Origin of the sequence: Amycolatopsis sp. NPDC051045, from assembly GCF_040682955.1 — a bacterium.
Taxonomy (GTDB): domain Bacteria; phylum Actinomycetota; class Actinomycetes; order Mycobacteriales; family Pseudonocardiaceae; genus Amycolatopsis.
On sequence record NZ_JBFBCC010000013.1, the window covers coordinates 1 to 228802 of the forward strand.

196 protein-coding genes, 2 tRNA genes and 4 pseudogenes (1 of these 202 cut by a window edge) are annotated in these 228802 nt (G+C 71.9%); 89 read left to right on the top strand and 113 right to left on the bottom strand.

What is annotated here, in order from left to right; all coding sequences use genetic code 11:
- The coding region (locus tag AB0M80_RS27425; protein ID WP_364570636.1) for a manganese catalase family protein at positions 1-197 on the bottom strand (197 nt) is incomplete at its 3' end.
- A 121-nt stretch (positions 198-318) separates the two neighbouring features.
- Here AB0M80_RS27425 and AB0M80_RS27430 point away from each other — a divergent pair.
- Complete coding sequence (locus tag AB0M80_RS27430; RefSeq protein WP_364570639.1) at positions 319-1056, top strand: ATP-binding protein; 738 nt, start codon at positions 319-321, stop codon at positions 1054-1056.
- A gap of 113 nt (positions 1057-1169) precedes the next feature.
- On the opposite strand, the gene AB0M80_RS27435 is transcribed toward AB0M80_RS27430, so the two are convergent.
- The 9 genes from AB0M80_RS27435 to AB0M80_RS27475 all read right to left on the bottom strand — a co-directional run bounded on the left by AB0M80_RS27435 (position 1170) and on the right by AB0M80_RS27475 (position 11102).
- Entirely contained in the window at positions 1170-1901 is a 732-nt protein-coding gene (locus AB0M80_RS27435; RefSeq protein WP_364570642.1) for a hypothetical protein, read from the bottom strand.
- A 46-nt stretch (positions 1902-1947) separates the two neighbouring features.
- On the bottom strand, positions 1948-2232 hold the full coding sequence (locus tag AB0M80_RS27440) for a DUF2188 domain-containing protein (RefSeq protein ID WP_364570645.1): 285 nt from the start codon (positions 2230-2232) through the stop codon (positions 1948-1950).
- Between the two features lie 74 nt (positions 2233-2306).
- Positions 2307-3173, bottom strand: a complete 867-nt coding sequence (gene couO, locus AB0M80_RS27445; protein ID WP_364570648.1) for a 4-hydroxyphenyl-beta-ketoacyl-CoA hydrolase — start codon at positions 3171-3173, stop codon at positions 2307-2309.
- Between the two features lie 13 nt (positions 3174-3186).
- Positions 3187-4173, bottom strand: a complete 987-nt coding sequence (locus AB0M80_RS27450; protein WP_364570650.1) for a 3-hydroxyacyl-CoA dehydrogenase NAD-binding domain-containing protein — start codon at positions 4171-4173, stop codon at positions 3187-3189.
- Positions 4170-6104, bottom strand: coding sequence for an acetoacetate--CoA ligase (locus tag AB0M80_RS27455; RefSeq protein ID WP_364570653.1), 1935 nt, complete (start codon positions 6102-6104; stop codon positions 4170-4172). The genes AB0M80_RS27450 and AB0M80_RS27455 overlap by 4 nt, the downstream gene beginning before the upstream one ends.
- Positions 6101-6877, bottom strand: a complete 777-nt coding sequence (locus AB0M80_RS27460; RefSeq protein ID WP_364570656.1) for a crotonase/enoyl-CoA hydratase family protein — start codon at positions 6875-6877, stop codon at positions 6101-6103. Before AB0M80_RS27460 ends, AB0M80_RS27455 begins: the two co-directional genes overlap by 4 nt.
- Complete coding sequence (locus AB0M80_RS27465; protein ID WP_364570658.1) at positions 6874-8415, bottom strand: long-chain fatty acid--CoA ligase; 1542 nt, start codon at positions 8413-8415, stop codon at positions 6874-6876. The genes AB0M80_RS27460 and AB0M80_RS27465 overlap by 4 nt, the downstream gene beginning before the upstream one ends.
- A gap of 10 nt (positions 8416-8425) precedes the next feature.
- Positions 8426-9598, bottom strand: a complete 1173-nt coding sequence (locus AB0M80_RS27470) for an NAD(P)-dependent alcohol dehydrogenase (protein WP_364570661.1) — start codon at positions 9596-9598, stop codon at positions 8426-8428.
- A gap of 16 nt (positions 9599-9614) precedes the next feature.
- A complete protein-coding gene (locus AB0M80_RS27475; RefSeq protein WP_364570663.1) occupies positions 9615-11102 on the bottom strand; it encodes an aldehyde dehydrogenase family protein in 1488 nt (495 codons plus the stop codon).
- Positions 11103-11605: 503 nt separating this feature from the next.
- On the opposite strand from AB0M80_RS27475, the gene AB0M80_RS27480 reads away from it, so the two are divergent.
- Entirely contained in the window at positions 11606-12031 is a 426-nt protein-coding gene (locus AB0M80_RS27480) for an STAS domain-containing protein (protein ID WP_364570666.1), read from the top strand.
- Positions 12032-12496: 465 nt separating this feature from the next.
- Entirely contained in the window at positions 12497-12691 is a 195-nt protein-coding gene (locus AB0M80_RS27485) for a hypothetical protein (RefSeq protein WP_364570669.1), read from the top strand.
- A gap of 41 nt (positions 12692-12732) precedes the next feature.
- Here AB0M80_RS27485 and AB0M80_RS27490 read toward each other — a convergent pair whose 3' ends face one another.
- The 4 genes from AB0M80_RS27490 to AB0M80_RS27505 are packed head-to-tail and all read right to left on the bottom strand — an operon-like array spanning position 12733 to position 15083.
- Positions 12733-13059, bottom strand: coding sequence for a hypothetical protein (locus AB0M80_RS27490; protein WP_364570672.1), 327 nt, complete (start codon positions 13057-13059; stop codon positions 12733-12735).
- A complete protein-coding gene (locus tag AB0M80_RS27495; protein ID WP_364570675.1) occupies positions 13046-13435 on the bottom strand; it encodes a hypothetical protein in 390 nt (129 codons plus the stop codon). Before AB0M80_RS27495 ends, AB0M80_RS27490 begins: the two co-directional genes overlap by 14 nt.
- Positions 13432-14664: a divalent metal cation transporter gene (locus AB0M80_RS27500; RefSeq protein ID WP_364570678.1), complete on the bottom strand. Its 1233-nt coding sequence runs from the start codon at positions 14662-14664 to the stop codon at positions 13432-13434. Before AB0M80_RS27500 ends, AB0M80_RS27495 begins: the two co-directional genes overlap by 4 nt.
- Positions 14661-15083 (bottom strand): hypothetical protein, encoded by a 423-nt coding sequence (locus AB0M80_RS27505; protein ID WP_364570680.1) that lies wholly within the window; start codon positions 15081-15083, stop codon positions 14661-14663. The genes AB0M80_RS27500 and AB0M80_RS27505 overlap by 4 nt, the downstream gene beginning before the upstream one ends.
- A gap of 204 nt (positions 15084-15287) precedes the next feature.
- Here AB0M80_RS27505 and AB0M80_RS27510 point away from each other — a divergent pair, with 204 nt between their 5' ends.
- Entirely contained in the window at positions 15288-15728 is a 441-nt protein-coding gene (locus AB0M80_RS27510; RefSeq protein ID WP_364570681.1) for a phosphatase PAP2 family protein, read from the top strand.
- Here AB0M80_RS27510 and AB0M80_RS27515 read toward each other — a convergent pair.
- Together AB0M80_RS27515 and AB0M80_RS27520 are read right to left on the bottom strand one after the other, a co-directional pair.
- Positions 15700-16632 carry a sensor histidine kinase gene (locus AB0M80_RS27515; RefSeq protein WP_364570684.1) on the bottom strand — a complete coding sequence of 311 codons (933 nt, stop codon included), beginning with the start codon at positions 16630-16632 and terminating at the stop codon, positions 15700-15702. The two genes, AB0M80_RS27510 and AB0M80_RS27515, sit on opposite strands and share 29 nt — an antisense overlap.
- 257 nt (positions 16633-16889) lie before the next feature.
- The gene (locus AB0M80_RS27520) at positions 16890-19541 is read right to left on the bottom strand and encodes a LuxR C-terminal-related transcriptional regulator (RefSeq protein ID WP_364570687.1); all 2652 of its coding nucleotides are present in this window, start codon (positions 19539-19541) and stop codon (positions 16890-16892) included.
- A gap of 145 nt (positions 19542-19686) precedes the next feature.
- Between AB0M80_RS27520 and AB0M80_RS27525 the strand changes: the two genes are divergently transcribed.
- Positions 19687-20043, top strand: coding sequence for a cupin domain-containing protein (locus tag AB0M80_RS27525; protein ID WP_364570689.1), 357 nt, complete (start codon positions 19687-19689; stop codon positions 20041-20043).
- 25 nt (positions 20044-20068) lie between these two features.
- On the top strand, positions 20069-20674 hold the full coding sequence (locus AB0M80_RS27530; protein ID WP_364570692.1) for a DUF998 domain-containing protein: 606 nt from the start codon (positions 20069-20071) through the stop codon (positions 20672-20674).
- 235 nt (positions 20675-20909) lie between these two features.
- Here AB0M80_RS27530 and AB0M80_RS27535 read toward each other — a convergent pair whose 3' ends face one another.
- The 13 genes from AB0M80_RS27535 to AB0M80_RS27595 all read right to left on the bottom strand — a co-directional run bounded on the left by AB0M80_RS27535 (position 20910) and on the right by AB0M80_RS27595 (position 40292).
- Positions 20910-22895 carry a family 43 glycosylhydrolase gene (locus tag AB0M80_RS27535; protein ID WP_364570695.1) on the bottom strand — a complete coding sequence of 662 codons (1986 nt, stop codon included), beginning with the start codon at positions 22893-22895 and terminating at the stop codon, positions 20910-20912.
- A 16-nt stretch (positions 22896-22911) separates the two neighbouring features.
- Complete coding sequence (locus AB0M80_RS27540) at positions 22912-24243, bottom strand: glycoside hydrolase family 43 protein (RefSeq protein WP_364571176.1); 1332 nt, start codon at positions 24241-24243, stop codon at positions 22912-22914.
- A 59-nt stretch (positions 24244-24302) separates the two neighbouring features.
- Positions 24303-25691: an endo-1,4-beta-xylanase gene (locus tag AB0M80_RS27545; protein ID WP_364570698.1), complete on the bottom strand. Its 1389-nt coding sequence runs from the start codon at positions 25689-25691 to the stop codon at positions 24303-24305.
- Positions 25692-25727: 36 nt separating this feature from the next.
- Complete coding sequence (locus tag AB0M80_RS27550) at positions 25728-26738, bottom strand: cellulose binding domain-containing protein (protein ID WP_364570701.1); 1011 nt, start codon at positions 26736-26738, stop codon at positions 25728-25730.
- 206 nt (positions 26739-26944) lie between these two features.
- Positions 26945-28579 (bottom strand): ricin-type beta-trefoil lectin domain protein, encoded by a 1635-nt coding sequence (locus AB0M80_RS27555; RefSeq protein ID WP_364570704.1) that lies wholly within the window; start codon positions 28577-28579, stop codon positions 26945-26947.
- 141 nt (positions 28580-28720) lie between these two features.
- Positions 28721-29470, bottom strand: a complete 750-nt coding sequence (locus AB0M80_RS27560) for a glycoside hydrolase (RefSeq protein ID WP_364570706.1) — start codon at positions 29468-29470, stop codon at positions 28721-28723.
- Between the two features lie 223 nt (positions 29471-29693).
- Positions 29694-30797 (bottom strand): RICIN domain-containing protein, encoded by a 1104-nt coding sequence (locus tag AB0M80_RS27565; protein WP_364570708.1) that lies wholly within the window; start codon positions 30795-30797, stop codon positions 29694-29696.
- A 23-nt stretch (positions 30798-30820) separates the two neighbouring features.
- Entirely contained in the window at positions 30821-32794 is a 1974-nt protein-coding gene (locus AB0M80_RS27570; protein WP_364570711.1) for an alpha-L-fucosidase, read from the bottom strand.
- A gap of 25 nt (positions 32795-32819) precedes the next feature.
- Positions 32820-35195 (bottom strand): RICIN domain-containing protein, encoded by a 2376-nt coding sequence (locus AB0M80_RS27575; protein ID WP_364570713.1) that lies wholly within the window; start codon positions 35193-35195, stop codon positions 32820-32822.
- Between the two features lie 24 nt (positions 35196-35219).
- Complete coding sequence (locus AB0M80_RS27580; protein ID WP_364570716.1) at positions 35220-37133, bottom strand: hypothetical protein; 1914 nt, start codon at positions 37131-37133, stop codon at positions 35220-35222.
- 30 nt (positions 37134-37163) lie between these two features.
- Entirely contained in the window at positions 37164-38096 is a 933-nt protein-coding gene (locus AB0M80_RS27585; protein WP_364570718.1) for a carbohydrate ABC transporter permease, read from the bottom strand.
- Positions 38086-38970: a sugar ABC transporter permease gene (locus tag AB0M80_RS27590; RefSeq protein ID WP_364570721.1), complete on the bottom strand. Its 885-nt coding sequence runs from the start codon at positions 38968-38970 to the stop codon at positions 38086-38088. The genes AB0M80_RS27585 and AB0M80_RS27590 overlap by 11 nt, the downstream gene beginning before the upstream one ends.
- A complete protein-coding gene (locus AB0M80_RS27595) occupies positions 38967-40292 on the bottom strand; it encodes an ABC transporter substrate-binding protein (RefSeq protein ID WP_364570724.1) in 1326 nt (441 codons plus the stop codon). Before AB0M80_RS27595 ends, AB0M80_RS27590 begins: the two co-directional genes overlap by 4 nt.
- A 320-nt stretch (positions 40293-40612) precedes the next feature.
- On the opposite strand from AB0M80_RS27595, the gene AB0M80_RS27600 reads away from it, so the two are divergent.
- From AB0M80_RS27600 to AB0M80_RS27620, 5 genes are all read left to right on the top strand, one after another.
- Positions 40613-41356, top strand: a complete 744-nt coding sequence (locus AB0M80_RS27600; RefSeq protein ID WP_364570727.1) for a FadR/GntR family transcriptional regulator — start codon at positions 40613-40615, stop codon at positions 41354-41356.
- A gap of 109 nt (positions 41357-41465) precedes the next feature.
- A complete protein-coding gene (locus AB0M80_RS27605; RefSeq protein ID WP_364570730.1) occupies positions 41466-42836 on the top strand; it encodes an RICIN domain-containing protein in 1371 nt (456 codons plus the stop codon).
- A gap of 4 nt (positions 42837-42840) precedes the next feature.
- Positions 42841-43869: a LacI family DNA-binding transcriptional regulator gene (locus AB0M80_RS27610; protein ID WP_364570733.1), complete on the top strand. Its 1029-nt coding sequence runs from the start codon at positions 42841-42843 to the stop codon at positions 43867-43869.
- 102 nt (positions 43870-43971) lie between these two features.
- The gene (locus AB0M80_RS27615) at positions 43972-45411 is read left to right on the top strand and encodes an arabinofuranosidase catalytic domain-containing protein (protein ID WP_364571178.1); all 1440 of its coding nucleotides are present in this window, start codon (positions 43972-43974) and stop codon (positions 45409-45411) included.
- A gap of 214 nt (positions 45412-45625) precedes the next feature.
- The gene (locus AB0M80_RS27620) at positions 45626-47470 is read left to right on the top strand and encodes an RICIN domain-containing protein (RefSeq protein ID WP_364570736.1); all 1845 of its coding nucleotides are present in this window, start codon (positions 45626-45628) and stop codon (positions 47468-47470) included.
- A 19-nt stretch (positions 47471-47489) separates the two neighbouring features.
- Here AB0M80_RS27620 and AB0M80_RS27625 read toward each other — a convergent pair whose 3' ends face one another.
- Positions 47490-48668: an oxygenase MpaB family protein gene (locus AB0M80_RS27625; protein ID WP_364570739.1), complete on the bottom strand. Its 1179-nt coding sequence runs from the start codon at positions 48666-48668 to the stop codon at positions 47490-47492.
- Positions 48669-48822: 154 nt separating this feature from the next.
- Between AB0M80_RS27625 and AB0M80_RS27630 the strand changes: the two genes are divergently transcribed.
- The gene (locus tag AB0M80_RS27630) at positions 48823-49986 is read left to right on the top strand and encodes a helix-turn-helix domain-containing protein (protein WP_364571180.1); all 1164 of its coding nucleotides are present in this window, start codon (positions 48823-48825) and stop codon (positions 49984-49986) included.
- 201 nt (positions 49987-50187) lie between these two features.
- Here the strand turns inward: AB0M80_RS27630 and AB0M80_RS27635 are convergent, their stop codons facing one another.
- The 3 genes from AB0M80_RS27635 to AB0M80_RS27645 are packed head-to-tail and all read right to left on the bottom strand — an operon-like array spanning position 50188 to position 53296.
- Entirely contained in the window at positions 50188-51198 is a 1011-nt protein-coding gene (locus tag AB0M80_RS27635; RefSeq protein WP_364570742.1) for an SDR family oxidoreductase, read from the bottom strand.
- The gene (locus AB0M80_RS27640) at positions 51195-51506 is read right to left on the bottom strand and encodes a hypothetical protein (RefSeq protein ID WP_364570745.1); all 312 of its coding nucleotides are present in this window, start codon (positions 51504-51506) and stop codon (positions 51195-51197) included. The genes AB0M80_RS27635 and AB0M80_RS27640 overlap by 4 nt, the downstream gene beginning before the upstream one ends.
- Positions 51503-53296, bottom strand: a complete 1794-nt coding sequence (locus AB0M80_RS27645; protein WP_364570748.1) for a thiamine pyrophosphate-requiring protein — start codon at positions 53294-53296, stop codon at positions 51503-51505. Before AB0M80_RS27645 ends, AB0M80_RS27640 begins: the two co-directional genes overlap by 4 nt.
- Positions 53297-53441: 145 nt before the next feature.
- Here AB0M80_RS27645 and AB0M80_RS27650 point away from each other — a divergent pair, with 145 nt between their 5' ends.
- From AB0M80_RS27650 to AB0M80_RS27685, 8 genes are all read left to right on the top strand, one after another.
- Positions 53442-53918: a MarR family transcriptional regulator gene (locus AB0M80_RS27650; RefSeq protein ID WP_364570751.1), complete on the top strand. Its 477-nt coding sequence runs from the start codon at positions 53442-53444 to the stop codon at positions 53916-53918.
- Between the two features lie 76 nt (positions 53919-53994).
- Positions 53995-56382, top strand: coding sequence for a molybdopterin-dependent oxidoreductase (locus AB0M80_RS27655; RefSeq protein ID WP_364570754.1), 2388 nt, complete (start codon positions 53995-53997; stop codon positions 56380-56382).
- Positions 56379-56858, top strand: a complete 480-nt coding sequence (locus tag AB0M80_RS27660; RefSeq protein WP_364570757.1) for a hypothetical protein — start codon at positions 56379-56381, stop codon at positions 56856-56858. The genes AB0M80_RS27655 and AB0M80_RS27660 overlap by 4 nt, the downstream gene beginning before the upstream one ends.
- Before the next feature lie 33 nt (positions 56859-56891).
- Positions 56892-57341, top strand: coding sequence for a DUF6098 family protein (locus tag AB0M80_RS27665; protein ID WP_364571182.1), 450 nt, complete (start codon positions 56892-56894; stop codon positions 57339-57341).
- A gap of 522 nt (positions 57342-57863) precedes the next feature.
- The gene (locus AB0M80_RS27670; RefSeq protein WP_364570760.1) at positions 57864-60587 is read left to right on the top strand and encodes an ATP-binding protein; all 2724 of its coding nucleotides are present in this window, start codon (positions 57864-57866) and stop codon (positions 60585-60587) included.
- A complete protein-coding gene (locus AB0M80_RS27675) occupies positions 60584-61081 on the top strand; it encodes a roadblock/LC7 domain-containing protein (protein WP_364570763.1) in 498 nt (165 codons plus the stop codon). Before AB0M80_RS27670 ends, AB0M80_RS27675 begins: the two co-directional genes overlap by 4 nt.
- Entirely contained in the window at positions 61078-61470 is a 393-nt protein-coding gene (locus AB0M80_RS27680; RefSeq protein WP_364570766.1) for a DUF742 domain-containing protein, read from the top strand. Before AB0M80_RS27675 ends, AB0M80_RS27680 begins: the two co-directional genes overlap by 4 nt.
- Before the next feature lie 12 nt (positions 61471-61482).
- Entirely contained in the window at positions 61483-62247 is a 765-nt protein-coding gene (locus AB0M80_RS27685; protein WP_364570769.1) for an MHYT domain-containing protein, read from the top strand.
- Between the two features lie 45 nt (positions 62248-62292).
- Here AB0M80_RS27685 and AB0M80_RS27690 read toward each other — a convergent pair whose 3' ends face one another.
- The 11 genes from AB0M80_RS27690 to AB0M80_RS27740 form a co-directional block, all read right to left on the bottom strand.
- Entirely contained in the window at positions 62293-64689 is a 2397-nt protein-coding gene (locus AB0M80_RS27690; RefSeq protein ID WP_364570772.1) for a hypothetical protein, read from the bottom strand.
- A 286-nt stretch (positions 64690-64975) separates the two neighbouring features.
- Positions 64976-65698, bottom strand: coding sequence for a GntR family transcriptional regulator (locus tag AB0M80_RS27695; RefSeq protein ID WP_364570775.1), 723 nt, complete (start codon positions 65696-65698; stop codon positions 64976-64978).
- 71 nt (positions 65699-65769) lie between these two features.
- On the bottom strand, positions 65770-67263 hold the full coding sequence (locus AB0M80_RS27700; RefSeq protein WP_364570778.1) for a beta-N-acetylhexosaminidase: 1494 nt from the start codon (positions 67261-67263) through the stop codon (positions 65770-65772).
- Positions 67260-68078 carry a carbohydrate ABC transporter permease gene (locus tag AB0M80_RS27705; protein ID WP_364570781.1) on the bottom strand — a complete coding sequence of 273 codons (819 nt, stop codon included), beginning with the start codon at positions 68076-68078 and terminating at the stop codon, positions 67260-67262. The genes AB0M80_RS27700 and AB0M80_RS27705 overlap by 4 nt, the downstream gene beginning before the upstream one ends.
- Positions 68075-69007, bottom strand: coding sequence for a sugar ABC transporter permease (locus AB0M80_RS27710; protein ID WP_364570784.1), 933 nt, complete (start codon positions 69005-69007; stop codon positions 68075-68077). The genes AB0M80_RS27705 and AB0M80_RS27710 overlap by 4 nt, the downstream gene beginning before the upstream one ends.
- A 62-nt stretch (positions 69008-69069) precedes the next feature.
- On the bottom strand, positions 69070-70344 hold the full coding sequence (locus AB0M80_RS27715; RefSeq protein WP_364570787.1) for an extracellular solute-binding protein: 1275 nt from the start codon (positions 70342-70344) through the stop codon (positions 69070-69072).
- 31 nt (positions 70345-70375) lie between these two features.
- A complete protein-coding gene (locus AB0M80_RS27720) occupies positions 70376-71545 on the bottom strand; it encodes a carbohydrate-binding protein (protein WP_364570789.1) in 1170 nt (389 codons plus the stop codon).
- A 186-nt stretch (positions 71546-71731) separates the two neighbouring features.
- Positions 71732-72106, bottom strand: coding sequence for a VOC family protein (locus AB0M80_RS27725; protein ID WP_364570792.1), 375 nt, complete (start codon positions 72104-72106; stop codon positions 71732-71734).
- Positions 72103-72843, bottom strand: coding sequence for an ArsR family transcriptional regulator (locus tag AB0M80_RS27730; RefSeq protein ID WP_364570795.1), 741 nt, complete (start codon positions 72841-72843; stop codon positions 72103-72105). The genes AB0M80_RS27725 and AB0M80_RS27730 overlap by 4 nt, the downstream gene beginning before the upstream one ends.
- Positions 72844-73035: 192 nt before the next feature.
- Positions 73036-73206: a hypothetical protein gene (locus tag AB0M80_RS27735; RefSeq protein WP_364570798.1), complete on the bottom strand. Its 171-nt coding sequence runs from the start codon at positions 73204-73206 to the stop codon at positions 73036-73038.
- A gap of 85 nt (positions 73207-73291) precedes the next feature.
- A complete protein-coding gene (locus AB0M80_RS27740) occupies positions 73292-75589 on the bottom strand; it encodes a LuxR C-terminal-related transcriptional regulator (protein ID WP_364570801.1) in 2298 nt (765 codons plus the stop codon).
- 140 nt (positions 75590-75729) lie between these two features.
- On the opposite strand from AB0M80_RS27740, the gene AB0M80_RS27745 reads away from it, so the two are divergent.
- The 3 genes from AB0M80_RS27745 to AB0M80_RS27755 are packed head-to-tail and all read left to right on the top strand — an operon-like array spanning position 75730 to position 79030.
- Positions 75730-76755: an amidohydrolase family protein gene (locus AB0M80_RS27745; protein ID WP_364570804.1), complete on the top strand. Its 1026-nt coding sequence runs from the start codon at positions 75730-75732 to the stop codon at positions 76753-76755.
- Complete coding sequence (locus AB0M80_RS27750) at positions 76752-77666, top strand: amidohydrolase family protein (protein ID WP_364570807.1); 915 nt, start codon at positions 76752-76754, stop codon at positions 77664-77666. Before AB0M80_RS27745 ends, AB0M80_RS27750 begins: the two co-directional genes overlap by 4 nt.
- A gap of 17 nt (positions 77667-77683) precedes the next feature.
- Entirely contained in the window at positions 77684-79030 is a 1347-nt protein-coding gene (locus AB0M80_RS27755) for an MFS transporter (protein ID WP_364570810.1), read from the top strand.
- A 1-nt stretch (position 79031) separates the two neighbouring features.
- Here the strand turns inward: AB0M80_RS27755 and AB0M80_RS27760 are convergent, their stop codons facing one another.
- Both AB0M80_RS27760 and AB0M80_RS27765 read right to left on the bottom strand, forming a co-directional pair.
- Positions 79032-80111, bottom strand: coding sequence for a spore photoproduct lyase family protein (locus tag AB0M80_RS27760; protein WP_364570812.1), 1080 nt, complete (start codon positions 80109-80111; stop codon positions 79032-79034).
- Between the two features lie 53 nt (positions 80112-80164).
- Positions 80165-81079 carry a DUF1932 domain-containing protein gene (locus AB0M80_RS27765; RefSeq protein WP_364570815.1) on the bottom strand — a complete coding sequence of 305 codons (915 nt, stop codon included), beginning with the start codon at positions 81077-81079 and terminating at the stop codon, positions 80165-80167.
- A gap of 76 nt (positions 81080-81155) precedes the next feature.
- Between AB0M80_RS27765 and AB0M80_RS27770 the strand changes: the two genes are divergently transcribed.
- The 4 genes from AB0M80_RS27770 to AB0M80_RS27785 all read left to right on the top strand — a co-directional run bounded on the left by AB0M80_RS27770 (position 81156) and on the right by AB0M80_RS27785 (position 84650).
- Entirely contained in the window at positions 81156-81830 is a 675-nt protein-coding gene (locus tag AB0M80_RS27770) for a GntR family transcriptional regulator (protein ID WP_364570818.1), read from the top strand.
- Between the two features lie 87 nt (positions 81831-81917).
- Entirely contained in the window at positions 81918-82622 is a 705-nt protein-coding gene (locus AB0M80_RS27775; protein ID WP_364570821.1) for a 4-carboxy-4-hydroxy-2-oxoadipate aldolase/oxaloacetate decarboxylase, read from the top strand.
- A complete protein-coding gene (locus AB0M80_RS27780; RefSeq protein WP_364570824.1) occupies positions 82619-83683 on the top strand; it encodes a 4-oxalomesaconate tautomerase in 1065 nt (354 codons plus the stop codon). Before AB0M80_RS27775 ends, AB0M80_RS27780 begins: the two co-directional genes overlap by 4 nt.
- 10 nt (positions 83684-83693) lie before the next feature.
- Positions 83694-84650, top strand: coding sequence for a catechol 2,3-dioxygenase (locus AB0M80_RS27785; RefSeq protein WP_364570827.1), 957 nt, complete (start codon positions 83694-83696; stop codon positions 84648-84650).
- An 88-nt stretch (positions 84651-84738) separates the two neighbouring features.
- Here AB0M80_RS27785 and AB0M80_RS27790 read toward each other — a convergent pair whose 3' ends face one another.
- The gene (locus tag AB0M80_RS27790; protein WP_364570830.1) at positions 84739-85293 is read right to left on the bottom strand and encodes a DUF2231 domain-containing protein; all 555 of its coding nucleotides are present in this window, start codon (positions 85291-85293) and stop codon (positions 84739-84741) included.
- 86 nt (positions 85294-85379) lie between these two features.
- Here AB0M80_RS27790 and AB0M80_RS27795 point away from each other — a divergent pair, with 86 nt between their 5' ends.
- The gene (locus AB0M80_RS27795) at positions 85380-86645 is read left to right on the top strand and encodes an MFS transporter (protein WP_364570833.1); all 1266 of its coding nucleotides are present in this window, start codon (positions 85380-85382) and stop codon (positions 86643-86645) included.
- A 248-nt stretch (positions 86646-86893) separates the two neighbouring features.
- Complete coding sequence (locus AB0M80_RS27800; RefSeq protein ID WP_364570836.1) at positions 86894-88156, top strand: GGDEF domain-containing protein; 1263 nt, start codon at positions 86894-86896, stop codon at positions 88154-88156.
- Between the two features lie 5 nt (positions 88157-88161).
- Here the strand turns inward: AB0M80_RS27800 and AB0M80_RS27805 are convergent, their stop codons facing one another.
- Positions 88162-88614 (bottom strand): OsmC family protein, encoded by a 453-nt coding sequence (locus AB0M80_RS27805; RefSeq protein ID WP_364570839.1) that lies wholly within the window; start codon positions 88612-88614, stop codon positions 88162-88164.
- 58 nt (positions 88615-88672) lie between these two features.
- Positions 88673-89668 carry a LacI family DNA-binding transcriptional regulator gene (locus AB0M80_RS27810; RefSeq protein ID WP_364570842.1) on the bottom strand — a complete coding sequence of 332 codons (996 nt, stop codon included), beginning with the start codon at positions 89666-89668 and terminating at the stop codon, positions 88673-88675.
- An 81-nt stretch (positions 89669-89749) separates the two neighbouring features.
- On the opposite strand from AB0M80_RS27810, the gene AB0M80_RS27815 reads away from it, so the two are divergent.
- A complete protein-coding gene (locus AB0M80_RS27815) occupies positions 89750-90595 on the top strand; it encodes a phytanoyl-CoA dioxygenase family protein (RefSeq protein WP_364570845.1) in 846 nt (281 codons plus the stop codon).
- A gap of 42 nt (positions 90596-90637) precedes the next feature.
- Entirely contained in the window at positions 90638-90778 is a 141-nt protein-coding gene (locus AB0M80_RS27820; RefSeq protein WP_364570848.1) for a hypothetical protein, read from the top strand.
- Between the two features lie 52 nt (positions 90779-90830).
- On the opposite strand, the gene AB0M80_RS27825 is transcribed toward AB0M80_RS27820, so the two are convergent.
- Positions 90831-90962, bottom strand: coding sequence for a hypothetical protein (locus AB0M80_RS27825; RefSeq protein WP_364570851.1), 132 nt, complete (start codon positions 90960-90962; stop codon positions 90831-90833).
- A 186-nt stretch (positions 90963-91148) separates the two neighbouring features.
- On the opposite strand from AB0M80_RS27825, the gene AB0M80_RS27830 reads away from it, so the two are divergent.
- Positions 91149-91901, top strand: a complete 753-nt coding sequence (locus tag AB0M80_RS27830; protein WP_364570854.1) for a ZIP family zinc transporter — start codon at positions 91149-91151, stop codon at positions 91899-91901.
- On the opposite strand, the gene AB0M80_RS27835 is transcribed toward AB0M80_RS27830, so the two are convergent.
- Both AB0M80_RS27835 and AB0M80_RS27840 read right to left on the bottom strand, forming a co-directional pair.
- Entirely contained in the window at positions 91882-92202 is a 321-nt protein-coding gene (locus AB0M80_RS27835; protein WP_364570857.1) for a hypothetical protein, read from the bottom strand. The genes AB0M80_RS27830 and AB0M80_RS27835 overlap by 20 nt on opposite strands.
- Positions 92202-92444, bottom strand: a pseudogene (locus AB0M80_RS27840) (SRPBCC family protein); the annotation flags it as partial. The pseudogene AB0M80_RS27840 and the gene AB0M80_RS27835, both read right to left, overlap by 1 nt.
- A gap of 95 nt (positions 92445-92539) precedes the next feature.
- Here AB0M80_RS27840 and AB0M80_RS27845 point away from each other — a divergent pair.
- Entirely contained in the window at positions 92540-93175 is a 636-nt protein-coding gene (locus AB0M80_RS27845; RefSeq protein WP_364570860.1) for a TetR/AcrR family transcriptional regulator, read from the top strand.
- Positions 93176-93187: 12 nt separating this feature from the next.
- Here the strand turns inward: AB0M80_RS27845 and AB0M80_RS27850 are convergent, their stop codons facing one another.
- The 9 genes from AB0M80_RS27850 to AB0M80_RS27890 all read right to left on the bottom strand — a co-directional run bounded on the left by AB0M80_RS27850 (position 93188) and on the right by AB0M80_RS27890 (position 102409).
- Positions 93188-94063 (bottom strand): trypsin-like serine protease, encoded by an 876-nt coding sequence (locus AB0M80_RS27850; RefSeq protein WP_364570863.1) that lies wholly within the window; start codon positions 94061-94063, stop codon positions 93188-93190.
- A 67-nt stretch (positions 94064-94130) separates the two neighbouring features.
- Complete coding sequence (locus AB0M80_RS27855; protein WP_364570866.1) at positions 94131-94772, bottom strand: TetR/AcrR family transcriptional regulator; 642 nt, start codon at positions 94770-94772, stop codon at positions 94131-94133.
- Positions 94773-94859: 87 nt separating this feature from the next.
- Complete coding sequence (locus tag AB0M80_RS27860; RefSeq protein WP_364570869.1) at positions 94860-95738, bottom strand: CU044_5270 family protein; 879 nt, start codon at positions 95736-95738, stop codon at positions 94860-94862.
- On the bottom strand, positions 95731-96321 hold the full coding sequence (locus tag AB0M80_RS27865; RefSeq protein WP_364570872.1) for an RNA polymerase sigma factor: 591 nt from the start codon (positions 96319-96321) through the stop codon (positions 95731-95733). The genes AB0M80_RS27860 and AB0M80_RS27865 overlap by 8 nt, the downstream gene beginning before the upstream one ends.
- 113 nt (positions 96322-96434) lie before the next feature.
- Complete coding sequence (locus AB0M80_RS27870) at positions 96435-96917, bottom strand: MarR family transcriptional regulator (protein ID WP_364570875.1); 483 nt, start codon at positions 96915-96917, stop codon at positions 96435-96437.
- A gap of 179 nt (positions 96918-97096) precedes the next feature.
- A complete protein-coding gene (locus AB0M80_RS27875) occupies positions 97097-97441 on the bottom strand; it encodes a hypothetical protein (protein ID WP_364570878.1) in 345 nt (114 codons plus the stop codon).
- Between the two features lie 155 nt (positions 97442-97596).
- A complete protein-coding gene (locus AB0M80_RS27880) occupies positions 97597-100737 on the bottom strand; it encodes a family 43 glycosylhydrolase (RefSeq protein ID WP_364570880.1) in 3141 nt (1046 codons plus the stop codon).
- Positions 100738-100832: 95 nt separating this feature from the next.
- Entirely contained in the window at positions 100833-101831 is a 999-nt protein-coding gene (locus AB0M80_RS27885; RefSeq protein ID WP_364570883.1) for a hypothetical protein, read from the bottom strand.
- Positions 101828-102409, bottom strand: a complete 582-nt coding sequence (locus AB0M80_RS27890) for a TetR/AcrR family transcriptional regulator (RefSeq protein WP_364570884.1) — start codon at positions 102407-102409, stop codon at positions 101828-101830. Before AB0M80_RS27890 ends, AB0M80_RS27885 begins: the two co-directional genes overlap by 4 nt.
- A gap of 75 nt (positions 102410-102484) precedes the next feature.
- Between AB0M80_RS27890 and AB0M80_RS27895 the strand changes: the two genes are divergently transcribed.
- The 6 genes and pseudogenes from AB0M80_RS27895 (at position 102485) to AB0M80_RS27920 (ending at position 108203) form a co-directional block, all read left to right on the top strand.
- Positions 102485-103489, top strand: coding sequence for a hypothetical protein (locus tag AB0M80_RS27895; RefSeq protein WP_364570885.1), 1005 nt, complete (start codon positions 102485-102487; stop codon positions 103487-103489).
- Positions 103490-103637: 148 nt separating this feature from the next.
- Positions 103638-103775 carry a hypothetical protein gene (locus AB0M80_RS27900; protein ID WP_364570886.1) on the top strand — a complete coding sequence of 46 codons (138 nt, stop codon included), beginning with the start codon at positions 103638-103640 and terminating at the stop codon, positions 103773-103775.
- 45 nt (positions 103776-103820) lie between these two features.
- Positions 103821-105125 (top strand): alpha/beta hydrolase, encoded by a 1305-nt coding sequence (locus tag AB0M80_RS27905; RefSeq protein ID WP_364570887.1) that lies wholly within the window; start codon positions 103821-103823, stop codon positions 105123-105125.
- Positions 105126-105202: 77 nt separating this feature from the next.
- Positions 105203-106078 carry an LLM class F420-dependent oxidoreductase gene (locus AB0M80_RS27910; RefSeq protein WP_364570888.1) on the top strand — a complete coding sequence of 292 codons (876 nt, stop codon included), beginning with the start codon at positions 105203-105205 and terminating at the stop codon, positions 106076-106078.
- A 106-nt stretch (positions 106079-106184) separates the two neighbouring features.
- Positions 106185-106487: pseudogene (locus AB0M80_RS27915) on the top strand (hypothetical protein); the annotation flags it as partial.
- Between the two features lie 1062 nt (positions 106488-107549).
- Positions 107550-108203 (top strand): GTP pyrophosphokinase family protein, encoded by a 654-nt coding sequence (locus tag AB0M80_RS27920; RefSeq protein WP_364570890.1) that lies wholly within the window; start codon positions 107550-107552, stop codon positions 108201-108203.
- Here the strand turns inward: AB0M80_RS27920 and AB0M80_RS27925 are convergent.
- Together AB0M80_RS27925 and AB0M80_RS27930 are read right to left on the bottom strand one after the other, a co-directional pair.
- The gene (locus AB0M80_RS27925) at positions 108200-108862 is read right to left on the bottom strand and encodes a TetR/AcrR family transcriptional regulator C-terminal domain-containing protein (protein WP_364570891.1); all 663 of its coding nucleotides are present in this window, start codon (positions 108860-108862) and stop codon (positions 108200-108202) included. The genes AB0M80_RS27920 and AB0M80_RS27925 overlap by 4 nt on opposite strands.
- On the bottom strand, positions 108859-110163 hold the full coding sequence (locus tag AB0M80_RS27930) for a cytochrome P450 (RefSeq protein ID WP_364570893.1): 1305 nt from the start codon (positions 110161-110163) through the stop codon (positions 108859-108861). Before AB0M80_RS27930 ends, AB0M80_RS27925 begins: the two co-directional genes overlap by 4 nt.
- Positions 110164-110220: 57 nt before the next feature.
- Between AB0M80_RS27930 and AB0M80_RS27935 the strand changes: the two genes are divergently transcribed.
- Complete coding sequence (locus tag AB0M80_RS27935; RefSeq protein WP_364570895.1) at positions 110221-110784, top strand: ester cyclase; 564 nt, start codon at positions 110221-110223, stop codon at positions 110782-110784.
- Here AB0M80_RS27935 and AB0M80_RS27940 read toward each other — a convergent pair whose 3' ends face one another.
- Positions 110785-111468, bottom strand: a complete 684-nt coding sequence (locus AB0M80_RS27940; RefSeq protein WP_364570897.1) for a DUF998 domain-containing protein — start codon at positions 111466-111468, stop codon at positions 110785-110787.
- Positions 111469-111654: 186 nt separating this feature from the next.
- Here AB0M80_RS27940 and AB0M80_RS27945 point away from each other — a divergent pair, with 186 nt between their 5' ends.
- Positions 111655-114126, top strand: coding sequence for a M14 family zinc carboxypeptidase (locus AB0M80_RS27945; RefSeq protein ID WP_364571184.1), 2472 nt, complete (start codon positions 111655-111657; stop codon positions 114124-114126).
- A 46-nt stretch (positions 114127-114172) separates the two neighbouring features.
- Here the strand turns inward: AB0M80_RS27945 and AB0M80_RS27950 are convergent, their stop codons facing one another.
- The 3 genes from AB0M80_RS27950 to AB0M80_RS27960 all read right to left on the bottom strand — a co-directional run bounded on the left by AB0M80_RS27950 (position 114173) and on the right by AB0M80_RS27960 (position 117949).
- Entirely contained in the window at positions 114173-114805 is a 633-nt protein-coding gene (locus AB0M80_RS27950; RefSeq protein ID WP_364570899.1) for a LysE family transporter, read from the bottom strand.
- A 34-nt stretch (positions 114806-114839) separates the two neighbouring features.
- Positions 114840-115931: a DnaJ domain-containing protein gene (locus tag AB0M80_RS27955; protein WP_364570901.1), complete on the bottom strand. Its 1092-nt coding sequence runs from the start codon at positions 115929-115931 to the stop codon at positions 114840-114842.
- A gap of 434 nt (positions 115932-116365) precedes the next feature.
- Positions 116366-117949: an AMP-binding protein gene (locus tag AB0M80_RS27960; protein WP_364570902.1), complete on the bottom strand. Its 1584-nt coding sequence runs from the start codon at positions 117947-117949 to the stop codon at positions 116366-116368.
- A 239-nt stretch (positions 117950-118188) separates the two neighbouring features.
- On the opposite strand from AB0M80_RS27960, the gene AB0M80_RS27965 reads away from it, so the two are divergent.
- Both AB0M80_RS27965 and AB0M80_RS27970 read left to right on the top strand, forming a co-directional pair.
- A complete protein-coding gene (locus AB0M80_RS27965) occupies positions 118189-119142 on the top strand; it encodes a TIGR03557 family F420-dependent LLM class oxidoreductase (RefSeq protein ID WP_364570904.1) in 954 nt (317 codons plus the stop codon).
- Positions 119143-119219: 77 nt separating this feature from the next.
- Positions 119220-119729: a DinB family protein gene (locus AB0M80_RS27970; RefSeq protein WP_364570906.1), complete on the top strand. Its 510-nt coding sequence runs from the start codon at positions 119220-119222 to the stop codon at positions 119727-119729.
- 5 nt (positions 119730-119734) lie between these two features.
- Here AB0M80_RS27970 and AB0M80_RS27975 read toward each other — a convergent pair whose 3' ends face one another.
- The 3 genes from AB0M80_RS27975 to AB0M80_RS27985 form a co-directional block, all read right to left on the bottom strand.
- The gene (locus tag AB0M80_RS27975) at positions 119735-120463 is read right to left on the bottom strand and encodes a transporter substrate-binding domain-containing protein (protein ID WP_364570908.1); all 729 of its coding nucleotides are present in this window, start codon (positions 120461-120463) and stop codon (positions 119735-119737) included.
- Positions 120464-120512: 49 nt separating this feature from the next.
- Positions 120513-121610, bottom strand: a complete 1098-nt coding sequence (locus AB0M80_RS27980; protein ID WP_364570910.1) for an aldose epimerase family protein — start codon at positions 121608-121610, stop codon at positions 120513-120515.
- Between the two features lie 180 nt (positions 121611-121790).
- Entirely contained in the window at positions 121791-123041 is a 1251-nt protein-coding gene (locus AB0M80_RS27985; protein WP_364570912.1) for a helix-turn-helix domain-containing protein, read from the bottom strand.
- Between the two features lie 283 nt (positions 123042-123324).
- On the opposite strand from AB0M80_RS27985, the gene AB0M80_RS27990 reads away from it, so the two are divergent.
- The 7 genes from AB0M80_RS27990 (at position 123325) to AB0M80_RS28020 (ending at position 138940) form a co-directional block, all read left to right on the top strand.
- Entirely contained in the window at positions 123325-125334 is a 2010-nt protein-coding gene (locus tag AB0M80_RS27990; RefSeq protein ID WP_364570914.1) for an MMPL family transporter, read from the top strand.
- Entirely contained in the window at positions 125331-126722 is a 1392-nt protein-coding gene (locus tag AB0M80_RS27995) for an MFS transporter (RefSeq protein WP_364570916.1), read from the top strand. The genes AB0M80_RS27990 and AB0M80_RS27995 overlap by 4 nt, the downstream gene beginning before the upstream one ends.
- Positions 126723-126814: 92 nt before the next feature.
- Complete coding sequence (locus tag AB0M80_RS28000; protein ID WP_364570918.1) at positions 126815-128566, top strand: fatty acyl-AMP ligase; 1752 nt, start codon at positions 126815-126817, stop codon at positions 128564-128566.
- The gene (locus tag AB0M80_RS28005) at positions 128563-135138 is read left to right on the top strand and encodes a beta-ketoacyl synthase N-terminal-like domain-containing protein (protein WP_364570919.1); all 6576 of its coding nucleotides are present in this window, start codon (positions 128563-128565) and stop codon (positions 135136-135138) included. The genes AB0M80_RS28000 and AB0M80_RS28005 overlap by 4 nt, the downstream gene beginning before the upstream one ends.
- Positions 135138-136715, top strand: coding sequence for an acyl-CoA carboxylase subunit beta (locus AB0M80_RS28010; RefSeq protein ID WP_364570921.1), 1578 nt, complete (start codon positions 135138-135140; stop codon positions 136713-136715). The genes AB0M80_RS28005 and AB0M80_RS28010 overlap by 1 nt, the downstream gene beginning before the upstream one ends.
- 9 nt (positions 136716-136724) lie before the next feature.
- Entirely contained in the window at positions 136725-137702 is a 978-nt protein-coding gene (locus tag AB0M80_RS28015; protein ID WP_364570923.1) for an alpha/beta hydrolase family protein, read from the top strand.
- Between the two features lie 29 nt (positions 137703-137731).
- Positions 137732-138940 (top strand): lipase family protein, encoded by a 1209-nt coding sequence (locus AB0M80_RS28020; RefSeq protein WP_364570925.1) that lies wholly within the window; start codon positions 137732-137734, stop codon positions 138938-138940.
- A 70-nt stretch (positions 138941-139010) separates the two neighbouring features.
- Here the strand turns inward: AB0M80_RS28020 and AB0M80_RS28025 are convergent, their stop codons facing one another.
- Together AB0M80_RS28025 and AB0M80_RS28030 are read right to left on the bottom strand one after the other, a co-directional pair.
- Positions 139011-139670: a cutinase family protein gene (locus AB0M80_RS28025; protein ID WP_364570927.1), complete on the bottom strand. Its 660-nt coding sequence runs from the start codon at positions 139668-139670 to the stop codon at positions 139011-139013.
- Between the two features lie 178 nt (positions 139671-139848).
- Positions 139849-140526 carry a TetR/AcrR family transcriptional regulator gene (locus AB0M80_RS28030; protein WP_364570929.1) on the bottom strand — a complete coding sequence of 226 codons (678 nt, stop codon included), beginning with the start codon at positions 140524-140526 and terminating at the stop codon, positions 139849-139851.
- A gap of 79 nt (positions 140527-140605) precedes the next feature.
- Between AB0M80_RS28030 and AB0M80_RS28035 the strand changes: the two genes are divergently transcribed.
- The 8 genes from AB0M80_RS28035 to fgd all read left to right on the top strand — a co-directional run bounded on the left by AB0M80_RS28035 (position 140606) and on the right by fgd (position 147997).
- On the top strand, positions 140606-141820 hold the full coding sequence (locus AB0M80_RS28035; RefSeq protein WP_364570931.1) for a helix-turn-helix domain-containing protein: 1215 nt from the start codon (positions 140606-140608) through the stop codon (positions 141818-141820).
- 77 nt (positions 141821-141897) lie between these two features.
- Positions 141898-142665 (top strand): SDR family oxidoreductase, encoded by a 768-nt coding sequence (locus AB0M80_RS28040; RefSeq protein WP_364570933.1) that lies wholly within the window; start codon positions 141898-141900, stop codon positions 142663-142665.
- Entirely contained in the window at positions 142662-143540 is an 879-nt protein-coding gene (locus AB0M80_RS28045) for an SDR family oxidoreductase (RefSeq protein WP_364570935.1), read from the top strand. The genes AB0M80_RS28040 and AB0M80_RS28045 overlap by 4 nt, the downstream gene beginning before the upstream one ends.
- Entirely contained in the window at positions 143540-144280 is a 741-nt protein-coding gene (locus AB0M80_RS28050; protein WP_364570937.1) for an enoyl-CoA hydratase family protein, read from the top strand. The genes AB0M80_RS28045 and AB0M80_RS28050 overlap by 1 nt, the downstream gene beginning before the upstream one ends.
- Entirely contained in the window at positions 144270-145133 is an 864-nt protein-coding gene (locus AB0M80_RS28055) for a CoA-transferase (RefSeq protein WP_364570939.1), read from the top strand. The genes AB0M80_RS28050 and AB0M80_RS28055 overlap by 11 nt, the downstream gene beginning before the upstream one ends.
- Before the next feature lie 73 nt (positions 145134-145206).
- A complete protein-coding gene (locus AB0M80_RS28060; protein ID WP_364570941.1) occupies positions 145207-145938 on the top strand; it encodes a CoA-transferase in 732 nt (243 codons plus the stop codon).
- The gene (locus tag AB0M80_RS28065) at positions 145935-146990 is read left to right on the top strand and encodes a nitronate monooxygenase (protein ID WP_364570943.1); all 1056 of its coding nucleotides are present in this window, start codon (positions 145935-145937) and stop codon (positions 146988-146990) included. The genes AB0M80_RS28060 and AB0M80_RS28065 overlap by 4 nt, the downstream gene beginning before the upstream one ends.
- Before the next feature lie 2 nt (positions 146991-146992).
- Positions 146993-147997 (top strand): glucose-6-phosphate dehydrogenase (coenzyme-F420), encoded by a 1005-nt coding sequence (gene fgd, locus AB0M80_RS28070; protein WP_364570945.1) that lies wholly within the window; start codon positions 146993-146995, stop codon positions 147995-147997.
- Here fgd and AB0M80_RS28075 read toward each other — a convergent pair whose 3' ends face one another.
- Genes AB0M80_RS28075 through AB0M80_RS28085 form a run of 3 tightly spaced genes read right to left on the bottom strand, consistent with a single transcriptional unit; the run spans position 147998 to position 151085 of the window.
- Positions 147998-149149 (bottom strand): acetyl-CoA C-acetyltransferase, encoded by a 1152-nt coding sequence (locus AB0M80_RS28075; protein WP_364570946.1) that lies wholly within the window; start codon positions 149147-149149, stop codon positions 147998-148000.
- 8 nt (positions 149150-149157) lie between these two features.
- On the bottom strand, positions 149158-149928 hold the full coding sequence (locus AB0M80_RS28080; RefSeq protein ID WP_364571186.1) for an SDR family oxidoreductase: 771 nt from the start codon (positions 149926-149928) through the stop codon (positions 149158-149160).
- Positions 149929-149939: 11 nt separating this feature from the next.
- Entirely contained in the window at positions 149940-151085 is a 1146-nt protein-coding gene (locus AB0M80_RS28085; RefSeq protein WP_364570948.1) for an acyl-CoA dehydrogenase family protein, read from the bottom strand.
- Between the two features lie 82 nt (positions 151086-151167).
- On the opposite strand from AB0M80_RS28085, the gene AB0M80_RS28090 reads away from it, so the two are divergent.
- From AB0M80_RS28090 to AB0M80_RS28110, 5 genes are read left to right on the top strand one after another with little or no spacing between them, the layout of a single operon-like run.
- On the top strand, positions 151168-152700 hold the full coding sequence (locus AB0M80_RS28090; protein ID WP_364570950.1) for a FadD3 family acyl-CoA ligase: 1533 nt from the start codon (positions 151168-151170) through the stop codon (positions 152698-152700).
- Positions 152697-153542 (top strand): enoyl-CoA hydratase, encoded by an 846-nt coding sequence (locus tag AB0M80_RS28095; RefSeq protein ID WP_364570951.1) that lies wholly within the window; start codon positions 152697-152699, stop codon positions 153540-153542. The genes AB0M80_RS28090 and AB0M80_RS28095 overlap by 4 nt, the downstream gene beginning before the upstream one ends.
- Positions 153542-154669: an acyl-CoA dehydrogenase family protein gene (locus AB0M80_RS28100; protein WP_364570953.1), complete on the top strand. Its 1128-nt coding sequence runs from the start codon at positions 153542-153544 to the stop codon at positions 154667-154669. Before AB0M80_RS28095 ends, AB0M80_RS28100 begins: the two co-directional genes overlap by 1 nt.
- The gene (locus AB0M80_RS28105) at positions 154666-155589 is read left to right on the top strand and encodes an acyl-CoA dehydrogenase family protein (RefSeq protein ID WP_364570955.1); all 924 of its coding nucleotides are present in this window, start codon (positions 154666-154668) and stop codon (positions 155587-155589) included. Before AB0M80_RS28100 ends, AB0M80_RS28105 begins: the two co-directional genes overlap by 4 nt.
- Positions 155586-156650: an acyl-CoA dehydrogenase family protein gene (locus AB0M80_RS28110; protein ID WP_364570956.1), complete on the top strand. Its 1065-nt coding sequence runs from the start codon at positions 155586-155588 to the stop codon at positions 156648-156650. The genes AB0M80_RS28105 and AB0M80_RS28110 overlap by 4 nt, the downstream gene beginning before the upstream one ends.
- On the opposite strand, the gene AB0M80_RS28115 is transcribed toward AB0M80_RS28110, so the two are convergent.
- Positions 156640-157389, bottom strand: coding sequence for a sigma-70 family RNA polymerase sigma factor (locus AB0M80_RS28115; RefSeq protein ID WP_364570958.1), 750 nt, complete (start codon positions 157387-157389; stop codon positions 156640-156642). The genes AB0M80_RS28110 and AB0M80_RS28115 overlap by 11 nt on opposite strands.
- A 160-nt stretch (positions 157390-157549) precedes the next feature.
- On the bottom strand, positions 157550-157981 hold the full coding sequence (locus tag AB0M80_RS28120; RefSeq protein ID WP_364570960.1) for a VOC family protein: 432 nt from the start codon (positions 157979-157981) through the stop codon (positions 157550-157552).
- Between the two features lie 46 nt (positions 157982-158027).
- On the opposite strand from AB0M80_RS28120, the gene AB0M80_RS28125 reads away from it, so the two are divergent.
- On the top strand, positions 158028-158690 hold the full coding sequence (locus tag AB0M80_RS28125; RefSeq protein WP_364570962.1) for a GntR family transcriptional regulator: 663 nt from the start codon (positions 158028-158030) through the stop codon (positions 158688-158690).
- Positions 158691-158700: 10 nt separating this feature from the next.
- Here the strand turns inward: AB0M80_RS28125 and AB0M80_RS28130 are convergent, their stop codons facing one another.
- From AB0M80_RS28130 to AB0M80_RS28140, 3 genes are all read right to left on the bottom strand, one after another.
- On the bottom strand, positions 158701-160623 hold the full coding sequence (locus AB0M80_RS28130) for a DNA/RNA non-specific endonuclease (RefSeq protein ID WP_364570964.1): 1923 nt from the start codon (positions 160621-160623) through the stop codon (positions 158701-158703).
- Between the two features lie 128 nt (positions 160624-160751).
- On the bottom strand, positions 160752-162383 hold the full coding sequence (locus AB0M80_RS28135) for a CocE/NonD family hydrolase (RefSeq protein ID WP_364570966.1): 1632 nt from the start codon (positions 162381-162383) through the stop codon (positions 160752-160754).
- Positions 162380-162985 carry a helix-turn-helix domain-containing protein gene (locus tag AB0M80_RS28140; protein ID WP_364570968.1) on the bottom strand — a complete coding sequence of 202 codons (606 nt, stop codon included), beginning with the start codon at positions 162983-162985 and terminating at the stop codon, positions 162380-162382. Before AB0M80_RS28140 ends, AB0M80_RS28135 begins: the two co-directional genes overlap by 4 nt.
- An 80-nt stretch (positions 162986-163065) precedes the next feature.
- On the opposite strand from AB0M80_RS28140, the gene AB0M80_RS28145 reads away from it, so the two are divergent.
- A complete protein-coding gene (locus AB0M80_RS28145) occupies positions 163066-164079 on the top strand; it encodes an alcohol dehydrogenase catalytic domain-containing protein (protein WP_364570970.1) in 1014 nt (337 codons plus the stop codon).
- A 39-nt stretch (positions 164080-164118) separates the two neighbouring features.
- Here the strand turns inward: AB0M80_RS28145 and AB0M80_RS28150 are convergent, their stop codons facing one another.
- Entirely contained in the window at positions 164119-165684 is a 1566-nt protein-coding gene (locus tag AB0M80_RS28150) for an adenylate/guanylate cyclase domain-containing protein (protein ID WP_364570972.1), read from the bottom strand.
- Positions 165685-165788: 104 nt separating this feature from the next.
- On the opposite strand from AB0M80_RS28150, the gene AB0M80_RS28155 reads away from it, so the two are divergent.
- Positions 165789-166691, top strand: coding sequence for a diiron oxygenase (locus tag AB0M80_RS28155; protein WP_364570973.1), 903 nt, complete (start codon positions 165789-165791; stop codon positions 166689-166691).
- A 1-nt stretch (position 166692) separates the two neighbouring features.
- The gene (locus AB0M80_RS28160) at positions 166693-168171 is read left to right on the top strand and encodes an FAD-dependent oxidoreductase (protein ID WP_364570974.1); all 1479 of its coding nucleotides are present in this window, start codon (positions 166693-166695) and stop codon (positions 168169-168171) included.
- A 110-nt stretch (positions 168172-168281) separates the two neighbouring features.
- Here the strand turns inward: AB0M80_RS28160 and AB0M80_RS28165 are convergent, their stop codons facing one another.
- From AB0M80_RS28165 to AB0M80_RS28185, 5 genes are all read right to left on the bottom strand, one after another.
- Positions 168282-170534: a hypothetical protein gene (locus tag AB0M80_RS28165; protein WP_364570976.1), complete on the bottom strand. Its 2253-nt coding sequence runs from the start codon at positions 170532-170534 to the stop codon at positions 168282-168284.
- Positions 170535-170560: 26 nt separating this feature from the next.
- Positions 170561-170632: transfer RNA gene (locus AB0M80_RS28170), tRNA-Asn, on the bottom strand.
- A gap of 9 nt (positions 170633-170641) precedes the next feature.
- Positions 170642-170713 (bottom strand) — tRNA-Arg (locus tag AB0M80_RS28175).
- 55 nt (positions 170714-170768) lie between these two features.
- Entirely contained in the window at positions 170769-171710 is a 942-nt protein-coding gene (locus AB0M80_RS28180; RefSeq protein WP_364570978.1) for a sugar kinase, read from the bottom strand.
- Complete coding sequence (locus AB0M80_RS28185) at positions 171707-172357, bottom strand: class II aldolase/adducin family protein (RefSeq protein WP_364570980.1); 651 nt, start codon at positions 172355-172357, stop codon at positions 171707-171709. The genes AB0M80_RS28180 and AB0M80_RS28185 overlap by 4 nt, the downstream gene beginning before the upstream one ends.
- Before the next feature lie 54 nt (positions 172358-172411).
- Here AB0M80_RS28185 and AB0M80_RS28190 point away from each other — a divergent pair, with 54 nt between their 5' ends.
- Entirely contained in the window at positions 172412-173020 is a 609-nt protein-coding gene (locus AB0M80_RS28190; protein ID WP_364570982.1) for a TetR/AcrR family transcriptional regulator, read from the top strand.
- On the opposite strand, the gene AB0M80_RS28195 is transcribed toward AB0M80_RS28190, so the two are convergent.
- Genes AB0M80_RS28195 through AB0M80_RS28205 form a run of 3 tightly spaced genes read right to left on the bottom strand, consistent with a single transcriptional unit; the run spans position 172974 to position 174370 of the window.
- A complete protein-coding gene (locus AB0M80_RS28195; RefSeq protein WP_364570984.1) occupies positions 172974-173861 on the bottom strand; it encodes a class I SAM-dependent methyltransferase in 888 nt (295 codons plus the stop codon). The two genes, AB0M80_RS28190 and AB0M80_RS28195, sit on opposite strands and share 47 nt — an antisense overlap.
- Position 173862: 1 nt before the next feature.
- Positions 173863-174207 (bottom strand): VOC family protein, encoded by a 345-nt coding sequence (locus AB0M80_RS28200; RefSeq protein WP_364570986.1) that lies wholly within the window; start codon positions 174205-174207, stop codon positions 173863-173865.
- A gap of 1 nt (position 174208) precedes the next feature.
- Positions 174209-174370 (bottom strand): CopG family transcriptional regulator, encoded by a 162-nt coding sequence (locus tag AB0M80_RS28205; protein WP_364570987.1) that lies wholly within the window; start codon positions 174368-174370, stop codon positions 174209-174211.
- 144 nt (positions 174371-174514) lie between these two features.
- Between AB0M80_RS28205 and AB0M80_RS28210 the strand changes: the two genes are divergently transcribed.
- A complete protein-coding gene (locus tag AB0M80_RS28210; protein WP_364570989.1) occupies positions 174515-176428 on the top strand; it encodes an RICIN domain-containing protein in 1914 nt (637 codons plus the stop codon).
- A gap of 1 nt (position 176429) precedes the next feature.
- Here AB0M80_RS28210 and AB0M80_RS28215 read toward each other — a convergent pair whose 3' ends face one another.
- Complete coding sequence (locus tag AB0M80_RS28215; protein WP_364570991.1) at positions 176430-177461, bottom strand: LacI family DNA-binding transcriptional regulator; 1032 nt, start codon at positions 177459-177461, stop codon at positions 176430-176432.
- A 173-nt stretch (positions 177462-177634) separates the two neighbouring features.
- Between AB0M80_RS28215 and AB0M80_RS28220 the strand changes: the two genes are divergently transcribed.
- From AB0M80_RS28220 to AB0M80_RS28250, 7 genes are all read left to right on the top strand, one after another.
- On the top strand, positions 177635-178942 hold the full coding sequence (locus AB0M80_RS28220; protein ID WP_364570993.1) for a sugar ABC transporter substrate-binding protein: 1308 nt from the start codon (positions 177635-177637) through the stop codon (positions 178940-178942).
- 41 nt (positions 178943-178983) lie between these two features.
- Complete coding sequence (locus tag AB0M80_RS28225) at positions 178984-179874, top strand: sugar ABC transporter permease (RefSeq protein WP_364570995.1); 891 nt, start codon at positions 178984-178986, stop codon at positions 179872-179874.
- Positions 179871-180674 (top strand): carbohydrate ABC transporter permease, encoded by an 804-nt coding sequence (locus AB0M80_RS28230; protein ID WP_364570997.1) that lies wholly within the window; start codon positions 179871-179873, stop codon positions 180672-180674. Before AB0M80_RS28225 ends, AB0M80_RS28230 begins: the two co-directional genes overlap by 4 nt.
- Positions 180675-180689: 15 nt before the next feature.
- Positions 180690-182576, top strand: a complete 1887-nt coding sequence (locus tag AB0M80_RS28235; protein ID WP_364570999.1) for a beta-L-arabinofuranosidase domain-containing protein — start codon at positions 180690-180692, stop codon at positions 182574-182576.
- Between the two features lie 180 nt (positions 182577-182756).
- The gene (locus AB0M80_RS28240) at positions 182757-183800 is read left to right on the top strand and encodes an RICIN domain-containing protein (protein WP_364571001.1); all 1044 of its coding nucleotides are present in this window, start codon (positions 182757-182759) and stop codon (positions 183798-183800) included.
- Positions 183801-183814: 14 nt separating this feature from the next.
- A complete protein-coding gene (locus tag AB0M80_RS28245) occupies positions 183815-186493 on the top strand; it encodes an RICIN domain-containing protein (protein WP_364571003.1) in 2679 nt (892 codons plus the stop codon).
- Between the two features lie 58 nt (positions 186494-186551).
- On the top strand, positions 186552-188771 hold the full coding sequence (locus AB0M80_RS28250; RefSeq protein ID WP_364571005.1) for a beta-L-arabinofuranosidase domain-containing protein: 2220 nt from the start codon (positions 186552-186554) through the stop codon (positions 188769-188771).
- A gap of 57 nt (positions 188772-188828) precedes the next feature.
- On the opposite strand, the gene AB0M80_RS28255 is transcribed toward AB0M80_RS28250, so the two are convergent.
- The 5 genes from AB0M80_RS28255 to AB0M80_RS28275 form a co-directional block, all read right to left on the bottom strand.
- A complete protein-coding gene (locus tag AB0M80_RS28255; RefSeq protein ID WP_364571007.1) occupies positions 188829-190280 on the bottom strand; it encodes a family 43 glycosylhydrolase in 1452 nt (483 codons plus the stop codon).
- A 132-nt stretch (positions 190281-190412) separates the two neighbouring features.
- Positions 190413-191531, bottom strand: a complete 1119-nt coding sequence (locus tag AB0M80_RS28260; protein WP_364571009.1) for an alpha/beta hydrolase — start codon at positions 191529-191531, stop codon at positions 190413-190415.
- A 106-nt stretch (positions 191532-191637) separates the two neighbouring features.
- A complete protein-coding gene (locus AB0M80_RS28265) occupies positions 191638-192195 on the bottom strand; it encodes a snapalysin family zinc-dependent metalloprotease (RefSeq protein WP_364571010.1) in 558 nt (185 codons plus the stop codon).
- 153 nt (positions 192196-192348) lie between these two features.
- On the bottom strand, positions 192349-192906 hold the full coding sequence (locus AB0M80_RS28270; protein ID WP_364571012.1) for a TetR family transcriptional regulator: 558 nt from the start codon (positions 192904-192906) through the stop codon (positions 192349-192351).
- Between the two features lies 1 nt (position 192907).
- Complete coding sequence (locus AB0M80_RS28275) at positions 192908-194398, bottom strand: MFS transporter (RefSeq protein ID WP_364571014.1); 1491 nt, start codon at positions 194396-194398, stop codon at positions 192908-192910.
- 84 nt (positions 194399-194482) lie between these two features.
- Here AB0M80_RS28275 and AB0M80_RS28280 point away from each other — a divergent pair, with 84 nt between their 5' ends.
- From AB0M80_RS28280 to AB0M80_RS28300, 5 genes are all read left to right on the top strand, one after another.
- Complete coding sequence (locus tag AB0M80_RS28280; RefSeq protein WP_364571016.1) at positions 194483-194713, top strand: hypothetical protein; 231 nt, start codon at positions 194483-194485, stop codon at positions 194711-194713.
- A 69-nt stretch (positions 194714-194782) separates the two neighbouring features.
- Positions 194783-197743, top strand: a complete 2961-nt coding sequence (locus AB0M80_RS28285) for an NACHT domain-containing protein (protein ID WP_364571018.1) — start codon at positions 194783-194785, stop codon at positions 197741-197743.
- Between the two features lie 432 nt (positions 197744-198175).
- Positions 198176-199603 (top strand): APC family permease, encoded by a 1428-nt coding sequence (locus AB0M80_RS28290; protein WP_364571020.1) that lies wholly within the window; start codon positions 198176-198178, stop codon positions 199601-199603.
- The gene (locus tag AB0M80_RS28295; RefSeq protein WP_364571022.1) at positions 199600-202419 is read left to right on the top strand and encodes a beta-mannosidase; all 2820 of its coding nucleotides are present in this window, start codon (positions 199600-199602) and stop codon (positions 202417-202419) included. The genes AB0M80_RS28290 and AB0M80_RS28295 overlap by 4 nt, the downstream gene beginning before the upstream one ends.
- A complete protein-coding gene (locus AB0M80_RS28300) occupies positions 202416-203306 on the top strand; it encodes an ROK family protein (RefSeq protein ID WP_364571024.1) in 891 nt (296 codons plus the stop codon). The genes AB0M80_RS28295 and AB0M80_RS28300 overlap by 4 nt, the downstream gene beginning before the upstream one ends.
- 47 nt (positions 203307-203353) lie before the next feature.
- On the opposite strand, the gene AB0M80_RS28305 is transcribed toward AB0M80_RS28300, so the two are convergent.
- From AB0M80_RS28305 to AB0M80_RS28330, 6 genes are all read right to left on the bottom strand, one after another.
- On the bottom strand, positions 203354-204562 hold the full coding sequence (locus tag AB0M80_RS28305; RefSeq protein WP_364571026.1) for an MFS transporter: 1209 nt from the start codon (positions 204560-204562) through the stop codon (positions 203354-203356).
- Positions 204563-204693: 131 nt separating this feature from the next.
- A complete protein-coding gene (locus AB0M80_RS28310; protein ID WP_364571028.1) occupies positions 204694-205689 on the bottom strand; it encodes a LacI family DNA-binding transcriptional regulator in 996 nt (331 codons plus the stop codon).
- A 62-nt stretch (positions 205690-205751) separates the two neighbouring features.
- Positions 205752-206780: a hypothetical protein gene (locus AB0M80_RS28315; protein WP_364571030.1), complete on the bottom strand. Its 1029-nt coding sequence runs from the start codon at positions 206778-206780 to the stop codon at positions 205752-205754.
- Positions 206777-209047, bottom strand: coding sequence for a hypothetical protein (locus tag AB0M80_RS28320; protein ID WP_364571031.1), 2271 nt, complete (start codon positions 209045-209047; stop codon positions 206777-206779). Before AB0M80_RS28320 ends, AB0M80_RS28315 begins: the two co-directional genes overlap by 4 nt.
- Positions 209044-210297 (bottom strand): hypothetical protein, encoded by a 1254-nt coding sequence (locus AB0M80_RS28325; protein WP_364571033.1) that lies wholly within the window; start codon positions 210295-210297, stop codon positions 209044-209046. The genes AB0M80_RS28320 and AB0M80_RS28325 overlap by 4 nt, the downstream gene beginning before the upstream one ends.
- Before the next feature lie 31 nt (positions 210298-210328).
- Positions 210329-211042: a Crp/Fnr family transcriptional regulator gene (locus AB0M80_RS28330; RefSeq protein ID WP_364571035.1), complete on the bottom strand. Its 714-nt coding sequence runs from the start codon at positions 211040-211042 to the stop codon at positions 210329-210331.
- Between the two features lie 178 nt (positions 211043-211220).
- Here AB0M80_RS28330 and AB0M80_RS28335 point away from each other — a divergent pair, with 178 nt between their 5' ends.
- Positions 211221-211745 (top strand): hypothetical protein, encoded by a 525-nt coding sequence (locus AB0M80_RS28335; protein WP_364571036.1) that lies wholly within the window; start codon positions 211221-211223, stop codon positions 211743-211745.
- A gap of 3 nt (positions 211746-211748) precedes the next feature.
- Here the strand turns inward: AB0M80_RS28335 and AB0M80_RS28340 are convergent, their stop codons facing one another.
- Positions 211749-212435 (bottom strand): Crp/Fnr family transcriptional regulator, encoded by a 687-nt coding sequence (locus AB0M80_RS28340; protein WP_364571038.1) that lies wholly within the window; start codon positions 212433-212435, stop codon positions 211749-211751.
- A gap of 147 nt (positions 212436-212582) precedes the next feature.
- Between AB0M80_RS28340 and AB0M80_RS28345 the strand changes: the two genes are divergently transcribed.
- Both AB0M80_RS28345 and AB0M80_RS28350 read left to right on the top strand, forming a co-directional pair.
- Complete coding sequence (locus AB0M80_RS28345; protein WP_364571188.1) at positions 212583-214232, top strand: peptide-N4-asparagine amidase; 1650 nt, start codon at positions 212583-212585, stop codon at positions 214230-214232.
- A gap of 53 nt (positions 214233-214285) precedes the next feature.
- Complete coding sequence (locus AB0M80_RS28350) at positions 214286-215563, top strand: cytochrome P450 (RefSeq protein ID WP_364571040.1); 1278 nt, start codon at positions 214286-214288, stop codon at positions 215561-215563.
- Positions 215564-215565: 2 nt separating this feature from the next.
- On the opposite strand, the gene AB0M80_RS28355 is transcribed toward AB0M80_RS28350, so the two are convergent.
- On the bottom strand, positions 215566-216192 hold the full coding sequence (locus AB0M80_RS28355; protein WP_364571042.1) for an alpha-ketoglutarate-dependent dioxygenase AlkB: 627 nt from the start codon (positions 216190-216192) through the stop codon (positions 215566-215568).
- Between the two features lie 75 nt (positions 216193-216267).
- Positions 216268-216843 carry a dihydrofolate reductase family protein gene (locus AB0M80_RS28360; protein WP_364571044.1) on the bottom strand — a complete coding sequence of 192 codons (576 nt, stop codon included), beginning with the start codon at positions 216841-216843 and terminating at the stop codon, positions 216268-216270.
- Between the two features lie 244 nt (positions 216844-217087).
- Here AB0M80_RS28360 and AB0M80_RS28365 point away from each other — a divergent pair, with 244 nt between their 5' ends.
- Positions 217088-217666: a hypothetical protein gene (locus AB0M80_RS28365; RefSeq protein ID WP_364571190.1), complete on the top strand. Its 579-nt coding sequence runs from the start codon at positions 217088-217090 to the stop codon at positions 217664-217666.
- Positions 217667-217720: 54 nt separating this feature from the next.
- On the opposite strand, the gene AB0M80_RS28370 is transcribed toward AB0M80_RS28365, so the two are convergent.
- Both AB0M80_RS28370 and AB0M80_RS28375 read right to left on the bottom strand, forming a co-directional pair.
- A complete protein-coding gene (locus AB0M80_RS28370; RefSeq protein ID WP_364571046.1) occupies positions 217721-217942 on the bottom strand; it encodes a hypothetical protein in 222 nt (73 codons plus the stop codon).
- Between the two features lie 22 nt (positions 217943-217964).
- The gene (locus AB0M80_RS28375) at positions 217965-218645 is read right to left on the bottom strand and encodes a hypothetical protein (RefSeq protein WP_364571048.1); all 681 of its coding nucleotides are present in this window, start codon (positions 218643-218645) and stop codon (positions 217965-217967) included.
- Here AB0M80_RS28375 and AB0M80_RS28380 point away from each other — a divergent pair.
- Together AB0M80_RS28380 and AB0M80_RS28385 are read left to right on the top strand one after the other, a co-directional pair.
- A protein-coding gene (locus tag AB0M80_RS28380) for an IS5 family transposase (RefSeq protein WP_364571050.1) occupies positions 218635-219472 on the top strand; the annotation gives its coding sequence in 2 pieces (ribosomal slippage) (positions 218635-219014 and positions 219013-219472; 840 coding nt in all). The two genes, AB0M80_RS28375 and AB0M80_RS28380, sit on opposite strands and share 11 nt — an antisense overlap.
- Before the next feature lie 340 nt (positions 219473-219812).
- Complete coding sequence (locus tag AB0M80_RS28385) at positions 219813-220307, top strand: hypothetical protein (RefSeq protein ID WP_364571052.1); 495 nt, start codon at positions 219813-219815, stop codon at positions 220305-220307.
- A gap of 48 nt (positions 220308-220355) precedes the next feature.
- Here the strand turns inward: AB0M80_RS28385 and AB0M80_RS28390 are convergent, their stop codons facing one another.
- The 7 genes and pseudogenes from AB0M80_RS28390 to AB0M80_RS28420 all read right to left on the bottom strand — a co-directional run bounded on the left by AB0M80_RS28390 (position 220356) and on the right by AB0M80_RS28420 (position 226478).
- Entirely contained in the window at positions 220356-221660 is a 1305-nt protein-coding gene (locus tag AB0M80_RS28390; protein ID WP_364571054.1) for a hypothetical protein, read from the bottom strand.
- Positions 221661-221701: 41 nt separating this feature from the next.
- Positions 221702-224215, bottom strand: a complete 2514-nt coding sequence (locus AB0M80_RS28395; RefSeq protein ID WP_364571056.1) for a hypothetical protein — start codon at positions 224213-224215, stop codon at positions 221702-221704.
- Positions 224216-224251: 36 nt separating this feature from the next.
- On the bottom strand, positions 224252-224911 hold the full coding sequence (locus tag AB0M80_RS28400) for a hypothetical protein (RefSeq protein ID WP_364571058.1): 660 nt from the start codon (positions 224909-224911) through the stop codon (positions 224252-224254).
- Between the two features lie 12 nt (positions 224912-224923).
- On the bottom strand, positions 224924-225322 hold the full coding sequence (locus tag AB0M80_RS28405) for a hypothetical protein (protein WP_364571060.1): 399 nt from the start codon (positions 225320-225322) through the stop codon (positions 224924-224926).
- A 201-nt stretch (positions 225323-225523) separates the two neighbouring features.
- Positions 225524-225805, bottom strand: coding sequence for a DUF6218 family protein (locus AB0M80_RS28410; RefSeq protein WP_364571062.1), 282 nt, complete (start codon positions 225803-225805; stop codon positions 225524-225526).
- Positions 225806-225893: 88 nt separating this feature from the next.
- A pseudogene (locus AB0M80_RS28415) lies at positions 225894-226079 on the bottom strand (DUF6218 family protein); the annotation flags it as partial.
- 96 nt (positions 226080-226175) lie between these two features.
- Positions 226176-226478: a hypothetical protein gene (locus tag AB0M80_RS28420; RefSeq protein ID WP_364571063.1), complete on the bottom strand. Its 303-nt coding sequence runs from the start codon at positions 226476-226478 to the stop codon at positions 226176-226178.
- Positions 226479-226740: 262 nt separating this feature from the next.
- Between AB0M80_RS28420 and AB0M80_RS28425 the strand changes: the two genes are divergently transcribed.
- A complete protein-coding gene (locus tag AB0M80_RS28425; protein ID WP_364571065.1) occupies positions 226741-227313 on the top strand; it encodes a hypothetical protein in 573 nt (190 codons plus the stop codon).
- Between the two features lie 505 nt (positions 227314-227818).
- Positions 227819-228802 (top strand): annotated as a pseudogene (locus AB0M80_RS28430) (IS66 family transposase); it runs 359 nt beyond the window's last position.

Here is a 228802-nt window from a genome sequence, read left to right on the forward strand (position 1 = left end):
TCTTCGGTCGCGGTGTCCATGATGAGGTCTTTGTACTTGCCTTCGATGCGGCAGTTCCAGCCTTGGAACAGGTACTGCATGGTGACGGTCATTTCACCGAAGGCGCCGCCGATGAGTTCTTGGAGTTTGTGGGCGTAGACGGGGTCGGGCTTTTCGGGCTTGGCTTCGAATTGCAGCAGCTTCGTGTGACGGAACACGTGGTCTCCCTTCCGAGCCCGAGGAGTTCCCCCTTCCGGCGGTGCCAATCGGAAAATCGGCGTGTTTGACGGGTTCGGGACGGGATATCCGATCGAGTGCTCGCGAAGGAGGTGGTCACCGGTGCTCGCCCGGCACAATTCGGTGTGGCTGGTGCCCCGGCAGGGTTCGCTGGCGAAGGCGTCGGTCGTCGGTGTGCTCGACCGGACGACGTACCCGTCGCTGCGCGACCGGCTGCTCGAGTTCGCGGCGGACTCCGAGGACGGCGTGCTGATCGACATCGAGCGCCTCGAACTGCGTGACCCGGCGCTGACCAGGGTGTTCACCCTCGTCGCCCTGCGGGTCGGCGACTGGCCGGCGATCCCGTTCGCCCTCGTGACGGGCCGGCCGGAACAGCGGGCGGTGCTCGCCGCGAGAGGGGTGGACCGCTGCGTGCCGGTGTACCCGGACGCCGGCACGGCGGAGGCCGTGCTGACCCGGCCGGCCCGACGGCGGGCGGGACGGCTGCTCGACCGGTCGCCGCGCACGTCGGCGTGCGCCCGCAGTTTCGTCCGCGGGATGTGCGCGGAGTGGATGGTGCCGGAACTGGCCGAGGACGCCGAGCTGATCGCGACCGAGTTCGTCGAAAACACGCTCCGCCACACGGATTCGGCGCCCCGGCTGTGGCTCGAGCTGCGCCGCGGGACGCTGGCCGTCGAGGTGGCGGACGAAAGCTCGCGGAGTGCCGTGCTGCGGGAGGAGCTCGACCCGGCCGCCGCGGGCCTCGGCCTGCGGATGGTCACGAAGGTCGCGAAGAAGTGGGGGAGCAGCCGGTCCGGCGCCGGCGGCAAGACCGTGTGGGCCCAGCTGGCCCGCCCCTGAGCCGGCCGGTGTCGCCCTTCTGAGGTTCGTTGACAGCAGCTCGGTCATGCTCCCCAAGGCGGCCTTGGGTGCGTCTCACGCACCCAAGGCCATCTCGGGGCAGGAGCGGGCGGTCAGGAACCCGGGCCGGAGTAGATTTCCGCGGCCGGGGGCTCGGTGACGGTGGTCGGCTTGTTCCAGTCGCCGAACTCCATGGCGCCGCTCTTCGGGTCCTGCATGCGCAGCAGGTAGTGCGGCTCGGCCGCCGCCACGGTGGCGGTGCCGTCCGGGCTCGTGAAGTTCAGCGCCGGCGTGCCCGCGAGCGTGGTGGGCTCGCCGGCGGTGAACTTCGCCTTCTCCAGCTCGCCGAGCGTGCCCTGGGTGAACGACTTGTAGTCGAGGAACACCTTGAAGGCCGCCGCGATGCCCTCGCCGATCTTGGCCGTGGACGACACCCACTTGCCGGTCAGCTGCTTGCCGGCCGATGCCGGAATCCCAGCCTGCTTCACCAGCGAATCGGTGAACTTGAAGTAGTACTTGTCGCCGACGCGCAGGACGGGGATCTCGAGGCCGTCCTTCACCACGGTGCCGCTCGCGCTGTCCGGGTTGAGCTGCAGGTCGAGGTTGATGTTGCTGCCGTCCTGGGTCATGGTGCCCTTGACGTGCACGGCCGAAGCCTGCTTGGCGGCGGCGGTGATGGCGGCCCCCGCTTCGGCGGCGTCGAGGGCCGGCGGCGCCGGAGTCGTGGACGCCGCGGACGTGGTGGTGCCGGCGGCGGCCGGTGCCGGCGTGCCGGAGGTGCCGGCACAGCCGGCGAGGACGAGGGATCCGGCCGTGAGGAGCGCGGCCAAGCGGAGGCGGGGCATGAATAGTCCGTTCGTGAAGGCCGGGGCGTCCCCGGACACGAACGGGCTATCGTCCGAACGGGTGATCCGTTACATCCGCCGCTCCGCCGTGACGGACGTCATCCGCGGCGGCCCCGCGCGTGGCGCGCCGGGGCCGGTAGTCGCGTTCGGTTTCGATTTCGCCTTCCGGGGTGTGGACGAAGTGCCCGACGTGGCGCTTCCGCGCGATCTGCCGTCCGGCCAAGACGGCGTCGACGCGACGGGGAGAAGTGTTGGACGCCCGGCGGCCGCCTTCGACGCGGTTCTTCCAAAGTCCGTCTTCGTAGTAGGTGTGCACGTCACCCTCCGCCACGACGCCGCCTCCGATCGTGAGACCTGGAAGGGTCGGGTTGCCCCGGGACGTAGCGGACAAACGTTGCTCGCCGTTCAAGTGAGCCTGAGTACTTCGATGGCGTTGTCCTTGAGGATCAACGGCCGCACCTCGTCTTTGATGTCGAGCGCGGCGAAGTCGGCGAGCCAGCGGTCCGGGGTGATCACCGGGAAGTCGGAGCCGAACAGGACTTTCCGCTTCAGCAGCGTGTTGGCCGCGCGCACCAGCTGCGGCGGGAAGTACTTCGGCGACCAGCCCGACAGGTCGATGTACACGTTCGCCTTGTGCGTCGCGACCGAAATCGCCTCGTCCTGCCACGGCACCGACGGGTGCGCCAGGATGATCGTCAGGTCCGGGAAGTCGGCGGCGACGTCGTCGAGCAGCATCGGGTTCGAGTACCGCAGCTTGATGCCGTGCCCGCCCGGCAGGCCGGCGCCGATGCCGGTCTGCCCGGTGTGGAACAGCGCCGGCACGCCCAGCTCGGCGATCGCCTCGTAGAGCGGGTAGTACCGGACGTCGTCGGGCTCGAACGCCTGCAGGCTCGGGTGGAACTTGAACCCGCGCACCCCGTGCTCGCCGACCAGCCGCCGCGCGCGGTGCACGGCGGCCTTGCCGGCGTGCGGGTCGACCGAGCCGAACGGGATGAGCACGTCCGCGTGCTCGGCGGCCGCGTCGGCGATCTCCTCGCTCGAGAGCGCCGGGTGCCCGGTCGCGGCCGGCGCCTCGACCGTGAAGACGACGGCGGCCATGTTCCGGGCGCGGTAGTGCTCGGCGATCGCGGTCACCGTCGGCGTCCGGTCCTGGCCGGCGCGGAAGTACTTCGCGGACGCGTCCAGGAGTTCCTGGTCGAGGGCGAAACAGCCGTGGCCGTCTTGTTCGACGTGGGTGTGGACGTCGATGGCGGTCAGGGAGGAAAGGTCCACGGGAGCTCCAGGGTCATGGCAGGTCGGGTTCCGCGGCCTTGGCGGCCAGCAGGCGGTCGAGGACGGCGTCGCGGGCCGCGACGAGCCGGTCTTGGCCGGTGCCGGCCAGTTCGGCGTCGACGCCGGCGACGAGCGTTTCGGCGAGCTCCGGGGTCAGGTCGACCCGGCCGAGGTCGCGCCACAGCTCTTCGGTGGGCGGGCCGAGGTGGCGCAGGACGTGCGCCAGCCCGCCCGCGCCGCCGGAGAGGTGCTGGTTGAGGAACGGGCCGAGCACGGCCCAGCGCAGGCCCGGCCCGTGGGCGATCGCGGCGTCGATGTCGGCGACCGTGGCGATGCCGCGTTCGACGAGGGAGTACGCCTCCTGCCACAGCGCGGCCTGCAGCCGGTTCGCGATGTGGCCGGGCACCTCCCGGGTCAGCCGGATCGGCCGCTTGCCCACCGCCGTGTAGAACGCGACCGCGCGGTCGACGACTTCGGGCGCGGTTCCGGCGCCGGGGACGACCTCGACGAGCGGGATCACGTGAGCCGGGTTGAACGGGTGGCCGACCACCACGCGCTCGGGGTGCTTCGGGCAGCCGCGCGCGATGACGCTCGGCAGCAGCCCGGACGAGCTGCTCGCCAGGATCACGTCCGGCCGCGCGGCTTCGTCGAGCACGCCGAACAGGCGGTGCTTGACGTCTTCGCGCTCGGGCCCGTTCTCCTGCACGAAATCCGCGTCCGACACAGCCGAGCCGGCGTCGGTGGCGAAGCGCAGCCGATCTTGCGAAGCGCCTTCGGCGAGGCCGAACCGGACGAGCGTCGGCCAGTGCGCGGCGACGTCGGCGCGGAGGCGGTCCTCGGCACCCGGCGCCGGGTCGGTGGCGACGACGTCGAAGCCGTGGGCGAGGAAGTGCGCGGCCCAGCCGGCCCCGATCACGCCGGTCCCGACGACCGCGACGGTGGTGATCGGGCCGGGCTTCCCCGGGCGGCCGGCGGGCGGCGTGGTGATCCGGACGATCATGCCGGCCGTCCGGCGAGGGCGACGAACGCGTCCAGCGATGCGGGATCGGCCAGGACGTCGCGCGCGGCGACGTCGTCGGGCCGCGCACCGCGCAAGAGCTTCTTCACTGGCAGCTCCAGTTTCTTCCCGGTGCGGTTGCGGGGGATCGACGGCACGGCGGTGATCGTGTCCGGCACGTGCCGCGGCGAAAGCGCGTTCCGCAACGCCGAAGCGATCTTCCCGCGCAGGGAGTCGTCGAGTGCGGAACCCTCGCCCAGCACCACGAACAGCCGGAGGTCGCCGTGGCCGCCCGCGGGGTCTTCGAGGTGCACGACCAGGGAGTCCTCGATCTCCGGGAGCTCCTCGACGACGGCGTAGAACTCGGCGGTGCCCAGCCGGACGCCGCCGCGGTTGAGCGTGGCGTCCGAGCGGCCGGCGATGACACAGCTTCCCTCGGGCGTGAACCGGATCCAGTCGCCGTGCCGCCAGACCCCGGGATAGGTCGAGAAATACGTCTCGCGGTAGCGCGAGCCCGTGTCGTCGCCCCAGAACCCGACCGGCATGGACGGCATCGGCGCGGTGATCACGAGCTCGCCCAGTTCGCCCACGACCTCGGCACCGCGCTCGTCGAACGCCTTGGCGTCGACGCCGAGGCAGGGACCGGAGATCTCGCCGGCCCGGACCGGCTGCAGCGGCCCGCCCTGGACGATGCCGCTGCACACGTCGGTGCCGCCGCTGCCGACGTTGAGCAGGACGTCCGGCCCGAAGGTGTCCCGCACCCAGTGGAAGCCTTCGGCGGGCAGCGGGCTGCCGGCCGCGCCGAGCTGCCGCAGCGCGGAGAGGTCGTATTCGGCGGCCGGGTCGAGCCCCGCTTTCCGGCACGCCATCAGGAATCCCGGGCTCGCGCCCATCAGCGTCGCGCGCGTCTCATGGGCCAGGCGCCACTGCCAGGCCAGGTCCGGGTGCAGCGGGTTGCCGTCGACCAGCACGATCGACGCGCCGGTGAGCAGCCCCGACACGAGGGCGTTCCACATCATCCAGGCGGTGGTGGAGAACCACAGCACCCGGTCGCCGGGACGCAGGTCCCAGCTGAGGCCGTGGTTCTTGAGGTGCTCGAGCAGCAGCCCGCCGTGGCCGTGCACGATGGCCTTCGGCTTTCCGGTGGTGCCGGAGGAGAACAGCACGCACAGCGGGTGCGCGAAGCCGACCGGTTCGAAACCGGGCGCACTTGCGGTGAGCAGGTCGTCCCAGGCGAGCGTGCCGGGCAGTTCGTGGTCGCCGTAGGGGATGTGGACGACGTGCTCGGCGGTGGGCAGCCCCGCCCGGATCTCGGCGGCTTCGGCACGGCGGTCGACGTCCTTGGCGCCGTAGCGGTAGCCGGACACCGTGAGCAGCACCCGCGGCTCGATCTGGCCGAACCGGTCGACCACCGCCCGGGCGCCGAACTCGGGGGCGCAGGAGGCCCAGACCGCGCCCAGGCTCGCGACCGCGAGGTAGGCGACCACGGTTTCGGGGATGTTCGGCAGGTACGCCACGACGCGGTCGCCGCGGCCGACCCCGAGCCGGGCCAGCCCCGCGCGGGCGCGCGCGACCTGATCGCGCAGCTGCGCCCAGGTCAGCTCGATGCGCTCCCGCGTCTGCGAGTAGGCGATGATCGCGACCTCGTCGCCGGGCCCGTGGCCGAGGGCGTGCTCGGCGTAGTTGAGGGTCGCACCGGGGAACCACTCGGTCCCGGGCATCCGGCGGTCGGGCACGACCGCGGTGGCCGGGGTGTGGAAGCGGACGCCGAAGAACTCCTTGATCGAGGACCAGAATTCGTCGAGCTCGGTCACCGACCACCGGTGCAGGGCGGCGTAGTCGTCGAACGAGCGGCCGCGGGCCGCCAGCCACCGCAGGTACCGGCCGATCTCGGTGGTTTCGCGGACGTCGGGCGCGACCGGGCGCAGGATCATCGGCCGACCTTCCCGGCGCGCTTGTCGAGGAACGCCTGCATCCGTTCCTTCGCTTCGGCGCTGCCACTGGCGACCGCGGCCATCAGCGCCTCCATCAGGTAGCCCTCGGCGGGGTTGGCCTCGGCGATGCGGGGGAGGGCCTGCAGGACGGCGAAGTTGGTGATGGGGGAGTTCGCCGCGATCTTGCGGGCCAGGCCGAGCGCGTGCTCCAAGCCGTTTTCGACGCGGTAGTGGGACAGCCCCACGGCGTGGCCTTCGTCGGCGTCGAGCACGCGGCCGGTGAGCATCATGTCGGCCATCCGGTGCGCGCCGATCAGCCGCGGCACCCGCACCGACGCGCCGCCGCCGACGAACAGCCCGCGCTGGCCTTCGGGCAGCGCGTAGAACGCCGAAGGTTCGGCGACGCGGATGTGCGCGGCGGACGCCAGTTCCAGGCCGCCGCCGACGACCGCGCCCTTGAGCACCGCGACCACCGGGACCCGCCCGCGTTCGAGCCGCTCGAAGGCGCGGTGCCACATCATCGAGTGCTCCAGGCCCTCGAACGCGTCGCGCTCGGTGAGCTCGGAAAGGTCGAGCCCGGCCGAGAAGTGGTCGCCGACGGCGTCGAGCACGACGGCCTTGACCCCCGGAGGCGGAGCGCCGAAGAACGACTCGAGGCCGAGCACGGTCGCGTCGTCGAGGGCGTTGCGCTTCTCGGGACGCGCCAGCCGCAGCACGGCGATGTCGTCCCGCAGCTCCAGGCGCAGCGAAGGGGGCAGGAGTGGGCTGGTCATGCGGGTCCGTTCGTGAAGGTTTCGGCGGCGAGGGTGCGCAGTTCGACGCGGCGGATCTTGCCGGTGGCGTTGCGGGGCAAGGCGTCGGTGAACCGCACGTGTTTCGGCACCTTGTAGCGCGCGAGGTGCTGCTCGAGGTGGGCGCGGAACCGAGCTTCGGTCAGCTCGGCGCCGGGCCGGACGACGACGAAGGCGGCGCCGACCTCACCCCAGCGGTCGTCGGGCACGCCGACCACGGCACAGCCGTCGACCGCGTCGAGCTGCACCGCGACCGCTTCCACTTCGGCAGGATAGACGTTTTCGCCGCCGGAGATGATCATGTCCTTGACCCGGTCGACGACGTGGGCCCAGCCGTCGTCGTCGACGCGGACGACGTCGCCGGTGCGGAACCAGCCGTCGTCGACGAAGCTCGCCGCCGATTCGCCGGGCCGGTTCCAGTAGCCGCCGAAGACGTGCGGGCCGCGCACCAGCAGCTCGGCGGGCGTCCCGCTCAGCGGGTGCGGCGCGAGATCGGGGCCGAGGGCCGCCACGTCGGTGAAGAAGTGCGGCACCCCGGCGGCGACCGGGTGGCCGAGCGTGCCTTCGTGGGTGGCCATCGACACGCCCGGGGAGGCCTCGGTCATGCCGTAGCCCTGCAGGAGTTTCACGCCGCGGTCGAGCCACGCGCGGGCGACGCGCTCGGCCACCGGCGACCCGCCGTAGAGCACGCAGGTCAGCGAGCTCAGGTCGGTGCGGTCCCAGTCCTCGTGGCGGCACAGCATCTCCAGCATCGTGGGGACCGCGGAGAAGCTCGTGATCCCGGCGTCGCCGATCCGGGCGAGGATGGTGCCCGGATCGAACTTCGCCACCGGCTCGACGCTGCCGCCCTTGAACAGCGTCGGCAGCGTGATCTGGCCGAGCCCGACGCAGTGGAACAGCGGCGCGATGCACAGCGCCTTGTCGGTGCCCAGGACGTCCAGGTGCGCCAGCTGGTTGACGGTGTTCCAGGTGAGGTTGCCGTGGGTGAGGACCGCCGCCTTCGGCCGTCCGGTGGTGCCGGAGGTGTAGAGCAGCAGGCACGGATCTTCCAGCCGCACCGCGGTCTCCGGCGGCGGGCCGGCCTCGGCGATCTCCGCTTCGAAGTCCAGGTCGCCGCCGGCCGGGCCGGTCGCGATGACGACGCCGTCCAGGAGCGAACCGGCCGCCGCCACGAGGTCGCCGGTGTCCGGGCTGTGCACGAGCACGGAGGCGCCGCTGTCGTCGAGCATGTACCGGATCTCGGCAGGGGAGAGCCGGTAGTTGAGCGGCACGAAGATCGCGCCGCACCGCGCGGTGGCGAACAGCGTCTCGAACACGGTGATGGCGTTGACGCCGAGGTAGGCCACGCGGTCGCCCGGGCGCACGCCGAGCCGGGTGAGCGCCGCGGCGAGCCGGTCGACCCGGTCGGCGAGCCCGGCGTAGGTGAGCGACCGGTCCTGCTGCACCAGCGCGGTGCGGTCCGGCGAGATCCGCGCCCGCCGCGCGGGCCAACTGCCCAGACCGAAGTCGGGGAAATTCACTGCGCCTCCTTCACAGCGTCTTCTGGGGTCGAGCCCCAGACCCCAGCCGGGGGGCAAGCCCCCCTGGACCCCCCGAGCGTAGGAGGAGCACCGGTTTGATCGTCGTACCGGCGAGCATGTCGTCCACCGCCTGTTGAATCTGCCCGAACTCGTAGTGGGTGACCAGCTTTTCCAGCGGGAACCGCCCGGTGGCGACGAGCTCGGCCAGTACCGGCACGAGGCTCTGGGTGTCCGCGTCGCCCATGGTGAGGCCGACGACGTGCCGGCCGGGGAGCAGGAAGTTGACGTCCACGGGCACCTCGGTGCCGAACGCGGGCGCACCGACCACGACCGCGGTTCCGCGCGCGGCCAGGGTGCCGATCGCGGTTCGCAGGACCCCGGCGTTGCCGGTGGTCTCGACGACGCCGTCGACGCCGCGGCCGCCGGTCAGCTCGCCGACCGTCTCGGCCAGGTCCTGCCCGCTGGTGTCGACGGTGTCCGTGGCGCCGAGCTCACGGGCGAGTTCGAGCCGCCGGGGCACCCGGTCCACGGCGATGATCCGGGTCGCCGGGGTGAGGTGCGCGGCCATGACCGCCGACAGGCCGACCGCGCCGGCGCCGGTGACCAGCAGCGTGGCGCCCGGCCGGGGGGACAGGACGTGCCACACGGCACCGGCGCCGGTCATGATCCCGCAGCCGAGCGGGGCCAGGAGGTCCAGCGGCGCGTCCGCGGCCACCTTGACGACGCTGCGTTCGTCGGCGACCGCGTGCCCGGCGAAGCTGGACTGGCCGAAGAAGTGCCCGCCGAGCGGGGTGCCGTCGCGGGAGATCGGGGACGTGCCGTCCGGGCGCTGCCCGCCGAGCAGGTTGGCGGGCAGCCAGGTCTCGCAGTAGGCGGGGTGGCCGTCGCGGCAGTTCGCGCAGCGGCCGCAGGAGGTGTAGCTGAGCAGGACCCGGTCGCCGGGTGCGACCCGCGTGACCGCGGAGCCGGCCTCCTCGACGATCCCGGCGCCTTCGTGACCGAGCACCCCGGGCAGCGGGAACGGCAGGGCGCCGGCGGCGACGCCGAGGTCGGTGTGGCACACGCCGGTGGCGACGATCCGGACGCGGACCTCGTCCGGGCGGAGCTCGTCGAGGGCCACCTCGCGGAGGGCGAACCCGGCGCCGGCGGACTCGACGACGGCCGCGGTGGTCGTGGTGGGCATGAGGTTTCTCCTGGGCTCAGGCGAGGGAGATGACGACGGACTTCGTCCGCGTGTAGGAGTCGAGGGATTCGGGACCGTATTCGCGGCCGAAGCCGGAGTCCTTGACGCCGCCGAAGGGGAGCGCGGGGTCGAGCATCGCCCAGTCGTTGACCCACACGATCCCGGCCTGCAGCCGCGCGGCGACGCGGTGGGCCCGGGCGAGGTTCGTGGTCTGCAGCCCGGCCGCGAGGCCGTAGGGCGTGCCGTTCGCGAGGGCGACGGCCTCGTCCTCGGTGGCGAAGCGCTGCACCGTCAGCACGGGCCCGAAGATCTCCTCCTGCACCACGCTCGAGGAATCCGGCAGATCCGCGATCACCGTCGGCTGGACGAAGAATCCGCCCGCGACGTCGCCGTCGAAGGCGGGCCGCCCGCCGCCGGCGATGATCCGGCCGCCGTCGGCGCGGGCCTGTTCGACGTAGTGCTCCACCTTCGCCCGGTGCCGCTCGCCCGCCATCGGGCCGACCACCGTCGCGGGGTCGAACGGGTCGCCGACCGGCACGTGCGGCACGGCTTCGGCGAGGGCGGCCAGGACCGTGTCGTACAGCGCGTCGGCGACCAGCAGCCGGGGCCCGCCCATGCAGAACTGGCCGGTGTTGAACACGAACGCCTTGATCGCCGCGCCGACCGCCTGCTCGACGTCCGCGTCCTCGAACACGATGTGCGCGGCGTTGCCGCCCAGCTCGAGGGTGACCGGCTTCAGGCCCTGCCCGGCCACGCTCGCGGCGTGCCTGCCGACCGCGGTGGACCCGGTGAACGCGATCTTGGCCACGCCGGGGTGGGTCAGCAGGGCGTCCCCGATCTCCGAGCCGAAGCCGGTGACCACGTTGAGCACGCCGTCGGGCACGCCGGCTTCGGCGAGCAGCCCGGCCATCAGCAACGCGCTGAGGGAGGTGTCTTCGGCCGGCTTGTGCACGACGGTGTTCCCGGCGGCCAGCGCGGGGGCGATCTTGGAGGTGGAGAGGACCAGCGGGAAGTTGAACGGCGTGATCGCGGCGACCACCCCGAGCGGTTCGCGGCGGGTGTAGGCGTGCGACGGGATCGGGATCTGCCGCGTCGCGCCGTCCAGGCCCTGCGCCAAGGCCGAGTAGTACTCGTACTGCTCGGCCACGGTCTCGACGTCGACCGCCCGGCACAGCGAGACGGGCTTGCCGACGTCGGCGCTCTCGACCGCGACGATCTCGTCCGCCCGGGCCCGCACGAGGTCCGCGACCCGGTGCAGCACCCGCGCCCGTTGCCGGCCCGGCGTCGCCGCCCAGCCGTCGAACGCGGCGCGGGCGGCGCCCACCGCGGCATCGACGTCGGCGGCCGAGGCGCGCGCGACCGAGGTGAGGGTCTTCCCGGTGGACGGGTCGACGGCGTCGAAGCGCGCGGCCGTCTCCGTCCACCGGCCACCGATGAACAGCTGTCCCGGCTCGACGTCGGGCCGCCGTGGCCGGGTGCCCGGCCGGTCCTCGACTGCGGTCATCGGCGCGACTCCTCACTGAGTGCCTTGATATCAGGAACCCTGATATTGCTCAGGATGCGCGGGGAGCACGAAGCTGTCAAGAGGCCGCACGGTCTCGCCGCCTCCCGGCGCGGTGGGTCGTGGCCACCGGCAGCCCGGTTCCCGCCCGTTTCGCCCGGTCTGGGCCGAACCCGGGGGTGGAGAGGCACTGCGGCGCGGCCGGCCGAGGGGCCTCGTTCGCCGTCGCTGCCCCCTTCTCCGCGGGAGCCGCTGCGATTACCGGTCTCGGACATGAACGGCGCCGGCCACGGCGGCGATTCACTCGAATGGGTGGTTTGAGGGCCGCGCGTGCGGGTCGCGTGCGGGGGTGTGGGGTTCGGCCGTTGGCGGGGTTGCGCCGTTCGGATCAAGGACTACGCTGCGAAGTGCGGTACAGCAACACCCTTCCGTCCCCCGACTTGCCAGCGAACGAGCGGGTTGGCGAGACCCGTTCGTCACGTCATCTGCGAATGAGGCGTGGAAAAATGTTAGTCGTCCAGCCCCCAGCGACGGCGATCCCCGTAGCGCCGTCGGCGCGCGAACAGCGCACTGCGTTCGACATCCAGGTGATCCGCCCGTACTTCGGCGCGGTCATGGTCCGGATCCGCGGCGCGCTCGACGCGGACAGCGCACCCCAGGTGCGTTCGGCGCTGAGCACCTGGGCGCACCGCCGGTTCCCCGTCCTCGTGCTCGACCTGTCCGAGGTCGACTTCCTCGACGGAGCCGGGCTCGCCGCCCTCGGCGGCATCCAGGCGCGCACGGTCCGCGAGAACGCGACGCTGCGCATCGTCACGGGCGACAACCGGGTGGTGCGCCGGGCCCTTTCGGCCAGCGGGCTCGACCACGCGCTCAACGTCAGCCGCCTGCCGTCCGGCTGGGAACGGGCGATGGAGATCCCCAGCCAGAGCTGACGCCGCGGCGCGCGACACCGGGCGGTCCCAGCCGCTCGGCGGTCCCGCCGCCGGGAGGGGCGTGGGAGCCTGGCGGCATGCGGGAACCGGACGGCGACGACAGTGATGACCCCGATCCGGCGATCCGCACCCAGGTCATGCTGGCCGAGTACGCGGCGTTGCGGGCCGAGGTCGAGCGGCGGGCGACCGCCCAGTGGAGCGTCTTCGCCCTGCAGCTGGCTTCGGCGGGCGCCATCGCCAGTGTCGCCGTCTCGGGGACGGCGAACCTGGCTGTGCTGCTGCTGATCCCGCTGTCGTCGTACCTGCTGGGCAGCCGGTACATCCTGCACGACTTCCACATCAAACTGATCCGGCGCTACGTCCGGGAGTCGCTGGCGGAGCGGCATCCAATGGGAGACCTGGCGGACCGCGGCACTGGCCGCTCCGACCGCACGCGGCTGGTTCAGCGTCACCGGCTGGAACTTCGTGCACCCCACCCGGCTGGCGTTCGAAGGGGTCGGGCTGCTGGCCGTGCTCTCCGCCGGCTGCGCCGCGGCGTACCACTGGTGGCTGCGACCTCCGCCGTGGCCGCCGGTCGCCGGTTTCGCACTGGGCTGGTTGCTCGGCGCGGCCGTCACGGTGTTGCTGCGCAGGGCGTTCCGGCGCGCGTCGGATCTGTGACGTCCGCCTGCTGGCCGGCCTCGCCGGCCCTTGACCCGAGCTCAGGGCCGGTCGAGCGGGGCCAGTTCGGCGAACGGCCGCCGCACGCGGGCCACGGGGCCGGACAGGTCGACGTCCTCCCACGGCACGTAGCGGGTGTGCCGGTGCAGCCGGCGGACGAGTGCCACCAGCGGGGCGGGACCGCGCTGGTCGTGGCGCTGGTAGCCGAACAGCCGGACGCGGGTGCGGCCGACGATCACCCCGCGCACCACCAGTTCCGGCATCCCGTCCCCGCCCGGGGTCGCTTCGGCGCGGATCTCGCGGATCGCGCCGAGGTCGCGGCCCGTCACGTCGCGGACCGGACGGCCGATCAGCTCACCGGCTCGCACGGCGCGCTCCCGGGATCCGGCCGATGATCCGGCGCCGCAGCCAGTCCTCCGACGGGCTGTTCGTGGCCTGCGCGACGGCCGTGGTCACCACGATCGCCGGCTCGATGCGGCGGATCGCGTTCAGCGGGATCCGCTGCGGCGCGCGCGCCCGGAACCCGCGGCCGATCCGGCGCAGCAGCTTGCCGGCCGGGCCGCCGAGGCGGTCGGCGAGCGCCTCCGGGCCGACGAGCAGCGCGTCGACGACGTAGGTCCCGCCCTCGGCGCGCAGTTCGAGGTCGTCGACCTTCCCGACCACCGTGCCGTCTTCGCCGATGATCTGCCGGTCGAGCAGGGCGTCGCCCAGGTCGACGAGGCCGAGGTCGGTCCACGGGTTCATTGGCCCGCCCCGGTGAAGATCAGCAGCGGGACCGCCGCCAGCGCCGCGACGGCGATCACGACGAGCATGACGACGCCGACCGCGTTGCTGAACCGGCGGTTGGCGTGCTCTCCCAGGTACTCGCGGTCGTTGGCGACGATGAGCACCGGCAGGTAGGTCAGCGGCAGCGCCACCGCGGAGAAGATCAGCGAAATCTCGGTCAGGCCGACCGGATCGAGGCCGGTCTGCACCACCAGCACCGCGAGCAGCAGACCGGCGCCGACGGTCAGGTGGAACCGGGCGGCGTTGCGCGGCGCGCGGCGCTTGCCCCAGTCCCAGCCGAAGTACTGCGCCAGCATGTACCCCGACGACAGCCCGGTCTCCAGCGCCGCACCGAAGGTGGCGGCGAAGATGCCGATCAGCACGATCACCAGGCCTGCGGTGCCCAGAGCGAGGGTCACCGGCAGCACCACCTGGCTGACCTGGGTCACGTCGATGCCGGCCGGGAACAGCACCGTCGCGGCGCAGGCCATCACGGCGAGGGCGAGCAGGCCGCCGAGGGGGAACCCGAGCAGCACGTTGGCGCGCTGCACGGGCAGGTCCTTGACGGTCCAGCCCTCTTCGACGCCGCCGGAGGAGAAGAAGAACACCTCGTACGGCGTCATCGCGGACGCGAACAGGGCGACCGCGTGGTAGGCGTAGGTCGGCAGCGCCTGGTCCGGCGGCGGGGCGAACCCGGCGACCTGCGCACCGAGCGACGACCAGTCGGGGTGCAGGAAGAACACGGCGACGGCGAACACCCCGATCGCGAGCCCGCCGAGGCCGAAGCCCGTTTCCATCCGCTCGAAGCCGACCCGCCAGACCACCAGCCAGATGAGCACGCCGATCGGCAGGACCCAGACCAGCCGGTCGACGCCGGAGGCGAGCTCGATGACGATCGCGACGCCGCCGATCTCCGCGCACACGGTCAGCAGCGTGATGAGGAACGACCCGGCGAGGTTGAGCAGCGCCATGCGGGGGCCGAGGCGTTCGCGGATCAGGTCGAACACCGGGCGCCCGGACACCGCCACGATCCGGCCGGACATGTCGGCGTAGACGCAGATCCCGAGCACCCCGAGGACCGTCACCCAGACCATCGCCATCCCGTAGCGGGCGCCGACGACACCGCTTTCGACGAGGTCGCCGATGTCGACGAACCCGCCGACCGCGGTGAGGATGCCGAGCGTGACGGCGAGGAGCCGCTTGTTCACGAGGTCACGCCCCAGCGGGCGAGTTCGCCGATCAGGCCCTGCAGTTCGGCGTCGATCCCGTCGAGGCCTTCGTCCGTGCCGTCGCCGAGGCCGTCGTCGAGCCGGTGGGCCAGCACGACCGCGCGGTCGGTGATCGACGCCAGCGCCGCGCGGGCGTGGTCGTCGGTCAGCTCGCCGACGTCCTGGCCGGCCGCGCCGAGCTCGTCGGCGGCGTCGCGGACGGTGACGGAAAGGCTGGGTACCGGCGGCACGGAGTCGCGGTCGGCGGTCACCACGAGCCGCAGGAGTTCGAGCTGGCCCCGGATCTCCCGGCCGGCGTGCACGGTGTCGGCCTGCGGGTCCGTCCCGCAGCCGGCCGCCAGGACCGCGATCGCGAACCCGGCGGCCACCGCGCGGAACCGGGTTCGCCGCAGAGCCATCACGAGCCGGGGAATACCCGATCGCCGCGCGGATAAACGTCAACTGTGGATACTCCACGGTGGACGAACGGGTGGTTGAACCCGGGCCCGGCCGGGCAATTGGTGGCCATGCCGAGCGAAGCACCTTTCCAGGCAGGGGATGGACCAGACGAAAACGACCTTCCGGTCACCCGGCCGGCGTGGCCGGTCACGGCGCTCAGCACCGTGGCCCAGGGCGGTGTGCTGTGGGTCCTCGTGGCGGGGGTCCTGGCGTGGCGTCCCGGTCCCCGGCGCCGGGCCGCGGGCCGCGGGCTCGTGGCGGGTGCGGCCGGGATGGCGTTCGGGCACGGCGTGAAGGCCGTGGTCCGGCGCCGGCGGCCGCCCGCGGACCGGCTGCCGGCCCACCAGGCGCTGCCCGAGCAGCCGAAGTCTCCGGCGTTCCCGTCCACCCACGCGACGACAGCGGCCGCGTTCACGACCGCCGTCGCGCTGAGCGCACCCGCGGCGGGGGCCGCGCTCGCGCCGCTGGCGGCCGCCGTGTGCTACAGCCGGCTCCGGACGCGAGCCCACTGGCCGACCGATGTGTACGGCGGCGTCGCGATCGGTGCCGTCGTGGGCGGCCTCGTGCACCGCAGGCTCAGGCGTGGAAGTACGCCCGGAAGGTAGTGCCGTCTTCGCCGGTGTGCAGGCGGACGAGGTCGGCGAGCTGGTTGACGAGCAGGAGCCCGCGGCCCCGGGGTTGGTACGGGGTCGCGGGGCGGCGGCCGACGAGGGGATCGGTGAGCCGGCCTCGGTCGTGGACCTGGCAGACGAACTCGCCGTCGGCGCCCCAGAATCGCACGGTGCCGGACCCGCTGCCGTGTTCGATGCTGTTGGACAGCAGCTCGGTGACCACCACCTCGACGTCGGCGACTTGGCCGGCGCCCAGCCCGCAGGCGGCCGCGCGGACGTGGGCCAGTGCCCGGACCGCCGCGAGGTCCTTGGTGTCCGCCAGTTCGAAGGCCCCTGCCGGCACGGGCAGGGGCTGGTTGTACCGGTCGATCACCGCGGCCGGGTCGTACCCGGCGCTGGTGCGCCGTCCGGTGCCGTCGATCAGGACCGGGTGCGTGACCTCGGCGTCGGCGAGGACGTCCGGGGCGAGCGCATCGACGTCGTAGGGGCAGAGGATCGTCGCGTCCCGGCCGGTGAAGGCGAGGTTGATCAGGGCTTCGTGCTGGGCGCACGCCGGGTACTCGACGGCCGAGCGCGCCGCCCAGATCGGCTCGCCGATGATCCGCACCGGGCGGCCGGGGTGGCTGTCGGCGAAGGCGCGCAGCACGCCGGGGATGATCCGCCAGGGATTGCGCCCGGCCTCGGTCATGTCCAGCAGGCGGACCCGGGCGGCGTCCGCGCCGAGTTCCCGCCGCAGCAGCTCGAGGTTGTCCCCGGGCACCGCGACCGCCACCGGCTCGTCCGCGGCGAGGCCGCCCCACACGAACGGCACGGTGCCCGCCAGGTATTCGGTGGCACCGCGGTAGAACAACGCCGGGTGCCCGAATGCGCCGGCACCCGTCTCCGCGGTCACGCTCAAGCCGCCTCCTTCCACCGGGGGAGGTCACCAGTATGCGGGAAGGCATCCCCGGATCGGGCGGGCCCTGGTCACACCGGGGCACGTCGCCACCGTGGTGCCCTTCGCTTCGACTCGGGGTCAGCTTGCCGGAGACCCCGACGCGGGCCTGTTGATCGGCGAGGTGCTCCGCCGGTCCGCCCCGCACGGACGGCGCCGGGTTCGCCGTGGCGACGCTGCCGGCGCTCGGGCCGGTGCTGGTCCGCGGAATCCGCCGGCTGTCAGGTCGCTTCCGCTTCGAAGGCCGCGCCGAGTTCCGTGAACTGGTCCGCGGCTTCTTTAAGCAGTGCGACATCGCCCTGGCGGCGGGCGTGGGCGCGGGTCAGGACCGCCGCGGTCCAGCGGTTGTGCGCGGCGTGCCGCTCGGCGCGCCGGAGGTGGTGCGCGGCATCCGGGGCGTCGAGCACCACGGCCAGTTCGGCGGCCAGGCCGGCCGCGTAGCCGTCGAACCGGCCGGGGGCGAAGGTGGCGCCGACTTCGGGGAGCAGTTCGGCGAAACCGGTGCCGGTGTGCAGGGCCACCCTGGCCCGGACGAACGCGTCCAGCGGGGCGAGGTTGGGCGAGGCGGCGGGCGTGGCCACCCCCGCGACGGCGGCCGCGCGGGCCCGCCACCGGGTCATCGACGGCTCGTCGCCGGACAGGCCGGCGGCCAGCGCGGCCGCCAGCAGCGGCACGCCGAGGGTGGCGTTGCGTGGTGGCCCGTGGCCGGCCGTCGCGTGCCACAGCTCGTCGGCGGCCGTGCGGGCTTCGGCGAACCGGCCGGTCAGTGCCAGGGTGGTGACCAGGCCGCTCGTACCCCAGTACGGGTGCCCGGCCAGCGCCGGATCGCCGGCCGCGCGCCTGCTCAGGGCCAGCGCTTCGGCCGGCGACCCGGTGGCGACGGCGTAGGTGATCGCGGAGCGGAAGGCGTCCAGCACCTCCAGCGCCGCGTGCGGGTCGGTGCGGTCCAGCGTCGTGACGAGGGCGAGGCGCTCCTGGGTGGTGCGGTGCGCCCGGTCCGGACGGCCGGCGAGGGCCTGCGCCGTGCACCGGGCGTCCAGCGCGGCACTGAGCAGCAGCGGGTCGCCCGCAGCCGCGGCCACGGCCCGCTCGGCGGCGTCGGCGTCGACCGACTGCGGCCCGGATCCGGACCGCCAGGCGCGGGCGACGGCGACGTGGGCCTCCGCCGCCGGTGAGCCGGCGGCCGAACCGGCGGCCTCGGCGAGCATCCGGTCCAGTTCGGCGTCCGGCACCGGGTCGGTGACGAAGCCGGCGCCGCGGAACCGTTCGGCCAGGACGACGGCGGCGGCCAGGCCGGCCGCCCGGGTGGCGGGGTCCCCCGCGGCGCGCTCGACGCCGGCGAGCAGCAGGTCGTAGTGGTCGCGGGCGTGGGTGAACAGGTGCGTGCAGCTGCCCGCGCGGGCCAGGTCCGCGGCGGCGGCCGCGGCGGTCGGCGCCCGGTCCGCGGCCGTGCGCCAGCAGGCCACCGCCTCCGCCAGGAAGCCGCGTGCGTAGGCCAGCCGCGCCAGGTCCGCGGCCAGGTCGTGGCCCTGCTCGTCCGGCGTCGCGCCGGTGTCCGCGACGCAGGCACGCAGGTCGTCGGCCACCCGGTCGAACTCGTCCCGCCAGTCGCCGCCGAGCCGGCCGGTCAGCTCCCGCGCGCGGCGGGCGGCCCACCGCCGGTACCGGGCGGTGACCTCGGCCGCCTCCGCCGAACCGTCCAGCCGCTCGCGCGCGAACCGGGCGACGCCGTCGAAGAGCGTCCAGGTGCCCGTTTCCCGGTGCGCGGTGACGAGGGACTTGTCCACCAGCCGCCCGAGCAGGTCGGACACCGCGCCGAGGGACAGGTCGGGGGACAGCGCCGCCACGTCGTCGAGGGTGAAGCCGTTGCGGAACCGGGAGACCCGGGCCAGCACCGTGCGTTCCTCGGCGGTCAGCAGCCGGTGGCTCCACTCGAGCACCGAACGCAGCGACCGGTGCCGGTCCTGGCCGCGTCCGGCGGCCAGCAGGCGCAGCGGATCGTCGGCCAGCCCGGCGCGCAGCCCGCCGATGCCCAGCGACGCCACCCGCGCGGCGGCGAGCTCGATGTTCAGCGGTGAGCCGCCCAGCTCGCGGCAGAGCCCGGCCACCTGCGCCGGATCGGCCTCGAACGCCGGATCGACCGCCTTCGCCCGTTCGGTGAACAGGGCCGCCGCCTCGGCGGCGGCCGGCAGCGGTCCCAGCTGCAGCACCGTTTCGCCGGGCACGCCGAGCCGTTCCCGGCTGGTCGTCAGCACGCTCAGCCGCGGGTTCGCGGCCGTCAGCGCGGCGATCACGTCGGCGACGTCGTCGGCCACGTGCTCGCAGTTGTCCAGCACCAGCAGCGTCCGGCCGGTCAGGTGCGCGGCGACCGCGTCGGCCAGCGGCTGCTGCGGGCGGGGGACCACGCCGAGCCCGGCCGCGACCGACTCGAGCACCGAGCCGGGCCGGCTGGGGACGAGGTTGACGAAGGTGGCGCCGTCCGGGAACCGCGCCGACGCGGCCTCGGTGGCGGCCACGGCCAGCCGTGTCTTGCCCATCCCGCCCGGGCCGAGGACGGTCGTCACCCGGCTCTCGGCCACCAGCCGCACCACGGCGTCGCGCTCGGCCGTCCGCCCGACGAAGCGGGTGGGGGGCTTCGGCGCCCCGACCACCAGCCCGGCCGGCTCGCCCGCCGGGACGGCGAGCCCCGGCGCCCGCGCGGCCAGTTCCCGGCGGTCGCGGGCGTCCAGCTTCCGCAGGAGCGCGGACACGTGGCTCTCGACGGTCCGCACCGACACGTAGAGCCGCTCGGCGATCTCCGCGTTGGTCAGCCGGTCCGCGATCGCCAGCAGGACTTCGCGCTCGCGCGGCGAGATCCTCGGCGCGGTCGGCATGGCCCCGAGTATGCCGCACCGGGTCCGGGCGCGGTCTCCGTGCCGGATCTCCGTGGTGGGTTCCGTGGTGGCCACGGATGCCCCGGGTGCCGCGCCGGGCCGAAGATCACCACCAGCACCGCAACCGTCCCGAAAGGACCCTCCCATGGTGATCATCGCGAAGGAAGACGACCTGCGCATCGGCAGCGGGCGCACGGCCCGGTTCGAAGGCGAGACCTACGGCTCCGGCGTCTCCTTCTTCCACGTGCACAACACCGAGGGGCAGGGGCCGGACGCCCACGTGCACCCGTACTCGGAAACGTGGGTGGTGCTCGCCGGCCAGGCGCTCTTCCGCACCACCGACGGCGAGGGCCTGGCGCACGAGGGTGACGTCGTGGTCGTCGGGGCGGGCACCGCGCACGCGTTCCGCGCCGTCGGCCCCGAGCCCCTGCGCATGCTGTGCATCCACGCCTCCCCGCGCATCGAGCAGGACTTCCTCGACGACGACGCCATCTCCTTCTGACCCCCTTCCGGAAAGGAACTCCGCCATGACCACCACCCTCGCCCGGCCCGCTGTTTCCGCGCGGCTGACCTGCCTGGCCGTCGCGGCCCCGCTGTGGACCACCGTTTCGCTGGCCCAGGCGGCCACCCGCGACGGGTTCGACCTGACCCGCCACCCGTTGAGCGCGCTCAGCACCGGCGCGCTCGGCTGGCTGCAGATCACCAACTTCGCCGTCGCGGGCGTGCTCGTCCTCATCGGCGCGCCCAGCCTCGGCAGAGCGGTCTCGCGGCTGCTGGCGGTGTACGGCGCGGGGATGATCGCGGCCGGTGTCCTTCCCCCGGACGCGGGCGGCGGCTTCCCCGCGGGCACGCCCGGGGGACCACCGGCGGCGCTGTCGTGGCACGCGTACGGCCACATGGCGGCGGGCAGCATCTCGTTCATCGCGCTCATCGCCGCCTGCTTCGTGCTCGGCCGCCGGTTCGCCCGCACCGGAAACCGCCGCGACGCGGTGCTGTCGGGCATCGCCGGAGCCGCGCTGCTGCTGGGCAACGTGTGGGCGATGACCGGCGGTCCGGCCGGCTCCCTGACGCTGGCCGCCGGGGTGATCACCGCCATGCTCTGGGTTTCCGCGGTCGCCGCCCGCTCCCGCTGAGCCGCCTGGTTTCGCTGCCCGTGAGCCGCTCGCGCAGGAGGTGGTCCACCCGCACCGGGGGCGGACCGGTGAGTGGCGGGCGGTGGGCACCAGCTCGGACGGCGGGGCCGATCGCCGGAGGCGCGGAGCCGACGCGGCTCCGGCCCTCCGGCCTTGCGGTGGGCGGGTCTTGCGGCGCGCGGCCGCCGGTAGCGGTTCGTCGGCCGGGTTGCGACCACCGGCGAGGTCCCCGGTGCTACGGCGTGGTCAGGTCGAACCGCTGGAGGGTGACCTCGCCGCCGAGGGCCTGGGTTGCGTGGTTGAACACGGCGAACCGGTAGCCCATGAAGAACTGCCAGGCGTTGTTGAGCGTGAACGGCGTGCCCAGCGGGGTGAACGTCACTCCGTCGGTGCTGTAGGAGAACCGGGCCTGGCGGCCGGTGCCCGGGCGGATGTCGGCGTTGGCGCGCAGCCAGATCCGCGAACCGGACAGGGCGGCGCTCGCGATCTCGGTTCCGGTGCCGGTGGTGTTCCAGTTGCCGTCCATGGTCAGGCCGCTGACCATCACCACCCGGTTGCGGCCGCCGTCGCGTTTGACGCCGATCCACGCCGAGGAGTCGCGCAGCATCGCCAGCCCGGTGCGGTCGCCGTCGCGCATCGAGGTCAGGTCGAGCGTGGCCGTGGCCGTGGAGGTGGGGCCCTGGATCCGGCGGGTCAACGTGTTCCGGGCCGAGTACAGGTCGTTGGTGACCGTGGCCGTGGCCAGCTTGAGCCCGTTGCCGACCGAGAACTTGGTGGTGTCCGGGTTGTGGTTCCACTCCCACTGCGGTCCCAGCGCCGGGCCGGGGAAGGTGTCGGTGCCGGTCATCGGCTCGACCTGCCGGGGTGGTGGTGGCAGGTTCGGCTTCGGGTACGTCGTGCCCCAGCGGCCGTTGACCGTCTGCAGCCGCGGCCAGCCGTCGGCCGTCCAGGTGACCGGGGCGAGCGCGGGGACGCGTCCGCCGGGGTAGGCGTCGACGAAGGCCAGGTAGTACCAGTCGCCGTTCTGCGTCTGCACCAGGCCGCCCTGGTGCGGGACGCCGCCGCCCTGGATGGGGCCCGGCAGGTCCAGCAGCACCTGCTGCACGGTGTAGGGCCCGAAGGGGCTGCTGGCCTTGAGGATGTACTGGCCGTTGGCCGGGCGGGTCACGAAGATGTAGTAGCTGCCGTTGCGCTTGTAGAACCGGGATCCTTCGAGCGTACCGATGTTCGAGGGGGTCTGGAAGACCTGCTGTGAGCGGACTTCGGACTTGCCGTCCTTCGAGAGCTGGGCCACGCTCAGGGTGGTGTTGCCGTAGGCGACGTACATGGTGTCGTCGTCATCGACGAGCATGCCGGCGTCGTAGTAGCACTTGTCTATCGTGGCGTGCTTCGACCACTGGCCGTCCACCGCGGTGGCGGTGTAGATGTAGGTCTTGGCGAAGTCGACGCAGCCGCCCCAATAGAAAGTGTCGTTGCTGGCGCGGTGGTTGAAGAACGACGCCCAGATGCCGCGCACGTAGCCGCGTCCGCCGCTCATGTCGTACTTCGCGCCGAAGTCCAGTTTGGGCACGGAGTGCCCGGCGAACTCCCAGTTCACCAGGTCGTAGGAGCGCAGGATCGGCGCGCCCGGCGAGTAGTGCATCGTCGAGGCGGAGTAGTAGTAGGCGTTGCCGACCCGGATGATGTCGACGTCGGCGAAGTCCTGCCACAGCACCGGGTTCGTGAACGTCGACGGCTGGTTCGGGGTGGTCGTGGTGGTCGGGGTCGTGGGGGTGGTCGGCGTGGTGGGGGTCGTGGGATCCACACCCCCGGTGCACAGGTTCCCGTTCAGCCGGAACGACGCCGGGTCCGGGTTGGCCGTGGTGAACGAGCCGTTGAAGCCGAATTCGGCCTTGCCGCCGGTGGGGATGGTCGTGTTGTAGGTGACGTTCTTCGCGCTGACCTGGGTGCCGGCCTGGGTGATCACCGCGTTCCAGTGCTGGCCCACCTGCTGACCGGAGGCGAACGACCACTCCAGCGTCCACCCGCTGACCGCGTCGCCCAGGTTGGTGACCGACACGGACGCGCCGAAGCCGCCCTGCCATTCGGACGTCTTCGAATAGGTGACCGAGCACCCGGCCGCGGCGTGCGCGGCCGGGGTCGCCACCAGGACGGCGCCGGCGAGGCCGGTCGCGGCGAGCAGGGCCGAGACGGCCGCCCGGGATTGTCGGCGTGACACCACGTCTGTCCTTTCCGCATCAGGCGGAGAACTGCCACCAGTTGACGTTGAAGAGGTAACCGCTGCCGCCGGTGAACCGCAGGACCAGGTCCTGCGTGCCCGTCACTCCGCTGACCGGGCAGGACACCGACGTCCACGTCTGCCAGCCGCCGGTGCCCGCGACGGTGCAGCGCCCCACGACCGTTCCGGTGGCGCTGCCCAGCCGCACCTCGATCGTGCCGCCGGAGCTCGCGGAGGCGACTCGGGCGGTGAACGTCTTCGCGCCCGCGCCGAAGGCGACGTTGCGGACCTTGACGTTGTCACCGTTCTCGATCCACCCGATGTTCATGCCGCCTTCGGACGCCGGTTCGGTCTCGATCCCCGATTCCCGGTTGATCGTCTCGGCTTCCTGCCGGACGAAGGGATCCAGCGTGTCGGCCGGCGGCGGCCCACTGTTCGTCATATTGATGGTGGGGATGCTGCCGTCGGCGTTGTAGGCGAACTTCTCCACCGACACCGAGCGGGTGTAGCCGCCCCCGCCCGGCAGGGCACCGTTGTGGTAGAAGAAGTACGAGCCGCCCTTGTAGTCGATGATCCCGGGGTGGTTGGTGAAACTGCCGCCCTGCGTGGGCATGACCGTGCCGCGGTAGGTCCACGGGCCGGTGGGGCCGGGCGAGGTGGAGTAGGCGATGAACTCCGAGCAGCACTTGGCCGCGAACACGTTGTAGTACGTGCCGTTGCGCTTGTAGACCCAGGGGCCTTCCTCGTACATCGTCGGGCGGCTGCCGCCGTTCGGGCGCGTGCCGAACCCGGCCGTGGTGAGCGGGATCTGGTTGATCCCGCCCGAGTACGACGTCATGTCGGTGTTGAGCCGCACGTACGAGAGGTTGGGGTTGCCCCAGTACAGGTACGCCTGCCCGTTGTCGTCGATGAAGACGGTCGGGTCGATCTCGCCGTTCTCGACGAGCGGGTGGCCGATGGCGTCGCGGAACGGCCCCGTGGGGCTGTCCGCGACGCCGACGCCGATGGCCATCCGGCCGGTCGCCCGGTTGACCACCGGGACGTACCAGTAGAACTTGCCGTTGCGTTCGACGGCCTGCCCGGCCCACGCGTCCTGTTTGGCCCAGCTGAACGTCGCCAGGCTCATCGGCGAGCCGTGGTCGGTCCAGTTGACCATGTCCGCGGACGACCAGACCCGCCAGTCCTTCATGGTGAAGTAGGTCGAGCCGTCCTCGTCGTGCCCGGTGTAGAGGTAGACGCGGCCGTTGTGCACCAGCGGTGCCGGGTCGGCGGTGTAGATCTGCTGCACGATCGGGTTGTCGGCGTGCGCGGTGCCGGGCAGGAGCGCCATCGCGCACAGGGCCGCGGTCATCCAGGCGAGCACGCGCTTTCGGTGGTGCACGATGGTTCTCTCCTTCGTCGGGGAGCGGGTCAGCTCGCTGCGCAGGTCGACGTGATGCCCTCGGCGCTGCCGGTGCCCTGGAAGCCGAACTCGGTCGACTGCCCGGCCGCGACGTTGCCGTTGTAGGAGACGTTGGACCAGGTGACGCTGCCGGTGGTGCCGCTGTTGCTCGCGCTCCAGGAACTGGTCACGGCCGCGCCGCCGGGCAGGCCCGTCGTCACCCGCCAGCCGTTGAGAGCGGAGCTTCCCGCGGTGACCTTCACCGTGGCCACGAAGCCGCCGTTCCACGAGTTCAGCGAAACCGAAGCGCTGCAGCCGCTGGGGTTCGGCGTGGTCGGGGTCGTGGGCGTGGTGGGCGTCGTGGGCGTGGTCGGGGTGGTCGGCGTCGTGGGGGTCGTCGGGCTGGTCGGCGTGGCGGCGTTCAGGGCGTCGAGGACGCTGTTGTACGCGGCCTTCTTGTTTCCGTTGCCGTCGAACAGAAGCGGGTTTTCGCCGCCGCGCCAGGAGTCGGTGTCGCGGATGCCCCACGTGGTGATGCCGGCGCAGCGGGCGACGGCCACGCAGGCGCGGGTCACCGCGCCGTAGGCGTTGGCCTGGTTGCTGCCGGAGATGTCGAGCTCGGTGATCTGGACTTCGACGCCGAGGTCGGCGAACCGCTGGAGGTTGGCCTGGTAGTCACCGGGCGGGTTGCCGCTGAGGTGGGACTGGAAGCCGACGCAGTCGATCGGGACACCGCGGGACTTGAAGTCGCGCACCATGTTGTAGATGCCGGTGCTCTTGGCGTTGACGCCGTCGGTGTTGTAGTCGTTGTAGCAGAGCTTCGCGCCGGGGTCGGCGGCCCGCGCGGCGCGGAAGGCGGCTTCGATCCAGTCGTTGCCGGTGCGCTGCAGGTTGGAGTCACGCCGGCCGCCGCTGCCGCCGTCGGCGAACGCCTCGTTGACGACGTCCCAGGCGTAAATTTTGCCCTTGTAGTGGGTGGCCACCTGGGTGACGTGGTTCATCATGGCTTGGCGCAGGTCGGAGCCTTCCATGCGCTGCGCCCAGCCCGGTTCCTGCTGGTACCACAGCAGCGCGTGCCCGCGCACCCGCTTGCCGGTGCTCACCGCCTGGTTGAGGATCCGGTCGCCGCCGCTGTAGTTGAACTGGCCCCGGTTGGGTTCGGTGGCGTCCCACTTCATCTCGTTCTCGGGCGTGACCATGTTGAATTCCCGATTCAGGATGTTCACGTAGGTCGAGTCGCCGAGCTTGCCGGCCGCGACGGCGGCGCCGAAGTACCGGCCGCTCTGGGCGGCCGACGCGCCGAGCGTCGAGGCCGCGCCGCCGGCGGAGGTGGCCAGCACCAGCGAAACCCCGAGCGACGTCGCCAGGAAAGCCGAAGCCAGCGCGGCGCGGGAGAGTGACCGCGATGTCATCTTCATGTTCACACCTTCATTCGTGGGGTACGGGGTGCGCGGTCACGGGCTGGTGCACGTGGCCGCGTCGAGGCTCGCCGCGCCGGGACCGGACACGAGGAAGCCGAAAGTCGTGGAGGTTCCGGTGCCGAGCGCGCCGTTGTAATCGACGTTCCGCACCGTGACCGGGCTGGTGCCGCTCGCCGTGCCGCCCCAGATCCGGGTGACGCTCTGGCCGCCGGGCAGGGTGAATCGCACGGTCCAGCCGGTGAGGGCGGCGGTGCCGCCGTTCGCGACGGTCACTTCGCCCTGGAAGCCGCCGTTCCAGCTGCCCACGACCCGCGGCGTCGCGGTGCACGGGCCGTCCCCCGTCGGAGGCGGTGGGTCCCCGCCGATGCTGCCCGGCACCGCCTTGAGCGCGTTGTACCAGGTGGTGGCCATCTTGCTGTAGCCGGCGGCGTTGGGGTGGATGCCGTCGGGCAGGTCGGAGACGGCGGCGGAGGGGTACATGTCGACCAGGTGGACGCGCTTGCCGGCGGCGGCCTTGGCCCGCAGGTCCGGCGCGATCGCCGCGTTGAAGGTGCGCACCGCCGGGTCGGCGAACCGGATGGGGATGATGGTGGCGACGAAGAGCTCGGTGTCCGGGGCCTGGCCGGTGATCCGGTCGACCAGCGCCGAGAGCCGCCGCGGCGCGCCGGCCGGGTCGCTGCCGTACATGTCGTTCGTGCCGATGTGGAGCAGGATCGTGCGGGGGTGGAACGCGGTCAGCCAGCCCGAGACTGATCCGTCGATCTGGGCGATGGTCCAGCCCGGGTGACCTTCGTGGTTGCGGTCGGGCATGCCGGCCGGTCCGTCGGCCAGCGAGCCGACGAAGTCGATCGCGCGCCCGTCGGCCCGCAGTTTCGCGCCGAGGTCGAGGCGGTAGCCGCCGATCGACCCGCCCTGGGTGATCGAATCGCCCAGCGGCATGATCGGCACCGCGGCGGCGGTGGCCGCCGCAGCCGCACCCGCGGGCGCCGCACCGAGCACGGCGCAGGCCGCCAGCACACCGGCGATGGTCTTCGCGAGTTTCATCGGGGAATCCTTCGGTTACCGCGGGGAGGCAATTCCTGGGGTATGTGGTGGCGACCGGCGCCGGAAATGGCGGACGGATGCGGGGTATCGCCGAATTAGGCTCGGTTTACCAGCGTATCCGGGTGCCGCGCGCGTGACCACGTATTTCGTGTAAGTTTCATTCTTCGCGCCTTCCGAAGATCGGTTTTCGAAGCGCCTTTCCGGGTTCAGGCGCGGGTCCACTTCTGGTTCGCTTGGCCGTTGCAGGCCCAGAGGATGGCGTGCGCGCCGTTGGCGGTACTGGCGCCTTCGACGTCCAGGCACAGTCCGGATCCGGTGTTGCGGATCGCTCCGTCCTGGCCGAGGGTCCACTGCTGGCCGGCTTGTCCGGTGCACGACCGGCTGAGCACGCGGGCGCCGCTCGTGGTGCCGTCGAGGCATTTGTCGCCGAAGACGCGGATTTCGCCGTTGGCCCAGGTGGTCCAAAGCTGGTTGGCGGCGGTTTGGCAGTCCCAGATGAGGGTGCCGGCGCCGGAGGCGGTCGAGGCGTTGTCGACGTCGAGGCAGCGGTTCGAGCCGGCGTCGCGCAGCCGTGAGGTCGTGGCGGCCAGCGGGGATCCACCGGAGATCCGGTAGGCGGCGACGCCGTGGGCGGGCACGCTCGCGGAAATCGTGCCGGTGGTGGTGGAGGTGCCGCCGGTCCACAGATCGGTCAGGGTGAACGACGTGCCGGACAGCCCGGCCTGCGCCGCGGTGGTGCTGAGGGTGGCGGTGGCGCTGCCGCGGTTGAGCAGCCCGACCGCGACCGATCCGTCGGCGAGGGGTTTCGCGAAGACCTCGGTGTTGCCGTCGTCGCGGACCCGGCGGCCGCCGGCGCCGAGGCTGTCCTGGTCGACGGCGAGCAGCCGGGGGTTGCGCAGGATCGCGCTGACATCGGCGGACATGGTGCGGATGTCGTTGCCCGCCATCAGCGGCGCGGCCATCAGCGCCCACAGGGCGAAGTGCGCGCGCGATTCGGTCAACGACAGGCCGGGGCGGCCGACGACGAGCATGTCGGGGTCGTTCCAGTGGCCGGGGCCGGCTTGGGCGGCCAGCGGAGCGGTGACGTCGAGGACGTTGCCGACGCCCATGGGGTAGCTGTTGGTGTTGCCGTTCTGCCAGATGTCGAGGAGGTCTTCGGTGGTGCGCCAGAGGTCGGCGACCTGGCCCCAGTCGTACTTGTCGCCGGTGATGGCGTGGTAGCTGTTGGGGTTGATGCTGTAGACGATGGGGCGGCCGGTGGCACGGAGGGCGTCGCGCATCCGGGCGAAGCGGGTGACTTGTTCGTCGCGGGTGCCGGCGGGGGAGCACCAGTCGTACTTGAGGTAGTCCACGCCCCAGGAGGCGAAGGTGCGGGCGTCTTGGGTTTCGTGGCCTTGGCTGCCGGTGGAGCCGGGGTAGGTGCCGGTGCGCTGGGCGCAGGTGCGGTCGGTGGGGACTTGGTAGATGCCGAATTTGAGGCCGCGGGCGTGGATGTAGTCGCCCAGGGCTTTCATACCGCTGGGGAACTTCGAGGCGTGGCCGCGCAGGTTGCCGGCGCTGTCGCGTTGGGGGTCGAACCAGCAGTCGTCGACGACGATGTACTGGTAGCCGGCTTCGCGCATGCCGGAGGAGACCATGGCGTCGGCGGCTTGGTGGATGGTGGTTTCGCTGACGTTGCAGCCGAAGCTGTTCCAGCTGTTCCACCCCAGCGGCGGGGTCGGCGCCGGGCTGCCGGGCGCGGCGACCGCGGCGGGCGAGGCCGGTGCCGTGACCGACATCGCCAGCGCGGCGGCGGCCGCGGCGAGCAGGTGCAGGACCCGTGGGCGGGTGCGAGCGGGCATCATCGCTTCTTTCCGGACGGTGGGGGAGGAGAGCGGGCCGGGCACGTCTGTTAGCGCTAACACGTCAGGGCAAAAAGCGGAAATCCGCCGTCACCGGCCGGGCGTCTTCGGTGACGCCCGGCCGGTCCTTCCGGTCGTGGACTAGCCGACGTTGGCGGAGAACGAGTTGACCGCGAGGCCGACGCCGCCGCTCCACGGCTCGAACCCGGCCTGGATGCTGGTGAGGTACCAGGAGCGGTCGACGCGGGTGCGGTTGTCGACGTCGTTGACGAAGTCCATCACGTTGAACGACCAGCTCGAGATGGTCGATTGGGCCACGTAGGACACCACGTCGTTGCCGCCGTTGTTGCCCTGCCACACTTCCCAGCTCCGGCCGCCGATGGTGGTGGTGCCGACCCGGCCGCCCACGGGCTGCACCCCGCCGGTGCGGTTGAACCAGATCATCAGCTCCATCTGGTTGACCCCGTTGGTCTTCGCGGTCGGGTCCATCCAGATGTCGTAGGAGGCGTCGAAAACCGATCCGCCGACGTAGTTGTAGGAGATCGACGTCGACGCGCTGCCGATCCGGCTGAGCTGCCGGGGCAGGTTCGTGCCGGGCGAGCAGTTCCCGTAGTGGCACCCGACGTAGATCGCCGGGTACGACAGCGGCGCCCCGCCGCTGGTGGAGCCCTGCTGGGTCTGGATCCGGAACCCGCTGCCGGTGACGTTGATGCACTGCTGGGCGCTGCTGCCCCACCGGTTGTTCATGACGACGTACCGGCCGCCGATGGTGGTCGATCCGTACTGGTCGCAGATGAGCGTGTCCGCGTGCGCGACCGGTGCGACGGCGACCGGTGCCGCGAGACCGGCCGCGGCGAGCAGCGCGGCGGACAAAGCCTGCCTCAGTTTCATGTGTCGCCTCCACGTCGTTGTGGCGTTGTTCTGGGAGCGCTCTCAACCTGAGTGGTACCGATGAAACCACAGTGGCAGGCCGGAGCAAAGAGGATGGCTGTGATCAATTTTCGGAATTCGCCCGCACCCGCGGGAAATGACGATTCACCTGCGCGGACCAGGCGGTGCCGAGCGCGAAAGTTTCGCGCCGGCACCACCGCGGCGCCGATCGCCGCCGTTTTGGTCACGCTGCCGCGCGCAGCGTCCACTTCTGGTTCACCTGCCCGTGGCACGTCCACAGGATCAGCTTGGTGCCGGCGGCGGTGCCCCCGCCGGTCGCGTCGAGGCACCGGCCGGACTGCACGCCGGTGATCGTGCCGTCGGCGTTGACGTTCCACTGCTGGTTGGCCTGGCCGCTGCAGTTCCAGATGATCACCGGGGTGCCGTCGGCCGTGCCTTGCCCGGACGCGTCCAGGCACTTCGTCCCGTAGGCCGTCAGCTGCTTGCCGGTGGGCGTCCACGTCGGCCCGCCACAGTCCTGCACCTGCACCGCGGTGCCGTCCGCGGACGCCGGGACGTCGGCGCACCGGCCCGATTGTGCGCCGAAGATCTGCCGGGCCGGGGTCGCGCCGGGGGTGCCGATGCTGCCCGGGACCGACTTCAGCGCGGTGAACCACGCCGCGGCCATCTTGTCGTAACCGGCGGCCGTGGGGTGGACGCCGTCGATCAGCTCGGCGGCGGTCAGTGCGGAGTGCATGTCCACCAGGTGCACGTGCTTGCCGGCGTTCTGGTTGCGCTGCACGATCCCGGGAACCGCCGCGTTGAAGGTGCGGACCGCGGACTCCCGTGCGTCGCCGGCGAGCGGCGTGATCGTCGCGACGAAGACCTCGGCGTCCGGTGCCGTCCCGGTGATGCGGCCGACCAGGCCGGACAGGCGGTCGGGCGCGTGGGCGACGTCGTGGTTCTGCAGGATGTCGTTGGTGCCGAGGTGCAGCAGGACCGTGTGCGGGGTGCTGGTGCGCAGCCAGCCGGCGATGTTCGCGTCGACCTGGTCGATGCGCCAGCCCGGGTGGCCCTCGTGGTCGTGGTCGCCGAGCGTGGCCGGGCCGTTGGACTGGGAGCCGGCGAAGTCGACCTGGTAACCGCCCGCCGTGACCCGCTGCCAGAGCCCGATCCGGTACCCGCCGGGTACCTGCGTGCCTTCGGTGATGGAATCGCCGAGGGGCAGGACCCGGATCCCGCCGTTCGATTCGGCGGTGGCGGTGCCCGGCAGGACGGTGCTCGACAGGACAGCGCCGGCCGCCAGGACCGCCGCGGCCGCGGCGAGCCACTTGAGCCGTGTTCGCATCTGGTCTCCTCGATGATCCGCCGTCACGTGCCGGTGATGGTCCACTGGTTGTTCGTGCTGCTGTTGGGTACCCACAGGCCCGCATTCGCACCGGCGGCGGTGCTGCCCATGCCGTCGAGCGCGGTCCCGGTGCCCCGGTTGACGATCTGGTACCGGCCGGTGCCCAGGCTGTTCAGCCGCCACTGCTGGCTGGTGGCGCCGGTCCACGTCGCCTGCGCGCAGGTGGCGCCGTTGGCGGTGTTGCCCCGGCTGTCGGCGACCATCCCGTTGGTGCGGTTGACGATCCGGACGTAACCGCCACCCGCGTCGGTCAGCTGCCACTGCAGGTTCGTGCTGCCGTCCCAGTTCCACTGCTTGAGCGGGGAGCCGGCCGCGACGGTGCCGCCGCTGTCCAGCACGAGACCGGTGGCGACGTTGGCGATCCGGGCCCAGCCGGTCGGCAGCGGGCCGGAGCCGGGCGTGGGGACCTGCCCGGAGAACGTCAGCTTCACCACGTAGGCCGGCGCGTCGAACGGCGGGTTGGCCGAAGGCAGCTGGACGCGCAGCGCGGAGGCGTCCTGGGTGGGGCTGGGCAGGGTCGTGGCGGCACCGGCGTCCGGGCCGAGCAGCTGGGCCGAGACGAGGTTGCCCACGTTGATCCGGTTCGCACCGAGGGTCGTGATGGGGAAGGTGCTGCCGGGCCAGCCCAGCACGGTCGCGTACAGCACCGTGTTGTCCTTGCTGCGGGTGAACCGCACGTCGGTCCGGGTCCCTTCCACCGGGGTGGTGAACGAACCGCCGCCCATCTTCGTCGGCCCCTCGCCGTACACGGCCCAGGCGCGGGTGCCGTAGACGGATTCGCCGAACCGCTTGAGGTAGTTCCCGATGCCGAGCAGGATCGAGCGCTGTCCGGCCGGGATGGTGCCGTCGGCCATCGGGGCGATGTTCAGCAGCATGGTGCCGTTCTTGCTGACCCGGTCGAGCAGCGAGTGCAGGATGGCCTTCATCGAGTAGTAGCCGATGCCGGTGGTGTAGCACCAGCTGGAGCTGGAGATGCTGTCGTCGGTCATCCAGTAGGGGCTCATGAGGTCCCCCGGTCCGCCGCGCTCGAAGTCGAAGACCTCGCCGCGGTTGTCGAAGCCGTCTTTGTAGGTGGCGACGACGTCGGAGTTCCAGGCCACCGCCTGGTTGTAGTAGTGCGAGAGGAAGTTCAGCCGCTGCGCCTCGTCGACCTGGGTCAGGTTGAAGTCCTGGTAGACGAGGTCGGGCCGGTAGCCGTCGACGACCTCCCGGAGCTTGTCGTACCAGAGCTGGTTCTCCGCGGTCCGGCCGTTCTGGCCGAACAGCCGGCGCAACGACTCGGTCGGCTGGTTCGGCACGTGGTCGTAGTAGCCGGTGAAGTGGTAAGCGTGATGGAGCGCCGTCAGCAGCTTGAGGCCCTTCCCGCGGATCGCGTCCGCGTGCAGCCGAAGCAGGTCCAGCTTGGGCCCGGTCTTGACCGAGTTCCATTCGTTGACGGCGCTGTTCCACATCGAGTACCCGTCGTGGTGCTCGGCGACCGGGCCGGCGAACTTCGCGCCGGCGTCGGCGAACAGCTGGGCCCACTCGGCGGGGTCGAAATTCCCGCCCGCGGACTTGAGCTTCGGCGCGAACTGCACCCAGTTGCCCGCCTTGTCGCGGGCGCCGTTGATGAAGTTCTGGTACGGCCACGCCGACGGATCGCCGAACACCGCCTTGTGGTGGTTGTTCTCGTTGGACCCGCCGATGTACATGTTCCGCGGGTACCACTCGTTGCCGAAGGCGGGGACGCTGAACACGCCCCAGTGGTAGTAGATGCCGAACTTGGCGTCCTGGAACCACTCCGGCGCCGGGGGGTGCTGGTCGACCGACGACCAGCTCGGGGTGTAGCTGCTCGGACCTTCGGTGGCCCACGCGGTCCGGACGCGCAGCACGCCGGCGGCCGCGGCGACCCCGGCCACCGCGATCAGCTTGCGCCTCGACAACTCGAACGAAGACATGACGGGAAACCTTTCGGAAGTTCGGTCAGCTCAGGGACCACTTCTGGTTGTTCGCCCCGCTGCAGGTGGCGAGCTGGATCGCCGTGCCGTTCGCGGTCCCGGAGCCGGTGACGTCGAGGCACAGTCCGGATGGGACACCGGTGATGGTGCCGTTGGCGTTGACCTGCCAGCGCTGGTTGGCCTGGCCGTTGCAGTTCCAGATGACGACCTTGGTGCCCGGGCTGGTGCCCTGACCGGAGGCGTCCAGGCACCGGGTGCTGTCGCCGCTGTAGACGGACAGCTCACCGGCGGTGGTCCGGGCCCACGACTGGTTGGTGCCGCCGTGGCAGTCCCAGATCTGCACCTGGGCGCCGGGGGTGGTGCTGACGCCGTTGACGTCGAGGCACTTGTTCGCGCCCACCGCCCGCACCGGGCCCGCGGCCGGGCCGGGCCCGGTGCCGCCGGTGCCCGCGGCGGCGATGACCTGCTGGGCTTCCGACGGCCAGTTCGTTCCGCTGACCTGCACGTTCCCGCTCAGGACGTTGTTGTGCGGCGACCCGGTGGCCACCTGGGTCGCGCCGCCGTTCAGCCAGTTGCCGCGGAAGGTGTTGTCGTTGGTGTTGTTGTTCCCGTTGGCGTTGGTGAAGGCCCAGACCCCGGAGTCCTGGATCACGTTGGCCGACAGGGTCACGTACCGGGAGCCCTCGTCCAGGTACAGCCCGACCGTGCGGTTGTTGTCGTAAACGTGGTTGTGGTCGATGGAGCTGCCCGGGTTGGCGGAGAGGTTGTAGATGCTCCCGCCGTCGTGCATCAGTTTCTTCGTGCCGTGCACGCGGTTGTAGCTGACCACCGTGTCCCGCAGCGTGGTCGGCGTGGTGTAGACGGGCTGGTAGTCGTACAGGCCGCGGTTGCGGTAGTCCTGGCTGCCGCCCTGGTCGTTGGCGCCCCAGCCCCAGCCGACGTCGATGCCGTCGTAGGTGAGGTTGGCGACGTCGTTGTGCGTGATGACGGTGTGCGTCGCGTAGGTCGACAGGATGCCGGCCATCTCCCGGTAGTCGAGGGCGACCCGGCTGACCGTGTTGTACGAGATGGTGATGTCCTTGTTGGTCATCGCGGGGTTGGAGGGGTGGTGCGCGTCGGGGCGCACCCCGCCGACGATGACGCCACCGCCCGAGTTCTCGGTGAAGGTGTTGTGGTCCACGGTGATCGACGACGCCCCGAGGCCGATGCCGGAGGCGTGGGCGTTCGCGTCGTTGCCGATCCCGAGGGCCACCTGGCCGAGGTGGGTGAAGGTGTTGCCGCTGAAGGTGATCCCCGTGGCGGCCGAGACCTGGACGGCGGCGGGCGCCTGCGCCCAGCCGTTGCGGGCGCCCTCGAACTGCTTGCAGCCCGACTGGCAGGAGGTCAGGAAGTCGCCCGGCATCGGGGCCGCGGCCGGGAGGAACGTGCCGGTCTGCTGGTTCGCGTACCCGACCGACGTGCTGGGGGTGAGCCAGGTGGTGTGCTCGAAGTTCAGGCCCTTGACGGCGATGCCGCGCACCGGGTTGTCGTAGGTGCCGCTGATCTGCAGCAGCGACTCCAGCCGCGGGAGCTCGACGTCGTGGCTGCCGGGCACCCAGCCACCGGGTGCCTTGTAGTAGAGCTTCCCGGCCTGCGGGTCCAGGTACCACTGGCCGGTGTTCTTGAGGAAGGAATACGAGTTCTCGAGGAACAGCTGGCCGCCGCCGAAGGGCTTGGCGAGGGTGTCGTAGCCCCAGTTGTTGTTGTTCCACGCCGGTTGCTGCATGACGATCGAGGTGCCGCTGATGCGGTCGACGGGGGAGTAGCGGTCGGTGAACGAGTTCTGGCTCTCCACCTCGATCCGGTTCTGCTGAGGCAGCGTGGCGAGGTAGTTCAGCGCGGAATTGGTGATGGTCATCCCGGACGTGGTGAACTGCACGTCGTTGCGGGAGAGCGGGATCGCCGCGCGCGGGGCGAGCGCGCCGTCGACGAACAGCTGCCGGGAGTCGGCGCCCTGTGGCACGGACGCCACCCAGATGTTCTGGCCCGCGTCCTGCACCGACCAGCCGGTGACCTGGCTGCCGCCGGAGAGGACCGGCGTCTGGCCGGGTGCGGCCTGCCAGGTGACGGTGTGGCCGTTCTGCCCGGAGTCGGCGCTGGTGAACCGCAGCGGGGCGGACAACCGGTAGGTGCCGCCGGCGAGCTGCACGACGACGTCGTTGCCGGCCGCCTGGGCGCGGGCCAGCTGCTGGGCCTTCGCCGGGGTGGCGACCGGCTGGGCGGGGGTGCCGGGATTGGCGTCGTCACCGTTCGGGGCGACGGCGATCGTGACGGTCGCGGCGTGGGCGGACGGCGTGGCGAGCGCGGTCACCACGAGGGCGGTGGCGAGCGCGACAGCCACGGATCTGGTGCGCGGCGGCATGGCGGGGACCTCTCCGGAGACGGGTTACGGTGCGTCGAAGGGGGTGCGGTAGGACGGCGGACGGGTGCGCAGGTCGAGGCCCAGGGTGAGCCGGACGGTGGTGGAGCGGGGGAGCCGCACGGTCAGCCACGGCCCGTCGACGCGGATCGCGGCCGAGGTGATCCGGGGCTCGGTGTGGCCGTAGTCGTAGAGCCCGCCGATCCAGGACGGGTCGTCGCAGGCGGTGTGGTGTGCGGTGCGGATGGTGTGCTCGGCGAACGCCCCGGCCTGCACGATCACCTCGTGGTCGGCCGACGGGGCGAGGTTGACCAGGTCGACGACGGTCGCCTCGGGGTCGATGCGGGAGACGAGCGCGGCCACCGAAGGCGGCAGGCCGGGCCGCCGGGCAGCGGCGTCGTGGTAGCGCACGCGAGCCTGCTGCAGGCCGCCGTTGTACAGCACCTGCGGGCCACCCCAGGTCAGCTGGACCAGCGCCTCGGTGACCACGGGGTTGGCCTGCTGCCACAGGTGGATGTCGGCCTCGGCGACGTCCTCGCCGCGGTGGCGCTCCACGCGGGCGAGGCGGTGGCGGACCTGGGCCTGCGCGGCGGCGAGGATGCGCTCCGGGTAGGCGGGGTCGTCCCCGGCGAGGAAGGCGAGCCAGGGTTCTTCGTGGCCGCCCTCTTCCTTGTTGCGGAACGGCCGCACGGTGGTCCAGTCGTACCCGCCGGCCGCGCGCAGCCGCTCGATCCGCTCCCGGTCGACCGGTGCGGCCGAGTGGTGCCACAACGCGGCGGGCACGGCCATCAGCATCGGGTTGTGGTCGAACCAGCCGCGGTCGGAGTATCGGAAGGGGACGTGCAGCGTCGGCGCGCGGACGTCCGTGCCGAGCTGGGCGGTCCACCGGGACTGCAGGCTCGAGTCCGCCTCGGCGAAGGTCATCACCTTGCCCTGGGCGATGATCTCGTCCAGGGCCGGGCGGACCAGGTCGAGGAAGGATTCGTCGCCGGTGGCCGCGACCGCGGCGAGGGCGGCCACGGTGGCGGCCTGCCCGACGCTGTACCAGCCGTGCGGCCAGGACCAGCCGTAGTGCCCGCCGTACCAGCGGCCCTCCAGCAGCCCGCCGACCGTGCCGTCGGGGGCGACGTTGTCCGGGACGATCCCGCCGTTGGCGGCCGCGCGGGCGCACCAGGCGCCGACGTACTCGGCGATCCAGTCCCGGTACCGCTGTTCGCCGGTCAGCATCAGCGCGTTGAGCACCAGCCCGGTGGTGGCCAGGTTGACCGCGGTGTCGCCGACGCCGGCTCGGCGCCGCAGCTGGTCGCCCAGCCGCGGATCGTGCTCGCGCGGGGGCTCCTCGGCTCCGGGCGGCAGAACCCAGTCCAGGGGAAAGCCGTACATCCGGGCTTCTTCGGGCAGCCAGGGGTAGGAGCGGCCGTCGAACAGGCCTTCCCGGTCGGGGTCGCTGCCGTTGTGCGGACGGCGGACGATCCGGTGCACCGGATCGTAGTTGCCGTGCGCGGGGTCGACGTAGAGGTCGGCGAACCGGCGGGCCCGCTCGGTCCAGCGCCCGGGCGCGGCCAGGCACAGGAAGTAGAACAGCAGCAGGCTTTCGCCCTGGTGGAACCAGTCGTACCCGCGTTCGTACTCCTCGTGCAGCATCCCCAGCTCGGTGAGCTGGCGGGTGACGCCTTCCCAGTGCCGCTCGGCCGCGGGGAGCAGGTCGTCGGCCCCGCCGAGCAGGTAGAGCTGCGGCCAGTTGAAGAAGGTCTCGTAGAAGTCGTCCACGCCGTCACGGGTGGAGAGCCGGCCGCGGTAGGCCAGCCGTCCGTCCGGGCCGGTGAAGCCGTGGTCGAACGCGCGCCAGGCGCGGTCGAGCAGGTCGAACAGGCCGCGCTGGGCCAGTGCCCAGCCCGGCGGTTCGAGTAGCGGCACCGAGGCCGTGATCACGGGGTCCATCCCTGGCGTCCTCCCGTTCGCGTGGGCGGATCAGTGTTTGGTGGCTCCGGCGAGCATGCCGGTGACGAGAAACCGTTGGGAGAACAGGAACACGACGAGCACCGGGGTGATCGCCAGCAGCGTGGCCAGCGCCAGCACCGGACGCTCGACGGCGAGCCCGCCGACGGTCGGGTTGAACTGCGGGACGTCGTTGAGCAGGGTGCCGAGGCCGACCTGGACCGGGAACCGGCCGCTCTCCGGCAGCATCACGTACGGCAGGAAGTAGTTGGTCCAGTTGGCCACGAAGCTGAAGAACCCGACCAGCGCGACCACCGGCGTGGCCAGCGGCAGGGCGACCCGGCGGAACACGCCGAACTCCGAGCAGCCGTCGAGCCGCGCGGCGTCGAGCAGGTCCTTCGGCAGGGCGGTGGTGAAGTAGATGTAGGCCAGGTACACCCCGAAGGGGTAGAAGGCGTACGGCAGGACGATCGACCACATCGTGCCGATCAGGTGCACGGTGTTGAGCTCCAGGAACAACGGCACCACCAGGGTGGCGTTCGGCATGAGCATGACGACCAGGGTCGTCACGAGCAGCACGTGCCGGCCGCGGAACTCGGTCTTGGCCAGCGCGTACCCGGCGGGCACCGCCACGAACAGCGTGATCACGAGCGCGAAGGACGAATAGAGCGCCGAATTGCCCAGCCAGCCGAAGATCGCGCCGCCCTGGTAGGAGACCAGCGCGGCCCAGTTGCCGCCCAGCGCCCGCCAGGAGCCGAAGGACAGTGGATGGCCGTGCACCAGCTGCTGGTCGGTCTTGGTCGCGGCCAGCACCAGCCACAGCACCGGCAGCACGAAGAACAGCACGAACAGCGCGAGGACGACGCCGGGCAGGGGGTTCGGCAGCCGGCGTCCCCGGGGGGCCCGGGACCGGGGGACGGCCGCGGTGCGGGCCGGTGCGGGCGGCCGCTCGAGGTCAATCGGCATCGAAGAACCTCGACCGGGTCACGAACACGGCCGCCACGACCAGGCCGACCACCAGCAGCTCGACCGAGATGGCGGCCGCGGTGCCGACGTCGTCGTTCTGGAAGGCGAAGTCGTAGGACAGCTGGTTGAGCGAGTAGTCCCGGCCGGCCACGCCGACGCTGGCCTGTGACAGCAGCTGTGGCTCCACGAACAGCTGGGTGCCACCGGCGAACGCCAGGATCACCATGTAGACGATCCACTTGCGCAGCAACGGGAGCTGGATCCGCCACGCGGTTTGCCAGGCACCGGCGCCGTCGATCCGGGCCGCTTCGAGGACGTCGGGGGAGATGGTGTTCAACGCCCCGTACAGCACCACGATCCACCCGCCCGCGCCGGTCCAGAACGCGATCAGCGTGAACAGCACCGGCAGGTGCTCGAACGCGACGACCCGGCCGAACGTGTCGAACCCCAGGCCCCGCAGCAGGAACCCGGCCGGGCTGACGGCCGGGTCCAGCATGAACAGCCACACCAGCACACTCGCCGCGCCGGCGAGGGCGCCCGGGATGTAGTACAGGAACCGCAGGGCCCGGCCGGCGGTGCGCGCGCCGATGCGGTGCAGCAGCAAGGCCAGGCCGACCACGAACACCACCAGCGCCGCGAGCCAGAAGACCAGGTACAGCGCGACGTGCCCGGCGGCCGCGGCGAACCGGAAGTCCCGTGCCGCGGTCGCGAAGTTCGTGAGCCCGGTGAAGCCACCGCCCGCGTCGGTGACCGCGAAGGAAATCGCGTAGCCGGTCGGGACGACGCCGAACACGATGAGCAGCACCACGTAGGCGGCGACGAAGCCGTAGCCCGCCCGGCCGGACCGCCGTCGCCCGGCCACCGGCGCGCTCATTGCTGCTTGACTTCGTAGCCGGTGGACCGGGCGTAGTTCTCGATCGCGCTCTGCCACGCCGGGAGCAGCGACACGATGGTCTTGCCCGCCGTCAGGCCCGGGGTGACGGTGGCCGCCCAGATCGCCTCCTGGCTGAACTGGCCGTAGCCCCAGCCGGACCAGATCTGGCCGGCCGCGGTCTGCAGCGGCCCGGCGATGTCCCCCGCGTAGTAGCCGGAGGCGGCCTGGTTCGCCAGCCACGTCTTCGCGGCCTGCCGGTGCGCGGGGTAACCGGGCGCGAGCTTGCCCTGGTAGTCGTCCGAGGTGGTGACCCAGGTGAGGAAGTCCGTGGCGGCCTTGAGGTGGTGGCTGTGCGCGGAGAGCAGCCACGTCCCGCCGCCGACGTTGCCCGCCGAAGGGCTCGGGTCGCCGGGCCACTGCGGCATCGGGGCGACGGCCACCTGGCCCGCCGGGGTCTTGAAGGTCTCCTTGAACAGGGAGCCGCCGTACCAGGACGGGCCGGGCAGCACGAGGATCTTGTCCGCGGAGTTCTTGTCGAAGTCGGAGCTGAACACGCTGCTGGTGGACATGCTGCCGGCCTTGATCAGCGTGTCCAGCAGCTGCGCCATCCGCGTGCAGTTCGGCTCGGTGGCGGTGACCGTGACGGCCTTCGGGCCGGTGATCCGGTTGGCGCCGCACTTGCTCGCCCAGAGGTAGATCTCCGGCGTGAACGTGTCACCCGCCGCCCCGACCAGGTAGCCCGGGTGCTCGGTGGCCACCTTCTGCCCCAGCGCCTGGTACTCCGGCCACGTCGCCGGAACCCGGTACCCCCACTGCTTCATCAGCGCGGTGTTGTACCAGAGCACGGTCTGGGAGAGGTCGTTGCGCAGGCAGTACACCGTGCCGTCCACCGTGCAGGGATCGTTGGCGCCGGGGGCCCAGCCGTCCAAAGCAGCCTGCGGCATCAGGCCTTTGTTCAGCGGCGCCGTGAAGTTCGCCTGCCTGGCCCAGGAAACCTCGTTGTTCTGCGAGCTGAACACCACGTCCGGCCAGCCTTCGCCGGTGCGGTTGAACAGGCTCACCTTGGTCTGGAGGTAGTTCGAGCCGTTGGCGTCCCCGTCGTAGCCGACGATGTCGAGCTTCGCATCGGGATGCTGCTTTTGGTACAGCTGGGCGGCGGCCATCCGGGTCGAATCCACCCACACCGTCAGCGTTCCGCCGGTCTGTGCGGTCGGCGTGAAGCCGTTTTGGGCCGGTGACGCGCCGCCGCCGCTCGCGCAGCTCGCCGTGATCGCCGTGGCGAGTGCTGCGGCGAGGACGGTCGCGTGTCTCCTGCCCCTCATCAGCTACTCCACTTCGTCGTGGCACCCGCCGGCAAGCCGGCCGGGCGGACCGGTGCAGGATGTGTATTACTTACCGCGGCGAGAAAAGCCGGACGGTGATCGAAAGTTTCGACGCTGCGGGCCGGTTTTCCTCTGGTGGCTCGGGGATCTATGAGAGCAGCGCACCTCCCCGACGTCAAGCAATGAGCATGCTCATTGCTCCGTCCTGGCGCTCCTGCCGGTCGCAAAGATGTAAGTTTCACAGCACTTTGACAAAGATTGACCGGATGACGGGTGAGCGAGGTAAGGTGCTGCCCTGGGTACTGAGTCATACTCATTCGGTGACCCGTGACGAGGAAGTAGTACCGCCGGTCCCGTACCGCCCCGGCTACGAGGTGGTGGCGGAGCAGATCCTGCAACTCATCGCCGAACTGGAGCTGCGGCCCGGCGACCGGATGCCGACCGAGAACGAGCTGGCGGCGCGGATGGGAACCAGCCGGACCGTGGTGCGGGAGGCCGTCAAGATCCTCTCGGCGATCGGCCGGGTGCGAGCGCACAAAGGACGTGGGCTGTATGTCTCCGACGACGAGGGCATGCTCGGTGGTTCCCGGTGGGGAGCGTTCTTCCTGCCGGCCGATCTCGACCACGTCTACATGCTCTTCGAGTTCCGGCGGATCCAGGAGACCGCCGCCAGCCGGCTGGCGGCGGCCAACGCCACCCCCGCCGAGCTGCGGGCGATCGAGGCCGCCGCCGAGACCTGCCGGCACGGCCACCTGACCGGTCAGCCCGCGCTGTTCGACCGGGGCGACGACGACTTCCACGTCGGGATCGCCGCCGCGTCGCACAACCAGTTCCTCGTCGCGGCCGTGCGCGAGGCCCGTCGCCTGCAACGCCAGTCGAACATCATCGGGATGTCCGGCGCGATCGGCGGGCACGCGGTGGGCGCGATCGAGGAGCACCGGGCGATCTACCGGGCGATCCGCGACGGCGACCCGGACGCGGCGGCCCAGGCCGCCGGCGTTCACCTCGACAACACGCTGGAGGACTACCGCCGGGAGATCCAGCGGCGCCTCTTCGGCCCGTGACCGCGCTCCGATCGCGGGCCGCCGGTGAGCGTCCATTGTGGACTTTCTGCTCCGGGGTTTCCCCGACCCCGGAGGACAACGACGTCCGAAGACCAGAGGGAGCCATGTGATGGTGCAACGCAGATCCCTGTTCGCCTCCGCCGTGATCGGAGCCGTGCTCGCCCTGACCGCGAGCGGCACCGCGCAGGCGGCCGCGCCCGGCCCGGCGGAGCCGGCCGCCGCAGCCGCCGGCACCGCGGGCTGCGGGAAAGCCCCCGGGCTGGCCGGCGGCAACCACACGATTTCCAGCGGCGGGCAGAACCGCAGCTACATCCTGCGGGTGCCGGCCAACTACGACAACAACCACCCGTACCGCCTGTTCGTCGGCCTCCACTGGCGGGGCGGCACCGCGAACGACGTCGACTCGGGCGGGACCGACGGCTACAACTGGTCCTACTACGGGCTCCGGCGGCTGGCGGACAGCGCCGGCAACAACACGATCTTCGTGGCGCCCCAGGGCAACGGCAACGGCTGGGCCAACCCCGGCGGCCAGGACGTGACCTTCATCGACGACCTGCTGCGGCAAGTCGAGGCCGCCCTGTGCGTCGAGACGTCACAGGTCTTCGCCGGCGGCTTCAGCTACGGCGGCGCCATGAGCTACGCCCTCGCCTGCGCCCGGCCCACGGTGTTCCGCGCGGTCGCCGTCTATTCCGGGGCGAACCTCAGCGGGTGCAGCGGCGGGACCCAGCCGGTCGCGTACATCGGGATGCACGGCATCGGGGACAACGTCCTGCCCATCTCCTCCGGCCGGTCGCTGCGCGACCAGTTCGTCCGGAACAACGGCTGCACCCCGCAGAACCCGCCGGAGCCCTCGGGCGGGAGCCGGACCCACATCGTCACCGCCTACTCCGGCTGCCGGGCCGGGTACCCGGTCGTCTGGGCCGCCTTCGACGGCGGGCACGACCCCGGTCCGCGCGACGGCTGCACCTGCAGCGGCTGGCAGACCTGGACCTCGGGCGAGGTGTGGAAGTTCATCACGCAGTTCGACTCCTCCACCCAGCCGCCGACCCCGCCGGTCCAGACCGGCGTGAACTACAAGCTGGCGGCCCAGCACAGCGGCAAGCTCATGGAGATCGCCGGCTCGTCCACGGCGGCCGGAGCGCTCCTGCAGCAGTGGGCGGCCACCGGTGGCCTCAACCAGCAGTTCGACTTCGTCGATTCCGGTGACGGCTACTACCGCGTCCGGGCCCGCCACAGCGGCCTGGTGCTCCAGGCGGCGAACGCCGGCAGCGGCGCGGACATCAGCCAGCAGGCCGACACCAACGCCACCGCCCAGCAGTGGCGGGTGGTCGACCAGGGCAGCGGCGCGGTCAGCCTGGTGAACCGGCTGAGTGGCCTGGCGCTGGACGTGTGGGGCGTTTCGACCGCCGACGGCGCGCGGATTTCCCAGTGGACGTTCAGCGGGAACGCCAACCAGCGTTTCCAGCTCCAGCGCGCCTGAACCCGTGTCCATCGCCGAGCCGTCCGGCTTCCGTCCCACCCTGGCCGACGTCGCGCGGGCGGCGGGGGTGTCGATCGCCACTGCTTCCCGCGTGCTGAACGGATTTCCCCGGGTGAGCCCGGAACGACGCAAACAGGTGGAGTCCGCGATGCTGGCGCTGGGCTACGCCCGGCAGCGGGCGGCGCGGGCGCCGAGCGCACGGCACACCGGTTCGATCGCGCTGGTGGTCTGCGAGGAAGTGCCGCGGTTGTTCACCGACCCGTACTTCCCGCGGATCGCCGCCGGGGTCGGCCGGGAGCTGACCGCGGTGGGGGTGCAGCTCGTGCTGCTCACCGTGCCGGCCACGGAGGATTACCAGGCGCCCGTGGTGCGGTTCCTCGACGGCGGGCACGTCGACGGCGCGCTGGTCGTCGGCATGCACGGCCGCCGGCCGCTCGACCTGGACTGGCTGGGCATCCCGGTGGTGTTCGGCGGCCGGCCGGTCCAGGCCGGGCGGGTGGGCCGGCTGCCGTACGTGGACGCGGACAACGAGGGCGGTGCGCGGCTGGCGACCCAGCGGTTGCTCGACGGCGGACGGCACACGGTGGCGACCGTCGCCGGGCCGCAGGACATGACCGCGGGCGTCGACCGGCTGCTCGGGTACCGGCAGGCGATGACGCGGGCCGGCCGGTACGACGAGAGCCTCGTGGTGTGCGGCGACTTCGGGCAGGGGTCGGGCGAGTACGCGACGTCCCGGCTGCTGGCCCGCCGGCCGGACATCGACGGGATCTTCGCCGCCTCGGACATGATGGCGGTCGGGGCGTTGCGCGCGCTTCGCCGGGCCGGCCGGAAAGTACCCGGTGACGTCGCCGTCGTCGGGTTCGACGATCTCCCGATCAGCTGCTGGACGGATCCGCCGCTCACCACCGTGCGCCAGCCGGTGGAGGAAATGGGCGCCCGGATGACCGCCGAACTGCTGGCGATGATCGACGGCTCGCCCCCGCGTCGGTGCACGGTGCTCGACACCGAGCTGGTGCCGCGGAAGTCGGCGTGACTGTGTTGTCTACTGAGGCGTTGTCCACTGAGGCGTTGTCCACTGAGGCCGTCCGTTGAGTCTGTCTACAACGGACGGCCGACTCGAGGAGGAATCGTGTCCGTGCGCGTGATCGTGATGGTGGCCGCGATGGTGGTGACGGCACTGGCCGGTGCGGCACCGGCTTGGGCGGCGCCGGCGCCGCTGGTGGGCGCGGCGTCGGGACGGTGCCTGAACGTGAAGGGCGGCACCGACGCGCCGGGAACGGCGCTGGAGATCCAGGACTGCACCGGGCAGGCCGGGCAGGCGTACGAGTTCACCGCGGCGGGCGAGCTGCGGACGCTGAACGGCACGCGGTGCGTGGACGCCTCCGGCAACCAGACCTCGCCCGGGACGGCGGCGATCATCTGGTCGTGCCACGGCGGGGCGAACCAGCAGTGGCGGCAGAACGCCGACGGGACGATCAGCGGAGTCCAGTCGGGCCTGTGCCTGGACGTGACCGGCGCCGGCACGGCCAACGGCACCGCGGTCGTCCTGTGGACCTGCCACGGCCAGAGCAACCAGCGGTGGAGCACCGCGACGACCCCGCCGCCGACCGGCACGGCGCCGTGCGACATCTACGCTTCCGGTGGCACGCCGTGCGTCGCCGCGCACAGCACGGTGCGAGCGCTCTACGGCACCTACGCGGGCAACCTGTACCAGGTCCGGCGCTCGTCCGACAACACGACCAGGAACGTCGGTGTCCTGAAGGCGGGCGGCACCGCCGACGCGGCCGCCCAGGACTCGTTCTGCACCGGCACGACCTGTGTCGTCACGGTGGTCTACGACCAGTCCGGGCGCGGGAACGACCTGTGGTACCAGGGTTCGAGTGTGGTCCCGGGGTCCAGCCAGAGCAGCCCGGCGAAGGCCACGTCGGAGTCGCTCACGGTCGGGGGCGCGAAGGCGTACTCCCTGTACATCAACCCCGGCAACAGCTACTGGCGGGACGGTCACCTGACCGGGGTGCCGACCGGCAGTGCTCCCGAGGGCATGTACATGGTGACCAGCGGGACGCACGTCAACAGCGGCTGCTGCTTCGACTACGGCAACAGCGAGACGACCAGGAAGGCCGACGCGGCCGGGGCGATGGACGCGATCAACTTCGGCACCCAGTGCTGGTTCGGCGGGTGCTCCGGCACCGGGCCGTGGGTGCAGGCCGACCTCGAGTGGGGGCTGTACCCGGGCGGCAGCCAGCAGTGGAACCCGAACCAGCGGGCGCTGCCGAGCAAGTTCGTCACGGCGATGCTGAAGAACAACGGGACGTCCCGGTTCGCGCTCAAGGGCAGCAACGCCCAGTCGGGCGGCCTCGCGACGATGTGGGACGGCGGCCTCCCCGGCGGCTACAGCCCGATGAAGAAGCAGGGCGCGATCATCCTGGGCAGTGGCGGCGATTGCTGCAAGCCCGGCGGCGGGGCGAACCTGAGCGCGGGCACGTTCTACGAAGGGGCGATGGTCGCGGGCTACCCCTCGGACGCGACCGACAACGCGGTGCAGGCGAACGTCGTCGCCGCCGGCTACCGCTGAGCCGCTGGGGCGGACGGAAGGGGCTTTCCTCGTGAGGTGGCGCGGGGGAGGCCCCTTCCTGTCTCGACGGCGGCGCCTACCCGTCGCCGAACCGGTTCGCCTCCATTTGGCCGATTGTCGGTGAATTGCCTGCAGCGTACGTTCCTTGGTGGTCGAACCGGTTCGATGATCCGCGATCGGCCCCCCGCACGTCCACCCGCCGAAGGAGTCGTCAGTGGACCTCTCGCGTCAGCGGCCTCGCGTCCGCCGTGGCCTGGCCGCCCTCCTGATCACCGGAGCACTGGCCGGTGCCTCCGCCGTGGCCCTGCCCGGGCCGGCCCAGGCCGCGGACGAGTCGGTCTCGGTCGACTTCTCCGCCGCCGGCGGCGCGCCCACCTACCGGGCTTCCGGCTGGATCTACGGCATGACCGAGAACGCGTCGGCGCCGCCCGACCACTTCTTCCGGGACGTGCGCTTCCAGGCGATGCGGGCCGGGGGTGCGCAGCTGGACAGCCCGGGCGGCTGGGTGTCGGGCAAGTACGACCGGCGCTGGAACGCCACCCGCGCCCAGCTCCTGCGCACCCGTTCGCTCGGCGGCCGGTTCGTCCTGCTGGTGCACGACCTCTGGGGCGCGGACGGCTACCCGATCTCCCGGTTCCCCGGCGACAACGGCGACTGGTCGGACTACGACGCCTTCCTCACCCGCCTGATCAACGACGTGCGGGCGACGGGGGCGCCGGTGGAGTGGGACATCTGGAACGAGCCCAACATCACGCTGTTCTGGAACCGGCCGCAGAGCCAGTACTTCGCCATGTGGCAGCGCGCGTACCAGCGCATCCGGGCGGCCTTCCCGGCGCAGCCGATCGTCGGCCCCAGCCTCGCCGGGGTGCCGTCGACGTCGGGGAGCTGGTGGACGCAGTACCTCGACTTCGTCCGCGGCTCGAGCACGGTTCCGGACATCGTGAGCTGGCACTCCCTGCCGGGCGACCCGGTGGCGAACGTCGCCGCGGCCGACGCGTCACTCGGCTCGCGCGGCATCCCGCACCCGCGGCCCTACCAGATCAACGAGTACGGGGCCTCGAACGAGCAGAACCCCGGTGACGGCGCCTGGTACATCGCCCGGCTCGAGCGGGCCGGCGCCGACGGGCTGCGCGCCAACTGGGCGAGCGGCGGGAACCTGCACAACGACCTCGGCAACCTGCTCGTCCGCAACTCCGCGGGCCGCTACCAGCCCAAGGGTGAGTGGTGGGCCTACCGCTTCTACGGCTCACAGACCGGCCAAATCGTGGCCACGAAGCCCAGCCCGGGCTACGACCCCTTCGCCACCAAGGCGAACGGGGTGGCCAAGGTTCTTGTCGGCGGGGGCGGCACGACCGGGAACGTCGCGGTCGCGCTGCAGCGCCTGGACACCACCTCCGGCATCGTCCAGAACAACCAGGTGCGGGTAGTCGTCCAGCGGATCCCGTACAACGGCGGAGCCGCGGTCCAGAGCCCGGTCACCGTCCGGGACTCGGTGGTGGCCGTCTCCGGCAACGCCGTGACCGTCGGCGTCCCGCACACCACCGTCGACGACGCGTTGAGCATCACCCTGCTGCCCCCGTCGGACGGCGGCTTCCAGTCCGTCGCCGTCGCCCAGCACTCCCAGCAGTGCCTGGACAACACCGACCTGGGTACGGCGGACGGCAACCGGCAGCAGCAGGACGTCTGCGAGGGCGGCGACCAGCAGCAGTGGAACTTCCGCCCGGTGTCCGGGGTCGCGGGCACCTACACCGTCGTCAACCAGCAGAGCGGCAAGTGCCTCGAGGTCGCCGGCGCCTCGACCGCCGACGGTGCGGCCGTCCAGCAGGGCAGCTGCACCGACGGCGCCGCGAACCAGCAGTTCTCACCGCGGAAAGTCACCTACGGCGGCAACGATTCCCACGACTACCAGCTCGTCGCCCGGCACAGCGGCAAGTGCGCCGACGTCGGCCAGGTCTCCACGGCCGCCCGCGCCCAGGTCCTGCAGTGGACGTGCCGGCCGGTCACCCAGAACAGCCCGCTCAACCAGACCTGGCGGTTGTGGGGCCGGGGGCCCGCCTGACGCCGCGGGCCCGGCGGGTTCAGGCGCCGGGCCGGTTGCCGGTGGGGATGGTGATGGGCGTGCTCGTCGAGGACTTGCCCTTGTTCAGGAACAGCATGGCGAGCGCGCGCACGAACTGGTCGAAGAGGAAGAAGCCTGCCGGGGCGATGGGCAGCAGCCCTTCCCGGAACGCGATGTATGCGGGCCACCCGGTGCGGACCAGGGTGGCCGCCGCGTAATCGCGCGGCAGGCCGAGCCAGTCGCCGACCTCGTTGCTGAGCACGTACCGCACGAACTCGTTGAGGAATCCCCGGGTGACACCCAGATCGATCTGGGCGGTCAGCCCCAGCAGGTCCGCGGCCAGCTCCTTGCCCTCGGGTGTCGGGGCGAGGAGCGGGGTGAGCACCCGGGCCGCCTGCGCGTCCGCCTCGGCCCAGGTCCGGGGGATGAACTCCTCCCGCACGCCGAGCAGGTGGATGGCGACCTGCCACTGGTGGAGGAAGGCCTCTTCGTCCGCGGCCGACATCGGGACGTGCCATTCGCGCAGCTTCCGGTGCACGAAGGTCCCGAGGCTGTGGAAGGTCACCAGGATGTCGCCGTTGCTGATCGGCACCCGCTCGTCGGCGACCGCCCGCCAGCGCGGTGACTGCGGCAGCAGGTGGCGCACCGCGGCGTGCACCAGGCGGGTCTTGTTGGCCGTGACCACGAACTGGCCCGCGGGTTCGAACGCGCCGGCTTCGCTCAGGTCGTAGCCGAAGGTGAACGTCTTGGCCGCGCGGTCCTGCATGTCGGCGCCGCCCGCGGACCAGTAGACCGACCTGGCCTCCCGCGGGATCACCGTGCTCATGATGCCGCTGCCGAGGCCGTAGAGCAGGAACAGGTAGGTGTCCTTGCGCCGGTTGAAGTCGGCGGCGCGGCGCAGCTTGGTGACGTCGGCCCAGGAGGGCAGCCGGTTCACCCGCTGGAGGTGGGCGGCGAGGTCGGCCGGGAGGTCGCCGGGCAGCGGGTCGCCGTTGTCCACCCACGACCGCAGCGCGGTGTTGACCGCGGGGATCCGGCCGCTGTCGACGAGGCCCGCCACCAGGGCGTCCACTTCGTCGTCCCAGACCCACCACGGGTCGGTTCCCGCGGCGGCCTCGGCCGGGACGACGCTCGTCGCGCTCACCAGACCGAGCGCGACGCCGAGGGTGAGAGCGTTCCTCCTGCTGAGATTCCTCATTTACTTACCTAGCTTCCTTGATAGGTAATGGGTACTTCTTGAGGAGATTCTCCATTAACATAGAAGCTGACGCGCGTGTCGGCAAGACCTGGCCGCCCTGTGGTTGACTGACACGCATGGCCCGATTCCGGCGGACCCGCCCCCGGCGGCCGCGGTGACCGCCGAGCCGGCCGCGGCCGTCCGGCCCCGCAACCGCAGGCAGCTCATCGTCGAGGCGGGCGCCACGGTGTTCAGCGAGCGCGGCTACCACGCGGCGTCCATGGAAGAGATCGCGGCCGGCGTGGGCATCACCGCGGCCGCCCTGTACCGGCACTTCCCGAACAAGTACGCCCTGTTCGCCGCGTGCGCGAACGTCATGGCGGACCGGCTCGTCGCCGCGCTCGGCGAGGTGCCCCCGGACGCGGCACTGGCGGACGTCTTCGCCGCCGTCACCCGGGTCACCGTCACCCACCGGGAGACCGGTGGCGTGTACCGGTGGGAGGCCCGGTACCTCGAGCGCGAAGACCGCCGGCTGCTCGCGGGCAAGTTCGCGCACGTCGTCGAGCGCGTCGCCGACGCGGTGCGGCGCGAGCACCCGGGGCCCGAGGAGCACCTGCGGGCCGTGGCGGCCCTCGGGGCCATCGGATCCATCACGACGCACCACAACTCGATCGCCCAGCGCCGGGTCGAAGACCTGCTGCAGGCCGCCGCCCTGCGCGTGGCGGCGACCGACCCCCTGGCGGCGCTCGCGCCCACGCGAGCCGTCGAGCTACCCGCCCCACCGGTGCCCCGGACCCGGCGCTCGGAAATCCTCGCGGCCGCCGTTCCCCTGTTCGAGCGGGACGGGTTCGCCACCGTCACGAACGGCCGGATCGCCGAGGCCGTGGGGCTGGTGCCGTCCGCGCTCTACCGGTACTTCCCGGGCAAGGCCGACATCCTGGCGGCCGCCTGCCTGCAGGCCGCGGGGCTGCTGGCCCAGGCGGTCGAACACAACCTCCGCGGGCTGACCGATCCGCACGACGCCCTGAGCGCGCTGACGGCGACCTACGTGGCGTACAGCTTCGGGCACAGCGCCCTCAACAGCGTGGCCAACGCCGAGATCGCCGGCCTGCCCGACGGCTTGCGCCGCCCCTTGGTCGTCGCGCAACGCGAACACATCGCCGTCTGGGAGCAGCACCTGCGGCAGGCGCGTCCAGGACTCGACGCACGCCAGGCGCGGATACTGGTGCACGCCGGGTTCGGCGTGGTCGTCGAGGCCGGCCGCCGGCTGCGCTGGCGGGACAGTCCCGGGCACCGCGCCGCTGTGGCCGCGCTGCTCGTGAGCGCCCTCGGTCTGTGACGCCGGGGTTTTCCGGCCACCGGCGACAAGATCGACGAAGTCACCTCGCGGCGCCAGTGAGTTACCGAGCCGGCTTAGGGGAGCGGACGGCCCGGTCACCTCGGCCGAAGGGCGGTTCGAGTGCCGGGACCTCGTCCTTTCGGCCGAGGCCGAGGCCGAGGGAGCACCGACGGCAAGACGGGGACAGGAGGCCTGAGCCGGTCACGACCGGGCTCGGCGCCACACCGCCACCGCCGTCGCGGCGAGCGCACTCCCGCCGGCGGTGAGCAGGCCGTGGTGCCGGCTCGCCCAGAGCTGGAAGCTGCGCGGGGTCGCCTTGTCGTCGAACTGGCCGTGGGCGCCGAAATCCCGCGTGCGGTCGGCCGGGGTCCACAGGTTCTCGGGCTGACCGGCCGGCTTGTCCGCGTCCGTCTGCTGGGACCGGTACCCGGTCCGGGCGAGGTAGCGGTCGAGGAGGCCGGGGGCGACGGCGTTCGCGACGAGCGTGCCGACGGTGCTGCCGCCGACCCAGTACTCGCGCCGGCGCGGGTGGCCGGCCGCGTGCAGCACCGCACGGGCGGCGACCTCCGGCTGGTAGATCGGGGGCACCGGCTGCGCCTGGTGCGGCAGCTTGGACCGGACCCAGGAGAACTGCGGCGTGTTGACCGCCGGCATCTGCACCATCGTGGTGCGGACCTGGCTGCCGTCGTGCAGGAGCTCGCAACGCAGGGCCTCGTTGAAGCCCTGGACGGCGTGCTTCGCACCGCAATACGCGCTCTGCAGCGGAATCCCGCGGTAGGCCAGCGCCGAGCCGACCTGCACGATCGTGCCGCGGTCGCGGGGCTTCATCCGCCGCAGGGCGGTCATGGTGCCGTGCACGTAGCCGAGGTAGCTGACTTCGGTGACGCGGCGGAACTCGTCCGGCTCGATCTCGTCGAACGGCGCGAACACCGAGGTGAAGGCCACGTTCACCCAGACGTCGATCGGGCCGAGCTCCTTCTCGGCCCGATCGGCCGCGGCGTCGACCTGGTCGAAGTCGGCGACGTCGGTGGGGATCGCGAGCGCCGTCCCGCCGCCGCGGTCGACGTCTTCGGCGGCGGCTTCGAGCCCTTTCTCGCCCCGGGCCAGCAGGGCGACGCGGGCCTGCCGCGCGCCGAAGGCCCGGGCGACCGCGCGGCCGATGCCCCCACTGGCCCCGGTCACGACGACGACCTGGTTGTCCGTTCCGGTCATGATTGCCTCCGTTCTCCGGTGCGGGCCGCACGGGCCCAGGCGGCCGCGACCACCGCGTTCGCCAGCGCCGCGGCCCGCCACCGGCGGGACACCACCGCCAGGCCGAGCATGCTCACGCTGTGCGCCGCGTCGAGCGTCCAGCCCCAGCGGGCGACCATTCCGTCCGGCCGCCGCAGGGTGGCCGTGGCCTGCGCCAGGTGGCGGATACCCAGCGCCAGCGCCACTTTCCGCGGGATCGGCAGGGACCGCGACGCGACCACGAGCCCGCCGCCCCACAGCGCCCGCGCCGCAGCGACCCCGCGCGTCATCGGCCCTTCCCCGGCAGGAACTCCTGCAGCTTCGTCTTGACGCCCTGGGCGACGAGGTGCAACGCGTCGGGATCGCCCTTGAGCACGGCCTGGGCCGCGGACTTGACCTGTTCGAAGGTGGCGTGCGGCGGGATCGGCGGCACGTCCGGGTCGCACCGGACGTCCAGCACCGCCGGCTTGCCGGCCGAGAGCACGGTGTCCCAGGCCGAGGCCAGCTGGCCGGGCTTGTCAACCGTGACGGCGGCGAGCCCCAGGGACAGCGCGAAGCCGGCGTAGTCGACGTCCGGCAGGCTCTGGGATTCCTCGAACTTGGGTGCGCCGCCCATCGCGCGCAGCTCCCAGGTGACCTGGTTGAGGTCGTTGTTGTGGAAGACGCAGATCACGCAGGTCGGGTTGCTCCAGAGGGTGTGGTAGCGGGTGATGGTGATCAGCTCGGCGAGGCCGTTCATCTGCATGGCGCCGTCGCCGACGAGGGCGATCACCGGCCGATCGGGGTGGGCGAACTTGGCCCCGATCGCGTACGGCACGCCGGCGCCCATCGTGGCCAGGGTGCCCGACAGCGACCCGCGCATGTCACCGCGGATGCGCAGGTTGCGGGCGTACCAGTTGGTCGACGAGCCGGAATCCGCGGTGACGATGGCGTTCTCCGGGATCCGCTTCGACAACTCGGACACGATGGCCATCGGGTTCACCGGGTCGGCGTCCACCGAGGCTTCCTTCTCGACGGTTTCCCACCACGAAGCCACGTTCTTCTCGATCGTCTCGCGCCACGAGGAGCCCGGCTTGCTCGTCAGCCGCGGCAGCAGCGCGCGCAGCGTCGCCGCGCTGTCCCCGACGAGGTTCACCTCGGTCGGGTAGCGCATCCCGATCAACCGGCCGTCCAGGTCGATCTGCACGGCCCGCGCCTGGCCGAAGTCCGGCAGGAACTGGCTGTACGGGAAGTTCGAGCCGACGATCAGCAGCGTGTCGCAGTCGCGCATCAGCTCGTAGCTCGGCCGGGTGCCGAGCAAGCCGATCGAGCCGGTCACCCACGGCAGGTCGTCGGGCAGGACGTCCTTGCCCAGCAACGCCTTCGCCACGCCGGCGCCGGTGACCTCGGCGACCTGGCGGACCTCCTCGGCCGCGCCGCGCGCGCCCTGCCCGACCAGGATGGCGACCTTCTCGCCGGCGTTGAGCACCTCGGCGGCCGCCTCGATGTCCTGTTCGGGCGGCACCGGCCGGGACCGGGACGTGCTCGGCGGGCTGGAGGGCACCTGCTTGAACGCGTGCTGCGGCGGGGAGTACGGCTCCTCCTGCAGGTCCGCGGGGATGATCAGCGCGGTCGGGCAGCGGGACGACTCGGCCGTGCGGATCGCCCGGTCCAGCGCGTTCGGCAGCTGCTCGGCCACGTTGACCTCGACGAGGTATTCGCTCGCGACGTCCTTGAACAGCGCCTGCAGGTCGGTCTCCTGCTGGTAGCTGCCGCCCATCGCGCTGCGCGCGGTCTGCCCGACGATCGCGACCACCGGGACGTGGTCGAGCTTCGCGTCGTAAAGCCCGTTGAGCAGGTGGATCGCGCCCGGGCCCGACGTGGCCATGCAGACGCCGACCTTGCCGCTGAACTTCGCGTAGCCGACCGCCGAGAGGGCGGCCATCTCCTCGTGCCGGGCCTGCACGAAGCGGGGCTGGTCGTCCGCCTTGCCGAAGGCGGCGACGAGGCCGTTGATGCCGTCGCCCGGATAGGCGAAGACCTGCTCCACGCCCCACTCGCGCAGGCGCTGGAGCAGGTAGTCACCGACTGTCTGGCTCATGAGTACTCCCTTTGCTTCGCGGTGCCGCTTCGGCGAGCGCATCGAGGACCCGGCGAGCGCACTTTCGCACCGTCCGGTTCCCCGGCTGGGCTGTCGGCGGCGCTCACGATGCGCTGTACCCGCTTTCGGCGGTTATCATGCTTGCGTGACGCAAGCGTGGGCGGAGCAAGACGGCACCGAAGCGGCCTTGGCGGTGCTGCGGGCGATGGTGATGATCGCCGACTCGACCGTCGAGCGGAACACCGAGCAGCTGACGCTGACCCAGTTCCGCGCGCTGCGGGTGGTGGTCGACCGGACCCCGGTCACCATGGGCAAGGTGGCGCGCGAGCTGGCGATGAACCCGTCTTCGGTCACCCGGGCGTGTGACCGCCTGGTCGCGCTGAACCTGCTGGAAAAGGCGCCCAACCCGCTGAACCGGCGGGAGACGCTGCTCGCCCCGACCGCGCCGGGACGCCAGCTCGTGGACCGCGTCGACGGCGACCGCCGCCGGGTGCTGGCGGGTGTCCTGCACCGGCTCGACGCCGGGACGCGCGCAGCCGCGATCGCCGCGTTCGAGCGGTTCGCCGGAGCGGTCGACGCGGACGAATCGGATTCACAGTCACTGTTGCGTGGCGCAAATTAAACACCCGAGAGAAACGTTTGCCCGCGGGAGGAGCGGGTATCCCGGCTGAGTCGGTTCGTGATCGGAGGTCCTTGCGGTGGGAAAACGCGACGGAATCACCGAGCCCTGGGGGACCAGGACGCCCTACGGGCCGGGCGAGCCGTGGCCGGTCCGGGTGGACAGTCACCTCGGCGGCGGCCTGCGGCCGGACGACGTCGACCGCTGGGTCCGCAGCGCCGCGGTACTGCACTCCAACGGCGACGGGCTCGACATCGCAGTAAAAGACGGCCGGATCGCCGGTGTCCGCGGCCGCGCGGACGACCGCGTCAACCGCGGGCGCCTCGACCCGAAGGACCTCTTCGGCTGGCAGGCCGGCTCGTCGCCGGACCGGCTGACGACGCCGCTGGTGCGCAAGCACGGTGAGCTGACCGAAGCGAGCTGGGACGAGGCGATGGACCTGATCGTCCGGCGCAGCAAGGAGCTGCTGGACGACCAGGGGCCGGGCGCGCTCGGCTTCCACACCAGCGGCCAGCTGTTCGCCGAGGAGTACTACACCCTCGCCGCGATCGCCCGCGGCGGGCTCGGCACGAACCACCTCGACGGCAACACCCGGCTCTGCACGGCGACCGCGGCGGCCGCGCTGAAGGAGTCCTTCGGCTGCGACGGCCAGCCGTCGTCCTACACCGACGTCGACCACGCCGACGTCATCGCTCTCTTCGGGCACAACATGGCCGAGACGCAGGCGGTGCTGTGGTCGCGCGTGCTCGACCGGCTGGCCGGCCCGAACCCGCCCGCGGTGCTGTGCGTCGACCCGCGGGACACCCCGGTCGCCCGGGCGGCGACGCTGCACCTGGCGCCGCTGCCCGGGACCAACGTCGCGCTGATGAACGGCCTCCTGCACGAGATCATCGAGCACGGGTGGGTCGACCGCGCGTACGTCGAACGCAGCACGGTGGGCTACGACGACCTCGCCGCGATAGTCGCGGATTACCCGCCCGAGCGCGTCGCGCCGATCTGCGGCCTCGACGCGGAGCAGATCCGCGAAGCGGCCCGGCTGCTGGGCTCCGCCGAACGGCTGCTGTGCACGGTCCTGCAAGGCTTCTACCAGTCGCACCAGGCCTCTGCGGCCGCCGTGCAGGTCAACAACCTGGTCCTGCTGCGCGGCATGCTCGGCCGGCCCGGCGCCGGCGTGCTGCAGATGAACGGCCAGCCCACCGCCGAGAACACGCGCGAATGCGGCGCCGACGGCGACCTGACCGGGTTCCGCAACTGGGCCAACGACGACCACGTGGCCGAACTCGCGCGGCTGTGGAACGTCGACGTCGGCAAGATCCCGCACTACGGGCCGCCGACGCACCTCATGCAGATGCTGCGTTACGCCGAAACCGGCACCCTGCGCTTCTTGTGGGTGTCGGCCACCAACCCGGCCGTGTCCCTGCCCGAGCTGCACCGCATCCGATCCATCCTCGACTCCTCGCGGCTGTTCCTGATCGTGCAGGACGCCTTCCGCACCGAGACCACCGAGTTCGCCGACGTCGTGCTGCCCGCGGCGATCTGGGGCGAGAAGACCGGCACGTTCACCAACGCCGACCGCACGGTGCACCTGTCGGAGAAGGCGATCGACCCGCCCGGCCAGGCGCGCGCCGACCTGGACATCTTCCTGGACTACGCGCGGCGGATGGACTTCCGCGGCAACGACGGCGAGCCGTTCCCGCAGTGGCATGACGCGGAAACCGCATTCGAGGCGTGGAAACGCGCGTCCGCGGGGCGGCCGTGCGACTACAGCGGCCTCAGTTACGCGAAACTGCGCGAAGTCAGCGGCGTCCAGTGGCCCTGCACCCCCGACCGTCCGGACGGGACGGAACGGCTGTACGCCGACGGGAAGTTCTTCGCCGGGCCCGAGTACTGCGAGAGCTACGGCCGTGACCTCGTCACCGGGGCGCCGGTGGAACCGGTCGAGTACCGGGCGATGAACCCGGACGGCAAGGCCATGCTCAAGGGGGCCGAATACGTCGAGGCGCACGAGCGGCCGGACGAGGACCACCCGTACTTCCTGATCAACGGCCGGAGCCTCTACCACTTCCACACCCGCACGAAGACCGGCCGGGCGCCGGAGCTGAACGCGGCCGCGCCGGAGGTGTGGCTCGAAGTGTCCGAACGCGACGCGGCCGCCGCCGGGTTCGCCGAGGGCGACCTCGCGGAGGTCTCGACACCCCGGGGGGCCGTCCGCGCCCGGATCCGCGTCGGCGGGATCCGCGACGGCGTGCTGTTCCTGCCGTTCCACTACGGCTACTGGGACGTCGAGCACCCGGCGGGCAAGGACGGCGACCGCGCGGCCAACGAGCTCACCTTCACCGACTGGGACCCGGTGTCCAAGCAGCCGCTGTTCAAGACCGCCGCGGCCGCCCTGCGCAAGGTCTCGGCGGTCGCGGTCCCGCGGCCCGAGCCGGTGCCCGCGGCCGTCGACGAGGAGGTCGTCCGATGAAGCTCGGACTCGTCCTGCGCGAACTGCACCGCGCGGAGACGTCCCTGGCCAAGGACCTGCTGAAGACCTCGGACCGGCACCACGCGGAGCACGAGGTCCACCACGTCGCCCGGGACCTGGCCGCCTGGTCGGCGGCGCACGTCCGCGACGTCGCCCGCGCCGGTGCGGCTTACGACCTGGACCTCGGTGAGGACGTGCCGGGCCCCGGCCCCCTGGAACCGCTGCGGACGGCACTGGCCGAGCTGAGCGCCCGCCGCCCGGAGCCGGGCCTGCTCCTGCTCGCCGACCTGCGCCGGCTGCACCGCCGGGCGGCGGGCGTGTCGCTCGACTGGGAGCTGCTCGCCCAGAGCGCGCAGGCGGCGAAGGATGCCGAGCTGCTGGCCCTGGCGACCCGGTGCCACCCGCAGACGCTGCGGCAGCTGAAGTGGGCCAACGCGACGCTGAAGGTGCTTTCCCCGCAGATCCTGACCAGTTAGGTTAGCCGCGCGACGCGAGGGTACTGCGTGATCATGCTGCCGACGGTGAAGGATCTGGCCGAGCTGGCCCGGCTCTTCGAAGAAGAAGGCGACGACGACCTGTACGTCCGCTGGTCGCGGGGACCGGAGATCGATCTCGCGGACTCCGCGTCGAGCCGGGACGGGCTGACCGGTATCGCCCTGCCGGGGCTGTCGGCGAACTCGCTGCGCCGGGAACCGTGGTGGCGCGACCGCTCGGTCCGGCTGTGGCTGGCGCGCCGCCTGTACGACTACGAGCACCTGCGCGATCTGCGCGGGCCCGGAGTCCGGCCCTGGGTCCTGCGTGGCCGCGAGATCGCCCGCGGCCCGGACAACGAGCCGCTGGTCGTGGACGCGGAGCCGCTGGCCTGGGTGGCCGACGAGGTGCTTGAGGAGGCCCGGACCCTGGTCGACGAGCAGGGTTCCCGCGAGTGGGGTCCGATGGACCGCCGGGGCGCCCGCTGAGCGTTCACCGCTGCGGGTGGTCCCCGCCGCGCAGGAACAACAGCGGGGCGTCGCCGAAGCGGGCCGCAGTACCGGCGTCCCCGTCCCGGAGCCCCACCCGGGAATTACTAACACACCACGCGACCAATGGCCGACTTCGCCACGAATGCGCCGCCGCAACTGCTGTGGGTAATTCTGCCGCCAGTGCGCCGGAATTCCTCGCTGGCGGTCGGGAGCCGCCCGGAGCTGCGTGAACGTCCTTGTACATTGTACAAGCAGCGACCATCGGAACACTATGCGTGAACCGCTCCGGTCCTTCGGATTCAATTCGCTCCCCGCGTTCCGAAACGCCGCTGCGCAGGGTTGACAAGGATGCCGGGCGTGGGGTTCTCTGCTGGTCGGCTCGATCAACACGACGTCTTCCCCGGTCCGGGAACCGGGTTCCGGTCCGCTCGCCGGCGTCCGTGGTCGGCCCTGGGGCCCCTTCTCCTGTCCGAGTTCGACGTCAGCCGTGCCTTCGGCTGGGAATCGAGCGATTCCGCCATGCACGAAAGCAGATCCACCCCCCGCCGGCCGGCGGACGCCGCGTGGTGGCCGGCGCACTGGAGCGTCCGCACCAAGATCAGTGTCGTCCTCCTGCTGCCGGTCCTGGTCGCGGTGGCGCTCGCGGAAATCCGGATCCAGGGCGAACTCGACCGGGCGACCGCGCTCAGCGCGGCGCGCGACCGGCTGCCGGTGCTGCACGACACGATCGACCTGACCGCGTCGCTGGGCGAGGAGATGGTCGCCGCGGTCGCCGTTCCGGCCGGCGCGCCGGACACGCTGACCGCCGCGGTCGACGCGAAGGTGGCCGCGGTCCAGCGGGACACCGGCTTCGCGCCGCTGCCCGCCGACACCGGCCGGGCGCTGAACACCGCGCTGGGCAAGCTGGCCGGGATCCGCGCCGCCGGCGGCGGCGACGTCCGCACGAAAGCCGCCGGCTACAACGACATCATCGCCACCCTGGGCGACCTCGTGCCCGCGTTCGTCCCGGCCGACGACGGCGGCGAAACCGCGGCGGGTGCGGAAACCGCGCGGCTGCTGGTGCACCTGCGGGCCGAGCTGGCCACCGAGGAAACCTACGCGCGGGCGGCGCGGAACAGCCCGGACGACGCTTCGCTGCGGCCGGCCGTGGTGCAGACCGCCGCCGAGCAGGAGGTGCTCGGCGAGCAGGCCGAACACCGGCTCTCCGGTGATCTCCTGGCCCGGTTCAAGGCGGCGACGAGCTCCGCCGAAGCCCGCCTCGACTCGCTGCAGCAAGCCGGGACCGGCGGCGCGCCGCTCGCGTCGTTCGCCCCCTCGATCACCGCCGAGACCACCGTCGTGACGGGCGTGCTGAACGACGTCGCAGCGAAGCTGGCGGGAGACGTTTCGGCCGCGGCCGACCGGGCCCGGTCGGATTCGCTGCGCGACACGGCCCTGGTCCTCGGTGCGCTGCTCGGCGCGCTGGCGATCGCGCTGCTGGTGGTGCGTTCGCTCGTCACGCCGGTGCGCCGGCTGCGCGCGGCCGCCCTGCGCGCGGCGAACGAACAGCTCCCGGAGACCGTCCGGCAAATCCGGGAGGGCCACGACGTCGACTGGCGCGCGGTGCCCGGCTCCGGCGTCCGGACGGAGGAGGAGATCGGGCAGCTGGCCCGCGCGTTCGACGACATGCACCGCCAAGCGGTCCGGCTCGCCGTCGAGCAGGCCGAGCTGCGCAAGCAGGTCAGCGAGATGTTCATGACGCTGTCGCGGCGGAGCCAGTCGCTGGTCGAGCAGCAGCTGTCGATCATCGAAGACCTCGAGGCCGAAGAGCAGGACCCGCGGCGGCTCGACGAGCTGTTCCGGATCGACCACATCGCGACCCGGCTGCGCCGCAACGGCGAGAACCTGCACGTCCTGGCGGGCGGCCGCCCGGTCCGGCACGGCCGCGAACCGGTACCGACGCGCGACCTGCTGCGCGCGGCGACGTCGGAGGTGAAGGACTACCGGCGGGTGGCGCTGGGCAACGCACCGCGCAGCTCGGTGCAGCCCGAGGCGGCCGCGGACGTGGTGCACATCCTCGCGGAGCTGCTGGAGAACGCGACGCGGTTCTCGCCACCGGAGCACAAGGTGGCGCTGACGGCTGACCGCGGCGCCGACGGCGGGCTGCTCATCGAGGTCGTCGACCAGGGGCTGGGCATGACCCCGGCCGAGCTCGCGGCGGTGAACGACCGCCTCGCGGCGGCCGGGACGGTCGGCCCGGAGACGACCCGCCGGATGGGGTTGTTCGTGGTCGGCCGGCTCGCGGCGCTGCACGGGGTGACGGTGAGGGTGCGGGCGACCGGCACGGCAGCGCGCCACGCGGGGGTGACGGCGAGCGTCCACGTCCCGGGCACCCTGGTGCTCGCCGACCTGGCCCGCCCGATCGGCGCGGGCCGGCTCGTGCCCGCCGGAGCGAACCGCACCGGCGGCCACCCGCGGCCGCCGGTGGTGCCGGCCCAGGCCTCGACGCCGATCTTCGAGCAGGTCGTGACGAGCTGGTTCACCGAGCCGGCGGCGAAGCCGGTGGTCCGGCGGAACGGATCGGCCGGGCCGGTGGAGTGGCCGGCAGTGGGGGAGAGGGCCGAGGTGGTCCCGGCCCAAACCGGCTTGGCCGGCCGAGCGGAAACCCCCGCTGTCCACCGAACCTCCGGGTCCGAATCCTTCGCCGCTCACCGAAGCTCCGCGCCCGAATCCCCTGCTGTCCACCGTAGCTTTGTGCCCGAATCCTCGGCCGCTCACCGAAGCTCCGCCCCCGAATCCCCTGCCGCCCACCGAAGCTCCGCGCCCGAAACCCCCTCGGCCGCGCCCCCCGCCGCATCGGCGTTGCCCGCCGCCGATTACGCGATTCCCGCCCCGGACTGGCCCACTTCGGTCGACGAGCCCGTCGATGAGCCCGTCGAAAAGCCTGTCGCCCGTACCGAAACCGCCGTCGTGGGCGAGTGGGAGACTCCGGCCGACCGTACGCGGCAAGCCGCCGAAAGCGCTCTCAAGCCCGCATTTGCGCAGCGGCTCACCGAGGCCGGTCTGCCGGCCCGGCGGCCCGGGGCCCAGCTCGCGCCCGGCGCGGTCGTCCCGCGCGTGCGCGAGCAGACCGGTGGGACGTTCCGCGACGCCACCGCCGTCCGCAGCAGCCTCTCCCGCCACTACCAGGGCATGCGCGCGGCCCGGCAGGAAACCGCGGCCCGCACCGAAGAATCCGGAAAGGACGAAGAGGATCCGCGATGACGGAACTGCACCCTCGGCGCCCCGGCGCCGAACCGCCGGCCCGGTCCCTCCGCGGGACGGCCTTCCCCGGTCCCGCGGCGCCGCCCGAACGGACGGCGACGCTGAACTGGCTGGTCAACGGGTTCGTCCAGGACGTCTCCGGGATCGCGCACGCCGTGCTGGTCTCCGCCGACGGCTTGCTCGTGGCCGCCGACGAGGCGCTGCCCCGGGAACGCGCCGACCAGCTCGCGGCCATCGCGGCCGGCCTGTCCAGCCTGTCGCTGGGGACCGCGGAGCTGTTCACCGCCGGGCGGGTGGTGCAGTCGGTGATCGAGATGGAGCAGGGGTTCCTGCTGCTGATGAGCGTGGGCGACGGCTCGAACCTCGTCGTGCTCGCCTCGGCCGGCTGCGACATCGGGCTGGTCGGCTACGAGATGACGATGCTGGTCGAGCGGGTGGGGCAGAAGGTCGACGTGCCCGCGCGCGGGATATCGGTGGCCCAGGACCACCGGTGATCGACGATCCGCCGCCCGGCCCGTCCGGGGACGAGCCGCGCCGCAGCCCGGCGCTCGCCCGCCCCTACGCGTGGACGGAAGGCCGGACGGCGCCGTCGGTGGAGATCGCCGTCGAAGCGCTGGTCGAGACCACGGCGGCGGGCCGGGCCGAAGCCGCCTACCCGACGTCGAGCGCGTCGGCGGAGGTCATCGAGCTGTGCGTCCGGCCGCGGTCGCTGCTGGAGATCGCCGCCCTGCTGGCGCTTCCGCTCGGCGTGGTCCGGGTGCTCGTGTCGGACCTGATGCAGGACCACCTGGTGGTCGTCCGCGACACGCTGTCGGACAACCCGAGCTGGGACGAACGCCACGACCTGATGGAACGCGTGCTGTACGGGCTGCGCGACCTGTAGAGAGGACTCGCCATGGAGCATTTCGCGCTGGGGCACTGGCTGCTCGTGCTCGCCTACCTGACGTCGGTGGTCGGCTGCGCGCTCGGGCTGGCGTGCGCGGTCCAGGCCCGGCATGCGGCGAACCCCCGCCACCGCGTGCGGTGGCTGGTGCTGGCGGCGATCTCGATCGGCGGCGTCGGCATCTGGCTGATGCACTTCGTGGCGATGCTCGGCTTCAGCACCCCGGGGATGCCGGTCCGCTACGACGTCTTCCGCACGGTGCTGTCGGCGGTCCTCTCGGTGACGGCGGTGTTCGCGGGGCTCGTGGTGGTGGGTGGCCGCGCGAAGTTCGGCTGGTGGCGCCTCGCCCTCGGCGGCGTGCTCACGGGCCTGGCGGTGAACGTCATGCACTACACGGGAATGTCGGCGCTGCGCGTCAAAGGCGACTTCGGTTACGACGGCGGCCTGGTCGCGCTGTCGGTGGTGATCGCGGTGGTGGCGGCGACGGCGGCGCTGTGGTTCGCGGTGTTCCTCGACCGCCTCTCGTTGCGGCTGCTGGCGGGCTTCGTGATGGGCGCGGCGGTGACGGGCATGCACTACACGGGCATGGCGGCGGTCCGGATGACCATGGACGTGAACGCGCCGGACCCGGCGGGCGCGGAGGTGTTCTCGTTCCTGTTCCCGGTGTTCGTGCTGGCGGCGATCGCGATGGCGGTGCCCCTGTGCGCGGTCTTGATGGCGCCGGCGGTTTCGCCGAAGGCCCCCGAGCCGGCCGCGGGCGACGCCGTCACGGTGTGAGCCGGCCCGCGGGGAACCTCCCCGCGGGCCGGTGACCTCACCTCCCTACAGGCTGCACAGCAGCGAACAGGCCTTGGCCGACGACCAGTCCGTGGTGGACGGCGGCGTCCCCGGGGGAACGTTCACCGGCACGTAGGTCACCTTCGCCTTGTTGGTGATCGGGAACAGGTTCAGCAGCGCGTACGTCGCGCAGTACACCTGCTTCGACTGGCCCGCCTGCAGCGTGAACGGACCCGTCTGGCACGACGGCTCCACGGTGTCCACCACCTGCGCGGACGTAATCCCCACCGGGCCGTGGTTCGTCACCGTGATCCGCCAGTACGCCGACGCCGCGAGCACGCCGAGCAAGCCCACCGGGGCCTGTTTCGCCCAGGGACCGGCGCCGCCCGCGCCGCACTGGGCCGGGTGGGACGCCGTGCAGATCTCCTTTTGCACGGTCACGTCCGGGGTGCACGACGCGCCCGGGGCGACCGGGAGCGTCACCGTGTTGGACGTGAACGAACCCGTCGAATCCGTGCCCGTCGCCGTGTTCGCCACCGACGTCACCGCGCAGTCCGTGGCGATCGTCGTGCGGAGGCACAGCTGAGGTGCGTCGCCCGCGAAGTCGACCACCAGCGAACCGCTGAAGCCGGCCGCACTGTGCAGGACCAGCGTCGTCGTCACCGTGATCGACGGGTGTGCCGCCACCGAGACGCCGGTCAGGTCGACCGAGCCGTCCGGGGCGAAGCCCGGCGTCGGCACCACGGCGCCGCCGGAGTCGACGACCGTCACCCTCGACGCCGCGAAGTCCACGTTCGCCGGGTCGATGCCGACCAGCCGCGCCGCCGTATAGCCCTGGACGTGCGATCCGCCGTCGCAGTAGAAGTCACCCGGGCGAAGCGTCACCTGCGCGCCGGAGCGGACACATGGCGTGGCCCCGGTGGCCGGGTCCATCGAGAACAACACGCCCGCGTCGCCCAGGCCGATCAGGCAACCCGACGGCGGGTCGTACGTGTAGCCGTAGTCCCGCGTGGCCCCGCCGTTGACCGACGGGTGGGTGATCAAGGCGGGCAACCCCGCGCACGCCGCCCCGGTCGTCCAGTCGTGGCACAGCGCCGCACCCGCAATGCCGCCGTTCCAGACCGGGAGGTAGCTGCGCAGGTGGCCGCCCGGGTCGGTGACGACCTCCGGGTTGAAGACGTAGGTCCCGCTCGGCAGCGCGGCCGCGCCCGGCGGCGCGGGCAGAGCCGAACCGTCGAGGGCGTAGCACGTCGTGACGTTGGTGCTGCCGGTCGTCGACGAGCACGCGCCCACCGGAGCGCCGGCCGTGCTGAAGGCCGTGTAGGCGTTGTAGGTGAAGTTGCCCGCCGGTCCCGTCGGCCGCCAGGACGCCCAGCCGGCGCACGCCGTGGCCGTCGTCGGGTCGAAACAGCCCAGCGACGGCTGCTGTCCGGTGCCGGGGTTCGACGAGGACGCGAACACCTTGCCCGCGACCACGTCCAGCGCGCCGTAGACGTGCGGGTTCCCGCTGATGGGCGGCGCGATCGGCGCGTACGGCTGGCCGCCGCAGGCGCTCTGGGTGGCGATGGTCCAGCAGACCACCGCGCCGCTGCTGATCAGGCCGTACACGTTGCCGCCGGTTTCCACGAACCCGGTGAGGCCGCTCACCGGCGGCGATCCGCCGAGGGCGGCCAGCGGCCAGTACCCGCAGTTGGCCGCGGCGGCCACGTCGAGGCAGGCGACGCCGACGGACGCGGCCGTGACGGCGGGGTAGTAGACCTTCGCGGGCGTGGCGGGGTCCCGCACGTACTGCTCGACCATGGTGGTGGTGATGTCGCCGGCCCCCAGGGTGCCGAGCGGGCCGGGCGCGGTGTTGAGCACCTTCGGCCACGGGCCGCCCGGGCAGCGCGTCCCGGTGGCGAGATCGGTGCAGACCACCTTCGGCGCGGTGGCCCCCAGGTGGTGGTAGATGTTCCAGGCCTGCAGCGTGCCGCCCGGGGTGCGGTACAGGATCGGGGTGAAGCCGTCACCGCCGGTCGCGGTGGTGACCGCCTGCACGGGCGGGGTGAGGGCGCCGGTCAGCTGGGTCGCGTCGGGCCCGGCGGCGGGGTTCGTCGCGCGGACGGCGGTCACCCCGGAAGCCGGTTCGGTGCCGGTGAACGTGCTGCCGTCGGTGGACCACTCCGGCGTCCACCCGGGCGGCGCGTGCAGCGAGCCGGCCTGGTAGGCCTGGCCCGCGCCGACGGCGTCGGTGATGGTGGCGGCGCCGGTCGTGGTGGCGTGGTCTTCGTAGCCGACGACCCAGTTCGCGGTCGCGCCGTGCGCGGCGGGCGAACCGGTGCCCTGCACCGACTTCGTCAGCGCCGAGACCGCCGGAGCGGGATCGGCGGCCGCGGGCAGCGGGACGGCGGTGGCCGCGGCGAGCACCAGGGGCAGGAGCGCTCCCAGCATGCGTCTTCGCATGAATGGTCCTCGATTCATTTCGAGAGAAAAGCACGGGAATCGTTTCCCGGCCGAAGGAAAATCCTATGCCCGCACCGGCGACGCGGTGAAGCGCTTTCACTCGGGCGCCGAAAAGGCGATGCCAACAGCGCAATTTCGCCCCGCGGGCCGCGGTGGGCACCTGGCGTGACGAGGGGATTTCGGCGCGAAGGTCACTCGGACGCCGCCCGCGTTCACTCTTTCGTGTAACGAGGGGAGGCTAAGAAAGCCCGTTTTCGGAAGGCGGTGAAGAATTATTCACCGGAAACTAACCGGATTCGGCGTCGAAGCGGAGTTTCGACGTGATGCGGTAGCGGTCGCCGCGGTAGACCGACCGGGTCAGCTCGACGATCCGGCCCGTCGTGTCGCGGGTGCGGCGCGCGATGTGCAGGATCGGGGCGTACACGGCGATTTCCAGCAGTTCGGCCTGGCCGGGGTCGGTGACCGCCGGCTCGATCGTCTGCACCGCGTCCTGCACGGCGATCCCGAAGCGTTCCCGCAGCAGCCGGTAGAAGTTGCCGGTTTCGAGGTCCGCCGGCCGCAGGCCGGGAACCAGGGAAGCGGGCAGCGCCAGGCGTTCGATCGCGATCGGTTCGTCGTCGACGTGGCGGACGCGGGTGACGCGCAGCACCGGCGTGCCCGGTTCGCGCTCCAGCTCGGCGGCCAGGGATCGCGACGCCGGCGCGGTGGCGAACGCGACCACCCGGCTGGTCCAGTGGCCCTCCGCCGGGGGCACCGCGAGCCCGGTCGCCAGTTCCTGGGTGACCTTCTGCGGGCTGGTGAACGTGCCGCGGCCGCGCTGGCGCACCAGCAACCCGGTGCGGGTCAGCTCGTCGATGGCCGCCCGGACGGTCGGGCGCGAGACGCCCAGCTCGGTCGCGAGGTCCCGTTCGGAGGCGAGCCCGGTGCCCGGATCGGCGTTCTCGATCACCTTCAGCAGGTGCCGCCGGACGCGGTCGCGCTTCACGGTGGGCGGCCGGTCCGCCGGCACATCGGCAATCTTTCGGGGGTTCCGGGTGGCGGAGCCCCCGGCCTGGGGCGAAGCCCCGGATGGCGCAGCGGTCAAGGCACCGTCTTCCCGGGTACGGGGACCGCGCCGGCGAACCGGACGCGCTCCTTCGGCAGGGCACCCAGCGCCCGCAGCCGGTCGAGGTGCGCGGCCAGGCGCTGGTGGAAGTCAGCATAATCGCGGCCCGGCGGCGACCACGCCCGCTCGGCCAGCGCGCACAGCCGCGGGAACGCCAGGTGCCGCACGTGGTCGGGTGTCGGGGCGTGTTCGGTCCACAGCTGGGCCTGGGTGCCCAGGACGCCCGGTCCGGCTCCGTCGGCGACCGGGAGCCCGCCCGCGAGGGGATCGAAGCGGTAGACGTCCTCGAGCGTCGTCACCGGCCCGCGCGGTGGCTCGCCGGGGTCCTCGCTCTGCGGGTAGTCGAAGTAGGTCGCGGTGTGCGGTGCCATGACGACCTGGTGGCCGCGGGCGACGGCGAGCGCACCGTGCGCGGCGTCGCGCCAGGCGGTGACGACCAGCCCCGCGGGCAGCCGTCCCGCGGCGTGGCCGGTTTCGTCCCAGCACACCGCCTGGCGGCCCAGGTCCGCGACGACGTCGTGCAGCCGGCCGAGGAACCACGGGTGGAGTTCGGCGGGGCGCACCCCGAGCCGGGCCGCTTGCTGCCGCGCGCCCGGGCTCGTCTCCCACTGCGTGGTCGGGCATTCGTCGCCGCCGATGTGCAGGTGCGGGGCCGGGAAGACGTCGGCGACTTGCGTGAGCACGTCCCGGCAGAAGGCGAAGGCGCCGTCGTGGACGCCGAGGATGTCGGGGCTGATGCCCCACTCCGTCCACACCGGCAGCGGGGTTTCCGGCCGGTTGCCGAGCTCGGGGTAGGCGGCCAGGGCCGCGCGCACGTGCCCGGGCAGGTCGATCTCCGGCACGACCCGGACACCGCGGCCGGCGGCGAAGGCGACCAGGTCGCGTAGCTCGCGCTGGGTGTAGAAGCCGCCGTGCGGGACGCCGTCGAAGACGCCGCTGCCCGCGGGCCCGACCATCGACTCGGCGCGCCACGCCCCGATTTCGGTCAGCCGGGGCCATCCGTCGATCTCGATCCGCCAGCCCTGGTCGTCGGTGAGGTGCAGGTGCAGGACGTTGTACTTGTGCAGGGCCAGCAGGTCGACGAACTCGCGGAGGAACTCCGGCGGCATGAAGTGCCGGGCGACGTCGAGCAGCACCCCGCGCCAGGGCAGCCGGGGTACGTCGCGGATCGTCAGGCACGGTAGCCGCGGGAGCAGCTGGCGGACCGTCTGCACCCCGGCCAGCAGACCCGCTTCCGTGGACGCGGTGAGCAACGCGCTTCCGGCCGTGACGTCGAGGGTGTACTCCTCCGGTCCGAACCCCGGGGCGACGGCGAGCCGGACCGCTGGTCCACTGTGGACCAGCGGCAGTCCCGCGTACGCCGCGAGCAGCCGGGCCGGGCCGTCCGTGCCGGGACCGGGCCGCACGCCGGCGGGCGCGAAGGAACCGGCGCGGCGGGCCAACCGCGCGGGGTGGGGGATGAGCATCATCCCTTCACCGCACCCGCGGTCATGCCCTCGACCAGGTGGCGCTGCACGAGCGCGAAGAAGACGACGACGGGCAGCGCGAACAGCGTCGAGGCGGCGATGAGGCCGCCGTAGTCGGTGCCCGTGCTGGTGCTGAACGAAACCAGCCAGACCGGCAGCGTGTAGCCCGAGCTGTCCTTCATGATGACATAGGCGAACAGGAAGTCGTTCCACGCCGTGATGAAGGCGAACACACTGGTCGCGATCAGCCCGGGCAGCACGAGCGGCAGCAGGACCGAGCGCATGACGCGCCCGCGCGTGGCCCCGTCGACCATCGCGGCTTCTTCCAGCTCGACCGGGATGCCGTGCAGGAAGCCGCGCAGCGTCCAGATCGTGAACGGCAGCACGAGCGCCACGTAGGTCAGGATCAGCCCGGGCAGCGTGTCGAGCAGGTGCGCGCTCTTGAGGCCGAGGAACAGCGGGATGACCAGCGCGGGCACCGGCACCATCTGCAGCACGAGCACGCCGACGAGGAAGCTCCGGCGCCCGAAGAACCGGAACCGGGTCAACGCCGTCGCGGCCAGGAAGGCGACCACGACGGACAGGGCGACGACCGCGACGACGACCACGACGCTGTTGACGAGGTCCTGGACGAACCCGGGCTTGGCGAGCGCGTCGGCGAAGTTGTCCAGGGTGACGTCGAAGGGCAGGAATTCCGGGCTGGGGCTGAGGATCTTGCCCGCGGGCTTGAACGCCGTGAGCACCATCCAGTAGACCGGGAAGATCCACACCAGGCAGAACACAGTGGCTGCGGTATTTCGGCCGAACCGCCGGATCACAAGTCCTCCCCGGAGCGGACGAGCCGCCGCACGTACACGGCGGTCAGTCCGACGAGCAGCGCGACCGAAACGACGGCGATCGCCGCGCCCTGGCCGAAGTCGTTGCGGCTGAAGGCGCGGGTGAACGTCCAGATGCCCAGCGTCGTCGTGCCGCCGTCCGGGCCGCCCTGGGTGAGGATCCAGATCTGGTTGAACACGGTGAAGTCCCAGATGACCGAGAGGATGGTGACCAGGCCGAGGATCGGCTGCAGGAACGGGACGGTGATCGTGCGGAGCACCCGCCACGGCCCGGCCCCGTCCAGTGCCGCGGCTTCGTAGTAGGACCGCGGGATCTGCGACAGGCCGGCGTGGAGGGTGAGCGCGACGAACGGGACCGACTGCCACACGACGAGCAGCCAGACGAGGGTGAACGCCGAGGCGGGGCTCGTGGTCCAGTCGTGCTGGGTGAAGTGCCCGAAGCCGAGCCGCGTCAGCAGCCAGTTCACCACGCCGTACCCGGGCTGGAAGAGCCATTGCCAGACCAGGGTGGACGCCACGTTCGGCAGCGCCCACGCCGCGATCAGGCACAGGGTGACGGCCGTGCGCATGCCCCGGCCCAGGCGCCGCAGCAGCAGGGCGACGCCGAACCCGATCACGAGCGTGCCGGCGACCAGTGCGGCGCAGAACCCGACGCTGCGCGCGAGGACTCCGGGCAGCTGGGGATCGCCGAGAACGGCGGCGTAGTTGTCCCCGCCGGCGAAGCTCGTCGTGCCGGTGAACAGCGACCGCAGGCCGTACTCCTGCAGCGAAATGACGACCAGCCGGACGAGCGGGTAGCCGAGCACGAGCCCGAGCAGCACGGCCGCGGGCAGGAGCAGGCCGTAGGGCAGCAGGGACCGGCGGCGGGGTGCCGCCGTTCTTTCCCGGGGGTGCGCCTTCTCGAGCAGCACGAAGACTCCTTCGCAGCACAGGGGCGGGGTGGTCCGGCGGCCGGCCGGCTCACCCCGCCGTCTCAGCGGGCGCCCAGCGCCTCGGTCAGGTGGGCGTCGAATTCCCGGGCGGCGTCGGCGATCGGCCGGCGCCCGGTGGCGATGTCGGCGAAGAACGTGTTGATGGACTTGTCGCTCTCGATCGTCGCCCAGCCGGGTGCGGCCGGGGTGGCGACGCTGGTCTTCGCCGCGGTGGCGAAGGCCGCGTTGAGCGGGGGCAGCGCCGGGGTGACCTGGTCGATCAGCTCCGTGGAGATCGGCGTCCAGCCGTCGAGGCCGGCGATCGCGTCGCGCTGCACGGCGGGGTCGGTCGCCGCCTTGAGGTAGGCCAGCGCGAGGTCCTGGTTGCGGCTCTTGGCGGCGATGGCCAGGTCCGAGCCGCCGAGGAACACCGGCTGCGTCTTCCCGGGGGTGGTGCTCGGGAACGGGAACGTGCCCAGGCGGTCCTTCAGCTCAGGTTTGTTCTTGAGCACGGTGTTGACGCTCGTGTCGAGGATGGCCGCCGCTCCGCCGGCGGAGAAGATCGCGGCCTGGTCCGGGGCCTTGGTGTCGACGTTGCGGGACGCCGGGGAGGAGTAGGCGTTCTGGAAGTCCTTCCACGCCTGTAACCCCTTCAGCGCTTCGGGGCTTTCGAGGGCGCCGGTCCACTTCCCGTCCTTCTGCGTGGCGAGCTGCCCACCGGCGTCCCAGACGAACTGCAGCGCGCCGAACCAGTACCGGCCGGGGAAGTGGAAGGCCGAGTAGTCCGGCGCCGGGTGCTTCGCCTTGACCTTGTCCAGGGCGGCGGTGAGTTCTCCGAAGGTCTTCGGCGGCGCGGTGACGCCGGCGTCGGCCCAGGCCTGCTTGTCGTAGATCACCGCGCGGTTGCCGGCGAACAGCGGCGCGGCGTAGAGGTGTCCGTCCACAGTGGCCGGCCCGGCGAGGCCGGGCAGCCAGGTCTGGCCCGCGGCGAGCTCGTCGTGGCGCGGGGTGAGGTCGGTCAGCGCACCGTTGGCGGCGAACAGCGGGACGTTCGTGTTGCCGATCTCGATGACGTCGGGTGTGGTGTCCTGGGCCAGCGCGGTGCTGATCTTCGTGTTGATGTTGTCCCATTCCTGGATCTGCACGGTGACCTCGGCGCCGGTGGCCTTCTCGAAGGCGGCGGTGATGGCCGAGGCGGCCTTTTCGCTGAGGTCGCCGTTCATCAGCCAGACGGTCAGCGTGCCGCCGCGGGCGGCGGGAGCGGGGGTTTCGGTACCGCAGGCGGTGGCGGTCACGGCGGCGACGGCCAGTGCGGCGGCGAGGGTGCGTCTGCGCATCGGAATTTCCCGGTGGGTGAGGGGGAAGAGGTCAGCAGTGGCCGAGGTCGCGCCACTGGGCGGTGAGGCCGGGCTCCGACCCCTGGGTCCACCAGTTCGCCTGCCAGAGGTGGGCGTTGTGCTGCACGCGCTGACCTTCCAGGTACACCGCGCCCCGGTCCCACTCCGGCGCCGTCGAACAGTTCGCGGACGGGGACGGGGTGGTCGGCGTCGTGACCGTCGTCGGCGTGGCAGGGGTGGTCGGCGACGGGCTCGTCGGGGTCGTGCAGCCGCTGACGGTGTCCACATGGGACGTTCCGGCGGAGCGGTACTGCCCGGCCTTCGCGACCGCGTCGGCCGGGGCCACGACCTGGTTGCCCGCGTAGTAGGTCCAGTCGACCTGTTCGGTGTAGGCGCTGGTGCCGCCCGTGTGCCCGGCGGTGTCGATGAACCACATGTTGTAGTTGATCGACATCGGCGTGCGCGGGTACACCGGGTTGCCCTGGGCGTCGGTCGTGTGGTCCGCGGTGAGCACGCCGTCGATGTAGTACTTGACGTGCCCGGCCGAGACCTGGGTGACGATGTCGTGCCAGCCGGCGAGGCTGCGGTTCTGCGCGGTGGAGGTGCGCAGGCCGTCCCACGTCGGGTTGTTCCAGTAGGTGTACCAGCTGGTCTGGTAGTTCGCCTGCGAGCCGCCCCAGCCGCCGTTGGGGAGGTACTCGGAAAAGTCGAGCTCGCTGTAGAGCGGGTCGCGGTCGTACCGCAGCGGGGAAATCGTGAAGTACGTTTCGTTGACGTGGTCGCCGTCGGGGCCGCTGTCCGGCGCGTCGGTGAAGCGGACGCGGCTGGCGTAGGTGCCTTCGCGGAACCGCAGCTGGTTCTGGTACAGCTCGGCGTGCGTCGTGCCCGCGGCGCTGCCGTCGGTGGTGGCGGTGAGCTGGGCGACGCGCTCGCCGTTCACGGCCGGGAAGCTGATGTTGCCGGTGAGCCAGCGCGCGCCGGGCACGCCGGGGCTGCCGACGTCGTTGCGCGTGGTCCAGCCGGCCTGGCCGAAGGCGGCGTCGGTGGGCGCGGCGTAGTGGAAGTCGTCGAACAGCACGCCGCAGCCGGCGGCCACGGCCCCGGGGCTGGCGTCGGCCCCGCCGGAGAGGAGCAGGGCCGTCGCGGCCGCGGTCGCGACAGTCGTCAAGGCTGCGGTGGTGATCCGGGTGGTCCGAAACATGGGTCTCCTCCTGGGGATGGCCGTACCGCGGGGAGCGCCGATTGGTCTAGACGAATCAGGTGGCCAGTACCTTCCTCTTGACCATTGGTAAAGTCAAGAAGGGGTCAGAAGTTACCTTTGGTAAGGTTGAATGGGCATGACGAACCCCCGCCGCCTCATCCGGGCGGCGCGGGAATGCCGGCCCTGCTAGCGGGCGGCCTCGAACAGTTCGACCAGGTTCCCCGCGGGATCCGCCAGCAGGATCTGCCGGCCGCCGGGCCCCGCGACCACGTCGCTGCGGAAGTCCAGCCCGGCGTCGCTCAGCCGCGCGATCTCGGCGTCGAGGTCGGCGACCACCAGGTGGATGCGGTTGCGCCCGGCGGCCGACGCGTCGGCGGGAGTGGCGCGGGCGCCGGAACTCGCCGGGCCGGACAGCAGCAGCCGCAGCGGGCCGCGGACGACGTCGGCGAAGGCGGGTGCGGCGCTCATGCGCACCGTGAAGCCCAGGTGGGTGGTGTAGAACTCGATGGCCGCCGGGACGTCGTCGACGACGTACCGGACACCGGCGTGCTGATCGCTCACGGCCGGACCTCCTTGTCTTGTGCCGCAACGAGATCCGGCAGCAGGTGCCGGACGCGCGTGTCGAGCTCGGCCACGGTCCTGGCGAACGAGCCGGGAGCCCGCGCCGCCGCCGGATCGGGGATGCTCCAGTGGCGGCGCCGCGGGTGGTGCGGGAATTCGGGGCAGACCTCGCGGACCTTGTCGCACACCGTGATGACGTGGTCGAACCGGTGCCCGGCGACCGTGTCCAGGTGCCGCGGCCGCTGCCCGGCGACGTCGATGCCGAACTCGTCGCTCAGCACCCGGACCGCGCCGGGGTGCAGGGCGGCCTTCGGGTGGCTGCCCGCGCTGGTCACCGTCACCTGGCCGCCGGTTCGTCGTCGCAGCAACGCTTCGGCGATCGGGGAGCGGGCGCTGTTGCCGGTGCAGACGAACAGCACGGCGAGGCGCCCGGGCCGGGCCGGGGTTTCCTGCCGCAGGGCGGGGTGCAGCGCCGCGCCGGTTTCCGCCAGCGCGCCCGCGCAGCGGTCGAGATCGAGGTGGTAGTAGCTGTCCCGGCCGTCGAAGCTGCTGCGGGTGGCGGTCACGAGCCCGCCGGCGCGCAGCAGCCGCAGGTGGTAGGAGACCAGGTTCTGCGGCTGGCCGACGTGCTCCACCAGCTCCCGGACCCGCAGATCGCCACCGGCGAGCGCCGTCAGCAGCGACCACCGCAGGGGGTGGGCGGCCAAGCGGACGAAGGCGGGCGGCTCCGGTGCCATCCCCGGACGATACATCAAATGGATTTGATGGAAAAGCGGCCGAGCTGGACAGCGAGCCGAGCGGGAGGCGGGGCGAAGAGCGGGCGACGTGATGGGGCCGGGCGATCCTGGGGGGAGGAGACCGCCCGGCCCCACCCGCTCTGCCGGGCCACGCGAGGGTGGCGACTGCGAGCCCGGCTGGTTCGAGCGTCCCTACGCGGGCGGCCGCGGCCGGTGCCCGGCCATGCGGATCGCCCAGGACGGGACGCCGCACTGCGGGCGCCAGGTGCCGACGTGCACCCATTGGCGTCCCCAGGTACGGGACACGAGGACGGTCGGCCGCTGGCACTGGGGACAGGCCTGCGGCACCGAGTCGATGGACACCTCGTCCTCCTCCACGCGTTGATCGGTCGCGGAAGAAGGATCCTCCGGAAGCCGCCGGAACGGACCGGGGAAACTACCCGGATGGCTACCCGGGTGGCCCCGGCTGTCCCACCAGCCAGGAAGCCACCTGGGTGCGTGAGGTGAGGCCGAGTTTCACCAGGATGTTCTCGACGTGGCCCTCCACGGTCCGTCCACTGAGGACGAGGCTGGCCGCGATCTCCTTGTTGCTCATTCCCCGCGCCACCAGCTCGGCGATCTCCCGCTGCCGCCGGGTCAGCCCGCTCGGCTCACCCGCCCGGCCGGCCGCTTCGGCGGCGGGCTTCTCGCGCAGCGCGTACCGGACGACCTCGTCGAGGCCGAAGCCGGCCGCCTCGGCGAAGGCCGCGTCGAAGGCCGCGTCGCCGAGCGCCTTGCGGGCCGACGCGGCGCACTGCTCGTCGACGCTCTGGTAGGGGTTCATCTCGCCGACGCGGGCGCCGCTGAGCCGCCAGACCGCGTCGGCACCGCCGAGCAACCGGGCCGCCCGGTCGTGCGCGCCGCCGGACGATTGGCACCACGCGAGCGCCTCGACGAGGAACGCCAGCAGCGTGCGGTCGGTCAGCCGCAGGGCGATGGCCTCGTGCAGCAGATCCGCCGCCTCCCGGGGCGCGCCCGCCCGCCAGCGGTGGAGTGCGACGGCCCACAGCGCGTAGCCACGGGACCAGCGCGCCTCGTGCCGGTCGGCCAGCGCGAGGGCCTCTTCCGCGGCGGCCGCACCGCGCGGATCACCGAGGAAGAAGCGCGCGGCCGCGAGCAGGATCAGCGTGTCGAACACCAGCAGCGGGTCGCCGGCCGTGCGGTACCCGGCCAGCGCCCGCTCCAGCAGTTCGGCGCCGCCCGCCAGGTCGCCGGCGAAGAACGTGGCCATGCCGGCACACTCCGCGTGGCCCGCCCGGAGCCGTTCGTCGTCGAACTCGTCGGCGAGCTCGGCCAGCTCCGTCAGCAGGTTCGCGTGCGGCGCGCCGGTCTGGATCGCGAGGAACGACATCGCGTACAACGCCCGGGCCCGGACCACCGTGCGCTCACCGCACAGCTCGAGCCCGCGCCGCAGGTACCCGCAGCCCTCCGGCACGAGGCCGCCGCCGTACCAGAAGTTCCACAGCGAAGCCGCGATGTCCAGTGCGTGGCTCGTCCGCCCGGGACCGGACAGGCAGTGTTCCAGCACGGCGCGGAGATTGGCGTGCTCACGCCGGAGCCGGCCGAGCCACTCCGACTGCCGCGGACCGAACCCCTCGGCCCGGTAGCGCCGCGCGAGGTCCACGTAGTACTCGGCCAGCCGGGCCCGCACACCGGGCTCATCGCCCGCCGCGGCCAGCTTGACGCCGCCGTATTCGCGGACGGTCTCCAGCATGCGGTACCAGGCGCGCCGTCCGAAGGTGCCGTTCTGGCGGCTGAGGACCGACTTGTCCACCAGGCCCGTGACGACGTCCAGCGCGCTGCCGCCGTCGGCCGGCCCGGGCGCGCAGACGTACTCGGCGGCGTCGAGGTCGAACCCGCCGGGAAACACCGACGCCTGCGCCCACAGCCGCTGCTCCGCGGGAGTGCAGAGCTCGAAACTCCAGCCGATCGCCGCCTCCAGGGTCCGGCGGCGGGGCTGCGCGGCGAGTGGTCGCGAAGTGAGCAGGCCGAGCCGGTCGTCGAGCCGCTCGACGACCTGGTCGACCGACAGCACGCGGACGCGGACGGCGGCCAGCTCGATGGCCAGCGGGATCCCCTCCAGCCGCCGGCAGATCCGGATCACCGCCGCCCGGTCGTCCGGGGTGAGCTCGAAGCCGGGCGAGACGGCGGCCGCACGATCGGTGAACAGCGTCACCGCCTCGACCGGGCCGGCGGCGTCGTCCTCGGCCCGCGGGACGGGCAGCGGCTCCACCGGCAGGATGTGCTCACCCTCCACGTGCAGCGTGTGCCGGCTGGTGGCGAGGACCCGGAGACCGCCGGAGGCCGCGAGCAGCTTCGCGGCCAGCATCGCGCACTCGTGCACGACGTGCTCGCAGTTGTCCAGCACCAGGAGCAGCTGCTTGTCTTCGAGGTACTCGGCGAGCCCGGCCGCCTGGTCGCTGGTGCCGCGCAGGCCGAACGCCGTCGCCACGGTGTTCGGCACCAGGTGCGGATCACCCAGGTCGGCCAGCTCGACCAGCCACACGCCGTCCGGGAACGCCCGGCGCACGTCGGCGGCGACCCGCAGCGCCAGCCGCGTCTTGCCGACGCCTCCGGCGCCGGTCAGCGTGACCAGCCTGGCCGCCGACAGCAGGCGCTTCGCTTCCGCGAGCTCGTTTCGCCGGCCGACGAAGCTCGTCAGCTCGGCCGGCAGGTTGCCGGCGCTTCGGCGGGAACGGGCACCCATGCGCAGAGTGTAGGTCCGGGCCGGCGAGGCTCAAGCCGAGCTACCGGGCCGCAGCGTAACAACCTTGTCGCAGATATTGTTAACAATCTAATCGACGATTAGGGTGCGGTTATCGAGACCCGAAGCGACGAGGAAGCACCGTGATCATCGACTGCCACGGCCACTACACCACCGCGCCGGCCGCCCTCGCGGCCTGGCGCGACGAGCAGATCGCCGCCCTGGACGGCTCCCGGCCCGTGCCCGCCCGCGCCGGCCTGCGGATCAGCGACGACGAACTGCGCGAGACCATCGAACCGAACCAGCTGCGGCTGATGGACGAACGCGGCATCGACCTGACGATCTTCTCGCCCCGCGCCTCCTTCATGGCCCACCACGTCGGCGGCTTCGAGACCTCGTCGGCGTGGGCGGCGATCTGCAACGAGCTCTGCCACCGCGTCAGCACGCTGTACCCGGAGCGGTTCGCCCCGGCGGCGATGCTCCCGCAGTCCCCGGGCGTCGACCCGGCCACCTGCCTCCCCGAGCTGACCCGCTGCGTCGAGGAGTACGGCGCCGTCGCGCTGAACCTCAACCCCGACCCGAGCGGCGGCCACTGGACGGCCCCGCCCCTCACCGACCGGTCGTGGTACCCGGTCTACGAGAAGATGGTGGAGTACGACGTCCCGGCGATGGTGCACGTCAGCACCAGCGTCAACCCCGCGTTCCACACCACCGGCGCGCACTACCTGAACGCCGACACGACCGTGTTCATGCAGCTCGTCCAGGGCGATCTCTTCGCCGACTTCCCCACGCTGCGGCTGATCATCCCGCACGGCGGCGGCGCGGTGCCCTACCACTGGGGCCGGTTCCGCGGACTGGCGATGGCCCTGGGCAAGCCCGAGCTGGAGCAGCACGTGCTGGACAACGTCTTCTTCGACACCTGCGTCTACCACCAGCCGGGCTCGGACCTGCTCTTCGACGTCATCCCGGCGCGCAACATCCTCTTCGCGTCGGAGATGATCGGCGCCGTCCGCAGCGTCGATCCGCGCACCGGCCACCACTTCGACGACACCCGCCGGTACGCCGAAGCGGCCAGACTGTCCGAACAGGACTGGGCGGCGATCCGGGAGCACAACGCCCGCGCCGTCTACCCGCGCCTGGACGCGCTCCTGAAGGGGCAGGGCCGGTGACCGCACCCAGGACACCGGGCTGGCTGGACTGGTGCGCCGAACCGGCCACCCCGGACTTCCGGCTGCCGCCCGGTGCGGTGGACGCCCACTGCCACGTGTTCGGCCCGCAGGCCGAATTCCCCTTCGCGCCCGAGCGCAAGTACACCCCCGGCGACGCGGGCAAGGACCAGCTCTTCGCCCTGCGCGACCACCTCGGCGTTTCCCGGAACGTCATCGTGCAGGCCACCTGCCACGGCACCGACAACTCCGCGATGGTCGACGCCGTCCGGGCGGCCGGTGGCCGGGCGCGCGGCGTCGCGACCGTCCGGCCCGATGTCGGCGAGGCCGAACTGCGGGAACTGGACGCGGCGGGCGTCCGGGGCGTGCGGTTCAACTTCGTCAAGCGGCTGGTCGACGCCTCGCCCCACGAAGACCTGAGCGCGATCGCGAAGAAGATCGCCCCGCTCGGCTGGCACGTCGTCCTCTACTTCGAAGCCGCCGATCTGCCCGAGCTGGCGGGCTTCTTCGGCGGGTTGCCCACGCCGCTGGTGATCGACCACATGGGACGCCCGGACGTGACCAAACCGGTGGACGGCCCCGAATTCGGCCGGTTCCTGGACTTCGCCGGCACCCACGACGTCTGGGTGAAGGTGAGCTGTCCCGAGCGGCTCACCGTGACCGGGCCCCCGACGCTGGACGGCGAGCGCCACGCCTACGCCGACGTCGTGCCGTTCGCCCGCCGCGTCGTCGCCCAGTTCCCGGACCGGGTGCTGTGGGGGACCGACTGGCCGCACCCGAACCTGAAGCACCACATGCCCGACGACGGACTGCTCGTCGACCACGTCCGGCAGGTCGCGCAGACCCCGGAACTGCAGCGGAAGCTGCTCGTCGACAACCCGATGCGCCTCTACTGGCCCGGCGAAACCGCCTGAACCCCGAAGGGCATGCCATGCAGCACGCCAACGCGCTGAACCGGCTGAACCGGCTGCCGATCGGCCGGTTCCACAAGGTCACCCTCTTCGCCGTCTCGTTCGCCTACTTCTTCGAGTTCGCCGACATCAACAGTTTCGCCACCACCGCCCCCAAGCTGATCCAGCTCTGGGGCGTGACGGTGAACCAGGTCGCCTACGTGACCTCGCTGTCGTTCGTCGGGATGTTCTTCGGCTCCGTCATCGCGAGCACGATCGCCGACCGCTGGGGCCGGAAGAACGCGCTCGTGCTGACGACCGTGTGGTTCGGCGTTTTCTCGTTCGCGGCGGTGTTCTCGTGGGACATCGTGTCGCTGGGCGTGTTCCGGGTCCTGACTTCGGCGGGCCTGTCGGCGATGACCGTGGTCGCGGTGATCTACGTCAGTGAGCTGTACCCCGCGGCGAGCCGCGGCAAGTACCAGGCCTACGCGATCGTGATCGGCATCTGCGGCACGCCGGTGACCAACCTCATCGCCAGCGCGGTCGTGCCGCTCGGCAGCTGGTCGTGGCGGCTGGTCTACCTCTGGGGCGCGCTCGGCGTCCTGCTCGTGCTGTTCACCCGGCGGCTCAAGGAGTCACCCCGCTGGCACGAGAGCCGGGGCGAGCACGCGAAGGCGGACGCGGTGCTGCGGGAGATCGAGGCGGAGGTCGCGGCGGAGAAGGGCCCGCTGCCGGAGCCGGCGCCGCCGGTCGGGGAGGCCGCGGTGGCCAAGGCCCCGCTGCGGCTGCTGCTGCGCCGGAAGTACCTGCTGCCGACGCTGCTGCTCACCGTCCTGTGGGTGACGCAGACGATCGGGTTCTTCGGCTATTCCAGCTGGGCGCCGACGCTGCTGGCCAAGGAGGGCTTCAGCGTCGAGAAGTCCGTGTTCTACGTGGCGCTCACGACGGTCGGCGCGCCGCTGGGGTCGTACCTGGCGGCCCTGGTGACCGACCGCTTCGAGCGCAAGTGGTGCCTGGTCGCGTTCGGCGCGGTGATCGCGCTGTGCGGGCTGCTGTACGGGCTCACGTTCGACCCGGTCCTCATCGTGGTGTTCGGCTTCCTGGTCAACATGTTCGAGCGCGGCTACACGGCGCTCGGGTACGCGTATTCGCCGGAGCTGTTCGACACGCGCGGCCGGTCGCTGGGCACGGGTGTGTCGTACGGGCTGGGCCGGCTGTCGAACGCGGCGGGGCCGCTCGTCGTGGCCGGGCTGTACAACGGCAGCGGGTACCGGAGCGTGTTCTTCTTCATCGCCGGGACGTGGCTGGCCGGCGCGGTGGTGCTGGCGATCTTCGGGCCGCTGACCCGGCAGGCGCGGCTCGCACCCGCCACCGCGGCGCCGGTCTGACTCAGAACGCGTACCGGACGCGCAGGTACGGGGCGTGGACGGCGATGAGGTCGAGGAGCTCGTCCAGGAGGGCCCGCTTGTGGCCGGCTCGGTAGCGGACGTTCACGCCCCCGCCTTCGCTCCGCTTGGTTTCCTGCAGCTCGGGCCGCCACAGGACCTGCTCCGCCTGGGGGTGCCAGCCGAGGTTGACCTCGTGCAGGGCCCGGTTGTGCGTCAGCATGATCACCTCCGCGGCCAGCTGGGCCTTCGTGGCGTCGTCGGTGGCGTCGCCGAGGTCCTGGAGCAGCCGGGTCCAGTCGGTCAGCCAGCCGTCGTAGACGACGACGGGGCTGAAGTTGACGTGCACCTCGTAGCCGGCGGCGACGAAGTCGTTCATCGCGCGCAGCCGGTCGGCGATCGGGCTGGTGCGCAGGTCCAGCAGCTTCGCGGGCCGCTCGGGCATCAGCGAGAACCGGACGCGGGTGCGGCCGCGCGGGGCCAGGTCCAGCAGCCCGCGGTGGACGTACTTGGTGGCGAACGACGCTTTCGCGCCCGCCTGCGCGGCGAACAGGCCGATCAGGTCCGCGACGTTGTCGCTGACGAGGGCGTCGACCGAGCAGTCGGAGTTCTCGCCGATGTCGTAGACCCACGCGGCCGGGTCGCACTGGTTCGGCTCCGGCTTGGGCCCCTGCCGGGCGATGTGGCGGGCCAGGTAGCCGGTGATCTGCTCGATGTTGGCGAAGACGGTGATCGGGTTGGAGTAGCCCTTGCGGCGCGGGACGTAGCAGTAGGCGCAGGCCATCGCGCAGCCGTTGGACGTCGACGGGGCGATGAAGTCGGCGGAGCGCCCGTTGGGCCGCGCGGTCAGCGATTTCTTGATCCCGAGCACGAGGGCTTCGCGTTTGATGCGCACCCAGCGGCGGACGTTGGTCTCGTCACCGTGCAGTTCGGGGATGCGCCAGTGGCTGTCGACCTCGACGACGGTCGCGCCGGGGAAGCGCTCCAGCACCTGGCGGCCGCGGGGCAGCGCGGCGGCGGCCGGTTCGACGTAGATGCGCGACGGCGCGAGCAGCCGTTCCCGTTCGAGGGCCGCGTCGTTCACGGAAGGTTCTCCAGCGCAGTCTCGGGAGTTCCGAGTCTACCCGCGGGCGTGGATCAGGGGCCGGTGCTCCCCTCGGCCAGGTGGGAGAGCTGATCCCGGGCCGCGGCGGCGACGTCGGCCCGCACACCGAGCTCGCCGAGCATCTCGGCGGCGGCCGCCATTTCGGCGGTGCGGCGCCCGGCGTGCCGGTACGAGCCGCCGACCAGCCGGTCCACCGTGGACGCGTCCGCGGCGGTGAGTTCCCCGACGACGACCTTCCGCAGCCAGTCTTCGCAGCCCGCGGCGCGTGCGGCGGCCAGCGCCTCGACGACGGCGGCGGACATCCCCTTGAAGAAGACGCTCCGCAGCAGCTTGCGCTCGGCGGCGAGCCCGGCCTCGCCGGCCATGGTCCCGACGGCCGCCCCGAGGGGGTTCAGGAGCCCGGCGACGGTTTCGGCGGCCGGCCCGGTGGCGAGCATCGGCACCCGCAGCCCGCGGCCGGGGACGGGGGCCATGATCGCGACATCGGCGAAGGGGACACCGTGTTCGGCGGCCAGGGTGGCGAGTTGTCGTTTGGTGCCGGGGGAGGCGGTGTTCAGATCGGCCCAGACGGCGCCGGTCGCGAGGCCGGTCAGCCCGGCTTCGAGTGCTTGCAGGGCAGCCGACGCGCTGTTGACGCTGAGGACGAGATCGGCACCGGCGACGGCCTCGGCCTCGGAGCCGGTGATGACGACGCCGGTGAGCGCCGGATCGGCGGGCTCGGCCCGGGTGTGGGTGGCGGCAGTGCTGCGGGCTGCGGGGTCGGCGCTGGTGGCGGCGCTGCTGCTCGGTGCCTGACCGGCGCCGTCGGCCGCGCCGGTGAGCACCCTCCCTTCGATCGCGGGAATCGCCGGGTCGTACCCGCGCACAACAGCCCCGGCCGCGGCCAAATCGCGGGCCAGCGCGCCGCCCGCTTCGCCGAGTCCGAGTACCGCGATGGTTCCGGTCATAGCAGAATCCTCCTTGCCAGCTACGATCGAGTACACGATGTGCTCGACAAAATTGTCAACAAACGGAGCCGAGGGTATGACCGAGAGTGCTGCGCACCGGCAGCCGGGGGAGCGTTCCGTGGTGGTGGCCATCCGCGACGCGATCGTCCGCGGCGAGTTCGTGCCCAACCAGCGGCTGGTCGAGGCGGATCTCTCCGCCCAGTTCGGCGCCAGCCGCGCGACCGTGCGGGCCGCGCTGATCGAACTCACCAACGAGGGGCTCGTCGAGCGGGTGCAGAACCGGGGCGCCCGGGTGCGCGCGGTTTCGCTCGAGGAGGCCGTCGAAATCTCCGAGGTCCGGATGATGCTCGAGTCGCTGTGCGCGGCGAAGGCGGCCGAGCGGATCTCCGACGCCGAGGTCGGCGAGCTGCTCGAACTCGGCGAACGGATGCAGCAGGCCGTGGCGGCCGGGGACGTGGTCGGCTACTCCGGCCTCAACCAGCACCTGCACCGCCGCGTCCGCGAGATCAGCGGCCAGCGCACGGCGGCGCAGGTGCTGGAACGGCTCCGCGGGCAGAGCGTCCGCCACCAGTTCCGCCTGGCGATGCGCCCCGGTCGGCCGCAGGTCTCCCTCCCGGAACACCTGGCCATCATCGAAGCGATCTGCGCGCACCACCCGGCCGAAGCGGCCGAGGCCGCGCGGATCCACCTGAGCAGCGTGATCGAGGCGCTCAAGGCCGCCGACGCCGAGGTCTCCCCGCTCCACTCCTGAACGCGGCCCGGAGCCGGCGGCCACTGGGGGCCAACTTGGCCGCCAAGATTGTTGACAATTTCGTCAACCGGATCGTACGGTGTCGGTATGAAGCCCGTCATCGTCACCGATCCGGCGCGCGCCGACCTCGACCAGGTCACGCGGCTGGCGGACTACGGCGTCGCCACCGTGCACGAGGCTCTCGGCCGCTCCGGCCTGCTCGGGGCGGAACTCCGGCCGATCCAGGACGGCGCCCGCATCGGCGGCACCGCCGTCACCGCGCTGTGCTGGCCCGGGGACAACCTGATGATCCACGCGGCCGTCGAGCAGTGCCGCGAGGGCGACGTCCTGGTCGTCACCACCACCTCGCCGTGCCGCGACGGCCTCTTCGGCGAACTCTTCGCCACCGCGCTGCGCCGCCGCGGCGTGCGGGGCCTGGTCACCACCACCGGCGTCCGCGACGTCGCCGAACTGCGCGGGCTCGGCTTCCCCGTCTGGTCGGCGGCGGTGAGCGCGCAGGGCACCGTCAAGGCGACCGCGGGCGCCGTCAACGTGCCCGTCGTGGTCGGCGGGCAGCTCGTCCGCCCGGGCGACGCCGTCCTGGCCGACGACGACGGCGTCCTGTGCGTCCGCCGCGAAGACGTCCGAAGCGGACTGGTGAAAGCGCAGGCCAGGCTGGAAAAGGAAGCCGCCGCCCGGGAAGCGTTCGCGAACGGCCAGCTCGGCCTGGACCGCTACGGGCTGCGCGAAAAGCTCGAGGCCCTCGGCGTCCGGTACCTGAGCGCCGAGGAGTACGAGAAGGAGCAGGCATGACCGGCGTGCGTTGCATGCTCATGCGCGGGGGCACCTCGAAAGGCGCGTACTTCCTCGCCGAAGACCTCCCCGCCGACCCGGCCGCCCGCGACGACCTGCTGCTGCGGATCATGGGCACCCCCGACCCGCGCCAGATCGACGGCCTCGGCGGCGCCCAGCCGGTCACCAGCAAGGTCGCGATCATCGCGAAAGCCGCCGACGCCGGCCACGACGTCGACTACCTCTTCCTCCAGCTCGGCGTGGAGGAAGCGACCGTCTCCGACCGCCAGACCTGCGGCAATCTCCTGGCCGGCGTCGGGCAGTTCGCCGTCGAGCGGGGGCTGGTGCCCGCCGGGCCCGAGCGCACCACCGTCCGCGTGCGGCTGCTCAACACCGGCACCACCGCGGTCGCGACCTTCGCCACCCCCGGCGGCCGAGTCGACTACCGCGGCGGCACCGCCATCTCCGGCGTGCCCGGCACGGCCGCACCGGTCGAGCTCGGCTTCACCGAGACGGAGGGGTCCGTGTGCGGCAGCCTGCTGCCCACCGGCCACGTCCGCGACGACGTCGGCGGCATCGAAGTGTCCTGTGTGGACAACGGGATGCCGGTCGTCGTGGCCCGCGCCCGGGACCTCGGCATCACCGGGTACGAACCGGCCGGGGAGCTCGCCGCCGACCCCGCGCTCGCCGGCCGGATCGACGCGCTGCGCACCGAGGCCGGGAAGCTGATGGGGCTCGGCGACGTCGGCGGCAGCTCGGTGCCGAAGACCACCCTGGTCGCCGCGCCGCGCGACGGCGGCGCCGTCTGCACCCGCACCTTCATCCCGGTCAAGCCGCACCCGTCGATCGGGGTGCTGGGCGCGGTGAGCGTGGTGACCGCGCTGCTGCTCGACGGCGCCGCCGGCCACGAACTGCTCGTCGCCCCGCCCGCGGGTGAGCCCGTCGAAGTCGAGCACCCGAGCGGGAAACTCGCGGTCGGCATCGAGTTCGACACCACGGTCAGCCCACCCCGGGTCCGCCGGTCCACGGTGCTCCGCACGGCCCGGAAGCTGTTCGACGGCACCGTTTTCCCCCGTTCCTGAGGAGCAAGCCATGCCCGGTCCCTCGCCGCGCCACGAGATCGCGCACCTCGGCCACGTCGAGCTGTTCACCCCCGAGCCGGAGAAGAGCCTGGACTTCTTCGTCCGCGTGCTCGGCCTGACCGAGAACGGCAGCGACGGCGATTCGGTGTACCTGCGCACCTGGGACGACTACGAGCACCACAGCCTGAAGCTCACCGCGGCGAAGACGTCCGGCGTCGGACGGACGGCACTGCGCGCGTCCAGTGAGGACGCCCTCGGGCGGCGGGTGGCCGCGCTGGAGGAACGCGGCCTCGGCGTCGGCTGGGTCGACGGCGACACCGGGATCGGCGCCACGTACCTGTTCCGCGACCCGGACGGCCACGAATTCGAGCTCTACTGGGAAACCGAGCGCTACCGGCCGCCGGAACACCTGCGGCCGGCCCTGAAGAACCAGGCGCAGGCCTACCCGGCGCGCGGGGTCGGCGTCCGCCGCCTCGACCACGTCAACTACCTGGCCCAGGAGGCCGAGGTCAACGGCTGGTTCATCTGCGACGCCCTCGGCGGCCGGGTGACCGAGCAGATCCAGCTCGACAGCGGCGTCATCTCCGGGCAGTGGACGCACTTCGCGCAGAAGTCCTACGACATCGTCTACACCACCGACTGGAGGAAGTCGAAGGGGCGGCTGCACCACATCGCGTTCGCCACCGACACCCGCGAAGACATCCTGCGGGCCGCCGACATCGCGCTCGACAACGGCGTCCACATCGAAACCGGGCCGCACAAGCACGCGATCCAGCAGACGTTCTTCCTCTACGTGTACGAGCCCGGCGGCAACCGCATCGAGCTGTGCAACCCCACCGCGCGGCTGATCTTCGCGCCGGACTGGGAACCGGTCACCTGGACCGAGGCCGAGCGCGCGAAGGGCCAGGCGTGGGGGCTGAAGACGATCGAGTCGTTCCACGAGCACGGCACCCCGCCGGTCGCCTGAGCGCACTCAAAGGGACGGCGGACCGGCCGAAGCCGGTGCCGCTCGCCTCAGGTGACGCCGAGGGCCGGCCGGTCCCGCAGGCAGCCGCTCACCGGGTGGACTGCCAGCGGAAGACCCCGGCGCCCTGCGCGTAGGCCAGGTGGCCACCGAGCGCGCCGCCGGCGCTCGTCACGGCGAGGCCGAGCGCGCCCAGCACCCGGCCACGGGCGACCCGGCCCCGGCTGCGGGCGGCGTAGGACGCGCCGAAGAGGGCGATCGCCACCGCGTTGCTCGCGGCGTGGGCCAGTCCGACGCGGCGTTGCCGTTCGTCGAGGTCGGCGTAGTCGAACAGGCCGAGGAGCACGGCCGCCGGCGCGGCCAGCAGCCCGGTGGCGACCAGCCGGCGGGCCGCCTCCTCCTGACCGGGCACCAGGTCGAACAGCGCCGAGCACATCCACGCCCCGATCGGCACGGTGACGGCCAGCGGGTGCAGCGGATGGCCCAGCCAGCGGCCGCGCAGCAGCCGGCCGGGCACGCTCTCGGCCGGGCCGCGCAGCCGTTGCGTGAGGGCGGTCGCCGGCGCGTCGAGCGCCTTGATCTCTTCGACGGCGGTCAACGCGCGGTGCGGCGGGGCTGGGGTCTCACGACGGTGGGCTCTCTGCATGCCGTCCCGGCTACCCCGCCGGGCGCGGCCCAACCGCCCGGTCGCGGCGATGGTGGCGGGGGACGCCAGGCGCTACCGTGAGCGTCTTGGGCAACGCTCTGCGTGACAGCCTGGGGGTGGGGATGGGTGCGACGTGGTCGGCGTTCGCGGTGCGCGGCTTCCGGGCGCTCTGGCTGGCCGGCTTGCTGTCGGTGGCGGGGGACCAGCTCGCGCGAGTCGCTTTGTCGATACTGGTCTTCGAGCGCACCGGGTCCGCGGCGCTCAGCGCGGCGACTTACGCGCTGTCGATGCTGCCCGCGCTCGTGTCGGGGGCGTTGCTGTCGTGGCTGGCCGACCGGTACCCGCGCCGCCGCGTGATGGTGGCGTGCGACGCGGTCCGGGCGGCGCTGGTGGCGGTGATGGCCGTGCCCGTCGTGCCGCTGCCGCTGATGGCCGTCCTGCTCGTGCTGGTGCAGCTGGCCGAGGCGCCGTTCTCGGCCGCGCAGGGCGCGGTGCTGCCGGAGCTGCTGGGCCCCCGGTACGAGGCGGGGCAGGCCGTACAGCAGGTCACGACGCAGCTGTGCCTCGTGCTCGGGTTCGCCGCGGCCGCGTTCGTGGTGACCGGGGTCGGCGCCCACGCCGCACTGGCGATCGACGCCGCCACGTTCGCCGCCTCCGCCCTGCTGATCCGCGGCGGCCTCGGCACCCTTCCGCCGCCGGCCGCCGAAGCCGAAGGCGGCGCGACGTGGTGGCGGCGGTCCTGGCGCCGGATCGCCGCGGGCGCGGTCGCCGTGCGCCGGGACCGCACGCTGGGAACGCTGGTGTGGCTGGGCTGGCTGGCCTTGTTCACCGTCGTTCCCGAGGGGCTCGCGGTGCCGTTCGCCCAGCAGGTCGGGGCGGGCGGCGGCTGGATCGGGGTGCTCCTCGCCGCGGAGCCGGCGGGTGCGGTCGCCGGCGCCCTGCTGCTGAGGCGGGTCGCCCGGCCGGTGCGGGTGCGCGCGCTGGGCGTGCTCGCGGTCGGGACGTCGGCGCCGCTCGTGGCCTTCTGGGGGCGGCCCACGTTGGGCGCGGCGCTCGCGCTGCTGTTCGTGTCCGGGCTGTGTTCGGCCTACCAGGTCACCGCGGGGGCGACGTTCGTCCAGCTGTCCCCGCCGTGGGTGCGCGGCCGGACCCTGGGGTTCGCGCGGACCGGGATGATCGCCGGGCAGGGGCTCGGGATCGTGGCCGGCGGGGTGCTCGCCCAGCTGGTCGGGCCGGCGACGGCGATCGCCTGGGCGGGGACCGCGGGAGCGCTGGTCGCGCTCGCCGCGGCCGCGGCCTGGGCGCGCCGTCGTCCGGATGCCGTCACGGCCGCGCTCCCGGCCGAGGTCTGAGGGTTCACCAGCCTTTGTCGCTCATCGCGTGCTCCTTCCCGGTGGCAGGGGAGTGGGACTCGGTCGCGGGGGTTCACCAGCCCTTGTCGCTCATCGGCTCGCCCTTTCCGTGCGGTTCGTCCGGTGCCGGATACCCGGAATGGTCCCAGCCGCCCGGTCGGGTCGCATGGGCGGGAAACGGCTGACATCCGGCCGCGACGCGACTACCGTGGGCAAGCGGGGAGTCACCGGCGCGGGGAGGCGCTGCGATGGGGGAAAACGCGAGTACCGGCGGGGGCTGGGCGCCGCCGGGGTGGAAGCTGTGGTCGTTGCCCGGACGGGTGCGGTTCCTCGTCGTGGGCGTGGATCTGGTGGCGGTCGGCGTGCTGGCGTTCGCGGCCCGCGCGGCACCGGCACCCGGGCAGTGGGCGACGGCGGGCTGGCTCGCCGCGGCGGCGTTGCCGCACCTGCACGCCTCGCACCTGATCGAGCGGCGGCGCCGCGACCGCTCGGGCACGCCGTACGTCGACCTCTGCAGCGTCTGGATCTTCGCCGGGGTGCTGGTGCTGCCCCTGGTGCTCGAGCTGACGCTGGTGGCGGTGATCTACGCCCACCGCTGGGTGCTGGTCAACCGGTTCGACGCGGTCCGGCCGCCGCACCGCACGGTGTTCACCGCCGCCACCCTCGCGCTGGCCGCGGCCGCGGCGGCCGCGGTGCTGCGGTCGAGCGGCGTCCACGAGCACCTCGCCGACGGCGCGCGGCCCGGCTGGGCCGACCTGGCCGCCGTGGTCGCCGCGGCCGCGGTGCAGTGGGCGGTCAACACCGGGCTCGTCGGCACGGTCATCGCCTGGACGGTCAGCGTCGAGCACCCGCGCCGGCTCCTGGGCAGCGCCTCGGACAACCTGCTGGAGGTCAGCCAGCTGGCGCTCGGGGTGTTCGTCGCGCTGGCGCTGCTGTGGTGGCCGCCCGCCGCGCTGCTGATGATCCTCCCGACGTTCGCGCTGCACCAGTGCGTCCAGCTCGACCAGCTCAAGCTCGCCGCCCGCACCGACCAGCGCACCGGGCTGCTCAACGCGATCGCCTGGCACGAACAGGCCGAGCACACGCTGGAGCGCACCCGCGGCCGGATCGGGGTGCTGATGATCGACCTCGACTGGTTCAAGCGCATCAACGACACCCACGGCCACCCGGTCGGCGACGACGTTCTCGCGGAGGTGGCCACGGTCCTCACCCGGACCGTCCGGCGCGGCGACACGGTCGGCCGGTACGGCGGCGAGGAGTTCGCCGTCCTGCTGCCGGACGTCGACGAGGCCGAGGTCCGCGCGATCGCCGAACGCATCCGCGTGCGGATCCGGGCGTTGCGCATCACCGCGCCGACGGGGGAGCCGGTGACCCTGTCGGCGACGATCGGCGCGGCGCTGCACCCCGAGGTGCCCGAAGCCGGCCTCGACGAGGTGATCCGGGCGGCCGACGACGCGCTGTACGCGGGCAAGAAGGCCGGCCGTGACCGGGTGGCCGTCGCGGGCTGCTGAAGCCGTCAGTTCTGGCCGGGATCGGCCGGGCCACGGTGGTGCTGGAGCGCGAGCCCCCGCTCGTGGTCGAAGGTCACCGGCACCTCGGTGCCGACCAGGGGGCACAGCCGCAGCGCCTCGCGGGTGACCGCGTCGTAGAGGTCGTCGGTCGCCGCGCCGGGCAGGTAGATGCCGACCGCCGCGCGCAGCTCGTAGCGGCCGTCGTCGCGGTGGGAGAGCGTGGCTTCGGCCGTGACCACGCTTTCGGCCGGCTCCACGTCCAGCGACGTCGCGGCGATCGTCAGCGACTGGTGCAGGCAGGTCGCCAGTGCGGCGGCGTAGAGCCGCTCGGGGTTGAGCGCGTCGGCCGTGCCGTTGCCGCTGGGCTCGCCGACCGGGTAGGCCAGGTCGCCGCGGCCGTCCACCCGGACGCTCCCGCGGCTCGACGTCGCTTCCGCCGAGTAGATGTCCCGTGCCATCGCGTCCTCCGGGTCCGCCGTTTCCGCGCGGTTACCCGGCGGGGCCCGCCCCACACGCTCAGCTCGTCTCGCGCACTTCCAGGTGGTGGGGCGCGACGATCGAGCGGGGCGGCCCCGGGTCGGCCGCCTGCCGCAGCAGGCGGTCGAGGGCGAGTTCGGCGATGCGGTCCTTGTCCGGCGACACCGTGGTGAGGGCCGGCACGCTGTAGCGGCCGTCTTCGATGTCGTCGAAGCCCACCAGCGCCAGCGCCTGGGGGACCGCGACACCGCGGTCCGCGGCGGCCCGCACCGCGCCCAGCGCCAGCTCGTCGGTGAAGCAGAAGACGGCGTCGGGCGGCTGGGCCAGCTCCAGCAGGCCCAGCATCGCCCGGTGGCCGTCGGCCCGGTGCAGGCGCCGCACCGGCACCTCGAGCTCCGCCTCGGCCGGCAGGCCCGCCTCGGCCAGCGCCTGCCGGTAGCCGGCGAGGCGTTGCCGCGCGGTGGCGTTGAGCGACCGCGGCTGGATGCCCAGCGCCGCCACGCGGCGGCGGCCCGAAGCGAGCAGGTGCGCGGTCGCTTCGCGCGCGGCCGCGACGTTGTCGATGGCGACGTGGTCGACGCCGGCGGTGCCGTCGTGCTCGCCGAGCAGCACCAGCGGGACGGTGTCGGTCCGCGCGGCCAGCTCCGCGGGCGCCACCGCCCACGGGCTGAACAGCACCCCGTCGACCAGCTGGCTGCGCTTTCCGTGCAGCAGCTCCTTTTCGCGCTCGGCGTCGCCGTCGGTCTGGTCGATGAGCACCGTCAGCCCCCGGGTGCCGGCGATGCGCACGGTCCGCGCGGCGAGCTCGGCGAAGTACGGCGAGTCGATCTCGGGGATCACCAGCGCCACCAGCCCGGTCCGGCCGCGCCGCAGCGTGCGGGCGGCCAGGTTGGGCCGGTAGCCGAGCGCGTCGATGCTCGCCTGCACGCGTTCCCGCGTCGCCGGGGCCACGTAGCGGAACCCGTTGACCACGTTGGACACCGTGCGCACCGACACGCCGGCGTGCTCGGCCACGTCACGCAGTTTCGGGTTCACCGGGGGAGCGTACCTCTTGCAACGTGGCATGCCACGTTGCAAACTGAGCTGCCACGCCGTCGTGCCCCCTAGGAGGCCAGGATGACCGCACACCAGACCGTCCCCGCCCCGCTGCCCGCGGCCGAGCTCGCGGCACTGACCGACCGCCTGTACTCCGACGGCATCATCGGCCTGCCCAAGGCGTTTCCCCGCGAGTGGGTCCGGCAGCTCGGCGAAGACATCGACACCGCGTTCGCCGAGGCCCGCGCCCGGCCCGGCGGCGCCGTCGGCCGCGGCCCGAACCGCTTCTACGTCGAAATCCACCCGGAGCAGCTGCGCGGGTTCGCCGATCTGGCCGGCCACCCGTGGATCACGGCCGTCGCCGAGGCGGTGCTGGGGCCGGCGTACCGGATCGTCGAGGTGGGCTTCGACGTCCCGCTCGCCGGTGCGGTCGACCAGCCGTGGCACCGTGACTTCCCGATGCCCGCCGAAACCGCGCGCGACCGCAAGCTGACGTCGCTGGCCGTGAACGTGACCGCCGTCGACACCGAGCCGGACATGGGGCCGTTCGAGATCGCCCCCGGCACCCACTGGGACGATGGCAGCGGGTTCGACCACGGCATGTTCCCGCCGCGGGAGGCCTATCCGCGCTACCGCGAACTCGCGACGCGCAAGTTCCCCGAAATGGGCGATATTTCGATCCGGTCGGCGTTGACGGTCCACCGCGGCACCGCGAACCAGTCGGCCAAGGCGCGTCCGGTCCTGGTGCTGGGCCTCGACGCACCGGGCGCGGGCAACGACGCCCGCCACGACACCGCGGTGACCCGGGAGTTCTGGGCGTCCCTGCCGGAATCCCTGCGCGCCCACTTGCATTGCCCCGTGGTCGACGTCCTGCAGCCCATCACCCAGAAGCACACGATCGAGGGACTGGTGATGGGGGAGCCGTGACCGCCGATGTTTGGCGCCCCCGGACCCGGGCATCTCCTGGCCATGGCTGAAGCGGGAATCACCGAAATGACGGGCCGGGCCGGGGCCGTGGCGGCACTGCGACGCGTACTGCTGGCGTTCGGCGTCGGCGGCGCGCTGGCGTGCGTCGCCTGGATGGCACTGTGGCTCGCCATGCACGTCTAGCCGATCTTCAGGCTCCGGCCACGCGGATCGCGCCCGTGGCCGGAGCCTGATTTCACTGGCAGGCTTCGCAGTCCGGGTCGTCGATGCGGCAGGCGGCACCGTCGGTGAGCGGGAAGTCGAAGTCCTCCAGCTCGGGCACGGCCGGTGCGGCGACGGACTCTTCCGGGGCGGTGGTGGCGGACATGGCCCTCCCTTGTGGACGAACGGTTCTCTGTGTGTAGCGCCGAAGATCGCCGGGCATTCCGTGACGCGCGCCACACTGCCGCGCAGGGCCGACCCCGTGGCGTCGATGGCTGCCGGAGGTGTCCCCGGCGGCGCCGGTGGGTAGTCCTCCGTCGGACGATCTCGGTTTCGGCGGAAGGTGGCTCTCGTGCCGCAATGGGTGGAGGCGGGGCTGTGGGGCCTCGTCGGTGGGGGTGCGCTGGTGCTCGGCGCCGCGGTGGCCTGGTGGCTGCGCGTGTCGCGGCGGGTCGTGGCCGGGATCATGGCCTTCGGGGCCGGCGTGCTGATCTCCGCGCTGGCCTTCGACCTCGTCGACGAGGCGCAGCGGTCCGGCGGGCTGGTGCCGACCGCGGGCGGCTTTCTCGGTGGCGCCGTCGTGTACGTCGGGATCAACGTGCTCCTGGCGCGCCGGGGTGCCCGGCACCGCAAGCGTTCCGGTGACCAGCAACCGTCCGAACAGGACGCCGCGGGCAGCGGGGCGGCCATCGCCGTCGGTGCCCTGCTCGACGGGATACCGGAATCGGTGGTGCTCGGCGTTTCCCTGCTCGGTGGCGGGGGGATCGGGGTCGCCGTGCTCGCGGCGGTGTTCATCTCGAACGTCCCGGAAGGCCTGTCCAGCGCCGCCGGCATGAAGGGCGCCGGCCGCAGCGCCCGCTACGTCTTCGGCGTGTGGACCGGTATCGCGGTCGCCAGCGGAATCGCGGCCCTGCTCGGCAACCTGCTGCTGCGGACGGCGTCCCCGGCGACCGTCGCCGCGATCACGGCGGTGGCCGCGGGGGCGATCCTCGCCATGATCGCCGACACCATGATCCCCGAGGCGTTCGAACGCACCGAGCTCTACACCGGCCTGCTCGCCACCATCGGCTTCCTGACGGCGTTCGTCATCGAGCACGCCGGCTGACCACGATCGCCACCACGACGCCGGTCACGGCGAAGAACGCGGTGGCGGCGGGGCTCAGGTACTTCGACAGGCTCGGCGCACTGCTCGGCCCGGCCAGCCACAACACCAGCGCGGCGGCGTACACCGCGGCGAGGGCGACGGCCCACCGGCGGTGCATGCGCCGGCGCAGGGAACCGATCAGCACGACGGCGATGGGCACGCCGGCCAGCAGTGCGAATTGGCCGGCCACCAGGACCGGGACGGCCCAGGCCGCGACGAGCACGGCCGTCGGGGTGCGGTGCGGGGTGGTGGTGACAGTCATCGTCTTCTCCTCGAGGCTCAGCGGGCTTCGGCGGTGGTCTCGAGGTCGGCCGGCCGCAGCGGGCCGGGGTCGAGCCGCTGCGCGCTGGTGACCGCGGGCTGCCACGCGGGCCAGCGCGCCACGTCGGTGTGCAGTCTCCAGACCGTGCCGGGCGGCGCCTTGATGAGCGTCTCGGTCCGGTGGTGCAGCCCCGTGGCCAGGGAAAGCGTGAGCAGTGCGGAACGCAGCCGGGGTGATGTCACGGTGTCCTCCTGTTGTTACTCGTTGTTCTGATGGTTAGAAGCTATAACCATCGGAGCGTGAGTGTCAATAGGGACCGTGATAACCTCTAACAGTGATGACCGAGAGTCCTCGAGAGCGTTATCGAGCCCAGGTGCGCGCGGAGATCAAGCGCCACGCGTGGGAGCAGATCGCCGTCGCGGGCGTGCCGGCGCTGTCGCTCAACGCGATCGCGAAGCAGGTCGGCATGAGCGGGCCCGCGCTGTACCGGTACTTCGGCAGCCGGGACGAGCTGATCACCGCGCTCATCCGCGACGCCTACCGCAGCATCGCCGACACCGTCCGGTCGGCCCGGAGCGCCGGGGCCGGTCCGGCCGGGCTGGCGCACGCCGTCCGCGACTGGGCGCGCAGCGACCCGCAGCGGTACTTCCTCATCTACGGCACGCCCGTGCCCGGTTACCACGCACCCGACGACACGACCGCGATCTCGTCCGAGGTCATGGCGGTGCTGATCGAAGCCTGCGCGCAGGAGGCGGACGACGGGCCGCGGACGCCGTTCGACGCGCACCTCGAGACCCATCGCGAGTGGGCGGGCGGCCATCCCGCGCCGGCCGCGGCCCTGCACCGGGCGCTGTCCTTCTGGACGCGGCTGCACGGCGTGCTCTCGCTCGAGCTGGCCGGCCACTTCGCCGGCATGGAGTTCGACCCGGACCTGCTGATCACCGAAGAGCTGGCCGCACTGACGAGCCGGTGACCACCGGGCGGGTCAGCCGGTCTGTTCGCGGATCCAGTCCGCCACGACGTCCACCCGCGCGATCGTCTCGGGACCGGGCTGCGGGCACGGCGGCCCGGTGTTGACGATGGCCACCAGGGTCCCCGTGCGGTCGTCGTCCGAGACGAAGAACGGGCCGCCCGAGTCTTCCGGGCACGGCCCGTTCTCCACCGTGCGCGTGCCGACCGGCTGGGCTTCCAGGGTCGCCTGGCCGATGCCCGACACCTTGAACCGCCCGCGTTTGAGGTGGTCGGACGGGCCCAGCACGGTCGCCGAGAGCGAACCCCAGCCGGCGAACTGGAGCTGTTTCCCGATCGGCGGCCGGGTCGTGGCCAGCGCCACCGGGACGATGTCGTCGATCGGGGCGGCGAGCTTCGCCACGGCCAGGTCGTTCACCGGCGACTGCCGGACGTCCACGACCTCGGAGGTGTACCCGCCGGGATCGGTGTCCTTCAGCCGTCCGACGGTCACGGTCATCGTGTACGGCGGCCGCCCGCCGATCCGGGCGTCCTTCAGGTCGTGGAAGCAGTGCCCGGCGGTGACGACCCACTGCGGCGCGACCAGCGCGCCGCTGCAGGCCCCGCTGCGCACCCCGCCGCCCGGGACGGGGATGTCGTCGGACGTCAGCTTCGCGTTGAACGGCAGGACCGGGTTCGGCGCCGGCCGCGCGGAGGTGGTCACCGGCGCCGGGGCGGGGGCGGGGGCTGCGGTGTCGGGCAGGCTGTGCCCGCCGGCCGCCGCGGCCAGCACGGGTCCCGCGGCCGTCGCCCCGGTCGCGGCGTGGGCGAACGCGAGCCCGGCCCCGGCCAGCACCGCGACCGCCACCGCCCGCGCCCGGAACTGCCGTCGTCGATCCGAAGAGGTCCTCACACCTCTAATGCACGGGTGAAAGCCCGGAATGGTTGCGTGGATCGCCCCCGTCTTGCATCCGCGCCGGTCAGGCGCGCCTGCGGGCCGCCTTCTTCGCCGCGATCGCCGGCCACAGCACCGAGACGACCGCTTCGGGGATGTCGTCCCGGCTCTCACCGCGGTAGAAGGCGGCGAAGTAGCTGCCGAAGCACAGCGTCGCGATGGCGTGCCGGTCGATGCCGGCCTCGACCGCGCCGCTCTCCTGCAGCTGCGACAGCAGGTTCTCGACCAGCGTGACCCTCGGTTCGACGGCGTGCTCCCGGAGGATCCCGAGCAGCTCGGGGGTGCGGATCGCTTCGCCGGCGAAGTTGCCCATCAGCACCATGGCGTCCGGGGTGAAGTACGCGGGATCGAGCCGCCGGACGGCTTCGGTGAACGCCTCCCGCGGTTCCATCTCGGTCAGGTCGACGGTGTAGGAGTCGCGTTGCTTGCGGAAGCCGTGGTCCAGTGCGTCGACGACGAGCTCGAACTTGGTGCGCCACCGCCGGTACAGCGTCGGGCGGCTGACCCCGGCGTCCGCCGCGATGTCGCCGATGGTCATGAGCGAGTAGCCGTCGCGGACGAGCCGCTCGCGCGTGGCCAGGATGATCGCTTCGTCGAGCGCGGCGTCGCGGGGACGGCCGCCGGGCCTCGGCGCGGATTCCTCTTCTGCTTTGCGTGCTCGCGCCATGCGAAGAAGCCTAGTCGATCCGTTACAGCACGTCATCGTAACGGACGCTCGCCGGGACCCGGTGCGGGTCCCGGCGGGGCCGGGTGGTCAGGGACGCTGCCCGACCTGGTCGACGTAGGTCTGCACCGTCACCGCGCTGTCGGTCGTGCCCAGGAACCGGTACGTGGTGGCGTCGAAGACCAGCACGATCGGCTCCGCTTTCGGGCTCGAGCCGGGGGGCACCGGGAACTTGATCCCGACGCCCGGGCGGCCGGCGCCGTCGGTGACGTGGTCCAGGGCCGTCAGGCCCGGCACCCTCGCCGCCGCCTCGAACAGCGCCGCGTAGGACGCCGGCTGGAGGACCTGTTCGTAGGCGAGGGTGTAGACGGCCTTGCCGATGTAGGTGGCCCGGCCGCTGCGATCGCCCTCCTTTTCGTAGAGGTAGGCCAGCATCGCGTCGGCCGTCGTCGGCAGGTCGGTCCGGTAGACCGGCTTGGGTACGCAGTCCTGGAGCTTCCCTTCCGCGCGAGGGTCGTTCGTGCCGTACATCGGCGCCTTGCCGTTGCGGCAGCCACCTTCCTTGATGCTGCCCATCAGGCTGTCGCGGGTGCCGTCGACCGAGAGCCAGACCTCGCGGTTGGGGGGAATGGCGTATTCGGTCTTCACGTACAGGAACTGGTCGGGCCGTGGCGGTTTGCCCGGCTCCTTCAGGGCGGTGCTCGCCGCTGCGGCCAGCACCTTGACCGGGTCGGCGTGCGCCACGCCGGGCCCGACGCCGACCTGGTCGGCGGGGGCCAGTGCGACGACGGCGGTGATCGCCGCGGCCAGGCCGACCGAGGCACCGGCGAGCCAGAACCAGCGGCGCGGCCGGTGCCGCCGTTCGCCGCGCGCGGCGGCCAGCAGCCGCTCGCGGGCCGGAGTGAGGTGCTCGGCCGGCGCGAAGCCGACGGCTTCCGCGCGGTCGCGGATCAGATCCAGTTCATCCATGACCGGAGGTCTCCTTCACGAGGTCGAGGACGCCGAGCTCGGCGCGGAGGCGCCCGCGAGCCCGGTTGAGCCGGGATTTGACGGTGCCGACGGGAATGGCGAGTGCTTCGGCGACTTCCTGGTAGCCGAGGCCTTCCGCGGCGACGAGCAGCAGCACGTCCCGTTCGCGGGGACGCAGCGCGGCCAGTGCCCGGTCGAGCCGCTTGCCGAGAGCCTGGGCGCTGACCTGGTCGGCGACCCGGTCGGCGTGCCCTTCTTCGGCGGGCGGCGGCCCGACGGCCAGCCGGAGCTTCAGTTCGCGCGCTTCCGTCCGCCGCTGCCGCGAGACGAGGTTCGTGGCGATGCCGTAGAGCCACGGCCGGGCGTCGGACCGGGCCGGGTCGAACTTCGCCCGCTTGTCGAAGGCGATCAGGAAGGTGTCGGCCAGTACGTCGTCCGCGGTCGTCGGACCGAGGCGCCGGGCCAGGTAACGGTGGATGTGCCGGGAATGGCGGTCGAAGATGACCGCGAACAGGCTCGGCTCGTGCCGGGACCGCGCGATCACGCTCGCGTCGTCGTCGGCACCGGTGTCTTCCGGGGTCATCGCCCGCCTTTCGCTCCGGCTGGTGTCATCGGCTCTTCGCGGGCGGCGCGGAACGGGTTCCGGAATCACCGGTGATCGACGGCGAAAGTGGCGCAGGTCACCTTCTGACGGGCTCAGCCGCAGTCGGCGGACGCGTCCCCGTCCGCGAGCATGCGGCGGTTCGCTTCGCCGAGGCCGTCGGCCAGCGCGTCCAGCTGGCCGGGGGTGAGGACGTCGATGAGCAGCTCGCGGACGAGCGCCACGTGTCCGGGTGCGGCTCGTTCCAGCAGGGCCGTGCCCGCCTCGGTGAGCACGGCGTAGACGGCGCGGGGGTCGCTCTCGCACGCGCGGCGGCGTACCAGCCCGGCTCGCTCCAGCTGGCCGATCTGGTAGCTCAGCCCGCTCTTGGGCGTCGAGACGGCGCAGGCGAGTTCGGTCATCCGCAGCTCCCGGTCCGGCGCTCCGGACAGCCGGGCCAGGATCACGTACTGCAGGTGCGAGATCCCGGAGTCCTGCTTGAGCTGCTGGTCCAGCCGCCGGTTGAGCAGCTCGTAGGTGCCGAAGAACGCGTTCCAGGCCCGCTTCTCCTGAGCGTTCAGCCACCGCGGACGACCCATGGCACAACCGTACCCGGTGTTCAAATTCGAACTCAATGGGCGGACGGGCGATCGCCCGGAATGGCGCTCGTCTCAGCGCCGTGAAGCCACCGTCGCCAGCTGCTCGGTGATCTCCGCCAGCAGTTCGCTGGCCGCGTCACCGAGCGCGGCCAGGTCCGCCAGGGTCGTTTCTTCGGTCTTCACGGGCACAGTTCTTCCTCCAGGGCGTCGTGGCGGGCGACGACGGCTTTGGCGAACGCGGTGTGCACGCGGAGGTACTCGTCGCGGCCGACCGCCGTGTCGGCCCATTCGTGCCAGCGGATGTGCGCTTCGGCGACATCGACCTTCGCGGCCGCCGCCACCGTGGCGGGGGACGTGCCGGCGAGGATCGCGTGGTGCATGAGCGACGGTGAGGAGCGGCGGGCGAGCTCGGCCAGCGCGGCGAGCCGGGCGAGCTGCGCGAGCGTGTCGGACGTGACCGGACGGGGGCGCGGCCGGAGAACCGGACGCGGATTTTCGACACCGTCGGTCAGGACGCTGGTCATCAAACGACTCCTGGGGCGGACGCAGTGAAGCAACCCGAACGGCGGATGTTTACCCCGGCCGAGCCGGGGTAAACGCTGCCGCTCGTGATCTCCGTCTCACCCCTTCGGGAAGATCGGGGAGGCCGCTCGAGGCGACCTCCCCGCACCTGCCCGGGTCAGCTCGCCCGGACCGCCCCGCAGTGCCACGGGATCCGCTGCGGCCGCACGCTTTCCAGCGTCGGCACGACCGGGGCGATCGTGCCGTCGCGGCGGAAGGTCAGCTTGTCGATCGTCGTCTCGCGGTGGGTGCCGTCGCCGCCCGGGATGCCGAACCGGTGGTAGGCCAGGTACCAGTCGTCGGTGCCCGGGACCTGCAGCATCGAGCTATGCCCGGTGCCGAGGACGCCCAGGTGGGAGTCCTTGCTCAGGATCAGGCCGCGGTTGGTGAACGGCCCGGTGGGGCTGGGCGCCGTGGCGTAGCCGACGCGGTAGTCCGGGCTGCGGGTGTCGTCGATGGACCAGCTGAGGTAGTACGTGCCCTTCCGCTCCACCATGAACAGCCCCTCGCGGAAGTCGGTCAGACCGTCCAGCCGGGTGATCTTCGCCGGGTCGTAGGACACCATGTCGTCGTTCAGCGGGACGACGTAGGCGTTGCCGTTGCCCCAGTACAGGTACGGCTTTCCGGTGTGGTCGATGAACACCGCCGGATCGATGGCCTGGCCGCCGTCGGGGTTCTTCGCGATCAGCGGCTTGCCGGAGTCGACGAACGGGCCGGTCGGGGAGTCGCTCACCGCGACGCCGATCTTGGCCTCGGCGCAGAAGTAGAAGTAATACTTCCCGTTGCGCTTCGCGATCGTCGGCGCCCAGGCGTTCTTGTCCGCCCAGCCGACGTCCTTGCCCAGGTCGAGGATGACCCCCTCGTCCTTCCAGTCGACGAGGTTCTTCGACGACCACGCCGAGAACTTCGTCCCGCTCCAGCCGTCGAAGCCGTCGGTGGTCGGGTACAGGTAGTAGGTGTCGCCGAACGCGACGATGTTCGGGTCGGCGTGGTACCCCGGCAGGACCGGGCTGCGCGTCTCGTGTGCCTCGACCGTCCACACGCGACGGTCACCGCCGGCGCCGGTGACCGTGAACTTCCGGGGACGGCTCAGGTCCACGGTCCGGCTGTCCGGTTTGATCGTCGCGCCCGGCGCCAGGCCGAACCGCGGCGCCAGCCGGCGCAGGTCGGTTCCCGGCTTCACCGGCAGCACGACCGTCCCGGCGCCGGAGTCGATGACGGCCGGCGTCTTGAGCGCGTCGAGCTGCACCGAGCGGATCGCGGTGCTGTTCGACGGGAGCGTGGCGACCTCGAGCCCGGACAGCGCCCGGTTGTAGAGCCGCACGTCCTTCATCTTGCCGGTCAGGGTCTTGTCGCCCGCGTACACGGACCGGCCGAGGTAGTTCGCCGCCGTGACGCCGCCGCCGAGGTCCGACGGCTTGATGGTGGCGTTCGCGTTGCGGCCTACTTCGACGCCGTCCAAGTAGAGAACTTCGACGCCGTTGCCGACCGTGAGCGTCACGTTCTTCCACACCCCGCGCGGCAGCCCGCCGCCGGAGTCCGCCGCCTGCTCGGTCGTCCAGTTCCCGGTCGCGATCGCACCGCGCAGGCCGCCGCTCGCCGTGCCACCGGTGGTGAACAGGTAGCCGTTCCCGGTCCCGTCCTTCGCCGTGTTGCCCAGGCCCCACAGGAAGTACGGCGTCTGCTGGTTCGGATCGACCAGGACGTCGGCCGACACGGTGGCCGCGGCGGCGCCGGTCAGCAGGTTGTTCGGCAGCTGGACGTGCCCGTTCTTGCCGCCGAAGGCCAGCGCGCCGCCGGCCCAGGAGACGTCACCGGCCAGCGCGCCGTCGTAGCCGTGCCCGGTGGTGTCGGTCGCGACCGTGCCCGACTTCGCGTCGAGCGGCCAGTGCGCGACGAGGCCGTTCGGGTCGGCCTGCACCGGCGCCGGAGGCGCGCTCAGCCGGTTCATCTCGGCCTGGGTGACCGGCAGGACGGTGCCGTGCCGTGGCGACGCGGGCAGGTGCGCGCCGGCCGACATCGTCCACTTGCCCGAGTTCAGGTCGGTGGTCTCGAACGGGACGTAGCCGCGGCCGCCGAACTCGTCGATGAACAGGTACCACTTGTTCTCGGTGTTGGACTTGAACCCGGTCGGCCCTTCGCCCGCGGACAGGCCCGGGCTGGTCGCCGTGGCCTTGCCGATGCAGTCGGCGACGAAGCCGTAGTGCGGGTCCAGCAGGTCGGTGGCCTTCTCCTCGGTGATGAACTTGCTGCACGGCGTCGACGAGGTGTTGTTGCGCTCGTCCTTGGTGAAGCGGTAGTAGGTGTCCTGGTTCTTGATGACCGTCGAGTCGATCACCGAGTAGCCCGGGTCGATCCACACCTGGGGTGCGCTGAAGGTGCGGAAGTCGCGCGTGGTCGCGTACATCATCCGGTTGAAGGTGTCCCTGGTGTGGTTCGGGTCGTTCTCCGCGTAGAGCTTCGAGGCCCAGTAGACGACGTACGTCCCGCGCTTGGCGTCCCAGAAGGCTTCCGGGGCCCACGTGTTGCCCGCGGTCGGCGGGGACACCTGGACGCTGCGCTGGCGCGACCAGTGCGCCAGGTCGGTGGACTCCCAGACCATGATCGACCGGCTGCCGGTCCGCTGGGCGGCGTCCCAGCCGCGGCCGGCGTAGATCCGCAGGTCCGTGGCCAGCAGGTAGAACTTGTCGCCGTCGGGGGAGCGCAGGATGAAGGGGTCGCGCACGCCCAGTTCGCCGAGGCTCGACTTGAGCACCGGCTGGCCGTTGTTGAGCTCGGTCCAGTTCAGCGGGTCGTTGCCGCGGCTGAGCGCCGAGTAGATCTGCTCCCCGTTGGAGGTGCCTTCACCGGTGAAGTAGAAGAAGCTGTAGCCGGCGAGGGGTTCCTGGGCCGGTTTGGGGACCACGGTGGCGGTGAACCGCCGCGTGGTGCTGTCGCGGCCGAGGCTGACCTTCGCGGTCAGGACGACTTTCGCGGGCGCGGCGCCGGTCGGTGGCCGGGTGACCTCACCCGTCGGGGTGATCACCGAAGGCGCGGAGGACGTCCAGGCGACGCTCGTGCCGTCCGGTCCGGTCGCCGGCAGCGTGAGATTGCCGCGGACGTCGTCGATGTCGGGCACGGACAGGGTGCTCGCGGCGGCGCGGAGGCCCGCGCCGGTGTCGGAGGACGGCGCCGCACCGGCGCCGGAACTGCCGAGGGGGACGAGTGCGGCCGCGACGGCCAGCACGACGCCGAAACGGCGTGGGGAGAACAACCTCATCGTTGTCGGTTCCTTCGGGGCGCGTCGGGACCAGCGCATGTTAACGTTAACATGCTCCGGGGTACGCTGACGATAGATTCCGCCACGCCCGGCGGTCAAGAGCCGGAAGAAGGGCCCCGGCTCGGCGGCAGGCCCGCGCGAGCCAGCTGGTGGGCGATCCCGTCCCGCGGATACGGCGTCTTCCGGCTCTCGGTGTGGAGCGCGAAGTAGAAGTCGTTGACCACGGCCGCCAGCGGAGCGTACCGCCGGAGCAGCGGGTCCGGGTGCGGTACCGCGCTGGTCGCGCACGCGCGGACGAAGTCGTTGCGGGTGCGCGGATCCGGCCATTCACCCCAGCTTCGGAGGTGCCGGTTGACCAGCTGGGTCAGGACGTGGGCCCGGTCGTGGTCGGCGTGCTCGGCGAGGAACTCGGCCTCGGCGTCCGAGAGGTCGAACGCCGAAGCCACCGTCAGGCCGAAGTCGGTGAGGTAGAGCCGTTCGCCGTCGGTGACGATGTTGGCGAAATGTGCGTCGAAGTGCTGGACACCCCGCCCGGCCAGGAATTCGGTGATCTGCCGCAGGTCCTCCTCCAGGGGCAGCTCGCCACCCGGCCAGGCGGCGAGGCTGTGCGGCAGGTACTCGAGGAACAGCACGAGGTCGGTGGTCGCTCCGGCGAGGGCTTCGAGCCGCCGCCGCACGCCGTCGTCGCCGTGCCAGAACGCGACGTCCCGCTCGATGTCGGCGCGGGGGCGGGGCAGGCCGGGCCGGACCCGCCAGTGGTGCAGGAGCGGGAAGTTCGCGCACTCCCCGCCGCGGACCCACGCCGTCGTCATGAGGTGTGCTTCCAGCTCGCGCCAGGCCCCGCCGCCCGCGGAACCGACCCCGTAGTGCGACCACGGCGGGAGTCCGTAGAGGTCGGCCGTCGAATGCGGGTGCGCCCGTTCGACGTCGGTGAGCGGGACCCGCTTGACGAAGACGGGTTCGCCGGCCACTCGCAGCAGCCAGGACGACCCGCCGATCCCGGTGCCGAGCGGGCGGGCCGCGGCCAGGAGGTCGTCGCCTGCTTCCCGCAAGGCAGCGGTGATCTTTTCGTGGCGGGCGAGCCGGGACGTCATGCGCGCACGAGCGGCAGGTAGACCTCGTCGACGATCTCGACGAGCACGTCGTCGTCCACTGTGGCCAGTCCGCGGGTGAGGAATTCGTTGCGCAGCAGGACGAGGGCCGCGGTGGCGGCGCGGGGGTGGCGTGCGCCGGGTCGTGCTTCCCCGCGCGCGACGGCCCGGTCGACGAGCTCGAGCCAGGTTTTTGCGCCGCCTCGGCCGGCCTGTTCGTGCAGTTGTTCCCGCAGTTCCGGGTCGTCGCCCACGCCGGTGAGGAGACTGCGGAGGGCTCGTGCGGCGGGCGAAGCCTGGCCGCAGTTGATCGCCCGCAGCAGCGTCAGGGCGTCTTCGCGGAGGTTCCCGGTGTCGGGCGGCTTGAGGGTGTCCTCGGCCAGGTGGCGGTAGGCGGCGACGCCGAGGGCGGCGCGGTTCGGCCAGCGGCGGTAGATCGTGTTCTTGTTGGTGCCCGCGCGTCGTGCGACCCGTTCCACGGTCAGGCCGGGGTAGCCGGCTTCGGTGAGTTCGTCCGCCGCGGCGCGCAGGATCGCCTCTTCCAGTTCGGTGCCCCGGCGCCGGGTCTTCGGTGTCGCCATGGAGCCATCCTAGCTCATTAGGGTACGGTACGGACCGTACCCTAATGATCCGTACCCTGATGAACGGAGTGCATCGTGCGAGCCAAGGGCATCGGCTACGACACCGGGCTGGCGCGTGGCGGGCGGTTCAACCGCCCGTTCGACCCGGAGCTGGTCCGCCGCGAGCTGACGATCATCCGCGACGACCTGCACTGCACGGCCGTCCGGCTGATCGGCACCGACCTGGACCGCATCGAGTTCGCCGCCCGCGAGGCGGCCGCGCTCGGGCTGGAGGTGTGGTTCTCGCCGTTCCCGTGGGACCGCACCCCGGAGGAGATCCTGGACCTGTTCGGCGACGGTGCCGCGCGGGCCGAACGCCTGCGCGAGGCGGGCGCCGAGGTCGTGTTCGTCACCGGTGCCGAGCTGAGCCTGTTCAACCACGGTTTCCTGCCCGGCGAGGACCTGCCCTCCCGGATCGCGCAGCTGATGGCGTCGCGGGACCTCCTGGCCGGCCTTCCGGCGCGGGTCAACGAGTTCTTGGCGCGCGCGGTCGAGGTGGTCCGGGCCCGGTTCGGCGGTCGCGTCACGTACGCGGCGGTTCCCTTGGAACGCGTCGACTGGACGCCCTTCGACATCGTCTCGGTGGACGCGCACCGCTCGAAGGAGGTCGAGCACGGCTACCGCGAGGGCGTCCGCAGCCTGGTGGCGGCGGGCAAACCGGTGGCGATCACGGAGTTCGGCGTGACGCCCTACCGGGGCGCGGCGGACCTGGGCGCTCGCTGCGGCGAAATCCTCGAGTACGACGGCGACGTCCCGGTCCGGCTGAACGGCGAGTACGTCCGGGACGAAGAGGAGCAGGCGAGGTACCTGCGCGAGCTGCTGGAGGTGTTCGGGACCGAAGGCGTCGACGCGGCTTTCGCGTGCACCTTCGTCTGTTACGGCCTGGTGCACCGGGCCGATCCCCGGGTCGACCTGGACATGGCGAGCTGGGGGGTGGTGAAGGTGCTGGAGGAAGGCTCGGGGGAGACGTTTCCCGGAGTTCCGTGGGAGCCGAAGGCGGCCTTCTTCGCGCTGGCCGACTGCTACGGAGCCGTCCGATGAATTGTCGACCACACTGCGAGGACGGCCCTGCGCTCGTTCGCTGTCTCCGTTCTCGCTGTCCCGCTCGTCCTGAGCGCGGCCGTGCCCGCCCAAGCGGCCCCGCTCTAACGGGACCGGAGCCGGCGCGCCGGTTGCCGCGCAGGGCAGCATGGCCAACGTGAACCTCCCCGACCAGGGCGACTACGTCCGCCCCGAGTGGGGGATCTACCGGTCGGTCGAGAGCGCGTCGTCCGACATCCTCGACACCTACCTGCTGTTCCGGAACTACACGGCGGCCCGCAAGTAGCCGCGGAAGTGGCCGGCGCGGGCCGTCCGGGGTGACACTGGCGGCATGAAGGTCGTCGGCGGGCAACGTGGTGCGTACCGCCCGCCGTCGACCGTGCCGCCGGCGTTGCGCCGCGGTCCGCTGCTGGTCACGGCCGTCTTCGCGGCCTTCGGCGGCGCGGTGATCCCGGCGGCCGCGGTGCCCGCGCTTTGGCGGATCTGGCAGCTGTACGCGATGCTGTTCGGCGCGGTCGCCGCCGTCGGGATCGCCGCTGCGGCCGCGGTGCTCGGGTGGCCGACGCGCAAGACGGCGCACTTCGGCGCGCTCGCGGCGTCCGGCGCCCTCGCCTTGTGGGTGGTCAGCCGTCCGCTCGGCCTGCTGACGCGATTCGATCCGTGGCAACCGGCGGACACCGTGGTGGGCTTCGCCGACTGGGTCGCGGCCGGGCTGCAGGGCATCGCGGTGTGCGGCTTCCTCTTCGTGGCCCGGCGCCGGGCGCACCCGTGGCCGTCCGCGCCGCGGCGGGTGCTCGCGTGGATCGTGCTGTTCCCCGTGCTCGTGGCGGTGCTCGCGACCGGCGTGGCGGGAACCGTCGCGGCCGGCGACAGCAGCACCGGGACCACCGCCTCGACGTTGCTCGACGGCGGGCCGGGCACCGTCGAGTACTGCCGTCCCGACGGGATCCCGCTGGCCATGGACGTCTACCGGCGGCGGACGGGCGGGCCGCCGGTCCCGGTGGTGCTCTTCCTGCACGGCGGCGGGCTGGTCTTCGGCAACCGCAAGCCCACCGGTCCCGGCGCCCTGCTCGCCGGCTCGCGGTCCGGCACGCTGCGGGACGAGCTGACGGCCCGCGGGTTCGCGGTCGCCGTGATCGACTTCCGGCTCGCGCCCGCGGCGCCGTGGCCGGCCCCGCTCGCCGACGCGCGGTGCGCGGTCCGGTTCCTCAAGGCCAACGCGGCCGCGCTGGCCGTCGACCCCACCCGGATCGCGGTGTGGGGCACCGGCACGGGCGGCACGCTGGCGTCGCTGCTCGGCGTCGCGCGCGGCCGGGACACCGGCCAGTACCCGGGCCAGGACAGCACGGTCCGCGCGGTGGCGGCGCGGTCGGCTCCCGCAGACTTCGACCTCGCGGGCCTGGACCCGCCGGCCAGGGCCTCGATCCTCGTGGCCCTGGGCCGCTCGCCGTCGACGCTCCGCGCGGCGAGCCCGCTGACGTATGCCGGCCCGGGCGCACCCCCGTTCCTGCTCTACGACGGCGGCCGGAAGTCGGCCGAGTTCGCGGCTCGCCTGCGGGCGGCGGGGGGTGCGGTGACCGAGGGGCCGGCCGACGACCGCGCGGTCGCGGAGTTCCTCGCCGCGGCCGTGGGCTGAGCGGATCCGGGGCTTGCCCTGGAGTGCGCTCCAGGGCCTAGCGTGGCGGGACGCCGACCACGACAGGAGCACGTTCCATGGAACTCGGTTTCCACCTCCCCATCTTCGACATCGACGGCGGGCCCACCGCCATCGCCGGTGAGCTCGCCCGCGTGGGCGCCGCGGCGGAGGAGGCCGGGGCGACCTGGCTGTCTTTCATGGACCACTACTTCCAGATCGAACCCACCGGCCTGCCCGCCGAGTCGAACATGCTGGAGGGCTACACCACGCTCGGTTACCTCGCCGCGCACACGTCCCGGATCGACCTCGGCCTGCTGGTCACCGGGGTGACCTACCGGCACCCCGGGCTGCTCGCGAAGATCGTCACCACGCTCGACGTCCTCTCGGGCGGCCGGGCCGTCCTCGGGATCGGGGCCGCCTGGTTCGAGCGCGAGCACCGGGGGATGGGCGTGCCGTTCCCGCCGGTCGCCGAGCGGTTCGAGCGGCTGGAGGAGACGTTGCGCATCTGCACGCAGATGTGGGACCCGGCGGACAACGGGCCGTTCGAGGGCAAGCACTACCAGCTGGCCGAAACGCTCTGCTCGCCGCAGCCGATCAACCGGCCGAAGGTGCTCGTCGGCGGCGGCGGGGAACGCAAGACGCTGCGGCTGGTCGCCCGGTACGCCGACGCGTGCAACCTCTTCGGCAGTTCCCCGGAGGACGTCGCGCACAAGCTCGACGTGCTGCGCCGCCACTGCGACGACCTCGGCCGCGACTACGACGCGATCCGCAAGACGATCCTCGCCAACAACCCGCGTCCGACGCCGGAAACCCGCGACGAGTTCGTCCGCGCCATGGCCGGCTACGCGAAGCTCGGGGTGCAGAGGGCGATCGTCACCCCGACGACGGGTTCGCCCGCCGCGTGGATCGAGGGCATGGCCCCGGCCGTGCCGCAGCTGGCGGAGCTGGGCTGACCGTTCTGTCCACTGTGGACTTGTTGGTCGTTTTCGTCCCGCGGTGAACCCTCCGGCGGATTCCCCCGTGTGCTCTGGTGAGGTGGCGACCCGAGAGGAGGGGCTGATGCCCCACGAGCGAAGGACCGGACGACACCGCAAACAGGCGACGATCGGTTTCGCCGCGCTGCTGGGAGTCGCGGGGGCGACCGCAACGGCGATCGCCCTGAGCAGCCCCGCGAGCAACGCGGCGACCGAGAACTGCAGTGGTCTGGACACAGCGCTGCAGAACAACCTCACGTTCATCGCGGGCCAGCAAGCGGCCCCGGACGCCCAGTCGGCGGCGCGGATAGCGAACCGCCAGGCGGTGGTCGACCAGATCGAGCAGCGGCGCGAGGCCGCGGGGTGCGCCGGCAAGGTCGCGGCAAACGCGGTGGCGGCCGAGTGCGCGGTGGTCGCCGGAGCGGCGGAGCAGGCTGAAGCGGTCGAGCAGAACGGTATGGCTGCGGAGAAGGACGTAGCCGACGAGAACGGCGCAGGTGCCGGGAAGGCCAAGGCCAAGCAGAAGGGCATGGCCGCGGAGAAGGGCATGGCCGCGGAAAACGGGGCGGCCGACGACCAGAACGCGGCCGACCAGAACGCAGCCGACCAAGACGCGGCCGACCAGAACGCAGCCGACCAGAACGCGGCGGCTGCCCAGGCCTGCGAAGTGGTCGAGAAGTGCGTAGCCCAGGCCTCCGGCGCGGCCGGCGCCGAGCAGAATGGCATGGCCGATCAGCAAGGCAACGCCAAGAAGCAAGGCAACGCCAAGAAGCAAGGCAAGGCCGAGCAGAACGGCATGGCCAACGAGAACGGCATGGCCGACCAGAACGGCATGGCCGACCAGCAGGGCAACGCCAAGAAGCAGGGCAAGGCCGACGAGAACGGTATGGCCGAGCAGAACGGCATGGCTGACCAGAACGGTATGGCCAACGAGAACGGCATGGCCGACCAGCAGGGCATGGCCAACCAGAACGGCATGGCCGACCAGCAGGGCATGGCCAACCAGAACGGCATGGCCGACCAGCAGGGGGCGGCAGTCCAGAACGAGGTCTCCGAGCAGGACTGCACGGCGATCCTCGACTGCGTCTCCCAAGCCGCGGCCGACCAGACCGCCGCGGCCGATCAGCAGGGCATGGCCGCCGAGCAGAAAGGCAACGGCCACCAGAAGGCCGAGGCCCAAGCCGCCGAGGATGCGGCCGCGGTCGCCGAGAAGTGCGTCGCCGCCCAGACCGCGGCAACGACAGTGACCGAAACCGGGACCGCGACAGCGACCGCCGGGAAGTAGACCCGGAAGGTGGGCACCGGTGGCGGGCCGGTGCCCACCTTCCGCCACCCGGTGCGCCACCCGAACCGGTGACCGGCGGGAACTCCGGCCCGTCGCCGTCCGTTGACCGCGTGGAGCGCAGTACTCTGGCGCTCGGACAACGACCGACGACAGCACGAGGCTCCAGTGACCACCGACCCGGCGGCCGAGCACGCTTCCCTGCGCGAGGCGGCCGCCGAGCTGGCCGTCGCCGGGCAGCTCCCGCGGTTCCTCCTGATGTACAAGTTCGCCATCGAAGAGCTGATGACGAAGCTGCGCATCCTCAGCGAGGAGTTCGACTTCGTCCACCAGCACGACCCGATCGAGCACATCACGAGCCGGGTCAAGCGGCCGGAAGCGATCAAGGAGAAGGTGCACCGCCGCGGGCTCGGCGGCGACTGGGTCGCCGCGGCCGGTGCTCTCGACGACATCGCCGGCATCCGCGTGGTGTGCCCGTTCGTCTCCGACGTCTACGAGGTCGCCCGGATGCTCACCGCGCAGGACGACGTGGAGCTGCTGCGCACCAAGGACTACATCGGCAGCCCGAAGGCGAACGGCTACCGCAGCCTGCACCTCATCGTGCGCATCCCGGTGTTCCTCTCCGACCGGGTGGAGAAGGTCAAGGTCGAGGTGCAGCTGCGCACCATCGCCATGGACTTCTGGGCGGCGGTGGAGCACAAGCTCTCGTACAAGTACCGCGACAGCGTGCCCCCCGATTTCGCGGGCGAACTCGCGGCGGCGGCCCGGACGGCGGCCGACCTCGACGCCCGGATGGCGGCGTTGCACGAACGCATCCGCTAGCGCCCGGCCATCGCGCCGAGGGCGTCGAGCAGGATCCGCAGCCCGAACGCGAACTCCGCGTCGTGGTCGCACACCGCCAGGAACGGCGCCGCCGCCGAAACGGCGGGCAGACCCGAGCCTTCGAGGTCCGCGAGCCGGCGGCGGGCACCGTCGGTATCGGTGCCGCCGAACGTCGGCCCGGCCTCGACTTCCCGCATCAACGTGCCGATGAGGAACGCCACCACGGCCCACAGCCCGTGCACCGCGCGATCCGGCGGGAAGCCCGCCGCGAGCAGCGGGGCGAGCACGCTCTCCACCGGCGCCAGCGCCGTCATCGACGCGAGCCGGCGGGTGAGCACGAGCGGCGCCGCGCGCGGGTGGCCGAGCATCGCGGCGCGGAACCCGTGCGCCAGCGCGGACATCGTTTCCCGCAGGTCCGCACCCGGTGGGGGAGCGGGGATCGCGGCCAGCAGGACCTCGGCGATCCCGTCCAGCAACGCGTCCTTGCCGTCGACGTGGTTGTACAGGCTCATCGGGTCGACGCCGAGCCGCCGCGCGAGCTTGCGCATGCTCACGGCGTCCAGACCCTCTTCGTCGACCAGGGTGAGCGCCTCCCGCAGGATCCGCTCGCGCGACAAGACGTCCGCGTTCTTGGGCGGACGGCCACGCCGGCCCGTCATGGAGCGAGCACGGCGGGCAGGTGTTCGTAGCCGCGCAGGATCCGCGTCGACCGGCGACGGCCACCGGGCAGCACGCGCAAGCCGGGGAACCGGCCGAAGATCGTGCGCAACCCGATCTCGCCCTCCATGCGCGCCAGCGAGGCACCGAGGCAGTGGTGGCGGCCGGCGCCGAACGAGACGTGGTCGCGCGCGCCGGCCCGGGTGACGTCGAAGACGGCCGGCTCGGCGAACACACCCGGGTCGCGGTTGGCGCCGGCCAGGACCGTGGTCACGAGCGCTCCGCGCGGCACGGGAACCCCGGCGACCTCGGTCGCGCGCGTCGCCAGGCGGCCGGTCAGCAGGACCGGCGGGTCGTACCGGAGGACCTCCTCGACGGCGTTGCTCCACAGCTCCGGCCGTTCGCGCAGCACGGCGAGCTGCTCGGGGGCACCGGCGAGCAGCGCGATGCCGCTGCCGAGCAGGTTGACGGTCGTCTCGAAGCCCGCGGCGAGCACCAGGCCGGCGGTCGACTTCAGCTCCGTCTCGGTGAGCCCGACCCCGCCGTCGCGGGCCGCGACGAGCTTGCTGAACAGGTCGTCGCCGGGGTGCCGGCGCAGGTGGTCGAGGTGCTCGCCGAGCCAGGTGTCGAACTCGGCCAGCGCGGTTTCGACGTCGCGGAACGTGCGCCAGCCGAGCCCGAGGTCGAGGCTGGGCGCGGCGGCCGCGCCCAGCGAAAGCACCTTGCCGAGATCGGCCGGCGGCACGCCGAGGATCTCGCTGATGACGGTCACCGGGAGCATCCCGCAGTAGGACTCGACGAGGTCGAGCGGGCGGCCGGGGTCGAGCGCGTCGAGCAGGCCGTCCGCGATCTCCTGCACCCGGCCGCGCAGCTGCTCGACCGCGCGCACGGTGAACACGCCGGTGACGAGCTTGCGGTAGCGGGTGTGCTCGGGCGGGTTGACGGCGAGCAGCGACGGCGGCCGCACCGGGTGCAGGTGCTCGCCGGCCGACCACTCGACCAGCCGGCCGAGTGCCGAGCCGTCGGACCCGATGATGCCGACGCGGAAGTCGTCGCTGGAGAGCACTTCCCGGACCGCGGCGTGCGTGGTGGTCATCCAGCCGAAGCGGGTGCGGGCGAGCGGCCCGGCGGCGCGGATCTCCTCGAAGAGCCCGGTCAGGTCGTGCCCGCCGGCCGCGGCGACGACCATCCGCCCCTGCAGGTCCCCGCGCCGGGCCTGCCGGCGCAGCACGGTACGGGGGAGCGCGTGGCCGAGGCCCCAGCGGACGACCGGTTTCGCGCGGTCCAGAGCTCCTTCGAGCACGGCTGCCCCTTCCGTGGGTATCGTCGATTACCTACACTGTAGATCGAAGGGACCCCGATGAGCGAGTTCGACCTTCCCGCCCCCGAAGTCCTCGCCGCCCGGAAGAAGCTGGTGCTCGACCACTTCCGCGACGAAGTCGCCCAGGACTGGGACGCCACCCTGGCGACGTTCCCGCACCCGCACTACGAGGTGGTGGCGACGATGACGGTCCACGACGGCGACAGTGCCGTCCGCGGCTACTACCACGACACCCGCACGGCGTTCCCCGACCAGCGTCACGAGCTGATCGCGCTGCGCCACAGTGCGGACGCGGTCGTGGTGGAGTTCTGGCTGCTGGGCACGCACCTGGGTCCGCTCGGCCCGATCCCGGCGACCGGTTCCCGCTTCCGCGTCCGCATGACGGCCTACTTCCTCTTCGACGAGGGCGAGCACCTGGTGTGCGAGCGCATCTACTTCGACACGCTGTCGATGTTCAAGCAGCTGGTCGGCGGGGTGGACAAGAAGAAGCCGAAGAACTGGCTTCTGCTGGCGCGGGTCGCGCGTGGGTTCCTGGCGATGTCCGGCGGGCGGCCCGACCCGCGGCTTCTCGAGACGGAAGAGCCGAAGCTGCGTGCGGTCTGATCACGCGGGTTCGTCGCGCGCGGCTGCGATCCGGTCATTCGCGGTCGCGCCCACCGGCGCCAGCAGCACGCCCAACGCGAGCAGTTCCGTCATCGCCATCCCGCGTTCCACCAGCCCGAGCGGGATGAGCGTCCACCAGCGGCCGTCCTCCGCCGCGGCCACCGCCACCGCGCCCAGGATCACCGCGAACCAGCCCAGGGACACGATCGCCAGCACCCGCGCCAGCCATCGGCGTCCCGGCGACGAAGGGAACGCCGTGCGTGCCGCCACCAGCACCGCCAGTGGCAGCGCCACGAAGGCCACCACGCTCGCGATCCGGTGCAGCGTGCCGCCGAAGTCCGCGCGGGAGACCGTGGCCCAGTCCGGCTTGGGGAACGCCACGATGACCAGTAGCCCGACCGTCCACAGTGTCCCCAGGACGGCCGCCGGTGCCGGTAGCCGCCGTTGGCCGGCCAGTACCGCCAGGCCTGCTGCCGAGCCGAGGGCGACCAGGACCACCGCGAGGTCGAAGACCCACTTGTGGTCGGACAAGCCGTACTCGCTGATCGTGCGGCGGGTCGCGCTGATCTCGTCCGTCGGCGGGATGACCTGCAGCAGCAGCACCAGGCCGGCGCCGAGCACCAGCGCGGCGAGGCACGTCAGCGACACCGCGACCGACACCCGTCGCGCAGGGATCGTGACCATGGACCGACAGTAGCCGAACGGCGGTTGAACTCCCGGTGAAGGGCCTCGCCGCGGTGAACGCTGTCAGACTTACGGCGGTTACCGCAGCCGGTTTTCCTCCATTATGGTCCCTCGCTACCGGTAGGTCCGTCCTGCCGGCATCGGTCAAGGAGGTCGCTTCCTGTGGGGAATTCACCAAGACGGCTGGTGTTGCTGGCTTCGGCCGTCGCGCTGGCCGCAACGTTCGTCGCGCTGCCGGTCGGCACCGCAGGCGCGGCGCAGAACATCCTGCGCGCCGACAAGGCGGTGGCCCGCTCGTGCTTCGCGAAAGTGCTGCCCAAGGGCACCTCGGGCACCGATCGCCGTGAGCTGACGTCCACGGTGGACGGTCTCGTCCAGGCGCGGCTCAAGCCGGCCCAGGGCGCCGAGGGCGACTGGGACGTCGCCGTGTTCGACAAGGCCACCGGGAGCGTGGTCGCCGCCTCGGCGGCGTTGCGCAGCCACGAACTCGCCGAGAGCTTCGTGAAGAAGGGGCAGGAACTCGTCGTCCAGGGCTGCCGGTACGGCGGCTCGGCCGGTCAGGCCCAGCTCGGTGTCGACTTCCTGGCGCTGACGCCGCAGGGCACGCCGACCGGCGCGGCGCCGGCGGCCCAGCGCGCGGAACTCGTCCGCGTCGAGACGCCCACGCGCGCCGACAAGAACAAGCTGACCGCGCTCGGCCTCGACGTCACCGAGAAGGGGGACGCGACCGGGATCGAGGTCGTGCTCGCCGGCGACGCCGACCGCAAGACGCTCGCCGACAGCGGCTTCAAGTCGAAGGTCGTCGAGGCGGACCTGTCGGCCAAGTCCGTCCGGGACGCGAAGACCGACCGCCAGTACGCCGCCAAGACCGCCGCGTCGGCGCTGCCGTCCGGGCGCACCAGCTACCGGCACCTCTACGAGTACAACTTCGAGATGAAGGAGCTGGCCCGCAAGAACCCGAACCTGGTTTCGGCGTTCACCATGCCCGAGTCGACGTGGGAGGGCCGGGACGTCGTCGGCGTCGAGATCGCCACCGACGTCAAGAACGTGACCGACGGCAAGCCGGTGAACTTCACCATGGGCGTGCACCACGCCCGGGAGTGGCCGGCGGCCGAGCACGTCATGGAGTGGGCGTACGAGCTGATCAACGGCTACTCGCGCGACGCCGCCATCCGGTCCTTGGTCGGCAAGACGCGCAACATCGTCGTGCCGATCGTCAACCCGGACGGCTTCGAGATCTCCCGCGAGGCCGAGCCCAAGGGCGACTTCACCCGGTTCGACTATGAAATGAAGCGCAAGAACTGCAACGTCAACGACTCGCCGCCGCAGTACGCGACCGGCGTGTGCAAGGCGAACCCGGGCGGCCGCCTCCGCGGTACCGACCCGAACCGCAACTACGCGGGCTTCTGGGGCGGTGCCGGCGCCGAGCTGGCCTGGAGCGGCGACACCTTCCGCGGGTCCGCGCCGTTCAGCGAGCCCGAGGTCCGCAACGTGCGCTCGATCGTGGCCTCGCGCCAGGTGACCAACCTGATGACGATGCACACCGTCGCCGCGCTGGTGCTGCGCCCGCCGGGCGTGGCCGACGTCCGTCCGCCGCTGGAGGAGCCGCAGTACAAGGCCCTCGGTGACAAGCTGGCCTCGCGCAACGGCTACACCAGCGAGCCGAGCTGGGCGCTCTACGACACCACCGGCACCACCGAGGACTGGTCGTACTGGGCCACCGGCGGCTGGGGCTTCACCATCGAGGTCGGCGGCAACGGCTTCCACGGGCCCTACGCCGACAGCGTCGTGGCCGAGTACGCGGGCCTGGCCCCCGCGGCCGGCGCCGGCAAGGGCGGCAACCGCCAGGCGTTCCTGGACATGCTGGGCAACGCCGCCGACCCGCAGCAGCACTCGACGCTGATCGGCTCGGCCCCCCAGGGTTACCAGCTCAAGCTGCACAAGACGTTCCAGACGCCGACGTCGCCGGTGATCCAGCCGGACGGCTCCACCAAGCCGCCGATCTACTACACCGACGACCTGAACTCGAAGCTCACCGCCACCGGCGGGCGCTTCGCCTGGTCGGTCAACCCGTCGACCCGGCCGTACGTGGCCGGCCGGTACGGGCGGGACCCGCAGGGCCCGGCGCAGCAGGGCTTCGCGGTCGCCAACCCCGCGGGCGTGCCGCCGATCAACCAGAACTACCCGGCCGACCCGGCGGGCGACTCGTTCACCTTCCACGTCGACGCCCTGCCGAAGGTGGACAACGGGAAGTTCAGCGTCAACATCAACTGGGCGAACACCGCGACCGACTGGGACCTGTTCATCTACGACTCGGCGGGCAACCTGGTCAGCTCGTCGGCGAACGGCGGTACGACGTCCGAGCACGCCGTGCTGTTCGACCCGCCGGCCGGCGACTACAAGGCCGTGGTGGTCAACTACGACCAGGCCGACCCGAACGCGGTCGACGACTGGACCGGTGACGTGGCGTTCGCGTCGCCGATCCCGCCGACCTACGGGACGAAGGAGGCCTACCAGCTGACCTGCTCGTCGCCGAAGGGCAAGCTCGTCGGCGTGGCGGACGTCTTCGTCGACCGCGGCCAGACGGTCGACGTCGGCGAGGTCTGCACCCGGTCCGCGCACGCGCAGAAGCAGCGCGCTTCGGGCGGCGTCCGGTAGTTGCCGTTTCGTTCGTGAAGGCCTCCTCGCTCGCGCGGGGAGGCCTTCACGGCGTTACGGCGAGGGTGACGCCGAGGATTACCAGGATCGTGCCCACGACGCGGTTGAGGGCCGGTTTCGCGCGGGCGTACCAGCGTTGGGTGGCGGGGGAGGAGAACAGCAGGGCGACGCTCAGGTGCCAGGCGGCCGAGGCGGCGACGATCAGGGCCACCGCGGCGGCTTTGACGGCCGTGGGTTCGGTGGGCGGGAGCGTCGCGGTGAGGACGCTGCCGAAGAACGCGGCGGCTTTGGGGTTGGTCAGGTTGCTGAGCACACCGCGGCGGAAGAACACCCCGGGGCCGCCCGGGGTGGCCGCCGCCCGGTCCGGCGGTGCGGCGGGGTCGTCGGGAGCGCGGGCGCGCCACCACAGCCGCACGCCGAGCCACGCCAGGTACGCGCCGCAGACCACGCGCAACGCCGTGGCCAGCCACGGCGTGCGCGCCAGTACGCCGCCCAGCCCAAAGACCGCGACCGCGGCCAGCAGCCCGCCCGCGGCGACCACGCCGAGCGCGATCGCGACCGCGGCCCGCCGGGTTCCGGTGGCGGCGGTGTGCGCGATGAGGACGAAGTTGGGGCCGGGGGAGACGGCGGCCGGGAGGTAGGCCAGGAGGACGGTGGCGAGGGTGGCGGCGGGGCTCATCGGGCCGGAGTCCTTGCCGGCTCGGGAACCGGGCTCACGCCGCCCGGCCGCCGCCGCCGACGACCTGGTCGCGCATCGTCCGCAGGGTTTCGTGGTCCACTGTGGACGGATCGGCCGCCAGCCACTCGCCGATCTCGTGCAGGAACTCCTCCGGCGTCATCGGCGCGACCGGCAAGTCGTCCGGGTCGGCCGTGGTCACTTCGCCGCTGCGGCTCGGGTACACGATCATCACGCCCCTCAGCGCCACGTCGGGCAGCAGGTCGCGGTAGGCGGCCAAGCTGTCCGCGAGCCGGCTGCCGCCGCCGCGGAACGGGCGGCCGTTGCGCAGCAGCCTGCCGTCCTCCGCGGTCTCGTAGTGCCCCGGCAGCCACAGCTTCGACTCGATGAGCACCAGCCGCTTGCCGCACAGCACCGCGTGGTCGACGTCGGCGAACACCGAACCGGGCCAGGCGAGCCCGTGGAAGATGCGGGCGCCGGGCAGCCGGGTGAGGTAACCCTCGAGCAGGTCGGCGGTGAGCCGCTCGGCCAGCTCGTCGCGCTCGGTGCCGGGAGCGCCGAAGACCGTGCGGCCGCCGAACTCCTCGGCGTACGCCTCGCGGGCCCGTGCGGCCCGCAGGTACCCGCGCGCCAGCCGCTGGACCAGCAGTGCCGTCCCGGCCGTCAGCAGCAGCCAGACGATGAGCACCGGCGGCGAGAACCCGACCCCGGTGACCAGCGGCAGCAGGACCAGCACCATCCCGGCCACCGCGGCGACCACCGGCGTGTGCCCCGGCGCGCGGCGGCCGTGCCGCATCCGGGTGTCCTCGCCGGCGAGGTGCCACCAGCCGAGGTCCTCGGCGTCCAGTTCGGGCAGTGCGGGGACGAACCCGGGCTCGTCGCCGAAGCGGCGCCGCGGGCGGGGCCGGACCGGCACGGGCACCACGGCCGCGCCGCCGCCGTCGTAGCGGGCGCGGGTCACCGGATCGCTCAGGACGTCGTAGGCCTCGCGCAGCAGCCGGAACGTGCCGACCGTGCCGCCGCCGTCCGGGTGCATGGTCTTGGCCAGCCGGCGGTAGGCCGTCTTGACGTCGGCCGCCGTGGCGTCCCGGCGGACGCCGAGCACCTCGTAGTAGTCGACCTCGGGCACGCGGGCGTTCACCTCCGGATGGCTGCGCGAAAACTTTATGGGGTCGGGTCGCGGGGTCTGCCACCGCCTCGGCGGCGCGCCGGGGTGATGCTCCTCGGTGCAGGTCAGGGCGGCGTGCGGAGTTCTACCGCTGACGGCGCGGGGGTCGCGCGCCCCGGTGTGCGGCGGCCGGCGGCCCGCGTGACGACGTCCCGTGCGGTGGCGCAGCCGTGTTTGCCGTGGTCCCGCAGTGTCCACGGAGGACTGGACGTCACCCGGAAGTGTTGCTGCACCGGAAAAGCCCGAGGCCTGGTGACTTTTCGTAGTCATATTTCACCTGAACAGACGCGAACAGGTGTTCGAATGCTCGGCTAGGATGGAGTCATGTCCCCGGCATCCCCCAGACGTGACGGGTCCACCGCCACCCCACCTCGGCAGCGGGCCCGTCACCCCCGTCAGCGCTCGCGCAGCAGGAACCGCTGCAGCTTCCCGCTGGCGTTGCGCGGCAGCGCGTCGAGGAAGCGCACCCGGCGCGGGTACTTGTACGGCGCCGCAACGGCTTTGGCGTGCTCCTGCAGGGCGTGCACGACGTCCGGGCCCGGGGCGACGCCGGGCCGGAGCACGACGAAGGCGGTCACGACCGCGCCCCGGTCCGGGTCGGGCGTGCCGACGACCGCGCACTCGTCGACGTCCGGATGGGTCAGCAGCACCTCTTCGACCTCGGGAGCCGCGATGTTGTAGCCGGAGGAGACGATCATGTCGTCGCTGCGCGCCACGAACCGGAAGTAGCCACCCGCTTCGCGGACGTAGGTGTCGCCGGTGATGTTCCAGCCGTCGCGGACGTAATCGGTCTGCCGGGGGTCGCCGAGGTAGCGGCAGCCGGTGGGGCCCTGGACCGCGAGCAGCCCGGGCGTGCCGTCCGGAACCGGGCGGCCCTCGACGTCCAGGACGGCGGCGCGGAAGCCGGGGACGACCTTGCCGGTCCGGCCGGGGCGGACGTCGTCGCCGGCCGCCGAGATGAACACGTGCAGCATCTCCGTGCTGCCGATGCCGTCGATCAGCGGCGATCCGGTGACCTCGCGGTACCGCTCGGCCACGGCGGCGGGGAGCGCTTCCCCGGCGGAGACGGCGCGGCGGACCCCGGCCAGCAGCGGCCCGTCGCCGGAGCCGAGGATCGCGCGGTAGGCGGTCGGCGCGGTGAACAGCACCGTCACCGCCTGCTCGGCGACGACCGACGCCAGTTCCCGGGGGGTCGCGCGTTCCAGCAGGAGGACCGATGCGCCGGCGCGCAGCGGGAACACCAGCAGGCCGCCCAGCCCGAAGGTGAACGCCAGCGGCGGGGTGCCGCAGAAGAGGTCGTCCGCGGTGGGCTGCACGACGTGCCGGGAGAACGTGTCGGCGATGGCGAGCAGGTCGCGGTGGAAGTGCATGGTGGCCTTCGGCGTCCCGGTGGTGCCGGAGGTGAAGGCGAGGAGGGCGACGTCGTCGGCGGCCGTCGGCACGTCGGCGAAGGTCGACGGGTGCCGCGCACAGCGTTCGGCCAGTTCGGTGCCGTAGGACACCACCGGCAGCCCGGGCGGCAGCTCGTCGAGCAGGCGCTCGTCGCACAGGGCGACCGCGGGCCGCGCCCGGTCGGTGATCTTGGCCAGCTCGCCACGGCGCAGCAACGGCATGGTCGTGACGGCGACGGCCCCGGCCTTGAGGACGCCGAGCCAGCACGCCGCGAGCCACGGCGAGTTGGTGCCGCGCAGCAGCACGCGGTGACCCGGCACGATCCCGAGCTCGGCGGTGAGGACGTGCGCGACCCGGTTGGCGCGCGCGAGGACGTCCCCGTAGGTCCACGTCTCGTGCGGCGAGCGCAGACAGGGCCGGTCCGCGCCCAGGCGGGCGGCGGTGTCGTCGAGCAACGCCGTCGCGGCGTTGAGCCGGTCGGGGTAGCGCAGCTCCGGAAGGTCGAACACCAGCCGCGGCCACTGGCCGGCGGGCGGCAGCCGGTCGCGGCAGAAGGAGTCGGTGTGAGCGCTGGGAGTAAGCCTCATCGCAGCCCCTCTGTCTCGACCTGCACCACCAGGAACGTAGCACTCGTTGCGACCGTCGAGAAGACGCAATGTCGCATCCCTGACGGCGGCGACGGGATAGCGATACGGCAGGAAGCCGGGCTTGCGGACCCCGTGACCGGACGGCGGATTCCGCACGAACGTCCGCGAACTGTCGTCCACGAACCGGTCGCGGGAGCCTGCCGGGGTTTCGGCGGCCGCGCCGGTGGTAGCCCACGGGCATGGTGAGCGTCGGTTACTTCCTGTCCTCCGAAGAATTTTCGCCGCGCGAGCTGGTCCACCAGGCCCGGCTCGCCGAAGCCGCCGGGTTCGAACGGCTGTGGATCTCCGACCACTTCCACCCGTGGCTCGACGAGCAGGGAAGCAGCCCGTTCGTGTGGTCGGTGATCGGCGCGCTCAGCGAAGTCACGTCGCTGCCGATCTCGACGGCGGTGACCTGTCCCCTCATCCGGATGCACCCCGTGGTGGTTGCGCAGGCGGCCGCCACCGCGGCCGTGCAGTGCGAAGGCCGGTTCGTCCTCGGCGTGGGCACCGGGGAAGCGCTCAACGAGCACGTCACCGGCGAGCAGTGGCCGCCGCCGCAGGTGCGGCTGGAGATGCTCGAAGAGGCGATCGACGTCATCCGGGCGCTGCACAGCGGCGAAGAGGTCAACCACCGCGGCCAGTACTACACCGTCGACCACGCCCGGCTCTACACCCTGCCGGAACAACCCGTGCCGATCTACGTGTCGGCGTTCGGGCCCGAGGCCACCGAGCTGGCCGCCCGCACCGGCGACGGGTTCTGCACCGTCATGCCGGACGCCGACCTGGTGCGGAAGTACCGCGAAGCCGGCGGTGGTGACCGGCCGGTGCAGGGCGGCCTGAAGGTGTGCTGGGCCGATTCCGAGGAGGACGGTGTCCGCACGGCGCACCAGCGGTGGCGCAACGAACTGCTGCCCGGCAAGCTGCCCTCGACCCTGCCCACCCCCGCCGACTACGCGGCCGCGTCGACCCTGGTGACCGAGGACATGGTCCGCGGGCAGTTCCCCTGCGGCCCGGACGCCGACCGGCACGTCGCAGCGGTCCGCGAGTTCGCCGACGCCGGGTTCGACGAGGTCTACGTCCAGCAGATCGGACCGGACCAGGAGAAGTTCTTCGAAGCCTGGCAGACCCAGGTGCTGCCGCGCTTGTCTTGAGCGGTCCGGGCGCGGTCACCCCGACGTGGCGCGCGGGCTCACGGCGTTGCGGGCCACCGCCCAGTAGCTTTTCGATCATGGTCGAGACGCCCGAGCCCCCGCCTACCCTGGCTGATCCGCGCGCCTTGCTGCTGGGCTACCTCGACCACAACGCCACCGCGATCCTGCGCAAGCTCGACGGCCTCTCCGAGCGCGAGCTGCGCCGGAGCGTGCTGCCGTCGGGGTGGACGCCGCTGGGGATGGTCAAGCACCTCGCCTGCACCGAACGCTTCTGGATCCGGTACCTGTTCGCCGGGGAGGACGTCGACTTCACCTGGCCCCGCACCGCCGAACAGGAGTGGTTCGTCGCGCCGGAGGAACCCGCCGCGGAGATCAAGGCCTTCTTCGTGGCGGAGCGCGAAAACTGTGCCCGGCTCGCCGCGGTCACCCCGCTGGACGGGCGGGCCGTCCGCACGACCCGCCGCGGCGGCGCCGAAGAGCACCCGACGTTCGCGTGGATCCTGTTCCACCTGGTGCAGAGCTTCGCCCGGCACGCCGGGCACGTGGACGTCGGGCGCGAGCTGGTCGACGGGGTGACCGGCAAGTAGCGCCGTCAAGTGGCCGCCGCGGGCGGGGCGACCGTGGCGTCCGGCTGGTTCGCGCGGCGCAGCGCGTCGGCGACGAACCCGCTCGCCTTCAGCTCCTCGACCAGCTCGCGCAGGAACGCGATCGTCTCCGGGCGGCGGTCCGGGGTCGTGGCGACCGCCTGCCGGATCTCCATGAAGCGGCCGGGGAGCACCCGGGTTCCCGGGTGGGCGGCGGCGTAGGCGGTCATCGGCCGGCGGATTCCCGCGGCGACCTCCAGCCCCCGGGCCTCGAACGCCGTGACGCCGTCCTCGCCGCGCACGACCGTCGCGTGCCGGAGGGTCCGGGTCAGGTACAGGTCGTACGCCGAACCCTCCTTCACCGCGATCCGGACGTCCGGCCGGTCGACGTCGGCCGGCGAGGCGAACGGCGAGTCGTTCGCCACCACGTACACGCCCTCGATGAGGACGTACGGCGCGGTGAACGCCACCCGGTCCGCGCGGGCGGGTTCGATCGCCAGGAAGCCGAGGTCGGCCGCGCCCGAGGTCAGCGCGTCGAACGACTTCCGGGCCGCGTCGAAGCAGACGAACTCGACCGGGACGTCCAGCCGCGCGGCCACTTCGCGCGCGAGGTCCACCGTGACCCCGCCCGGCTCCGCCGGCGTGCCGTGGGCCAGCACGGGATTGCCGAGGTTGACGGCGGCGCGCAGCGTGCCGGTGGGCGCGAGGTCCCCGGCGACGACGGAAAGATCTCCCATGACCGGCGAGGGTATCGGCGGGACCGGGTGTGCGCCGCGCGATTGTCGCTCACGCCACCGGCGGCTCGTCCGCGGTGGTCAGGGCGAACACCGTCTCCTGGTGGTAGACCTCGCCCGGCCGGAGCACGGTGCTGGGGAAGTCCGGGCGGTTGGGGGAGTCCGGGAAGTGCTGGGCCTCCAGCGCGAACCCCGCGCCGCGGTGGTACGGGCGGCCGCTGGTGCCGACCAGGTCCGCGGTGAGGTAGTTGCCGGAGTAGAACTGCACGCCGGGCTCGGTCGTCCACATCGTGAGCAGGCGGCCGGACGCCGGGTCCCACGCCCGGGCGGCGAACGGCGAGCCGCTGTCGAGGACCCAGTTGTGGTCGTAGCCCTGGCCGGCCACCAGCTGGGGGTCGGGCTCGCCGAGCCGGGCGCCGATCCGCGTGGACCGGCGGAAATCGAACGGCGTGCCGTCGACCGGTACCGGCTCGCCGGCCGGGATCAGGTCGTCGCCGGTGGGGCAGAACCGGCTCGCGGCGATCTCCAGCCAGTGCTCGTGGACGTCACCCGCGCCTTCGCCGGCCAGGTTCCAGTAGGTGTGGTTGGTCAGGTTGACGACGGTCGGCGCGTCGGTGGTCGCGCGGTAGGTGATGCGCAGCCGGTCGCGCCCGTCGAGGCGGTAGGTGACCTCGGTGGTGAGCCGGCCGGGGTAGCCCTGGTCGCCGTCCGGGCTGACCAGGGTGAGCCGCAGCGCCACGCCGTCGGCGTCGCGGATTTCGGCCGCCGACCAGACCCGCGTGTCGAACCCGGCGGGCCCGCCGTGCAGGCTGTTCTTGCCGTTGTTGAGGGGCACCCGGTGCTGGACGCCGTCGAGGGTGAAGGTGCCCCCGGCGATCCGGTTGGCGAACCGGCCGATCACCGCGCCGAGGAAAACCCGGTCCGCACCGGGCTGGTTGTTGGCGAGGTACCCGCCGAGGTCGCCGAAGCCCAGGACGACGTTGCCCGGCCGGCCGTCGCGGTCCGGCGCTTCCAGCGACTGGAGCACGCCGCCGTAGTCGAGCACGCGCACGACCGGGCCGCCGGGACGGCCGAGCGTGTACCGGTGGACGTCCGCGCCGCCGGCGCGGCCGAAGAACTCCCGGGTGAGTTCGGGCGGGAGCGGGGTCATCGGCGAGTCCTCCAACCGGCTGTTAACGCTAACAGCCCGCAGAGACCATAAGTTCGGGCGCCCCGCACGGTCAAGGACGTCCCCCGACGAGCCGCCGAACGGGCTCCGCAGACCCCGCCTGCGCGCCTCCAAACGCTGTGAATGCCACCTTCAGGGACGCCAAGTCCCTGAAGGTGGCATTCACGGCGTTGGCGCAGGGTTGGGACGGGTGCCCAGCAGCCGGTGGGCGCGCAGGGCCATCTGGATCTCCAGCCGTTTCGCCGGATCCGCCAGCCGGTCGCCGAACAGTTCACTCAGCTGGCTCACGCGGTAGCGGACCGTCTGGGGGTGGATCCGCAGGGCCTGGGCGATCTCCGGGGTGTTCCCGTTGTGCTCCAGCCAGCTCAGCAACGTCTCCGCCAGCCGGGTCTGCTGCTTCACCGTCAGGCCGGCGAAGGGGGCGAGCGCTTTCGCCGACAGTTCGTCCAGCAGGAAGCGGTCGACCAGCAGCCAGTGCGTCGCCAGGTGGTCGGCCGTGTGGGTGACCGGGTGGTCGCCGGCCAGGCCCCGGCGGACGAGGTCGAGCGTGCGGCGGGCCCACAGCAGCGACGTCGCCGCGTCGGCCGGGCGGACCCGCGGGCCGACCGCCGCCCGCCAGCCCGGCAGGCGGCCTTCGAGCCCCCGCAGGTCGCGGTCCGGGTTCGGGGTCAGCAAGCAGGGCTCGGGGCCTTCCAGGTCGAGCAGCACGTCGTCGGCAACCTGCGGGGACGGCGGCGGGTGCTGCTCGGTCCGCGGGGCGAGCGCGACGACCGTGACCCATTCCGGCATCGCCCACTGCGCCGCCTTGGCCATCGTCGCCAGCGTGCCCGGCGACGCCGGCGGGGTGGCGAGGAGCAGTTCGAACAGCCGGTGCCGCCGTCGTTCGAGCGTGCCGGTCGCCATCGCCTGCGCCAGGGTGTACCCCTCGACCGAATACGAGGAGATCTCTTCCACGTAGGCGAAAATGGCCTCCGCGCCGACGCAGAGCACCGCCGCCGGGAAGCGGTGGGCCTGCCCCAGCTCGGCCACGTAGCGCCACGCCGCGCGGCCGCCCGCGCGGTAGGCGGCCTGCAGTGAATTGAGGCTGCCGCCGTCGTGGTGAACGCGCTTCCCGACCTCCATGAACAGTTTCGCCCAATTGTCCTGTGTGGACGCCAGGTCTTCGATGCTGTCGATGCAGCTGAGCACCGCCTGCTCGATCGCCAGCACGATCATCTTGCCGAACTCGCCTTCGAGGGGCTTGGCGTACTCGGGCACGGCCCGCTGGACCTCCTCGAGGATCCGCCGGGCGAGCGGGTCGGCGTGCGGCCGGAACCGCCGCGCGAGTTCCGTCGGCAGCGAGCACCACAGCTGCCGCGCGCGGCCGGTGCCCCTCGGGTGTGGAACCGCCGCCTGCGTGATCGTCCGGGTCATGGCACACACCCCTTGCCGCATCTCGTGAAGGGTTCGCGCCGTCGTCGGCGCGGACGCCATGTACTCACACGGGATCGGACTTGGCAACCGCCACCCCTGCGCGGAGATCGGGTTCTGTCACGCCAGGTGCAACGGCCGCACCGGGCTTTGTCACGTGGCCGACAAACCCCGGAACACTGATTCCGGCAAAGGTTTCCGGGACCGGATTTGTGAACCGGGACGGTATCTTCGCGCCCCGTCCCGTTGTTAGCGTGATCAACCGGCACGCGGGAGGAGAACACCGATGACGGCGCTCGTTTCCTGGTGTTTCCGCCGGGCCGGGGTGGTCATCGTGCTGTGGTTCGTGGCGCTGGGCGGGCTCGGTTTCGCCGCTGTGCACACCGGTGCGGCCTTCCGCGACACGGTGGACCTGCCCGCCGCGGACAGCACGGCGGCGGCGAACCTCCTGCGCGCCGCCGGTACCGGCGGCGCCGGGGAACGCGTCGTCGTCCGCTCGGAGGAAGGCCCGGTCGACAGCGGCGCGGGCCGCGCCCGGCTCGACGCGCTCGCCGCCCGGCTGGCGGCGCTGCCGCACGTCGTGTCCGTCGGCCCGCCGCCCGGCGAGGTATCCGCCGATCGGCGGATCGCGGTGCTCACCGTGCGCTTCGACGCCCCGGCCGCGGACCTCGGGCAGGGGACGGCCGACGCGCTGGCCGCCGTCGTCCGCGACGCCGGCGGCCTGACCGCCGGGGCTTCCGGCGAGCTCGCGGCGATGACGGCCGCCGCACCGGACCTGGGCAACGCCGGGATCGGCCTGCTCGCCGCGGCCGTGGTGCTGCTGGTGGCCTTCGGCTCACTGACCTGCGTCCTGATCCCGGTCCTCACCGCAGCGGTCTCGGTCGGCTGCGCCCTCGCCGCCGTCACCGTGTTGTCGCACGTCATGACCGTGCCGAAGATCAGCACCGAGATCGCCGCGCTGCTCGGGCTCGGCGTCGGCGTCGACTACGCGCTGTTCGTGCTCACCCGCTACCGGCAGGGCCGCGCCGAAGGCGCCGAGCCGGCGGCGGCGCTGGCCGTGGCGGCCGCGACCTCCGGCCGCAGCGTGGTCTTCGCCGGCGTCACCGTCTGCGTCTCACTGGCCGGCATGCTCACCGTCGGCATGCCGTTCCTGAACGGGATCGCGGTGGCCGCCGCGGTCTCGGTGCTGCTGACCGCGTTCGCCGCGTTGACCCTGCTGCCCGCGCTGCTGCGGCCGGTCGCCCGCCGGATGAGCGTGCGGCCGGACGGCGGCGATGGCCGCTGGGGCCGGCTCGCGCGGGCGGTGACCGCGCGGCCCGGCCCGTACACCCTCGCGGCGGTGCTGGTCGTGGCCGTGCTCGCGCTGCCGATGGCCGGGCTGCGGCTCGGCGTGCCGGACGCCGCGCTCGACCCGCCCGGCAGCGTCACGCGGACCGCCGCCGAACTGCTCGAAGAGGGGTTCGGGCCGGGCGCGGACGCCCCGCTGCTGGTGGCCGGGACCGGCGGCACCTCGGTGGGGCAGCTCCGGGAAGCGCTGCTCGCGAGTGCCGACGTCGGCCCGCCCACCGCGCTGCCCGGGGACGTCTGGCTGCTCACGGTGCTCCCCCGGACGGCGCCCGATGATCCGGCCACCGGTGAACTGCTGACCTCGACGCGGGCGATGGCCAGGATCATCGGCAGCCCGGACGCGCACGTCGGCGGGGTCGTCGCGGCCCGGGCCGACTTCTCCGCCGCGATCACCGCGCGGCTGCCGCTGTTCCTCGCCGCCGTCGTCGGGATTTCGGTCCTGCTGCTCGCCTGGGTGTTCCGCAGTGTGCTGATCCCGCTCACCGCGGCGGTGATGAACCTGCTGACCGCGGCCGCGACGACCGGTGCGGTGGTGTTCGCCTTCGGCGGCCCGATCGAGCCGTACCTGCCGGTCTTCCTGTTCGCGGGGCTGTTCGGGCTGTCGATGGACTACGAGGTCTTCCTCATCGCCCGCGTCCAGGAGGCGTGGCGCCGCCACGGCGACACCCGGGCCGCCGTGGTCGACGGCGTCGCGGCGACCGGCCGGACCATCACCGCGGCCGCGCTGATCATGGCGCTGGTGTTCGTGTCGTTCGCCTTCGTGGACGCGCGGGTGGTGCGGGAGGCGGGTGTCGGGCTGACCGTCGCCGTGCTCCTGGACGCGGTCGTGGTCCGGTGCGTGCTCGTGCCCGCGGTGATGGCCCGCTTCGGCGCGGCGAACTGGTGGTTCCCGGGCGCGCGGGCCCGGCCCGCGCGCGGGCGGCACGCGTTGCAGGGGAGTGCGCGGTGAAGCGCCGGAACCGGACGCTGGCGCTGCTCGCGCTCGGGGCGTTCGTCACGACGCTGGACAACACGATCGTCGCCGCGGGCGCGCCGTCCATCGCCCGCGAGCTGACCCTGGACCTCGGGGCCCTGCAGTGGATCGCGCTCGGGTACATGCTCCCGTTCGCCGGGCTGCTGCCGGTCGCGGGCACGATGATCGATCGCTGGGGACGGCGCCCGGCCCTGACGGCCGCGCTGTCCGCGTTCGGTTTCGGCGCGGTGGCGGGCGGGCTGGCGGCCTCGGCGTGGCTGCTGGTCGCCGCCCGGGTGCTGCAAGGGGTGGCGGCCGCGTTCCTGGTGCCGGGGCTGCTGAGCCTGCTGCGGACCAACCTCGACGCGCGGGGCCGGACGCTCGGCGCGGCGGTGTGGACGGCGTGCCTGGCCGCCGCGCTGGCCCTCGGCCCCGCGCTCGGCGGCGTCCTGAGCGAATACCTGGGCTGGGCGTGGATCTTCTTCGTCAACCTCCCGTTCGTGGCGGCGATGCTCGTTCTGCTGCCGGGAACCGTGCCGCCCGGCGGCGGCGCGGCGACCCGCGCGCCCCCGCCGTCGGCGATGATCCTGGTGACGGCGAGCCTGGTGCTGCTCACCACCGCGCTGGCCGTACCCCGCGCCCGGATCCCGCTGCTCGCCGCGGGGACCGCGTTGGTGGTGGCGTTCCTCGTCCGGGAGCGGCGGGCGGCCGACCGGCTGATCCCGGCGGCCCTGACCGGAAACCCGGTGTTCCTGGGCTCGCTCGGCCTGCAGCTGTTGTGGGGACTGGGGATCTCCGGGATCTTCTTCTTCACGCCGTTGCTGCACCAGGAGTTCCTCGGGCTGGGCCCGGCCGGCGCCGGGCTGCCGCTGGTCTTGGTGGCGGTGGCGGTCGTGGCCGCCACGCCGCTGGTGCCGGCGGCCGCCGCCCGTCATGGTCCACTTCGGACGGTGGCCGCGGGGCTGGCCGTGGTCGGGGCGGGGCTGCTCGTCCTGGCCGCGGTGAACCACGTGCCCCTGCTGTGGCCGCGGGTGCCGGGCATGCTCCTGATCGGCGCGGGTTCGGCCTTCACCGTCCCGATGACGTCGCACGCGCTGGACGTGGTCGCGCAACGGCATTCCGGCACGGCGTCGGGTTTGCTCACCGCGGCCCGGGAGCTGTCGAGCGCGCTCGGCGTCGCGCTGATCGGTGCCGTGCTGACGTCGGTGCGCGCGGCGCGGCTCGAAGCGGGCGCCCCCGCCGGAGCGGCGCTGGCCGGCGGGTACACCGCGGGCCTGCTCGCCGCGGCCGGGCTGACCCTTGCCGGCGCGCTGCTGGCCGCGCGGGTGCCGGGGACGCGGCTCGCCGGCAACTCGTCCCCGCGTGACAAACGCGCGGTGCCCTGACCCGTTTCCCGGTGAGTATTCGAGATCGGTCCGTTGACAACCGCACAGGCGCGGCTATTGAGTGCGCCGGTAAACGCTCTCTGCGAGGAGCCATGGAAACCATTTCCCAGCCGGTTCTCTTCACCGGTGCCCCCGAAACCGACGGCGAGTCCTTCGCGACCCTGCTGGGTCAGTGGGCGCGCCGCCTCGGCGACCGGATCGCCGTGACCCACCTCGACCACCGCGACGGCGCGGACGGCTCGGCGGTCACGCTCACCTGGCGCGAGCTCGACGAGCGGGTCGAGGCGGTCGCGGCCCGGGTGTCCGAAGTGGCCGGTCCGGGAGCACGGGCGGCGGTGCTGGCCGGGCAGTCCGCCGACTACGTCGTCGCCTTCCTCGGCGCACTCCGGGCCGGGCTGGTCGCCGTGCCGTTGTTCGCGCCCGGCCTGCCCGGGCACGAGGGCCGGCTGGCCGCGGCGCTCGCCGACTGCGGCCCGCGCGTCGTGCTGACCACGGCCGGGGAACGCGACGTGGTCACCCGGTTCCTCGCCGGTACGCCGGTCGATCCGGCCGTGCTCGCGGTCGACGTCGTGCCCCGGGTCGCGCCCGGGAAGCACGACTGGCCGAAGCCGGCCCCCGACGCCCCGGCGTACCTGCAGTACACGTCGGGGTCCACGCGCTCGCCCGCCGGGGTCGTGCTGACCCACCGCAACGTGCTCGCCAACGCCCGCCAGGCGTGTGCCGCCTACGGCGCCGAGAGCGGGACCACGTCGGCGGTCAGCTGGCTGCCGCTGTTCCACGACATGGGACTCGTCCTCGGCATCGGCGCGCCCATGGCCGGCGGCCTGTCCTCGGTCCTGATGGACCCCCTGGCGTTCCTCGAACGGCCCGCGCGCTGGCTGCGCGCGCTCTCGGCCAGTCCCGGCGCGATCAGCGCGGCCCCCAACTTCGCCTACGCCTACTGCGCTTCGCGGGTGAGCGAGGCCGACAAGATCTACCTGGAGCTGAGCCGGGTCGTCGCGCTGATCAACGGCAGCGAGCCGGTGCTGCCGGCCACGATCGCGAAGTTCCAGGACGCCTTCGCCGAATGCGGGCTGCGGCCGGAGGTCCACCGGTCCTCCTACGGCCTGGCCGAGGCCACGGTGCTGGTTTCCGTCACGGACGCGGGGAAACCGCCCCGGCAGGTGACGTTCGACCGGGCCCGGCTCGCCGCCGGGTACGCCGTGCCGGCCACCGCGAGCACCGCCGCCACGACGCTCGTCTCGTGCGGCCGCCCGGTCGGCCAGCGGGTGCGGATCGCCGACCCGGTGACGGGGGAGCCCGCCGAACCGGGCGAGGTCGGCGAAATCCGGGTCAGCGGCCCGAACGTCGGCCGCGGCTACTGGGGACGAGCCGAAGCGTCGGCGGCGACCTTCGGCCTGCCCCCGCTCGATCCGGACACCGGCGAGGGCTGGCTGGCGACCGGCGACCTCGGCGTGGTCTTCGACGGCGAGCTGTTCGTGACCGGCCGCCTGAAGGACCTCGTCGTCGTCGACGGCCGCAACCACTACCCGCAGGACATCGAACAGACCGTGGAGGAACACCCGGCCGTCCGGCCGCACTCGGCGGCGGCCTTCGCGATCGACGGCGGCGACGGGGAAGCCGCGGTCGTCGTCCTGGAACGCGCGAAAGACACCGAAGCCGACGTCGCCGCGGCGATGACCGCGCTGCGGGCGGCGGTGTCGGCCGGGCACGGCCTGCGCCTGCACGACGTCGTCTTCCTGGCCCCCGGCGAGGTGCCCCGCACCTCCAGCGGCAAGATCAGCAGGGCCCGGTGCCGGAAGTCCTACCTGGACGGTGCGCTCACCGCGCGGCGGCTCGGATGAGCGCCCCGGACGCCGCGGCGATCCGCGCCTGGCTGACCGCCCGGATCGGCGAGGTCGACCCCGACCGGCCGCTGCACGAGACCGGGCTGTCCTCCCGGGACGCGACGAGCCTGGCCGCCGACCTCGGCCGGTTCGTCGGCCGTCCGCTCGCGCCGACCCTGGTGTGGCAGTACCCGACGATCACCGCGCTCGCCGATCACTTGTCCACCGTGGATTCCGAGCCGGCGTACGTGCCGCTGCGGGAAGACGGGGAGCCGATCGCGGTCGTCGGTCTCGGCTGCCGGCTGCCGGGCGGCATCGAGTCCCCGGAGGCCTTCTGGCGCTTCCTCGACTCCGGCGGCGAAGGTATCGGCGAGGTCCCCGAAGGCCGCTGGGAGACGTTCGCCCCGGCCGACGACCTCGCCGGCGTGCCCTCGCGCGGCGGGTTCCTCGACGACGTCGCCGGGTTCGACGCGGGGTTCTTCGGCATCACCCCGCGCGAGGCCGAGGCGATGGACCCGCAGCAGCGCATCCTCCTGGAGGTCTTCTGGGCGGCGCTGGAGCACGCCGGGATCCCGCCGTCGACGTTGCGCGGCACCCGGACCGGCGTGTTCGTCGGGCTGTCGGCGACCGAGTACGGCTCCCTGACGATGACCGACGTCGCGGGCGTCGACGTCTGGTCCGGGACCGGCGCCGCGGCGAGCATCGCCGCGAACCGGCTGTCGTACCTGCTCGACCTGCGCGGCCCCAGCCTCACCCTCGACACCGCGTGCTCCTCGTCGCTGGTCGCGGTGCACCAGGCGGTGCAGAGCCTGCGCCGCGGCGAGAGCGAGACCGCGCTCGTCGCCGGGGTGAACGTCCTGCTCTCACCCGGCATCACCGCCGGGTTCCACCGGGCGGGGGTCCTGGCCGCGGACGGCCGCTGCAAGCCGTTCGACGCCGGTGCCGACGGGATCGCCCGCGGCGAAGGCTGCGGCGTCGTCGTGCTCAGGCCGCTGCGGGCGGCCCGGCGGGCCGGGGACCGGGTGCTGGCGCTGATCCGCGGCAGCGCGGTGAACTCCGACGGCCGCTCCAACGGCCTGACGGCCCCCAACCCGGACGCCCAGGCCGCCCTGCTGCGCGACGCGTACGCCACGGCCGGCGTCGAACCGTCCTCTGTGGACTACGTCGAGGCGCACGGGACCGGGACGCCGCTGGGTGATCCGCTGGAGGCGGGCGCGCTGGCGGCGGTGCTCGGGGCCGGGCGCTCCCCGGATCGGCCGTTGCTGCTCGGCTCGGTCAAGAGCAACCTGGGCCACCTCGAAGGCGCGGCCGGGATCACCGGGCTGCTCAAGGTCGTGCTGGCCATGACGCACCGCCGGCTGCCGCCCAGCCTGCACTTCCGCACGCCGAACCCGCACATCGACTTCAGCGGGTTGCGGGTGGTCGCGGCGGGCACGGACTGGCCGCGCTATTGCGGGACGGCGCGGGCCGGGGTGTCGGCGTTCGGGTTCGGGGGCACCAACGCCCACGTCGTGCTCGAAGAGTGGCCGGCGGCGTCGTTCCCGCCCCGCGGCGGTGACCCGGACGGCCCGCAGGTGTTCGCGCTCTCGGCCCGGTCGACGGAGGTGCTGCGGGCGCGGGCGGCCGAGCTGGCGGACTGGCTCGAAGCCCGCGAGGCGCCGCTCGACGCGGTCGCGGCGACGCTGGCGCACCGGCGCGAGCACTTGCCGGTACGCGGAGCGGTGGTCGGCGCGAGCCGGGGCGAAGTGGTCGAGGCGCTGCGCTCGCTGACCGCCGGTGTCGAACGCCCCCATGTGGCCTTCGGTGCTCCTCCCGTGCCCCCACCACCACCCTCGACGGAGGCGCCTCGCGCCGCAGTGCCGATCAACGCACCCCAGGTCACCCCGGGGCGTTCGGAGGTCGTCTTCGTCTTCTCGGGTTACGGCTCGCAATGGTCCGGGATGGGCCGCCGGCTCCTGCGCTCCGAGCCCGCCTTCCGCGCCGAGATCGACGGCCTCGACCCCGTCTTCCGCGCCGAAGCCGGGTTTTCGCTGCGCGAAGCCCTCGAACACGAACTCCCCGACCTCGCCGCGACCCAGCTCGCCCTGTTCGGGATGCAGCTCGCCTTGGCGGCCCTGTGGCGGGCGCACGGCGTCGTCCCCGCCGCCGTGCTCGGGCACTCGATGGGCGAGGTCGCCGCCGCGGTCGTCGCCGGAGCGCTGGATGTCGCTGCTGGCCTGAAGGTGATGGCGGCCCGGGCGCGGCTGCTCGCCGAACTCGACGGACGCGGTGGCGGGGCGATGGCCCTCGTCGAACTCTCCCCGGCCGAACTCGCCGAGTTCCCGGACGTCACGATCGCTGTTTACGCGTCACCGACCCAGTGCACCATCAGCGGGGCCGCCGACCGGGTCGAGGCCGTGGTCACGCACGCCGAAGGCCTCGGCAGGCTCGCCCGGCGGCTGCCGGTCGGGGGCGCCGGGCACTCCGCCGCCGTCGAGCCGGTGCTCGGCCCGTTCCGCGCCGCGGTGGCCGGGCTGGGGTCCGGAACGCCGGAAATCCGGTGTTACAGCAGCGTTCTCGACGATCCGCGGGAGACGCCCGCCTTCGACGTCGAGTACTGGGCGGCGAACCTGCGCCGTCCGGTGCGGTTCAGCCAGGCCCTGGCCGCGGCGGCGGCCGACGGGCACACCGTCTTCGTCGAGATCTCGCCGCACCCGGTGGCGCTGGCCGCGATCGAGCAGTCCGGCGCGCTCGGCCTGCCGTCGGCGAGCCGCCGGATCGACGAGCGGACGGCGTTCCTGACCAGCCTCGCCCGGCTGCACGTGCTCGGCCGGCCCGGGGTGCTGGCCGCCCGCCCGCAGACGCCGCCGGTCGAGCTGCCCGGCCCGGTCTGGCGGCACGAGCGCTTCTGGCCCCGCCGGACCGTCCGCACCGGCGGCGCCCACCCGCTGCTGGGCGTGCACATCGAAGATCCCGGCGGCGGCCACCTGTGGCGCGCCGACATCGGCACCGGCGTGTTGCCGTGGCTGGCCGACCACACCGTGCGGGCCGCCCCGGTGTTCCCGGCCACCGGCTTCCTCGAGCTCGCACTCGCCGCGGCCGGCCCCCGCGGCCGCGTCCACGACCTCGAGCTGCAGGAGGTCCTCCCGCTCGCCGAACACACGGAGGTGACCACGAGTCTCCGCGGGACCGAGCTGAGCGTGCACACGAGATCGGCGCACGGCCAGTGGGTCCGGCACGCCACCGCGCGGATCGGCACCGGCGGCACGCCGTCAGAGCCGTTCGGGGAGACCGCCGGGGACCCCGTGGACGTCTACCGGGCGCTGGCCGAGCTGGGCCAGTCCTACGGCCCGGCCTTCCGCGGCCTGCGCCGGGTGATCGCCGCTCCCGGCCGCGCGTCGGCGTCGATCGCGCTGCCCGCGGCGGACCATCCCGCGTACGTGCTGCACCCCGCGCTCGCCGACGCCTGCCTGCACGCGCTGGCCGCGGCCGTCGGCGAGGCGGACGCCCTCTACCTGCCGCTCAGCGTGGGCGAGGTCGTCGTCGCCGGCGACCCGCGCCGCGGCGTGCGGGTGGACGCCGTCCTCGGCCCGGCCGAGGAGTCCGGTGACGGCGTGCTCGGCAGCGTCCAGCTGGTCGACGCGGACGGCGGCGTCCTCGTCGAGTTCCGCGACGTCTACTGCCGCCGGTACCGCGACGCGGCCCTGGCGCGGCTGCTGTTCGAGGCGGCGTGGCAGCCGTCCGGGCTGCCCGCCGCGCCGGAGCGGGCGCACCGCTGGATCGTGCTGTCCGACGCCGACGTCAGCCGGGACTTCGCGGGCGACGACGTCCGGACCGCTCGCCTCGGCGACCGGGCCGAGCTGGCGAAGCTGCTGCGCGACGGGGAACCGACCGCGGTGCTCGCCTTGCTCGGCGGCGCCGCCGAGCCCGATCCGGCGCGGGGTGCGCGGCTGGTCGAGACGCTGACCGGGGTCGTCGCCGAACTGGCCGAACTGCCGGTGGCGCCGCGGTTGTGGCTGGTGAGCGCCGGAGGGCACAGCGTCGAGCCCGGGGAGCGGGGGGACCCCGCCTTGGCCGCGCTGCGCGGGCTCGTGCGCGTGCTCGCCTTCGAGCACCCCGAACTCCGGGTGAGCCAGGTCGACGTCGGCGCGGACCCGGCCCGGCTGCGGGACGAGGTCCGCGCGGACGGGCCGGACGACGAGATCGCCTGGCGCGGCAACGTGCGGTACACGCGGCGCCTGGCCCGCCCGGACCTCGGCGACCCCGTGCGCGAGCCGGTCCGCGACGGCGCCTACGTCATCACCGGCGGCCTCGGCGGTCTCGGCTTGGCGGCGGCGAAGTGGCTGGCGGGCCGGGGCGCGACGCGGCTGGTGCTGAACGGCAGGCACGCCGCCGACCCCGGACTGGGCGGCGACGTGCGGGTGGTGCCCGGCGACATCGCCGCGCCGGGCACGGCCGAAGCCCTGGTCGCGGCGGCCGTCGAAGGAGGCGTGCCGCTACGCGGGGTGCTGCATGCCGCCGGTGTCCTGGCCGACGGCGCCGCGATCAGCCTGGGCCCCGACGCGCTCGACGCCGTCTGGCGGCCGAAGGCGCTGGGTGCCTGGCGGCTGCACGAAGCGACCGCCGGGCACGACCTCGACTGGTGGCTGGTGTACTCGTCGGCGGCCGCACTGTTCGGGTCGCCCGGTCAGGCCGCGTACGCCACCGCGAACGCGTGGGCCGACGCCCTGGTCGCGTGGCGCCGGGCCCAGGGCCTCCCGGCGGCGACGATCGGCTGGGGCGCCTGGGGCGAGGTGGGTGCCGCGGCCGGTTCGGTCAACCCGGTGCTCGACCCGCTCGGCACCGAGGAAGCGCTCACGGCGTTGGACGTCGTGCTGGCCCGCGACCGCGCGGCGACCGGCGTCGCCCGTGTGGATTCCGCGGCGGTGCTGGAACTGTTCCCGCGGCTGGGAGAGCGGCCGTTCTTCGCGCTCTTCGCGCCGCGGGCCGGATCGTCTGCTTGGGACGGTTTGGCCGCGCTGCGCGATGGCTCGCCGGCGGACGCCCGCGCCGCGATCGCCGACCACCTGGCCGGGCTCGTCGCGGACCTGCTGGGCTTGCCCGAAGTCGAGCGGGACGTACCGCTCACCCGGCTCGGCCTGGACTCGCTGTCGGCGATGCGAGCCCGGGGCGCGGTGGAACGCGACTTCGGTCTGCCGCTGCCGATCCCGCTGCTGCTGCGCGGGGCCAGCCTGGCCGAGCTCGCCGGGCACCTCGCCGAGCAGGCCGGTTTCGGGCCGGCCGCGCCCGTTGCCGCCGGGCCGGGGGACCCTGCGTCGCAGGCCGGTTCCGGGTCCGCTGCGCCGGTCGCCGGGCCGCCGGGCTCCGTTGCGCGGGCCGGTCTCGGGTCGGCCGCGCCGGTCGTCACCGGGCCGGGGGGCCCTGCGTCGCAGGCCGGTTCCGGGTCCGCTGCTCCGGTCGCCGCCGGGCCGCCGGGCTCCGTTGCGCGGGTCGGTCTCGGGTCGGCTGCTCCGGTCGTCACCGGGCCGCCGGGCTCCGTTGCGCGGGTCGGTCTCGGGTCGGCCACTCCGGTCGTCACCGGGCCGCGGGATCCCGCCGAACGCTGGGTCGCCCGGCACTGGCGGGCCGTCCTGGGCGGCCCCGAACCCGGCGTCCACGACCACTTCTTCGCCGTTGGCGGCGATCCCGCGCGGGCCCGGCAACTGCGGTCCGCCTTCGCCGAGCACCTCACCGCCGTCCCCGGCACCGACCGGCTGTTCGCGACCCCCACCGTCGCCGCGATGGCCGATCTGCTGCGCGCCGAGCTCGAAGGTCACGGCGGTGGCCCGGTGCGGCTGCTGCGCGACGGCGTCGCCGGCGATCCCGTGTTCCTGTTCCACCCGGCGGGCGGCACGGCGAACGTGTACCGCGAGCTCGCCCGGCTGCTCCCCGAAGGGCCGCCGGTGTACGCGCTCGAACGCCTCGACGACGAGGACACCGTCGAGGGCAAGGCGGCCCGGTACGCCGAGCTGGTCCGCGAAATCCAGCCCCACGGCCCGCACCGGCTGGGCGGCTGGTCGTTCGGCGGCTGCCTGGCGTACGAGACGGCGCGCCGCCTGGGTGGTGCCGGACTGGTGTTCCTGATCGACACGATCCTGCCGCTGCCCGCGCCGGGGAAGCCGGCCGAAGAGCTGCTGCTGGACCGCTTCGACCGGTTCGCCGACCACGTCTCGCGGACGTACGGCGTGTCGTTCGAGCTGCCCCGCGCCGAGCTGGCGCAGCTGGCCGAGGACGCCCAGATCCGCTGGGTCTTCGACAAGCTGACCGAGCAGGTGCCGGACATGGGCGCCGGTGTCCTGAAGCACCAGTACGAGTCCTATGTGGACGCCCGGGTCGCCGAGCGGTACACACCCGGCCGCTACGACGGGCGCGTGGTCCTGCTGCGCGCCCGGGACCCGCACCCGCTCACCACGTCGCTGGACCCGCGGTACCTGCGCACCGACGACACCCTCGGCTGGGACCGGTACTGCGGCGCGCTCGAAGTGGTGCGGGTCCCGGGCGACCACGTGTCGATGATCGACCCGCCGCACGTGGCGGTGCTGGCCGAGCGGCTCGGGACGGTGGTGCGGTGATGGACGAGCTGACCCCGACCACGGCGTTCCGGATCGCCGATCTCGCCGCGAGGCAGGACGAAGCCGTGCGGATCGCCGAGAAGCGGGCCGTCGACCGGCAGCACGCCAAGGGCAAGCTGACCGCGCGCGAGCGGATCGGGCTGCTGCTGGACCCCGGCTCCTTCGTGGAGCTCGACCAGTTCGCGCGGCACCGGTGCGCCGAGTTCGGGATGGACGCCAACCGCCCGTGGGGCGACGGCATCGTCACCGGGCACGGCACCGTCGACGGACGGCAGATCTGCGTGTTCTCCCAGGACTTCAGCGTTTTCGGCGGCAGCCTGGGCGAGGTCTCCGGCGAAAAGGTCCTCAAGCTGATGGACCTGGCCATGACCATCGGCTGCCCGGTCGTCGGGATCAACGACTCCGGTGGCGCCCGGATCCAGGAAGGCGTCGTCTCGCTGGCCTACTACGCCGAACTCGGCCGCCGCACCGCCCACGCCTCCGGCGTCATCCCGCAGATCTCGATGATCATGGGCCCGTGCGCCGGCGGTGCGGTCTACGCGCCGGCGATCACCGACTTCACCGTGATGGTCGAGGAGACGTCGCACATGTTCGTCACCGGCCCGGACGTCGTGCACACCGTCACCGGCGAGCGCGTCACCGCGCAGGAGCTCGGCGGTGCGGCCGTCCAGAGCGAGGTCGCCGGCAACGCCCACCACCGCGCCGCCGACGAACAGGACGCGCTCGACTGGGTGCGGACGCTGCTCGGGTACCTGCCCGCGAACAACCTCGACCCCGGTCCGGAGTACGCCGACGACACCAGCCCCGGGCTGACGGCCGCCGACCTGGAGCTCGACCGGCTGGTGCCCGATTCGCCGCACCAGACCTACGACATGGCCGAGCTGATCGTCCGGCTGGTCGACGACGGCGAGTTCACCGAGGTGCACAGCGCCTTCGCCCCCAACATCATCTGCGCCTTCGCCCGGGTGCAGGGCCGCACGGTCGGCGTCGTGGCGAACCAGCCGCGGCACCAGGCCGGCGTGCTCGACATCGACGCGTCGGAGAAGGCCGCGCGGTTCGTGCGCTTCTGCGACGCCTTCTCGATCCCGCTGCTCACCCTGGCCGACGTCCCCGGCTACCTGCCGGGCACCGACCAGGAACGCGGCGGGATCATCCGCCGCGGCGCCAAGCTGATCTACGCCTATTCCGAGGCGACGGTGCCGAAGGTGACGGTGGTGGTCCGCAAGGCCTACGGCGGTGGCTACGCGGTGATGGGCTCCAAGCACCTCGGCGCCGACGCCGTGCTGGCCTGGCCCACCGCGGAGATCGCGGTGATGGGCGCCGAGGGCGCGGTGCGGGTGCTCTACCGGCGCGAGCTGGCCGCACTGCCGCCGGACGAGCGGGCAGCGGCCCACCGGCGGCTCACCGACGAGTACCGCAAGCGTCACGGCGGCCCGTACCTGGCCGCCGAACGCGGTTACGTCGACCAGGTCGTCACGCCGTCGCAGACCCGCCTGCAGGTGGCGCGGGCCTTGCGGGTGCTGCGCACGAAACGCCAGAGCCTCCCGGCCAGGAAACACGGAAACATTCCCCTCTGAGGAGTTCTCATGAAACGGATCGCCTTGCTGGCGCTTTCCGTCGTCCTCCTGCTCGCCGGTGGTGGTGTGGCGCCCGCCCAGGCGAGCCCGGCCGTGGCCGACGACGGCGCGAAGGTCGTGCGGGAAACCTGGCTGGACGCCCGGACCGTCGACCTGGAGGTCGATTCCCCGGCGCTGGGCACCACCGGGATGGTGCGGCTGATCGTGCCGTCCGGCTGGGCGGCGCAGCCGACGCGGACCTGGCCCGTGCTGTACCTGCTGCACGGCTGCTGCGAACCGGTCGACTACCGGTCGTGGGACCAGTTCACCGACGTCAAGGCGTTCACCGCGGCCAAGGACGCTCTCGTCGTGATGCCGACGGACGGCCCGGCGGGGATGTACACGAAGTGGTGGAACCTCGGCCTGAAGAACACTCCCGACTGGGAGACGTTCCACACCGCCGAAGTGCGCCAGATCGTCGAACGCGGATATCGCGGCGGCACCCGCCGCGCGGTCGCCGGGCTGTCGATCGGCGGGTACGGCGCGCTCGCGTACGCGTTCAAGCACCCGGGGATGTTCGGCGCGGCCGCGTCCTACAGCGGCGTGCCGAACATCCTGTCCGCCGGCGCCCCGCTGTTCATCAAGGGAATCCTGGCCCGGGCCGGGATCTTCACCTACCTCGACCTCTGGGGCAGCGACCTGCTGATGCGGCCGATGTGGTCGGCGAACAACCCCTACGACCACGTCGAGCAGCTGCGCGGCACCGCGCTCTACATCTCCTGCGGCAACGGGCAGACCGGGCCGCTCGACCAGCCGGGGCAGACCCCCGACATCTTCGAGCCACCGGCGCTGCTGTCGACCCGCAGCTTCACCGATCGCCTGCAGGCCGCCGGCATCCCGGCGACCGTCGACTTCTACGGGCCGGGCACCCACAGCTGGCCGTACTGGCAGCGGGCCCTGCACCAGTCCTGGCCGGTCCTGGCCGGCGCGCTGGGCCTCCCGGCCTGAGCGCATTCCTTTCCCCGATGGAGGTTGTGGTGAAGCATGCTCGTTGTCGCGCCGTGCTTTCGGCGCTCTTGACCTGCTGCCTGGTGGCGCTGGGGGTAGCGGCCGCGAGTCCGCCCGCCGGCGCGGCGCCCCTGCTGCCCGGACCGTTCGACGACTCGTTCTACACCCCGCCGTCCCCGCTGCCGGCCGGGAAACCGGGTGACGTCCTGCGCTGGCGCCCCTCGGTGCCGCTGCTGAACGCGCTCAACGCCGACGCGTGGCAGGTCATGTACCTGTCGACCAACGCTCAGGGCCGTCCGAACGCGGTGACCGGGACCATCCTCGTGCCGAAGGGCGTGGACCCGGCCAAGGCGCCGATCGTGGGCTACGCCGTCGGCACGCAGGGCCCGGCGTTCAAGTGCACGGCGTCCAAGGCGATGGAGCGGGGCACGCTCTACGACCAGCCCGCCATCAACGACTCGCTCTCCAGCGGCTACGCGGTCGCGGTGACCGACTACGAGGGCTACTCGCCGTCGACCGTGCCCACCTACATCACCGGGCAGTCCATGGGGCCCGCCGTGATCGACTCGGTGCGGGCGGCGCAGGACCTTCCGCTCGCCCGGCTCTCGAAGAGCGCCAAGGTGATCTTCCAGGGGTACTCGCAGGGGGGCGGCGGATCGATGTGGGCCGGCGAGAAGCAGCCGGCGTACGCGCCCGAGCTGAACGTCGTCGGCGTCGTCGCGGGCGGCGTGCCCGCCGACCTGACCGAGGTCGCCAAGGGCCTCGACGGGTACATCGGCTTCGGGTTCCTCGCCTTCGCCGCCATCGGGCTCGATGCGGCGTACCCGGACCTGAGGCTGGATTCGTTCCTCAACGACACCGGGCGTCAGCAGCTGGCCGACGCGAAGAAGAACGCGTGCACCGCGGAACTGCTGCTGAACTATTCGTTCAAGAAGATCGCCGATTTCACGACGACGAACCCGCTGGGCACCCCGCAGTGGCAAGCCCGGCTGGCGCAGAACAAGCTGGGCGCGAACCCGCCGCGGGTGCCGGTGTTCCAGTACCACGCGAGCGTCGACGAGATCGTCAACACCCCGCAAGCGGAGACGCTGCACCGGGCGTACTGCGCGGCCGGGGTGCGCGAGCAGTGGACCACCTACCTGGCCGAACACGCCATCGGGATCCTCGCCGGCAACGCCGACGCGCACCAGTGGATCGTCAAGCGGTTCAACGGCGAACCGGCCCCGGCCAACTGCTGAGCAGGGCCGTGAACGCCACCTTGAGAGACGTCCAGTCCCTCAAGGTGGCATTCACGGCGGTTCGGCGGGGTCAGACCTTGCCCGCGACGAAGTTGGCCGCGTCGTTGGCTTCGCCGCCGTAGCTCAGGTGGGCCAGGATGTTCGTGCCGAGCGGCTGGCAGACCGGGTCGCCGAAGGCGCAGTAGTCCTTGGTGCGGCTCTGGTAGGTGCCGGTGACCGAGCGGCCGATCGCGCGGATCGGGTTGCCGAACAGCAGGATGGCCGCGATCCGGGGCGCGAGGTCCGCCGGGATGGTCGCGACGATCGGGCCGCCGACGACGGCGCCGGCGCTGCTGATGCCGATCGAGTTGTCGACGACGTTGGCGCCCTGGGAGTAGCCGGCCAGGATGAACCGCTGCGACGGACAGGCCGCGGCCTGCGTCCGCACGTGGTTGACCAGGTCGGTGTTGCCGCGCTGCACCGAGGCGGGCTGGCCGAGGTCGGCCGGGTAGTTCACGCCGTAGCTGCTCACCGACCGGGGCCGCAGCCGGTTCTGCACCGCCTGGAAGACGGGCTGGCCGACGATGAGGCCCAGCGAGCCGGGTTCGCCCGTGCCGCGGGCCACCGCGACGTCGATGTCGGTGCACGGCGCGGCCGAGGCCACCGGCGCGGCGGCCACGGTGAGACCGGCGACGGCGAGGCCGACCGCGGTCGCGGCGGAAAGCAGGCGGTTTTTGGGGACACGAATCATGGCTGATCACACCTCGTTGTGGGAAAAGGGGGTCGGCAAGCGCTTTCCGTGGGGGGCGGAAAGGACTGCGGCGCTTGCGGTAACGGCAGCGTCGCAGTGGTCGCCGAACCCGGCAAGAGGCGGTTTCCCGGCGCGCCGGGAATTGTTCAGCCGGTGACAAACAGTCCGGAGTGGATGCTCAGGTGGCGCACTGCCCGGCCGGCTGCGGGTGGTCGACGCGGTCCAGCAGCACGGGGTCGAGGCCGCGCAACGCGGCCATGACGAACCCGGTGGCCAGTTCGCCCGCGGCGATCGGGTCGAGGCCGGGGGAGTGGGAGACGTGCATCGCGGCCCGCCCGACGAGGCCGACCATCATCGCCGCGAGCAGGTCCGCGCCCGGGCCGACCGGCCGGCCGTGGGCGATGAGGTGCTCGCGGATCTGGCCGACCACGTGCGTGGCGATGCTGTCGGCCAGCGCGCGGCGCTCGTTCGACATCTCGTCGACGGCCGAGTCGAACAGCAGCCGGAAACTCTCCGGGTGGGCGCCGGCGTAGCCGAACATGGCCATCACCGAAAGCCGGACCCGGTCCTCCAGCGGGCGCGCGCTCGCCGTTTCGTAGGCCCGGATCACCCAGTCCCGCAACGCGCCGACCTCCCGGGTGACGGTCGCGCGGAAAAGGGCCGCTTTGTCGCCGAAATGCGCGTAGAGGGTGGGCTTGGTGGAATCGGCGCGGTCTGCGATCAGCCCCATGGTGGCCTGCGCGAACCCCCGCTCGGCGAACACGGCGCGGGCGGCGTCGAGCAGTTCGTCGTCGGTGGGCCGGGCGGCCGGGCTGCGGCGAGCGCTGGATCGATCAGGGGAACTCTGCCGGCTCATGGAGGTGTACTCTACGGTCTCCCTGCTTTACTGTCCGGTAAAGCTTGCTCCGTCGCCGTCCCCGGTGGAGGAAACCCTGGTGTCCCGCGACAGTGCTCGGCAACCCGTCCCGGTTCCCCGGGACGCCGGAGAAGAAGTGCTGCGGCGCAAGGAATTGGCCGTGCTGATGCGGCCGGCCCTGCCGGCGCTGACCGACTGGATCGTCCGGGAGGTGCTGCGGGCGGTCCCGGTCTACGCCCGGCCCGGGGACGGTTCGTACGCCCGCGTGGCCCGGCACGGCGTCGAGTGCGCCGTCGCGCTCTTCGTGGACCTCGTCGAGGATCCGCTGGCCTCGCGCGACCGGCTGTACGAGACGTGCCGCCAGCTCGGCGCGGGCGAGGCCCGCGAGGGCCGGACCCTCGACGACCTGCAGGCCGCCTACCGCGTGGGCACCCGCGTCGGCTGGCGCTGGATCATGCGGCTGGGCCGGCGGCACCGGCTCTCCTCCGCGGTGATGGCGCAGCTGGCCGAGATGCTGTTCGGCTACGCCGACGAGCTCGCCCGGATGTCGAGCCGGGGGCACCGCGAAGCGTGGGCGGAGATCGAGGGCACCCGGGCGGGACTGCGGCGGCGCCTGCTGCGGCTCCTGACCGGCCCCGGCACCATCCCGGACGCGGTCCTCGCCGAACTCGCGTCGGCGGCGGGCTGGCCGGTGCCGCGCGAGGTCGCGGCGGTCGCCGCCGAGACGACGGTGAGCACCTCGTGGGGATCCGACGTCCTCGCCGACCTCGACCCGCCGCAGCCGTACCTGCTGCTGCCCGCCCCGGTGGACGCGCGGACCCTGACCCGGGTCGGCACGCGCGTCGCGGTCGGGCCGCCGACGGAGCTCGGCGCGGCGGCGCATTCCCTGCGCTGGGCGCGCACCGCACTGCGCCTGGTGGCGGACGGCGCGCTGCCGGACGCCCCCGTGACGTGGTGCACGGACCACCTGACCGAGCTGTGGCTGCTGTCGGACTCGCCGCTGGCGGAGCAGGTCGCCCGGCAGGAACTCGCCCCGCTCGCGCAGTTCCCGGAGCGGACGCGCCGCCGGCTGGGCGAGACCCTGCTGTCCTGGCTGCAGAACGGCGGCAACTCCGAGAAGATCGCGGTGGCCCTTTCGGTGCACCCGCAGACGGTCCGCTACCGGGTGCGCCAGCTGAAGCAGGCGTTCGGTGATCGCCTCGACGACCCCGACGCGCGGTTCGCCATGCAGGCCGCGCTGCGGGCTTCCGGGCTGCAGGTCGCCCGCACCGAGTTCCCCTCGTCCGAACCGTAGCCCGCTCCGCGGCGCACCGCCGGCCTTGTCCAAAGCGAGAACATGTTCTAGTTTTGGACGGGGAAGGTGGTGTGCCGGTGAAAACCGATCTGGGGCTGGCCGGCGCCGTGGTGCTGGTCACCGGCGGCGTCCGCGGCGTGGGCCGCGGCATCACCGGCGTGTTCCTCGCCCACGGCGCCCGGGTCGTCGTCTGCGCGCGGCGTGAGGCGCCCACCGCGGCGGAGTTCGTCCGGTGCGACGTCCGCGACGAGGACCAGGTGGCCGCGCTGGTCGAGGGGATCGCCGAGCGGCACGGGCGCCTCGACGTCGTCGTCAACAACGCCGGTGGGGCACCGTACGTGTCGGCGGCGGCGGCGTCGCCGCGGCTGCACGACAAGATCGTGCAGCTCAACCTGCTCGCGCCGCTGCTGGTCGCGCAGCACGCCAACGCGGTGATGCAGCGTCAGGATTCCGGCGGCTCGATCGTGATGATCTCCAGCGTGAGCGGCACTCGCGCGTCGCCCGGCACGGCGGCCTACGGCGCGGCGAAGGCCGGGCTGGACAACCTGACCGCGAGCCTGGCGGTCGAGTGGGCGCCGAAGGTGCGGGTGAACGCGCTCGACGTCGGGATGGTGCGGACCGAGCAGGCGCACCTGCACTACGGCAGCGAGGCCGCGGTCGAGGCGGTCGGCAAGACCGTGCCGCTGGGCCGGCTGGCCGAGCCGGAAGAGGTGGGCTCGTGCGCCGCGTTCCTCGCCTCGTCAATGGCTTCCTACGTCTCCGGCGCGACGCTGCGCGTGCACGGCGGGGGTGAGGTCCCGGCGTTCCTCGCCGCGGCCGACGTCAACCATCGGGAGGATTCGTGAGCGGGTTGGGCCAGGACCGGGTGGTCGTGGTGACCGGCGCCGGCCGCGGCATCGGGCGGGCGCACGCGCTGGCGTTCGCGGCCGAGGGCGCGTCGGTGGTGGTGAACGACCTGGAGGAGGGCGTGACCGCAGATGTCGTCGCGGAGATCGAGGCGCTCGGCGGGAAGGCGGTGGCCACCACGGCCGACGTCGCCGACTGGGCCGGGGCGAAGGAGCTGATCGGCACCGCGGTGGCGCGCTTCGGCCGCTTGGACGTGCTGGTCAACAACGCGGGGTTCGTCCGGGACCGGATGCTGGTCAACCTCGCCGAGGACGAGTGGGACGCGGTGGTTCGGGTGCACCTCAAAGGTCACTTCGCGCCTCTGCGGCACGCGGCCGAACACTGGCGGGCCGAGGCCAAAGCGGGCCGGATGCCGAGTGCCCGGGTGATCAACACGAGTTCGGGTGCCGGGTTGCTGGGCAGCGCGGGGCAGGTCAACTACTCGGCGGCGAAGGCGGGTATCGCGGGGTTGACGGTGGTGGCGGCCGCGGAACTCGCCCGCTACGGCGTCACCGTCAACGCGATCGCGCCGGCGGCGCGGACCCGGATGACCGAGGCGGTGTTCGCGTCGATGGCGCGTCCGGACACCGGCTTCGACGCGATGGCGCCGGAGAACGTCTCGCCGCTGGTCGTGTGGCTGGGCAGCGCGGAATCCGGGCACGTCACCGGCCGCGTCTTCGAGGTCGAGGGCGGCAAGGTTTCCCTGGCGCAGGGCTGGCGGCACGGCCCGGCCGTGGACAAGGGCGAGCGTTGGGACCCGGCGGAACTCGGCGCGGTGGTCAAGGAACTGCTCGAGCGCGCGCCCGAGCCCGAACCCGTCTACGGAGCGAGCTGATGGGCATCCTGACCAAGCGCGACGGCCACGTCGAGGTCGTCACCGTCGACTTCCCGCCGGTGAACGCGCTGCCCGTGCAGGGGTGGTTCGACCTCGCCGACGCGCTCACGCAGGCGGGCCGCGACCCCGAGGTGCACGTGGTGATCCTCCGCGCGGAAGGCCGCGGGTTCAACGCGGGCGTGGACATCAAGGAAATCCAGCGCAGCGCCGGTTACGACGCCCTGGTCGGCGCGAACCGGGGCTGCTACGCGGCTTTCGCCGCGGTCTACGACTGCGCGGTACCGGTCGTCGCCGCCGTGCACGGCTTCTGCCTCGGCGGCGGGATCGGCCTGGTCGGCAACGCCGACGTCGTCATCGCCTCCGACGACGCCACCTTCGGCGTCCCGGAAGTCGAACGCGGCGCGTTGGGAGCCGCGACGCACCTGGCCCGGCTGGTGCCGCAGCACCTCATGCGCACCCTCTACTTCACGGCGCGGAAGATCACCGCCGCCGAGCTGCACACGCACGGCTCGGTCTACCAGGTCGTGCCGCGCGCGGAACTCGACGAGGCGGCCATGGACGTCGCCCGGGACATCGCGAAGAAGGACCCGCGGGTCATCCGGGCGGCGAAAGAGGCGTTGAACGGCATCGACCCCCAGCAGGTGCACCGCAGCTACCGGTTCGAGCAGGGCTTCACCTTCGAGCTCAACCTGCTCGGCGCGTCCGACGAAGCCCGCGAGGAGTTCTTGAATGGCCGATAAGCGCACGACCGCCGACGAGGTGGCGGCGGAGCTGAAGGACGGCATGAACATCGGCATCGGCGGCTGGGGATCGCGGCGCAAGCCGATGGCACTGGTCCGGGCGATCCTCCGCACCCCGGTGCAGGACCTCACGGTCGTGTCCTACGGCGGCCCGGACGTCGGCCTGCTGTGCGCGGCGGGCAAGGTGAAGCGGGTCGTGTTCGGGTTCGTCACCCTGGATTCCCTCCCGTTCGATCCGTGGTTCGGCCGTGCCCGCGAGACCGGGGCCATCGAGGTCACCGAGTACGACGAGGGCATGTTCGGCACGGCGTTGTCGGCGGCGATGCAGCGGCTTCCGTTCCTGCCGACCCGCGCCGGACTCGGCTCGGAAGTCATGCGCGCCAACCCCGGTCTCCGGACCGTGCGCTCGCCGTACGCGGACGGCGAGGAACTCGTCGCGGTGCCGGCGCAGCACCTGGACGTGGCGCTGGTGCACCTCAACCGCGCCGATGCCCGCGGCAACGCCCAGTACCTCGGCCCGGACCCGTACTTCGACGAGCTGTTCGGTCTGGCCGCGGAGAGGTGCTTCGTGTCGGTGGAGAAGGTCGTCGAGACCGCCGAGCTGACCGCGGGCGGGCCGGTGCAGTCGCTGCTGCTCACCCGCGGTGCCGTCGACGGGGTCGTGGAGGCGCCGCGGGGCGCGCACTTCACCACGGCGGTGCCGGACTACGGCCGGGACGAACGCTTCCAGCGCCACTACGCGGCGTGCGCGAAGGACGTGGAGGCCTGGCCGGGCTTCGTGGACCGGTTCCTGTCGGGGGACGAGCGCAGCTATCTGTCCGAAGTGGACAAATTCGAGGCGGAGGCGGCATGAGTGAGCCCGCGAACGAATCATTCAACACTGCGCTTTCCGCTCAGGCCGCGCCGAGCGTCAGCGAGGTGTGCGCATGAGTGCGACCCGGGCCGAAATCGCCGTGGTGGCGGTGGCCGAGCTGTTCCGCGGCGACGGCGAGATCGTCGCCAGCCCGATGGGCCTCATCCCGCAGCTGGGCGCGAAACTCGCCCGGCTGACGTTCGAACCGGACCTGCTCATGTCCGACGGCGAGGCGTATCTGGTCACGCCGGACGGCGTGGTCGAGGGCTGGCAGCCGTTCCGCAAGATGCTGGACACGATCGTCCCGCACGGACGACGGCACGTGGTGATGGGCGCGAACCAGATCGACCGGTTCGGCAACCAGAACATCTCCGCCATCGGCGACCACGCCCGCCCCAAGAAGCAGCTGCTCGGCGTCCGCGGGGCCCCGGGCAACACCGTCAACCACCGCACCAGCTACTGGGTCCCCCGGCACGGCACGCGGATCTTCGTGGACAGCGTCGACGTCGTTTCGGGCGTGGGCTACGACAACGCGGCGAAGGCGGGCCCGTCGGCGGAGAAGTACCACGACGTGCACCGGGTCGTCACCAACCTGGGCGTGTTCGACTTCGCCACCCCCGATCACTCGATGCGGGCGGTGTCGGTGCACCCCGGCGTCACCCGCGACGAGGTCGTGGCGGCGACGACGTTCGAAATCGACTTCTCCGGGGCCGGAACCAGCCGGGAGCCGACGGCGGAGGAACTGCGGCTCATCCGCGAAGTACTGGATCCGAAGAGCCTGCGTGACAAGGAAGTCCCGGCGTGAAGACCGCACTCACCCGGCTGGTGGGGGTCGAGCACCCGATCGTGCAGACCGGGATGGGCTGGGTCGCCGGCCCGCGGCTGGTCTCGGCGACCGCCGAAGCCGGGGCCCTCGGCATCCTGGCGTCCGCCACGATGACCTACCCCGAGCTGGAAGCGGCGATCGCCGAGGTCAAGAAGCGAACGGAGAAGCCGTTCGGCGTGAATCTCCGCGCGGACGCGGGTGACGCCGGCGAGCGCGTCGACCTGCTGATCCGCGAGGGCGTCAAAGTCGCGTCCTTCGCGCTCGCGCCGCGGAAGGAGATGATCGCGAAGCTGCGCGACCACGGCATCGTCGTGATCCCGTCGGTCGGCGCCGCCCGGCACGCCGAGAAGGTCGCCGCCTGGGGCGCGGACGCCGTCATCGTCCAGGGCGGCGAAGGCGGCGGGCACACCGGCGGCGTCGCCACCACCCTGCTGCTGCCCTCGGTGCTCGACACGGTCGGCATCCCGGTGGTCGCCGCCGGCGGCTTCTTCGACGGCCGCGGCCTCGCCGCCGCGCTGGCGTACGGCGCGGCGGGGGTCGCGATGGGCACCCGCTTCCTGCTGAGCAAGGAGAGCACGGTCCCCGACGACGTCAAGCGGCTCTACCTCGAGCAGGGCCTCACCGGGACGGTCGTCACCCGGCGCGTCGACGGCCTGCCGCACCGCGTGCTGCGCACCGACCTCGTCGAGAAGCTCGAACGCACCGGCCGCGTCCGCGGCCTGGCGCAGGCCGCGCGCAACGCGCTGCGCTTCCGGAATATCACCGGCCTGTCCCCGGTTGCGATGGTGCGAGAAGGCTTCGCGATGAAGCACGGCAACGATCTGACGTGGAGCCAGCTGGTCATGGCGGCCAACACCCCCATGTTGTTGCGGGCGGGACTGGTCGAAGGCCGGACGGACGCGGGAGTGCTAGCGTCGGGACAGGTGGTGGGCATGATCCACGACCTGCCCACGGTGGCGCAGATCGTCGAGGGCGCAGTGGCCGAGGCAGGTGAGATCCTGCGGCGACTCGGCCGGGAAACGGGAGGATGAGCGTGGCGTTGAAGGTCGGTTACAAGGCATCGGCGGAGCAGTTCGGGCCGCGGGACCTGGTCGAGTACGCCGTGCGCGCCGAAGAGGCCGGCCTCGACTCGGTCTGGGTGTCCGACCACTTCCTGCCCTGGCGGCACGAAGGCGGGCACGCGCCGTGGGCGTTGGCGTGGATGCCGGCGGTGGCCGAGCGGACCAGCCGGGTGCAGATCGGCACGAGCGTGCTGACCCCGACGTTCCGGTACAACCCGGCGGTGATCGCGCAGGCGTTCGCCACGATGTCGCTGCTGTCGAACGGCCGCGTGATCCTCGGCGTGGGGACCGGCGAGGCGCTGAACGAGATCGCCGTCTCGGGCCGCGAATGGCCGGAGTTCAAGGAGCGCTTCGCCCGGCTGCGCGAGTCGATCAAGCTGATGCGCGAGCTGTGGGCCGGCGAGAGCGTGTCCTTCGAAGGCGACTACTACACGCTGGTCAACGCCAACATCTACGACCGGCCGGAGCAGCCGGTCCCGGTCTACATCGCCGCGGGCGGCCCGGTCGTGGCCAAGTACGCGGGCCGGTCCGGTGACGGGTTCATCTGCACCTCGGGCAAGGGCATGGACCTCTACACCGAGAAGCTGATGCCGGCGGTCGTCGAGGGCGCGAAGGCGGCCGAGCGCGCCCCCGAGGGCGTCGACCGGATGATCGAGATCAAGATGTCCTACGACCGCGACCACGAGAAGGCGCTGGAGAACACCCGGTTCTGGGCCCCGCTGTCGCTGACGCCGGAGCAGAAGCACAGCGTCTCCTCGGCCGAGGAGATGGAACGGCTGGCCGACGAGCTGCCGATCGAGCAGGTCGCCAAGCGGTGGATCGTGGCGTCGGACCCGGACGAGGCTATCGCCCAGATCAAGCCCTACCTGGACGCCGGGCTCAACCACCTCGTGTTCCACGGCCCCGGTCACGACCAGGAACGGTTCCTGACCCAGTTCTCCGAGGACGTGCTGCCGAAGCTGCGCGCACTGGGCTGATCAGAGCCGTTCGATGATGGTGACGTTGGCGGTGCCGCCGCCTTCGCACATCGTCTGCAGGCCGTAGCGGCCGCCGCGGCGCTCCAGCTCGTGCAGGAGCGTCGCCAGCAGCTTGGTGCCGGTGGCCCCGATCGGGTGACCGAGGGCGATTCCGCCCCCGTTCACGTTGACCCGGCCGGGGTCCGCGCCGGTTTCGTCCAGCCAGGCCAGCACCACGCTGGCGAACGCTTCGTTGACCTCGAACAGGTCGATGTCCTCGATCGCCAGCCCGGCGCGCCGCAGCGCGTGCGCCGTGGCCGGGATCGGGCCGGTCAGCATCCACACCGGGTCCGCCGCCCGCACCGACAGGTGGTGGATGCGGGCTCGCGGCGTCAGGCCGTGCTCCTGCACGAACGCCTCCGACGCCAGCAGCGCCGCGCTCGCGCCGTCGGAGATCTGGCTGGCCACCGCGGCCGTCAGCCGGGAACCTTCGCTCAGCGGCTTCAGGCCGCGCATCCGCTCCAGGCTGGTGTCCCGGCGCGGCCCCTCGTCGTGCCGGAACTGCTCGACCGGAACGATTTCCGCGTCGAAGGTGCCTTCGTCGACGGCCGCGGACGCCCGCTGGTGGCTGCGCAGCGCGTACTCCTCCATGGCCGCGCGGCTGATGTCCCAGTGCTCGGCGATCATGTCCGCGCTGCGGAACTGCGAAACCTCGACACTGCCGTAGCGCTCCTGCCAGCCCTTCGAGCCGGAGAACGGGTCGTCGAAGCCGTACTCGCGCCCGGCCAGCATCGCCGCGCTGATCGGGATGCGGCTCATGTTCTGCACGCCCCCGGCCAGCACCAGGTCCTGCGTCCCCGACATGACCGCTTGGGCGGCGAAGTGCACGGCCTGCTGGCTCGACCCGCACTGCCGGTCGACGGTCACCCCCGGCACGTGGTCGCCGAACCCGGCCGCCAGCCACGCGGTGCGCGCGATGTTGCCGGCCTGCGGGCCGAGCGTGTCCGTGCAGCCGAAGATGACGTCGTCGACGCAGTCCGGGTCGACGCCGGCGCGCTCGACGACCGCCTTGATGACGTGCGCGCCGAGATCGGCGGAGTGCCACCCGGACAGCGCGCCGCCGCGCCGCCCCACCGGGGTGCGGACCGCGTCGAGGAGGAAGGCTTCGGGCACGGGAGCTCCTAGGGGTGCTGGCTGCTGACGGAGACGACTTCGCCGGTGAGGTAACTCGCGTAGCCACTGGCGAGGAAGACCACGACGTTGGCGACCTCCCACGGCTGCGCGGCCCGGCCGAACGCTTCCCGCTTGGTGAGGTCGTCCAGGAGTTCGTCGCTGGTCACCTTGGCCAGGAAGGGGTGCATGGCCAGGCTCGGCGCGACGGCGTTGACGCGGACGCCGTGCTCGGCGGCGTCGAGGGCCGAGCAGCGCGTCAGCGCCATCACCCCGGCCTTGGCCGCGGCGTAGTGGGCCTGGCCGGCTTGGGCGCGCCAGCCGATCACCGACGCGTTGTTGACGATCGCCCCGCCGCCACCCTGCGCCACGAACCGGCGCAGGGCCGCGCGGGTGCAGCGGAAAGTCCCGGTCAGCGTGATGTCGAGGACCCGCGACCACTCGTCGTCGGTCATGTCCAAGACCGACTTCGTGCCGCCGAGCCCGGCGTTGTTGACCAGCACGTCGAGGCGTCCGAAGTGCTCGGCGGCGCCGTCGACGAGCGCCTGGACCTGGTCTTCCCGCGTGACGTCGCAGGGGATGGCGTGGACCTTGCCCAGCTCGGCCAGCTCGGCGGCCTTCTCCGCCAGCCGCCGCTCGTGCCAGTCGCTGACGACCACGCTCGCGCCTTCTTCGAGGCAGCGTCGGGCGACGGCCGAGCCGATCCCGGTGCCGGCCGCCGCGGTGACGACGACGACCTTTCCGGAGAGCAGGTCGTGGCCGGGTACGTAGTGGGGGAGCACGGTCTGGGGGATCACGGGCGGGCCTCCCTGGGCAGGCCGAGCACGCGCTCGGCGATGATGTTCCGCTCGATTTCGTCGGAGCCGCCGTAGATGGTGTCGGCGCGGGTGAACAGGAACAGCCGCTGCCACTCGTCCAGCTCGCCACCGCCGGTGGTGAGGGAGCGCGCGCCCCGGGCGCGGACGGCCAGCTCGCCGAGCCCGCGGTGCCACTGCGCCCACAGCAGCTTGCCGACGGCGACCTCGGGCCCGGCGGCCTGTCCGAGGGTGCGCAGGGCGTGCGCGCGCAGCACCCGGAGCCCGATCCGGGCGCGGGCGAGGTCGGCGCGCAGCAGCGGGTCGTCGTAGGTGCCGGTGCGCTGGGCTTCGGCGACGATGTCGTCGAGCTCGCGGCGGAAGCCGATCTGCTGGCCCAGCGTCGAGACGCCGCGTTCGAACCCGAGGGTGGCCAGCGCGATCCGCCAGCCGTCGCCGGGCTCGCCGACGACCAGGCTCGCGTCCGTGCGGGCGTCGTCGAAGAAGACCTCGTTGAACTCGGAAGTGCCGGTGAGCTGCTGGATCGGCCGGATCGTGACGCCGTCCCGGCGCAGCGGCACCAACAGGTAGGACAGGCCGTGGTGGCGCCGGGAGCCGGGCTCGGTGCGGGCGACGACGAAGCACCAGTCGGCCACGTGCGCCAGTGACGTCCAGATCTTCTGACCGTTGAGCACCCATGCGCCGTCGCGCAGGACCGCGGTCGTCGAGACGGCGGCGAGGTCGGAGCCGGCTCCGGGTTCGGAGTAGCCCTGGCACCAGAGTTCTTCGACAGCGAGGATCTTCGGCAGGAACCGCCGTTGCTGCTCGGGCGTGCCGAAGGCGATCAGGGTCGGGCCGAGCAGCTGTTCGCCGATGTGGTTGACGCGGGCCGGGGCGCCCGAGGCCGCGTATTCCTCGTGGAAGGCGACCTGCTCGGCCAGGGACAGGCCGCGGCCGCCGAACTCGGCCGGCCAGCCGACGCAGGTCCAGCCCGCCGCGGCCAGGTGCCGCTCCCAGGTCAGCCGCAGGTCGAACTCCTCGTGCTCGCGTCCCGGCCCGCCCAGGCCGCGCAGCCGCGCGAACTCGCCGGTCAGGTTGTCCGCGAGCCAGCCCGCGACCTCGCGGCGGAATCGCGTCGGTTCCACGCACGCCTCCTTGCTGCCGGGCCGGTCCGGCACCTAGGGTAATGAGAACACGTTCTACTTTGTCGGTCCAGAGGAGGGTGTGGTGGGACAGACCACGATCCCGGCCGTCGTTCGCGATGCCGCCGCGAAGTTCGGCTCCGCGGAGGCCCTGGTCGACGACCGCGTGCGGCTCGGCTACGACCGGCTTCTGGAACGTGTTCGGACGGTGGCCCGTGCGTTCGCCGCGGGCGGCGTCCAGGCGGGCGACCGGGTCGCGATCGCCCTGCCCAACACCCACCACTGGGTCTTGACGGCGCTGGGGGCGCTCTACGCGGGGGCGACCCTGATCCCGGTCAACACCCGCTTCACGGCCACCGAGACGGTGGACCTGCTCGTCCGCGGCCGGGCCAAGGCCCTCGTCGTGGCCGCCGACTTCCTCGGCGCCGACCGCCACGCCGCGATCCGGGAGACCGGCGCGGCGCTGCCGGACCTCCGCACCGTCGTCCGGGTGGCCCTGCAGGAGCCGCACCGGCCGGTCGAAGGCACGGTGGGCTGGGACGAGTTCCTGGCCTCGGCCGAGCGGGTCACCGAAGCCGAGGCCGAGGCACGGGCGGACGCCGTCGGACCGGACGACGTGAGCGACATCCTGTTCACCTCCGGCACCAGCGGCCGCTCGAAGGGGGTGCTGTCGGCCCACCGCCAGGCGATCGACGTCGCCGCGGCGTGGGCGGACTGCGGCCGGGTCACCGCCGACGACCGGTACCTGGTGATCAACCCGTTCTTCCACAGCTTCGGCTACAAGGCCGGGATCCTGGTGGGCCTGCTGACCGGCGCGACGATCGTCCCGCAGGCGGTGTTCGACGCGCGCGCGGCGCTGGAGGTCATCGAGCGGGAGCGGATCTCCGTGCTGCCGGGCGCGCCGACGATCTTCCAGTCCCTCCTGCACGAGCCGCGCAAGGGCGACCTGTCCTCGTTGCGGCTCGCCGTCACCGGGGCGGCCACCGTCCCCGCCTCGCTCGTGCGCCGGATGCGGGCCGAACTCGGGTTCGAAACCGTCCTCACCGCCTACGGCCTCACCGAAGCCGTGGTGGTGACGATGTGCCGGCCCGGCGACACCGCGGAACTCGTCGCGAGGACGTCCGGCCGGGCGACCGCGGGCTTCGAGGTGGCGATCCAGGGTGCGCCGGGCGAGATCGTGGTGCGCGGGCCGAACGTGATGCTCGGGTACCTCGACGACCCGGAGGCCACCGCGAAAGCCGTCGACGAGCAGGACTGGCTGCACACCGGCGACGTCGGCGAGCTCGACGCCGCCGGGAACCTCACCATCACCGGCCGGCTCAAGGACATGTACATCTGCGGCGGCTTCAACGTCTACCCGGCCGAGGTCGAACACGCCCTGACCGAGCTGGCCGGCGTCCGCGACGTCGCCGTGGTCGGCGTCCCGGACGAGCGGCTCGGCGAGGTCGGCAAGGCGTTCGTCGTCGGCGCCGGGCTGACGGAGGAGACGGTCCTGGCCTTCTGCCGCGAGCGGCTCGCCAACTACAAGACCCCGCGGTTCGTCGAATTCCTGGACGAGCTGCCCCGCAACGCTTCCGGCAAGGTGCTGAAGCGGCTGCTGACCGAGGAGAACGCATGAGTGAACCGGTGGTCCTCGTCGAGCGGCGCGGACCGGTCGCGGTGGTCACGATGAACCGGCCGGACTACCGCAACGCCCAGAACTCCGCGATGACCTACGCCCTCGACGACGCCTTCGCCCAGGCCGTGAACGACCCCGAGGTCAAGGTGATCGTGCTGGCCGGGGCGGGCAAGCACTTCTCGGCGGGGCACGACATCGGCAGCCCGGGCCGGGACGCGGACGTCAGCTTCGACCGGCGCGCGGTGATGTGGTGGGACCACACCGGCCGCGACGGCGGTGACCGGCGGTTCGCTCGCGAGTCGGAGGTGTACCTGGGGATGTGCCGCCGGTGGCGGGAGATCCCGAAGCCGGTGATCGCGAGCGTGCAGGGCGCGTGCATCGCGGGCGGGTTGATGCTGGCCTGGGTGTGCGACCTGATCGTGGCGTCCGATGACGCGTTCTTCGCCGATCCGGTGGTGCGGATGGGGATTCCCGGGGTCGAGTACTTCGCGCACCCGTGGGTGCTGGGTCCGCGGGCGGCGAAGGAAGTGTTGTTCACCGGCGAGCGGTTCACCGTCCAGCAGGCCAAGGAGTGGGGCATGATCAACCGGATCGTGCCGCGCGCCGAGCTGGAGCAGCACACGCTGGAGCTGGCGGAGAAGATCGCCGGGATGCCGCCGTTCGGGCTCGCGCTGGCGAAGAAGGCGGTCAACCAGGCCGAGGACCTGATGGGCATGCGGTCCGGAATGGACTCCGTGTTCGGCCTGCACCACCTGGCGCACGCCCACAACGCGGAGACGTCGGAAGATTCGCTCGGCGGGCAGTCCGCGCGGTCGATGCGCGACGCGGGCCAGGGGGCCTGATGGACCTCGACGTCGACGAGGCATCGGCCGCGTTCCGCGACGAAGCACGGGAGTGGCTGGCCGGGCACGTGCGGGTGTTGCCGTCGATGGACACCGCGGAGGGGTTCGCGGCGCACCGCGAATGGGAAGCCGAGCTGGCACAGGCCCGGTGGTCGGTCGTGTCGTGGCCGCGCGAGTACCACGGCCGCGACGCGTCGATGGTGCAGTGGCTGCTGTTCGAAGAGGAGTACTACGCGGCGGGCGCGCCGGGCCGGGTGAGCCAGAACGGCATCTTCATGCTCGCCCCCACCTTGTTCGCCCACGGCACGCCGGAGCAGCGCGACCGGATCCTCCCGCCGATGGCCCGCGGTGAGCAGGTGTGGGCGCAGGCGTGGTCGGAACCCGAGGCGGGCAGCGACATCGCCGCGTTGCGCAGCACGGCGGTGCGCACCGACGGCGGCTGGCTGCTGTCGGGGCAGAAGACGTGGAGTTCGCGAGCGGCCTTCGCCGACCGGGCCTTCGGGCTGTTCCGCACCGACCCGGACGCGCAGCGGCACCACGGGCTGACCTATTTCATGGCCGATCTGCGCGCCGACGGCGTCACGGTGCGGCCGGTCGCGCAACTGGACGGCGAGCCCGGGTTCGCGGAGATCTTCTTCGACGACGTGTTCGTCCCCGACGAGGACGTGATCGGGGAGGTGGGCCAGGGTTGGCGGGTCGCGATGACCACGGCCAACAACGAGCGTGGCCTGTCGCTGCGCAGCCCGGGCCGGTTCCTCGCCGCGGCCGGCCGGCTGGTGGAGCTGTGGCGCGAGCACGGGGCGCCACTGTCCACTCGGGACCGTGTCGCGGATGCGTGGATCGGCGCCCGGGCCTACCAGCTCTACACGTACGGCACGGTGAGCCGCCTGGCCGACGGGGGCGAGCTGGGCCCGGAGTCCAGTGTGAACAAGCTGTTCTGGTCGCACCTGGACGTCGCGTTGCACGAGACGGCGCTGGACGTGCTCGGCCCGGCGGCGGAGACCGACCGCGGCTGGGTGGACGGGTACCTGTTCTCCCTCGCCGGCCCGATCTACGGCGGCACCGACCAGATCCAGCGCAACACCATCGCCGAGCGGCTGCTGAAACTGCCGAGGGAGCGCCGATGAGGTTCCAGCTTTCCCCGGAACAGCGCCAGTTCTCGGCCTCGCTGCACGACTTCCTCGCCGGCGCGGACACCGCGGCGGTCGCGCGGGCCTGGGCGGCCGGGGAGCACGACCGCGGCCTGAAGCTCTGGCGCGGCCTCGCCGAACTCGGTGTCCCCGCGCTGCTGGTCGACGAGGACCACGGCGGGCTCGCCGCTTCGCCGGTCGACGTGGTGGTCGCCTTCGAAGCGCTCGGCTACCACGCCGTGCCCGGACCGCTGGTGGAGACGGCCGTCGTCGCTCCCTCGGTGCTCACCGGCGAGCGGCTCACCGCGCTCGCCCGAGGCGACCTCCTCGCCACGGTCGTCGCGCCCCCCGAGGTGCCCCTGGCCCTGGACGCCGACGTGGCCGGCGTGGTCCTCGACCTGACCGGCGGGGAGGTCACCGAGCCCGGGCTCGAGTTCGTCCGGTCGGTCGACCCGGCGCGGCGGCTGTTCCGGGTGACCGGCCCGACGCGTCCCCTCGCGGCCCCGGCCGCGTTCGACCGCGGTGTCCTGGCCGTGGCCGCCCAGCTCCTCGGCGCGGGGCAGTGGCTGCTGGACACCTCGGTGGCGTATGCGACGCAGCGCCGTCAGTACGGCCGGGCCATCGGCGAATACCAGGCGATCAAGCACCTGCTGGCCGACGTCGTCACGCAGCTCGAGCTCGCCCGGCCGCTCCTCTACGGTGCGGCGGTCGCCGGTGAAACCTTCGCCCGTGATGTTTCGGCGGCGAAGGTCATGGCCGGTGACGCCGCGTACTCGGCCGCGCGGATCGCGCTTCAGGTGCACGGCGCCATCGGCTACACCGCCGAACACGACCTGGGGCTCCGGCTGACGAAGGTGCGCGCTCTGGCCGGGGCCTGGGGTACCGGTTCGTTCCACCGGGCGCGGGTCCTGCGATGACGGATCCGCTGGACACCGAGCAGGCCCGGGCGCTGCGGGACGCGGTGCGTTCGTTGCTGTCCCGGCGGTCGGGCCCGGCGGCGGTGCGGGCCGCGGTGGAGTCACCGCTGGGCTACGACGACAAGCTGTGGTCGACGCTGTGCGAGCAGATCGGCGTCGCCGCCCTGGCGATCCCGGAACAGTACGGCGGCGCGGGTGCCGGTCTCGCCGAGGCGTGCGTCGTGCTGGCGGAACTCGGCCGGACGCTCACACCGGCGCCGATGCTGGGCTCGGCCGTGCTGTGCGGTGAGGCTCTGCTGCGCACCGGGAACGAGGAAGCCTGCGAGCGGCTGCTGCCGGGGATCGCCGCGGGAACGACCCTGGCGGCGCTGGCCTGGTCCGGCGCGGACGGCCGGTGGACGCCGGCGCTGACGGCGTGGGGACGTAGCAAGCTCGACGGCCGCGCCCACTACGTCCTGGACGGCGATCTCGCCGACGTCGTTCTCGCCGTGGCCCGCACGGAGGACGGCGCCGGCCTGTTCGAAGTTCCGGTCGAGGGCGTCCGCCGGCACCGCGTCACGAGCCTGGACCCGGGCCGGCGCCTCGCGGTCGTCGAGTGCGCTTCGACGCCGGCCCGGCGGCTCGACATCGGGGGGTTCACCGAACAGCTGCGGCAGCTGCGCGACACGGCGGTGGTCGCCGTCGCGGCCGAGCAGGTGGGGGCGGCCGCGCGGGCGCTGGAGCTGACGGTCGAGTACACGAAGCAACGCCGTCAGTTCGGTCGCCCGATCGGGTCGTTCCAGGCGCTGAAGCACCGGATGGCCGACGTGCACGTCCACGTCGAGGCGGCGCGTTCGGCGCTGTACGCGGCGTTGGTCGACGGCGACCCCGAAGCCGTCGCGACCGCGAAAGTGGTGTGCGGCGAGGCGTTCGCCCACGCGGCGGCGGAGATGATCCAGCTCCACGGCGGCATCGCGATCACCTGGGAGCACGACGCCCACCTGTACTTCAAGCGCGCCCACGGGACCGCTCTGCTCTTCGGCGACCCCGCGGGTTTCCCCGGTCCCCGGCTCAGCCGGTGAGCCGCACCGCCGAGCCGGGCAGTTCGCGGTTCGCCTCGTCCAGGCCGCGCACGACCAGCCGGCAGGCGGGGCAGCCGGCGACATGCTCGGCGACGGCGTTCGCCCGGCGCGGCGACAGGGCACCCCGGACCCAGGCACCCATCCGCCGCCGGGGTTCGCGGCAGGTCGGCTCGGCCGCCTCGGGCACCTGGACCTGCAGGTAGGCCTGCCGCAGCCCTTCCCGCGCCCGCATCGCCAGCGCCGCGACACTGTTGGGCGACAACCCGAGCGAAGGCGCCACCTCCGTCGGCGTGCCGCCCTCGGCCTCGGTCCGCCACAGCACCGTCCGCCACCGGCCGGGCAGGGTGCAGTAGGCCGACCACACCAGGTGGGCGTTCGACCGGCGCAGGGCGAGCTCGTCGGCCCCGCCGCCGCCGGCGACCGCCTCCGGGATCGTGGCGCGAAGCTCGACCCGGCTGCGCTGCCTGCTCCACCGGGACACCAGGTTGCGCATGGTCACGACGAGGTAGGGCCGCAGGTCCCCGTGCGGCCCGCCACCCGCGCGGACCACCGCGAGCACCCGGGCGAACGTCTCGGCGACGAGATCGTCCCGCTCGGCGGGCTGCCGGGCCCAGGCCCCGGCGGTCCGCCACAGCGGCTCGGCGTGCCGCCGGAAGAGCCGGCCTGCCGCATCGAGATCACCGCCCCGCAGGGCGGCGAGCAGCACGGAGTCCGGCGGCTCGTCGTCGGCTGGTTCCATGACGTCTCCCGGGTTCGGCACGCTCGGTCACCCCTGGGTACCCAAAGTGAGCGGGATCGGTGCGGTCCGTCGCCAGGTGACCCGATCGAGTGGTCCCGGGGAAGCCGGCTCAAAGGGCGTGTCCCGGCCGAAAGGGGGCGAGCTCCCTCGCCGGGCCGGATCAGGCCGCGAAGACCTGGGCGTCGTCGGCGAAGGCCTTGAACTCCAGCGCGTTGCCCGCCGGGTCGAGCAGGAACATCGTCCACTGCTCGCCGGTCTGGCCCTCGAACCGGACGTACGGCTCGATCACGAACTCCGTGCCCGCCGCGCGCAGCCGGTCGGCGAGGGCCTGGAACTGCGGAACGGTGAGGATCAGGCCGAAGTGCGGCACCGGCACGTCGTGGCCGTCGACCGGGTTGTGGATCCGCTTCGGGCCGGCCGGGGCCAGGTGCGTCACGAACTGGTGGCCGTGCAGGTTCCAGTCGATCCACGTCGGCGCGCTGCGGCCCTGCGCGAGGCCGAGGACTTCGCCGTAGAAGCGGCGGGCGGCGGCCAGGTCGTCCACCGGCATCGCCAGGTGGAAGCGGGGGATGGGCGAGTCGAGGACGGTCATGGTGACTCCCTTCGCGAAGGTCTTGTCCAGATGTTAACATTAGGACATGAGTAGTCCGAGTGGGCCGGCTCCCGCCCGTCGCCGGGGGCTGGCCGAGGAAGTCGCCGACCGGATCCGCGACGCGATCTTCGACGGCGTCTACGCCCCCGGCGGCCAGCTGCGCGAAGTCGAGCTGGCGGAGGCACTCGGCGTCAGCCGCGGACCGGTGCGGGAGGCGCTGCTCAGGCTGGAGCGCGAGGGCCTGGTCCGCAGCGAGTGGCACCGCGGCACCACGGTGACGGCACTGTCCGGCGAGGACGTCGCCGAGCTCGACAGCCTGCGGGCGGCCCTCGACCACCTGGCCGTCGGGCTGGTGGTGGCCCGCGCTTCGGCGGAGGCCCTGACCGCGATCGACGCCGTGGTGCGGCGGATGGAACGCGCGGCCGGCGAGCACGAAATGGTCCGCTGCGACCTCGAGTTCCACGACGCGGTCTACGGGGCCGCCGGGCACCGGCGGCTGCGCGAGGCGTGGCAGGCGATCCGCTCGCAGGTGCACCTGTTCCTGCTGACCCGGATCGGCGTCGCCACCGACGGCTACCTCGCGGGCATCCCCGCGGAGCACCGGGAGCTCGCGGCGGCCCTGCGGGCCCGTGACGGGGAGACGGCGCTCGCGCTCTTCGCCGAGCACCGCCGCCACGCCTTCGAAGTCCTCAGTGGACGAACCACCTAGCGGAACGTCTTCAGAGCACCAGGTCCGCCGCCGTCCGGATCTCCTGCACCGCGCTCGTCGATTCCAGGACGGCGAGGGGGTCGGCACCCGGGAGGTCGCCGAACGACAGGCCCGTCAGCTCGGCGATCCGGCGGACCGGCACCTGGTACGTGCGGTAGGCGCCGTAATCGAATTCGCCGGCCGCCTCCAGGCCCCTGATGAGCTCCTCCTGGCTCAGCAGGTACGCCGTCGCCGACAGCGTCCCGCGGGCCTTCACCATCGCCACGACCTTCCAGAACTGGCGCGGCAGCTGCACGCCGCGGTAGTGGTCGTCGTCGGCGGCCAGTACCGGGCCGGTCACCACGCTGACCTTCAGGTCGAAGTTGTCCGCGTTGTTCAGCACGTAGTCCTCGAGCCCGGCCCACGTCGTCTTGTTCTGGTTGAAATCCTTGTGCTGCGGCGAACAGTTCGTGAAGTGGAACGTGTCGTCGTTGCCCAGCCGGGCAATCGGCTCCGTCGCGCCCCACGCCGGATCGAGGCGGCGGACCAGGTGCCCGCGGTCGAGGGGGTTGTCCCGGTAGATCTCCTCGCCGATCTGCTCGGTCGCGGCGACCCGCGGGTCGAGCGACCAGTGGTCGGCTTCACGGTGGAGCGACCGGCTGGTGCGCCCGTCGATGTTGACCGCCGTGAACATCGCCAGGCGCCGCTGCCGGTGCATCACGACGCTGAAGTGGTGGTACGGCAGCACGTACCGCGGCTCGCCGGTGGCCTGCCGGTTGATCGCCGCCAGCGGGACGAGCGCGTCGGGCAGCCCGGGCAGCGGCACGGTGTGCCCGGGCAGGAAGGCCGGGTCATAGCCTTCGCGGTTCGAGTAGTCGGGGTCGATCCGCCCGGTGGCCGGTTCGGCGCGCAGCCGGATGTCGAACGGCATCGAGAGCGTGAGCACCTGCGGCGCGCCGCCGGTGACCGGCCGCGCGCGTTCGGGCCGGACGGACAGCCCGTCGAGCAGGGCCTGCTGCGTCGGCGGGAACGGCCGGCCCCGCAGGAACTTCAGCAGCTTGCTGACCCGGATGCCCTCGTTGAGGAAACCGCCGTACTCCGCGCGGCCCTCCGCCGGGACACTGGCGTGGTGCAGCGCCACGACCTCCCACTGGTCGTTGAACACCGGCGAGCCGGACGAGCCGGGTTCGGTGTCGGTTTCGTAGTGCAGGAACTCCTCCAGGACGTCGACGACCCGGTTTTCCCGCAGCGCGACCTGTTTCTTGCCGCCCCCGGGGTGCTGCACGATGGTGACGAAGTCGCCGACGATCGCTTTGCCCTCGCTGCCGATCAGCCGGTTGTAACCGAAGGGCCGCAGTTCGTCCGCGGTCGCTTTCACGGCGACGAGCGCGAAATCGAGGGCGTGGTCCGCGACGAAGAAGCGGTCCGGGTCGAGCGCGAAGGCCCGCACCGGCCGGGGGAGGCCGTCGATGCCGTCCTGGTAGTCGAATTCGATGACGCTGAACCCCGCGGTGGCGGCGTCCGGCAGTACGTGGTGGTTGGTGAGCAGCAGCTCCGCCGACACCAGCGATCCGGTGCCGTAGCCGACGAGCCGGCCCTGGTCGTTCCGGATGTTCACCCGGCCGACGGCGGCCGAAGCCGTGACGCCGCCTTCGAGGTACCCCACGCCGAGCAGGTCATCGGTCGAAACGATGCGTTCGAGGATCGCGCCGGCGGCCGTCATCGCCGCCGGGTCCCCGGCCGCGATCGCCGCCGGGCTCACCGGCCGGACGTCGGGGTAGTAGCGGCCGAGCCGGTCGATCCGGGTCGCCACCCGGCTCGGCTCGTCGGCCTCGGCGATCCCGCCGGGCGTGCGCAGCAGCGCGATCTTGGCCTGCCGTTCCCCGGTGCGCTCGGCGGCGCGCCCGGCCGCGGCTTCCTGCTGCTCGGATTGCCGGTCCGTCTGGACGTCCACGATGCCTCCCGGAGGGCGGGTCGAAACACCGCGTTAGTCGCGGGGCCCCCGGGCGTGTTACACGATTTCCGGCGCGTCGCCGGGAATTCTTTTTCAAGCCGTTCTGCCGTTTTTTCGCGCGGTCGAGGCTATTGCCGAAAATCACGCACGGGAAGCACGATCGCCGACGCGTGGGCCGGGTCGTGGTGGACCTCCTGGTCCGCGGCGCGCAGCGTCACCGCGGTGGCGTGGGGTTCGCCGGTGCCGGGATTGCGGGCGTAGCGCGGGAAAGCGCCGCTGGAAACCTGGACCCGGATGCGGTGCCCGCGCCGGAACCGGTGCGCCGTCGGCCACAGCCGCACCGGGACGGCGGCCAGTTGATCCGCGTCGCGCAGGCTGGTGAGGCCGTCGCAGACGTTGACCGAACGGCCGTCCGGGCCGACGTCGCAGAGCCGGACGAAGACGTCGGCGAACCGCAGGCCGGAACGGAACCAGATCTCCGCGCTCACGTCCCCGATCACTTCGACGTCGTCGCCGAGCACGGCGGTGGTGTAGGTGAGGACGTCGGCGCGGGCTTCGAGCTTCGCGTTGTCCACCCGGCCCGCGTCGGGGGCCATGCGCACGCCGCCGGCCGCGGGGGTCGGATCCGCCGGGTCGTAGCGGTACCGGGCGGGGGCGGACTCCCCGGGCGGCTCCGGGGCCAGTGCCCCGCCGCCCTGCAGGTGGAACCGTTGCGGCGCATAGCCTTCCGGCGGCCACGAAGCGAAGTCGCGCCAGGCTTCCTCGCCCATGACGAACAGCCGGACCGGCGCCCGCTCCGGCGGTTCCTCGCCGCGGGCGTGCGCGAGCCCGAACTCGAGGGTTTCCCGCAGCGTCTGGCCCGTCCCGGCGAGCAGGTCCGGACGGCCGGCGTGGGTCCACGGCCCGACCGTGAGCCGCGGCCGCCGTCCCGCCTCCTGCAACGTGCGGAAGTCGCGCAGCTGGCCGGGCAGGAAGATGTCGTACCAGCCGGCGACCGAGCTGACCGGAACGGTGACGTCCGCGACGCGGTGCCGGTGGTCGGCCGCGGCCCAGCCGGGGTGGTGCTCCGGGCGGGTGAGGACGTCCTGGATGTAGTCGGAGCGGTGGCCGATGGCGACGACGTCGGCCTGGGCGAGCGGCCGCGTGTTCAGCGCCTGCTCCAGCTTCTTCGCCTGCGCGCGTTGCCGGAACAGCGCGAACCGGCGCTCCTGGACCGCGACCTGGACGCCCCACCCGAACGGCGTCTCCAGGGAAAGACCGTCCTCGCGCAGGAATTCCAGCGTCAGCCCGGACTCGGTGACCTGGGGGATCATCGCCTTGACCTGCGGCGGCAGGCGGTCGGCCACCGCCCACTGCACGTAACCCAGGTAGCTGGCGCCGACGAGCACGATCGCGTCGCCGGACCACGGCTGCCGCACCAGCCAGTCCAGCGTCGCGAGGCCGTCTTCGCGCTCTTGGCGCAGGGGATCGAAGACGCCGCCGGAGCCGAAGCCGCCGCGGGTGCTCTGGATCAGCACCTGGAAGCCGCGCTCGGCCAGTGGACGCGCCAGGAGCGTCCCGAACACGCCGTTGCGGCCGTAGGGACTGCGCAGCAACGCGGTGGGGAGCCGCTCGCCGCCCGTGCGGGGGGCCCACCGGTCGGCGAGCAGCTCGACGCCGTCGGGCATGGGGACGCGCAGGTCCCGCTGGACGAGGAGGTTCCGCGTGGCGGGGGTGGGCAGCTTCAGCAACCGCTCGAGGAGAGGGCTGATCGGGTTCACCGGGGCTCCTTCGTGATCATCGTCGACACGACCGTGCGGATCCGCATCAACCGGCCGGTGAACTCTTCGGGGTCGAGCGGCTCCGGCCCCTCGATGACCCACGTGTTGACGAGCGCGGCGGCGCCGCCGGTCAGGAAGGCGGCGAGGTCCTCGACGCCCTGCGTGCCGAGCCGGCGGCCGAGCAGCCGGGCGACGTGCAGCCGGTTGAGCGGCAGGAACAGGCCGGTCAGCGCCTTGTTGAGGGCGAACGCGGACGAGCCGGTCAGCAGGGCCCGGTAGAACCGCCGGTGCGCGGCGAAGTGCCGGGCCAGCGCGAGCATCGAGGCCCGCTCGCCGTCCGGGGTCGCGTCGTCGGGCAGGTCGTCCAGCAGTTCCCGCCGGACGAGGTCGAGGGCGGCCTCCAGGACCAGCGCGTCGCGGTCACCGAACTGCTGGTAGAGCACCTGGCGGCTGACGTCCGCCGCCCCGGCGATGTCGGAGACGGGGACGGCCGCCGTGTCCCGGGCGCCGACGAGCTCGACGGCGGCCCGCATGAGCGCGGCCCGCGACCGGCGCACCCGCCGGTCCTTGGCGGGTGCTTCGATCGTCCAGTCGTCCGGCACCCCGTGATAATGGACAGGTGTCAAAAAAATAGCAAGTGTTCGGTAATCTGCCGCGGGCGCGGGGATGCGAGGATGCGGCCATGTCTTCGTCGATGCGGGCCTTCGTGCTCACCGGGCCGCGGGAGGGTTCGGTGCGGGAGGTCCCCGTGCCGCGGGCCGCCGCGGGCGAGGTCGTCGTCGATGTCGAGCGGGCCGGGGTGTGCGGCACCGACGTCGAGTTCTTCACCGGCGAAATGGCCTACCTGCACCAAGGGCACGCCGCGTACCCGATGCGGCTGGGCCACGAGTGGGCGGGCACGGTCTCCGCCGTCGGCGACGGCGTCGACCCCGCCTGGCTCGGGCGGCGGGTCATGGGCGACACCATGCTCGGCGACCGGTCGTGCCGCCGCTGCCGCCGGGGCCACCAGCACGCCTGCGAGAACCGGCAGGAGGTCGGGATCCGCGGCGGGCGGGCGGGGGCGCTGGCCGAACGGCTTGCCGTGCCCGCCTGGTCGTTGCACCCGTTGCCCGACGAGGTCGACGCCGTGCTGGGCGCCCTGGTCGAACCGGGCGGCAACGCGCTGCGCGCGGCCCGCGCGGCCGGCGTCGGCGCCGGCGATCGGTCACTCATCCTCGGACCGGGGACGATCGGGCTGCTGACGGCCCTGTTCCTGCGGGCGGCGGGCGCGGAAGTCCACCTCATGGGCGTGGACGACGGCGCTTTCGCCCGCGGTCTCGGGTTCGCGCACGTCTGGACCCGCGCCACGCTCCCTGATCTGCCCTTCGACGCGGTCGTCGACGCCACCGGCGCTCCCGGTTCGCCCGCGCTCGCCGTGGACCTCGTGGAGCCGGCGGGCCGCGTCGTCTACATCGGACTGTCCGGCCGGCCCAGCGTTGTCGACACGCGCGCGCTGGTGCTCAAGGACGTCACGGCGGTCGGGGTCCTGTCCGCCTCCCCGGGACTGGCCGAGACGATCGCCGCGTACGCGAGCGGAGCCGTCGATCCCCGGCCGCTGGTCGCGGCGACCGTGGGCCTCGAGCAGGTCGGCGCGGTGCTCGCCGGGGAGCGCATCGGCGGCCCGGGGCCGAAGGTCCACATCGACCCACGACGCTGACCGGTCGGGGCACGTGTCCCGCGGCCGGTTCGCGGGTGCTCAGCCGTTCTCGCCCGTGGCGGGGAGCCGAGGCGAGGCGAGCGTCGTCGGCCGGGTGCGTCCGCGCAGGGTGACGTCCTCGGTCGCCGTCCACCACGCCGCTTCGTCCGCGGCCGCGGACTCGACGGCCGTCCACGAAGCGAGGAGGCGGGCGGGTGCGTTCTTGGCCAGCTCGGTGAGCCGGGCGGCTTCGTTGACCGGGTCGCCGATCACCGTGTACTCGAAGCGGCGGGGGTCGCCGACGTTGCCCGCGACCGCGTCCCCGGTCGCCACGCCGATGCCGGCCGGGCCGTCCGGCACCTCGGCGGCCAGCCGCCGCGCGATCGCGCGGGCGGCGGCCAGCGCGCAGGTCGCGTGGTCGCGCAGCGGGGCCGGTGCGCCGAAGACGGCCAGCGCGGCGTCACCGACGAACTTGTTGACCAGGCCGTGGTGCCGATCGACCTCGTCGACCACCACCGTGAAGAACCGGTTGAGCAGGCCGACGACCTCCTCCGGCGGGCGGCTCGCGGCCAGCGCCGTCGACCCGACGAGGTCGACGAACAGCACCGAGACCGTGCGGACCGTGCCGCCCAGCCCGGTGGACGTGCGCATGGCCTCGACCGCGACTTCGTGGCCGACGTGCCTGCCGAACAGGTCGCGCATCCGCTCGCGTTCGGCCAGCCCCGCCGCCATCCCGTTGAACCCGGCCTGCAGCAGGCCGAGTTCGGTCCCGTCGTACACCGGGATCCGGGCGGCGAAGTCGCCGGCCCCGACCCGGTCCAGCGCGTCCCGCACCGAGGAGATCGGGTTCACCACCGCGCGGGCGGTGAACACGGTGACCAGCAGGCCGAAGCACAGCACGACCAGCCCGAGCGCGATCACCGACACGGCGAGCTTCGTGGTGGAGACGTCGCCGCGCACCCAGGCCAGCACCGCGGTGACCACCAGGCCGGCCACCGGCACCCCGGTGCCCAGGCACCAGAACAGCAGCATCCGCAGGTTGACGCCGCCGTTGACCGGGCGCGGCGAAGGGGTGTCCGCCAGGGCCAGCGCCGCGTACGGCCGCATGGCGAACTCGCCGAAGAGGTAGGCGATCGCGCAGACGACGACCGCGGCGAAGGCGACGACGAGGAACTCGGTGAGCACGACCTTCGGCTGCACGAGCGCCGCGAGCCCGCCGAAGAGCACCGTCGCGATGCGCCACAGCACGGCCTGCACGAGGGTGAGCCGCAGCGGGACACGCAGGCTCGCGGCGCGTTCGGCATCGGTCGGGCGGCGCCCGTCGGCCGCCCAGCGCAGGGTCCGGAGGGCGCCGCGGGTGCCCCACAGCGTGCCGGCGACGACCGCCGAAACGACGTACACCGGTACCGCGACGGCGGTCACGCGCACGAGGTCGCCGGACATGCCCGGCGCCGGCATGAGCAGCGCCGCGAGCCCGACCACGACCAGCGCGCCGATGACGTTGGTGGCGATCAGGGCCGCGGTGAGCAGCCCCTGGACGCGCCGGCGCAACGCGTCGGCGTTCTGGTCCAGCGGCCCGAGCAGCCCGGAGCCGAACGGCCTCGCGGGGGAGCGCCCTGCTTTCACGAAGTGAGTGTACGGTCGTTCACTGAATTGCCGGCAGACGGGTGCCGCAGGTATGTGTTACGGTTGGTAACAGTGAACTTCGGTAACACCTGAGGAGGTCGGTCGTGACGAGCATCAGCGAATCGGGCGTGTCGGACCGGGAGACCGTGGCGCGGCGGCTGCTCGACTCGTCGGAGCAGCTCTCCTACGACCCCGTCAAGGAGGTCGACTGGGAGACGCCGCTGGACACGGGTTACCACGGCGCGAGTCCGGAGTGGAGCACGCTCTACGGCACCTCCTACTGGGCCGAAATGACCCCCGAGCAGCAGCGCGAGCTGACCCGCCAGGAGGCGGCGTCGGTGGCCAGCACCGGGATCTGGTTCGAAATGATCCTCCAGCAGATGGTGCTGCGCGACTTCTACGCCAAGGACCCGGCCGACCCGGCGTTCCAGTGGGCGCTGACCGAGATCGCCGACGAGTGCCGGCACTCGATCATGTTCGCCCGCGGCGCGGCGAAGCTGCGGGCGCCCGCCTACCGGCCGCGCCGGTTCGTCGTCGAGCTGGGCCGGGTCTTCAAGGCCACCGCGACCGGGGAAGCCGCCTACGCGGCGATCCTCGTCGCCGAAGAGGTCCTCGACGTCATGCAGCGCGACTGGATGCGCGACGAGCGCGTGGTCCCCTTCGTGCGCACGATCAACAACATCCACGTCGTCGAGGAGTCGCGGCACATGAAGTTCGCCCGCGAGGAGACCCGCGAGCGGCTCGAAGGCGCCGGCTGGCTGCGGCGGCAGATCAACGGCCTGGTCGTCGCGATCGCGTCGTACTTCATCGTCACGAGCATGGTGAACGGCAAGGTCTACGAGAACGCCGGGCTGGACGGCAAGCGGGCACGGGGCGAGGCGAAGGCGAACGAGCACCACAAGTCGATGCTGCGCTCCAGCTGCTCCGGGCTGATGGAGTTCCTGCACTCGGCGGGCCTGCTCACCAAGCCGTCGCTGTGGTTCTACAAGCGCGCGAGCCTCATCTGACATGGCTTTCGCGATCACCCAGACCTGCTGCACCGACGCGACCTGCGTGTCGGTCTGCCCGGTCAACTGCATCCACCCGACGCCCGACGAGCCGGACTTCGGGCGCACCGACCTGCTCTACATCGACCCGGACACCTGCATCGACTGCGGGGCCTGCGCCGACGCCTGCCCGGTCGACGCGATCTTCCCGGCCGGTGAGCTGACCGGGCCGCTGCGGGCGTACGAGGAGATCAACGCGGAGTACTACGCGGGCCGGGACGTGCTGGCCCAGGCCACCGTCGCGCCGAACTTCCACCGGTGGTCGCCGCCGTCGTTCGGCCGTGTCCTCCCGAGCGACTTCGCGCCCCTGGACGTCGCGGTCGTCGGCACCGGGCCGGCGGGCATGTACGCGGTGGAAGACCTGCTGCTGCACACCAACGCCCGCGTGACGCTCGTCGACCGCCTGCCGGTGGCCGGCGGCCTGATCCGCTTCGGCGTCGCGCCCGACCACCCGTCGACGAAGAAGATCGGCGAGACGTTCGCCCGCTTCCACGACCACCCGCGGCTTCGCTTGCGGCTCGGCGTTTCGGCGGGTCCCGGCTTGGCCGCCCGGCACGACGCGGTGATCTACGCGGTCGGGGCCACGCAACCCCGGCGGCTGGGCGTGCCGGGCGAGGACCTGCCCGGCAGCCTGCCGGCCGCCACGGTCGTCGGCTGGTACAACGGCCACCCGGACGTCGGGCCGGACGCCGTCGACCTCTCGGCGGACCGCGTGGTCGTGGTGGGCACCGGCAACGTCGCCCTGGACATCGCCCGCATCCTCACCGCGGAACCGGCGGCGCTGGCGGGTACCTCGATCGCGCCGGAAGCGCTGACGCGGCTGCGGTCGGGCAAGGTGCGCGAGGTGGTGCTGCTGGCCCGGCGCGGCCCGGAGACGGCGGCGTACACGCGACCGGAGCTCCTGGCGCTGGCGGCCCGCGGCGACCTGGTGCTGGACGCGCACGACCCGCGCATCGCGGCGGCGATCGACAGCGCGGCGGCGGGGGAGAAGGCGGCATGGCTGCGGGGCGTGCTGCGCGAAAAGGTCGACTGGTCGGCCCCGCCGCCGGACGGCCGTCGCCGCGTCGTGCTGCGGTTCCACTCGACGCCCCTGGCCTTCACCGGCGACGCGGAAGTTCGCGGAGTCCGGGCGTCCGGCCCGGACGGCGAGGTCGAGATCGTGGCGGGCCGGGTGGTGCGCGCGGCGGGTTTCCGCGGTGCGCCGGTGCCCGGTTTGCCGTTCGACGAGGAGACGGGAACCGTCCCGAACGCCGCGGGCCGGGTGCCCGGGCTGCCGGGGGTGTATGTGGCGGGGTGGATCAAGCGCGGGCCGTCGGGCGGGATCGGGGCCAACAAGGCCTGCGCCCGGGAGACGGTGGGGACGTTGCTGGAGGACGCAGTGGCCGGGCGGTTGCCGGTGCGGCGCAGGGGAGCGGCGGCGCGGCTTTTCGGCCGCGGCTGAGCTGTTGCCGGAAACCGGGGTGGGAATCGGTTCCCGGCAACAGCTTCAGGGCTCGCCCGGGCGGGCCCTGAAGCGGTCGCCCGGGCGCCCTCGGCCCAAGGGCGCCCGGGTCACCGGCACCAGTGCGGACCGGTCGTCCAGCCCAGCAGCCGCCGTCCCGGACCGGCCGGCAGCGTGCCGTCCGCCGAGAACCTCGCGCCCTCCACCACTGCGGACAGGCCCGTCACCGCCGGCCCGAAGCGCTCGTCCAGACCCGCCTGCGTCACCAGCTCACCCAGGCGGACCACCGCCGCCCGCTGCTCCGCTTCACCGCAGAAGCTCAGGAAGAACACCGCCTGTCGCCAGGCGTAGGCGATGTTCTTGATCAGCTGCCGGTCCGCGTGGGGATTGCTCGTCCGCACGGCCAGGCGGCGCACCACCCACGCGAACACCTGCCCGGCCAGGCCGGGGCCCGCCTCGCGCAGCCGCGCCCGCAGGTCCAGCGTCTCCACCAGCACCGCCAGGTTGTGCGTGGTGAGGATCTGGCTCTGCTCGAGCACCATGCCGCCGGCCGCCACCGATCGTGGCCGGCAGCCCGCCCGCGCCTCGCACACCGCCGCGAAGTCGTCGGCGGTCCGCTTGCCCAGCATCCGTGTCCAGCGCGGCGCCGGTGTCGTCGTCCAGGTGGCCGGCAGGTCGTAGTACCGCGCGTACAAGGTGCCGGCCATGACGCGGCTGGTGGTCGCCGCCGCCGTGCGCCACTTCTCCGTGAACGTGCCCGTGAAGATGTCGGCCGCGAGTTCCTCCACCAGCGGCATCGGCCGCCCCGCCTGCTTCGCCAGCGCGCCGAGCTCGCGCACCAGCGTGTTCGGCAGGATCGCCTGCGGGAACGCGCCGAGCGCCAGCAGCACCGTCTGCGTCAGCGTGTGGCGCGCCGCCCTCGCGGCGTCGGGCCGCTGCGCCCGGAACGGCTCGAGCGCGCGGATCCACGGCAGCTCTTCGAGCCGGACCTGGTGCTCGAGGCCGAGCAGCAGCAGTCCGCGACGACGGCGGAAGGCCGCGTAGGTCTGCGCGTACAGCGCGGCCAGCCGCTCGTCCTCGACGTTCGCCGCCATCAGCTGCGCGGTGATCTGCGGCAGCACCGCCGCCAGGACGTCGCCCGAGGTGATCACGCCCCGCGCGACCAGCTCCTCGACCGGCGCCTCCACCGCACGGGCCGTCTTCGCGAGCAGGTGCGCCGGGACGACGTCCCCCGGTTCGGTGATCGGGTCGAGGGCGGGCAGGCCGCCGTCGCCGGGGTAGGCGTGGAGCCGCCCGGCCAGGACGGCCGCGAGCTCGGCGTGCGTCGGGCGCGCGGCCACCGCCGCCTGCACGGCCCGCAAGGCGGCCCGCCGCTGCGAACCCGGCTCGCCGTGCTTGGTGCTCGTGTTGGCCAGCGCCCGGCGGACCCAGCCGACGTCGCGGCCGGTGAGGGCGGCGCTGTCGTGCTCGCAGGCCAGCAGGGCACGGTGCAGACGGGCGAAGTTGCTCTTCGGGTGCGTGTGTGCGGTCGACGCGGTGTGCCGCGCACTCTGCGTCGCGTGGTCCGCGAGCCACTGCGCACGCCGCGATGCCCACCCCTCCGGCCACGTCCGGCACGGCCAGCCGCCGGTCACGCCGTCCGCGGTCAGCCGCGGCAGCTCGCCGTCGACCGTTTCCGCCCAGAGGGCGACCAGCCGGTCGAACAGCGGGTGCCACACCCGCACCGTCTCCAGCATCGCCGCGATCGCCGGCTTGGTCGTCGCCGCCCGCAGGGTCTCGCGGACCTCGCCGACCGTGGCCAGCCGCACCAGCGCGCCGGCCGGCCGCGGCGCCGCGCCGGGCAGCGGCGCCAGGCGCAGCCGGTGCAGCAGCGGCCGCAGCTCGGCGACCAGATCGAGGGCGGCCTCGGCGTGCCCGTGGTCGAGCAGCCAGGCGACGACGGGGAGTGCGGCGTCCTCCGGGACCGCCACCCGGTAGGCCTCGGTGGCCAGGGCATCGCGGAGGGCGGCGAGCCCGGCGTCGGTGAGGTACCCGAGGTTGACGCGCTCGCGGTCGGTGCGGCCCGGTGCGCCGGCGGGCACGGCGGCGCGTTCCTCCGGGCGCACGGGAACCTCGGCGAGGTACCGGCCGGTGGCGAACCCGCCGTGCGCGACCTCGAGGGTGACCCACGCCGGGGTGTCCGCGACCGGGGTCCGCGAGCCGGCCTTCAGCGTCCCGTCGGCCATGCCGTCGAGCACCTCCTGCCACCGCGCGGCCTTGGCACGGGCGCGGCGGCGGACCGCGGTGTCCGTTGTGGACGATGCGGTGCGCAGTGCTCGTTCGAGCTGCCCGTAGGCGTAACCGGGCGACGCCTCCTGCGTCATGGTGAACTCCCCCTGGTGCAGACGAGACTCGGAGGCAGGTCTCGAACCTGCGCCTTCCCGGGGAACAGCCGGTGTGCTGCCTGCTGAACCACTCCGAGCTGCGGGGGACATGGAGGCGGGACTCGAACCCGCGCCCTCCCGGACCGAAGCCGGGCGATCTGCCGCTGATCTACTCCATGCGATTTCCCGCAAGGCGAGGGTAAGCCACCGCGGGGGAGCGGCGCGACCGACTTGTCAGGCCGTCTCGAGCACCGGAGTGGCCGCGGCGAACGCGTCCGCGGCCGCGAGGTCGAATTCGCCGTGGTCGCTGCCGAGCCCCTGCGCGACCAGGCCCGCCGCCGCGCAGCCGAGCACGGCGGCTTCCCGGGGCGGGCGGCCCAGGCCGATGCCCCGGAGGAAGCCGGCCGAAAACGCGTCGCCGCAGCCGGTGGTGTCGAGCACCGGGACCGCGAACGCCGGTACGGCGATCGTCTCCTCCGCCGTCACCACCAAGGCGCCGCGGGCCTCCCGGGTGACCGCCACGCAGCCGACGCCCCGGGCGAGCAGCGCGCGGGCACCGTCTTCGAGCGTGGCGGCGTTCGTCAAGCCGAGCACCTGCTCCTCGTTGGGCAGCAGGTAGTCCAAAGAGGACAACGCGGGCGCCAGCCAGGCGAGCACGCCGGGGTCGCCGGGGGCGAGCAGGTCGGCGGAGGTCACCACGCCGGCCGCGCGCGCCGGGGCGAGGATCTTCGCCGCCTTCTCGCCACCCATCAGCTCGGGCCCGCCCAGGTGCAGGTGGGTCGCGCGGGCGATCTCCTCGTGCGGGGCGTCCGAAGGCTCGTACGTGAGGTTCGCGCCCGGCACGTGGAACGCGGGGCGGCTGCCGTCGGGGCGGATCGGGAGCACCGACGCCGACGTCTGCACGCCTTCGCGGCGCAGCACCAGGGACGTGTCGACGCCGTGGCGGGCCAGCATCGCCAGCAGCAGGTCGCCGACCGGGTCGGTGCCGACGGCGCCCGCCGTGCGGACCGTCGCACCCAGCTTGGCCAGGGTGACCGCGGTGCCGGCGGCCGTCCCGGCGGGACCGAAGCGGATCTGCTCCACCAGCGTCGCGCCCTGACCGTCCGGGATGGCCTTGACCGGGCGGACCTGCACGTCGAACACGTGCGCCCCCAGGGTGACGACCGTCTGCGTCATCGTCCGTACCCCCGGCGCACGGCCGCGGCGACGACGGCGTCCTGCTGTTCGGGGTCCAGGACCCGCGGCGCGCCGAGCGTCGCGGCCCGCACGTACAGGCCGCACGCCCACTCCAGCAGCAGCGCGTTGTCGACCGCGGCTTCGAGGGTCGGGCCGTGCGTGACCGCGCCGTGGTTGGCCAGCAGCGCGGCGGCCCTGCCCTCGAGCGCCGCGAGGGTTTCCGCGGCCAGTTCCGCGGAGCCGAAGACGGCGAACGGCGCCACCCTGATCGCGCCGCCGAGGAGCAGCTGCTGGTAGTGCACGCACGGCAGTTCGTCGAGCACCAGGGAAACGGCGGTGGCCTGCGGGGAATGGGTGTGCACCACCGCGCCCGCGCCGTAGCGCCGGTAGATCCCCAGGTGCAGCTCCAGTTCCGAAGTCGGGACCAGCTCGCCGGCGACCACGGCACCGTCCAGGTCGACGACCGTGACGTCGTCGGCCGTGGCCCGGCCCAGCACGACCCCGGTCGCGGTCACCGCCACGTGCTCGCCCACCCGGACGCTCACGTTGCCCGCGCTGCCGATGAGCAGGCCTTCGCCCGCGAGCCCGTGACAGGCCCTCGCCACCGACCGCCGCGCGTCGTCGAGCACTGAACTCGCCACTGTCATGCGCCGAGGCTAGGATAAAGACGAAACAAAGTCACGTTCAGGTTTGGGGAGCGGATGACGGAGGGCCGGCTGCGCCGGGTGCCGCGCCAAGCGCGTTCGCGGGAGAAGCTGGCCAAGGTGCTCGCGGCGGCCGACCGGCTGCTCGCCGCGGACGGCGTCGAGGCGTTGACGACCACCCGGGTCGCCGCGGAGGCCGGCGTGTCGGTCGGCGCGCTGTACCAGTACCTGCCGGACCGCGACGCCATCACCGAGGCGCTGGCCGAGGTCTACCTGGCCCGCCTGGAAGACCTCATGACGTCGTTCGCCGAGCAGGCGGCGCGGGAGACCTGGCCGGATCCCGTCGGCCTGCTCGTCGACGCCTTTGCCGGGCTCTACCGCGCCGAACCCGGGTTCCGCGCGCTGTGGCTCGGCCGCGGTCTCACCGACGGGACCCGCGAAGCCGATCGCGCGCACAAGCGGGTGATGGCCACGGGAGTGCACCGCGTTCTCGTCGCGCAGCACCTCCTGCGCGACGACTACGCGGCCGCGGTGGCGTGCCGCACGGCGTTCCTCGCCGCGGACGCCGTGATCCAGGAGGTGTTCCGCGCCGACGGCGCACCCGAACTCCTGGAGCCGGTCAAGGCGATGCTGCGGGCGTACCTCGGTCAGCTGCCCCGGCCGTAGCCCCCGTGGTGGCCACGAGGAACTCCTCGCCCCGGGCGAGCCGGAGCCCGTCGGCGCGGCCCGCGAAGTACCGCTCGTCCAGTTCGGCGCCGGAAACGTGCGTCGCCTCGCGGAACCCGGCTTCGCGGGCCATGGCCAGCAGCGCGGCGGGGGAGAAGGTGCTGACGAAGGGCGTGCCGGCCGCCTTCGCCTTGCCGGCAGTGGCTCGGTGACCGGCGCGTTCGCGCTCGTCGAGGAGATCGGCCGGCAGCAGGAACGTCATCGCCAGCGTGGAGCCCGGGGCGAAGCCGGCGATCCGGCGCAGCGTGGCCGCGTTCGCCTCCTTCGTCAGGTACATGCTGACGCCGGTGGAGGCGACGACCGCCGGCTCGTCCGGCGCGAAGCCCGCGGCCGCGAGCCGGTCCCACCACGATGCGGTCTCGAAGTCGACCGGCACCAGGTGCAGCCAGTCCGGTACGCCCAAGCCGAGTTCGTCGAGACGGGCGCGTTTCCAGGCTTGCGGGCCCGGCTGGTCGACCTCGAACACACGCAGGCGGGAAGCGATTTCCGGACGGCGCTGGGCGAAGGTGTCCAGTCCGGCCCCGAGGATGACGTACTGCCCGACGCCACGGGCGGCCTGCGCGACGACCAGGTCCTCGACGAACCGCGCCCGCGCCACCATGCCCGCCCGGTAGCGCCCGGCCGTGGCCGGATCCATGTCGTCGCGCGCCCGCCAGCCGGCTCCGGGATCGGCCAGCCGCAGGCCGAGTTCGTCGGTGAACACGTGGGGCGGCGGATCCACTTCGACGTGCAGGGCTCGCCACAAGGCGGTCCGCACCGCCGTGCTGTCCGGCGCGGCCACGTCAGACCGCCTTCGGCGCCGACAGCGTCCACGTCCGCCCGTCGGGGTCGCGGACGGTCATTTCCCGGGTCCCGTAGTGGGTTTCTTCGAACGGCGTGACCACCTCGACGATTTCGCCGGCCCGGAACGCGTCCGCGTCGGGGACCTTGAAGACGATCTGCGTCCGGGGTTCCCGGTTTTCGGGTACCTCGGCGATGAAGAGGTACGGGCCGTCGCCGTTGCGCAGCATGCCGGAATTGTGGTCGGTCGCGAACTCGAGTTCGTAGCCCAGCGCCTGGAAGAACTTGGCCGCCTTGCCCCAGTTGCGGGTCTCCAGGTACATCGCCTCGATGCCCTCGGTCGTCATGTCAGTTCCCCTCTTCCTCAACGGTTTCTGCGAGGTAGGCGCGCAGCGCGTCGGCGACGAGTGCCGAGAGCGACCGCTCCGTCTCGATGGCTCGGTGCTTGACCTGCCGGATCAAGCCGATCGGCAGGTACACGTTGAACTGCTTGACGTCGTCATCGCCCACTCGCTGAGGCTAGCATGCTAGTAAGCTAGACGCACAAGTTCCCCTCGTTCGTCCCTTGACGTCGCGGGGCGGGACGTCGACAATTCAGGCGTACCTCCGAATGTTAGCGTTAACATTCCTCGACGACGAAGTCGGAGCGATGCCATGAAGCTGCGCCACGGACTGTCCGCGCTCTTGCTGATCGCGGGAGTCGTCCCGGGCTTGGCGGCGGCGCCGGCCGCCGCGAGCACGACCGCCGCCGAGGTGGCCGTCCCCGCACCGGCGATGGGCTGGGCGTCGTGGAACACCTTCGCCGCGAAGATCGACTACACCACCATCAAGGCGCAGGCCGACGCTCTGGTGTCGTCGGGGTTGAAGGCCGCCGGGTACAGCTACGTCAACATCGACGAAGGCTGGTGGCAGGGCACCCGCGACAGCGCCGGGAACATCACCGTGGACACCGCCGAATGGCCGGGTGGCATGGCGGCGATCGCGGATTACCTGCACAGCAAGGGGCTGAAGGCCGGGATCTACACCGACGCCGGGCGCGACGGCTGCGGGTACTACTTCCCGACCGGGCGGCCCGCGGCGCCCGGGAGCGGCAGCGAAGGCCACTACCTGCAGGACATGCTGCAGTTCCAGCGGTGGGGGTTCGACTTCGTCAAGGTCGACTGGTGCGGCGGTGACGTCGAGGGCCTCGACCCGCAGAGCACCTACCGGGCGATCAGCGACGCCAACCGGGCCGCGACGGCGCAGACCGGGCGCAGCCTGGTGCTGTCGATCTGCAACTGGGGCAAGAAGAACCCGTGGAACTGGGGGGCCGGGATGGCCCCGATGTGGCGGACCAGCACGGACATCATCTACTACGGCCAGACGGCGAACCTGGGCCAGGTGCTGACGAACTTCGACCAGGCGCAGCACCCGGTGTCGCAGCACACCGGCTACGTGAACGACCCGGACATGCTGACCGTGGGCATGCCGGGCCTGACCGACGGGCAGGCCCGGACGGAGATGAGCCTGTGGGCCGTCTCGGGTGCGCCGCTGCTGGCGGGCAACAACCTGGCGACGATGAGCACGGCCACGAAGTCGATCCTGACGAACCGCGAAGTCATCGCCGTCGACCAGGACCCGCGCGGCCTGCAGGGCGTCAAGGTGGCCGAGGACGCCGCCGGGCTCCAGGTCTACGCCAAGGTCCTCGGTGGATCCGGGAAACGCGCGGTCGTCCTGCTCAACCGGACGTCGTCCGCGGCGAGCATGTCGGTGCGGTGGGCCGACCTGGGCCTCACCCCGGCCTCGGCGAGGGTCCGGAACCTCTGGGGCGCCAAGGATGCCGGCACCTTCGCCACGGGCTACAGCGTGAACGTCCCGGCCGGCGATTCGGTGCTGCTGACCGTCCAGGGCGCCGACGCGGCGTCGGCGAGCTATCCCGCCGACGGCACCCGGTTCACCGGCGTCACCGCGGCCGCGACCGGTCTGGCGGTCGCGACCTTCTCCTACCGCGCGACCACCGCGCAGACGGCCACCCTCGCCGTGAACGGCCAGCAGCCGACCGTCCTCGCCTTCCCGGCGACCGGCGGGACGCCGAAAACCGTCTCGGCCGTCGTTTCCCTGGGCAACGGCAGCACCAACAGCCTGACGTTCTCGGGCACCCCGCCGCAGCTGTCCGCCGTCTCGATCCTGCCCCTGCCCGGCACGAACGGCGTCCAGGTGTCCGGTGTCCCATCCGGACGCTGCGTCGACGTCGACGACAACGGCATCACCAACGGGATCCAGGCGCAGCTGTGGGACTGCGCCGCCGGCCCGAACCAGACCTGGGTGCCGGTGCGCGGGCAGCTCGTCGTCAACGGCACCAAGTGCCTCGACGCCTACGACAGCGGGACGGCGAACGGCACCGCGGTGGTCGTCTGGGACTGCAACGGCCAGCGCAACCAGCAGTGGGCGCTCAACGCGAACGGGACCATCACGAACGCGGTGTCCGGGCTGTGCCTGGACGCGAGCGGCGCGGCCACCGCGAACGGCACGAAGATCATCCTCTGGGCCTGCGGCGGCGGGGCCAACCAGCAGTGGACCCGCCGCTGACTCAGGCGGTCGAATCCCGGATGACCAGCCGGCACGGCCGGGTGTGCCGGCCGGGGGATGGCTCGCCGTTGATCGCCGCCAGCAGCATTTCGGCGGCGGTCCGGCCGAGCGTCTCCAGTTCCATGTCGACGCTCGTCAGCGGTGGCTGGCAACCCAGGGCCATGACGTCCCAGTTGTCGAAGCCGACCAGCGCGACGTCGCCGGGCACGCGGCGGCCGGCCGCCTGCAGCGCGTCGGCGGCGCCGCGGGCGATCTGGTCGCTGCCGCAGAAGACGGCGTCGAAAGGGGTGCCCGCGCCCAGCAGCATCCGCACCGCCTGCCGGCCCCAGGCCTCGCTCCACTCGCCGAACATCGGGGCACCGGCCAGGTCGAGCCCGGCCTCGGCGAGCCGTCCGGCGGCGGCCGCCGCGCGCACGGTCGCCGAGTGGTGCCGCTCGGGACCGGTGATGTGGGCGATGCGGCGCCGTCCGGTCGCCAGCAGGTGCTCGACGGCCGTGCGCGCGCCGCCCGCCTCGTCCGGCACGACCGAACAGTCCTCCGGGTCGGTCGAGCTGATGAAGGCGTACACCACCGGGATCGGCAGCCCCGCGCCGATCGGCGGGCGCGCCTGGGTCCGGCGGCCGGTGACGATGATGCCGTCGACCCGGCGGGACAGCAGCGTGCGCAGGTAGTACTGCTCACGGATCGGGTCGTCGCGGGCGTCGCAGAGGAAGACCGACATCTCGCCGGCGCCCAGCGCGTCCTCGGCACCCATCATGAGCGGGATGCTGAACCGGCCGATGGTGTCGGTGGTGATCATGCCGACGGTGTAGGTGCGCCCGGAGTTCAGGGTGACGGCCGCGCGGTTGGGCTGGAAGCCCAGCTGCTCGGCCGCGGACAGCACCCGCTGCCGGGTCTCGGCGCGGAGCGACCCACGGCCGTTGAGCGCCTTCGACACGGTGCCGACCGAGACCCCGGCCAGCAGGGCGACCTCGCTGATCGTGGCCGGCTTCGCGAGCGCGCCGGGAGTTTCCGAAAGTTTCCGCGGGGGCATGGTGGCACAGTACCTCCGTGGTCGGCGACGACCCAAAGTAACCCGCGGGACTACGGCAAACAGCCCCTTGACGCGCTGGTGGAACGGCCCTAGCTTGATTCGGCAACCGGTTTCTGAAATTTTCCCGGTCTTTCTTCGACACCGCAGGCGGCGGCCTCCCGATAGGAGAGTCGATGACTTCGCACATCCGAACCAGGGCGCGGTGGGGGCGTGCCGCGGCCGCCGTCGCCGGCGTGCTCGTCCTCGCGGCCTGCCAGAGCGGGCCGTCCGGGGCGGCCGCGGGGGACACCGCGAGCGTGGACGACGGCACCACGATCACCATGTGGACCCGCTCGCCCACGGCCACCTTCAGCCAGACGCTGATCGACGCCTACAACGCGAGCCACCGGAACAAGGTCAAGCTGACGGTCTTCCCGGCCGACTCCTACCAGCAGAAAGTCGGCACGGCGGCGGGCGCGAAGCAGCTGCCGGACCTCTTGGCGGCCGACGTTGTCTACGCGCCCAACTACGCGGCTAAGGGCCTGTTCCTCGACCTGACCGCCCGCGTGAACCAGCTGCCGTTCAAGGGCAGTCTCGCGGCGGCGCACATGAAGGCGGCCACCCACGACGGCAAGCACTTCGCCGTCCCCCACGACATCGACCTGTCCGCGGTGTTCTACAACAAGGTCCTGTTCACCCGCGCCGGCCTCGACCCGGCGAAGCCACCGTCCACCTTGGACGAAATGGCCGCGGCCGCCCGCAAGATCGCCGCGCTCGGCGGCGACGTCAAGGGCTACTTCTTCGGCGGCGCGTGCCCGGGCTGCCAGCTGTTCACCAGCTGGCCGATGATCTGGGCCTCCGGCGGAACAGTGCTCGACGAGCAGGGCACGGCCGCCACACTCGACAGTCCCCAGGCGGCGAAGGTCTATTCCCTGCTGCGGCAGCTGTACACCGAGGGCGTCGTGCCGGCGTCGGCGAAGAACGAGTCCGGACCCACGTGGACGCAGTCCTTCCTCGACGGCAAGATCGGCATCCAGCCGATGGGCGCCACCGCGCTGCAGGGCATGAAGGAAGGGCCGGACCTGCAGGTCGGCGTCGCCCCGATCCCCGGGCTGACCGGCGGCAGCTCGTCGTTCGTCGGCGGGGACGTGCTCGGCATCGGCGCCAACAGCGCGCACGCCGCGGCCGCGTGGGACTTCATCGCCTGGACGCTGTCCGACCGGGCCCAGGTCGAGGTCGTCGCGAAGAGCAAGAACATCACCGTCCGGTCGGACCTCGCGGACAACACCTACGCCAAGCAGGATGCCCGGCTCGGCGTGTTCAACCGGCTCGCGAGCCAGGGCCAGACGCCGATCTCGGTCAACTTCGGCAAGACGTTCAACGACGCCAACGGGCCCTGGACGGCGACGGTGATCGACGCGGTCTTCGGCAGCGGGGACGCCGGATCGATGCTGAAGCAGCACAACGCGGCCGTCACCGAGTCCCTCTCCGGCGGCAGCTGACCATGGTCTCGCTCCTTTCCCCGAGGGTGCCGGCGCCGACGGTGACACGGGCGCCGGCACCCCGCCGCCGCGGGTCGATCGCCCGGGGCCGGCGCCGGCTGGGGATCGCCTACGCGGCTCCGATGGCCGTGCTGGTCGCCGTCTTCTTCGTCATCCCGCTCGGGCTGATGCTGTGGATGTCGGTCAGCCACTGGCCGCTGGTCGGCGCGTCCGCGCCCAACGGCGTGCAGAACTACACCGCGCTGAGCGATCCGCTCTTCCTGCGGGCGGTGTGGTTCACGCTGAAGTACACGCTGGTGACCACGGTGGTGCTCAGCCTCGTCGCGTTCGGGCTGGCGCTGCTGGTGCAGCACGACCGGCGCGGCACCGGCTTCGCCCGCACCGTCTTCTTCCTGCCGAGCGCGGTCGGGCTCGCCTCGACCAGCCTGCTCTTCTACGGTCTGTTCAACACCGACTCGTCGGCGTTGAACCACCTCGTGGACTTCCTCGGCCTCGGCCGGGTGGACTGGCTGGGCTCGGGCGGCAGCGCGCTCGGCTCGACCGTCGGGATGATCACCTGGCGGTTCGCCGGGTTCTACATGCTCATCCTGATGACCGGCCTGCAGGGCATCGACCCGGCGCTGTACGAGGCCGCGCGCATCGACGGCGCGAACCGGTGGCAGATCCTGTGGCGGGTCACGCTGCCGCTGCTGCGGCCGACCCTGGCCCTGGCGATGGTGCTGTCGCTGACCGGCTCGCTGCTGGCGTTCGACCAGTTCTTCATCCTCACCGGCGGCCGCCACGACACCGCCACGGTCGTCATCGACATCTACCGCGAGGCCTTCCTGTCCCAGGACCTCGGGCGGGCGGCCGCGGTTTCGGTGGCCACGCTGGCCGTGCTCATCGTCCTCAACGCCGCCCAGCTGCGGCTCATCCGCCGGGAGGGGAAGTGAACCGGCTCCGGTCCGCGGGCCTGCACGGCACGAGTGCCGCACTGGCGGTGCTGTTCCTGCTGCCGCTGCTGTGGACCCTGTACTCGTCGCTGACCGGGCGGCAGTCCGGGGAGGCCGGGACCGGCAACTACCGGCGGCTCGCCGACTACGGCAGTGGCCTCGGCACCTACCTGCTCAACACGACTGTGGTCGCCCTCGTCGCGGTGAGCGTCACGGTGGTGGCGACCACGCTCGGCGGCTACGCGATGGCCCGGCTCGCCTTTCCCGGGCGCACCCTGCTGTTCCTGGTCACCCTGGCCATCCTGATGGTGCCCTACACGACGATCCTGGTGCCGCTCTACATCCTGCTCGGCTGGCTCGGCCTGCAGAACTCGCTGCTCGGGCTGGGTCTGGTGCTGGCCGTGCTCCAGCTGCCGTTCGGCCTGTTCATGATGCGCAACTCCTTCGAAGCGCTGCCGGTGGAACTCGAAGAGGCGGCGCTGATCGACGGCTGCTCGATCGGCGGTGCGCTGCGGCGGGTGCTGCTGCGCGGGGTGCTCCCCGGCGTCGTCACGGTCGCGCTGTTCTCGTTCCTGGCGGCCTGGAACGAGTTCGTCGCTCCACTGATCTTCCTCACCGACGGCGAGAAGTTCACCCTGCCGGTCGCGCTGTTCAACCTGCAGTCCGGCAGCCTCGGCTCGGTCGACTTCGGGGCCCTGCAAGCGGGAGTGGTGGTCTCCGCCCTGCCGTGCGTGGCGGTCTTCCTCGTCCTGCAGCGCTACTACGTCCGCGGCTTCACCTCGGGAGCCCTCAAGGGCTGAGACAGGAGCACCTCGATGACCGAACGCATCCTCGGGCCCGTCCACCCCACGCCCGCCGCGAGGGCGGCACTGCGGCCGCTCTTCCTCGGCGCGGCCGCCTTCGCGCCGGACAGCCTTCTGGGCGGCTGGCAGGAGCGCAACGCGAACCGGACCCTGCCGCACTGCATCGAGCAGCTCGACGCGGCGGGCGCGCTGGACAACCTCCGGCGCGTCACCGGCGAGGTCGACGGCGACCACCGGAACATGTGGTTCGCCGACTCCGACGTCTACAAGACCCTCGAAGCGGCCGCCTGGCAGCTCGGCCGCGACCCGGGCGACGCCGAGCTGCGCGCCTTCCTCGACACCACCGCCGCCCTGGTGGCCAAGGCCCAGGAGGACGACGGCTACCTGAACTCGTACTTCACCGCCGACAAGCCGGAGCTGAAGTGGCGGGAGCTGCACTGGAGCCACGAGCTGTACTGCGCGGGCCACCTGATCCAGGCCGCCGTCGCCGCCGCGCGGGCCGGGGTGGGTGCCCAGCTCGTCAGCGTCGCCCGGCGCTTCGCGGACCTGATCGTCGATAGGTTCGGCACCGTGGGCGGTGTCGACAACGTCGACGGGCACCCGGAGATCGAGACGGCCCTGGTGGAGCTCTACCGGGTGACCGGGCACCGGCCGTACCTGGACCAGGCGCTGCGCTTCCTCGACCTGCGCGGCCGTGGCCTCCTCGACGGCGAACGGTTCGGGTCGCGGTACCTGCAGGACCACGTGCCGGTGCGGGAGGCCGACGAGGTCGCCGGGCACGTCGTCCGCCAGCTGTACCTGCTCGCCGGCGTGGTGGACGTCGCCGTCGAGACCCGCGACGACGAGCTGCTGGACGCCGCCCGCCGGCTGTGGGCCGACGCGTTCGGCGCCAAGACCTACCTCACCGGCGCCCAGGGGTCTCGCCACCGCGACGAAGCCTTCGGCGACCCGTACGAGCTGCCGCCCGACCGGGCGTACGGCGAGACCTGCGCCGCGATCGCGAGCTTCCAGTGGAACTGGCGGCTGCTGCTGGCGACCGGGGAAGGCCGGTACGCCGACGAGATGGAACGCGCGCTGTACAACGCGATCGCCGGGTCCACCGCCCTCGACGGCACGCACTTCTTCTACGCCAACCCGCTGCACCTGCGGACCGGTCACGACGGCTCGCACGAAGACGCCCCGTCGCAGCGCCTGCCGTGGTACTCGTGCGCCTGCTGCCCGCCCAACCTCGCCCGGCTGGTCGCGTCGCTGTCCGGCTACGTGGCCACCACCGACTCCGGCGGGCTGCAGGTGCACCTGTACGCCGCCGGGACTCTTCGGACCACTGTGGACGGTGTGGACGTCCACGTCGTCACGCGCACCGAATACCCCTGGGACGGCCGGGTCGAGCTGACCGTGACCACTCCGGCGCCGCTCATGCTTTCCCTGCGCATCCCCGGCTGGGCCGAAGGTGCCCTGATCGACGGCGTGCCCGCCGACGTCCGCGACGGCTACGCGGAGGTGCGGCGGGACTGGGCCGGCGGCGCCACGGTGACGCTCGAACTGCCGATGCCCGCCCGCGTCGTCCGGCCGCACCCGCGGATCGACGCCGTGCGCGGCTGCGTCGCGGTGACGCGGGGGCCGCTCGTGTACTGCCTGGAGCAGGCCGACCTGCCGGACGGTGTCACCCTGGAGGACGTGCGGATCGACCCCGCCGCGGCGTTTTCCGCCGGGCCGCTGCCGGAAGTGCCCGTGGCCCTCACCGCGCGCGGCTCCCTCCAGGCGCCCGCGTCGGACGAGCTGTACGGCGCCGGTGCCAGTGCGCCCGGTGAACCGGTCGCGCTGACCGCCGTCCCCTATTTCCTCTGGGGCAACCGGAGACCGGGCCCGATGCGGGTGTGGATCCCGGTCGCCCAATAGCCGCGAACTCGAACCCCTGCAGCTCACTCCACCACCCTGATCGGCATCCGGGAGCGCACCCAGCCGGCAATGTTAACGCTCACAAAAACCGAAGATTGCGAGGACCCGATGACGCGTCCTGTGGTATCTCGGCCCAACCGTGGCGTGCTCAGGCTGGCCGCTGCCGTAGTGCTGTGCCTGGTGGCCGGTCTGCTCTCCGTGGGCAGCGCGCAAGCCGCGACCACCTTCACCAGCACGGTGGTCGACCAGGGCACGGGAAACTGCGCGACCGTGCCCAACGGGAACAGCGCGGTGCAGTTGACCCAATCGAGTTGCAATTCCGGCGCCGGCCAGTCGTTCCGGTTCACCCCGGTGTCCGGTGATGTCTACACGGTCAGCACCTTCACCGCCGGCAGCTGCGTGGACATCTCCGGCGCGTCCACTTCGGACAATGCCGCGGTCATCCAGTACGCCTGCCATTCCGGGACGAACCAGCAGTTCCGGCTGCAGGCCACCGGATCCGCCTTCACCCTCGTCGCGGTCGGCTCGGGCAAGTGCGTCACGGCGGTGAACGCCGTGCTCGTCCAGCTGTCCTGCGGCACGGCCGTCGCGTGGCGGCTGCCCGGCTACCAGTCCGGCGGTGGTGACCCGCAGACCCCGGCGGAGAAGACCGTGCGGGTGTGGCTGCTGCGGCCGTCCGACGTGCCGTACGACCAGCGCTACCCGGACGGCATCGCGAACGTGATGCGCGAAGCGCAGCGGTACTACCGCCAGGAGCTCGGCAAGACGTTCCGGCTCACCGAGCCCGTCGTCCAGGTCGTCACCGGCGAGCACGTGAAGAGCTGGTACGAAAACACGCCCAACGGCGGCGAGCGCTACTGGTGGGCCGTGTTCAACATGCAGCAGGAGCTGGTGCGGCGGTTCGGCGTCCGGGACGGGGACCCCCGGTGGATCAACGTCGGCGAGGTTATCGCCGAGGGCCAGGGCGCGGGCGGCGGCGGAGGCAACGGCTGGGTGATCCTCTGCCAGCACGACGCCGACGGCGCGGCCGGGATCAACGGCCCGATGAACCGCTGGTACGGCGGCATGGTGCACGAACTGGGCCACGCCTTCGGTCTGCCGGACTCCACCTCGACCGACGGGACGCCGATGTCGGCGTCGTTCTACGACTACCCCAACACGCACTTCAGCCAGAGCCAGAAGACCGCGATCTTCAACGGCCCGTACGGCTCCTTCCTCTTCTGAGCCGGGAGAATCCGATGAGACGTCCTGTCCTGATCACCGCTGTCCTACTGGCAGCCGGCTTCGTCGCCGTGGTTCCGGCGACCGCCGCGACCACCTTCACCAGCACCCTCGTCAACCAGGCGAGCGGCAGCTGCGCCACCGTGCCCAACGGCGACAGCGCCGTGCAGCTGACCCAAACGTCCTGCAACTCCGGTGCCGGGCAGTCATACACGTTCACGCCGGCGGGAGATGCCTACACGATCGGCACGTTCACCTCGGGCAGCTGCGTCGACATCTACGGCGCCTCCACCGCGGACAACGCCGCGGTGATCCAGTACGCCTGCCACGGGGAGACCAACCAGCAGTTCCGGCTGCAAGCAGCCGGGACGAACACGTTCAACGTCGTCGCCGTCAGTTCGGGCAAGTGCCTCACCCCGGCGAACAACGCGCTCGTCCAGCTGCCGTGTTCGAGCGCGAGCGCCTGGCGTGTCCCGGGCTACACCCCCGGCACGTCCGACGCCTACCAGGGCATCCCGAACCTGGCGCCGAACGCGTGCAAGAATTCCGGGCTGCCGAGGTCGTACGGCACGAACTTCCAGACGCCGAACGACCCCTACGGCCAAGGCTTCCAGAACACCACCGCGATCGGCTGGGACGGCAACTACTGGCCGGTCTTCAGCTACCTGTCCGGTTCGTTCTTCGCCCGCGGCGTGAACACGACGTACAACGGCCTGTGCGGCGGGATGTACTCGTTCAGCGCCTACACCTACGGCGGAAATCCGGGCGCGCAGTCGGTGCAGTGGACCGAGGACAACGGCTACCTGCCGGCGATGACGACGTCCCGGACTTCCGGCAGCGTCGGGATCACCATCAAGAACTTCGCCGACAAGGTCACCATCAACGGTACCGCGGTCATGCTCGTCTACACACGGGTGTCGATCAAGAACAATGGTTCCTCGTCGGTGACGGTTCCGCCGGGTGGTGCCGGTCCGGGTCTCGTCCGGCTGACTTCGTCCACACTGGACACGGTCGCGGCGGGACAGACCAGCAACCACGACTTCGTGGTGGCCGTGGACAACTTCGGCAGCGGGGTCGCGTTGCCGACCGGCTCGACGCTGTCGTCGAACGCGCCGAACTACGACACCGCGTACGGCCAGATGACGTCGTACTGGAACTCGCGGCTGGCCGAGACGAACACCTTCAGCCTGCCGAACACGACCCTGCCCAACACCGGCGGCCTGGCGAACCCGGGTACCGCGATGACGAACGCCTACAAGGCCGGCACGATCTACAACCTGATCATGCAGGTGGGCAAGGCGCAGTTCTCCGGCGCCAACAACTACAACTGGATCCTCAACCACGACGTGCCCGGCGAACTGACCGCCAAGTTCCAGACCGGCGATTTCCGGGACGCGCGCAACCTGCTGCTCACCGCGCGGATCTCCCAGCAGGACAACTGGGACGAGGTCGGCGCCAACTGGTACTGGGACGGCGTCTGGAAGACGATGGGCTCCTGGGCGACGTACCTGGCGAAGACGAACGACACCGCGTTCGTCAGCCAGTACTTCAACGACAGCGGCTCGTGGGGACCCAGCCTCCGCACCATCGCCCGGGTGAAGTACCCCGCCCAGCTCGCCTCGGACGGGACGCTGCAGGCCAACTTCGACAACGACTCCACCGGGCGCTGGCTGTTCAGCAACTTCTCGGCGTTGCAGATGCTGGCGTCGTACAAGTACATCGCGACCAAGATCGGCCAGACCGCCGAAGCGACGTGGGCGAACACCGCCTACACCTCGCTGCTGAACGCGTTGAACACCGTCGTGGGCCGCAACCAGTCCGCGAACGGCTTCAACTACCTGCCCTGCGAGGTGGACAAGCCCAACAGCGCCAACCGCTGCAACACCTTCAACGACGCCAACTGGGCCTCGCCCGGGTGGGTCGGGCAGAACCAGTGGTCGACGCTGCTGTCCGGCGGCACCCTGACCGGCATCATGGGCGACCCCGGCCAGATCGACCGGATGTACCAGTGGGGCTTCAACCGGCTGTCGGCCAACGGGTACCCGTTCCCGACCTTCGGGGCGTTCAACGGCTACTCGACGGCGTACAACACGTCGTATTCGTCGGACGGGCTCTACTCGAACAACTACCGCGACCTGCCGATCACCAGCTACGCCTGGCAGCTCAAGACCACCACCGGCGGCCCGAACGCCTGGTGGGAGGCCAACGGCAGCGGGCCCAGCTCGGCCAACCCGTGGATCGGCAGCCACGCCGGCCCGCAGTTCGGCGCGTGCCCGTACGCGTGGCCGATCGCCGGGCAGCAGCAGGGCCTGCTGGAGTCGCTGGTGGCGGAAGGCCTGGCGGCGAGCGGCTCCGGGCCGTACACGTTCACCCGGCCGCTCTACATCGGCCGCGGCGTGCCGAACGCCTGGGTCACGCCCGGCCAGACGATCTCGGTCGGCAACCTGACCAACACCTACGACGTGGCCTCGGGCAGCCGGTCCACCTACGGGGTCTCCCTCGCGGTGAGCGGCTCGAGCGGCGCCCGCGTCGTCACGGTGACGCTGTCGGGCAGCCTGCCCGGCGGCCCGGTCGCCATCCAGCTGCCGGTGTTCCTCTCCACCGGCGTCAACTCGGTCAGCGGCGGCAGCTACGACGCCGCCACGCACACGGTCACCGCGAGTTCGACCACGGTGACCATCACCCTCGCGAGCTGAACCGTCCCGGGGTGCGCCGCGCCCGCGGCGCACCCCGGCCCCAGCGAAAGGCGCGATGATGCGCGAACCGACCTTCGACCGCCGCCTGCTGCTCAAAGCCGTGGGCGCCCTCTCCGCGAGCGCCGCCCTGGCCCCGGCGCTCGCCGGGACGGCCGCCGCGGCCGGCCGTCCTGACATCGGTGTCTCGGTGTTCCCGTTCCCGCTGGGCGCGGTGCGCCTGCAGGCCGGGCCGTTCCTCGACAACATGAACCGGCAGCTGGCGTACTTCCGGTTCGTCGACGCCGACCGCCTGCTGCACACCTTCCGGGTCAACGCCGGCCTGGCGAGCTCGGCCCAGCCGTGCGGCGGCTGGGAAAGCCCCACCACGGAGCTGCGCGGCCATTCGACCGGTCACCTGCTGTCCGGGCTGGCGCAGGCCTACGCCAACACCGGTGACACCACCTGCAAGACCAAGGGCGACTACCTGGTCAACGCCCTCGCCGCGTGCCAGGCGGCGGCCCCGGGCCGCGGCTTCCACGCCGGCTACCTGTCGGCCTTCCCGGAGAACTTCTTCGACCGCCTGGAGGGCGGCCAGTCGGTCTGGGCGCCGTACTACACGCTGCACAAGATCATGGCGGGGCTGCTCGACCAGTACCTCCTCGCGGGCAACCAGCAGGCCCTCGACGTCCTGCTCCGCAAGGCGGCGTGGACGAAGGCCCGCACCGATCCGCTGTCGTACGACCGGATGCAGCAGGTGCTGCGGACGGAGTTCGGCGGGATGCCGGAGGTGCTGGCGAACCTGTACCAGGTGACCGGCGACGCGAACCACCTCACCACGGCCCAGCGGTTCGACCACGCCCAGATCCTCGACCCGCTGGCCGCGAACCAGGACCGGCTTTCCGGCTTCCACGCCAACACCCAGATCCCGAAGGTCCTCGGCGCGATCCGCGAGTACCACGCCACCGGGACGACCCGGTACCGCGACATCGCCGTCAACTTCTGGCGGATCGTCATCGACCACCACACGTACGTGATCGGCGGCAATTCCGACGGCGAGTACTTCCAGACGCCGGACGCGATCGCGAGCCGGCTGTCGGACACCACGTGCGAGGTCTGCAACACCTACAACATGCTCAAGCTGGCCCGGCAGCTGTTCTTCACCAGCCCGGTGCCCGGATACCTGGACTACTACGAGCTGGCGCTGTTCAACCAGATCCTCGGTGAGCAGGACCCGGACTCGAGCCACGGGTTCGTCACGTACTACACGCCGTTGCGCGCCGGTGGGATCAAGACCTACGCCAACGACTACGACGACTTCACCTGCGACCACGGCACCGGCATGGAGTCGCAGACGAAGTTCGCCGACAGCATCTACGCCTTCAGCGGCGAAACGTTGTACGTCAACCTGTTCCTGGCGTCGGTGCTGACCTGGCCGGGCCGGGGGATCACCGTCCGGCAGGACACGACGTTCCCGGCGTCGTCGAGCACGAAGCTGACCGTCACCGGCTCCGGGCACATCGCGCTGAAGATCCGCATCCCGCCGTGGACGGCCGGGGCGGTGGTGAAGGTCAACGGCGTCGCCCAGGGCACTCCCGTGCCGGGGACGTACTGCACGATCGACCGGACGTGGGCGTCCGGGGACGTCGTCGACGTGACGCTCCCGGCGTCGCTGACCTTCCCACGCGCCAACGACGACGCGGGCGTCGGCGCGGTGAAGTACGGCCCGATCGTGCTCGCGGGCCAGTACGGCTCGACGAACCTGACCGCCCTGCCCACGTTGCAGACCCAGACCGTGAAGCAGGACCCGGCGAACCCGCTGCGGTTCACCGGAACGGCGAGCACGGGCGCGGTCACCTTGCTCCCGTTCTACGCCACGCACCACCAGCGGTACACGGTGTACTGGCGGCTGAACGGCACGCCGCCCACCGGGACGTCGTACGAGGCGGAGGCGGCCACCTTGGCCGGTCAGGCGGCGGTGCGGAGTTCCTCCGGTGCTTCCGGTGGGGCGCTGGTGGGCTACGTCGGCGGCGGCACGGCGAACTACCTGCAGTTCACCGGTGTCACCGCCACGGCGGGCGCGCATCCGGTGACGATCTTCTACGCCGCCGGGGAAGCCCGTTCGCTGACGGTGAGCGTCAACGGCGGCGCGGCGGTTTCGGTCAACACGCCCGGTACCGGCGGCTGGGACACGGTCGGTTCGGTGGTGGTGACGCTGACGCTCGCCGTGGGCGCGAACACGATCCGCCTCGGCAACCCCTCGGGCTGGGCGCCGGACATCGACCGGATCGTCGTCGGCTGAAGGTTCGTGAAGGCCACCTTCAGGGACTTGGCGTCCCTGGAGGTGGCCTTCGCGGACTTACCCCGCGGGCTCGCCGGAGGGCACCGGGAGCCGGGTGCCCAGCGCGACCGGGGTACCGAAGTTCGGCGTCCCGTCCGCGTTCCAGGTGAACTTCTGGGCGCGGGTGGTGCGGTTCATGTCGCAACCGCCGCCGGCGGAGCTGTTGGCGTGGTAGACGATCCAGTCCTCGGTGCCGTCGGGGGACTTGAAGAACCCGTTGTGCCCCGGGCCGAACACGGAATTGGCGGTGTTGCGCTGGAAGACCGGCTGGGCGGACTTGACCCACGACGACTGCTGCAGCGGGTCGCCGCCGTTGTAGGTCAGGATGCCGAGCTTGTAGTCGGGGGTGGAGCAGTGGCTGGCGGAGAACACGATGAACGTCTTCCCGTTGCGTTGCAGGACTTCCGCGCCTTCGTTGACCGCGCCGCCCACGGTCTCCCAGCTGTAGCTCGGGCTCGACAGGAGGTGCCGGGTGCCGCTCGCCGTCCACGGGTTGGCCAGCGGACGGATGAAGTTGGGCTGGGAGCCGTTGTAGAACGTCCCGAGCAGGTACAACTGCCCGTTGAGCTGCAGGATGCTCGGATCCAGCTCCCAGGTGTTGTCCTGGGTGGGGTCGAGCAGGTCGGCCTTGAAGCTGTACGGCCCCATCGGGTCGGTCCCGGCGCTCTCGAGCACGTGGATGCGCTGGGTCCCGAGGTCGTAGGGTTCGCGCCCGGCGACGTAGTACAGGTACCAGCGCGGCCCGTTCGGACCGGTGAGCAGGTGGAATTCGGGCGCCCACATCGTTCCGGCGCCGGTGGGCCGGGTGAGGGTGAAGATGACCGCGTCCGGCGCGGAAGCCAGCCCGCCCAGCGTGCGGGACTTGCGCATGGTGATCGTCGAGTTCCACGTCGTCGTGGCGAGGTAGTAGTAGCCGTTGTAGTACTGCAGCCAGGGGTCCGGGCCGTGCTGGCTCAGCGGGTTGGTGAAGGTGGCCGCGCTGGTGCCGGCGGCGATCCGCCAGACCCCGCTCGCGGCCGTCGTGCACGGCAGCTGCACCAGCCCGGTTCCGGTCGCCGCCGGGGCGACGCACTTCCCGGAACCGACCGAGACGACGGTGAACGTGTTCGTGCCGGCCGCCTGCAGGCGGAATTGCTGGTTCGTGCCGGAATGGCACGCGTATTGGATCACGGCCGCATTGTCCGCGGTGGACGCGCCGTAGACGTCGACGCAGCTGCCCGCGGTCATCGTCGCGACGGTGTACACGTCGGTGCTGCCCGCCACCGGCGTGAACGTGAACGTCTGGTTCGCCGCGGAAGAACAGCCGCGCTGAACGAGCTGCACCGCGCTCGACCCGTCGGGGACCTCGGCGCAGTTTCCGCTGCCCTGGTTCACCATCGTGCTGCCGAACGCGGCCGCCGCCCGCGCGGGTGCCGCCACGAAGAGCCCGGTCAGCAGAACTACCGCCGCCAGCCATGGGAATTGCCGCATTGAGCCCTCACATCCTCGATCAGAAGGAGAGAAACCCGAACTTCGGACCCTACTACGGAAAGCGCTTCCCGAACAGAAAGAACCGCCGATTCGCGATTCCGTGAATCGGCGGTTCGTGACGGCCTGGATCGGTTATCCCCGCGTCAGGTACCGGCCGAAGAATGCGCTGAGGGCCGCTCGCTGCGTGGCGGTGCTCCCGTCCGGGTCGACGGTCCCGATGAACGGCGCGATCGACGCCGGGTCGAGGCCGAGGCGGGGGAGGAGCGTCTGGTAGTCGGTGTAGCTGAAATGTTCGCCGTCCGGTAGGTGCTGCGTCCGGACCGGGCCGCGCTGGTGGGCGAGGAACTCTTGCCACGAAGGGTCGGACGCCGCGCTGTGGTTGCCCGCGCTCAGCAGCAGGAAGGGCTGGTCGAGGCCTTCGTCGGCGGCGCGGCCGTACTCGCGGGCCGACTGGGAGTACGACATGCTGCCGTCGAGGTCGGCCCCGGCGTCGAGGCGGGCGTCCGACACCATCGTCTCGCCGGTGGTGAACCCGCCCGCGGAGTGGCCGAACATGCCGGTGCGGGAGACGTCCGGCGTCAGCCCGGCCGGGAGCGGGCGGTGCTCGGCGTCCGGATTCCCGCCGCGGGCCAGGATTTCCAGCGCGTCGAGGACGAACCGGGTGTCCGCCACGCGCGTGGCGATCAGCTGCCGGCCGGCGTCGGGACCGGAGGGCAGCACCCGCCGTTCGACGCGGCCGCCGGGGAACTCCACCGCCGCCGGCTCGTGCGTGTGGTCGATCGCCACCGTCACGTAGCCCTCGCTCGCGAGCTGCTCCAGCTGCGCCGTGCCGACCGAGCGAGGGTACTTCGCACTGGGCGAATAGAGCACGACCGGCCGCCGCCCACCGGCCGCGGGAACGCCGGTGCGGGCGTGCGTGGCGAAGGTGTAATCGAGCCGGTCGGCGGCGATGCCGAGCGTCCGCGCATCTTCCTCGGCGATCAGCTTGGCGGCTTCCGGCGCCAGGTAGGGCGTTTTCGGGCCGCCGCCGGGGCGCGCGGGGTACCGGACGGTCACCATGAGTTCGCGGGTCGTCCCGGCGACCCAGGGGTCCGGGCGCGCGTGGTCGACGAGGTGCAGATCGGCGCTGCCGACGGCATAGGGCCCCGTGGGGGCGGGCAACGCGAGCCGGGTGGCCGCGGTCGCGGAGGCGGGGAGCGCGGTCAGGAGGAGGATGCCGGCGAGCCCGGCGACGAGTGGTGTATTTCGCATCCTTTGACCGTATTGACGGCGCAGGGGCGCCACATCAGGATGATCACCGAGATCGACCCGGTCAGGGCTGTGGCCCGGGCACCGGCCCGGGCCACAGCGTCAGGGCTCAGAAGCCGTAAACGGTTTCGTAGATCCGCTGCTCGGAAGCGTTGGTCGCGACGAGGCCGTTCGCCCACAGCGAGTTCACCCGGCTGCGCTCGGCGGAGTTGGGCACCGCGTTGGTGCAGGACGGGCCGGGGCCGCCGCCCGACATCAGCTCGGAGCACGGGCCCGAGTAGTGGTCGGGCAGCCCGAGGGCGTGCCCGGTCTCGTGGGCCGCGATGCGGGTCGGGTTGTACTGGCGGGCCTGGGTGTAGTCGATGAAGATGGTGCCGCTGCCGTGCCCGTTGGTCGAGGCGTAGGAGCCGCGGGGGTCGTTGCCCTCGGTGTAGCGCAGGCTCGCGCCGGAGTTGCGCTCGACCAGCTTGACGTTGGTGACGCTGCGGTTCCAGTTGGCGGCCCCGGCGTTGATGACCGAGCGGAAGCTCGGCGCGCTGGAGGTGCTGTAGTAGACCGTGGTGACGGCGGCTTCCTGCTCGGTGGCGGCCGACGCGGTGCCCGCGGCGAGCGGGGTCACGGTCAAGGCGAGCGCGACGGCGCCGGCCAGGGCGAACTTCCTCGACATCGGAAGACTCCTCGTGGGGGGACGGAGATTTGCCGGAATTGCGCGCGCTGTCGAAAATTTACCCGGACGAGGCCGCTGCGGGAGCCGACTAACGTAGGGCGGGAAAGTGGTGATTTACCAACACCAAAGTCGGGTTGACAAACCGTGGGCGGTTCAGGCCTGCCTGGTCAGGTCGAGGAGCTGCTGTTCGAGCCGCCGCGCGGCCGCCACGTCGATGCCCACCCCCCACAAGGGTGCGGTGCTCGCCCCGTCGGCCGCCGCGACCACCAGCGTGACGACGTCTTCGGGGAGGCCGTCGTCGTGGAGTTCGCGTTCCCACTTCTCCGCGTCCGCGCGGGCCAGCCCGGCGATCTCGGGGATCGAGATCAGCTGGGCGATCAGGGCGATGGTCTCGCGGACGGCGACCTCGTCGTAGGAGGTGTCCAGCGACGCCCGGACGTAGGCGCGCGTCAGCCGGCCCGGGCCGGTGTCGGCGGGGTCGAGCGCCGCCCGCACCTCGGCGCGGAAGGCGTCCAGCAGGTCTTGGGCGAGCGTGCGCACCAGCGCGTCCTTGGCGGGGAAGTGGTACAGCAGCCCGCCTTTCGACACGCCGGCCGCCCGGGCGATGTCGTCGAGGGACGCCGAAACGCCGCGGGTGCGGATGACCGTGGCGGCGGCGTCGAGCAGGGCCCGGCGCGTCTCCTCCGGGCTGCGCCCGGCTTTGCGAGGCATCTCAGTCCTTTCCGGACGGAATGGTACGCCAGGCGATCAGCGCGGTGACGGCGGTGACGGCGGCCGCGGCGAGCGACGTCACCTGCATGGCACCGGTGAAGGCTTCCCGCGCGGCCCGGGCGGGTTCCGAACCCGGATCCAGCACGCTCGCGGCCCCGGCGAGCGAGTCGCGCACCTCGCCGGGAAGCGGGCCCGCCGGCAGAAGGGCGCGGTAAACCACGTTCACCACCGACCCGAGGAGCGCGATGCCCAGCGCCGCCCCGAGTTCGTAGGCCGTCTCGGAGATCGCCGATGCCGAGCCGGCTTTGTCGCGCGGGACGGCGGAGAGCACCGAATCGACGGTCAGCGTCAGCGCCAGCCCGACGCCGAGCCCGACCGGCACCAGCGTCAGGCCCAGCCACCAGTACTGCGGCGCCCGTTCGGCGACCGCGACCAGCGCGAGGCCCAGCGCGGCGACGGCCAGGCCCGCCGCGACGGCCCGGCCCCGGCCGAGCCGCCCGGCGACCACCCCGACGGCGGCCACGACGACGATCGAGGCCAGCGTCGCCGGCATTTCCGCGAGCCCGGCCTGCAGTGGCGAGAAGCCGCGGACGAGCTGCAGGTACTGCGAGAAGAAGAACAGCAGGCCCATCAACGCGAAGACGGCGATGAAGTTCGCGAGGACGGCGCCGCTGAAGGCACCGTTGCGGAACAGCGTCACGTCGATCAAGGGGTCGGCCGCGCGCCGCTGGCGGCGGACGAACAGGACACCGGCGGCCAGTCCGAGCGCGGCGGCGACGGCCACCTGCGCGTCGAAACCCGTGCTCACGGCGTGCTTGACCGCGTAGACCAGCGGGACGATCGCCGCCAGCGACAGCCCGGCGGAAAGCAGGTCGAACCGGCCGGGGTCCGGATCGCGCGACTCCGGCAGCAGCCAGGCGCCCGCGATCAGGAAGACGACGACGATCGGGACGTTGATCAGGAAGACCGAGCCCCACCAGTAGTGCTCGAGCAGGGTGCCGCCGACGAGCGGGCCCAGCGCGATGCCGCCGCCGGACCCGGCCGACCAGATCGCGATGGCGCGGGTGCGCTCGCGCGGGTCGGTGAACAGGGTCCGGATGAGCGACAGCGTCGAGGGCATGATCGTCGCCCCGGCGACCCCGAGCAGCAGCCGCGCACCGACGAGCACGCCGGCGGTGGGGGAGAAGGCGGCCAGCGTCGAGGCGAGCCCGAACGCCGCGGTGCCGATGAGCAGCACCTTCTTGCGCCCGAAGCGATCGGCGAGGTTCCCGGCCGTGACGAGCAGGCCGGCCAGTGCGAGGGAGTAGACGTCGCCGATCCACAGGACTTCGGTGGCGGACGGCGCGAGCTCGCGCGTGAGCGACGGCACGGCCAGGTACAGCACGGTGCCGTCGACCGCGAGCAGGAGCACGGCGCCGACGAGCACGCCCAGCGCGGCCCAGCGGCGCCGGGGGCTCAACGGCTCGGCGGAGGTCGGCAGAGTGACGATCATGCGCGTTACTATACCGTCTGGACGGTATAGTAACGCTGGTGAGCCTGCTCACGGGTAGGCTGGAAGCAGCGGAAGGAGGCGGACGTGACGGCCGAGGAACTGATCATCGAGTTCGCCTTGACGCGCCTGGACCACCCGGACCTCGACTTCGAAGAGATCGCCGCGCTCCTGGTCCGGCGGGGCGGGCCGGAGCGGGAACTGGAGTTCGCGTCCCGCAACCTCGCCGACCGCGGCGAACTGCGCGGCGCCACGTTCCCGACGGCGGTGGAGTACGTGCTGCGGGTGGTCCTCACCCTGCGCGGGCCGTCGGACTAGACCACCTGTAATACCCGGCTGCTGCGTCGCGACTGTTCCAGGAACCAGATGCCGACCCGGGGAGGCTGGGTGTCAGTGGTCGATCCGGTTACGGCCAAGCTGGCCGGTGCCGCCGCGGAGACGATCCTCAAGCGGATCCGGCGGATGGCGGCTCGTCGCGGCTACGTGAAGGACTCCGCCGTCGCGGTCACCGAGCGCAAGCTCGAGAACCACTACGAGGGGTATTGGCCGGTCTCGCTCATGCGGTTGCTGCCGCCCGCGCGCACCCAGCGGGACATCGACCGCTTCGTCCGCACCCCGGAGTTGCAGGCGTTCACCCGGTTGCTGATCGCTTCGCACATGCTGGACGGTCGCGAGCTCCTCCGGACCCGCCTGTTCGGCTCGATCCAGGACGCGCTGCTCGACTTCCTCCCGCCGGTCTTCGTCGCGGACAGGGAAGTCCCTTCGGCGCCCGAGCAGCGGATCGCCCGATACGAAGCGTCCTTGCGCAAGTACGGTGCCGAGTTCTGCGACCACCTCAGTACCAGTTGCGCCGCCGCGGCCGATGACATCAAGCAGCGTTCGGAAGATCCCGCCGTGGCCCAAGCCTGGGCGTACAACCTGGTCGCCACCGACATCCTCCAAGCCGTCGAAGGCTCGCTGGCCCATCTCGCCCGTGACGTCCGCCAACGGACGAGCCTCGACTGGGTGCCGCGGTACCGGGATCAGTTCATCACCTATCACCGCGAGATCAACTCGCCCGACGTCAATGACCGGAAGACGATCGACTACGAGGACCTGTTCGTCGGCCCGACCGTGCTGCAGAGCGACCCGAAGACCCTGCGGCCCTTCGACGACATCGGTGTCCAGCAGCCTGAGACGACTTTCCGCCGGTTCTGGGAAACGCTCGATCAGGCCGTGCTGCTCGGCGACCCGGGGGCGGGCAAGTCGACGTCCAGTACCGTGGCCGCCATCGAACTGTGCCGCCGCGCCGGTGTGGTGCCGTTCGTCGTCGTGCTTCGCGAAGTGTCGGACCCCGGTTTCTACCTACCCGAGCTGCTCGCCCGTGTGCTGCGGAAGTACGAAGTGGCAGTAACGCCGGACTCACTGGAGAAGCTTCTCCGAGAAGGAACTTCCCTGGTCGTCTTCGACGGTCTGGACGAGATAGCGGACGCCAGCCGGCGGTCGGACCTGGCGAAGAAGATCGAGACCATCGCGTCTGCGTATCCGTTCCTCAAGATCCTGGTCACCTGCCGCAAGGTGGGGTACCGGACGGCCGCGCTCAGCGACCGGCGGTTCAGCGTCTTCCAGGTCGGCCCCTTCTCCCGGGAACAGACCCGGGAGTACGTGACCAACTGGTTCACCACCCAGGCCGGGGTGAGTGGCCGGTATGTCGAGTATTCGGTCCACGACTTCCTCGCCGCCAGCAAGGAGATGCAGGACCTCACGCAGAACCCGCTGCTGCTCGCGTTCATGTGCGTGCTCTACCGAGGCCTGCGCACGCTGCCGACGGATCGTCCGTCCCTGTACGACAAGTGCGTGCAGTTGCTTCTCGGTGACCGGGACAAGGGAATCATCGACAACGTCCCGAGCATCGAAGACACGAAGACGGCGCTGTCCCGGATCGCGTCCGTCGAACTGGAGGGCGGCGACCGGGTCGGGCTCACCCAGTCGCAGATCATCGGGGACCTGGTTCCGTTCCTCGTCTCGACGGTGTTCGCCACCGAGCGAGGAGCGGAACGGTTCGTCCGCGACATGCTGGCCTGGTGCCGTGGCCGTGCGTGGATGTTCACCGACTTCGGACCCGGTGACGACCACCGGGACCTGTTCACCTTCACCCACGCGAGCTTCCGTGAGTACTTCGGTGCCCTCTACTTCGTGCGGACGCACCCCGATGTCGAGAGCGTCGTGAACCACCTCTACCCGCTGGTCAAGGACGGCAAGTCCGAAATCTACGCGCAGGTCTGCTGCGCTCTGTTCGAGCAGGGACGGCTTTCCGGTGCCTCGTCGGTGATCTCGGGCATCGTGGACCAGTTGAAGGCAGAGTTCCCGGTGCTGCTGGACCAAGACCTGCGGGCCATCAGAACCGGGCAGGACCGAGACGACGTGGACCGGGTCCGTTCCGTGGGATCCGCGTACCTCGCGGGGATGGCCGACGGCCTCCCGCTCAGCCCGGCTGCGACCCGCTCGCTGGTGCGGCTGGCCCTCGAGCAGACGGCGCTCGGCGACAGCGCGTCGGTCGCCAGATTGCTGGATCCCTCCTACCGGCACCACGAGTCGATCCTCGAGCTGATGGTCGAAGACCTGATCGCCAGTGTCGGCGCACTGCGCGACGAAGCGTTTGCCCGCCGCCAGGTGTGGTTCGCCATCCACGCCCGCTACCTGCTCGCCGGCGCCGCGCAGGGAGTGCCGATCCGGCGCAAGGCCGTCGAATCCCTCAACGGGGTCGTCAAGGCGATCGGTCCCTACCTGAAGCGCTACGACGGCGTGCTCGACATCGAGTACGCGATGCTCATCCAGAGCGGGAACACCGGCTCGGAGAACTTCGTGAGGCTCGACGGGGCGCAATTCTGCCAGGTCTTCGCGTTCCTCTTCGAGCAGTACACCGTGCCGATTCCGGGCGTGGGGCCGAGTTCGACCATCCGGTGGGTGTTCGACTCCTTCCGCAGCGAACACCGCGAGGCGATGCCCGTAGCGCGGGTCGCTGCCTTCCTCCGCAGCTTCGGTGCGGCCGTCGATGTGCACCTTGACCGGTTGTACGAGCTGCCGCCGCCCCAGCACGCCGCGATCGCGGACTTCGACTTCGAGGCCGTGCTGGCCCGGATCGCTGCCTACCCGGTCGAGTGCCGGTCCAGCCTGCTCTTCCTGATCGCCGCGCAGATGGAGCTCAACGAACGCCTGGACCCGGTGTCCACCTACAGCGTTGACCGCGGAGTGGTCGACGGCTGGGCCGGCCAGGTCGGCGTCGAGGACCGGATCGGCGTGCTGCTGGACCAGTGGGCGAGAGGCGTGATCGACTTGTGGAGCCCGTTCGATCAGGGAACCAGTTGACCTTGAGGTCCCGCTTGCCGCGCGGTGGTCGAAGACCAGCTCGCGCGCCGTGCCCGGGGCCGTCGCGATCGCCCTCGCCAGCACCGCGTCCTCGCCCAGCTGGCCCGCGCCGCCGATGTCCGGCACCACCGGCGTCGTCGCGGTGAGGGCGCGGCGCATCGGGCCGGCCGGCAGGTCCGTGTTGCCGCCGGTGCCGCCGGCCGGCCCGATCAAGCGGGGGTCCAGGACCGCCATCACCGCAGCCACGACGTAAGTGCAGCCGGCCGGCACCAGGCGGTGGTTCAGCACCCGCCTGCTCGCCGGGGTTCCGACCTGCGGCCCGTTTCGTCCCACCCGTCCCTCTGAGTTGCCGCAAGTTTATCGGCGGAACCCTTCCGGCCACCGGGCCTTCTATGTTAAGAAACTTTACTAACTACTAGTCGGAGGCACGTCGTGAGTTCACCCACCGGGCCAGGGGAACCGCAGCCCGCCCTTGAGCGGAAGATCGGCCCGCTGCAGGCCACCGCGATCAACATGACCCAGATGTGCGGTATCGGCCCGTTCGTCACGATCCCCGCCATGGTCGCCACCATGGGCGGCCCGCAGGCGATGTTCGGCTGGATCATCGGGGCGATCGTCGCGCTGGCCGACGGGCTCATCTGGGCCGAACTCGGCGCCGCCATGCCGGGTGCCGGCGGCACCTACCTCTACCTGCGCGAAGCGTTCCAGTACCGCACCGGACGGCTGATGCCGTTCCTGTTCGTGTGGAGCGCGGTGCTGTTCATCCCGCTGATCATGTCGACCGGCATCATCGGACTCGTGCAGTACCTCGGCTACCTGGTGCCCGGCGTCACCGACGACAACGGCACCACGCCGCTCGGCAAGATCATCGGCATCGCCATCACGCTGGTGATCATCCTGGCGCTGTTCCGCAGGATCGGCCAGATCTCCAAGCTCACCACGGTGCTGTTCGTGGTCATGCTCGCCGCCGTGCTGACGACGATCGTCGCGGCGTTCTCGCACTTCAGCGCGGCGCAGGCGTTCGCCTTCACCCCGGGTGCGTTCAGCTCCGCCGGCGAGGGCACGTTCTGGGGCGGCCTCGGAGCCGGCCTGATCATCGCCATCTACGACTACCTCGGCTACAACACCTCCGCCTACCTCGGCGGCGAGGTGCGCACGCCGGGCCGCACGCTGCCCCGCTCGATCATCCTCTCGATCCTCGGCATCATGGGCCTGTACTTCCTGCTGCAGGTCGGGGTGCTCGGCTCGATCCCGCTGGACCAGCTGAAAGAGGCGAAGTCGGTCGCGTCGTCGGTCCTCGAACAGGTCTGGGGCACCGGCGCCGCCAAGGCCGTCACCGTGCTGATCGTGATCGCCGCGATCGGGTCGGTGTTCGCCGGGCTGCTCGGTGGTTCGCGCGTGCCGTTCGAAGCCGCGCGCGACAAGGTGTTCCTGCCGGTGTTCGGCAAGCTGCACCCGAAGCTGCACCTGCCGACCGCGGGCGTGCTCACCATGGGCGCCATCACGATCATCGGCTCGCTGTTCACGCTGACCGACGTCATCAACGCGGCCGTCACCACCCTGGTCATCGTCCAGTCGCTGGCCCAAGTCGCGGCGATCTGGACGCTGCGGCGCCGCCAGCCGAACCTGCGGCGGCCCTACCGGCAGTGGCTCTACCCCCTGCCGACGCTCATCGCCCTGGTCGGCTGGGTCTACATCTACGTCTCGGCCGACTGGGTGCCCATCGGGCTGTCGGTGGGCTGGATCGTGGCCGGCGGCCTCGCCTACCTCGGCTACGCCAAGGCCGAGCGCACCTGGCCGTTCGGTCCCAAGGAGATCAAAGAGGCCTTCGCCACCGAAACCGAAGGGGCTCAGGCATGACGAAGAAGCTCGCGATCCTCGCGGCGCTGTTGCTCGTGCCCGGCGTGCTCGGCGTGGCCGGACCCGCCGCCGCGCACGACGTCCAGGCCGCCGGGAAGCCGCACGGCCTGAGCACGCTCGGCCTGCAGGGCTGGCAGGTCCTCACCACCGCGCAAGTCAAGGACGGCGGTGAGCAGGTCTCCACCCCCGGGTACGCCACCCGCGGCTGGCTGCGGGTCAAGCCGGACGACGCCGGCGCGCCCGGCACCGAGATCAACGCCCTGGTGCAGAACGGCCAGTGCCCGAACGTCTTCTACTCCGACACCATGCGCAAGTGCTTCGGGTACGTCGACAAGCTCGGGCCCGTCGTCACGAAGCCGTTCTCCGACCCGTGGTGGTACCGCACCGACTTCGCCCCGGCCATCCGGCCGGGGCAGCACGCCAAGCTGACCATCCCGGGCATCGTCGGCGAGGGCGACGTCTGGGTGAACGGCACGCTCGTCGCCACGAAGGACGTGGTGAGCGGGGCGTTCGCCGGGCACACCTTCGACGTCACGAAGCTGGTGAAGCCGGGCCGCAACACCCTGGCGATCAAGGTCTACCCCAACGACCCGACGAAGATGTACACCCTCGACCAGGTCGACTGGGGCCAGATCCCGCCGGACAACGACACCGGCGTCCAGTTCCCGCCCACCCTGCAGGTCTCCGACGCGCTCACCGGCGACAACGCGCACGTCGTGCAGGACAACGCCGCCGACCTGTCCAGCTCGAAGCTGACGGTGAAGGTGGACGTCACCAACGACGCGGCTTCGGCGCAGACCGGGGACGTCGCGGCGACGGTCACCCCGCCGGCGGGCGCGCCGATCGTCGTCGAGCAGCGCGTGACGATCCCGGCGAACACCAAGCGGACGGTGGCGTTCGCGCCGGTGAAGATCGCGCACCCGCGGCTCTGGTGGCCGTACGCGATGGGCGACCAGCCGCTGTACACGCTGACCACCGCGGTTTCGCAGGACGGCGTGCTGTCGACGTCGTCGAAGAGCGCCTTCGGCATCCGCACGGTGACCTCGCGCCTGGTCGGGAAGTCCGCGCCGCTGCCCGAGGGTGCGCGGCAGTTCACGATCAACGGCCGGGACTTCGTGTTCCGCGGCGGTGGCTTCGCGCCGGACCTGTTCCTGCACTACGACAAGGCCGACACCGCGCACCAGATCGCGCTGATCAAGAACCTGGGCCTGACCGGCGTCCGGCTCGAAGGCCACGACATGCCGCAGGACTTCTACGACCAGGCCGACCGCGCCGGCCTGCTGGTGATCGGCGGGTTCCTCTGCTGTGACGCCTGGCAGCCGGAAGACGCCTCGACGCTGACCGAGCGCGACTACCGGATCATGCACGACTCGGCGTACACCATCGCGCAGGGGGAACGGAACCACCCGAGCGTCTTCAACTACGGCTGGAGCGACAACGAGCCGGTCCCGCGCCAGGAGTCCGAGACGCTGAAGGCGTTCGAGGAAGCCGACTTCCAGGTCCCGGTGATCGCTTCGGCGGAGTACAAGAGCACGCCGACGCTCGGCCAGTCCGGGGAGAAGGAAGGCCCGTACGACTGGGTCCCGCCGTCCTACTGGTACGACAGCTCGCACTTCGACGCCGAGGACTCCTCCCGCACCAACGCCGGCGGCGCCTGGGGCTTCGCGAGCGAGCAGAGCGCCGGGCACACCGTGCCGACGCTCGACTCGATCAAGCGGTTCCTGTCGCCGGCCGAGCAGGCCAAGCTGTGGCAGGACCCGGCGTACAACCAGTACCACGCGAACTTCGAGCCGGGCCACGGCGGCTACGCGTTCGGCACGCTGTACACCTTGGACCAGTCGATCACGCAGCGGTACGGGAAGTGGACCTCGCTGAAGTCCTATGTGGACCTGGCGAACATCGCGAACTACGAGAACACCCGCTCGCAGTTCGAGGCGTTCCTGCACCACTCGACGGACAAGGACAACCCGTCGACCGGCGTCGTCTACTGGCAGCTGAACAAGGGGTGGCCGACGCTGCTGTGGTCGCTCTACAACGACGACGGCGACCAGGCGGGCGCGTACTTCGGCGCTCAGAAGGCGAACAAGCCGCTGCACGCGATCTACGGCTACGACAACGGGTCCGTCACCCTGGACAACCTCGGCGCGGCCACGCAGTCCGGGCTTTCGGTGCAGGCCCGCGTGCTCGACACCGCGGGCAAGGTCCTGGACGACCAGACCGCTTCCGGGCTGAGCCTCGGCAGCCAGGGCGTCCAGACCGGCGTCCTGAAGCCCCAGGTGCCCGCCGAGACGAAGGCCCCGGCGCCCGCGCAGGTCTACTTCGTCGAGCTGCAGGTCTCCCGCGGCGGGAAGGTCGTCGACCGGAACGTCTACTGGCTGTCCACGCAGGAGGACGTCGTCGACTGGGGCAAAACCCTGGGCAACCCGCAGGCGACGCTGGCGCAGTACAGCGACCTGCAGGCGCTGCAGAACCTGCCGAAGTCGCAGGTCAGCGCGGTGGCGTCGACTCGGGCGACCGGTGCTGACCTCGTCTCCACGGTCACCGTGACCAACACGGCGAAGACGCCGGGGGCGGCGTTCTTCCTGCGGGCCGACGTCCGCCGCGGGACGCCGGACGGCCGCGAGGCACCGGGGGACAACCAGCTCGCGAACGCGACCTGGGACGACAACGACCTCACGCTGTGGCCGGGCCAGTCGCAGACGCTGACCGTCACCTACCGGGCGGCCGACCTGTGCGGCGCGGTGCCGGTGATCAGCGTCGACGGGTTCAACACGGGCCGGATCGTGGTGCGGGGGACGGGAGGGGCTCACGCGTGACAGAGGAACGGATTCTCGGGATCGACTTCGGCGGCACGAAGGTGGCGCTGGGGCTCGCCGATCGCGACGGCACCCTGCTGGCGACGCGCCGGCTGGACACCGACGCGCAGGCGGGGGCCGAGCAGGTCGTGGTGCGTGCGCTCGCCGCGGCCAGGGCCCTCCTGGCCGACGAAGGTGCGGTGCCCGCCTGCATCGGCGTCGTCAGCCCGGGGATCGTGCTGCCGGATCGCATCCTGCTGGCGCCGAATGTGCCGGGGTGGGAACAGCTGCACCTGCGTGAGCTGGTGGCCGCGGAGTTCCCCGGCGTGCCGATTTCGGTGGGCACGGACGCGAAGGCGGCGGCGCTGGCGGAGTGGCGCTGGGGCGCGCTGGCCGGGGCCGACCCGGCGGTGTTCTTGTCACTGGGCACCGGCATCGCGGCCGCGGTGCTGATCGGCGGCCGGGTGCTGACGGGCGCCAACGGAGCTGCGGGCGAGATCGGGTACAACCTGCTCTCGCCGCAGGACACCGAGGGTTTCGCGAGCGGAGCGGCGCCGCTCGAGGAAGCCGTCGGTGGGCGTGGGCTGGGCGGCCGGGCGAGCAGGCTGCTCGGCCGCCCGGTCACCGCCGGGGAACTGTTCGCGCTGGCCAGGGAGAACGTCGAGGCCAAGGAGCTGGTGAGGGCCGCGCTCGACGAACTGTCGATGCACGTGGCCAACCTGGCGATCGCGCTGGACCCGCAGCGCATCGCGGTCGGCGGCGGGCTCGTGCGGTCGGCGGACGTGCTGCTGCCGGCGCTGGCGGACCGCCTCGCGCACGCGGTGCCGTTCCCGCCGCAGCTGGTGGCGGCCCGCTTCGACCAGGACGCGGCGCTGCTGGGTGCGGTGGCGCTGGCCCTGGGCGCCTGAGCGTCCGGGTGGCGTGCCGGTGCCCCGACCCGGCACGCCACCCGGCTTCAGCCTTCGGCGGCGGCGAGTTCTTCGGTCCGCCGGAACGCCGCGGGGGACAGGGTGAACCAGACCAGCACCGCGCTGACGGCCTGGATGCCCGCCGCCATCACCCAGACGCCGCGCAGGCTCCAGTGCGCCGCGACCAGGCCGCCGCTGAGGGCGCCCAGTGGGGTCAGTCCCCAGGCCAGCGCCCGGTGGCTGGTGAGCACCCGGCCCAGCAGCGGCGCCGGCGTGAAGCGCTGGCGGCTGGACTGCGAGCAGACGTTCCAGATCAGCACCGTCGCCGTCAGGGACATCAGCACGACGCCCACCAGCGGCGGCCACGGCGGGACGACGGCGATCAGCAGCTGCGCCACCACGCCGAAGCTCTGCGCCAGCCGCATCGACCACGAGTAGCCGAGCCGGTCCACCACCTTCTGCACCACGAACGACGACGCCACCCAGCCGACGGCGAGGCAGGCGAGCAGCAGGCCGTAGCCGACCGAGCCGACGTGCAGGACCTGCGTCGCGTACAGCACGAACATCGCGTTGCCGGCACTCGCGGCGAACGAGCCGAGGGCGACGTTGATCGTGATCGACCGCAGCAGCGGCGTCCGCACCAGGTGCCGCAGCCCGCCCGAGAGGTCCCGCAGCGGATGCGTCGTCGCCGCCACGACCGACTGCGACGGGATCCGGCGGGCCAGCACCAGCGCGACCAGCGCGCAGGCCGCGGCCAGCCAGGCGGGCGCGCCGGCGGCGGCCGCGACGAGGAACCCGGTCAGCGGCGGCACGACGAACTGCACGACACCCCGGTCGATCACCGTGAGCCGCGCGTTGGCGTGGGCGAGCCGGCCCGGTTCGACGAGCTCCGGCACCAGCGCACCGCTGGCGCCGTCCCCGAGCACCTGCGCCGAGGTGACGACGAAGGCGACCAGCAGCAGCACGGGCAGGTTGAGCAGCCCGGCGGAGGCGACGGCGCCGAGCACGACCGCGGCCGCGACCTGCACGGCGTAGGCCCACGCCAACACGGTGGTCCGGCGCACCCGGTCGATGAGCACCCCGGCGAACAGGGACAGCAGCAGCCACGGCGCCTGGCCGGCGACGTTGACCAGCGACACCTCGCGCGGATCGGTCGTGACGGACACGGCGAGCAGGGGGATGGCCGCCAGCATCAGGCCTTCGGCGGACGAACCGGACACCGCCACGGCCTGCAGCCGCACCCACCTCGTCACCATGACCCCGAGCTTGCCGAACCGTTCCGTGAATCCCAAACGATTAGCGGCAGGTGCGGGAGGGGTTCCCGGACTACGCCGGCGTAAGGATCCGGCGAGTGCCGGCTGTTCGCCACGACGTGAGCCGCGGTGGTCTAGCGGCGTACCCGGGTGGATTCGCGGACGACCAGCTCCGGGGTGAACACCACGGCTCGCCGTTCCGGCTTCGTGTCCGACGTCTCCGCCAGCAGGAGTTCCGCCGCCGTGCGGCCGAGGCGGCGGGCCGGCTGGCGGACCGACGTCAGGGGCACCGCCGCCGCGCCCGCGAACTCGATGTCGTCGTAGCCGACGATCGCCATCTCGTCCGGGACGCGGACGCCCGCGCCGACCATCGCCTGCAGCACGCCCAGCGCCAGCAGGTCGTTCGCGCAGAACACCGCGGTCGGCCGCGGGCTCGTGCCGAGCAGGCGGGCGCCGGCGTCGCGGCCCGAGGAGACGTCGAGGCCGATCGCCTCCAGCACCGTCAGTTCCGCCGCCGAGCCGGCCAGCGCGCTGCGGAGACCCTGCTCGCGGTCGCGGCACTGGGTGAGGATGGCGGGGCCGTTGACGAACGCGATCCGCCGGTGCCCGGTTTCCACCAGGTGCCGGCCCGCGAGCGCGCCACCGGCGACGTCGTCGACCGACACGGAGCTCGCCTCCGACGCCGGGGCCTTGCGGTCGACGAAGACGTACGGCGTGCCGCTGCGCCGGAACGCGGCCAGGGCCGCGCCGGACGTCGCGACGGGGCTCAGCAGCACTCCGCGGACCCGTTGTTCGGCGAACATCGCCAGGTACGACGCTTCCAGTTCGGACCGCTGCCCGCTGTTGCAGGTGATGATGTTGAGGCCCTCGGCGTGCGCGGCCTCCTCGGCACCGCGGGCGACGTCGACGAAGAAGGGGTTGCCGAGATCGAGCACGAGCAACCCCATGACGCGGCTGCGGCCGGCGCGCAACTGCCGCGCCGACTCGTCCCGGACGTAGCCGAGTTCCTCGATCACCGAAAGCACGCGGCTCCGGGTGGCGGCCGCGACCACGTGCGGCCGGTTGACCACATTGGACACCGTGCCGATCGAGACGCCGGCCCGCTTCGCGACGTCCTTGATGCCGACCACCGAACCCCCTTGCCGAGAGGTGCGAGCCTAGCATGGTCTGAAACGTTTCAGACGCCGGTCCCTCAGCCGGGTCCCGACCCGTTGTCCCGGCCGCTCGCCGGCGTCGGCGTCGGCGTCGACATTGGCGTCGGCGCCGGCATCGGCGGAGTACCGGTGAACGACAGCTGGCGGGCCTCGTCGGTTCCGGAGATGACCCGGTTGATCGAGACCTTGAGCCATTCCAGCGTAACCCGGACCTGGTCGTCGATCTGCCAGCGGTCCAGCGCGTCGGACGCGAGCAGGTTGTTGATGAAGTCGAACACCTGACGGCGGTGGGTGTCCCGCTCCTTGACGAGAGCCTCGACCACCGGGGCCACCTGCTGCGGGTTCTGCGCCAGCTGGAGCGCGAACTGGTCGATGTCGCCGCCTTCGATGAGCGTCTTGAACGCCTGCACCTCGGACGCGAGCCGCAGGTTGTGCTCGGCCTGCTTGTCCATGCGCAGGCGCACGAGCACCTTCGTCCACAGCCCGTGCTCCGCCTCGAGCCACGCGTGCCCGAAGCGCGCGCCGGCCGCCTTCTCCGCGGATTCGACGTCGCCCACCCGCAGCGACCGGGTCTCCTGCCGCAGTCCTTCGAGCAGCAGCGGCACGACGACCCGGCGAACGTCCGTGAGACCGGTCCGCACCACCAGTTCCGGGTCGACGACCCGCCACTGCACGTCGACTGCCGCCCGGAAGACGAAGGCGTCCCCGGCGCTGGGCAACGTGATCCCCAGCGTCAGGCGGCGCAGGGACATGTCCACTTCGTACTGGCTCCGGAAGCCGCCCCACAGCATCTTGCGCACCGTCGGCTGCTTACCGCCGCGGAAGGTCGTCATGGCCCCGTTCTTGTGCACGAAGACCGTCGCCGTCCAAGGCCGGGCCGGGGCCCGCCGGATGAGGAAGTCCAGGCGGCCGACCCGGTACTCCCCGACGATCGGCGTGTGGTTGGACGGCTCGACGGTCCGGACCTCCTCGTCCGGGGCGTTCTCCTGCTTCGCGTCTTCGCGCCAGTTCGGGTCCGGCGCGGCGGGCGGCTGCGGGGTTTCGTCCGGCTTCTTCTCGGCACTCATGTCGGCAGATACCTTTCTCGTCGCGCGTGCACTGCGTCGGTCAACCGGGCCGAGACTTCGGGCCGGAGCGGATCGGCCCAGTCGGTCTGGAGCCGGTCGACCAGGTGCTTCAGCCGGAGCCGGTCGCTTTCCGTGTCGATGACATAGGGCAGGAACCGGGCCAGCGTTTCGAGGCACTCGGTGTCGCGCTCGGCGACGCGGACCCACTTGCCGAGGACCTGTTTGGCCACGGACCCTCCGGCGCGGGCGCGCAGCGCCTGGCGGAGCAGGTCGGCGATCGGTTCGGTGAGCGCGGGCTGCTGCCACTGCAACGTGAGCAGCAACGGCCACTTCTGGGCCACGGCCGGCAGTTCGGGCCGTTCGCTGCCCCCGGAAACGGCCAGGTGGTCGAGTTCGAACGCGTAGAGATCGGTCAGCTGGTCGATCGCGTTCAGTGCCAGCCGGCGGAGACTGCTGCGCTCACTCCGGATCCACCCGCCGAGGCAGTCGAGCACCGGGCGGATCTCACCGAAGGCCAGCAGTTTGGCGATGCTGAAGCCGGCCACCCAGACGAGTCCGTCGTCGGGACCGGTGTCCGTCGGCCCTTCCGCCGGTGTCCCGACGATGCGCAGCTCGTTCAGCGATTCCGTCACGTAGCGCCGCCCGAAGGTGAATCCCTGCGCCGCCGCGGCGGTCCAGCGTGCCGGGTAGCTCCGGGACCGGCACCAGCGACGCAGCTGCCGCCGGATCGCCGGCCGGAGGTTCTCGTCCTGCGCCGCCTGGTCCAGCGCGATGGCCGCCGACATCCGGCGCCGCCTCGCGATGGCCTTGGTCGGCGGCGCGTAGACGCCGGGAGCGATCATCTTCGTGTAGCCGTAGGCGAAGTCGAGACCGCAGAGGTACCCGGTGGCCTGGGCGGCGCGAACCCACACGAGAGCCCAGGGGTCCTTGCTGAGCTTGGTCAGCCACCACGCGATGGCGTCCCGCATGCGGTGGTGGTGGTCCCAGACGTACCTGAGCACGGTGCTGGGGTACCGCTCGTCGTGGAAGACCAGCAGGGGCATGGGAACGAGTTCCTGGCCAAAGGTCGTGTACCCGTCGATCACCTTCGCCCGCAGGGCCGGGAGGCGGTGCTCTTGGTCGTCGGTGAACAAGGAGGTGCGCCTGATTCCAGTCGCCCCGGTCGCGGCGATGAGCCGGCCGGCCAGCCGGCCGGCCGCCTCCGCGACGATGTGGTACGGCGACTTGTTCAACACGGCCAGCGCGATCCGGAACGCGGCGAGGCGCAGCGCCTCGTCGCGGTCTTCCCCCGCGGGCACGGCCTGGATGCCGGCGAACCATTCCGCGATCTGGAAGTACACCCCCCGGGTGGCTTCCCGTTCGACGTCGACCCGGGTGAGCCGGCCTCTCGCGTGCTGGGCCAGCAGCGCCGCCATGCGCACGGACTCGAGGGGACGCGGGCCGGGGCCCAGTGCCGTCGCGACCCAGTCCGCCGCCAGCAGTTCCGACATCCGGTCTTCGAAGTCGTCCGGGTCGTCGGTGCGGGCCTCGTGGTCCGCGTGCTTCTTCAGCAGGCCCCCGGCGTCCGGCGCGGAGTAGTCGTGGGCGTAGCCGCCGAAGACGTCGGAGGGCCGGGGATCGGTCTCGGCGATCAGGACGCAGTAGGCCTCCTTGTCCTTGAGCAGTCCGTGCAGTTTCTCGAGGTGGGTCTCCGTGAGTGAGCCCGCGATGCGGTGCGGAACCTCGGCCACGTAACCGGCGTTGCTCTCGGGCAGCCCGGTTTCGGTCAGCGATTTGAGGGTTCCGCCGCTGTCCAGCCGGAAGACCCGGCCGGGGGTGAGCCGGTCCAGCACGTGCAGGGCGGTGGTGACCCGGCCCGTGCCCGGGTGGCCGCGCAGGAGCAGGACGCGGTTGGACTTGAGCGACTCGACCATTTCCTCATACCCGGACACCTCGAGGTAGCGCTCCCGGATCCAGGTCAGGACTTCCTCGCGGACCGGTCCGGACGTGCACGACACGGTCTGCCCGACGGAGATGTGGGCCCCGTCACCGACCTGCAGTGCCTTGATGTCGGCCCGGCCGATCGACACGACCGCGCCGTACTGGTCGACCTCGGGCGAGAGGAAGTGGCTGCCCTGCTTGAAAGTCTCGGCGAACCCGCGCTGGTCGTCGCCGAGGAGGCTGTCGTCGGTCTTCTCCGCGGGGTCGGGGACGACTTGGGGGTCCGGCGGGGTCCCGGCGGCCGGGCCCGAGCTGTCCGGTGCCGGGGTGCCCGGCGCGTCGCTCATCGGGGATTCCCGTACCGGTGCACGCCGCCGATGGTGATCGGGGCGGTGAACGTGCCGTGGCCGATGGCCGTCGAGTGATCTCCGTGGGTGGTGGCCGAAACCGGTTGCGCCGCAGACGGAGCCGCGGATCCAGGCGGCTCCGGTGCGGGGGCCGGCTCCGGCGGCACCGAGTGCCCCGGAACCCTGAGCCAGCACCCGGTTTCGCCGTCGGGCCGCCGGTAGGACTCCGGGAACACCAGACGCCCACCCCGGGCCACCACCACCTGGTGGACCCGCTCGGACACGACGACCACGAGCCGCCCCTGGCCGGTGGCGGCCAGCAGGCGCCCGGCCGGCTCCGCGCCGGCGAGCTCGGCGGCTTCGGCGCGGGCCACCGCCGGATCCGCGGCCAAGGCGATGCCGACGGCGACGCGAACGTGGGGGAAGTGCGCGGTGGCGGCCTTGCGCACCTCCTCGATCCACGTCCCGGTCAGCGCCGTTCCGGCGAGCGCGGCGGGCACCCGGAACGCAAGGTCCCCTTCCACGCTCTCCGGTGCGGGCACGCCGACGGCTTCGAATGACGGGCGGACGACCTGTCCGAAGAACCCGGGCGGCGGTGCGGCCGTTCCGGCGAACCGCAGACCCACGGCCAGGGTGCCGAGACAGGCGCCGACTCGCCCGGCATCGATCCCGGGCACGTGCACCCAAGCCGTCGCGAAGAACTGCTTCGCCGGCTCCGCGACTTCGACGCGCGTGAAGTCCTCCGCCGTCAACGACGTGTGGCGTTGGCGGACGGAACCATCGAAAATCGGCTCGGACACGGCGAGCACCAGGTTCGCCTCCGGAAACGCTTCGAGTGCCTCCCGGACGGCGCGGGCATCGCGGAGACGGCAGACGTGGACCGGCGCGGCGCCTGCGTAGCCCAGCTCGCCCGGGAGCGTGACGCCGTGGTGGACGGCCACCCGAAGCCGCAGCCGGGCCTGCGGCCGGAGGTCGTGGTTGTGCCGCCGGAGCCACTCGTCCAGTTCCCGGACGAAGGGGCCGATCACCTTCGGCTCGGCGCTTTCGTCCGTGATGAGGGCGAACACCCCGTCGCCGGCCTCTTGCCGCCGCCACCGCGCCGGGTCGAGGCCGCCGCGCACGGCCGCGTCGCGGAGGACGTCGGCGAGCGCGCGCTGCAGATCGTGTTGCTGCCGGTCGTCGCGGGTCCCGTACCGCCAGGCGTCCACCGCGAGCAGGAGCGTCCGGGAAAACTGGCTGTCGTCCGTCACGGTGACCTCCGGTGATCGACTGCGGCTTCTCCTAACTCTGAGCCACGTCCTCGCTGCCGACCCCGTACAGATACGGGTTCTGCTCGGCGACGTGGCCGAATCGGAGCAGTGCGGCGAGGTCGCCGACGACGATGCGTCGATATTCGCTGCGCAGGACACCCAGTCGGTGGAGGCGCTGGGTCGTCTTCTCGAAGGTGCTCAGCGCCACCCCGGTGAGCGAGGCGATCTCGGCTTGGGTGAGCGACAGGTCGAGGACCCAGCCGTCGCCGGTGCGGCGGCCGTGGCGCTGGACGATCTCGGCCAGCACGCGCCCGACGCGCATCGGCGCCGGGCAGGTGAGGATTTCGGCCCGGCGGCTGTTCGCCCAGTGCAGCCGGCTGCTCAGCGAACTGGCCACCGCCCGCCACACCTCGGGATGCCGGTCCAGGAACTCGGTGAACTGCGCCTTGCCGACGAGCTTCGCCTGGACGGACGTGCAGGTCTGCACGTTGGCCGACCGCTGTCGCCCCTCGAACACGGACATCTCGCCGAGGATGTCGCCCGGGCCGCGCAGCGCGAGCAGGAGCGGCCGGCCGAATTCGGTGTCCACCATCACCTTGAGCGTGCCGGACAGCGGGATCACCACGTGGTGGCTCGGCTCGCCCTGCCGGAGCACGGTCTGCCGGGGACCGTAGGTCACCGCGGTCCCCAGGTTCAGCAGCGCGTTCCCGGTGCGCGCGCTCACCAGCCCGAGCACCGAGTCCACCGGCCAATGTCGTTGCTGGTTCAGCGCTACCCCCGGGGTGTCCGAACGCTCGTGTCGCGGCGCCCGCGTGCGTTGTTACGCCAGGGAACCCGCCTTCGCCGTCGGCGTTCCCGTCGTCCGATGGGGTGCGGCCGGTCTCATCGCGGGAACCTGGGGTTCCGACAGAACGGAGACGTGGATGAGCCCCAGGGCGAGGAAACGCGCGTCGGACACCGGCCTGGTCCGGGAGCTGGACACCGCGTTGAGCACGGTGACGTCGTTCCAGGGCGCGGTCCAGCACGCGGACGACAAGGTGCGCACCGTGGTCGCCGTGCAGAGCACGATCACGGCGCTGGTCGCCGCCCAGGTGGCTTTCCTGCCGTCGCTCCCGCCGGCCTCCGGGTGGCGGGTCGCCGTGTTCGCGATCCTGGCCGTCTTCGTCATCGGGTACGGCTATTCGGCCTACGAACTGGTCCAGGCCCTGCGGCCGCGCACGGAACGCCTCGCCGTGCCCAACCGGTTCGCCTTCCCGACCGTGGCGGGCGGCGTTGCCGCGATCGTCCCCGTTCCGGTGCGCCGGCAGTGCGCCGAAGCGCACCAGCTGGCCAGGCTGCTGGCGGACCTGGCGATGGTGAAACACCGCCACGTCCGGCGGGCCCTGGCCGGCACCGGCGTCCTGTTCCTCTGCGGTCCGCTGCTGCTCGTGGTCACCGCGCTGGCGTGAGAGTCACCCGTCCGCGACGGCCTCCAGTTCGGCGCGGTCCACGACGGTGATCCGCCGGTAGCCGGTGGCGACGATGCCGGCGTGCCGGAACCCGGCGAGCACGCGGTGGACGGTCGGTTCGGCGGCGCCGACGAGCCCGGCGAGCTCCGGCTGGGTGAGGTCCACCCCGATCTCGGCACCGGCGGGGCCCGGCGTTCCGTGAGCCGCGGCGAGTTCGAGCAGCACCCTCGCCAGCCGGATCCGCACTTCGCGGCTCCCGAAGTCGACGCGCCGCCGGGTGGCCCAGCGGAGCTTGGCGCCCACGCTGCTGCCGACCGCGAGCGCCACGTCGGGGTGCGCGGCGAGGAAGCGGCGGAACTCGGGCTGCGTGACGAGCCGCGCACGGACCCGGCCGGCGCAGGTGACGGTCGCGACGCGGGGCTGCCCGTCCATGCTCGCGAGCTCGCCGATCAGCTCGCCGGCCGTCCGGATCGCGAGCAACGCCAAGTGGCCGTCGGGCGTCGTGGCCGTCACCTTGACGAAGCCGGTGACGAGCACGAACGCGTGCGACGTCGGATCACCCTCCCTGAGCAGCACTTTGCCCGGCGGATACTCGCGGGCCGTGCCCAGGGCGAGCAGACCGGCTCTCGACGTCTCCGGCAGCTTCGCCAGGAAGCTGCCCGGGGGAAAGCTCCCGGTCAGGCTGCTCACGGCCGTCCTCCCTCGCCCGCCGTGCATGCTACGGACCGGCGTGGCCACGACCAAGGCCGCGAGCCGCGGGCCGGGCTTTGTCCTCTTGATGTCCAGCCGTTCGTCGGGGATCCGCCGGGATAGGGTGGCCGCGTGCGGAGTCGACTGGTGTTGATCGGTGCGGTCCTTTCCTCCCTGCTCCTCCTCCCCGGCGTCGCCTCGGCATCGCCGGTCGTGGAAGGCGATACCGACGATCCGGTGACCGCCGCGCCCGCCGTCACCCGGCCGGACACCCCGCACTGCAGCGTCACGCTCGCCGACGGCTTCCGCTCCAACGCCGCCGACGGCAGCCCGCGGTTCTACGAGGGCACCCTCACGCCACCGAAGGCCTGCCCCGGGCCGTGGGCGAAGGTCGTCATGGACCAGACCGTCACGGTGAGCGGGCGGCAGTACGACCGGATCGGCGACCTGCGGATCGGCGGCACCGAGGTCTGGTGGGGGACCACCGAGGAGCCCAGCGGTGAGGGCCGCCGCCCGATCACCTACCGCTTCGACAAGGACCTGACGCCGTACAGCGCCCTGCTGCGCACCCCGCAGCCCTTCCACGGCGGCGTCGAGAACTACACCTCGCCGATCTACACCGGCGTCTACGCGCAAACCGTGACGCTCACCTACTACCAGGCGGACCGCAGGCACCCCGCGCCCGAGACGCCCGATCACGTCGCCGGCTTCGGGCACGCCGACGCGACGCCCGCCGCGCCGGCCGTGCACTTCACCGCCCGAGACCTGCCGCGCAACATCACCCGCGCCTACCTCGAGGTGACGCTCGAAGGCCACGCCTGCGACGAGCAGTGGTTCGACGACGTCCCCGACGCCGTGGCGGCGAAGTACCCGGCGGCCGGGCTCTGCGGGAAGGGCCCCTACCGCGAGGCGAACTTCGCGATCGACGGGACCGCCGCCGGGAGTGCCTTCACCTTCCCGCACATCTACTCCGGCGGGATCGTGCCGCAGCTGTGGCGGCCGGTCGTCGCGATCGACACGTTCAGCCTGCACGCGGAAACCTACGACGTCACGCCGTTCGCCGGCCGGCTCGTCGACGGCGGCACCCACGACATCTCCTTCTCCTTCCCGGACATCGGCGGCGAATTCACCGTCGTGCCGACCCTGCTGCTCTACACCGACAAGCACGCCGCGCAGACGTCCGGGGGGCTGACCCGGCACGACGTCGCCGCCGCGCCGGCCCGGCAGACGACGGTCAAGGACATCTCCGGCGGCGTGAACGTGACCGTCACCGCCAAGCGGGACGACGTCACGGCGGGCTACCTCGACACCTCCGCCGGCCGCGTCCACACCCGCGTCGAGCGCACGCGGGACTACCGCAACAGCGACGACGTCACCGGCGGCGGCTTCACCCAGCACGTCGTGCAGGGCGACTCCGGGCAGCAGACCGTGGTGTCCACAGTGGACGGCCGGGTGCGCTCGGCGGACCGGCACACCTGGTCCTACCCGCTCACCACCGACGCCACCGCGAACATCACCGACGACCAGAACCTCCGGATCTCCGGCTCGGTGGACATGACGAAGGTCCTCGGCGACCTGACCGGCGACGGCCGGAGCTGGCGGCCGGTGCGCGCGTCGCGGGAGTGGCTGGGCTCGTCCGGCGTGCTGGCCCGCACGAACGGCGTGAACACCGAGGCCGACGGCCGGTCGAAGACGCTCTTCACCGGTTCCGACGACGTCGGCCGGCCGTACTTCCACTACGTCGCCAGCGAGCACGGGCTGATCACCGAGAACCGGGAGCTGCCGCCGCGGAGGTGAACCCCGTCTCGCTCTCCGTCACCCGATCGGGCTAGTGCGGTACTGTCGGTCCCATGGGGAGTCTCCGCTCACGGGTCCTGGGCTGGGTCGGCCGACGGTACCTCGCCCGGCAGTCGAAAAAAGGCTTCGACCTCGAGAAGATGTCGTCCGTCCTGCCCGATTCGGCACTGGAGCCGCTTCGGCGGGAGGGTCTCGATCCGGTGCCGGCGATGGCCGTGCGCCGCGCCGAAGCGCCGATCGGGAAGCTCGACCTGCCGTTCGGGATGAACGCCTGGCTGGTCACGGGGTACGACGAGGCGAAGGCCGTGCTGGGCCGGGCGAGCGGGTTCTCCAGCGACTTCGGCAACCTCGTCGGCAGCGCCGGCGTGACCGCCGACCAGAACCCGGGCGGGCTCGGCTTCGCGGACCCGCCGGTGCACACGCGGCTGCGGAAGCTGCTCACCCCGGAGTTCACCATGCGCCGGCTGAGCCGGCTGGCCCCGCGCATCGACGAGATCGTCGCCGGGCAGCTCGACGCGATGGCCGCGGCCGACGGCCCGGTCGACCTGTGGCAGGCGTTCGCGCTGCCGATCCCGTCGCTGACCATCTGCGAACTGCTCGGGGTGTCCTATGAGGACCGCGAGGACTTCCAGCGGCTGAGCACCGCCCGCTTCGACCTCTTCGGCGGCGCGGGCGCCTCGCTCGGCGCGATGTCGGAGTCGCTGACCTACCTGCTCGACATCGTCAAGAAGCAGCGCGAACAGCCCGGCGACGGCCTGCTCGGCATGCTGATCAAGGAGCACGGCGACGAGATCGACGACCGCGAGCTGGCCGGCCTGGCCGACGGCGTGCTCACCGGCGGCCTGGAGACCACGGCGAGCATGCTGGCACTCGGCGCGGTGGTGCTGCTGCGCGACGAGAAGGCGATGGACGCCGTCCGCGGCGACGACGAATCCGTGCACCGCTTCGTCGAGGAACTGCTGCGCTACCTGACCGTGGTGCAGATGGCGTTCCCCCGGTTCGCCAAGGAGGACGTGGAGATCGGCGGCGTGCGCATCGCCGAGGGCGACATCGTGCTGGTGTCGCTGTCGGCCGCGGATCGCGACCCGAAGCTGGGCCCGGACATGGAGCGGTTCGACGCGACCCGCGAGCCGACGTCGCACCTGGCGTTCAGCTACGGCATCCACCGCTGCATCGGCGCCGAACTCGCCCGGATGGAACTGCGCACGGCGTACCCGGCCCTCGTCCGCCGCTTCCCGAACCTGCGCCTCGCGGTGCCGGCGGACGAGCTGTCCTTCCGTCAGGTGTCCATTGTGTACGGTCTGGACGAGCTCCCGGTCCTGGTCGACTGACCTCAGCGGACGCCGCGGGGCCGGAACTGGATGCTGATCCGGGGCCCGGCCGGCCGGTTCGTCTTGGGGATGGCGTGTTCCCACGTGCGCTGGCAGGAGCCACCCATCACGATCAGGTCGCCGTGGCCCAGGGCGTAGCGGCAGGATTCGCCGCCGCCGCGGGGGCGCAGGGCCAGTTGGCGTGCCGCGCCGACCGAGAGGATGGCGACCATCGTGTCCTCGGTGCTGCCCCGGCCGATCGTGTCGCCGTGCCACGCGACGCTGTCCCGGCCGTCGCGGTAGTAGCACAGGCCCGCGGTGCGGAACGGCTCGCCGAGCTCGCCGGCGTAGTGCAGGCTCAGCGCGGTGCGGGCCTCCGCCAGCACGGGGTGGGGGAGCGGCGCCGCCTCGGGGTAGAAGCACAGCAGCCGCGGGACGTCGACGAGCCGGTCGTACATCCGGCGCCGCTCCGCCTGCCACGGGACGCCGGTGACGAGGTCGGTGAACACCTCGTCGGCGCCGTCGAGCCAGCCCGGCTGCACGTCGACCCACGCGCCGGCGCCCAGTTCGGTCCGGTGGGGCGCCAGCGCGTGCAGGGTGACAGGGCCGGATTCGCCGAACAGCGATGCCTGCAGTGCCGGGGTCGTCATGGGTCCGACCGTACACGATGTTCGAACACATGTTCTACGTGAAACATCGCGAAACGGCCGGACGCCGACGAGCTGTCAGTGCATCACGTCGTAGACCAGCTTCTGGATCCCGTTGCCGTAGGTCTCGCTCTGGGCGAGCTTCAGGTTCTGCTTGTTCTTGTCCGTGTCGCTGAACAGCCGCTTGCCCGCGCCGAGCAGGACGGGGAAGACCAGCAGGTGGTAGCGGTCGATCAGGCCCGCGTCGGCCAGGGCGCGGTTCAGGGTGGCGCTGCCGTTGAGGATGATCGGCCCGCCCTCGGTCTCCTTCAGTGCCGCGACTTCCTCCAGGGAACGGAGGATCGTGATCTCGCCCCAGGTGTCCACCAGGTCCTCGTCCTTGAGAGTGGTCGACACGACGTACTTGGGCATCGCGTTGTAGCCGGCGAACTCCACGGTCATGCCCGGCCAGACCGGCGCGAACGCCTCGTAGCTGACCCGGCCCAGCAGCAGCGCGGTGGCTTCCTCCTGCTCGGTGCCCTTGATCGCGTAGGCGGCCGGGTCGAATTCGACGTCCTTGAAGGTCCAGCCCGCGTTGCGGTAGCCCGGCTCCCCGCCGGGGGCTTCGACGACGCCGTCGAGCGAAACGAACGAGGTGGAGATCAGGGTGCGCATGCGGTGCTCCTCGGTGGTGGGTCTTGCCTTCACGAGTCTGTCGAACGGGCCGGGCCGGATTCGACAGCCCCCTGCGGAAAACTTCCGACGAGCTGATCGCCGGGTTCGCGAAGGGGTCTTGTCCCCGGGCGTCCCCGGCTCGTACAGTCTCCTCAGGGCGGGCAAAGGTCTGAACCTGTGCCCCTCTACCGCCGCCTTGGGCAACACGGGAGGTTGGACGGTGCGCAAACTTCACAGCGCGGGCGTGCTCGCGGCGGTGGCGGCGGGGCTGGCGGTATTCGCCCCGGTGGCGGACGCCCAGGTCGGGACGGGTCCGTGGACCTCGGACTCGCCGGGCTACTCGGAGCAGGAGCGGGGGTGCGGTGTCATCTCCGGGCTCACCTTCAAGCTCACCTGCTCCACCGGCAGCGGGGACCAGCGCGCGGAACGTCGCTACACCACCTACACCGGCGGCACCCACCAGTTCGAGGGTTCCTTCAAGATCACCAGCATGACCGGCTCCCGGATCAGTCTCAAGCAGACGTTCCGGGACGGCGGAAGCGCCGGGCCGTTCTTCATGCTGGCGGTGGAGAAGGGTGGCCGGCTCTACGCCGTCCACGGCGGGGAGACGATCGCCACCGGCGCGACCGTGGGCACGAGCGTCCGGGGCAACACGATCAACCAGGTGGGCAGCACCCACAAGGTGTACATCAACGGTTCCCAGAAGGACTCGGTCTCCAGCCCGGGCGGCAGTTACTACGACAAGTTCGGCAGCTACCGCACCTCGAGCGGCGCAGGACCGATCACCGTGCAGTGGAGCGGCATCAAGTTCTGGCACAAGTAGGCCAGATAGGGTCTGAACCGCTGTTTTGTGGTTGTTGATCTGGTCAGGCCGTCGCTAGGCCGTCTCGGGATCTTCAAGCCGTGTCGCCACCGTGTGTCGGGGCTTGAAGATCCCGTCGGCTGCGACCCGCGCCCGCCGATGGCTCGACGGGACCAAGTGGGTGTAGATCCGGAGGGTGTAGCCCGGGTCGTGGTGACCGAGGTCCTCGGCCGGCTCCTTGACCGACACTCCGGACGCCAGGGCGACCGAGGCGTAGAAGTGGCGCATGCCATGCATACCGTCTCGTCGCGGAGTGTAGTCAAGTCCGGCCACAGCGTAGGCCGGCTTCCATGCGGTGAGGTTGTACTCCGGGCCGCTGATCATCCCGCTGGCAGCACGAGCGCCGAGGCGCTGAAGACCTTCGGGCCTGCGAATGAGCAGCCGTGCGGTAATCGGACGCCCTCCGGGTTCGAGCCAGGGCAGGGTGACTGTGACAGGCTCGAAGGAGTCCAAGTGCGCGTCGATTTCTTCCAGGACTCCGGCGCCGATCGGCCAGCCGGGTCTTCCCGTCCTTCGGTGGAGCGAACACGGGCGTGTTGCCGATCCAGCGGATCTGGCGCTGGATGTTGGCCACCATCTCCTCGCGATCGACGTCGTCCGGGCTGAACCCGAAGATCTCCATCTGCCGCAGGATTGTTTCGGTCTTCTCGACGGCTCGCAGCGACTTGTCGCCGGGAAACGGGAAGATGCCGTTATCGAGATGGCTGGTTACCGTCTGCCGAGTCGAGGCGTCCGCTGACTGGCCTTTGCGCCACTCGCGGGTGTAGGTGCGGAACAGTAACTCACCAGCCTTCGGGTCGACGTACTCGTTCGAGAGCACGTCGTGTTGCATCTTGGTGAGGAACGCTTTCGCGCGGGTCAGTTCCTTGTCAGGAAAAGACTTGGAGTTCCTAACAAAATGATCAACATGGTGGCGGTGGGTGTGCCTGATGTGGATCATATTCGGTCGTGAAGAGGGTGAGTCGCCGCCGTGGGTCGTCTGTGACGATCTGTGGGAGTGGATCGAGCCGTTGTTACCGGTGGTGCCGCGCCGGCCGCGCAACCCGGGCCGCAAACGGGTGCCGGACCGGCAGGTGCTGTGCGGCATCTTGTTCGTGCTGCACACCGGCATTCAATGGGAGTTCCTGCCCCAGGAACTGGGATTCGGCTCGGGTATGACCTGCTGGCGGCGGCTACGCGACTGGAACGAAGCTGGTGTGTGGTCCCGCCTGCACGAGGTGCTGCTGGCGGAGCTGCATTCGGCCGGGCAGCTTGACTGGGACCGAGCCGTCATCGACTCCTCGCACGTACGTGCCGCGCGTCGCGGCCCAAAGCGGTCCGAGCCCGGTCGACCGCGCCCGGCCGGGCTCCAAGCACCACGTCCTGACCGATGGCGGCGGTATCCCGCTGGCCGTCCTGCTCACCGGCGGAAACCGCAACGACATCACCGGGCTGGAACCGCTGCTGGACGCAGTTCCCCACGTGCGCGGCAGACGAGGTCGTCCCCGGCGACGCCCAAGGACGGTCTACGCCGACCGTGCCTACGACCACGACAAGTACCGCAGACGCCTGCGTGCCCGAGGAATCGCCACCCGGATCGCTCGCCGTGGCCAGCCCCATGGCTGCGGCCTAGGCACGATCCGATGGGTCGTAGAACGCACCATCGCTTGGTACCACGGCATGAAACGGCTACGCATCCGCTGGGAACGCCGCGACGACATCCACGAAGCCTTCCTCAGCCTCGCCACCTGCATCATCTGCTACAGGCACGTCCAACGATTCTGTTAGGAACCCTTAGCCCGACACCGCCGAACTTGGTTGCGGCAGTCTCTACCTTGCGAAGCGCGATCTGGAAGCTTCTCAGCGCCCGCCTCTCGCTGAGGATTCGGTCCTTGCGAGCTTCGAGCCCTGGCTTGGCCGCGTACTCGGCGAGCAGTGTCACCACGAGGGCCGTGCCGCGCTGATGAGCGGTGTCTGCCATGCATTCACCTGACGTCCTCCCGAGGTTGACGCTGACCGTACCAGGCAACGTTGAGTCAAAGCTCCAGGTCAAGTGGTCTTTTGCACTCTGAGTCGAGCTTAAGACGACGCACCTCTTCCGTCCGACGCATGAAACTGGGAGGCGTTCGTGTACGAGCTGCGGGTCCCCGCGAACTACTCGTTCGGCCAGCTGACCAACCCGGCGGCCATTTCGGACACCACGATGGTGTCGACGGACTTCGCGTCGCTCCCATCAGGACTTCCTACCAGCCTCTACATCCCAATCACACTCCAGGACCCGGCGAACAACAACTTTGAGATCGTGTCGGCGACCGCGCACACCGGCGCGTCGAACACCATTTCCGTCGTCCGAGGCCGCGAAGGATCGACGTCCCGCGCATGGCCCGCATCGACGCTGTGGGCCTGCGCCCCGACTGGCGCCGCGATCGGCGGGCCGCAGCTACCATCAGGTGCTCGACGATTACGTTCAGCATTACAACGTCGGCCGCAGCCACCAAGGCCACGACGTCGGGCGTGCGCCGACGATGACCCCAACGTGATCCCCCTTGCCCACCGCTTTCGCCGGATCATGCCCCGACAACGCCTGGGAGGACTGCTCAGCGAGTGCTATCCCGCCGCGTGAAACCCCAGCTCACAGTCGGCGACGGGGTTTTCGACCAGGGCAGCCCGGTCAGGTGACGACAAGGGAGTAGCCGCCGATGAGCCGGCCGTCGAGCTCTGTCGCGGTGAAGCGGAGCAGGTGCTGGGATCGCGACGGGCCACCCATGGCCGAAGCGATGTTGGCGGCCTGCAGGTTGTCGATGTCGAGCAGCGTCCTCAGTGCGTCAGGGACCGCCCGGACGAGGGGCAGCCGAGTCGCTGCTCCCACCAGGTCTATGTCTTCTCTCGGCAAGTTACGGATCAAGCCCGGGAGCGCAGGGATGTCAGTGAACGGATCCGGTGCTTCCCGTTCGGCCAGTAGGGCGGCAAGGAGATCGCTGCGCACGATGATCGTGCGGTCGACCTCGACGCGGACGATGGTGAGGATGTGCTGCTCCAGTTCGGTCCGGGCACCTTGGCGCAGGTCGTCGAAGGGGACTGGCGTGACCGGTGTCGGGAATGGGTCGCCTTGCGGTGGCACGATCGTCAGCCTGCCGCCGGCGATCGCGTTCAGCAGCGGCCCGGCCGCGGGGCCGCCATGGGTGAGGTGGAGTGCGCTGAGCCGCGGCAGGTTGTCGCCGAGCGTCCAGAGCAGCGGGCCGGCATCCTGGTGCCCGGCCAGGACTGTCAGGTTGCGCTGCCCGAAGTGCCGGTCGTTGTTGCAGTCCCACTGCCCGCTCCACTGGTCCGCGGGACAGGACACGGTCGCCACCAGGCATTCGTGCCCGCTGATGTCGGCGGGAATGGACCACGGCCGGTCGAGTTCGACGAGACGCTGCGAGTCCGGCCGCGTCCGGTTGTCGAGATCCACCATGGCGCCGCCGACGAGCGTCGGCTCGTAGCCCTGCTGACCCTGGTTCGCTTGCCCGAAGAAGCCGGGCTGCACCCACCACGCCCGGACGTGGACACCGACGGCAGGGAGCAAGCCGAGGTTCCACACCCGGACGAAGAGACGATAGCTCCGGCCGGCTGTGGGTGAGGCCACGAGCCGGCCGGGATCGAACGGGCCGGTCCAGGCCGCGTCGATGAGCAGGATGTCCGGAGACTCCCAGCACGCGACGGGCGGCCACAGCGGCCGCTGACCGCGGTCACCCGGCGAGAACGCCCGGATCAGCAGGAACGGCAGCACGTCTTCGCGGCGTGGCCGGTGCCGTTGGGCAAGCCTGCCGTAGACATTTCGCCAGTGGTCGGCTCTGGTGTCGTCCGGTCGCCAGCCGGGATCCGGGTCGGGACCGGGGTCAGGGGGATGTCCGCCGCCGACTGTGCGGGTGGGGTCTTCCCCGCGCTGGTCGGATGCCGGGGGCTCGGTGTCGTCTGGTTGCCGGTCGTCGGTCATGGCCGGCCCGGACCTTCCGGTGGTGTGTGCCATGGTCGGGTTCATCCCCTCCGGCCCAAGCCGAGGTCATCGATCCGCTCCTTGCCCGGCAGCCGGTGTCGCCAGCCCGTGCCGTCGAACGGCTCGTGCGGCGGACCGGGCATGCCACAGGGATCTTCGTCGTCGGCCGGCGGTTGTTCGACGCCGTGACCGAGGTAGTGGACCTTCAGGTCCAGTCGCGGGTCGTACCACTGACTGTCCAGCGGCGTCGTCCCATCCGGCTGGAGCCGGTGTGGGTTGTCGTGGTCGGCATGGAAGAACTGTGGAGGCGTGCACGGCTGGCGGTAGGAAAAGGTGCTCTGGGGTGTGGCAGTCAAGAGCGGGAAGCAGACCCATTCGCCGGCGGCGCCGGCGTGGTGGCGGTCCCAGCCCCAGCACAACCAGGCGTACCCGCGGTCGGAGTCGAGATTGAAGTCCGGGACCCGGAACTCGGGTGACTGATCCGTGGCCATCCTGCCGATGAGGTAGAGGCCGTAGTCGACCGGGCCACCGAGGTGCAGGTCGTCGGGCAGCAAGGCGTCGAGCGCGGCAAAGGTCTCCGCCGGAGTCTTGCAGTCCTCGAGCCGGTTGCGCGCAGCCGTACTTCCCCGAGGGCCGGGCAGCAGGACCGTCGAGCCGTCTCCGGCGACGAACGGGCCGACATGGGCCGGCGCGCCTTCCTGGGGAACACCTTTGCCGGCTTGACCGGTCAGAGGATACCGCCACGGCGCGATCCACTCGGTGGGCTTGAACACGGCGATTCCGTCGCCCGCATACCGAAGCGGGCGGGTGAGTCCCAGCATGCCCGGAAGGTCGACGGCGCTGACGTCCGCGGGCTGGTCCCGTACGATGCCGCGAGGATAGGCGGGATCGAGTCCGAAACCGGACGTCGCTGTCTCGCGCCCGGACGGCTCGGTCACCCGGAACGTCGCCGCACCGTCACCCAGCGGGCTGTCGAGAGCCGCGGCCACGTCGTACGTTCCGGAGGCCGAGCCGAGTGTGGTCAGGCCGAGGTCGACCTCCTCCGGCTTGGGCGTCAGGAAGCCCGACATGACAAGTGCTCGCCGGGCCAGGACGTACAGGTTCCAAGCCGGGACCACAACGGCCCAGTAGAGCACTTCACGAACCGGGAAGGTGAGGACGTCGACGATCAGGCCAGGCAGCACGGTGACCAGCCACTCGATGATCTGCGCGAGGTAGACCACCCACGCGAAGATGGCCAGCACCAAGTCGAGCAGGCTGAACGAGTCGTCGTCATCGACGTCGGCACCGCGCGCCGGGTCGTCGTCGACACCGTATCCGCCACCGCCGGGCGGCGTGGGGAACGAATGGTTGGTGAACACCGACGGCGGCGCCGGGCGGCGCGGACTCAGACCGTCGCTTCCGGTGACCTTCAAATAGGCGTAGACGAGCGTCCACATCTGGTTCAGCGCATCACTGTTCGGCCGCCCGTCGGGAGTGCCCGACGCATCTGCGGCGGAGAACTGCGGATCTTGCGTCAGGATCTTCGGGCCGTCCGGGTACACCTCGGCCATCGCATCGAGCAGAGCGGCGACAAGGGACTCGGGGAGTTCGCCCGAATCCAGATCGAACAGAGCGCGCCGCGCCGCCGCGGGCGTGGCGCCGTCGGAGGTGTCGTAGGCTGGGAATCCGGCGAAGTAGTCATAGGCAGGTGCGTCTTCGCGCATGTCGTACGGCTGATCGTGCCGCGCGCGGAACGCGACGTAGAAGTGCAGGGCACTGGTGCCCCGCTCGCCGTAGCACGGTCCTGGGTTGCGTGCCGAGTAGTTCTCGCTGTCCATGTGGTTTTCGACCAGATGGTGACGCTGCCAGTGATCACGGTACGGTCCGCCGGCTTTGGCGTTGGTGAACGGGTGGCCCGTCACGTCGGTCGCGCAGTGACTCATCCACCCGACCGCGAAGGCAGTCCGGGCGTCGGCGTCCAGCCGTTCCGCGTCGGTGGTGGCCGCGGCGCGTGCCTGCTCGGCTTGGCGGAACAGCGTGTAGGGGAATTGGTAGGTGTGGCGGTAGTGGAACATGTCCGACCAGTAGAAAGCGTCGTTGCCGTACCCCTGGGGTACCCCGGAGGTGAGCAGCCCGAACCAGTCGCCCATCCGGGCGAGCAGTCCCTCGAATGCGGACGTGACGGCAGCCGACAGTTCGTCGAGGATCGCGCCGAGCTGGTTCGACAACCCTCCGGTGAGCTGGCTGGTGAGCTGGGCATCGTTCGTCTGGATCGGATCGATCCACTTCTCCCACTTGGCGACGAACTGCGCGTCGAGCACGGCCCACACGTCGACCACCCAGCGGATCACCTGACGGATCACGCAGCCTGTGGTGTTCGCGAAGTCCGGCAGGAGATAGAACAGGTCCGGACCCAGCGACCCGAGCGCAAGGTAGTTGCGCCAGGTATGGCACGTCTCGCCGAGGGCCTGCGAATCGGCGAGGTCGAGGGGGAACCCCGGCGGAATGTCACCGTCGCGCAGTCGTTGAGCCGTTTGTTTCGCAGCTTCCAGATGGACGTACCAACCGGGCATCACGCCCTCCTCGTCGCCGGTGCTCTCCGTGGGACATCACTCACGAAGCCAGTTGAACGTCACGCGTGTGCCACCGGCGAGGCGCTCAAGTCCGCCGAGAACGTAGGTCGTGCTGACCAGGCCGGCCGTCTTGGCTTTGCGGAAGGACAGCCGCTGGCCGTTGCGCACCTGATGCGTCCAGAGTCCGACCGTGTCTTCGAAGCGGCGCGCGCCGCCCCATACGGCTCCCGTGTGGATGTTCCACGAGCTGCCGGTCTCGCCGTCCGGAACGTTGATCTCCTTCCACCACCACAGCGTGCTGGCGATCCGGAACTCGACGACCTCGGCAGGCACCGTGCCCGGTCGGATGTCGGCCCGAATGACATCGCCGTCGTCGAGCAGGGAGCCGTTCTCCAGTTCCGCCCACGCGAGAGCGTATGGCCATTGATGGCTCAGGCCCACGTAAACGAGATTGACTGTGGGAGTGTCCGGTTGTACCGGTGGCCCGGTGCTGGTGGTGACGGTGTAATAGTGCGGTGAGGAGACTTCGATCGTTTCGTAAGGGCGCAGCGAATCCAGGAACGTGTAGACGGTGGCGCCCACGGGGTCGACGCGCGGGGGACCGTCCGGCAGGACGGCCGGGCCTCCCGGTCGATTGAACCTCGCGCCGGGCGCCGGGGTGACGGCGCCGAACCACTTCACCCGGAATGCTTGCACGGCTGATTCCTCTCACTCCCCGGCAGGCGCAGTCGGCGTATGCTCCACTCGCGGTCGCGCCAGCGGACCGCCTTCGGTCACGAACAGCGTGGAATCGCCGGGATGCCCTCTTTCGGTCGTGTCGGGCAGCGGAGTTCGGGCGGACGACGGGTGGCGCTGGAGCTCCAGGAGCTTGGCGACCAGATCCGCCTTGGATGCGAGTGGGAAATAGAACGCGGGAGCCAGGCGGAGAGCTTCGAGTGAAACAGTCCTTTGCGGACGCTCGCCTGCGTTTGCGAAAAGGGTCGCTAGTGAGTCGATGGGGTAGGTCAGGAAATCAAGGGAGCGGACGTCGTCGACGAGATCACGGATAGCTGGAAATTGATCAAGTATGACGTTGAGAGTATCCAGGTCATCTGCGTCGTATGTCATTTGTCCTCCAGCGGATGACGGGGAGGCGTGTACTCAGTCTCCTCTGACGGTACGGGCTGTCAAGCGGCGAAAGGGTTCATTCTGCAAAGATTCATGAGGTGCATCTGGTGGTCACTGTTGCGCGAAGTTGGTGCATTTCACACGATGTGAGATGCGACCGTGTATGCAATTTGCAATTGTAGACGGTTCTGCGCGGGACGATCATGCTTCTCTCCGCGGTTTGGCAAGGCGTCCGTACGGGGCGGCATGTGATCCACAACCGAGATCGCCACTCAGCTCGGGATCCCCGTGCTCAGCTCGCACGTAGCGGCGCCGGTTCTTCACCTGCTCGGTTTCCGCCCGGACGGACACCAGCCATCTCAGCGTGCGGGCGATCGACAGGACTTCGGACACCACGAGCGTGCCGGGTGCCGCCGAGATACGGGCAACATGCTGCAGTGAAGTGAAGTCCTGGACCTCGCTGTCGTCGGCTTCGACGTCCACTTTCGCCGTCGTGGTCAGGCGCTCGAGCCAGGCTTGCAGCTCCTGCGGGTGAACGGCCGCGATCGCCCGCCGCTCGATGAAGGGTCAGGAGTCGTCGGGCGACCTCTTCGGAGCTGAACGCTTCGCCAGCGGGGACGATCCAGGCACCCGTCGGCTCGCCGACCGGGCTGACGTGCCAGGTCGTCACGGACTCGACGTCGTCGTTGCCGCTCCCTACCCACAGCACGGCGCTCCCCGGCGCCCACAACACCGCCAGTTCCTCGATCGGTTCCACCTCAGCCAGGTCTGTCGCCGACGGCAGTGCGCGCCGGTGTCGCGGGCGATCTGGCTGGCGACCGCCAGGGCCTGCAGCGGGGGCTAGGAACGCCAGCTAGACCGGGAACTCGTCGGCGCCGCCGGCGGCGGAGGACTTCCGGCCCCTTTCGCCCGCTTCACTGCCGAAGCACAGTGGAATGGTGCCGAACACGCGGAAACCGTCGGGCCGTACCGACGGATGCCGTCGTAGGATAGCCTGTTGCTGCACCTGGAACGGCACGAAAACCTGATGGTCGTCACCCTCGGTGTGAGCTCGAAGCGGCTTCTCCGACGGCACCGCGCAGGAGTTCGACCTGCTGGTCGCGTTCCCACCGTTCGTCGCCGCCCAGCGCTCGAGGACCTTCCGGCCGACGACCACGGATTCCTCGTCTGCGAGGAGAGCAAGTGGGAAGTGCTCACGAGCCCGGGTGTCTACGCGCAAGATCGTCCGCTGCCTCGGTGAGGTCCGTGGCCGCCGCGTATCCGGTAAGCTGGCGCCTCGTCAAGCAAGGCTGGCATGGACATCCGGACTGCGCGGGCGGTCATCCATGCGAGCGTTGAGACCGACGCGCGCATCGCCCAAAAGGGTGGTAGTTTGGTCCTGGTGACACGTCTTCCATGGCGAAGGCGACATGTAAGGCATGACGGAAGAAGTTGAATCTCCTGAGCCGTCGTCGGAAGTAAAACGTCCAGCCGACGGGCCGTTGGCGGAATTCGCGGCGCTGCGAAGCGAAATTTTGACTCGTGACGTCAATACAATTCGCTTGCTGACATTCGAGCTGACGATAACGAGCGCAGTATTCGCATTCGCGCTCGCCAATGATCGCCAGCGGACGCTTCTGCTTGCCGTACCCACTCTCGCTTACGTAATCTCCGGCAGATATCTCGCGCAAATGCGAGCTGTTCAGCAAGCGGCTGAATATATCGCGAAATCGCTTGACTGCTCGGTTCCCGGAGGGTTGAAGTGGGAGGAATGGCTGGATGGCGACAAGATGACGCGACAAAGCCGTATGCTTGGGTGGATGATTCCACTCCTGCTCGCCTTCCCTGGAGTCGGCGTGGTCGCGCTCTTGATGTGTTTCGACCAGGCTTTTAGGTCGGGCGGCTTGCTGACCCGGGGATTATGGCTGGCGGATGTCGTATTTGTCTCAATATCGGTTTCTTTGTTGTGGGTGACGAAGACGACTGGAGAGCGGAAGAAGACCAGCGACTGACCGGCATCGCGGCCATGTTGGGCGCCTCTTGCGGCAAGGCGTGCCGCGGACCGCTAGTCATTGGTGCCCGACGGATAGCCCAGCGCCGCCTCGACGAGAAATCCCAGGGCGACAACTCGGTGGAATCAGCCGGTGCGGTTCTATCGCCGCTTCGATCAGTGTCCAGACCATTGTCGGGCTGAACCGTGTAGCTCGACCAGTCTGGGTGCCTTGGCGAAGTGCTGGATCACCTTTTCACTGGCGTCCGTTCGGACGGCGGTGGCAACGGTCGCGTCGACGCGATGTGGTCTTGGGTCCTCTATACCGCGGCAGACGCTGGCGTGAACCGGCTGGCATTCGGCAGCCATGCAGCCCTATGATCTCTGGCATGAACACGCATCCCGCGCAGGGAGTAACTGTTCAGGCCGTTTTCGGGCTGTGAGCGGGACTGTGGGATGATCTTGTTGTGGGGGAAGGTGTTCGTTCGTCGTGTGACGAGCTGGCCGCGCTGGTCGCAGCGCAGGCCGTGGAGCTCTCGCGTGCACGGGAGGAGATCACCGCGCTGCGGGCCGAAGTCGCGGCACTCAAACGCCGGTTGGGCACGAACTCGGGCAACTCCTCGATGCCGCCATCGTGGGACCGGTTCAGCAAACCCGCCCCGAAGTCGCTGCGCGGCAAGACCGGACGCAAGCAGGGCAAGCAGCCTGGCGCGCCCGGTGCGCACCTGTCACTGGTGGAGAACCCGGACACGATCGTCGACCACACACCGTCGGCGTGCGCGGGATGCGGCGCGGGTCTGCGCCGCACCGACCGTGCCGGGGTGATCCGCCGCCAGGTCGTGGACCTGCCACCGGTGCGCCCGTCGGTGACCGAGCACCGCCTGCACCGGCTGCGGTGCGGAGGTTGCCGCCGGGTCACGACTGCACCCGGCCCGGCCGAGGCGACCGCGCCCGCGTGTTATGGACCGAACGTGACCGGGTTGGCGGTCTATCTGCTGACCTACCAGCACATCCCGGTAGCCAGGACAGCGCAGCTGCTGCAGGACCTGCTGGGACTGCCGGTGTCGACCGGCTGGGTCTCCGGTGTCCTCACCCCGGTCGCCACCAGCCTCGACGAGTTCGCCGAGCGGGTCGAGCAGGCGCTGGGGCAGCGCCGGTGGCACACTTCGACGAGACCGGCATCCGGGTCGAAGGAAAGAACTGGTGGCTGCACGTGGCCTGCACGTCCCACCTCACCGCGTATCTGCCGCACCGCCAGCGTGGCGGTGAGGCGATGGACGACTTCGGGATCCTCACCCGGTTCCGCGGTGTCGCGGTCCACGACGGCCTCATGTCCTACCAAGACTTCGGGCGCAAACACGCCCATCATCTGCGCGAACTGGTCGCGGCCGGTGAGGCTTTTCCGGAGCACACCTGGCCCAGGATCGCCATGAAGACTCTCGAAAAGCTCAACACTGCTGCTCATATGGCACGAGACGCCGGCCTGGCCACGATCCCCGCCCACATCGTTG

Excerpts from the sequence above, each read along its gene's own strand:
- AB0M80_RS27435 (WP_364570642.1), bottom strand. The coding sequence starts at position 1,901 with ATGCCCCGCCTCCGCTTGGCCGCGCTCCTCACGGCCGGATCCCTCGTC.
- AB0M80_RS27450 (WP_364570650.1), bottom strand. The coding sequence starts at position 4,173 with ATGATCGTCCGGATCACCACGCCGCCCGCCGGCCGCCCGGGGAAGCCC.
- AB0M80_RS27455 (WP_364570653.1), bottom strand. The coding sequence starts at position 6,104 with ATGATCCTGCGCCCGGTCGCGCCCGACGTCCGCGAAACCACCGAGATC.
- AB0M80_RS27460 (WP_364570656.1), bottom strand. The coding sequence starts at position 6,877 with ATGACCAGCCCACTCCTGCCCCCTTCGCTGCGCCTGGAGCTGCGGGAC.
- AB0M80_RS27470 (WP_364570661.1), bottom strand. The coding sequence starts at position 9,598 with ATGCCCACCACGACCACCGCGGCCGTCGTCGAGTCCGCCGGCGCCGGG.
- AB0M80_RS27475 (WP_364570663.1), bottom strand. The coding sequence starts at position 11,102 with ATGACCGCAGTCGAGGACCGGCCGGGCACCCGGCCACGGCGGCCCGAC.
- AB0M80_RS27480 (WP_364570666.1), top strand. The coding sequence starts at position 11,606 with ATGTTAGTCGTCCAGCCCCCAGCGACGGCGATCCCCGTAGCGCCGTCG.
- AB0M80_RS27495 (WP_364570675.1), bottom strand. The coding sequence starts at position 13,435 with ATGAACCCGTGGACCGACCTCGGCCTCGTCGACCTGGGCGACGCCCTG.
- AB0M80_RS27505 (WP_364570680.1), bottom strand. The coding sequence starts at position 15,083 with ATGGCTCTGCGGCGAACCCGGTTCCGCGCGGTGGCCGCCGGGTTCGCG.
- AB0M80_RS27520 (WP_364570687.1), bottom strand. The coding sequence starts at position 19,541 with ATGCCGACCGCGCCGAGGATCTCGCCGCGCGAGCGCGAAGTCCTGCTG.
- AB0M80_RS27525 (WP_364570689.1), top strand. The coding sequence starts at position 19,687 with ATGGTGATCATCGCGAAGGAAGACGACCTGCGCATCGGCAGCGGGCGC.
- AB0M80_RS27530 (WP_364570692.1), top strand. The coding sequence starts at position 20,069 with ATGACCACCACCCTCGCCCGGCCCGCTGTTTCCGCGCGGCTGACCTGC.
- AB0M80_RS27540 (WP_364571176.1), bottom strand. The coding sequence starts at position 24,243 with ATGACCGCGGCCCTGTGCGCGATGGCGCTCCTGCCCGGCACCGCGCAC.
- AB0M80_RS27545 (WP_364570698.1), bottom strand. The coding sequence starts at position 25,691 with ATGAAGATGACATCGCGGTCACTCTCCCGCGCCGCGCTGGCTTCGGCT.
- AB0M80_RS27550 (WP_364570701.1), bottom strand. The coding sequence starts at position 26,738 with ATGAAACTCGCGAAGACCATCGCCGGTGTGCTGGCGGCCTGCGCCGTG.
- AB0M80_RS27555 (WP_364570704.1), bottom strand. The coding sequence starts at position 28,579 with ATGCCCGCTCGCACCCGCCCACGGGTCCTGCACCTGCTCGCCGCGGCC.
- AB0M80_RS27560 (WP_364570706.1), bottom strand. The coding sequence starts at position 29,470 with ATGAAACTGAGGCAGGCTTTGTCCGCCGCGCTGCTCGCCGCGGCCGGT.
- AB0M80_RS27565 (WP_364570708.1), bottom strand. The coding sequence starts at position 30,797 with ATGCGAACACGGCTCAAGTGGCTCGCCGCGGCCGCGGCGGTCCTGGCG.
- AB0M80_RS27570 (WP_364570711.1), bottom strand. The coding sequence starts at position 32,794 with ATGTCTTCGTTCGAGTTGTCGAGGCGCAAGCTGATCGCGGTGGCCGGG.
- AB0M80_RS27575 (WP_364570713.1), bottom strand. The coding sequence starts at position 35,195 with ATGCCGCCGCGCACCAGATCCGTGGCTGTCGCGCTCGCCACCGCCCTC.
- AB0M80_RS27580 (WP_364570716.1), bottom strand. The coding sequence starts at position 37,133 with ATGGACCCCGTGATCACGGCCTCGGTGCCGCTACTCGAACCGCCGGGC.
- AB0M80_RS27585 (WP_364570718.1), bottom strand. The coding sequence starts at position 38,096 with ATGCCGATTGACCTCGAGCGGCCGCCCGCACCGGCCCGCACCGCGGCC.
- AB0M80_RS27590 (WP_364570721.1), bottom strand. The coding sequence starts at position 38,970 with ATGAGCGCGCCGGTGGCCGGGCGACGGCGGTCCGGCCGGGCGGGCTAC.
- AB0M80_RS27595 (WP_364570724.1), bottom strand. The coding sequence starts at position 40,292 with ATGAGGGGCAGGAGACACGCGACCGTCCTCGCCGCAGCACTCGCCACG.
- AB0M80_RS27605 (WP_364570730.1), top strand. The coding sequence starts at position 41,466 with ATGGTGCAACGCAGATCCCTGTTCGCCTCCGCCGTGATCGGAGCCGTG.
- AB0M80_RS27625 (WP_364570739.1), bottom strand. The coding sequence starts at position 48,668 with ATGAGGAATCTCAGCAGGAGGAACGCTCTCACCCTCGGCGTCGCGCTC.
- AB0M80_RS27635 (WP_364570742.1), bottom strand. The coding sequence starts at position 51,198 with ATGACCGGAACGGACAACCAGGTCGTCGTCGTGACCGGGGCCAGTGGG.
- AB0M80_RS27640 (WP_364570745.1), bottom strand. The coding sequence starts at position 51,506 with ATGACGCGCGGGGTCGCTGCGGCGCGGGCGCTGTGGGGCGGCGGGCTC.
- AB0M80_RS27645 (WP_364570748.1), bottom strand. The coding sequence starts at position 53,296 with ATGAGCCAGACAGTCGGTGACTACCTGCTCCAGCGCCTGCGCGAGTGG.
- AB0M80_RS27660 (WP_364570757.1), top strand. The coding sequence starts at position 56,379 with ATGAAGCTCGGACTCGTCCTGCGCGAACTGCACCGCGCGGAGACGTCC.
- AB0M80_RS27665 (WP_364571182.1), top strand. The coding sequence starts at position 56,892 with ATGCTGCCGACGGTGAAGGATCTGGCCGAGCTGGCCCGGCTCTTCGAA.
- AB0M80_RS27670 (WP_364570760.1), top strand. The coding sequence starts at position 57,864 with ATGCACGAAAGCAGATCCACCCCCCGCCGGCCGGCGGACGCCGCGTGG.
- AB0M80_RS27675 (WP_364570763.1), top strand. The coding sequence starts at position 60,584 with ATGACGGAACTGCACCCTCGGCGCCCCGGCGCCGAACCGCCGGCCCGG.
- AB0M80_RS27685 (WP_364570769.1), top strand. The coding sequence starts at position 61,483 with ATGGAGCATTTCGCGCTGGGGCACTGGCTGCTCGTGCTCGCCTACCTG.
- AB0M80_RS27690 (WP_364570772.1), bottom strand. The coding sequence starts at position 64,689 with ATGCGAAGACGCATGCTGGGAGCGCTCCTGCCCCTGGTGCTCGCCGCG.
- AB0M80_RS27700 (WP_364570778.1), bottom strand. The coding sequence starts at position 67,263 with ATGATGCTCATCCCCCACCCCGCGCGGTTGGCCCGCCGCGCCGGTTCC.
- AB0M80_RS27715 (WP_364570787.1), bottom strand. The coding sequence starts at position 70,344 with ATGCGCAGACGCACCCTCGCCGCCGCACTGGCCGTCGCCGCCGTGACC.
- AB0M80_RS27720 (WP_364570789.1), bottom strand. The coding sequence starts at position 71,545 with ATGTTTCGGACCACCCGGATCACCACCGCAGCCTTGACGACTGTCGCG.
- AB0M80_RS27730 (WP_364570795.1), bottom strand. The coding sequence starts at position 72,843 with ATGGCACCGGAGCCGCCCGCCTTCGTCCGCTTGGCCGCCCACCCCCTG.
- AB0M80_RS27740 (WP_364570801.1), bottom strand. The coding sequence starts at position 75,589 with ATGGGTGCCCGTTCCCGCCGAAGCGCCGGCAACCTGCCGGCCGAGCTG.
- AB0M80_RS27755 (WP_364570810.1), top strand. The coding sequence starts at position 77,684 with ATGCAGCACGCCAACGCGCTGAACCGGCTGAACCGGCTGCCGATCGGC.
- AB0M80_RS27765 (WP_364570815.1), bottom strand. The coding sequence starts at position 81,079 with ATGACCGGAACCATCGCGGTACTCGGACTCGGCGAAGCGGGCGGCGCG.
- AB0M80_RS27770 (WP_364570818.1), top strand. The coding sequence starts at position 81,156 with ATGACCGAGAGTGCTGCGCACCGGCAGCCGGGGGAGCGTTCCGTGGTG.
- AB0M80_RS27775 (WP_364570821.1), top strand. The coding sequence starts at position 81,918 with ATGAAGCCCGTCATCGTCACCGATCCGGCGCGCGCCGACCTCGACCAG.
- AB0M80_RS27780 (WP_364570824.1), top strand. The coding sequence starts at position 82,619 with ATGACCGGCGTGCGTTGCATGCTCATGCGCGGGGGCACCTCGAAAGGC.
- AB0M80_RS27785 (WP_364570827.1), top strand. The coding sequence starts at position 83,694 with ATGCCCGGTCCCTCGCCGCGCCACGAGATCGCGCACCTCGGCCACGTC.
- AB0M80_RS27790 (WP_364570830.1), bottom strand. The coding sequence starts at position 85,293 with ATGCAGAGAGCCCACCGTCGTGAGACCCCAGCCCCGCCGCACCGCGCG.
- AB0M80_RS27800 (WP_364570836.1), top strand. The coding sequence starts at position 86,894 with ATGGGGGAAAACGCGAGTACCGGCGGGGGCTGGGCGCCGCCGGGGTGG.
- AB0M80_RS27805 (WP_364570839.1), bottom strand. The coding sequence starts at position 88,614 with ATGGCACGGGACATCTACTCGGCGGAAGCGACGTCGAGCCGCGGGAGC.
- AB0M80_RS27815 (WP_364570845.1), top strand. The coding sequence starts at position 89,750 with ATGACCGCACACCAGACCGTCCCCGCCCCGCTGCCCGCGGCCGAGCTC.
- AB0M80_RS27820 (WP_364570848.1), top strand. The coding sequence starts at position 90,638 with ATGGCTGAAGCGGGAATCACCGAAATGACGGGCCGGGCCGGGGCCGTG.
- AB0M80_RS27825 (WP_364570851.1), bottom strand. The coding sequence starts at position 90,962 with ATGTCCGCCACCACCGCCCCGGAAGAGTCCGTCGCCGCACCGGCCGTG.
- AB0M80_RS27835 (WP_364570857.1), bottom strand. The coding sequence starts at position 92,202 with ATGACTGTCACCACCACCCCGCACCGCACCCCGACGGCCGTGCTCGTC.
- AB0M80_RS27845 (WP_364570860.1), top strand. The coding sequence starts at position 92,540 with ATGACCGAGAGTCCTCGAGAGCGTTATCGAGCCCAGGTGCGCGCGGAG.
- AB0M80_RS27855 (WP_364570866.1), bottom strand. The coding sequence starts at position 94,772 with ATGGCGCGAGCACGCAAAGCAGAAGAGGAATCCGCGCCGAGGCCCGGC.
- AB0M80_RS27860 (WP_364570869.1), bottom strand. The coding sequence starts at position 95,738 with ATGGATGAACTGGATCTGATCCGCGACCGCGCGGAAGCCGTCGGCTTC.
- AB0M80_RS27865 (WP_364570872.1), bottom strand. The coding sequence starts at position 96,321 with ATGACCCCGGAAGACACCGGTGCCGACGACGACGCGAGCGTGATCGCG.
- AB0M80_RS27870 (WP_364570875.1), bottom strand. The coding sequence starts at position 96,917 with ATGGGTCGTCCGCGGTGGCTGAACGCTCAGGAGAAGCGGGCCTGGAAC.
- AB0M80_RS27875 (WP_364570878.1), bottom strand. The coding sequence starts at position 97,441 with ATGACCAGCGTCCTGACCGACGGTGTCGAAAATCCGCGTCCGGTTCTC.
- AB0M80_RS27880 (WP_364570880.1), bottom strand. The coding sequence starts at position 100,737 with ATGAGGTTGTTCTCCCCACGCCGTTTCGGCGTCGTGCTGGCCGTCGCG.
- AB0M80_RS27885 (WP_364570883.1), bottom strand. The coding sequence starts at position 101,831 with ATGACGTCCCGGCTCGCCCGCCACGAAAAGATCACCGCTGCCTTGCGG.
- AB0M80_RS27890 (WP_364570884.1), bottom strand. The coding sequence starts at position 102,409 with ATGGCGACACCGAAGACCCGGCGCCGGGGCACCGAACTGGAAGAGGCG.
- AB0M80_RS27900 (WP_364570886.1), top strand. The coding sequence starts at position 103,638 with ATGGCCAACGTGAACCTCCCCGACCAGGGCGACTACGTCCGCCCCGAG.
- AB0M80_RS27905 (WP_364570887.1), top strand. The coding sequence starts at position 103,821 with ATGAAGGTCGTCGGCGGGCAACGTGGTGCGTACCGCCCGCCGTCGACC.
- AB0M80_RS27910 (WP_364570888.1), top strand. The coding sequence starts at position 105,203 with ATGGAACTCGGTTTCCACCTCCCCATCTTCGACATCGACGGCGGGCCC.
- AB0M80_RS27925 (WP_364570891.1), bottom strand. The coding sequence starts at position 108,862 with ATGACGGGCCGGCGTGGCCGTCCGCCCAAGAACGCGGACGTCTTGTCG.
- AB0M80_RS27935 (WP_364570895.1), top strand. The coding sequence starts at position 110,221 with ATGAGCGAGTTCGACCTTCCCGCCCCCGAAGTCCTCGCCGCCCGGAAG.
- AB0M80_RS27940 (WP_364570897.1), bottom strand. The coding sequence starts at position 111,468 with ATGGTCACGATCCCTGCGCGACGGGTGTCGGTCGCGGTGTCGCTGACG.
- AB0M80_RS27950 (WP_364570899.1), bottom strand. The coding sequence starts at position 114,805 with ATGAGCCCCGCCGCCACCCTCGCCACCGTCCTCCTGGCCTACCTCCCG.
- AB0M80_RS27960 (WP_364570902.1), bottom strand. The coding sequence starts at position 117,949 with ATGAGGCTTACTCCCAGCGCTCACACCGACTCCTTCTGCCGCGACCGG.
- AB0M80_RS27965 (WP_364570904.1), top strand. The coding sequence starts at position 118,189 with ATGGTGAGCGTCGGTTACTTCCTGTCCTCCGAAGAATTTTCGCCGCGC.
- AB0M80_RS27970 (WP_364570906.1), top strand. The coding sequence starts at position 119,220 with ATGGTCGAGACGCCCGAGCCCCCGCCTACCCTGGCTGATCCGCGCGCC.
- AB0M80_RS27975 (WP_364570908.1), bottom strand. The coding sequence starts at position 120,463 with ATGGGAGATCTTTCCGTCGTCGCCGGGGACCTCGCGCCCACCGGCACG.
- AB0M80_RS27980 (WP_364570910.1), bottom strand. The coding sequence starts at position 121,610 with ATGACCCCGCTCCCGCCCGAACTCACCCGGGAGTTCTTCGGCCGCGCC.
- AB0M80_RS27985 (WP_364570912.1), bottom strand. The coding sequence starts at position 123,041 with ATGACCCGGACGATCACGCAGGCGGCGGTTCCACACCCGAGGGGCACC.
- AB0M80_RS27990 (WP_364570914.1), top strand. The coding sequence starts at position 123,325 with ATGACGGCGCTCGTTTCCTGGTGTTTCCGCCGGGCCGGGGTGGTCATC.
- AB0M80_RS28000 (WP_364570918.1), top strand. The coding sequence starts at position 126,815 with ATGGAAACCATTTCCCAGCCGGTTCTCTTCACCGGTGCCCCCGAAACC.
- AB0M80_RS28005 (WP_364570919.1), top strand. The coding sequence starts at position 128,563 with ATGAGCGCCCCGGACGCCGCGGCGATCCGCGCCTGGCTGACCGCCCGG.
- AB0M80_RS28010 (WP_364570921.1), top strand. The coding sequence starts at position 135,138 with ATGGACGAGCTGACCCCGACCACGGCGTTCCGGATCGCCGATCTCGCC.
- AB0M80_RS28015 (WP_364570923.1), top strand. The coding sequence starts at position 136,725 with ATGAAACGGATCGCCTTGCTGGCGCTTTCCGTCGTCCTCCTGCTCGCC.
- AB0M80_RS28025 (WP_364570927.1), bottom strand. The coding sequence starts at position 139,670 with ATGATTCGTGTCCCCAAAAACCGCCTGCTTTCCGCCGCGACCGCGGTC.
- AB0M80_RS28030 (WP_364570929.1), bottom strand. The coding sequence starts at position 140,526 with ATGAGCCGGCAGAGTTCCCCTGATCGATCCAGCGCTCGCCGCAGCCCG.
- AB0M80_RS28050 (WP_364570937.1), top strand. The coding sequence starts at position 143,540 with ATGGGCATCCTGACCAAGCGCGACGGCCACGTCGAGGTCGTCACCGTC.
- AB0M80_RS28055 (WP_364570939.1), top strand. The coding sequence starts at position 144,270 with ATGGCCGATAAGCGCACGACCGCCGACGAGGTGGCGGCGGAGCTGAAG.
- AB0M80_RS28060 (WP_364570941.1), top strand. The coding sequence starts at position 145,207 with ATGAGTGCGACCCGGGCCGAAATCGCCGTGGTGGCGGTGGCCGAGCTG.
- AB0M80_RS28095 (WP_364570951.1), top strand. The coding sequence starts at position 152,697 with ATGAGTGAACCGGTGGTCCTCGTCGAGCGGCGCGGACCGGTCGCGGTG.
- AB0M80_RS28100 (WP_364570953.1), top strand. The coding sequence starts at position 153,542 with ATGGACCTCGACGTCGACGAGGCATCGGCCGCGTTCCGCGACGAAGCA.
- AB0M80_RS28105 (WP_364570955.1), top strand. The coding sequence starts at position 154,666 with ATGAGGTTCCAGCTTTCCCCGGAACAGCGCCAGTTCTCGGCCTCGCTG.
- AB0M80_RS28110 (WP_364570956.1), top strand. The coding sequence starts at position 155,586 with ATGACGGATCCGCTGGACACCGAGCAGGCCCGGGCGCTGCGGGACGCG.
- AB0M80_RS28115 (WP_364570958.1), bottom strand. The coding sequence starts at position 157,389 with ATGGAACCAGCCGACGACGAGCCGCCGGACTCCGTGCTGCTCGCCGCC.
- AB0M80_RS28120 (WP_364570960.1), bottom strand. The coding sequence starts at position 157,981 with ATGACCGTCCTCGACTCGCCCATCCCCCGCTTCCACCTGGCGATGCCG.
- AB0M80_RS28125 (WP_364570962.1), top strand. The coding sequence starts at position 158,028 with ATGAGTAGTCCGAGTGGGCCGGCTCCCGCCCGTCGCCGGGGGCTGGCC.
- AB0M80_RS28145 (WP_364570970.1), top strand. The coding sequence starts at position 163,066 with ATGTCTTCGTCGATGCGGGCCTTCGTGCTCACCGGGCCGCGGGAGGGT.
- AB0M80_RS28160 (WP_364570974.1), top strand. The coding sequence starts at position 166,693 with ATGGCTTTCGCGATCACCCAGACCTGCTGCACCGACGCGACCTGCGTG.
- AB0M80_RS28165 (WP_364570976.1), bottom strand. The coding sequence starts at position 170,534 with ATGACGCAGGAGGCGTCGCCCGGTTACGCCTACGGGCAGCTCGAACGA.
- AB0M80_RS28180 (WP_364570978.1), bottom strand. The coding sequence starts at position 171,710 with ATGACGCAGACGGTCGTCACCCTGGGGGCGCACGTGTTCGACGTGCAG.
- AB0M80_RS28185 (WP_364570980.1), bottom strand. The coding sequence starts at position 172,357 with ATGACAGTGGCGAGTTCAGTGCTCGACGACGCGCGGCGGTCGGTGGCG.
- AB0M80_RS28190 (WP_364570982.1), top strand. The coding sequence starts at position 172,412 with ATGACGGAGGGCCGGCTGCGCCGGGTGCCGCGCCAAGCGCGTTCGCGG.
- AB0M80_RS28200 (WP_364570986.1), bottom strand. The coding sequence starts at position 174,207 with ATGACGACCGAGGGCATCGAGGCGATGTACCTGGAGACCCGCAACTGG.
- AB0M80_RS28210 (WP_364570989.1), top strand. The coding sequence starts at position 174,515 with ATGAAGCTGCGCCACGGACTGTCCGCGCTCTTGCTGATCGCGGGAGTC.
- AB0M80_RS28215 (WP_364570991.1), bottom strand. The coding sequence starts at position 177,461 with ATGCCCCCGCGGAAACTTTCGGAAACTCCCGGCGCGCTCGCGAAGCCG.
- AB0M80_RS28220 (WP_364570993.1), top strand. The coding sequence starts at position 177,635 with ATGACTTCGCACATCCGAACCAGGGCGCGGTGGGGGCGTGCCGCGGCC.
- AB0M80_RS28235 (WP_364570999.1), top strand. The coding sequence starts at position 180,690 with ATGACCGAACGCATCCTCGGGCCCGTCCACCCCACGCCCGCCGCGAGG.
- AB0M80_RS28245 (WP_364571003.1), top strand. The coding sequence starts at position 183,815 with ATGAGACGTCCTGTCCTGATCACCGCTGTCCTACTGGCAGCCGGCTTC.
- AB0M80_RS28250 (WP_364571005.1), top strand. The coding sequence starts at position 186,552 with ATGCGCGAACCGACCTTCGACCGCCGCCTGCTGCTCAAAGCCGTGGGC.
- AB0M80_RS28255 (WP_364571007.1), bottom strand. The coding sequence starts at position 190,280 with ATGCGGCAATTCCCATGGCTGGCGGCGGTAGTTCTGCTGACCGGGCTC.
- AB0M80_RS28260 (WP_364571009.1), bottom strand. The coding sequence starts at position 191,531 with ATGCGAAATACACCACTCGTCGCCGGGCTCGCCGGCATCCTCCTCCTG.
- AB0M80_RS28265 (WP_364571010.1), bottom strand. The coding sequence starts at position 192,195 with ATGTCGAGGAAGTTCGCCCTGGCCGGCGCCGTCGCGCTCGCCTTGACC.
- AB0M80_RS28270 (WP_364571012.1), bottom strand. The coding sequence starts at position 192,906 with ATGCCTCGCAAAGCCGGGCGCAGCCCGGAGGAGACGCGCCGGGCCCTG.
- AB0M80_RS28275 (WP_364571014.1), bottom strand. The coding sequence starts at position 194,398 with ATGATCGTCACTCTGCCGACCTCCGCCGAGCCGTTGAGCCCCCGGCGC.
- AB0M80_RS28295 (WP_364571022.1), top strand. The coding sequence starts at position 199,600 with ATGACGAAGAAGCTCGCGATCCTCGCGGCGCTGTTGCTCGTGCCCGGC.
- AB0M80_RS28305 (WP_364571026.1), bottom strand. The coding sequence starts at position 204,562 with ATGGTGACGAGGTGGGTGCGGCTGCAGGCCGTGGCGGTGTCCGGTTCG.
- AB0M80_RS28315 (WP_364571030.1), bottom strand. The coding sequence starts at position 206,780 with ATGAGTGCCGAGAAGAAGCCGGACGAAACCCCGCAGCCGCCCGCCGCG.
- AB0M80_RS28320 (WP_364571031.1), bottom strand. The coding sequence starts at position 209,047 with ATGAGCGACGCGCCGGGCACCCCGGCACCGGACAGCTCGGGCCCGGCC.
- AB0M80_RS28335 (WP_364571036.1), top strand. The coding sequence starts at position 211,221 with ATGAGCCCCAGGGCGAGGAAACGCGCGTCGGACACCGGCCTGGTCCGG.
- AB0M80_RS28350 (WP_364571040.1), top strand. The coding sequence starts at position 214,286 with ATGGGGAGTCTCCGCTCACGGGTCCTGGGCTGGGTCGGCCGACGGTAC.
- AB0M80_RS28355 (WP_364571042.1), bottom strand. The coding sequence starts at position 216,192 with ATGACGACCCCGGCACTGCAGGCATCGCTGTTCGGCGAATCCGGCCCT.
- AB0M80_RS28360 (WP_364571044.1), bottom strand. The coding sequence starts at position 216,843 with ATGCGCACCCTGATCTCCACCTCGTTCGTTTCGCTCGACGGCGTCGTC.
- AB0M80_RS28370 (WP_364571046.1), bottom strand. The coding sequence starts at position 217,942 with ATGCATGGCATGCGCCACTTCTACGCCTCGGTCGCCCTGGCGTCCGGA.
- AB0M80_RS28375 (WP_364571048.1), bottom strand. The coding sequence starts at position 218,645 with ATGATCCACATCAGGCACACCCACCGCCACCATGTTGATCATTTTGTT.
- AB0M80_RS28390 (WP_364571054.1), bottom strand. The coding sequence starts at position 221,660 with ATGACCGACGACCGGCAACCAGACGACACCGAGCCCCCGGCATCCGAC.
- AB0M80_RS28395 (WP_364571056.1), bottom strand. The coding sequence starts at position 224,215 with ATGCCCGGTTGGTACGTCCATCTGGAAGCTGCGAAACAAACGGCTCAA.
- AB0M80_RS28405 (WP_364571060.1), bottom strand. The coding sequence starts at position 225,322 with ATGACATACGACGCAGATGACCTGGATACTCTCAACGTCATACTTGAT.
- AB0M80_RS28425 (WP_364571065.1), top strand. The coding sequence starts at position 226,741 with ATGACGGAAGAAGTTGAATCTCCTGAGCCGTCGTCGGAAGTAAAACGT.